Source organism: Magnetospirillum gryphiswaldense MSR-1 v2 (assembly GCF_000513295.1).
GTDB lineage: Bacteria > Pseudomonadota > Alphaproteobacteria > Rhodospirillales > Magnetospirillaceae > Magnetospirillum > Magnetospirillum gryphiswaldense.
Genome location: NC_023065.1, coordinates 745,162 through 970,606, shown reverse-complemented (window position 1 = coordinate 970,606; position 225,445 = coordinate 745,162). Strand labels below are relative to the sequence as shown.

Below are 225,445 nucleotides of genomic sequence, written 5' to 3'. Positions count from 1 at the left end.
GCCGCCGGTGCCGTTTATGCCCTTAACCGCAACGGCGCCCGCGCGGTCGCCCTGGTGTCGCCACAGCGCGGCATGGCAGTGGAAGCGGTCTATGCCACCGGTACGGTCGAGCCGGAAAACTGGGCCAAGATCGGCCCGGTGACCACCGGGCGCATCGCCGAAATGCTGGTGGACGAGGGCGATGTGGTCAAGCGCGGCCAGCATCTGGCCCGTCTCGACGACCGCGAGGCCAGCGCCAAGGTGAACGAACTTGAGGCCCGCGCGGTTTATTGGCGCGAGGAACTGGCTCGGGCCAAGACCCTGGCCGATAGCGGCATCCGCCCGCGTGAATCGGCGCAAAAGGCCAAAAGCGAATATGATCAGGCCAATGCCGCCATCAACGCCGCCCGTCAGCGCCGCACCGATTTGCTGGTCATCGCCCCCCTGGACGGGGTGGTGCTGCGCCGCGACGGCGAACCGGGCGAGGTGGTCAAACCGGAGAACACCATCTTCTGGATCGGTGAAAGCCGGCCTTTGCGCATCACCGCCGATGTGGACGAGGAAGACATCGCCCTGGTGGCGTCGGGGCAAAAGGTGCTGATCAAGGCCGACGCCTTCCCCGATAGCGGCCTTGGCGGTACCATCGACCACATCACCCCCAAGGGCGACCCGGTCAACAAGACCTTCCGCGTCCGCGTCCGCCTGCCCGACGACACGCCGCTGCTGATCGGCATGACCACGGAAATCAACATCATCACCGCTGAAAAGGCCGATGCCTGGCTGATTCCGGCCAGCGCCGTCGTCAACGGCGCCGTGCTGGTGGAACAAGACGGCCATGCCCAGACCCGCCCGGTGGTGCTGGGCATCAAGGGCCGCGACCGGGTCGAAATCCTGTCCGGCCTTGCCGCCGCCGAGCGCATCGTCGCCAGCCCCCCCGCCGGACTCAAAGCCGGCGATCGCATCAAGGCGCAATAATCATGGCCCTGCCGTTGGGTTTGTCCATCGCCGTGCGTCATCTGGTGCATCGGCGCCGGCAGACCCTGACCTCGTTGGTGGGGGTATCGCTGGGGGTGGCCTTCTTCATCGCCATCGCCTCGATGATGCAGGGCTTTCAACGCGACTTCGTCAACCGCATCATCGATGTCGCCCCCCATATCACCATCAAGGACGAATATCGCCTTGCGCCGGTGCAGCCGGTCGAGGCCGCCTATCCCGGCGCGGTGGTCGAACTGCGCGGCATCAAACCCAAGGAAGAGGTGCGCGGCCTGAGGGGGGCGCGGGCCATCATCGACGCGCTGGAAGAGATGCCGGGGCTGAAGGTGGCGCCGACCCTGTCGGGCAACATCCTGCTGCGCTTCGGCTCGCGCGATATCTCCGCCAACGTCACCGGCATCGTCCCCGACCGCGAGCGGCTGGTGACCAAGCTGGAAAAAGACCTGATCGCCGGGTCGCTGCAAAGCCTGTACACGGCGGCCAACGGCATCATCATCGGCGAGGGCATCGCCCTCAAGGCCGGCATCGGCCTCGACGACATGGTCTCGGTGGTCAGCCCCGAAGGCGTGGTCATGCGCATGAAGGTGGTGGGCATCTTCAGAAGCGGCCTGACCCTGATGGACAATTTCGACACCTATGCGCTGATGAAGAAGGCGCAGGTGCTGCAAAACCGCCCCAACGTCATCAACCGTATCCGCATCCGCCTGGACGACGTCGAACAGGCCGCCGATCTGGCCAAGACCATCGAGGCCCGCTTCGGCTATCGCACCGAAAGCTGGCAGGAACAATCGTCCAACGTCCTGGGCATCTTCGTCATCCAGAACGCCATCATGTATTCCACCGTCGGCGCCATCCTGATCGTCGCCTGTTTCGGCATCTTCAACGTCATCTCCACCGTGGTCTACGAAAAGACCAAGGATATCGGCATCCTCAAATCCATGGGTTTCCGTGAAACCGACATCCGCCGCATCTTCGTCTATCAGGGACTGATGGTCGGCATCATCGGCATGCTGCTGGGCTGGGCCTTGGGTTATGGGCTGGTGGAGTTCATGGGCACCTTGGATTTCAAGATGGAAGGCTTCGTCCGCGCCCAGGGCTTCATCCTCTACCGCACGCCCAAGCATTACATCATCAGCGGCGCCATGGCCCTGGTCGCCTCCACCTTCGCCGCCTGGCTGCCGGCGCGCCGGGCCAGCCGCATGAAGCCGGTGGATATCGTCCGAGGCGGCGCATGACCGCCCCCATCCTGCAAACACGCGCCCTGACCCGTGAATTGCCCGGTTTGGTCCCGGTCACCTTGGTGCGCGACATCGATATGGTGGTCGAACCGGGTGAGTTCGTCGCCATCACCGGCCCGTCAGGATCGGGCAAATCGTCGCTCTTGTACCTTTTGGGTCTGCTCGATACCCCAACCGGCGGCGAAGTGCTGGTGGACGGCAATGCCACCGCCGGCCTGAGCGAAAACCAATTGGCCGATTTGAGATTGGCCCGCTTCGGCTTCGTCTTTCAGTTCCACTTCCTGCTGCCGGAATTTTCCGCCCGCGCCAACGTCGAAATCCCCATGCGCCGCCTGCGTGCCCTGGGGGCCAAGGAAATCCGCGCCCGCGCCCATTGGCTGCTCGACGCCCTGGGGCTGGCCGACCACGCCGACAAACTGCCGGAACAGATGTCCGGCGGCCAGCGCCAGCGCGTCGCCATCGCCCGCGCCCTGGCCAACGACCCCGGCGTCATCCTGGCCGACGAACCCACCGGCAATCTGGACAGCAAATCGGCGGAGGTGGTCTTCACCATGTTCCGCCGATTGGCGCGCGAGCAGAACCGGGCGGTGGTGGTGGTCACCCACGACAACGATCTGGCCGCCACCGCTGACCGCCGCATCCATCTGGTGGACGGACGTTTGGCGTAAAAGCCCCCCAAGGCGGGCCTGCTCGACACGCATAGCTGCCCCACCTTCGGTAGGGGATGATTTTCGTTCGATAACATGCCATATACCGTCCGGTCGGTATAGTAAACCGACCAGACGGTACAGTAAGGACCCTATGGCATGAGCGCCCCCAGCACCCGCGAAACCATTATTGACGCCGCCATGGCCATCGTGCGCGAGCAAGGTGTCAACAAGTTGACGCTGGATGCGGCGGCCAAGGTGGCCAAGCTGTCCAAGGGCGGCGTGCTTTATCATTTCAAAAGCAAGGACGACCTGATCCGCGCCATGGTGCAGCGGATGATCGATTCCTGCGACGCCTTGCATCTGGAATTTTACGCTCAGGAACCCGATGGACCGTATCGCTGGGCCAGGACGGTGGTGCGCACCGCCTTCGATCCGCGCGGCCCATCCGGTGATCCAGTGGGCGGCGCCCTGTTGGCGGCGGTGACCGTCAACCCGGATCTGCTGGCCCCCATCCATGCCAAATTCGCCGAATGGATCGAACGGGTGAAAAGCGACAGCCCTAATCCAACCCTGGCTGCCCTGGTTTGCATGGCCATGGATGGCTATGTGTTCGAACGCATGCTGAAGCTGCCCCTGTGCGACGAAGAATCCTGTGAACGCATCAAACTGCAAGCCCTTGAGCTGCTGAAATAAAGCGACGGAGCCTACCCCATGAATATCAAGCGCATGGCCATCATGCTGACCGCCAGTGCCGTCGTTTTCGGCGGCGTGCTGGGATTTGTCCAATTCCGCCAGCACATGATCGCCCAATATTTCGCGTCCATGCCCAAGCCGGTGATCCCGGTGACCACCGAACAGGCCAAGTCGGAAAAGTGGCAGGACAGCGTCTCGGCCATCGGCACCTTGGCCGCCGTCAATGGCGTCGACATCAGTGCCTCGACCTCGGGTCTGGTTACCGAAATCGGTTTCCAGTCCGGTCAGGCGGTGAAAAAGGGGCAGGTCTTGCTGCGCCTGGACGCTGACGTGGAACGGGCCAATCTGCGCTCGGCCCAAGCCGATGCCGATCTGGCGCGCATTTCCGCCGACCGCCAGCGCAAGCTGGTGCGCACCGATGCGGTCAGTCAATCCGCCGTCGACAAGGCCGAGGCCGAGTTGAAGGTCAAGGAAGCCAATGCCGCCGGCCTCAGGGCGCAGATCGACAAGAAGCAGGTCCACGCCCCCTTCGACGGGGTCTTGGGCGTGCGCAAGGTGGATTTGGGCCAGTTCATCCAGGCCGGCACCGCCATCGTCAATTTGCAGGATTTGTCGGTGATGCTGGCCGATTTCTCGGTGTCACAACGTGACCTGGCGCTGACCAGCGTCGGTCGCGCCATCCGCATGACCACCGATGCTTGGCCCGACCGGGTGTTTGAAGGCGTCATCGCCGCCGTCGAACCCCAGGTCGATGCCAAGACCGGCATGGTCCTGGCCCAGGCCCGCTTCCTCAACACCGACGGCGCCCTGCGACCGGGCATGTTCGCCCGCATCGAGATTCTGCGTCCCGACATGGCCGAGGTGGTGACGGTGCCGATGGAAGCGGTGTCCTACAATCTGCATGGCGACGCCGTCTTCATCGTCAAGGACGGTGCCGATGGCCCCGAGGCCGCCCGTCAGGTGGTGCAATTGGGTGAACGCAAGGCCGGTCGCGTGGTGGTGCTGAAGGGACTTGAAGCCGGCGCCCAGGTGGTGACCACCGGCCAATTGAAGCTGGAAAACGGCTCCAAGGTCCAAGTCAGTGCCAACGATCCGCTGAAACAAGCGGCCAAGGCCGAATAGGAGCGCGCAATGTTCGATATTTTCATCAAGCGCCCGGTCCTGGCCAGCGTCATCAGCCTGCTGATCCTGTTCGTCGGCTTGCGGGCGCTGTTGATGCTGCCGGTGCGGCAATACCCGGAAATGAAAAATACGGTGATCACCATCACCACCACCTATCCGGGCGCCGACGCCGAGCTGATCCAGGGGTTCATCACCCAGCCCTTGCAAAAGGCGGTGGCGACCTCGGCCGGTCTCGATTACATCACCTCGCAATCGGTGCAAAGCGCCTCGGTGATCAAGGCCTTCGTCCGTCTGAACGAAGACCCCGACGCCGCCATGACCGAGGTGATGAGCAAGGTCAACGAGGTGCGCTCGGTGCTGCCGCGCGGCATCAACGACCCGGTGCTGAAAAAGGAAACCGGCCAGACCTTCGCCTCGGCCTATCTGGCGTTTTCGTCGGCGGAGCTGAGCCAGGAACAGATCACCGATTACGTTAACCGGGTGATCCAGCCCAAGCTGGCCTCGGTCCCCGGCGTCGCCAACCCGGAAGTGTTCGGCGGCCAGAACTTTTCCATCCGCGTCTGGCTCGACCCGGAAAAGCTGGCACAGCTTGACATGACCGCCGACGACGTCAACGCCGCCCTGACCGCCAACAACTTCACCGCCGCCGCCGGCTCGACCAAGGGCGCCTATGACGTGGTCACCACCCAGGCGCGCACCGATCTCAACACCATCGCCGATTTCCGCAATCTGGTGATCCGCCACGAAGGCACCCGACTGGTCCGCCTGTCGGACATTGCCGAGGTGTCCTTGGGCGCCCAGAATGACGAAATGGCGGTGTTCGCCAGCGGCAAGCGGGCCATCTTCGTCGGTGTTTTCACCACTCCCGAAGCCAACCCGCTGACGGTGATCAAGGAGATCCGCGACAGCGCCCTGCCCGGCATCGTCGCCCAGTTGCCGCCCGGCCTGAACGCGGAAATCGCCTATGATTCCACCGTGTTCATCCAGGCCGCCATCGACGAGGTGGTGAAAACCATCCTGGAAGCGGCGGTGATCGTGATGATCGTCATCTTCGCCTTCATGGGCTCGTTCCGCTCGGTCGCCATCCCGGTGGTGACGGTGCCGCTGTCATTGATCGGCGTCGCCCTGTTCCTGCTGGCCCTGGGCTTTTCCATCAACCTGCTGACGCTTTTGGCCATGGTCCTGGCCATCGGTCTGGTGGTCGACGACGCCATCGTCGTCGTCGAGAACGTCCATCGTCACATCGAGGAAGGATTGTCGCCGTTCCAGGCGGCCATCGTCGGCACCCGTGAAATCGCCGGCCCGGTCATTTCCATGACCATCACCCTGGCCGCGGTTTATGCCCCCATCGCCTTCATGGGCGGCCTGACCGGCTCGTTGTTCAAGGAATTCGCCCTGGCCCTGGCCGGTTCGGTCATCGTCTCGGGCATCATCGCGCTGACCTTGTCGCCAATGATGTGCTCGCTGATCCTCAAGCACGACGAGGACAAGAAGGGCCTGCCGGCCCGCATCGACGCCATCTTCGACGGCCTGCAGGGCCGCTACCGCCGGGCCCTGGCGGCGTCGCTGGCCGACCGTTCCACCACCTTGCTGTTCGCGGCCATCGTCATGGGGGTGCTGCCCTTCCTGTTCATGGCGGTGCCGACCGAACTGGCCCCCGAAGAAGACCAGGGCGTGGTATTCACCGCCTTCACCGGTCCGGCCTCGGCCAACACCGAGTACATGGAGGTGTTCGCCGGCGAGATCGACAAGGCGCTGAAGGAATTCCCCGAGGTGCGCGATCGCTTCCTCATCGCCGGCATCGGCTCCATCAACCAGGGCTTCGGCGGTGCCGTCACCAAGCCGTGGGAAGAGCGCAAGCTGTCGACCAAGCAACTGACGCCCTTGTTCCAGCAGAAGCTGGACGGCATTTCCGGCGTCAAGGCCTCGGTGTTCTCGCCGCCGCCCTTGCCCGGCTCCGATGGCCTGCCGGTGCAGTTCGTCATCACCTCGACCTCGGATTACAAGGCGCTCAACGATTTGCAGGCCGAGATCATGCGCCGGGCCACCGCCTCGGGCATGTACGCCTTCATCGACAGCGACCTGAAGTTCCAAAGCCCGCAGACGGTGGTCGACATCGACCGCGACAAGGCCGGGTCTTACGGCATCACCATGCAGCAGATCGGCGAATCGCTGGCCACCATGACCGGCGGCAATTACGTCAATCTGGTCAATCTGCAAGGCCGGTCCTATCAGGTCATCCCGCAGGTGCCGCGCGATTTCCGCCTCGACCCGCACCAGTTGGGCCGCTTCCACGTGCGCACCTCGGACGGCGGCGCGGTGCCGCTGTCGTCGCTGGTGACGCTGAAGCAGGCGGTCAAGCCGGTGTCGCTCAACCAGTTCAACCAGTTGAACAGCTTCACCATCAGCGCGTTCCCCATGCCCGGCACCACCTTGGGCCAGTCGCTGGCGACGCTGGAAGGCATCGCCACCGAAGTCCTGCCCCAGGGCACCACCTACGACTTCGCCGGCCAATCGCGCCAGTACAAGCAGGAAGGCGCCTCGCTGACCGTCACGTTCGTCTTCGCCCTGGTCATCATCTTCCTGGTGCTGGCGGCGCAGTTCGAAAGCTTCCGCGATCCGCTGGTGATCATGGTGTCGGTGCCGTTGTCGCTGTGCGGGGCCCTGATCCCGCTGGCGCTCGGCGTGGCCAGCATGAACATCTATACCCAGGTGGGGCTGATCACCCTGATCGGGCTGATCACCAAGCACGGCATCCTGATCTGTGAAGTGGCGCGCGAGCGGCAGGAACAGGAAGGCCTGTCGCGCCTGGAAGCGGTGCAGGTGGCGGCCAGCCTGCGTCTGCGCCCGATCCTGATGACCACGGCGGCCATGGTCGCCGGCCTGATCCCGCTGTTGATGGCCTCGGGGGCCGGCGCCGCCAGCCGCTTCTCCATCGCCGTGGTGATCGTCGCCGGCATGAGCATCGGCACCTTGTTCACGCTATTCGTGCTGCCGGTGATCTACACCTTCCTGGCCACCGATCGCAAACAACGGGCCGCACCACAAGTGCACGGCCACATCGCCGCCGAAGGGGCGGAATAAATAAAAGCGGCGGAACCCAAAAAGTTCCGCCGTTTGTTTTTTTAGACATAAAAAACGCCCGCCAAATGGCGGGCGTTTTCATCTGTATGGAACGGGCCGATTACTCGGCGCCGTCCTCTTCCTCATGATATTGCGGCGCCACGGTGCCGCCGGCGCGGCCGCGACCGATGGTCACCGCCTTTTCCAGATCCGATTCGGTGCACAGGCCCAAGGTCACCGGATTGCGCGGCTTGATGTTGGGCGCGTTCCAATGGCTTTTTTCCCGCACCGACTGGATGGTCGGCTTGGTGGTGCCGATCAGCTTGCACAACTGGCCGTCGGACAGTTCCGGGTGATGCTTCAGCAGCCAGGCGATGGCGTCAGGGCGGTCCTGGCGCTTGGACACCGGGGTATAGCGCGCGCCCTTGGGCTTGGCCCGCGGCTGCGGATAATCGGTGATGTTCAGCTTCAGATGGGCATCCGGGTTGGCTTCGCAGCGTTCCAGCTCGGACTTGGACAACTGACCGTTGGCCACGGGGTCCAGACCGACGATACCGGTCGCCACTTCGCCGTCTGCGATGGCCTGCACTTCCAGGGAATGCAGACCACAGAACTCGGCGATCTGCTCAAAGCTAAGGGCGGTGTTTTCGACCAGCCAGACGGCAGTCGCCTTGGGCATGAGCGGCAGAGCCATGAATCCTCCTTGCAAAATCTCGATCGGAACCGGCCGGTCAAGGCGTCGGTCCCGGTGCCGATGGCGGGCACATATAGGGATTGGCGTAGTTATATGGGACAGGCGACGGCGGGTCAAACGGTCAAGACGATCTTGCCCACATGGGTGTTGGATTCCATCAGTTCATGCGCCTGGGCGGCTTGGTCCAGCGGGAACACCGCATGGATCAGCGGACGCACGCGACCGGCGGCGACCAAGGGCAGAACCGTGGTTTTCAGCCCCTCGGCCATGCGCGCCTTGGCCGCATCCGATTGCGGACGCAGGGTCGAGCCGGTCAAGGTCAGGCGCTTGAGCATCACCGGCATCATGTTCATTTCCGCCACCGGGCCCTTAAGGAAGGCGATGTTGACCAGCCGGCCATCAAAGCCCAGGCATTTGACGTTGCGCGGCAGATAATCGCCGCCGACCATATCCAGGATGACATCGACACCCTTGCCGCCGGTTTCCGCCTTGATCACCTCGACGAAATCCTCGGTCTGATAATCGATGACACGGTCGGCGCCCAACTTGACGCAGGCCTCGCACTTGGCCTTGCCGCCGGCGGTGGCGAAGACGGTGGCGCCCAAGGCCTTGGCCAGTTGGATGGCGGTGGTGCCGATACCCGAGCCGCCGCCATGGACCAGGAATTTCTCGCCCGCCTTCAGGCCGCCGCGCTCGAACACGTTGTGCCAGACGGTGAACAAGGTTTCCGGCAACGCCGCCGCGGCGACGAATTCCAGATCGTCGGGAATAGGCAGGCAATGGCGGGCATCGGCGGTGACAAACTGGGCATAGCCGCCGCCGGCGGTGAGCGCACAGACCGAATCGCCCAAGCGCCATTGATCCACCCCCTCGCCCAAACCGGCGACGGTGCCCGACACTTCCAGGCCCGGCAGGTCCGAGGCGCCGGGCGGTGCCGGATAGGCACCCTGGCGTTGCAACACGTCGGGACGGTTGATGCCGGCGGCGGCCACCTTGATCAGCACCTGCCCCTTGGCTGGCCTCGGCAGCGGGCGCTGCGCCGGCTTCAGCACATGGGCGTCGCCGGGGGTGGTGATTTCGATGCAGGTCATGGTTTCAGGCAGCATGGCCGTGGCGTTCCTTAGTCTGTCCCTGTTCGGGTCAATCTGGTACGTTCATGCCGTCATGGCAAGCGGCGAAGGAGGCCCCATGGACGTGGACGACCTGGACCCCAAGAAGAAAACGGCGCAATCGCGCGACTTGGGAACCTTGGGGGTCGAGGAATTGCGCGACTATATCGCCCAATTACAGGCCGAGATCATCCGGGCCGAGGCCACCATCGCCGCCAAGGAAAAAGTCAAATCGGGGGCCGAGGCCCTGTTCAGGAAAGCATAAGGGGAAAAGCATGCTTAAGGGACGCAACGCTGTCGTTACCGGCTCCACCAGCGGCATCGGCCTGGGCATCGCCCGCGCCCTGGCCGCGCAAGGCTGCGGCATCATGTTGAACGGCTTCGGCGACGGCATCGAGGATTTGCGCGCGGGCCTGGCCCAGGAATTCGGCGTCACCGTGCTTTACAACGGCGCCGACCTGTCCAAGGCCGAGGAATGCGCCAGCCTGATCGAAGACGCCGAAAAGCGCCTGGGTTCGGTGGACATCCTGGTCAACAATGCCGGCATCCAGCACGTGGATGCGGTGGAAAACTTTCCCGTCGCCCGCTGGGATGCGGTCATCGCCATCAATCTGTCCTCGGCTTTCCACACCATCCGCACCGCCCTGCCCGGCATGAAGGCGCGCGGCTGGGGCCGACTGATCAACGTCGCCTCGGTCCATGGTCTGGTGGCGTCGGTCAACAAGGCGGCCTATGTGGCGGCCAAGCACGGCATCATCGGCCTGACCAAGGTTGTCGCCCTGGAAAACGCCGAAAACGGCATCACCTGCAACGCCATCTGCCCCGGTTGGGTGCTGACGCCGCTGGTGCAAAAGCAGATCGACGCCCGGGCTGAAGCCCAGGGTGTCTCCATCGCCGATGCCGGGCGCGACCTGTTGAGCGAAAAGCAGCCGTCCAAGCGTTTCACCACGCCGGAAGAACTGGGGGAACTGGCGGTGTTCCTGTCGTCGAAGGCCGCCGGCAACATGACCGGCACCTCGCTGACCATGGATGGCGGCTGGACCGCGCAATAAACATGACCAAGGCGCTCACGGCCCGACGGCAGGATTTCCGCTTCCTGACCCAAATCCAGACCCGGTGGTCGGACAACGACATGTTCGGCCACATCAACAACGTGGAATACTACCGCTTCTTCGAGATGATCGTGGTGGAGTTCCTGCGCGGGCCGTGCGCCATGGATTTGCTGAATGCCCAGGTGGTGGCCTTCGCCGCCGAAAGCCTGTGCCGCTTCCGCCGCCCGCTGTCGTGGCCCAACCCGGTCAGCGGCGGCCTGAAGGTGGAAAGCCTGGGTACTTCATCGGTGCGCTACACCATCGCCCTGTTCGATGACAGCAGCGACGAAGCCGCAGCCGAGGGCCATTGGGTCCACGTCTTCGTCGATCGCCACAATCAGCGCCCCACCCCCATTCCCGCGCTGATCCGCCAGGTGTTCCAGCAGCATCTGGGCTGAGATTATTTCTCGCGCTTCAACAGCACCCTGACATTCGGTGTATGGTCGAAAGTATCGCTATGCCAAGCGACATCCTCGACCCGATAGACCTTGCCGGCACGTGAACGGATGATGCCGCCAATGCGGCAACTTATCTCGGCGTCGAAAAAGTGATTTACTTCACTTTTATCGAAAGATTCTGTGACGACGAAGCGCATGACACCCTCGCAACCCCGCATGAATACATTAAAAATATTATGTCAACAGCACCATATTTATTCAATATTTATAATTTTATCTAATTTTACGCTTGTTTACTGACGATCAGTTGCCCCTTGATATTTTTCATAATTATTTCCATCCTTAGATGAAAGCGTCACTTCGTGGCGGCCAGGACAAAGATCAACCCATGGCTTGGGGGAGCCGCGGACGCGACGGGAGCGTTGCCATGCAGCAACCTGCATTTTTCGGGCGCACCTATGATGAAGCCATGACGCTGATGGTCGAGGCGCGCAACTACATGGCCTATGTGGAGCAGCGCGAGCGCCGCAAGGCCGAGGCCATGGCCGGCCTCAGAATGTCGTGCGAGGCCATGCGAGTGACCTCGCGGCTGACCCAGGTGATGGCTTGGCTGATGATGCAGCGCGCCGTCCATGCCGGCGAAATCGAGGCAGATGACGCCTTATCCGAACCCAACCGCCTGTCCGGCCTGGAGGTTTGCCTGGATCAGACCTTCGGTCGCGACGAGGCCCTGCCCACCGGCCTGCGCAGCCTGCTGGAACGCAGCCTGAGCTTGTACCAGCGCATCGCCCGCCTGGAAAACCAGATGCTGGAGCGGATGCATTAGCTACAGCTAACGCCAGACGATGTCATACATGGTGATGGGATCGCGGAAGCCCTTGACCGCCTTGGCTCCGACCGAACGGAACATGGAATTGGGCTTGCCCGACAATTCCATCACCGAGGCTGTGCAATAGATTTCGTCGGTACCGGTAGCGGCACAGACACGGGCGGCAAGCTGCACGGTCGAGCCGAACAAATCGTCTTCTTCCTGAATCGGTTCGCCGGCATTGAGGCCGATGCGCAGATGCAGGGTCTGATTGGGCATACGGGCATTGTGCTCGGCCACCTGACGCTGCACCTGGATCATGGCGTCGATGGCCCCCGCCGCCGACAGGAACGACGCCATGATGCCGTCACCGGTATGCTTGACTTCGTGACCACCGAATTTCGACAGGGCGTTGCGCACGATCAGATTGTGACGGCGGACGATTTCCTGGGCGGCGGCGTCGCCCCTGATCTGAGTCATGTTGGTGGAATCGACCATGTCGGTGAACAGCACGGTCATCATCTGCCCCTGCTTCTGGTCGACCTTGCGGTTCCATTCGCGGAAGACGTCGCGCAACGAGATATGCGCCCCCATCTCGTCGCCCAGCAGATAATTGCCCATGGCGTTATGCCCGGCCTCGATCACCGTCTTGTAGCGGGCTTCGCGCCGGTATTCGGGCAATTTTTCATGGAATGACTTGGCGCTCTCGCCCCGGGTGCCCAAGACGTCAAGCGCATCGTGCATCAACGGTTCAACCGCCTTGCCGCCCAGTTTGCGGAACTCGGCCAGGGCCTCGACCGCGCCGGCCATGTACAGATGCAGGGCGAACTTGTTGTAATTGTCCATGGTGATGCGTTCTTGCCGACACTGCTCCATGGCTCCGTCAAGAAAGCGGGAAACCTTGGGCATCTGAGCTTCGACGCTTTGTCCCGGTGCCGCTTTTTCCTCTGCCATCTCCACGCCTTTTTCCGGCTCGGCGGCAATGGGCTTGTCGGCGTCCAAATCCAGGTCCAAAGGCGGCAAGTCGTCGTCATCGTCCTTGGCCGACAATCCTTCTTGCGCCGCTTCCTTGGCCAGCTTGTCCAAGGATTTCTTCATCTCCTGACTGATCGGCGCGCGGCCCGTCGGCGCCCCGCCCCCTGCCCCGGCCAAAGCCAGACTAGGGGCACGGAACTTGGGAATGGCGGTCTTGCGCGGCAGGAACTTCATGCCCAAAGGCACGGCCACCATCAGGAAGGTCAGGGCAAACACCCCCAGCAGCAACTGGCTGTAGGTATTGGCATCGACCTTGATGCCGAACCCCATCTTCCACAGCATCAGAATGACGTTGGGGGTGACCTTGATGGCCAGCAACGCCGCCGCCAGGGCAAAGGCGACGATGGCCAGCAACCGACCGATCAACTGGCGGGCCTGGGCAACCTCTTCTTCGCTGGCTTTGGGCTTGGTCCGCGCCTTGGCGCCCCCGGTCTTGCGCATGGCGGCCACGGCGGCTGCGGCCTTGACCGTGCCGACCGGCCTGCGCGCCCCGGCACCGCCCCCGCTCCCACCCCCGCCACCACCGGATTTACCGCCAGCGGCTGGGGTTGGAGTACGGTCCGACAGTTTACCGCCGGTGATATAGATTTCGGCTTCTTCGAAGGCGTTGTTGTCGGTGTAGTAGGTCTCGCGGACAACCCTGACCTTGATCTTCAGGGTATTTTCCAATTCCTTGGCTTCGGCCAAGGCACCCTCTCTCTCCATGCGTGGAAAACGCGCATGCAGCATCCATCCGCGGCCTTCGAGGACATACACCTCGTAGTGGACGATGATCATGGTTAACGCGCGTCCGCCTAATCGGCTCGAGAGCCTTCCCTACCCCGCCTTGCTGTACCGCCTTCGCGGTGCGAAGTCCACCATAAAGCAGAAAAAATGCCGTCGGATCAAGGATCCAACGGCATTCTTTTCGACCACCGCGCGGCTGAAAACCGCAAGCGGATTAAAGACTTACGACTTGATGCCGAAGCTGGCGAAACGCTTGTTGAACTTGGCGATCTGACCGCCCGAATCCACCATGCGATGCACGCCGGTCCAAGCCGGATGGGACTTGGGATCAATATCCAGACGCAGAGTGTCGCCGGCCTTGCCCATGGTCGAACGGGTCTTGAATTCGGTGCCGTCCGTCATCACCACGTTGATCTCATGGTAGTCGGGATGAATGTCGTTCTTCATGGCCGTCCTGCTTTGCAAATCGAAGGCGCCCTCTATACAGAAAACCTAAGCCCTGTGCAAGTGCGGGAAACAAGTTTTTCACGCTTCCCGCATTTTTGTTCACGCCAACGACAAGCGGACGGCGTCCAACAGGTCGTCACGGCGGAACGGCTTGGGCAGAAAGGTCTGCGCCCCCGACAGCCGCAACCGTTCCGACAGCATGGCCCGGCGCTGGTCGGTACCGCCGGGAACCGCCAGAATCCGGGCACCAACCGGCGGATCGTCGATGCCGTCGGCGATGACCAGATCGGCGGGACGGGCGCTGTGCCTTGATTGGGCGTCACCGCCATCGACGGCCACCACCACTTCATAGCCAGCGGTTTCCAGAATTGACTTCAAAGCCTGACGGGCGCGCGCCTCGGTCTCGATGACCATGATGCGTTTCATGGATGTCTCCCTCCACCTGCGGGCCCTCTGTCGTGGCTCCTGCATTCGAGACAGTATCACCCGGCAATTGAAATGCTTGCAACGGAAATCAGGTGATGACCCGATCAGCCGGCTTGGGTACCATCCGCCGCAAGCATGAAAGGAATGGTCATGAGCGTTGAGGAAAGCCGTTTCACCGCCGCCGCCGATGAATTCTTGAGCCGCGCAGCCGATCTGATCGACGACGCCTTAGGCGACGACATCGACGCCGAATTGCAAGGCGGCATCCTGACCCTGTCGCTGGAGACCGGCGGCCAGTACGTCATCAACAAGCACACGCCCAATCGGCAAATATGGATGTCGTCGCCGGCCAGCGGCGCCAGCCATTACGACTTCGCCGACGGCCAATGGCTGTCCACCCGCGACCCGTCCAAGACGTTGCCGACGGTGCTGGCGGCGGAACTGAACGCCAAATTCGGCGTAACGCTGGCTTTTTAAACCGGCAGCAGCGCCACCGCCGGCTGACGCCAGTCCAGGGCATCAAAGGCGCCGCAGGCCGGACAGGCCGAAGCCCAGCCATCGGCGGGCCGGCCACAGGCGTGGCAGTGCCAAGCCGGCTCCGCCGGGGCGGTGGTGGCCTTGGCCATCCAGGCCTGCGCCGCCGCTTCGTCCTGGCGCTCCTCGCGCTCCAGCCGCGCCAGCAGAAAGAAGGTGCCGGCGCTGGGCCGCAGCTTGGCGGCCAGTTCCAGATGGTTGCGCGCCTGCCCCCACAATTTCGCCGCCAGCGCCGCCTCGGCCAGGGCCACATGACCATCGGCGGCATCGGGATTGGCCTTGACCAGCTTTTCCAGCCGCTTGACACGCTGCAACGGCGTTTCCGCCGGAGCCAGGGCGATGCAGGCCTCGACCAGATGCGGATGCGGCGCCACCTGCCAAGTGGTGACGATGACGGCCAGGGCCTTGCGGTCCTTGCCGGCGCGGTGCAGCAGACGGGCGGCACGGGCCGACGCCTCGACCAGGGTGAAATCGGCCTGATGGGCCTTCAGGGCCAGCGACAGGGCGGCGGCGGGGTCACCGTCGCGCTCCACCTGCAATGACCGCTCCAACTGCACCAAAGCCGACAGATGGCGGATATCCTCGGGCTTCATCGCCCGGCGCTTGCGCGCCTCGTCCAGGGTCACCTCGGCCTCGACCCACTGGCCGGCACCGGCTTGCAGTCGGAACAGCGCCTCGGCCAGATCCTGGGCCGGAACCCCCATGGCCCAGGCGCGGCGGGCATAATCCAAGGCGGCACCATGATCGCCACGGCGCTGGGCCAGGGCCAGCAGCCCCTTCAACCCCAACAGCGCCGTCTGCGGGCGCTCGACCATGGTCTTGAGGCGTCGTTCGGCCTCGTCTTCGTCACCCGACAGTTCCGCCGCCTGGGCGGTCAGCAACCCGGTCAGCTGCGGATCGGCCAGCAGCTTGTCGGCCTGCCGGGCCAGTTTGCCGGCGGCCTTGCGGTCACCGATGGCCACCGCCGCCAAACCGTCGGACAAGGCGGCATAACCACGCCGGCGCCGCTTTTCCCGCCGGCGGGCAAGAAAGCGACCGGGGGCGGAAACAACAGCAGCGACGAAACGGGTGACAACCGCCACCAGCACCATGAAGGTCAGCATGGCCACCAACAGCACCGGCACGCTGGTATCGACGCGCCAGCCCTGCCAATGCACGGTCACCTGACCGGGACGTTCGGCCAACCACACCGATGCCGCCACCAGGGCCGCGACCAGCAGGGCGAACAGGAACAGGCGGCGGGCCATCATTGCCGCGCCCCCACCTGGGCCACCACATGGGCGGTCAAGGCGGATGCCGCCTTGTCGGCGACCAGCCGCGCCTGCACATCGGCCAGCCAGGGGGCGGCGATCTCGGCGGCGGCATCCTTCAGGCCGGCGGCTTCGGCGGCGGCGTGTTCCAGATCGTCCTCGGCCAGCCGGGCCTCGACGCGGGCGACGATGGCGGCGGCGCTGTCACCGGCGGCCTCGCCGTCTTCACGCCGGACGGTCACCAACGAGGTGAGGCGGTCCAAGGTCTGCCGCCACCAGCTTTGGTCAGCCGGCAGCACCTGGGCGCGGACCAGATCGGGGGCCAGACGATGGAAGCGGCCAATCAATGTCGGCGCGGTGGGAATGCCGGTAACGGCGCGGGCCTTCAGCGGCTGGGTGACGCTGACCACCTCCGGGTCCGATCCGGCCAGGGCCAGCAACGCGCGCAATTCATTGTCATAGGGCATGGCGCGGGCCAGCGCCTCGCGCAATTGGCCCACCGCCAGCAATTGGGCGACGGCGGAGGACCGCTTGGCCTGAAGCTCGCGCATTTCCGCCTCGGCCTTTTCCACCCGGTCGGCCAGACGCAGGACCGCCGCCGCATCGGCGCTGGTACGCTTGAGCTCGACCACCTGCTTGGACAATTCGCCCATTTCGGCCACCAGATTCGGCGGCATCTGGGGCAGCGCCTGCAACGCCTGGATGGCGGCCTCGGCCTTGCCCAAGCGGGCCGGATCGGCGCCGATGTCGCGGTTTTCCAACTGGCCCAGTCGGTCGCGCAGGGAATTCAGCTCGGCCCGCAGGCCGTCGGTTTCCGAGGCCGGGCGGAAGGCTGGAGCCGGGGCCGGGTTCACCGGGCTGGCGGCCACCGGCACCGGGGCCTGGGTCCGCGCCGGCAGCACCAGATCCTTCCAATGATCGAACGACGCCACCCCGGCCACCACCAGGGCGATCAACGAGGCCGAGGCGCCCAGGGCCAGCCAGGGCGCGGACTTGGCTTTGACGGGCCCATTGTCGGTGGCGACAGGGTCAGGAGAAAGGGCCGGAGTTTCGGCGGCGACGGTGTTGTCCTCGGTCGGTTCCGGCTTTTCACTCTCGGTCATGAATATCCCCGCTTCAAATCCGTATCCAGCGCTGCCAGCAGCGCCGCTTGCGTGGGAGCCTCGGCCACCCGCAGGGCGGACCAGGGCAAGGCGGACAGCTCCCGCGCGACGGCGGGGCTGAGGGCATAGGCGACAATGCCGGCAGTCATTTCCCCCGCGCCGGCAGCGCCAGCCAAGGTAACAAAGGTTGCCGCCGTGCGGGGAGAGAAAAACAAGGCGGCGTCGATTTCCCCCGCCGCCAGGGCCTGAAGCAGGTCAGCCGACAAGACGCTGGCGGTGCGGGCCTGATACAAAACCAGACGACGCACGTCGAAGCCCTGACGCCCCAGCATGCCGGCCAGATCGCCGGCCACCACGGTGCCGGCGGCATGGAGGAAACAGCCGTCCTCGGGCCGGCAGCGCCCGGCGACCAGGGCCGCCAGATCATCGACGTCGCCACCGGCGCTTTCCACCGAAGTGTAACCCATGCGCCGCGCCTCACGGGCCGAGGCATCGCCCACCGCCCACACGGGCAAGGATCGGTCGGGCAGGCGCCGGGCCAAGGCGCGCACGCCGTTGGCCGAAGTGGCCAGGATGCCCTGGACGCCCTGGGTGGGAATATCCGCCCCCTCCACCGGGACGATATCCAGCAACGGCTCGATCATCACCGCCAGACCGCGCCCGGTCAGCTCATCCGCCAGACCTTGCGCGTCCTCGCGCGGGCGGGTGACCAGCGCCGTCTTCATCATCGTCAGGCCTTGAAGTCGAAAAAGCCCGGCCCGGCCACCTGGATCAGTTCGCGCCCGGCATCGACGCCCATGGCGTGGGCGTCGCCGACCGTACCCTGGCGGCTGGCGGCATGGATGGTGCGACCGTCGAGGCTGACGATCAGCCCGCGGAACGACAGCCTGTCGCCATCCACCTCGGCCAAGGCGGCGATGGGGGTACGGCACGACCCGTCCAAGGTCAGCAGGAACGCCCGTTCGGCGGTAATGCGGATCATGGTTTCGGGGCAATTGAGGGCGGCGAGGAAATCCAGGGATTTGCGGTCGTCGGCCCGGCAGGTGATGCCGATGGCGCCCTGGGCTACCGCCGGCAGCATCTCGTCGGTTTCCAGCGCACGGGTGACGTGTTCCGACAGCCCCAGGCGATTGAGACCGGCCATGGCCAGAAGGGTGGCATCCACCACCCCTTCCGACAGCTTGCGCAGCCTTGATTGCACGTTGCCACGGAAATTGACCACTTGCAGATCGGGACGGCGGTGCAGTATCTGGGCGCCACGGCGCAGACTGGCGGTGCCGACCACCGCACCTTGCGGCAGATCGTCGATACCCTTGGCCTTCAGCGACAAAAAGGCGTCGCGCACGTCTTCACGCGGCAACACGCAGGGCAACACGATGCCGTCGGGCAGAACCGTGGGGACGTCCTTCATGGAATGGACCGCCAGATCGATGCGGCCATCGAGCATGGAATCGTCCAGTTCCTTGGTGAACAGGCCCTTGCCGCCGATCTCGGCCAAAGGCCGGTTCTGGATCAGGTCGCCGGTGGTCTGGATCACCTGGATGGCGATGGCGCCCTCGGTCGCCAGGGCCGGCCAGGCGGCGCCCAGGCGGTCGCGGGTCTCGTGGGTCTGGGCCAGGGCAAGCGGCGATCCGCGCGTGCCGATGGTGAGCTGTGCGGTGTTTACGGTTTTCGTCATGATCGGCCTGTTGTAGGTAATGATGGCGTATCTGGAAAGGGCTTTTCGGTGCTGATTCTTGGAATCGAGACAAGTTGCGATGAAACCGCCGCGGCAATCGTCGACGGCGACCGGCACATTCTGGCCGATGTGGTGTTGTCGCAAATTGACGTTCATCGTCCCTATGGCGGAATTGTCCCCGAGGTCGCCGCCCGCGCCCATCTGGAAAACGCCGATCTGATGGTGGCCGAGGCGATGAAGCAGGCCGGCATAAGCTTCGCCCAACTGGACGCGGTGGCGGCCACCGGCGGCCCCGGCCTGATCGGCGGCGTCATGGTCGGCGTGATGACCGCCAAGGCCATTGCGCTGGCGGCGCAAAAGCCGTTTCTGGCCGTCAACCATCTGGAAGGCCACGCGCTGACCGCGCGGCTGACCGACGATATCGCTTTCCCCTATCTGCTGCTGCTGGCCTCGGGCGGACATTGCCAGTTGCTGGCGGTACTCGGTGTCGGCGATTACCGCCGCCTGGGCACCACCATCGACGATGCGGTGGGCGAGGCCTTCGACAAGGCGGCCAAGATGATCGGCCTGGGCTATCCCGGCGGGCCGCAGATCCAGGCCTGGGCGGCCAAGGGCGATGCCGCCCGCTTTATTCTGCCCCGCCCGATGAAGGGCAAGCCCGGCTGTGATTTCAGTTTTTCCGGGCTGAAGAACGCCGTCCGCCTGCTGGTGGAAAGCCTGCCCAAGCCGTTGTCGGACCAAGACATCGCCGACGTCGCCGCCGGCTTTCAGGCGGCGGTGGCGCAATCCATGGCCGACCGTACCCGCCGCGCCATCGAGCTGTTCACCCGCCAATGGCCCCAGGGCAAGCATCTGGTGGTGGCCGGCGGCGTCGCCGCCAACAGCGCGTTGCGAGCCGAACTGACCAATCTGGCGGCCAAGGCCGGCCTGACCTTCATCGCGCCGCCGTTGAAATTGTGCACCGACAATGCCGCCATGATCGCCTGGGCCGGGGTGGAACGCTTTCGCCTGGGGCTGGTCGACGGCCTGGATTTCGCCCCCCGTCCGCGCTGGCCGCTGGACCCCACCGCCCCCAAGGCCAAAGGCGCCGGCGTCAAGGCTTAGGCCTTGCCAAGCTCACGCACAATCTCCATACTTTCGAGTGGGGATTGGGAGGGGAATCTATGCGAAGGGTTAAGTTCGCAGCCATCATCTGGCTGTTCTCCGCCATGCCGGTGGCAGCCGAGGATGTGATTGTCGCCCTTACCGATTCCACCCCCAATTTCAGCATGCATCAGCCGGACGGCAGCATCACCGGCATCAACATGGATCTGGCCCGGCTGTTGTGCCAACGCCTGGAACTGCGCTGCCGCTATCAATTGATGCCCTTGGCCGCCCTGGTCGCCCATGTGCGCGACGGCAAGGCGCAGATCGGCTTCGGCAATCTGACCAAAACGCCGGAACGCGAAAAGGACATGCTGTTTTCGCGGCCCTATTGGCGTTCCACCTCGGTTTTCGTCGGTCACCGCGATCTGGCCGGCCACTCCATGGACGATCTGGTCCGGGGCCGCAAGGTGGCGGTGCAGGAAGGCTCGCGCCAGGCCAAATGGCTGGCCGACAAATATGGCGGCAGCTATATTCCGGTGCCGCGCCCGACCATTTTCGACGTCATCGCCACCTTGCCCTTGCAACAGGCCCATCTGATCCTGGCGCCGATGATGACGGTGCATCCGTTTCTGATCAGCGCCGACGGCACCGATTTCGGCTTTGTTTCTGACCCCATCGATTCCGGCTGGCCGGTCCATATCGTCCTCAACAAGGACCGCCCCGATTTGCAGCAACGGCTGGACAAGGCGCTGGAAGATGCCAGCCGTGACGGCAGCCTGGGCCGCATCGTCCGCGCCTATGTCCCCTTCGATATCTTTTAGCCCCCCCGGATACGGCAGAACCCGATGAAAAATTTGGCGAGACGGCTAAAGCTGATGGCATAATTCATTGGATTATTCTTCCTGGTCGACATCATGCGGTTCACGCCTATCCAAACCCTGTTTGCGCTGCCCAGTATTCGCTCCAGGCTGATCGCCATTGTCCTGGCCACCGCCATTCCTGCGGCTATCGCCTTGGGCGTGATGGCGGCCACGTTTTACGGCAATCAAAAGAAGCAGAGCGAGATCGACCTGTTGCAGACGGCCCGCGCACTGACTTCGGCGCTGGACCGCAACTTCAGTATCGGCCTGAACGTGGCCCAGGCCCTGGCGGTGTCCTCGAAACTGCAACAATCGGACTTCGCCGGCTTTCACGCCGAAGCCAAAAGCGTCCTGAACGACCGTTTTCCCGGTTTCACCTTCGTCCTGAGCGACGAAAGCGGCCAGCAATTGCTGAACACCATCCGCCCCTATGGCGAAGTCTTGCCCCGGCACGGCAATCCCGAGAACCTGCGTCAGGTCTTCCTGACCGGCAAGCCAAGCATCTCCGACCTGTATATGGGCGGGGTGATGAAGCGCCCGGTGGTCAGCATCGAGGTGCCGGTGTGGCGTGACGGCAAAGTCGCCTATGCGCTCAGCGTCGGCTTCCTGACCGATTCGCTGACCAGGATTTTGACGGATCAGCGCCTGCCCGAAGGACGGATGGCCGCAATCTTCGACCCGCAAGGAGTGATCGCCGCGCGCACCCACATGGCCGAGCAACTGGTGGGCAAAAAGGGGGCGCCCGTCCTGCTGCAACGGATTGAGACGGCGACGGAAGGAATAGTCGAAACCCACACCTTGGAGGGGTTGGGTGTCATCATCGCCTTCAACCGCTCGACCGAGACCAATTGGACGGTGGGGATATCCATGCCGTGGACCGTCGTCCTGGCGGAAACCCTGAACCAGATCGCCCTGATCTATGGCGGCATCACCGTACTGCTGCTGGCCGGGGTGGCGACGGTGTGGGTCATCGGCGGCAAGATCAGCCGATCCATCCGCGCCCTGGCCGCACCGGCCATCGCCCTGGGCACCGGCGCGCCGGTGGTGGTGCTGGATCACGGCCCGATCGAGGCGATCGAGATCAGCCACACCCTGAAGGCGGTCGAGCGCGAACTGCAACAATACCGCGACCACCTGGAACAGATGGTCGCCGAGCGCACGGCGGCGCTGCAGGCCTCCAACCGCGAACTCGAGCAATTCGCCTATGTCGCCTCGCACGATCTGCAAGAGCCGTTGCGCATGGTGGTGTCCTATGTAGACCTGCTGGCCCGGCGTTATGGCGACAAACTGGACAAGGACGCCTTCGAATTTATCGGTTTCGCCCGCGAAGGCGCCTTGCGCATGAGCGAACTGATCAAGGATCTGCTGGATTATTCCCGCATCGGGCGACAAGACGGCCACCCCGAACCCCTGGATCTGCGTGAGCTGGCGACCGAGGCCTTGAACAATCTGAGACTCGCCTTGGCCGATTCCGGCGGTACGGTGGTGCTGGCCGACACCTTGCCCACACTGGTCGGCAACCGTGTCGAACTGGTCCGCCTGTTCCAGAATCTCATCGGCAACGCCTTGAAGTATCGCCGCCCCGACCAGCCGCCCCGGGTCGAGATCAAGGCCGAGCGCGATGGCACGGCTTGGGTGATCAAGGTAGCCGACAACGGTATCGGCATCGCCCCGGAATACCGCGAACGTATCTTCGGCCTGTTCCAGCGCCTGCATGGCCGTAACGCGTATCAAGGGACCGGCATCGGGCTGGCCAGCGCCAAAAAGATCGTCGAACTGCACGGCGGTCACATCTGGGTGCAAGATGCCCCCGGCCAGGGCTCCGTCTTCTGCTTCACCCTTGAAGACAAGGCAAGCCTGCCCGTCGACATGCCATCGGCGCAAGACCAGGGTTAACGATCCTTGACCTTGGGGCCCGGACCATGGCCCAATCCGCCCCCGGCTTCTTGATCAAAGGGTGCGCGCCATGGACAATTTCACCTTCCACAATCCGGTCCGGCTGATTTTCGGCCAAGGCCAGATCGCCCAGATCGCCAAGGAAATCCCTGCCGGCGCCCGCGTGCTGTTCGCCTTTGGCGGCGGTTCCATCAAGACCAACGGCGTCCATGCCCAAGTGGTGGCGGCGTTGCAGGCGGCCGGCCTGTTCTGGCTGGAATTTTCCGGCATCGAGCCCAATCCCCGCTATGAAACCCTGATGAAGGCCGTGCATCTGGCCCGTGCCGAAAAGCTTGATTTCGTCCTGGCGGTGGGCGGCGGTTCGGTGGCCGACGGCTGCAAATTCATCGCCGCCGCCATCCCCTTCGACGGCGAGCCCTGGGATATCCTGGCCAAGCGCGCCCGTGTCAATACCGCCACCCCCTTGGGCATCGTCCTCACCCTGCCGGCGACGGGATCGGAGATGAACTGCTTCGCCGTGGTCAGCCGCGACGAAACCCACGAAAAGCTGTCCTTCGGCAGCCCGGCGGTGTGGCCGAAATTCTCGGTTCTCGACCCGGAAAGCACCTATACCCTGCCGCCGCGCCAGATCGGTAACGGCATCGTCGACGCCTTCGTCCACGTGGTCGAGCAATACCTGACCTATCCGGCCCAGGCGCCGCTGACCGACCGCATGGCCGAGGCCATCTTGTCCACCTTGGTGGAAATCGCCCCCGCCGCCATGAGCAATCCGCCCGATTATCAGGCCCGTGCCAATCTGATGTGGTGCGCCGCCATGGCGCTGAACGGTCTGGTCGGCGCCGGCGTGCCGCAGGATTGGGCCACCCATTACATCGGCCATGAACTGACCGCCATCGCCGGCATCGACCACGCCCGCACCCTGGCCGCTGTCTGGCCCGGCGTGATGGCGGTGAAGTTCGAGGCGAAAAAGGCCAAACTGGCCCAATATGCCGAGCGGGTGTGGAACGTGCGCGAAGGATCGGTGGACGACAAGGCCCGCGCCGCCATCGCCCATACCCGCGCCTTCTTCGAATCGGTCGGCGTGCCGTCGGGACTGGCGCCTTATGATCTGCCCGCCGACATCGCCGATCAGGTTGCCGCCCGCCTGGATGCTCGCAATCAGGCGCCCTTGGGCGAGCACGGGGATATCGACAGCGCCATGGTTAAACGGGTACTGGCCGCCGCCTAGCAAGATATGGTAGACGGTCACCTCATGACCCACACCACCTTGGTCCTTGGCGGCGCCCGTTCGGGCAAAAGCGTCTATGCGGAAGGCCTGCTGGCCGGGGCGCCGGCCCTGTATGTGGCCACCGGCCAAGCCTTCGACGACGAGATGGCCGAACGTATCCGCTTGCATGTGGACCGGCGCGGCCCCACCTGGAGCACCATCGAGGAGCCGCTGGACCTGCCGGCATTGCTCGACCGTCACCTTGATCCGGCCCGGCCCATCCTGGTCGATTGCCTGACCTTGTGGATCAGCAACCTGATGCATGCGGGCCGCGACGTCGCCGCCGCGACCGAGACCCTGGCCGAGGTGGTGGCCGGTGCCCGCGGCGACGTGGTGCTGGTCTCCAGCGAAGTGGGGTTGGGTCTGGTGCCGGAAACCCGGCTGGGCCGCGACTTCCGCGATCATCAGGGCCGCGTCAACCAACGTATCGCCCAGGTTTGCCGCCATGTGGTGTTCGTCGCCGCCGGCCTGCCGCTCATTTTAAAAGGATAAGCCGTTCATGCGCAAAGTTCCCACCACCGTCATCACCGGCTTTTTGGGCGCCGGCAAGACCACCTTGGTCCGCCATCTGATGGAGAACAACCAGGGCCGGCGCATCGCCCTGATCGTCAACGAATTCGGCGATGTGGGCGTCGATGGCGATTTGCTGGCCTCGTGCGGCATCGAGGGCTGTGCCGATGATGACATCATCGAACTGGCCAATGGCTGCCTGTGCTGCACCGTCGCCGACGAGTTCCTGCCGACCATGCAGGCGCTGCTCGACCGGCCCAATCCGCCCGATCACATCCTGATCGAGACCTCCGGTCTGGCCCTGCCCAAGCCGCTGGTCAAGGCCTTCCACTGGCCGGAAATCCGCTCGCGCGTCACCGTCGACGGCGTGCTTGCGGTGGTCGACGCCGCGGCTGTCGCCGCCGGCCGCTTTGCCGACACCCCCGAGCAGATGGCCCAGCCCGACCACGACAATCCGCTGGAAGAAGTGTTCGAGGACCAATTGGCCTGCGCCGACATGGTGCTGTTGAACAAGAGCGATCTGCTGGACGCGGCCCAACTCGACACCACCCATGGCGAATTGACGGCCAAGCTGCGTCCCGGCGTGCGGGTGATCCGCACCAGCCGCAGCGCCATCGACCCGCTGATCGCTCTGGGCCTGTCGGCGGCGGCGGAAGACGATCTGGCCGCCCGGCCCAGCCATCACGACACCGAGGACGGCCACGACCACGACGATTTCGAAAGCTTCGCCATCACCCTGGCCGAAGTGGCCGACCCGGCGGCGCTGGAAGCCCGCCTGAGCCAAGTCATCGCCCTGCACGACATCCTGCGCCTGAAAGGCTTCCTGGCGGTGTCGGGCAAGCCGGCCCGCCATGTGGTGCAGGCGGTGGGCACCCGCATCGAACGCTGGTTCGACCGCCCCTGGCAGGCGGGCGAGGACCGCCTCAGCCGCCTGGTGGTGATCGGTGAAAAGGGCCTGGACCGCGCCGCCATCGAAGCGGCGTTGCTGGCCTGATCTGAATGCACCTTCTGGCCGCCCAGCCCGGCAGCATCACCGACGGCGCCGAAGCCGTCGACCTGGGACAAAGTCCCGGCGAGGTGGTGATGCTGTCCGCCGCCGACACCGAATTGTCGGCCATCGCCGCCGCCCACGGGCGGCGGGGGGCGCCGTTCGCCCTGCGGCTGGCCAATCTGTTGCGCCTGAACCACCACATGTCGGTGGACTTTTACGTCGATCAGGTGATCGCCCATGCCCGGCTGGTGATCATCCGCCTGCTGGGCGGGCAATCCTATTGGCCCTATGGCGTCGAGCAGATCGCCGCCACCTGCCACCGTAAGGGTATCGCCCTGGCGCTGTTGCCCGGCGACGACAAACCCGACCCCGATTTGATGGCGCTGTCCACCTTGGACCGTCCCGATCTCGACCGGGTGTGGCGCTGGCTGATCCAGGGCGGCCCCGCCAATATGGACAGCCTGATCCGGTGGGCCGGCACCCAAGATGACTGGCTGGAGCCCAAGCCGCTGCCCGCCGCCGGCCCCTATCCGTCGGTGGATTGGCAACAGGATTGGGACCAGACCAAGCCCAGCGCCGTGGTGGTGTTCTACCGCGCCCAGGTGCTGGCCGGCGACACCGCCCCCGTCGATGCGCTGCTGGCCGATTTGCGCGGGCGCGGCCTGAACGCGGCGGCCATCCATGTGCAATCGCTGAAGGACAACGCCTCGGCGGCCATGGTCGAAGGCTTGCTGGGCCGCATGTGCCCTGACATCATCGTCAACGCCACCGGTTTCGCCGTCGCCACCCCCGGCAAGCCCGAGGATTCGCCGTTTGCCGCCGCCGATTGCCCGGTGTTGCAGGTGGTGTTGGCCGGCAGCGACCGCCAGACCTGGCAAAACGGCAATACCGGCCTGGGGCCGAAGGACATCGCCATGAACGTGGCCCTGCCCGAGGTGGATGGCCGCATCCTCGCCCGCGCGGTGTCGTTCAAGGCGGCGACGCGAGACGAGCCCACCCAATGCGATCTGGCCCGCCATCAGCCGGAAGCCGACCGCATCGCCTTCGCCGCCGCCCTGGCCACCAATTGGGCCAAGCTGCGGCGCAAAGCCCCATCCCAGCGACGGGTGATGGTGGTGCTGGCCAATTATCCCAACCGCGACGGACGGTTGGGCAACGGTGTCGGCCTGGACACCCCGGCGGCGGCGGTCGAGGTGCTGCGGGCCATGCAGGGCGCCGGCTATGGCCTCGACACCCTGCCCGCCGACGGCAACCACCTGCTGGACCTGCTGCAACAAGGCGCCACCAACGACTGGCGCCAGTTGGACCACCGGCAGCAGCGCGAAAGCATCGCCCTGCCCGATTATCTGGCGTTCTTCCATGACCTGCCCCAACCGGTGCAACAGGCGGTGCGCGAGCGGTGGGGGGCGCCGGAAAGCGACCCGTTCTTCCGCACCGGCGAGCTCAGTTGCGGCAAGTTCCTGCTGCCCATCCTGGTGTTGGGCAAGGTGGCGGTGGGCATCCAGCCGGCGCGCGGCTACAACATCGATCCGGCCAGTTCCTATCACGACCCCGATCTGGTGCCGCCGCACAATTATCTGGCCTTCCACGCCTGGATGCGCGAGCAGTTCCGTGCCGACGCCGTCATCCACATGGGCAAGCACGGCAATCTGGAATGGCTGCCGGGCAAATCGCTGGCGCTGTCAGCCAATTGCTACCCCGAGGCCTGCCTGGGGCCGTTGCCCAATCTCTACCCCTTCATCGTCAACGATCCGGGCGAAGGCACCCAGGCCAAGCGCCGGGCGGCGGCGGTGATCATCGACCACCTGACGCCGCCGTTGACGCGGGCGGAAAGCTATGGCCCGCTGGCCGAGCTCGAGCGGCTGGTGGACGAATATTATGAAGCGGCGGGCGTCGATCCGCGCCGTCTGGCCATTCTGCGCAAGGATATCCTGAGCCTGACCGCCAGTGCCGGCCTGGATGCCGATCTGGGCATCAAGCCCAGCGACGATGCCGACGATGCCCTGGCCAAGCTGGACAACCATCTGTGCGAACTGAAGGAATTGCAGATCCGCGACGGCCTGCACATCTTCGGCCAAAGCCCGCAAGGCGACCAGCGCCTGGACCTGCTGGTCGCCCTGGCCCGCATCGGGCGCGGGACGCAGCCGGGACAGCAATCATTGCTGCGCGCCCTGGCCGCCGATCTGGGTTTGGGTTTCGACCCGCTCGATTGCGTATTGGGCGACGAATGGCCCGGCCCGCGCCCGGACATCCTGGCCGGCGGCATCTGGCGCAGCAATGGCGACACGGTGGAGCGGCTGGAAAACCTGGCCCGCGCCCTGGTGGCCGGGCAGGCCGCCGATACCGGCTGGACGCAAACCCAGGCGGTACTGGAGCACATCCAGACCATGCTAGCGCCCGCCGTCGATGGTTGCGGCGACGCGGAAATCGCCGGTCTACTGCGCGGCCTCGATGGCCGTTTCGTCGCTCCCGGCCCGTCGGGGGCACCGACCAGGGGCCGGCCCGACGTGCTGCCCACCGGGCGCAATTTCTATTCCGTCGACACCCGCGTGGTGCCGACGCCGGCGGCGTGGCTGCTGGGGTGGAAATCGGCGCAATTGCTGGTCGAACGCTATTTGCAGGACAATGGCGACTGGCCACGGGCCATGGCGGTGACCGCCTGGGGCACCAGCAACATGCGCACCGGCGGCGACGACATCGCCCAAGGACTGGCCCTGCTGGGGGCGCGCCCGACCTGGGACGCCGCCTCGCGCCGGGTCACCGGCTTCGAGATCCTGCCGCAGACGGTGCTGGACCGTCCGCGCGTGGACGTCACCTTGCGGGTGTCGGGGTTTTTCCGCGACGCCTTCCCCGATCTGATCAATTTGTTCGATTCCGCCGTCCGTGCCATCGCCGCCCTGGACGAAGACGACAGCATCAACCCGCTGGCTGCCCGCGTGCGCGCCGACACCCCACGCCTGGGCGCCCAGGCGGCGGCGCGGGTGTTCGGCTCGAAACCCGGCGCTTATGGCGCCGGCCTGCAGGCGCTGATCGACGAAGGCGGCTGGAGCGACGACGGCGATCTGGCGCAGGCATACGTGGCCTGGGGCGGCTGGGCCTATGGCAACGGCGCCGAGGGCAGCGACGCCCGCGACCTGTTCCACGAACGGCTGTCGCAGGTGGAGGCGGTGGTGCAAAACCAGGACAACCGCGAACACGATTTGTTGGATTCGGACGATTATTATCAGTTCGAGGGCGGCATGGCGGCGGCGGTCAAACACGCCTCGGGCAAGGCGCCCGCCATCTATCACCCCGACCATTCGCGCCCCGAATCGCCACGTATCCGCACGCTTTCCGAGGAAATCGCCCGTGTGGTCCGCGCCCGCGCCGTCAATCCCAAATGGATCAAGGGCGTGATGCGCCACGGCTACAAGGGCGCCTTCGAGATGGCCGCCACGGTGGATTACCTGTTCGCCTTCGCCGCCACCACCGACGCGGTCAAGAACCACCATTTCGACCTGATCGCCGATGCCTATCTGGGCGACGACGACGTGCGCGATTTCTTGCAGCGCAACAATCCCGCCGCCTTGCAGGAAATCCGCGCCCGCCTGCGCGAAGCCATCGAAAGAGGATTGTGGCGGCCCCGGCGCAATTCAGTGCATGCTTTGCTCGATAACTGACTCTGAACTTTCACATTGCCTCGGGCCTTGCTGCCGCTATACCAGCCCTGCCTTTGACTGACACGGATGACCCCCATGCCGGAAGCCACCGACCAGATTGTCGCCACCGATATCAAGATGACCGCCCGCGGCGTCAAGGTGCATTACGGCGACAAGATGGCGCTGAAAGGCGTTGACCTGGATTTCCGCACCAACGAGGTCACCGCCCTGATCGGTCCCTCGGGCTGCGGCAAGTCCACCTTCCTGCGCTGCCTCAACCGCATGAACGACACCATCGGCATCGCCCGGGTCAGCGGTCAGGTGACCTTGGACGGCGAGGGCATCTATGGCCCCGGCGGCATCGACCCGGTGCTGTTGCGCATGCGCGTCGGCATGGTGTTCCAAAAGCCCAATCCGTTCCCCAAATCCATCTATGACAATGTCGCCTTCGGCCCGCGCATCCACGGCCTGTACCGCGACAACGACCACCTGGACCAGATCGTCACCCACGCCTTGGAAAAGGCCGGGTTGTGGCACGAGGTCAAGGACCGCCTGTATGAAAAAGGCACCGGTATTTCCGGCGGCCAGCAGCAGCGCCTGTGCATCGCCAGGGCCATCGCCGTGTCGCCGGAAGTGATCCTGATGGACGAGCCCTGTTCGGCCCTGGACCCCATCGCCACCGCCAAGGTCGAGGAATTGATCGACGAATTGCGCGAGAACTTCACCATCGTCATCGTCACCCATTCCATGCAGCAGGCGGCCCGCGTGTCGCAGCGCACGGCATTTTTCCATCTTGGCGAAGTCATCGAAGTGGGCGATACCGAACAGATCTTCACCGCGCCCGCGCAGCAATTGACCCAAGGCTACATCACCGGCCGTTTCGGCTGATCGGAGAACACCTATGCCCACCATCGGCGACCAGCACATCGTCAAATCCTATGACGACGAACTGAAGCGTCTGCACGACGCCCTGGCCCGCATGGCCGGACTGGCCGAAGCGCAATTGGCCGCCGCGATCGAGGCCTTGGACAAGCGCGATTCCGACATCGCCACCCGGGTGATGAACGACGACCCCAAGGTGGATGAATGCGAGCATTTCATCAATGAACAGACCGTGCGCCTGCTGGCGCTGCGCGCCCCCGTCGCCGACGATCTGCGCATGGTGATTTCGGCCCTCAAGGCCGCCGGCGACATCGAACGCATCGCCGACCACGCCGCCAACGCCGCCAAGCGGTCCTTGGTGCTGAACCAGATGCCCCCGGTCGCCCCCATGCGGTCGCTGGTGCGCATGGGCAAGCTGGTGGCGGAATTGCTGAACGAGGTGTTGGACGCCTTCTTGGCCCACGACGCCGAGCGCGCCTTGGCAGTGCGGTCGCGCGACCAGGAAGTGGACGATTTGTATTCCAGCCTGTTCCGCGAAATCCTGACCTACATGATGGAAGACCCGCGCACCATCACCGCCTGCTCGCATCTGATGTTCATCGCCAAGAACATCGAACGGGTCGGCGACCACGCCACCAACATCGCCGAGATGACCTATTTCATCGCCACCGGGCGCTCGCTCAACGACCAGCGGCCCAAGCGCGACACCTCGGCCTACGAGGACGGCACCTCTCCTGTGTGAGGCTTCGCCTTAACGACCGCACGAAGCTTCGCCCAGCCGGTCCCACTTGGCTTCCGGCAGGGTTCTGACCGCCTTGGTCAATTCGACGACGCGGACGCGGAAGATGCGGGCTTGGTGCGGCGCCACCACCTTGCACATGAAGGCGGCATATTGCGGCCAGGACAGGTTCTCGGCCTTGACCAGCACATACATGTTGCCCTGGCTGTCGGCGCTGACATCGACCACGCGTGGCTGCTGGCGCACCGCCGCGATGGCGCTGGCCTGATCGGCCCAAGCCGGTGCCGATACCGGTGCGGATACCGCCATCATCATCATCGCGACAAACAAGATGCGCTTCATGACCAATCTCCTTGATACCGCCCCTTTCTAACCCGATCAGGGTTAGAAAACGGTTACCCGTCCCCCGGTCAGGGGCTGCGGCACCCCGGTGGTGCCGGGAAACGTCAACGGCAGCCCTCGCAACGAGCGCACGGCGAGAAAGGCGAAGGCCTGGGCCTCCAGGGCATCGCCATCCCAGCCCACCGTCTCGACCGGGGCGACGGGGGCCGCCAGTTGGGCGGCCAGCATGCGCATCAGCACCGGGTTGTGGCGCCCGCCGCCGCAGACCAGCCAACGCGACACCGGGGCGGGGAAATGCTGGGCCGCCAACGCCACGGCACGAACGGTGAAGGCGGTCAGGGTGGCGGCGCCGTCCGCAGCCCCCTTACCCGCCACCAGCGATGCCGCCATGGCCTGGAAATCGTCGCGGTCCAGGGATTTGGGCGGGAGGGCCGAGAAATAATCATGGCCGGCGAAGCCATCCACCGCAGCCCGGTCGATGCTGCCGGCAGCAGCCAGGGCGCCGCCTTCATCCACCGGACGTCCGGTATGGGTCAGCGCCCAATCATCGATCAGGGCATTACCCGGCCCGGTGTCGAAGGCCAGCAAGGTTCCATCCGCGCCGATCCAGGTGACGTTGCCGACACCGCCCAAATTCAGCACCGCCAAGGGCGCCGCCAATCCTTGCGCCAGGGCGGCGTGATAGACCGGCACCAACGGCGCCCCCTGCCCGCCCGCCGCCACGTCGTCGCTGCGGAAATCACCGACCACGCGGATACCGGTCAGCCGCGCCAGCAAGGCCCGGTCGCCGATCTGCCAGGTGCGGCGCTGTTCGGGCCGGTGCAGGATGGTATGGCCGTGAAAACCGATCACCCCGACCCGCTCGGCGTCGATGCCGGCTTGACCCAGCAGGCGCTGCACCGCCTGGGCATGGGCTTGGGTCAGGCGCTGTTCCACCTCGGCCACCGGGCCGGTTCCGCCCAGCACCGAGCGCAAACCGTTGCGCAGATCGTCGTCATAGGGAATGGTCAGGGCCGCACCGGTGGCCCGCACCGTTTCACCATCGGTTTCCACCAGGGCGGCGTCGATACCGTCGAGCGAGGTGCCGCTCATCAGACCCAAAGCCAGCATGTGCATGAAGGATGCGCCTTTGCGCCGATTGTTGACCGGCGGTGATTGTGCTAAACGGGCTCACTTTGTTCAAGCAACCGAATGATCGATAACGCCATGACCACCGCCCGCTCCGAATTCCTGCGCGTCGTCGCCGAACGCGGCTACATGCACCAATGCACCGACCTGGAGGCGCTGGACAAGCGCCTGAACCAAGGTCCGGCGGCGGCGTATATCGGCTTCGACTGCACCGCCGAATCCCTGCATGTGGGCGGCCTGATGCAGATCATGTTGCTGCGTTGGTGGCAGAAGACCGGCAACAAGCCCATCGTGCTGATGGGCGGCGGCACCACCCGCATCGGCGACCCCACCGGCAAGGACGAAGCCCGCAAGATGCTGGACGATGCCGCCATCGCCCGCAACATGGCCGGCATCAAGCAGGTGTTCGCCAAGTACCTGACGTTCGGCGATGGCGCTACCGACGCCATGATGGTCAACAACGCCGATTGGCTGGACCAGCTTAATTACATTTCGTTCCTGCGCGATTACGGCAAGCATTTCACCATCAACCGCATGCTGACCTTCGATTCGGTCAAGCTGCGGCTGGAACGCGAACAGCCGCTGACCTTCCTGGAATTCAATTACATGATCCTGCAAGGTTACGACTTCGCCGAGTTGTGGAGCCGCCACAAATGCGTGTTGCAGATGGGCGGGTCCGACCAGTGGGGCAACATCATCAACGGCGTCGAATTGGGTCGCCGCGTGCATCAGGCCGAACTTTTCGGCCTGACCAGCCCGCTTTTGACCACCAGCTCGGGCGCCAAGATGGGCAAGACCGTAGGCGGCGCGGTGTGGCTGAACGCAGACATGCTGTCGGCGTGGGAATTCTGGCAATACTGGCGCAACACCGAAGACGCCGATGTGGGCCGCTTCCTCAAGCTCTACACTGAATTGCCGCTGGACGAGATCGCCCGGCTGGAAGCCCTGCAAGGGGCCGAGATCAACGAGGCCAAGAAGATCCTGGCGAACGAGGTCACCCGCCTGTGTCACGGCGAGGACGCCGCCCGCGAAGCGGCGGAAACCGCACGCAAGACCTTCGAGGAAGGGGCGCTGGCCGACAACCTGCCGACCATTGCCATCCCGGCGGCGGACCTGAATGCCGGTATCCCGGCCTTCGCCCTGTTCGTGCGGGCCGGCTTGTCCACCTCCAACGGCGAGGCCCGGCGCCTGCTGCAACAAGGCGGCGGTCGCGTCAACGATGCCCAGGTCACCGACCCGGCAGCCCCCATCGGCGCCGACGCCCTCAAGGACGGCGTCATCAAGCTGACGGCGGGTAAAAAGCGTAACGTTCTGGTCAAGCCGGAATAAAAGCAAAAGGCGCCGGAAACGGCGCCTTTTTCATTGCCGCAACGGCTGCGCTTCGGCTGGTTTTTCCACCGGCTTTTCCGGCGCCCGCTTGCGCGCCTCGGTTTCCGAGCCATCGTCGAAGATGTTGAACAGATTGCGCAAAAAGCCCGGGGTCAACGCCGACAGCGGGTTGACCATGACGTCGGGGTCCTGGCTGGGCCCACGCATGGAATAATTGAACGCCACCAACCCGCCGCCCTTTTCACCGCCGGTCACCAGCCAGCCCAGCACCGGGATATTGCCCAGCACCGAATTGAGCGCATAGGCCGGCACCACCGTGCCTTCCAGGGCCATGCGCTTGGAATCCAGGTCCAACTCGCCCTTGGCGGTCAGGCCCAGGGCGGCGCCATAGGCGCGGGCGTCGTTCAGGGTCAGCAGGCCGTCTTTCAGGACGAAGGGGGCGTCCAGGGTGGAAAAACCGACGCCTTGATCCTGCATCAGGTCCAAAATACCGGTCAACGCCGCCACCGTCAGCAACCGGGCCAGGGCCGGGGCGTTGACGATGTAATAATCGGCCACCTTGATGGTACCGACCAAAGGCTGACCGTCCTTGTCGTCTTCATAGACGGCATCCACCTCCAGCTTGCCCCCCACCATGTGCGAATAGCTGTCGAAGGCCTTCAACACCGCCCCGGCATCGTCCGAAGTCACCTTCAGTGCACGACGGTTGGGGCCGCTTTGGTGGAGGTCGAAATCGAACACCTTGCCATCGCCGACCTTGCCCTTGACCTGCATTTGTCGCCATTCCTGGCCGTCGCGCTGCAAATGGGCGCTGGCGTCGACCAGCTTGCCGTCCTTGGACACCCAGGCATTCTTGACGCTGCCTTGGATGGTCATGGGCGGCAGATCGGCCTTTTTGCGGTGCTTTTCCACGCCGGTGGGCAACGGCGGATCGCCGGGAATGGGGGCTTCCTCGCCCACCACCGGCTCGGCGTTGAACTGATCGCCGCGGGCGACGATATCCAACCCGCCATTGGGCCGCAGGGTCAGCGTACCGGCCACATCGGTGCGCCCGCCGTAACGCAGGCGCTCGAACTCCACCCGTCGCGGCCTGCCGTCGCTGAACGCCACCGCGCCCTCGGTCTGCAAATCGCCGGCGATCACCGAGAAATGGGGGATGGCAGCGATCTCGTTGTTGACCAGCCGCACCGAGACATCGGCGCCGCCGGTGGTGCCGTCGCGCTTGTACCAGCCCAATCCGGGCAGGCGCATGAAGGCGGGGGACAGGTCGACCTTGGCCTCGATATCGCCCCTGCCGCCACCATACAGCGTCGCCACCACGTTGGCCGCCACCGGTCCGGTCATGAAGGGCGCGACGAAGGGTGGGCCTTCCAGGCGCAACAGCTTGCGCTGGTCTTCGCTGATGGACGGCGCCTTGACCTCGTAGCGCGAGCGGAAGGCGACGCCCTTGGTGGAAAAATTCTCGCGCCATTTCAGGTCACCGGCGATGGAGCCCAAGACGATAGGACCGGTGGCGTCCAGGCCCTTGGCATCGACGTCGATTTCAAGATCGCCCTGGGTCAGGTCCAACCCCATCACCACCTTGGGCAGGAACACCTTCTTGACCGAGGAATGGACCTTCACCTCCAAATCATCCAGGCGCAGATTCTTGAGCAGCGGAAATTTCAAGCGCAGACGGGTGACGCCCTCGCCGGAGACCGTGCCGGGGTCGATGCCCAAGGCGGTGGCATAGCGCAACGGCTTGTTGTCGATCAAGGTCAGGGCGTCGCGGGCCGGGCCGGCGATGGTCAGGTCGATATCGGCGAACTGATCGACCGCATCAAGCCCCGACAGGACAATCTGACCGGCCTTCAGCGACAGGCCGTAAACTTCGCCGCCCTTGACGTCGATGCGGAAGGCCGAAGCGTCGAAAGTGGCGTGAGCGGCAGCGTTCTTCACCACCGGCATGGGGTGCAGGTAATCCACCTGGACGCCGTCGCCATGCAATTCCCCCGACAGGCTGTCGACCACCAGATCGTCGAAGCGGCCCGAGGCCGAACGCGCTGCCACGGTGACGCGGGCCTCGCGGGCCATGCCCTTGGACAGGTTGTTCACCACCCATTCGCGCGGATTGGGGGCGGCGATGGCCGGCCACAGGCTGGGCAGTTCATCGAGCGGCACATCGTTCAGGCTGGCTTCCAGAAACAGGGACGACGCGCCCCCCAGCCCCTCGGCCTCGGCGGCCAGACGCAGGCGCGGCCCGCCGAAATCGATCAGCAATTCCTCCAGCCGCGCCTTGGTCAGGCCATCGAAGGCCCGCCCTTTCAGCGAGACGCTGTCCACCTTGCGCCGCATATTGACCGGATCGGGCAAACTGAAGGTGCCGGCGCCGCCGGCCAGTTCAAACGCCACTTCCTCCACCTTGCCGCTGACATCGCCCTTGGCCCGGACCATGCCGGCCAGCGGCAAATCCAACGCCTGCAACTGGGTCAGTGGCCCGCCCAAACGGGCCAAAGCCGCCGGACGGATGCCCGATACCTCGATTTCCGCCCCCAGTTTGTCGCCGTCCTTGCGATAGGTCACGGTGGCGTCGGCGATACCGGTTTCGCCGCCCAAATCGAATTCCAGATGGGCGCTGCCGTCCAGCCCACCCTCGACCCGATGCAGTTCGACGTCGGCATCCTTGGCCTGCCAAGTGGTGTTCAGGTAAAGGTCATCGACGGTCAAATCGGCGTCGATGATGGCGGCGCGCTGCAATGATCGCCCCGGCTTGGTCGGATCGGGCTCGCCCACCAACGCCGCCAGCAAGGACTCGGCGGCATTGCCCGATGGCGGCGTCGGTGTCTCGGCCCCGACGGCACCGATATCCATCTGGAATCGACCGTCGACAGAGCGCACCAGATGCAGACGCGGGCGCAGCAAGGTGATGGATTTTGGCGCCAGTTGGCCGTTCAGCAGCGCTTGCCCCGACAAGGTCAGGGCGATTTCGGGGACCGAGGCGATGGGACGGGCATTATCGCCCACATAAGCATTGACCCCCAGCGCCCGGATTTCCAAGGTGCGGTTGTTGGCACCCAAGGCCAGCACCGTGGTGTCCAGGCGCACGGAAACGCCGCCCTCCGGGGCGGCCAAGGCTTCCTCGATATAGGGTGTCAGAAAATCCAGCGCGACAGGGCCGCTGGACAAACGCCACAGCAGCACCGGCACGATCACCAGCAGACCGACAACGAGAACTCCCAGAAGCTGAAACAGGCTTCTGACGGCACCATGAACCACTACGCGCCTTCCTCCATCATCGACTTGACCCATCGCCCTGGTTTGACCAGTGTGAAGGAATCACAACATCTGGGAATGCACAAGGTGAACTTTCCACTAGATGAGCAGCTGTTACCCAAGATCGCCGATTCCGCGTTGATGGAGCGGGGGTTCGAGCGCTGGGCCGAAATCGCCAGCGAACAGGACGACGCCGATCTCGCCACCTTCATGCGCCAGCTTCCTGGCGATTTGATGGCAAGAAAGCTGCTGTCCTCGGTGTTCGGCAATTCCCCGTTCCTGACCCAGTGCTGTCTGTTCGAGCCCGCCTTCCTGCGCCGCCTGCTGGATCAGGGCGCCGACGCCACCTTCGCCGCCCTGATGGGCGAGTTGGCCGAGGAAGTCGACGGCCAGACCGACATGGCCGCCATGATGAAGTCGCTGCGCATCTATAAACGCCGCGTTGCCCTGCTGACGGCCCTGGCCGATATCGGCGGCGTTTGGCAATTGGAACCGGTGACCGGCGCCCTGGCCGATTTCGCCCAAGCCGCCACCCGCCACGCCTTGCGCTTCTTGCTGCGGCGCGAGGCGGCCAAGGGCGATCTGGTGCTGCCCCATGCCGATGACCCGGAAAAAGACTCCGGCATCATCATCCTGGGCATGGGCAAGTTCGGCGCGCGCGAGCTCAATTACTCCAGCGACATCGACATCATCGTCTTCTTCGACCATGAAAAGCTGGAATACAAGGGCCGCAAGACCCTGGCCGAATGCATGATCGCCATCACCCGCGATCTGGTGAAGATTTTGGACGAGCGGACCGCCCACGGCTATGTCTTCCGTACCGATCTGCGCCTGCGGCCCGATCCCGGCTCGACCCCGGTGGCCATTTCCCTGGCCGCCGCCGAGATTTATTATGAAGGCTTCGGCCAGAACTGGGAACGCGCCGCCATGATCAAGGCGCGCCAAGTGGCCGGCGACACGGTGACCGGCGACTATTTCCTGAAATTCCTCAAGCCGTTCATCTGGCGCAAATCGCTGGATTTCGCCGCCATCCAGGATATCCATTCCATCAAGCGCCAGATCAACGCCCATCGCGGCGGGCGCTCCATCGCGGTGGCCGGCCACAACGTCAAACTGGGCCGTGGCGGCATCCGCGAGATCGAGTTCTTCGCCCAGACCCAACAACTGATCTGGGGCGGGCGCATCCCCGAGGTGCGCTGTTGCCGTACCCTTGACGCCATCCGCGCCCTCGCCCACATGGGTCAGGTGGCCGATAAGGCGGTGGATGAACTGGACGAAGCCTATCGCTTCCTGCGCCAGCTTGAACACCGCTTGCAGATGATCGACGACAAGCAGACCCAGACCCTGCCCGACCAGCCGCAGCGTCTGGCGGAAATCGCCGCCTTCATGGGTTTTGACGACACCGATGCGTTCTCGTCCGCCCTGGTCAGCCGCCTGCAAAAGGTGGAAAGCCACTACGCCGGCCTGTTCGAGGATGCCCCGGCCCTGTCCAGCGGCGGCAATCTGGTGTTCACCGGCGGTGAAAACGACCCCGAGACCGTCAACACCATCGGCGCCATGGGCTTCAACAATGCCGACACCGTGTGCGCCACCATTCGCGGCTGGCATCATGGCCGCATCCGCGCCACCCGCTCGACCCGGGCGCGGGAATTGCTGACCGAACTGACACCATCGTTGTTGCAGGCCCTGGCCGCCACCTCCAGCCCCGACGACGCCTTCATGCGCCTGGACGAGTTTTTGTCGCGGCTGCCGGCGGGGGTGCCGGTGTTCTCGTTGTTCTATTCCAACCCGTCGTTGTTGGAACTGGTGGCCGAACTGATGGGCAACGCCCCCAAGCTGGCCGAGCATCTGGCCCGGCACACCACCCAACTGGATGCGGTGGTCGCCCCCAGCTTCTTCGAGCCGCCGCCGCCCACCGAGCGGCTGATCGAGGATCTCAACAAGGCCCTGGCCGAAGCCGGCGATATCCAGGAGGTGCTGGACATCAGCCGCCGCTGGACCGCCGAACGCAAGTTCCAGGTGGGCGTGCAGACGCTTCGCAACATGCTGGAACCCGACCGGGCGGCGCGCGCCTTCGCCGACATCGCCGACGCGGTGCTGAACTGCCTGTGTCCCAAGGTGGAAGACGAGTTGGCCCGCGCCAATGGCCGGGTCGAGGGCGGCCAATGGTGCATCCTGGCCATGGGCAAGATGGGCGGGCACGAAATGACCGCCACCTCGGACATGGATTTGATCCTGATCTACGACATCCCCGACACCGCCGCCGAATCGGTGGGCGGGCGTCCGCTGGCGGCGTCGGCATGGTTCGCCCGGCTGGCCCAGCGCATCGTCAACGCGCTGACCGCCAAAACCGCCGAGGGCACGCTTTACGAAGTGGACATGCGCCTGCGTCCGTCGGGCAATTCCGGCCCCATCGCCACCAGCCTGCAATCCTTCGACCGCTATCAGCAGGAATCGGCCTGGACCTGGGAACACATGGCCCTGACCCGCGCCCGGGTCGCCTGTGGCAGCCCGCTGCTGGCGGCCAAGGTCGAGGCCATCATCCACCGCACCCTGACCGCACCGCGCGACGCGGCCAAGCTGATCCACGACGTGGCCGAAATGCGCGAGCTGATGGCGCGTGAACACAAGGCCGCCAATCGCTGGGAGGTCAAGCATCTGCGCGGCGGTCTGGTGGATATCGAGTTCACCGCCCAATGGCTGCAATTGCGCTTTGGCGCCGAACACCCCGCAGTACTGGCCACCAATACCCGCGACGTGCTGGACCGGGCCTGTGATGCTGGCCTGCTGTCACGCGGCGACCACGATTCCCTGATCGAGGCATGGCGGCTGTGGTCGGCGGTGCAGTTAGTGCTGCGCCAGACATTGGCCGGCGCCTTCGACGAAGACACCGCACCGCCGGGCCTGAAGGAAGTGATGGTGCGCGCCACCGGGCTGACCGATTTCAAGACCATGGTTGATCGCATGGACGATTGCGCACAAGCTTCGCTTGAGGTGTTCGACCGCCTGATCGCCGAACCAGGCAGAAAAACCGTAACTTGATTGTTGATACCGGACTTCTACAAATCCATGGGATTGTCTACACCGGCCCCGTGAAACATAGAGAGACAAAGCCATGAGCGTGACCATCGGCCAGAAAGCCCCCGACTTTTCCGCCGTCACCGATGAAGGCCCGCGCGGCCTGTCCGATTATGCCGGCAAGCGGCTGGTGCTTTATTTCTATCCCAAGGACGACACCTCGGGCTGCACCACCGAGGCCCGCCAGTTCCGCGACGAGTTTTTGCGCTTCACCATCAACAAGGCGGAAATCCTGGGCGTGTCCAAGGATTCGGTGGCCAGCCACACCAAGTTCCGGGCCAAGCACAACCTGCCCTTCCCGCTGATTTCCGACCCCGACGGCGCCTTGTGCGAGGCGTTCGGCGTGTGGAAGGAAAAGAATATGTACGGCAAGAAGCACATGGGCATCGAACGCTCGACCTTCCTGATCGACGAGGAAGGCGTGGTCCGTGCCGTCTGGCGCAAGGTCAAGGTCGCCGATCATGTGACGGAAGTTTTGCACGCCTTGCACGAACTGTAACACTTCCAATGGCGTGGCGGCGCTGCATCTGCTAAAGGGGCGGGCCATGAAAACCTTGTCCGATGCCGCCACCGCCGTTCTGGCCGCTGCCGAACCCGTGGAAAAATGCCGCCTGACCCGGATCGCCGCCGCCGATTGGGCGGCGGGACGGCTGTCCGGCCCCGGCCACACCCTGCCGCCCGACCGCCCGGCCCGACCGGCGCAACCGCAACTACTGCCGCCCAAGGATATGCCCAAACGCGCCTATAAGGGCGATCGCGGTCGTATCGGTTTGCTGCACGCTTTGGCCCATATCGAGCTCAACGCCATCGATCTGGCCTGGGACATCGTCAGCCGTTTCCCGCATGAAGACATGCCCAAGGGCTTCTACGACGACTGGATTCAGGTGGCGGTGGACGAGGCCCTGCATTTCGAGATGCTGGACAAGCTTTTGGTCAATCTGGGCGCCGCCTACGGCGATTTGCCCGCCCATGACGGGCTGTGGCAGGCGGCGGAAAAGACCGCCGACGATCTGGCCGCGCGGCTGGTGGTGGTGCCGATGACGCTGGAAGCGCGCGGCCTGGATACCACGCCGGCAACCATGGAGCGCCTGGCCCGTAACGGCGACACCATCACGCCGCCGGCGCTCGACGTCATCTATCACGACGAAATCCGCCACGTGGCAGCGGGCGTGCGCTGGTTCAAGCACCTGACCCATAAGCGTGGGGTGGACGGCAAGACCGAATATCAGCGGCTGATGGCCGAACGCTTCCCCGGCGGCCTGAAGGCGCCGTTCAACCATCCGGCCCGCGCCCAGGCCGGGTTCGACCAGGATTGGTACGAGGAACTGGCCAAGACCCCCGAGCGCCGGGACGCGAACAACAAAAAGCAGCTTACTAACGCTCTACTTTCCCCGCACGACGAATAGGAGATATAGCCATAGTATATACTACCCTACCCTTTTGACAATACTGGTACACAGTCAAATCTGCATGTAACATTTTCAACCTACACATAGTTGATATCACCGACCGGATGATCGATGTCAACGCGAATGGGGGTTGAAATGCGGGGACATAAAGCGGCTCTGGTTTGTAGCTTTGTTGGATGGATGAGCAGCGGAGTCGCCTTGGCGCAGTCGGCGCCGACGGTCGATTGGTCGGGCTTCTACATCGGCGGCCTTGTGGGCGCAACCAACAGCCAAACACAAGCGAAGACGACCGTTGGATACCAAAAATACCTGAACACGACCGATGCCGGACAAATGGCCCGGGCCGGCGACAGCGATCTGGCCCAATGGCAACCATCGGTCGGCTTAGTGGGTGGTTATGGCAAGCAGTTCGGCCACGTCCTGCTCGGGCTCGAGGCCAGCGCCAACAGCATCTACCTGAACGATGAGCGCACGGTGAGCGAAAATTACGTCTCGACCCCTGCCTCGCGTTTCATTCTCAGGCAATCGGTCCGGGCCGATTGGATGGCGACGTTACGCCCCCGGTTGGGTTGGGCGGAAGATAATTGGCTGGGCTATGTCACCGGCGGACTTTCCGTAACGCAGTTGCAATTGGACACCTTATTCGTTGACAATGCCTGGAGCGGCTATTCCAAAAGCTCGGACACGAAAATCAGAACTGGATGGAGCCTGGGCTTTGGCGGTGAATACGCGCTGAGCGGGGGATGGGCGCTTCGGGGCGAATATCTCTACACCAATTTCGGTGCCCTGAAGTCAATGTCCGAGACCACGTCGACCAATGACTCGGGTGGTAGCCTGGCCCACAAGGCAGAGCTCGACACGCACGCGGTGATGGTGGGCCTGACTTACCGGTTCAAGGGATTTTAAAGGCGCCGTCCTATTCAGGTTTCTTCCCCAAGGCCTTGGGCGCCCAGGCGGTCACCGCCACCGCCTTGCCGCCTTGCGAGCGCATCAGCCTGGGCTTGACCACCTTGGTGATTTCCGCCGCTGCCGCCGGCCCATCGCCGCCTTGGGCGGCCTTGGCCAGATCCACGTAATACTTGACCATGGCGGCCAGGGGGATTTCCTCGTTCAGCCCCTTGTTCATGGCCGCCGCCACCGCCGGATGCTCGTTGAGCTTGCGGGTCAACTGGTCGGCGGTCTGGGCACCGAAACGGCGCCAGATACCTTCCAGGAAATGGGCGACCTGATCGGGCATGGGATTGGGGTCGAGCATGGGCGGACGGCCATAGGCCAGGGCGTGGAATATTGTCGGCTCGACCGGGCCGAAGCTGTCGGTGACGAAGGTGGCCGGCATCAGCTTGCGCCCCGGATAGGCGACGGAAAAATACGCCTGGGCCAGAAAAATCAACCGATGCAGCTTTTGCGGCTGGATATATTCGTTGTCGTTCAACGCCTTGTCACTGAACCACAGCACCACGTCGAAACAGGATTTGACCGCGAACGGCATGCCCTTCTCCTTTGATCCGGGATGATCATACCCCTGGCTTTGCCGGTGGCAAAGTCCGCGTGCTCGATTACAATCATCCCAGTTCACGAAAGGATGCGGCATGCAGTTCGGGGAAGTACGGATCGACGAGGCCGAGGGGCTGATTTTGGCCCATTCCCTGCGCCTGCCCACCGCCATGCTGAAGAAGGGCCGTCTGCTGTCGGCGGTCGACATCGCACTGCTGAAACAGGCGGGCCTCAATTTCGTCACCGGCGCCCGGCTGGAGCCGGACGATCTGGGGGAAAACGACGCCGCCCAGGCCGTGGCCAACGCCCTGACCGGTCCCGGCGTGCAGACCAACGGCGCCTTTGCCGGACGCTGCAACCTGTTCGCCACCCAAGGCGGGGTCGTGGTCATCGACCGCGACCGCCTGGACCGGCTCAATCTGGTGGACGAAGCGGTCACGGTGGCCACCGTGCCGCCCTTCGTCATCGCCCGCCCACGCCAGATGATCGCCACCATCAAGATCATCCCCTTCGGCGTCAGCCGCCACACCGTGGACGCCTGCGCCGCCTATGCCTCGACCGGCGGGCCGTTGATCAGCGTGCGCCCGATCAAGCCATTCAAGGCGGCGCTGATTCTGACCACCTTGCCCGGCATCCGCGACAAGACCCTGGCATCCGCCGCCGCCGTCACCCGGACCCGGGCCGAGGGCCTGGGCGGGACCATCACCACCGAATACCGCTGTCCGCACGATATCGGTCAGCTTGAACGCTGCCTGACCAAGGCCCTGGCCGCCGGTCACGACATGGTGCTGATCATCGGCGCCTCGGCCACCGTCGACCGCCGCGACGTCGCTCCCGCCGCCTTGCAAAAGGCCGGCGGCAGCATCGACCATTTCGGCATGCCGGTGGACCCCGGCAATCTGCTGCTGCTCGGCCATGTGGGCACCGTACCGGTGGTCACCCTGCCCGGCTGCGCCCGCTCGCCCAAACCCAACGGCCTGGATTGGGTACTGGCCCGACTGGCCGCCGGGGTGACGCTGAAGCCCGCCGACATCATGCGCATGGGCGCTGGCGGCTTGTTGAAGGATTTGGGCGGTCAGGCCGGGGCGGCGTGGCCGGGGATCACCACCCCCACCGTGCTGCCACGGGCGGCGGCTATCGTCCTGGCCGGCGACGGTGACGGCCTGCGGGCGGTGGAAACTGCCCTGGCGGCGGGGCTGGAGCCGTTGGTGGTGGTGGCCTCGACCACCAGCGAAGCGGCCGAGGAAAACCTGCCGCCCTGCGACATCCGCCTCTTGCGCGAGGATGCCAACCCCTTCGCCGCCGGTCTGGCGGCCCTGCCCGACGACGTGGAAGCGGCCCTGGTCTTCGCCCAGGGCGCGGCCATCCCGGTCGCCACCGTCGGCGACATGCTGAAGGCGCTGGAACCCGAGGAAGGCCGCGCCATCATCACCGCCGGTGATTCCTGCCTGATCGATTGCAGCCATTTCGGCGCCACTTCGCTGGCGACGCTATTGGCCGATCACGCCGAGCAGGTTCTTGACCTGCCTATTTCCGCCAAGCCTTAAGCCGTTTCACCGCCAGTTCCATGTCGCTGGCCGGGCCGGCGAAGGAAAAGCGCATGGTATGGGCGCCGGCCAGCGGATCGAAATCAATGCCCGGCGTCGCCGCCACCCCGGTTTCGGCCAGCATGCGGCGGCAGAAATCGGCGCTGTCATTGGTCAGATCGGCGATATCCGCATACAGATAGAACGCCCCATCCGACGGCGCCAGCCGGGTGAAACCGGCGGACGGCAATTCGTTCAGCAAGATGTCGCGGTTATTCCGATAGGCCGCCACCCGCGCGTCCAGTTCGTCGGTGCAGTCGAACACCGCGCAGGCGGCGATCTGGCTGAGGGTGGGGGCGGAAATGAACAGGTTCTGCTGCAAACATTCCACCGGACGGACCAGATCCTCGGGCAGCACCATCCAGCCCAGGCGCCAGCCGGTCATGGCGTAATATTTGGAAAAGCTGTTGACGATCACCGCATGCGGACCGGCGCCGATGGCCGAACCGGCGGCGGCGCCATAAACGATGCCGTGATAGATTTCGTCGGAAATCAGCCGGATGCCCTGAACTTCACACCAGGCGGCCAGCTCGGCCACCTCTATCGCCGATAACATGGAGCCGGTGGGATTGGAGGGCGAGGCCACCACCACCCCATCAAGTCGGCCCTCGACCTTGGCTAGGGCGGCGACGCTCAATTGCCAGCGACTTTCCGGCCCCACCGGCACCAGCACGCATTCAATGCCCAAGGCGGTCAGGATATTGCGATAGGCCGGATAGCCGGGCGCGGCCACCGCCACCCGGTCGCCCGCGTCGAAAGCGGCCAGAAACGACAGCAGGAACCCCGCCGACGAACCGGTGGTGATGGCGATGCGCGCCGTATCCACCGCCACGCCATGGGCATGGCGGTAATGGTCAGCGATTTTCTCGCGCAAACGCGGCAGGCCCAAGGCCTCGGTATAGCCGATGGGGTCGCTGTCCAGCGCCGCCTTGGCTGCCGCCAACACCCCGGCGGGCGCCTGCCCCGACGGCTGCCCCACTTCCAGATGGATGACGTCGCCGCCCTGGGCGGCGCGCTCATTGGCCGCCCGCATCACGTCCATGACGATGAAGGGACTGACATCCGATCGCGATGACCTGCCGAACACCTTGCCCCCCTGCCTTTGCCTCAACACCCAACGGCTGTACAGCCTTGCCCTAACATAAGCCGACAAATGCACGGGAAGGAACAGGTTAATACCAGCCATCGTCAAAGGCCGCATGCCATATGCTTAACACTCTGTTACCATGCATTTGGACTATAACTGTTGACGGATGAACGCGGTGAAAGGGGTGCGAATTTCACTACTATTGATCGCAACCTTGATAACAACACCTGTAAAAGGCGCGCTCTCTTCTGAAAAGATCCAATTACGTCTGGGCGGCTATTCCAAATGGTGGCTGGTCGGACAATGGAGCGGGCAAAGCTACCAAAAAGCCACCAATGCCGTGGATAATGCCGACGTCAAAGGCGATAATGAAGTCCACCTGTCGGGGTCGACCACGTTGGATAACGGCATGGTCATCGGTATCAAGACAGAGATCGAAGCCGGCGGACATACCACCAACAGTACCGACACCGCCGACAAGGCCTTTGTCTGGATTTCCTCGGGATTGGGTAAGATCATCCTGGGAACCGACTATAACGCCGCGTCGCAAGTGCATGTCTGCGCCCCTGAAGCCGCCGGCGCCTGGAACGGTCCGTCCATCGGCCTGATGTCCGACCGCAACGTCCCCCGCCCATCCGCGGTGAGCACCATGTACAGCGGCAACCAGACCGAACTGACCGAGGACGACAACGCCGACAAGCTGATCTATCTCAGCCCCAGCCTGCACGGTGTCAGCCTGGCGGCATCCTATACGCCCAGTTCCCTGTCCGAGGACAATGCCCTGCCACCGCGCAATTCCGGGCTATTCGCCTTGGGGCTGGGCTATAACGGCACGGCGGGTCCGTGGGAAATCAGCGCTTCCGCCGGTTATGCCGGTGGCGACCTTAATTCAAGCGGGGCAACCAACCAGTCGTTCCAGGCGTTTTCCGTGGGCGCGCAGATCGGTCGCGACGGCTGGACCTTCGGCGGCTCGCTAGCGCGCGAGGATCACCGTTATCAAGGCCCGATCAGCCGCGACGACAGCGGCTATTCATGGGATGTGGGGTTGATGCGCAAGGATGGCCCGACCAGCATCAGCGTCAATTATTACCAATCCCTGGTCCAAGGCCAAATGGCCGACCCGGGCCAGGACAGAATCACCGTCCAGCAGATTTCAGCCAAGCACATGCTGGGCGATGGTATGGCGCTGATGGGGGCCGCCGGTCGCATCACCTATGACGACGAAGCCGCCGGCCCCGCCAACCATAATACCGGCTACTCGCTGATGACCGGCATGGGGATATGGTTTTGAGGCAATCCGTCCGCAGACATATGCTGACGTTGATGCTGGCGGCGGCTTTGGTGGCCTTGACGGCTTTCGCCCCCGGTCAGGCGGCTGAACTGACCGCGGAAGAACGCGATTATCTTGCCGGTCACGGCCCCTTCGACTTTTGCGTCGATCCCGATTGGCCGCCCTACGAGGTGATCGACGCCAGCGGCGCCCATCACGGTATCGCCGCCGACCTGCTGCGTCTTGCCGCCGCGCGCAGCGGCGTCACCCTTAACCTGGTGCCCACCCGTGATTGGGATGAAAGCATCAAGGCCTCGCAGCAGGAGCGTTGCCAGGTCTTGAGTTTTCTCAACCAATCGCCAAAACGAGATTCCTGGCTGATTTTCACCGCGCCGGTGTTCATCGACCGCAACGTCATCGTCACCCGCGAAGAACACCCCTATATCGACGATTTGGGCGCCGTCACCAATGGCAGCGTCGCCCTGCCCAAGGGCACGAGCATCGAGGAACGCCTGCGCAAGGACTTCCCCAATCTCAGCGTGATCATCACGGAAAGCGAGGCCGATGCCTTCGCCCTGGTTTCCAGCCGCAAGGCGAGCATGACCATCCGCTCGATGATCGTCGCCGTCGACACCATCAAACGCGACGGATGGTTCAATCTCAAGATTTCCGGCCAGATTCCCGGTTACGAAAACCAATTGCGGATCGGCATCATCAAAAGCCACGCCATGCTGCGCGACATTCTCGACAAGGGGGTCAGGGACATCACCTTGGCCGAGCGCGCCGAAATCGCCAACAAGCACGTGGCCATCAAGGTCAGCGCCTGGGTGGATTATCGGCTGATCGCCCAGATCGTCGCGGTTTTTTCCATCATGGTACTGACCAGCACGTTCTGGGTCTTCAAGCTGCGCAAGCTGAACCGGCAACTGAAGGCCGCATCGCTGACCGACAGCCTGACCGCCCTGCCCAACCGGGCCAGCCTCAATGAACGCATGGCCAAGGAAGCCGACCGCTTCCGCCGTTACAATCGACCGTTTGCGGTGGTGCTGCTGGACCTTGACCATTTCAAGCGGGTCAATGACGAACTGGGCCACCTGACCGGCGACACCGTGCTGGTCAAATTCGCCACCCTGGCCCTTCAGGTGGCCAGAACCCAGGATCTGGTCGGTCGCTGGGGCGGCGAGGAGTTTCTTATCCTGTGCAGCGAGACCACCGCCGAACAGGCCCAGGTGATGACGGAAAGGCTATGCCGCTCGGTGCGTGAATGCGATTTCGGCCTGGGACGGCAGCAAACCATCAGCGCCGGCATCGCCGCCATGCGCACGGGTGAAACCATCGACGCCATGCTGCACCGGGCCGATCTGGCCCTTTACGCCGCCAAGAACAATGGCCGCGATCAGGTCGTGACCGCGGACCATTGTTGACGGGGGGCGGGCTCTCTCCTCAATCCTTACCGACGATGGCCGCCATACCGAAGCCGCGCGGATCGGCCACCGCCGAACATTTGACGAAATTGGGTCGCCCGGTGCCGCATTGCAGGGCATTGACCCGGGACGGCAGGGCCAAGGCCTTGACCTGATGACCGCGCTGGGTCAGCAAGGCTGCGTCCATCTTGCCTTCCTCGATGAACAGAACATCCGGGTTGCCGGAATGATGGACGCGCGGCGCCGCCACCGCCGCATCCAATTTAACCCCGGCGATCTGGGTATCCAGCAGCACCTGGGTCAAGGCCGTCGCCCCGGTGACGCCGCCGCTGGCGGCGGCGGCAAAGCGCAGTTCCTGGACATTGGGATTGACCGCCATGACCGGGCCGACGGCGGGCGGGCCGCTGTTCACGCCGGGCGCCGCCGCCATGAAGATACCGGTGCCAGCCAGCATGCGCCCGGTCCCGAACAGGCCATAGGTGGTGACGTTGCAGGCGACGCCATTGCCTTCGGCGTCGAGGACGACGAAGCTGGCGGCGGGCAAGGCGTCATTGGCCTTGTCGGCCAGGACGCTTTGGTGACGGGCCGGGTCGTAGCCGGTCAGCATGTTCTTGCCGGTATCGGAAAAGAAGGCGGTCTTGGCCGAGCCGTCGGGATTCATCCAAGCCGCACGATCAGCGAAAGCGCGGGCAGCGGTCTCGGCCAGCAGATGCGGACGTTCCTCGACCGGGGTCGAGGCCCAGCGGTCTTCCAGCGCCGTGCTCATGCGCGCCGCCACCGCCCCGGCCACCGCCGGCGGCAGGGCGAAATGGAAAACCTCGTCGCCATGCTTGACCGTCAGCGCCGGGCTATGGTTGGGCCGCATGTTGAAAAGGTCGGTGGCATTCATGCTGCCGCCGGCATTTTCCACCGCCGCCGCCAGAGATTGAGCGAAGGCGCCGGTATAGAACTCGCCCGGGGCACGGCGCAGACGGGAATAGAGCGCGGCCAGATCGCGCTGTTCGAAGGTCTGGCCCTCGACCAGCGGTCGTCCACCGGGGAAGAACACCTGGCGCGCCACCGGATCGTTGGCCAACATGCGCGCGCCCACCGCCAAATCGGCGGCAAAGGCCCGCGACACCGGTGTCCCCAGACGGGCCAGCTTCTCGCCTTCGCCCAGCAAACTTTCCCACCTGAATTTGCCATATTTGGCGTGTATGGAGTAGAAACCGCGCACCGAACCGGGGACGCCGGTGGCCAGACGGACACCAGTGGCGCCGGAGCCGGCACGGGGCAGGAAGTCCACCATTTCGGTGATCTTCTTTTTCTTGTCGTGCACCAGACAGACGCCGCCGCCGCCCAGGCTGGCGGTCGAAGGCTGGGTCACGGCGAGGGTGAAATATAGGGCGACGGCAGCATCGGCGGCGGTGCCGCCCGCCGACAGCACATCGCGGGCGGCAACCACCGCCTGGGGTTCGTCGGCGGCAACCAATCCGCCGAAACCCTTGACGTAACCGACGCTTCCCACGGCGCGCGTTTCGCCGCATGCTGCAAGCCCTGCCGCCAAGGATGCCGCCAAGGCCAGCTTGGCCAGCGGCAGGCAGAGTTGAATAGACGGACCGACGGACGGAGTATTGCTTTTGCTCACGCGCATGTTCCTTTTGGCAACCCTGTTTGTGACCCTGACCACCACCTCTGTGCAGGCACAGCAGCAGCAACGGCGCAGCTTCATCCGCGACGCGGAGGTGGAAAATACCATCCGCGCCTATTCCGCGCCACTCTTCCAGGCGGCAGGTCTCAGCCCCGAGGCGGTGCGGCTGCATCTGATCGTCGACAATTCGCTCAATGCCTTCGTCGCCGGCGGCCAGAACATGTTTTTTCATACCGGCCTGCTGATCCGCTCGGAAAGCGCCAATCAACTGATCGGCGTCATGGCCCATGAAACCGGCCACATCGCCGGCGGCCATCTGGCGCGTCTGCAAGACGCCGCCGGCAATGCCGGCACCGAGGCGTTGGTGGCCATGCTGTTGGGCGCGGCGGTGGGCGTGGCATCGGGCCGTGGCGACGTCGGCACCGCCATCGCCCTGGGTGGCCAGGACATGGCCTTGAAGAACCTGCTGACCTACAGCCGCATGGAGGAATCCTCGGCCGATCAGGCGGCGGTGTCGTACCTGGACGCCACCCGGCAATCGGCCAAGGGTCTATTGGAATTCTTCGAGGTTCTCGGCGATCAGGAATTGCTGGTCACCACCCGCCAGGACCCTTACGTGCGCACCCATCCGCTGACCCGTGACCGCGTCAACTTCATCCGCGATTACCTGGCTCGCTCGCCCTATACCAACGCGGCGCCACGCCCGGAATTCGTCGAGATGCACCGGCGCATGCGGGCCAAGCTGTTCGCCTTCCTCGAGCCGCCGACCCGCACGCTGCAACGCTACAAGGAAAGCGACGCGTCGATCGAGGCCCGCTATGCCCGAGCCATCGCCTATTACCGCAAGCCAGAGCTGGACAAGGCCTTGGCCCTGATCGACGATTTGATCAAGGAACGCCCCGGCGACCCCTATTTCCACGAACTCAAGGGGCAGATGCTGTTCGAGAACGGCCACGGCGCCGATTCCGTCGCCCCCTATCGCAAATCGGTGGAATTGCTGCCCGACAACGCCTTGCTGAAAGTCGGCCTGGCCCAGTCGCTGATCGAGCAGGACGACCCGGCTCTGTTGAAGGAAGCCCAGCAATTGCTGTCGCTGGCCACCCATCAGGAACCCAAGAACCTGACCGCCTGGCGATTGATGTCGGTGGCCCATGGCCGCGATGGCGACGAAGGCATGGCGGCTTACGCCATGGCCGAACAGGCCATGCTGGAAAACCGCATCACCGACGCCAACTTCCTGGCCGGCAAGGCCGAACGGCTGCTGCCCAAGACCGGCTCGGTATGGCTGCGTATCCAGGACATCAAGGAACAGACCAATCTGGCCAAACCCGATGACGACAAACGTCGGCGGTGATCACCACCGGTAAGCCCCCTTGCCCGCAACCCGCGCTTCGGCCAATATGCCCACGCCTTCCGATCCAGGAGTTTTTCAGCAGATGATCCGCAACACCTTCGCCGCAATCCTGCTTGCCTCGGCCGCCAGCATGGCCGCCCTGCCCGCCCAAGCCCAGGAAACCTTCGACGCGAAGCAGACCGACGCCGTGCGCAAGATCGTGCGCGATTACCTGATGGAACACCCCGAAGTGATCGGCGAAGCCATCGAGGCGTTGCGCGAAAAGATGCGCGCCCAGGCGGAAAGCGACGCCAAGAAGGCCATCGAGGCGCGCAAGGACGAGATCTTCAACGATGCCAATGACCCGGTCTCCGGCAATGCCAAGGGCGACGTGGTCATCGTCGAGTTCTTCGACTACAACTGCCCCTATTGCAAGGTGGTGCTGGACCCGATGATGGAGGCCGCCAAGGCCGACGGCAAGGTCAAGCTGGTGTTCAAGGAAATGCCGATCCTGTCGGAAGATTCGCTGACCGCCGCCCGCGCCGCCCTGGCCGCCAAGAAGCTGGGCAAGTACGACGAAGTCCACCGCGCCCTGATGAAGTTCCGCGGCAAGCTGGACGAAAAGACCATTTTCCGCCTGATCGGCGAGGCCGGCGTCAGCACCGACCAGATCAAGAAGGAAATGATGGCCCCCGAGATCGAAAAGCAGATCAAGAAGAACATCGAACTGGCCCACGCGCTCGACATCTCGTCGACGCCGTCCTTCGTCGTCGCCGGCGCCGACGGCAAGGCCGCCCGCACTCTGTCGGGCGCGCTCGAGGGCCAAGTGTTCAAGCAGTTGATCGACATTACCCGCAAGGGCGGTCGTCTGACCGGCGCCAACTAAAAACTTATCCCAAAAACGAAACCCCGCGGCGGATCACTCTGCCGCGGGGTTTTGTTTTTCAGGCCGCGCCTTGAAAATCGAAGCCGGCGCCGTCCACCGCCTTTTTCACCTGCGCCTCGTCGGCGCCATCGACGGTAATGGTGGCGGTACCCAAATCGATGCTGACCGAGGCCGCCGGCGCCTCGGCCTTGATGGCCGCTTCCACCGAACGGGCGCAGCCGCCGCAGGTCATGCCGGTGACGCGATAGGTCGTGCTCATTGTCATCCTCCTGTTGGCTCAAGCGGACATCATTGTGAGCCTTCCCCCCGCTGGAAGGTCAAGGGCGAGTATTCCTTGCCTGGAATTGAATGCATGCCATAGTGTCGTTCATACGATACCTCACTGTCCGCCGGAGCCATGCCCCCACAGCCCCGCCCTTACCCCCTGTCCCGATGTGGACCGGTGGTGGCGGTCTTCCTGTGCGCATTACTGCTGTGGGTCAATTCGGCCAGTGCCCATGTGGTGGTGCTGTCGCCCAAGGATCAGAGTCTCAGCCTCAACACCTTGTTCGAGCATCGCACCGATGCCGAGGGCACGCTGACGGTCGATGCCGTCACCGCCGAAGACGAGGGTTGGGACGATAACGGCCAACAGGCCTTCGGCTATACCCGTCAAGTGCATTGGTTCCGCCTGCACCTGCTGCGCCCGACCCAGGCCAGCGGTGATTGGGTGCTGGAACTGGGCCGCCCCTATGTGGACGATATCCGCGTCTATGTGGGCGATGGCGGCAAGGGTTGGACCGAATACCGCCTGGGCGACCACCAGCCGGTGGCGTCAAGGCCGCTGGCATCGCGCCTGTTCGCCGTGCCGCTGAACCTGCCCGCCGACAAGCCGGTGACCATCATGATCCGCAGCGAAAGCACCAGCGCCACCGTGCTGACCGCATCCCTGTGGCGCCCCGCGGCCTTTGCCGGCCAACAAAGCCGCGATGGGCTGTTGTTCGGGGTGTATTACGGCGCGCTCTTGGTGGTGGTGCTGTTTCACTTCAGCATCGGTTTGTGGATCGCCGACCGCACCCACATCATCTATGCCGGCTTCGTGCTGACGCAATTGGTGTCCTACGCCTTCATCAACGGTTTCGCCCAATTGGCGTTCGAGCAATCGTGGCAATATCTCAGCGACCGGGCCATCAACATCGGCAATTTCAGCGGTTCGCTGCTGGCCACCTGGCTATGGACCGAAATCCTGCAAATGCGCCGCAATTTTCCGCGCCTGCGGATTTTGTATCTGGCCGTGATGGCGCTTTACCTGCTCATGCTGATCATCGGCTGGGGCCGGCTTTATACCGATCTGGCACCGCTGTCCTTCATGCTCGGCATGGCCGTCAATGTCGTCACCCTGGCGGTATCGGCCCGCCTGCTGCTGGGTCATCCCCGTCAGGTGACCTTATGGTTCTATGTGCTGGCCTTCGTCGTCGCCAATCTCGGCCTGCTCATTCACACCTTGTCGCTGATCGGGTGGGTTCCACTTTATCTGCTGCCGGAAAACCTGTTCCAGGTCAGCTCCATCGCCCATATCGTCCTTTTGTCCGCCGGCCTGTTCTATCGGGTCCGCCAGCTTGACCAGGAACGCAGCCAAGCGCGGGAAGAAGCCATTTCCGCCTCGGCCCGCGCCGACGGCCAACGCTCGCTGGTGGCCATGCTGTCGCATGAATTCCGCACGCCGCTGTCCATGATCCATTCCGCCGCGCAGATGGTCCGCTTCCGCGAAACCCAGATGGCCACCGGATCGCTGGAACGGCTGGACCGCATCGAAGGCACCGCACGGCGGCTGTCGGCCTTGATCGACGTGTTCCTGGCCAGCGATGCCCTGGACCAGGGCAAGATCGTGCTGAACCCGCGCCAGGGCGACCTGTCGGTATTGGTGGAACGGGTGCTGGCCCAGTTCGGCAACCAGGCGCGGCGTATCCGGGTTTCGCCTTTCCCGCCCATCCGCCTGACTGCCGATCACGATCTGCTGTCGGTGGCCTTGCGCAATTGCCTGGCCAACGCCCTTAATTATTCACCGCCGCAAAGCCCGGTGCACCTGACCCTGACCCAGACCGACCAAGTGGTCAGTCTGGTGGTCGAGGACGAAGGTCACGGCATCGCCGCCGACGAGCTGGAAAACATCGGCACCCCCTATTACCGGGGGAAATCCAGTTCGGGCAAGACCGGCAGCGGCCTGGGCATCAGCATGGTGCGCACCATCATCGCCGCCCATGGCGGCGCCATGACCCTGGAAAGCGCCCCCGGCACCGGAACCAAGATCACCTTGTCGCTCAAGGATGAGGTCAGCGCCCCAGCTCGCGCTTGACGATGGTGGTGACCGGCACCAGGACGAAGCCCTTGGCTTCCAATCCCGGCAGCCAGCCGGCCAAGGCCTCGATGGTGCCGTCATGGGGATGGCCGATGGCGATGGCGGCACCGTATTTACGGGCATAGGCCTCGGTCTTGGCCAATTGCCCGCGCACCGCCGAAACCGTCATCTCGTTATCCAAAAACACGTGACGGGCGGCGAAGGGCACGCCGTATTGACGGGCCAGATCGGGGGCGACGCTTTTCTGGGTGGTGACCGAATCCAGGAACAGCAGGCCACGGGCGCGGATTTCATCCATCACCACGTTCATGCCGGCGCGATCGGCGGTAAAGCGCGAGCCCATATGGTTGTTGATGCCGACGAAACCGTCGAATCGGCTTAGGCCCCAGCGCAGCCGCCGGCGCAATTCCTCGGTCGGCAACCCCACTTCCAGCACGTCGGGGCCGGGATCATAGGATTCGCTTTGCGGCTGCATGGGCACGTGCACCATCAGTTCGTGCCCGCGCTGGCGCGCCGCCTGGGTGATGGGACGCAAATTGTCGGCATAGGTCATCCACGCCAGGGTCAAGGGCGCGGGCAAGGTGGTCACCCGCTCGCTGCGCTTGCGGTCGACGCCCAGATCGTCGATGACCACGGCGATCATCGGGCGGCTACCGATGGCCGGGGACGGCACCGCATAGCGCACCCAGGCCGGCTTGCCGCCGGGATCGGGGGCTGGCGCCGGTAACGGCAAGGCGGCCAGTTGCGGCGGCGGTGCCATTGCTGGCCTCACCGCGACGGCGGGGCCGTTGTTGTCTTCCGCCTCGGGATCGAAGCCGTCATCGGCCAAGCCGCCGGGGCGCGGCATGGGCACCGGGATCAAGGGATCGAATTTTTCCGGCACCGGCTCGGGCGGCGGTTCGGGATTGGCGGCGGGGGCGGCCAGCATTTCGTCGCGCCGGGGCGGGCGATCCACCTGCATTTCCGCCTGTTCCCAGGCGCGGCTTTCCTGGCGTTCCGAGCGCGCCGACAAAATGCCATAGCCGGCGCCGATGCCCAGACCGACGCCGCCCAGCAGCACCAAGGCCATCAGCAGGCTGACCGCCCATGGCTTGTGATGGGTGGGGGCGCGCTTGCTTTCCATCAACATGCGCCGAATTTCGCGCCGCGACACCCACATACCTCCTGCCGAACCGGAAGCCGGTTATAGCCCCTGCCCCGTGCCGCCGCAACAATCCGGCGCCAATTCCCGCAGGATCGGGCAATCGGGGCGGTCGTCGCCGTGACAGCGATGGATCAACCCTTCCAACGTCTGCTTGATGGCCTGCAACTCGGCGATCTTGCGGTCCACCGCCGCCACATGGCCCTGGGCGATGCGGCGCACATCGGCGCTGGCCCGCGCCCGGTCGCGCCACAGGGTCAGCAGATCGCCGACATCGTGGACGGAAAAGCCCAAGGACCGCGCCTTATGGATGAATTTGAGCGTCTCCACCTCGGCCTCGCCATAATCGCGATAGCCCGATGCGGTGCGTCCCGCCGGCGGGATCAGCCCGATCTCCTCGTAATAACGGATGGTCTTGGCGGCGATGCCGGAATGCTTGGCCGCTTGCCCGATATTCATCATCCCCTCCAGCGCCGCAGCAACAACGAATTGGACACCACCGACACGCTGGAAAAAGCCATGGCCGCCCCGGCGATGACCGGGGTCAGCAAGGCCAGCGCCGCCAGCGGAATGGCCACCACGTTATAGAAAAAGGCCCAGAACAGATTTTGCCGGATCTTGGCCCGCGTCGCCCGCGAAATGGACAAGGCGGCGGGCAGCAGGGCCGGATCGCCCTTGACCAGGGTGATCCCCGCCGCCTGCATGGCCACGTCGGTGCCGGTGCCCATGGCGATGCCCACATGGGCGGCGGCCAGGGCGGGCGCATCGTTGACACCATCGCCGACCATGGCGACCACATGGCCTTCCGCCTTCAAGGCCTGGATTTGCGCTTCCTTGTCCTCGGGCAGGACTTCAGCGATGAAGCGGTCGAGCCCCAGGCTGGCGGCCACCGTTGCCGCCGCACGGGCATTGTCGCCGGTCAGCATCACCGAGCGCACACCCAAGGCCTTCAGCCCGGCGATGGCTTCGGCGGCGCTGTCCTTGACCGGGTCGGCCAGGGCGATGAAGCCCAGTACCCGACCATCCGCTGCCGCCCACACCACGGTGCGGCCCAGTTCTTCCTCGGCCCGCGCCGCGTCGGCCCAAGCGGCCAGATCCAGCCCGCGTTCGGCCATCAACCGGGGCGAGCCGACCAGCACGACATGGCCCTCGATTTCGGCCTCGATACCGCGACCGGGCAAGGCCTTGAACTTCTCCGGTTTGCCCAAGTCCAGACCGGCGGCATGGGCCAGCACCGCCCCGGCCAACGGATGCTCGCTGCCTTGTTGGGCAGAGGCGGCCAGACGCAGCAACTCCGGATCACCCTGCACCGCCACCACCGCTGGCTTGCCCAGGGTCAGGGTGCCGGTCTTGTCGAACACCACCACATCGACGAAATGGGCCAGTTCCAGCGCCTCGGCATCCTTGATCAGGATACCGTGGCGGGCAGCCATGCCGGTGCCGACCATAATCGCCGTCGGCGTCGCCAGCCCCAAGGCGCAAGGACAGGCGATGACCAGCACCGACACGGCGGCGACGAAGGCTAGGCCCACATCGCCCACCGCCAACCACCAGAGCAGAAAAGCGGCGGCGGCGATGGCCACCACCACGGGAACGAAGATGGCCGAGATGCGATCCACCAGTTTCTGTACCGGCGCCTTGGCCGCCTGCGCGCCTTGGACCATGCGGATGATGCGGGAAATGGTGCTTTCGCTGCCCACCCGGGTGGCGCGCACCCGCAGCAAGCCGTCGCCGTTGATGGCCCCGGCCACCACTGGCGCCCCCGCCTCCTTGGCCACCGGCAGGCTTTCGCCGGTGATCAGCGCCTCGTCCATCTGCGAATTGCCCTCGACCACCACACCATCCACCGGCACCCGCTCGCCTGGACGGATTTGCACCACGTCGCCGGGATGGACCGAATCGGCGGGGATTTCCACCAGCCTGCCGTCGCGTTCCACCCGGGCTGTTTCCGGGCGCAAGCGCATCAGCGCCCGGATGGCCCCGGCCGCCGAGCGCTTGGCCCGGGTTTCCAGCAGCTTGCCCAGCAGCACCAAGGTGATGACCACGGCGGCGCCTTCAAAGTACAGATCGGCGTGATCGCCATGGCCTTGCGCCACCGCAACGGCGGAAACGCCCCAGGCGGCACTGGTGCCCAAGGCCACCAGCACGTCCATGTTGCCGCTGCCGCCCTTCAAGCTGGTCCAGGCGCCCACATAAAAGCGCCAGCCGATCCAAAACTGTACCGGGGCCGACAAAACCAATTGCCACCAGCCGGAAAGGGTCCAACTCCAACCGGCGAGATGGGCGACCATGCCGGCGACCAGCGGCAGGGTAAGAAGGGCGGACAGCGCCAGCAAGCGGCCCTGACGGCGCAGGTCTGCCGCATGGGCGGCCTCTTCCTTGTCCATCTGGCTGTCGCCGTCGACCACCACCTGGGCGGTGAAGCCGGCTTTCTCCACCGCCAGTACCACGTCGGCCACCGCCACGGTGCCGGCGGCAAAGGTTACCCGCGCCCGTTCGGTCGCCAGATTGACGCTGGCGGTGGTGATCCCGGCCACCTTGCCCAAGACCTTCTCCAGTCGGGTCGAGCAAGCGGCGCAGGTCATGCCGCCGATGGTCAGTTCCAGCGTATCGTCGGGGACGGAAAAGCCGGCCTTGCCGATCGCTTCGGCCAAAGTCGCCGGATTGGTTCGGCTGGCATCAAAGCGGATATCCGCCTGTTCCGAAGCCAAGGACACGGTGGCGCCCGCCACCCCATCCAGGCGGTTCAGCACTTTTTCCAGCCGGGTCGAGCAGGCGGCGCAGGTCATTCCGCGCACTGGCAAAGCCAGGGTTGAAACCAGGAATTCCGCGCTTTGGGCAGCCATGACGCCAAGACCTTTCATTTACCATCCAGGTCAGTTTCGACCCTCCAGTGACTGGAAGGTCAAGGGCTAATACCAAAAATCGGCTTTTTAATACCGTTTTAAGCTGACAAACTGCGCGCCAACGGAGTCCGGCAAGAATCTCCGAACTGCATGAGAGGGAGGATTATATGAGTCCGGAGACCTTCGCCGTCGAGGTGCTGGCGCGCGTCGAAAAGCTCGTGCTCGAGGTTGCCGACATCGCCGGCAGCATCGACGACGTGTCCAAGTTCGTGGTCCAGCAGCGCGACGGCTTTGCCCATATCCGCGACATCACCCACCAGTTGGACAGCGTCATCTCCCAGATTGCCGAAGCCGGGCAGATCACCAATCAGGTGGCAGTGGAAGCCGGCGACAATTCGCGCCAATCGCTTGATACGGTGCGCGCCGCCCTGGGCGACATCGCCGCCCTGGCCGAATCTGTGCGCGCCATTCAAGGCCAGTTGTCGCAACTGGATGCCATGCTGCTGGAAGTGGGCAACCGGGCGCAATCCATTCAGGTGATCGCCGGCAAGACCAACCTGTTGGCGCTTAACGCCACCATCGAAGCCGAACGCGCCGGCGAAGCCGGGCGCGGTTTCGCCGTCGTCGCCTCGGCGGTGAAAACCCTGTCGCGGCGCACCTCGGACGTGACCAATGGCATCGACGGCGCCGTCGCCTCGTTGTCGGAAAGCATCGGCGAACTGGTCCGCGCCAGCGCCGCGACGGTGGAAACCGCTGGCGACGTCAACCAAGGTGTCAGCGTCATCAATACCGCGGTCGAGGGTTTCGACAACGCCCTGACCACGGTGGCGGCCAAGGTGGCCGACATCTCGGCGGCCAGCGCCGACAGCCATGAACAATGTGAAGAGGTGCTGGATTACGTCGATACCTTCAATGTCAGCCTGGAAACCACCGGCAACGATCTGAAGGCGGCGGACGAGCGCATCAACACCTTGCTACAACGCTCGGAAGAGTTGATGGGTTTCATCAGCGACCAGGGCTATGACACCCCCAACCGCGTCTTCATCGAATCGGCGCGCAACACCGCCGCCGCCCTGTCCGCCCTGTTCGAACAGGCGGTGGATCAAGGCAAGATCGCCATCACCGATCTGTTCGACGAAAATTACCGCAAGGTGAGCGGCAGCAACCCGGAACAGTTCCTGACCCGCTTCAACGATTTCGCCGATCGCACCTTGCGCCCGATCCAGGATGCCCAACTGGCGCTGTCGCCGCTTTTGCTGATCTGTGCCGCCGTCGACCGCAACGGCTATCTGCCCACCCACCAGGAACAATATTCCAAACCGCAAGGCGCCGACCCGGTGTGGAACAACGCCAATTGCCGCAACCGCCGTTTCTTCGCCGACCGTGCCGGCTTGCGGTCCGCCCGCAACCAGCTTCCGTTCCTGTTGCAGACCTATCGCCGCGACATGGGCGGCGGCAAATTCATGCTGCTGAAGGAAGCCTCGGCCCCCATCTGGGTCAAGGGACGGCACTGGGGCGGCTTCCGCGTCGCCTTCAAGGTCGAGGCGGGGTAATCCCAGGGCAATCCTTGACCTGAGCGCGCCGCCCCTGCATTCTTCGCCCCTGATCCATCATCCGGGGCGATTTGCTGCCATGTTCCTGCTGATCGACAATTACGACAGCTTCACCTACAACCTTTGGCATTATCTGGGCGAATTGGGCGCCCAGGTCGAGGTGCGGCGCAACGACGCGCTTTCCGTCGCCGAGGCCCTGGCCCTGAACCCCGAGGGCATCGTCATTTCCCCCGGCCCCTGCGACCCCGACCGCGCCGGCATCTGCCTGGACCTGATCCGCACCGCCGCCGGCAAGGTGCCGCTGTTCGGCGTCTGCCTGGGCGAGCAGGCCATGGGCCAGGCCTTCGGCGGCAACGTGGTGCGCGCGCCGCAGCCCATGCACGGCAAGGTGGACACCATCCACCACGACGGTACCGGCTGCTTCGCTGGTCTGCCCTCGCCGTTTCGGGCCACCCGCTATCATTCTCTGGTGGTCGACCGCGCCAGCCTGCCCACCACCTTGCACGTCTCCGCCTGGACCGAGGACGGGCTGATCATGGGCCTGACCCACAACGATCTGCCGGTGTGGGGCGTGCAATTCCACCCGGAAAGCATCGAGACCGAGCATGGTCACGCCATGCTGCAAAATTTCGTCGATCTGTGCCGCCGCACCAAAGGGAACGCCGCCTGATGAACAGCCCCGCCCCCGCCAGCCTGTCGTTGATGAAGGAAGTGATCGGCCGCGTCGCCGCCGGTCACACCATGTCCGAGGATCAGGCCGAGGAAGTGTTCGAGGTCATCATGTCCGGCGACGCCACCCCGGCGCAGATCGGCGGCTTGCTGATGGCGCTGCGGGTGCGCGGCGAAACCGTCGAGGAAATCACCGGCGCCGCCCGCATCATGCGGGCCAAGGCCTTGGCCGTCGCTGCCCCCGAGGGCGCCATCGACACCTGCGGCACCGGCGGTGACGGATCGGGCACCTACAACATTTCCACCGCCGCCGCCTTCGTCGTCGCCGGTGCCGGTGTGCCGGTAGCCAAGCACGGCAACCGGGCGCTGTCGTCCAAATCGGGCTCCGCCGACGTGCTGGCCGCCTTGGGCATCAAGGTCGATGCCGACATGACCCTGGTGACGGAAAGCCTGTGGCAGAACAATATCGGCTTCCTGATGGCGCCCCGCCACCACAACGCCATGCGCCATGTGGCCGGGCCGCGGGTCGAGCTGGGCACCCGGACCATCTTCAACCTGCTGGGGCCGCTGGCCAATCCGGCCAAGGCCAAATTCCAGATTCTGGGCGTGTTCGCCAGCCAATGGGTCGAGCCCATGGCCGAGGTTCTGGGTCGCCTGGGGGTGGAGCGCGCCTGGACCGTGCACGGCCTGGACGGGCTGGATGAGCTGACCATCACCGCGCCGTCCTTGGTGTCGGAATGGAAGAACGGCAAGGTCCACAGCTTCGAGATCCGCCCCAGCGATGCCGGTCTGCGCATGGCCCATGCGTCCGAACTGAAAGGCGGCGACGCCGCCTTCAACGCCGCCGCCCTGCGTGCGTTGCTGGAGGGCGCGCCCGGCGCCTATCGCGACATCGTCTTGTTCAATGCCGGCGCTGCCCTGGTGGTCGCCGGCAAGGCCGCCGACCTCAAGGACGGCGTGACCCTGGCGGCCAAATCCATCGATGACGGCGCGGCCAAGGCTGCCCTCGACCGCATGGTCGCCATCACCAACCGCGAGATTTGACATGAGCACCGGTACCATCCTCGACCGCATCTGCGACGACAAGCGCAAGGAAGTGGCCCTGCACAAAAGCCAGCGCCCGATCCAGGAATTGCTGCGCCGGGCCCAGGACCAAGCGCCGCCGCGCGGCTTCGCCGCCGCGCTGGACAAGAAGGTGGAGGAAATCGGTATCGGCCTGATCGCCGAAATCAAGAAGGCCTCGCCCTCGGCCGGACTGATCCGCAGCACTTTCGAGCCGGCGCAACTGGCCCGCGCCTATGCCCGCGCCGGCGCCGCCTGCCTGTCGGTGCTGACCAACAAGTTCTTCCAGGGCACCGACGCCCATCTGGGCGAAGCCCGCTCCGCCGTCGATTTGCCGGTGATCCGCAAGGATTTCGTCGTCGACCCCTATCAGATCGTCGAATCCCGCGCGCTCGGCGCCGATTGCATCTTGCTGATCGTCTCGGCCCTGACCGATGCCGAATTGTCGAACATGGAAGATATCGCGCTTGGTTACGGCATGGACGTGCTGATCGAAGTGCACGACGAGGCCGAGTTGGAACGGGCGTTGAAGCTGAAATCGAAGCTGATCGGCGTCAACAACCGCGATCTCAAGATCATGAAGACCGATCTGGGCACCACCGAACGGCTGGCCCCCCTGATCCCCGCCGACCGCCAGCTGGTGTGCGAAAGCGGCATCGACAGCCCCGCCGACATCAAACGCATGATCAATGCCGGGGCCAAGCGTTTCCTGATCGGTGAATCACTGATGAAACGCCCCGATGTGGAAATGGCCACCAAGATCCTGCTGGCCGGGGCCAAGGTCTGACCATGACCGATCTCACCCATTTTGACCCCTTGGGCAACGCCGTCATGGTCGATGTCTCGGCCAAGGCGCCGACCGAGCGGGTGGCGGTGGCCGCCGGCAGCGTGCTGATGGCGGCGGACACCATGGCGCTGATCCAGGCGCGTGGGGTGAAGAAGGGTGATGTACTGGCGGTGGCGCAACTGGCCGGCATCATGGGGGCCAAGCGCACCCCCGATCTGATCCCACTGTGCCATCCGTTGGCCCTGTCCTCGGTCAAGGTGGAATTGCAGCTCGACCCCGCCCGCAACGCCGTGGACATCCAGGCCACCTGCAAGCTGACCGGCCAGACCGGCGTCGAGATGGAAGCGCTGACCGCCGTCTCGGTGGCGGCCTTGACCGTCTATGACATGGTCAAGGCGGTGGACAAGTCCATGCGCATCACCGATATCCGCCTGCTCCACAAATCCGGCGGCAAATCGGGCACCTATCAGGCGGTGTGATTCCCCCATCAAAGCCCTTGACGACAAAACGGAACAGGCATAGAACAAAAGCCGAAGTTTAGGCTTTGTTCCATTTTGCCGCCGTTTCATCCGGGCGGATGGGGGGATGCATCCATGCTGACGCGTAAGCAATACGAATTGCTGATGTTCATCGACGAGCGCCTGCGCGCCACCGGCATTTCGCCGTCCTTCGATGAAATGAAGGACGCCCTCGACCTGAAGTCGAAATCGGGTATTCACCGCCTGATCACCGGGCTGGAGGAACGCGGCTTCATCCGTCGCCTCGCCCATCGCGCCCGCGCCCTGGAAGTGGTCAAGCTGCCGGACAACCTGGGTGACCAGCCGTTGCCGGCACCGTCGGCCAAGTTCTCGCCCACGGTGATCCAGGGCAATTTCACCCAGACCGTCTTTGCCGGCGCCGCCCCGGTTGCCGGCGTGGCCGATGCGGTGTCGCTGCCGCTTTACGGCAAGATCGCCGCCGGCACGCCCATTGAAGCCCTGCGCGACCACAGCAACAGCGTCGAGGTTCCCGCCGCCCTGCTGACCGGCGGCGACCATTACGCGCTGACGGTCGAGGGTGATTCCATGATCGAGGCCGGCATCTTGGATGGTGACACCGTCATCATCCGCTCTTGCGATACCGCCGAGGCCGGCACCATCGTCGTCGCCTTGGTCGACGACCAGGAGGCGACGCTGAAGCGACTGCGCCGCAAGGGGGCCTCCATTGCCCTGGAACCGGCCAACAAAGCCTATGAAACCCGCATCTTCCCGCCCGACCGGGTCAAGGTGCAGGGCCGCTTGGTCGGCCTGCTGCGTAGCTACTGACAAAGGCAGGGAGCCCCCGCCATGGCCATGTCATCCACTCACCGCTTCGCCTTCACCCTGGATGGCCGCACCGTCGACGGCCCCGCCGACATGAACGTCACCTATGTGGGACGCATCAACCGCAAACTGGCCGAGGCCGATGCGCGCCGCCGCTTCGAGGAATGGCTGAACCAGCCCAGCCCGCTGGCCCGCCGCTGGTCCAGCAATCAGGTGGTGGTACGTTAGCGACGACGGCGACATCTCACCAGGGCTGGCCATCCCGCAAGATGGCCTCGGCCTGGGGGGTATAAGACCCATCATCCCCGTGCGCCAGCAGGCCGGGCAACAGCTCCATCGGGGCCTTGGAATCCTTGCGCGCCGTCACCACAACCCGAGTGGCGGCGCGTCCCTGTTTGGACCAGATGGGAACGACGCGGATTTCTCCCACTTTCAACCCTTCCAACCCCGACAGGATGCGACCCAGATGGTCGGCCCGGTGGATCAGCCACAAACGCCCCTTGGGCTTGACATATTTGACCGCCGCCCGCAGCCATTGGGCCAGATCGGCCTCGCCTTCCAGGTGACCGATAGCCTTGGAATCGGCGCGCGGCGCCCGGATGGTGCCGGGCTCGTACCAGGGCGGATTGGTGATGACGTGGTCGAAGGTGACCCCACGCAATGTCGCTGGACGGCTGGTCAGACAGCCCTGGACCACGGTGTAGCGCCCATCCAAGCCATTTTCCACCGCGTTGGCTTGAGCCAAATCCGCCAGTTGCGACTGTAATTCCAGCCCGGTGACATGGATACCGTCGACACGGGCCAGCAGGCACAGCCCGGCGGTGCCCACACCCGAGCCCAGATCAAGGATCCTTTCACCGGCCCGGGCATCGACGGCGGCGGCTAAAAACACGGGGTCCGAGCCGGCACGATAGCCATCCATGGGCTGGCGCAAGACCAGCCTGCCGCCCAGGAATTGGTCGGTCGTGGTGGGGATATGCGGCGGGGACAGCATCAAAGGCATCCTTTTGCATGAGTGACTCGTGCTTGTAAGCTTGACCGACTTTCCGCCGCAAGCCTATGTTCTCGCTGCGGCAGGGACACAGATGATTTCAGGAGTGGGTCGAGTGGCAGTCGTGGTGAGCTTGGAAGAAGAACGGGCGAAGAAGGCCAAGAGCTTTGACACCTTGGTGTCCCTGGTCAAAGACGACCTGGAAAAGGTCAACCGCACCATTATCGACCGTATGCACAGCCCGGTTGAACTGATCCCGCAACTGGCCGGGCACATCATCGCCGCCGGCGGCAAGCGCTTGCGCCCGGTGCTGACCCTGGCCTCGGCCAAGCTGGCCGGCCATAGCGGCGAGCGTCACGTCAAGCTGGCGGCCTGCGTCGAATTCATCCATACCGCCACGCTTTTGCACGACGACGTGGTCGACGAATCGGAATTGCGCCGCGGTCAGGCCTCGGCCAATGCCCTGTTCGGCAACAAGCCCAGCGTGCTGGTCGGCGATTTCCTGTTTTCCCGCTCGTTCGAACTGATGGTGGAAGACGGCTCGCTGCCGGTGCTGGCCATTTTGTCGCGCGCTTCCTCGGTCATCGCCGAGGGCGAGGTGTTGCAGCTGATCACCGCCAACGACACCGACACCAGTGAAGATTCCTATCTGGAAGTCATCCGTTCGAAGACCGCCGCCCTGTTCGCCGCCGCCTGCCGCATCGGTGCCATCGTCGCCGACCGCCCCAAGGCCGAGGAAGACGCTCTCGACAGCTATGGCCTGAATTTGGGTATCGCCTTCCAGCTGATCGACGACGTGCTCGATTATTCGGCCAAGCAGGCGGTCCTGGGCAAGACCGTGGGCGACGATTTCCGCGAAGGCAAGATCACTTTGCCGATCATCCTGGCCTTCCGTCGCGGCAACGACGAGCAGCGCGAATTCTGGCGCCGCACGGTGGAGCGGCTGGAACAGCAAGACGGCGACCTGGAACAGGCCATCGCCTTGATGGAAAAGCACGGCGCCCTGGCCGACACCATCGCCCGCGCCCGCCATTACGGCGAAGTCGCCCGCGACGCCCTGGCCCTGTTCCCCGACAGCCCGGTCAAACAGGCGATGATCGACGTCATCGACTTCTGCATCGACCGCGCTTATTAGAGCATTTTCACGCGAAGCGTGGACATGCGATAAGCCGGGAGTCACAGACGTGTGCTTCGCACACAGCGGCGCCTGAGCGGCCCGTCACGGGCCATTTATAAGGTTTAGACTTGTTTCTGCTTTAGCTGAAACAAGTCTAATCATTCCACCAGCTTCCAGTCGCCGCCCTGGATTTCCACCATGTGCAAGGAATCCAGGGTCAGCCCCATGTGATCGCTGGGCGACAGGGTGAAGATGCCGCCCTGGCCGACAAAGCCCCGGGTGCGTTCGATTTCATCACGCACGCGGGCCTTGTCGGTGGTATTGGCGCGCTTGACCGCATCCACATACAGATACAGCGCATCCCAGGAATGGCCGGCCATCATGCTGACCTCATCGCCGGTCCTGGTCTCGAAATCGCGTTTGAAGGCGGCCAGCACCGGCTTTTGCCGGTCACTGTCGGGCAGCACGTCGACGATGGCAAGGGGCGAGGACGGCAGCCGCATGCCGTCGGCGGCCTTGCCCACCAGCCGCAGGAAGTCCTTCGACGCCACGCCGTGCGATTGATAGACCGGCATCTGCAAATCAAGCTGGCGGATGTTGCGGGTGACCACCGCCGGTCCCTGCCCGGTGCCGAACACGAACAACGCCTGCACACCGGGGGTGGCGCGGATACGGGTCAGTTGCACGGTGACGTCGGGATCGCGCGGGCCATAGGTTTCGTCGGCGACGATTTCCATGCCATGGCTGGCCGCCAATTCCAGGCACTGGGTGCGGCCCGATTTGCCGAAGCCGACATTTTCCGACAACAGGGCGATCTTGGACAGGCCGCGCCGCTGCATGTCGCCATAGACCTTCTGTGCCGCCAACCGGTCGGTTTGCGGCACCTTGAAGGTCCATTTGCGCACCGGCTCGATGATGGCGACACCGCCGCCCAGGGACAGAAACGGCATCTCGGCCTTGTCCATCATGGGCAGCACTGTCAGACTGGTGGGCGTACCCGAACCGCCGATGATCACATCGACCCGGTCGGATTCGATCAGCCGCTTGGCCGCCACCACCGCTTTCTCCGGCACCGAACCGTCATCGTAGAACACCAGTTCCAACGGGCGGCCCAGCACGCCGCCTTGGGCGTTGATCCGCGCCACTTCCATTTCCAGCGTCTTCTTTTCCGGGTCGCCCATGGGCGACATCACCCCGGTGGCGGACAGGAACGAGCCGATGCGGATGGGGTCAACGGCCATGGCAGGCTGGGCGGCAAGTGAAAACACCGACGCGGCAAGCAACACCCTCAAAAATTTCATCACTGCACCCGGTAATCCCATAAAAGCGAGCGGCGATCATAGCCCGAATCATGCTTATGCGGCATGGGTTTTGCGCCTAGGTAGGAAAGCATTGCAAATCATTGCCGCTTCAATTTAAAAGCATTTCAAACATTGAGGAATGTTGCTGATGACGTGGAAAGAAAGCCTGAGCACCGACGTCAACTCCATCGATCAGCAGCATCAGGACTTGATTGCGCAGGTGGAAAAATTCTTCGCCGCCGTCCATGGCGGGCTGGATCGTCGCCAGTTGCTGGCCGGGTTGGATGTGCTGATTGAAATGGTCTCGGACCATTTCGCTCACGAGGAACGGGTGATGCGCAACATCCACCTGCCCACCTGGACGGTGCATGAACGCCTGCACCGCGCCTTGCTGGAGGAAATCAGCGAATTCCGCGAGGAAGTGGCCATGGGCAGCAACGAGCGCAGCGCCGCCGATGTCGAGCATTTCCTCAATATCTGGCTGTACCGCCACATCGTCGAGGAAGACCTGAAGATCTTCCATCATCTGAACCGGGATTAAAGCTTTGCCCGTGAAAAAGTCCCTCGGCTTTGCCTCGGTGTACTTTCCCCCGATTTCCAAGGTGTAAACCCGTGCTCAAGCAAGCTTTCCGCGCGGGTTTCAGTGTTTCTCCCGCCTTTGCACGGCAAAGGCGGTAAAACGTAAAAGCGACGAATAGGCGCAGGGCCACCTCAAGCCTATTTTCCCCATTTAAATCAGCGGAAAAAAATACACCTAGCCAAGCTGAGGACTTTTTGACGGGTCAGTAAAGCGCCGCGATCAGCCGTTCAGCATGGTCTTGATGACGGTCATCATGCGCTGGGCGGCATGGCTGCAATCGCCCTGGCGCGGGCAGCCGCCGGCCGATGCGCATTTGATCAGGCCGTTGGCGATGGCCAGACCGCATGCCCATTCGCCGCGATCCACATGCGCGGCGGCCAGCTCGACCCGCGGCGGGTAGCATTGGCTGTCGTGATGTTCGTGAGCGAAGGACATTGGACCCTGACCGATTGCTGCATCATTCGATACGAATATACCCAAAGCCAAAGACCTTAGGTGTAGTGGTGTGAATCAGTTTGTGACGCCGTGTCACGGTAAAATGGCACAAGGATGACACCGCCGATGCGGTGGACGCGACGCGGCATCTGGTTCACTATCGCCCATCACTCAATCAAAAAAGGTTAAAGGCTCATCCCATGCAACGCCGTTCCGTCCTGGCCGGTTTGGCCGCCAGCGCCATCGCCGCCCCCGCCCATGCCCAGTTCAGCCTGGGCAATCTGGTCCAAGGCGCCGCCAGCGTGGTCAGCGCCTATACCTCGGGCGAGGCCGACGAGATCAAGATGGGGGAAACCTATTATCAGGATTACCTGAAGAAATCGGGCGGCCTGTACCCCGACCGCAATGCGCAAGAGGCGTTGCGCCGCTTCGCCCAGCCGCTGATGGATGCCGCCGACCGCCAAGGCCTGGCCTGGGAAGTGTCGCTGGTGAAAAATGATCAGGTCAACGCCTGGGCCTTGCCCGGCGGCAAGATGGCCATCAACAGCGCCCTGGTCAAACAATGCCGGACGCCGGACGAGTTGGCCTCGGTCATCGCCCATGAGATCGGTCATGCCGATCTGGGCCACGGCCTGTCGCAGATTCGCAACCAGACCCTGCTGCAAAGCGCCGGCGCCATCGGCAAGGAAGCCCTGGTCGCCTGGATGGGCGGGGCCGGGGCCATCGGCGCCCAAGTGCTGACGGCGCTGGAAGGGCCGCTTTATTCGCTGGTCCTGTCGGGCTATTCCCGCGACAACGAATTCGCCGCCGACGCCCATATTTTGAAGATTTTCGCCCGTACCGGCTATGATCCGGCCAAGGCCGACGATTTCTTCCACACTTTGGACCGGCTGTACCCGGAAGCGACGACGGAAACCACCTCGCTGTTTTCCACCCATCCAGGCACGCTGGAACGCATCGCCAAGATCGAGGAAGCCGCCGCCAAAGTCAGAAGCAGCGGCACCGCCGACAGCTCGGGCTGGCGCGAGCTGAAAGCGGCCTTGGGCTGACCAAGGCCGCTTTTCCGGTCAGTTGAAGGCGCAGCCGGGCTGCACGCCCAGCTTCTTCAGGATCATGGCCAGCGGGCAAAAGCCGGTGAAGGCCGCCTGGAACATGTTGAGGCCGACAAAGGCGGTCATCAGCAGCCAATAGACCGAATGCACCTGCGACAAAGCCAGGCTGGCCAGGATGACGAAACCGGCAAAGGCGAAAACGACGCGATCGATGGACATGGCAGGTCTTCCTTGAAATGGGGTGGAGCCATAGCTCCGGCCCTTGTTAATTAGTTGAATCTAATATATACGTCAAGGGTGTTGCCACCGGAGCCCCGATCCATGCTGAAATCCGCCCTGCCCGTTTTCGCCTTTGTCCTTGCCGCCGCCCTGCCCGCTTTGGCCGGGGAAATGACGGTGAAGACCGGGCAGATGGAGGATTTGAAGGCGGTGTTCGCCACGGTGGAAAGCGTCGACGAGGTGCTGGCCCGCGCCCGCATCACCGGCACCGTTTCCGGCCTGCTGGTGGACGAAGGCGCCCAGGTCGAGGCCGGTGCCCGCATTGCCACCATCGGCGACCCCAAGCTGGCTTTAGCCACCGCCGGCATCGACGCCCGGCTGAAGGGCGCCGAGGCCGAGCGCGATCTGGCCGAAATCGAATTCCGCCGCTCGGGTGATCTGCTGGCCAAGGGCGCCGCCACCCAGGCCCGGGTCGACAATGCCCGCACCCGCCTGGACGTGGCGGCACGCACCATCGCCGCGCTGCGGGCGGAAAAGCAGGTCAGCGCCGAACGCTCCGGTGAAGGCGCGGTGCTGGCCCCGGCCTCGGGCCGGGTGCTGAAGGTGCATGTGACCCAAGGCAGCGTGGTCATGGCCGGCGAGACCATCGCCACCATCGCCGCCGAGAATTACATCCTGCGCATGGCCCTGCCGGAACGCCATGCCCGCTTCATCAAGGTCGGCGACAAGGTGCAGGTGGGGCCGCGCTCGCTGGCCGCCAGCACCACGCCAGCACGCCTGGGCAGCGTCCGTCAGGTCTATCCGCGTATAGAGGATGGCCGGGTGATGGCCGACGTGGCGGTGGAAGGCTTGGGTGATTTCTTCGTCGGCGAGCGAGTACCGGTTCATGTCTCCACCGGCAGCCGCCCGGCCCTGGTGGTGCCGCGTGCCGCCATCAGCCGCCGCTTCGGTCTGGATTTCGTCACCGTCAAGGATGTGGGCGCGGTGGTGGTGCAATTGGGCCACGCCGAGGATGACAGCGTCGAGGTGCTGTCGGGCCTGCGCGATGGCGACGTGGTGACGTGGTGAGCGCCATGAAGCTGGGTCTCTCGGGCGCCATCGCCAAGCACTTCATCCACTCGCCGCTGACGCCGTTGCTGCTGCTGGCCTCGCTGGCGGTGGGCTTCATCGCCCTGTCGGCGCTGCCGCGCGAGGAAGAGCCGCAGATCAGCGTGCCCATGGTCGACATCATGGTCGCCGCCAACGGCCTGAAGGCGGTGGACGCCGCCGAGCTGGTGACCAAGCCGTTGGAAGACATCGTCAAGGGCATCGACGCGGTCGAGCACGTCTATTCCCAGACCGGCGACGATCAGGTGGTGGTCACCGCCCGCTTCCAGGTCGGCACCTCGGAAGATGCCGCCATCTTGCGGGTGCATGAGCAGGTGCGCGCCAATCTGCGCGCCCTGCCCCACGGCATGGCCGAACCGTTGATCGTCGGACGCGGCATCAACGACGTCGCCATCCTGGTGCTGACCATCGCCGCCAAGCCGGCCCAGGCCGAGCGCTGGAACGACAACGCCCTTTATAATCTGGCGGAGGAGTTGCAGCACGAACTGGTCAAGGTCGATGATGTCGGGCAAAGCTATATGGTCGGCGGGCGCCGCGATCAGGTGCGGGTGGAACCCGACCCCGAGGCCCTGGCGCTGTACGGCATCACCCTCAATCAATTGGTCACCAAGATCGAGAACGCCAACCGCTCGTTCATGGTCGGCCATGTGCAGCAGGCCGGCCAGCATCTGCCGGTGGTCGCCGGCCAGACCCTCAACAGCATCCCCGATATCGGCAATCTGCTGCTGTTGGCCCATGACGGTCGCCCGGTCTATGTCAAGGACGTGGCCCAGGTGGTGGTGGACGGCGAAAAGCCCCAGGCGCGGGAATGGCACATCGCCGACGGCCAAGCGCTGCCCAGCGTCAGCCTGGCCATCGCCAAGCGCGCCGGTGCCAATGCTGTCACCGTGGCGGAAGAAACCCTGGCCCGGCTGGAACAGGTGCGCGGGCGGCTGATCCCCGATTCCGTCGATGTCACCATCACCCGTAATTATGGCGAGACGGCGTCGGACAAGGCCGATGAATTGCTGTTCCATCTGGCCCTGGCCACCTTGTCCATCGTCGCCCTGATCACCTGGGCCTTGGGCTGGCGCGAAGGCGTGGTCGTCGCCCTGGTGGTGCCCACCACCATCCTGCTGACCCTGTTCGCCAGCCATCTGCTGGGCTACACCATCAACCGCGTCAGCCTGTTCGCCCTGATCTTTTCCATCGGCATCCTGGTCGACGACGCCATCGTCGTCGTCGAAAACATCGTGCGGCGCTGGGGCCTGAACCCCAAGGGCGACCGTGCCGAGGTAGCGGTACAGGCGGTGGCCGAAGTGGGCAACCCGACCATCGTCGCCACCCTTACCATCATCGCCGCCCTGCTGCCGATGATGTTCGTGTCGGGACTGATGGGACCCTACATGAGCCCGATCCCGGCCAATGCGTCGTCGGCCATGATGTTCTCGTTCTTCGTCGCCATCATCATCACGCCGTGGCTGTTGCTGAAGGTGGCCGGGCGGTCGAAGAATAGCGGTGGCCACGGCCACGCCGACCGCCTGGGCGAATTCTATCGCCGCCTCGCCACCCCGTTATTGCAGGGCCGGTCGCGGTCGAAAAAGCTGCTGCTAGGGGTGAGTATCGCCACGCTGTTGTCCATGACCATGTTCGGCTTCAAGGCGGTGACGGTGAAGCTGCTGCCCTTCGACAACAAATCCGAGGTGCAGGTGGTGGTCGACCTGCCGGAAGGCTCGACCCTGGAAGACACCGAACGGGTGCTGATGGCTGCCGCAAACAAGCTGGCCGGTCTGCCCGAGCTGACCAGCATCCAGGCCCATGCCGGTATCGCCGCGCCGTTCAACTTCAACGGTCTGGTCCGTCACTCCTATCTGCGCACCAGCCCGGAAATGGGCGATCTGCAACTGAATCTGCAATCGCGCCATGACCGCAGCCGCGCCAGTCACGATATCGCCCTGGATGTGCGCCAGCGTCTGGCCGATCTGGCCAAGCCGGCGGGCACCGCCCTCAAGGTGGTCGAGGTGCCGCCCGGCCCGCCGGTACTGTCCACGCTTCTGGCGGAAATCTATGGCCCCGACGCCGACAGCCGTCGCGCCGCCGCGCTACGTGTGCGCAAGGCCTTCGAGCAGGTGGATTTCATCGTCGATATCGACGACACCCTGGCCCATCCGTGGCAGCGCCTGCGGGTGTCCATCGACCAAGAGCGGCTGGAATTCCACGGCGTCGAGCAACAGGCGGTCTACGACACCATCCAGGCATTGATGGGCGGCGTGCGCGTCGGCTATTCCCATCGCGGCCAGGGTGCCAATCCCAAGGAAATCGTCATCGCCCTGGCCAAGTCCGACCAGCATCCGGGCGAATTGCTGGCCACCACCCCGGTGCCGTCGCGTCGCGGCGTGGTCGAACTGGGCGACGTGGTCGAGGTGAGCTACGAACCGGCCAGTCCGCCCATTTTCCGCCGTGACGGTCGCTACGCCGAGATGGTCCAGGCCGAGTTGGCCGGGCGCTACGAAGCCCCCATCTACGGCATGTTCGCGGTGGAAGACCATCTGCCCGCCAACGTCCAGGTCAAGTATCACGGCCAGCCCCTGGACGAGAGCAAGACCACGCTGTTGTGGGACGGCGAATGGGAAATCACCTATGTCACCTTCCGCGACATGGGCGCTGCCTTCGGCGTTGCCATCATCGGCATCTATCTGCTGGTGGTGGCCCAGTTCGGCAGCTTCCGCCTGCCTTTGGTCATCCTGGTGCCGGTGCCCTTGACCCTGATCGGCATCGTCATCGGCCACATGCTGTTCGGGGCGCCGTTCACCGCCACCTCCATGATCGGCTTCATCGCCCTGGCCGGCATCATCGTCCGCAATTCCATCTTGCTGGTGGATTTCATCCGCCACCGGTTGGGTGAAGGGGCAAGCATCCGTCAAGCCGTGCTGGATTCGGGGGCGACGCGGTTCAAGCCCATCGCACTGACCGCTGCGGCGGCCATGATCGGCGCGGCCTTCATCCTGGCCGATCCCATCTTCCAGGGTCTGGCCATCTCGCTGGTATTCGGCTTGCTGTCATCGACGGCGCTGACCTTGCTGGTCATCCCGGCGCTGTATGTGTGGCTGCGCGACGACGGGCGGGCGCTGCCGTAATCACTCGGTGCCGATCACCAGCTTCTTGCCATGCTCAGCCAGACAATACTTCTCGCCGATGCCCTTGACGGTCAGGCTGGCGGCGAACATGCGCGGGTCGCAGGAATTGTCGGCGAACATGTCCCAATGACACGGAATGGCCAGACGCGGATTGACGCGCATGGCCAGTTCCGCCGCCTGCCAATGGGACAGATTGGCATAGCCGCCGTTGATGCACACGGCCATGGCGTCAAGCTGGTGCTGTCCGCCCGATTCGGCCAGCAGATCGCACCAGGCGGTATCGCCGGTGATCCAGAATTTCGGCCCGTCATCCACCTCGACGACAAAGCCCATATGAGTCTGGTCGCTGGTATCGGTGGGCAGGGCGAAGGTGCCGTGCAGACGGATGTCGTCCAACTCCACCACGTCGCCGGGCCAGGTCAGCAGGCAATCCTCGGGCGGTGCGCCGGCGTCGGCGAACAGCGCCTGGGTTTGCGCCGGACCGAGAAAGCCGCCGATGCGCCCGGCCTGACAGGCGAGGCACAGGGTTTCCGGGTCGGCATGGTCCTTGTGCGAATGGGTGCACACCAGCATGTCGGCGCGCAGATCCTGGGGCAAAATGGGGATGGGCACCTGCCGCGCCAGATCAAGGCCGCGCCGCGACGGATTGCACGAATCCGACAGGTAGGGATCGACGATCACCACCTTACCGGCGGGGGATCGGATGGCCCAGCCGTTTTGCCCCAAGAACCACACGGCCATGGTCTTGCGCTCGACGAGGGTGCCGTAAATTTCTTCCATCAGGCTCATGCACAGAAAGTGGCGCAAGCCGAGGAAAAGGGCAAGAGCAGGTGACAGCCCAGCCCAATCAATCGTATGAAAGCATCATGCAATACGACGTGGTGATCATCGGCGCCGGCCCGGCCGGATTGATGGCGGCGGAAGTCCTGGGCCAAAGCGGACGGCGGGTGGCCGTGTTCGATGCCATGCCCAGCCCGGCCCGCAAATTCCTGCGCGCCGGCATCGGCGGGCTGAACCTGACGCATTCCGAACCCTTCGACGCGTTTCTCGGCCGCTTCGGCGACCGCGCCGCCGTGTTGGCCCCCAGTCTGCGCACCTTCGGCCCGCAACACCTGCGCGACTGGGCCGCCAGCTTGGGGGTGGAAACCTTTGTCGGCTCGTCGGGCCGGGTGTTCCCCACCGATTTCAAGGCGGCGCCCTTGCTGCGCGCCTGGCTAAGGCGTTTGGGCGGCTTGGGGGTGCACTTGTTCACCCACCATCGTTGGCAGGGCTGGGACGAAACCGGCGCCCATCGTTTCCTCACCCCCACGGGGGAAATCCGCGTCACCGCCCCTGCCGCCATCCTGGCCGTGGGCGGCGCCTCCTGGCCCCGCCTGGGCAGCGACGGCACCTGGACCGAGGCCTTGAATGGTCTACCGCTGGCGCCGTTCCGCCCGGCCAATTGCGGCTTCGACGTGGAGTGGAGCCCACATTTCCGCCAGCGTTTCGCCGGCGCCCCGGTCAAGGCGGTGGGGCTTGAATTCGGCGACAGAAAGCTGAAGGGCGAATTCGTCATCACCGACACCGGCATCGAAGGCAGCGCCGTCTATGCCCTGTCAGCCCCCTTGCGCGATGCCATCGAAAACCACGGCCAAGCGGTGTTGCGCCTGGATTTGAAACCGGATTGGAGCACCGAGAAACTGGCCGCTGCCCTGGCCCGCCCGCAAGGTAGCCGCTCGCTGGCCAATCACCTGGAACGTCAGGCCGGGCTCAAGGGCGTCGCCGCCGGATTGGCGCGGGAAGGCCTGCCGCCGGCAAGCCTGACCGATGCCGCCAGCTTGAAGGCCGTGCCACTGGTGCTGAAATCGCCGCGCCCGCTGGCCGAGGCCATCAGCACGGCGGGCGGATTGCGCTTCGACGCGGTGGATGAAAATCTGATGCTGGTCTCGCGCCCCGGCATTTTCGCGGCGGGCGAAATGCTGGATTGGGAAGCCCCCACCGGCGGCTATCTGCTGACCGCCTGTTTCGCCACCGGACACGCCGCCGGACAGGCGGCGGGGCGCTGGCTTAATAAACGCCCTTGCCGTTGAGGAATTCGGTATAAAGCCGGTCCTCGCCGGTGATGTGCCCGACCAGCCAGGTTTGCAGGAAGGGTAGGAAATCCACCTGGGTGATGTCGCTGGCATCCTTGAAGGTCTGACGCATGTCCAGCAATTGCTGCGACAATTGGGCGTGGTGTTCGCGGTGGGCCTCGGCCTGCGGATAGGCGTAGCGGACCATCAGCGCCTCTTCCTCGCCGAAATGGTAATGGGCGTATTCGTTCATGGAATCCAGCAGCGACAGGATATCATCCACACCCTGACCGGCCTGGATGGCTTCCAGAATGGAATTGGCCTGTTCGAACATGCGTCGGTGCTGGGTGTCCAGACGCAGCACATCGACGCGGTATTCCTCGCGCCAGTGCAGCAGCCCGCCATTGCCGCTGTGGTCACCCTCGAAGATCGAGGTCATGCGCCGGCCCGACGCCTCGAACAGCTTCCATCGCACCGAGGGGATGCCGGCCAGCAGACCGGCGGGAACCAAGAACACCTCGGTCGCCGTCAGCGCCTTCAGCCGGAACATGGACGGCGTCCAGAAAATGGACAATTCCTCGCCGAAGAAATCGCCCGAGCGCAAGATTTCCACCTGCTGCTCGCCCAGATAGCGCCCCACCTGGCCGGAAATCACCAGAGCCACCGATTCGGGGCCGATATCGATGGTTTCGCCCACGGGGATACGGCTCAGGGTCATTTCCTTGGCCAGCCGGTTCAGGGTGCGGGTGGATACCACCTCGCCGAACAGCCAGGTGCGTTGCAGGAACTGGCGGTTCTCGAAAATACGGGTGATGGCCGCCGACAGATCGTTGCGACGGACGAAATCCTGATAAAGCGACGCCGGAATGCGCAACGCCTTGACGAAGCCGATGGCCCGATAGGTTTCGGTGACCGGGGCATCGAACAAGGCGAACAACTCGCCGATCATGGCCCCCGCCGACAGTACCGAACGGGCACCGCCTTCGATATGCAGCGATTCGACACTGCCCGACAGCAGCAGATAGATGAAATCCGCCGGGCGCCGCTCCTTGACCAAAATGGTGCCGGGATTGAAGGTCTCGACCGGATTGTTGAGCAAGACCCGCAATTGGTGGTGGCGGATTTCGGGGAAATAGGCCAGCAGCAATTCATAGGCCGAACGCCAGATGAAATCGTGGTTGGACGGGATCAGCACGTCGACATTGCCGAACGATGCGGTCGAGCCGATGGCCTTTTGCGCCACCGTGTTGCGACCCGACGTATGGGCCAGAATCACCTTGCCCGAACGGTCATCGCGGAAATCATAGGCGTCGCCATGGATCATGCCGCCGCCCACATCCACCTTCTTGACGTTGGCGGGCAGCGCATAGGCCGCGGTCACGTTCAGGTACATGGCCTGGGAGATACCCGGCGCGTCGGCATCGTCGGTGACGAAACTGCGCAGCACTTCAAGGCGGCAGACATCGGCCCAATGGGCATAGGTGCGGTAACCGTCCTCCCACGGCGCGCGGAACATGAACATGGTGGTTTCCACCGGATGGGGCGAAAACAACGGCCGCACTTCCAGGCCGTCAACCTCGTTCCATTCGCCTTCCACCAGATCGTGACATTCAAAGTAATCGGCGAAGGCCGAAGGCTCGATGGACAGAAGCGCCGCCATCTTGCGCGACACCGAGGCGCGCACCAGCGGCGTGGCGAAATACTTGATGCGGTGATCGGCGCGGATCAGCGTGGTCAGGCCGGAAAAATGATCGTCGTGCGAATGGGTGTGGAAGATGCCGTCGATCTCGTTGACGCCGATGCCCAGCGCATCCAGGGTGAACAGAATGTTGGGGCCGGCATCGATCAGATAGACCCGACCCTGGAACATCAGGATCGAGCTCATGCTCGGACGGTTGATGTCCCAGCCGTCACCCTCGCCCGAATGGACGACGGAAAAGTATTCCCGCTGCATGTTGTAGAAGCCCAGGGGATAGGGGCATTCATAGGTCTCGAACGGCGGCAGGGTCAAATCGACGGTGACGCAATCGCCGCCGTAACAGATCTCGAAGGTATTGAGGCGCACTCGACGGATGGTGACACCGCCGCGAATGGCCACCGGTTCGGCGTCCACCGTCAGGATATCCAGCAATTCCTGCGGATGACGGATGCGGCCGAAAGCGAATTTCAGCTTCATCCGCATCAGATCCTTGGCCTGCTGCGCTGAAGCCCCCGCCTCGATCAGCTCGTCCTCGCTGATCAGTCCATAATTGCCGCGATAGATATATTGAAGCTGGGCGCGCACCTGCTCGGCCGAGCCGATCAGCAGCGGCTTTTCCCCGGTATTGCCCGGATGATCGGGGATGATCATGCCCTGGCGGTACAGCATCTGCAGCACCGGAAATTCGCCCAGATTGGCGAAAGTACCGTTTTGCACCATGACGTCGGACAGCAAGATGGCATTGGGGCCGGTCTCATAGGCGATACCGGCACATTCCGCGGGGGCGATCAGGCCACGCTTCATCAGGTGCTTCACCACGTCCGCCGGGCAGCCGCACAATATCCGCAAATTAGCGGCGGCGACCTCGACCCACCAAACGCCGGTGGTTACCTCGATCTTACGAATAGAACCCATAAAACGTCCCCGTTCCTTCCCCACCCCTATGCTAGGACTTACTCGTGTGCGCAGCAACTCAATGCTTAAGGCAAGGGCGCCGTGTCCTAAACAAGTGGCGGCAAGGCAACTTTAGCTCTTGACCCGGAAAGCTCATTTATCATATACGACAGTATAAGTTTAATACCTTTGAACGGACAGCCATGCCCCCCGTGTCCCTTACTTCCGGCGAAGCCGCCTTGCGAGCCATCGCCCTTGGCGCGCTTTATGCCACCGCCATCGCCTTGGCCGTCGCCTTTTCCCCGGCCAACGGCTTCGTTCACCCGGAAAAGCTGGCCCACATTACCAAAACGGTCAGCCTTCAGAAGTAAGCGCCGCCAAGCCGGCGAAGGCCGGTTCCGGGTGGGTGACCAGCCAAGTGGGCACAGCCGACAGATAGCCGGCAAAACGTCCCTTGGCCTCGAACCGGCGGCGGAAGTCAGAGGCGAAAAAGGCCTGGGCCATGCGCGGCAAGATACCACCGGCCACATAGACGCCGCCGCGCGCGCCCAAGGTCAGCGCCAGATTGCCGGCCACACTCCCCAACATGACGAAGAACAGGGACAGCGCCTGCCGGCACAACGGGCACGACCCGTCCAGGCCATGGCTGGAGACCGCCTCGGCGGTGGAATAGGACGCCGGACTGCCCTGCAACGCCGCCACCGCCTCGTATAAATTCAGCAATCCCGGTCCCGACAGCACCCGCTCGGCCGAGACATGGCCAAAACGCCGGCGCAATTGCGCCAATACCGCCGCCTCAAAATCGTCGGTGGCGGCCATGGTGACGTGACCGCCTTCGGTGGCCAGGGCCTGCCAGCGCCCGTCGCCGCCCATCACCAGTCCCGACACCCCCAGGCCGGTGCCCGGCCCCAGCACGGCGATGGGAGCACCGGCTACCGGCTCGGCCCCGCCCAGCTTCAGCAGATGGGACGGCCCCAGATGGGGCACCGACAGCGCCGTGGCGGTAAAGTCGTTGACCACCCGCAAGGACGACAACCCCAATTGCCGCTGCACGTGGTGGACGGAAAAGCGCCAGGCGGAATTGGTCATCTCGACCATGTCGCCGGTGATGGGCGAAGCCACGGCGAAGGCGCCGCGCTCGGGCCGGGCGCCGTCGCGCGCCGCCAGAAAAGCCTGCGCCGCGTCGTCGGGACCGGCGAAATCGGCACATTGCATGACCATGTCGGGACCGATGACGCCCGCATCATCGACCAGGGCGAAACGCACATTGGTGCCGCCCATATCGGCGATCAGCGACAGGCTCATGCGTCCACCATGTCGGCATAAAGAGCGCCATAGCGGGCGGCGGAACGATCCCAGCCGAAATCCTGGGCGATACCGGCGGCCTGGATACGGCCCCATTGATCCGGGCTGTGGAAAGCGGTGATGGCCCGCTCGACGCACCATTGGAAGGCACCGGCATTGGCGTGTTCGAAAACGAAACCGGTGCCGGTGCCGGTGACCAGACCGTCATAACTGCAATCCATCACCGTGTCGGCCAGACCGCCGGTGGCATGAACCAGCGGCACCGTGCCATAGCGCATGGCATAGAACTGGGTCAGGCCGCAGGGCTCGAACCGCGACGGCATCACCAGGATATCACCGGCGGCGAGCAGGCGGTGCGCCAGTTCCTCGGAATAACCGATGGTGACGCTCATGCGCTTGGGCGAGCCGGCGGCGGCCGACTGGAAACCCTGCTCCAACGACCGGTCACCGGCCCCCAACACCGCCAGCTGCGCCCCTTGGCGCAAGATGGCCGGCAGGGTCGACAGCACCATGTCCATGCCCTTCTGGTCGGTCAGCCGGCTGACGATGACCAGAAGCGGCGCCAGATCATCCTTGTCCAACCCCAGCGCCTGTTGCAACGCCGCCTTGTTGACCGCCTTGCCGGTGCGGTGGTCGCGGGGCGGATAGGTCTGGACCAGATGGCTGTCGGTGGCCGGATTCCAAACGCCGTAATCGGCCCCATTCAGGATGCCGGTCAGATCGCCGGCCCGTCCCATCAACACCCCGTCCAGGCCACAGCCGAAGCCGGGAGTCTGGATTTCACGGGCATAGCGCGGGCTGACCGTGGTCAGTTTGTCGGCATAGACCAAGCCAGCCTTCAGGAACGACAGATCGCCCCAATATTCCAGCCCATCGGGGGTGAACATCTCCCAAGGCAGGCCCAGGCGCGGCAGCCACTCGGCCGGGAACTGACCCTGATAGGCGATGTTGTGGATGGTGAACACCGTGGCTGGCGGCTTTTCCGGCTGCCATGCCCGCAGATAGGCCGGGGCCAGACCGGTCTGCCAATCATGGCAATGCAGCACCTGCGGGCGCCACTTGACCGGAGAATCGGCCATGCACAGCCGCGCCGCCACCCACGACAGCAGGCCGAACCGCAAGGGATTGTCGGCATAATCGGCGCCTTGGGTATCCACATAGGGACCGCCGTCGCGGGCGTAGAGGGCCGGACAATCCAGCAGCCACACCGGCAGGGCGGAACCGGGCAGCTTGGCGGAAACCAACCGAACCTCGGCCCCGACGCCCAAGGGATCGCCGAAACTGGCCACCTGACGCTTGCCCTCGGCCCGTTCCATCGCCTGGGGATAACCGGGCAGCAGCACGCGCACGTCGTGCCCGGCCGCGATCAGGGCTGCAGGCAAGGCGCCGGCCACGTCGGCCAACCCCCCGGTCTTGACCAGCGGGAATACTTCGGAGGCGGCGAACAGGACGCGCATGACAAGTCCCTATGACAGATAATCACCGGCCAAGCCTACCCCAAGCGGAGCATCGGCGAAAGGCGGTTACGGCAAGGCAGACCAGCAAGCCCTGCGGTTGCCCCCATCGGCAATCTGTGGCACCGTCCGCTGACCAAAAAAGTAGAAAATGGGGGAGAAACGAAATGAGCGTTTCCAACGATAATCTGAGCGTCAACCCCCGCCTGCGCCGCACCCTGGCCCTGGTCCTGGCCGGCGGGCGCGGCTCGCGCCTGAAATCGCTGACCGACTGGCATGCCAAGCCGGCGGTGCCGTTCGCCGGCAAGTTCCGCATCATCGATTTCGCCCTGTCCAACTGCATCAATTCCGGCATCCGCCGCATCGGCGTGCTGACCCAGTACAAGGCCCATACGCTGATCCAGCACATCCAGCGCGGCTGGGGCTTCCTGCGCGGCGAGTTCAACGAATTCATCGAGCTGTTGCCGGCGCAGCAGCGCACCGACGGCGAGAACTGGTACAAGGGCACCGCCGACGCGGTGTTCCAGAACCTGGACATCATCCGCGCCCACCACCCGGAATTCGTTCTGATCCTGGCCGGCGACCACGTCTACAAGATGGATTACGGCAAGATGCTGGCCCATCATCTGGCCGAGGGCGCCGACGTCACCGTCGCCTGCATCGAGGTGCCGCTGGCCGACGCCAGCGGTTTCGGCGTCATGGCGGTGGACGATGCCGACAACGTGGTGCGCTTCGACGAAAAGCCGGCCCATCCCCAGCCGGTTCCCGGCAAACCCGACAAGGCCCTGGCCAGCATGGGCATCTACATCTTCAACGCCCAGTTCCTGTACGACCAGTTGAAGATCGATTCCGACCAAAGCGACACCGAGAACGATTTCGGCAAGAACATCATTCCGTCGCTGATCGGTCGCCACAAGGTGCTGGCCCACCGTTTCCAGCATTCCTGCGTCATGCATGACGGCGCGCGTGAACATTACTGGCGCGATGTCGGCACCGTCGATGCCTATTGGGAAGCCAATATCGACCTGACCACGGTGACGCCGTCCTTGAACATCTATGACGACAGCTGGCCGATCTGGACCTATCAGGCGCAATTGCCGCCGGCCAAGTTCGTGTTCGATTCCGACACCCGGCGCGGCATGGCGGTGGATTCCATGGTCTCGGGCGGCTGCATCATCTCGGGCGCGGTGGTGCGGCGGTCGTTGCTGTACTCCAACGTCCGCGTCAATTCCTATTGCTTGGTGGAAGATTCGGTGGTGCTGCCCGATTGCGATATCGGTCGTCACGCCCGCTTGCAGAAATGCATCGTCGACCAGGGCTGCGTCATCCCCCCCGGTCTGGTCGCCGGTGAAGACCCGGCCCTGGACGCCAAGCGCTTCTATCGCTCGGAATCGGGCATCACCCTAATCACCGCCGACATGCTGAAAAAGCTGGAGGGATAAGGCACGAGGCTTGCGAGAGTGCTGGCAGCCACCGCATTGGAACAAGCTTCATGTCCGCCAGTGTCGCAAACCTGACCAAATCCCCGTCACAAACCTTCGCCAGCGGTGCCGTCATCGGCACCTTGGGCGGCCTGATCGGGTTGGGGGGAGCCGAATTCCGTCTCCCCCTGCTGATCGGCCTGTTCAAGTTCAGCGCCCTTGACGCGGTCATCCTGAATAAAGCGCAAAGCCTGATCGTCGTCGCCTCGGCCCTGCCCTTCCGCGCGACGGCGGTGCCGTGGGGGACGTCATCGGACAATGGGCGGTGATCGTCAACCTGTTGGCCGGCTCGCTGGTGGGCGCCTGGTTGGGAGCCGGCTGGGCGACCCGGCTGAAATCGACCACGCTTTACCGGATCATCGCCCTCTTGCTGGTGGCCATGGCGTTCATCCTGTGGCTCGGCCATGACCTTGGCCCCAGCCAGGGTGGCCTGAATGGCTGGCCGCTATACGGTGCCGGCGCCGTCGCCGGGCTGGGGATTGGCGTCGTCGCCTCATTGATGGGGGTGGCGGGCGGCGAATTGCTCATTCCCACCCTGATTTTATTGTTTGGGGTCGACATCAAACTGGCCGGCAGTCTGTCTTTGGTGGTCAGTCTGCCGACCATGATCGTCGGATTCGCCCGCTACAGCCGCAGTCAAAGCTTCGCCGTACTGGGGCGCAACCGTGGCTTCGTCCTGATCATGGCCGCCGGATCGATCCTGGGCAGCTTCATCGGCGGTCAGCTCCTGGGAACCGTCCCCAACGCGGTATTGCTGCCGGCCCTGGCCATCATCTTGATTGTTTCAGCCGTCAAAGTGTGGCGGCACGCCTAGCGCTTTTTCCCTACACGTCCAGATCGCGGGCGAATTTGGCGTGTTTCTGGATGTAGTGGAAGCGCAGTTCCGGCTTCTTGCCCATCAGGGTTTCCACCAGATTGGCCACGTCCTTGGCCTCTTCCTGGTCTTCCTCGGTGCGACCGGCGGGAATGGTCACCCGGATCAGCGTGCGGTTGGCCGGGTTCATGGTGGTTTCCTTCAACTGGGCCGGCGGCATTTCGCCAAGACCCTTGAAGCGGCTGATCTCGATATTCTTCTTGCCGGCGAAGACGGTCTTCATCAGCTCGTCCTTGTGGGAATCGTCGCGGGCATAGATGACGGTCTGGCCATGGGCCAGACGATAAAGCGGCGGCATGGCCAGGAACAGATGGCCGGTGCGGATCAGTTCCGGCATTTCCTGGTAAAAGAACGTCATCAGCAGGCTGGCGATATGGGCGCCATCGACGTCGGCGTCGGTCATGATGATGATGCGCTCGTAGCGCAATTTCTCGGCATCGAAGGATTCGCGGCTGCCGCAGCCCAGGGCCTCCATCAGATCCTTGATTTCCTGGTTGGCGCGCAACTTGTCGGCACTGGCCGAAGCGACGTTGAGGATCTTGCCCTTCAACGGCAAGATGGCCTGGGTCTCGCGGTTGCGGCCCTGCTTGGCCGAGCCACCCGCCGAGTCACCCTCGACCAGGAACAATTCGGTGCCCACATTGACCTGCCGCGAGCAATCGGCCAGCTTGCCCGGCAGACGCAGCTTCTTGGTCGCGGTCTTGCGGCTGGTTTCCTTGGCCACCTTCTTGCGCAGGCGTTCCTCGGCCTTTTCGATCAGCCGCGCCATCAACGCCTTGCCCGATTCCGGGTCCGCCGACAGCCAATGGTCGAAATGGTCCTTGATGGCGTTTTCCACCAGTCGGGTGGCTTCCGTCGATACCAGCTTTTCCTTGGTCTGGCCCTGGAATTGCGGATCGCGGATGAAGAGGGACACCAGGACGCAGGCGCCGCCCATGACGTCTTCCGCCGTCACCTGACCGGCCTTCTTGTTGCCCAGCAAATCACCGTAACCGCGCAAACCCTTGGTCAGGGCGTTGCGCAGACCGGCTTCATGGGTGCCGCCCTCGGGCGTCGGCACCGTATTGCAATAGGTGTTGACGAAGCCGTCCTCGTCATCGTCGGGCCAAACCAACGCCCATTCCACCTGCCCCATGTCGTCGGCCAAGGGCGCGGTGCCGGCGAAAAAGCCGCGCGTCACCAGCGGGCGATCCTTCATCACGGCGGCAAGGAAATCGGCCAGACCGTTGGGGAAATGCAGCGTGTCCTCGGCGGGAATATCGTCGCCGTCGTCGATCAGCAGCGGATCGCACTTCCAGCGGATCTGCACGCCCCGGAACAGATAGGCCTTGGACCGGGCCATACGATAAAGCGTGCGCGCCTTCAACCGGGCGCGGTCGCCGAAAATTTCCGGGTCGGGATGAAAACGCAGCGCCGTGCCGCGCCGGTTCTGCACCGGCCCGACCAGCGAGAGCGGCCCCAGGGGCGCGCCCTTGGAAAAGCTTTGCCGCCACAATTGGCGATCGCGCGCCACCTCGACCACCAGGGAATCGGAAAGCGCGTTGACCACCGAGACGCCGACGCCGTGCAGACCGCCCGACACCTTATAGGCGTCGCCGCCGAACTTGCCGCCCGAATGCAGCGTGGTCAAAATCACTTCCAGCGCGCTTTTGTCCGGGAACTTGGGATGGGGGTCGACCGGGATGCCGCGCCCGTTGTCGCGCACGGTGGCATGGCCGGAAACGTCCAACTCCAGCTCGATCCAACTGGCATGGCCGGCCACCGCCTCGTCCATGGAATTATCCAGCACCTCGGCCACCAGATGGTGCAGCGCGCGATCGTCGGTGCCGCCGATATACATACCGGGACGGCGGCGGACGGGCTCTAACCCCTCAAGGACTTCGATGTCCTTGGCGGAGTATTCGGTCCCCTTGGGGGCGAGTTGCTGGAACAGGTCGGACATGGGCGGCATTATAGGAGAGCATTGGTCAGGCGCAAGCGCCTGCTGTAGGGTGGCCCTAAACCGATACAAGATGTTGGGACAAGATATGAGCGAAAGCATCGAAACCACGACCGCGCCAAGGGGCCGGTTGTCCATCCGCACCGTCGCCATGCCCGCCGACACCAACCCGCACGGAGCCATTTTCGGCGGCTGGCTGCTGGCCCAGATGGATCTGGCCGGCGGCACCCACGCGCTGCACCGGGCCAAAGGCATGGTGGTGACGGTGGCGGTGGACAGCATGACCTTCCATGAACCGGTCTTCGTCGGCGACGAGGTCAGTTGCTATACCGACGTGGTCCGGGTCGGCAATTCGTCCATTTCCGTCCGCGTCGAGGCCTGGGTCCGGCGCGACAACAACGACGAACAGATCAAGGTGACCAGCGCCATGTTCCACTTCGTCGCCGTCAACCCCGACCGCTCGAAGCGCCGGGTCCCGCCGGAATGATCACCGTCCCGCCGGCCACGTCACCTTGAAGCCGGCGGCGAAGCCTTCGATGACATCGATGGCGATGGGGAAATTGGCCCAGGTCCACATTTCCACGCCGCTGGATTTGGGGTGACAGCGCTTCTCCGGCCAACCCAGGGTGTCGATGATCCTTTGCTGGTCGTCGCCCAGGGCCAGACCGGAAAAAGTCACCGGGATCAGCATGGGCGGGCCGATCAACTGCACCGCCACCACCCGGCTATCATAATAGGTGACGACGTAATGGGGGCGGATGCCGCCGGGCTGGGCCACCTCGTAAATCCGGCTTTCGCTGAACACCCCCATTTCGGTAATGTTCACTGGCTCGCCCAGCAGCTTTTCCACCTGATTCAAGGAATCGGACACGCCGATGGCGCCGATGCGCAGACAGGGCAGAAACGTCACCGGGCTTTCATGCTTGGCCATGGCCGCACCTTGCTGATTGGGCACGGTGCAGCCCAATCCATGGTCGGCGGAATAGCGGAACTGCCCCGCGACCAAGGGCAGGGGTGCCCCCGGCAAGGGCAGGCCTTGCGGCCCCTGACAGGCGGCGGCAAAGGCGGAAGGGGCGGCGGCCAAAGCGGCCAGTATCAGGATGAAGGAACGCATGACGCGAACCTTACCAAGATTTAATCCCCCTGCAAGACTGGCGTAAGGTGGTTGGCGACAATATGTCTTCAACAACGGTGATGAACCGGGCCAAGACGGAAACAGCGCTCCTCGTCGAAACCCTTCGTCACCCAGGCGGTCCTTGAACTCCTCCGCCGACCGGGAAAGCGGCCTGTCCCCCCAGGTTTTGCACCCACGCTTCGAGACCGGTTCTCCCCCCTGCCGGTTCAACGGATAAGGCCCCCGCAGCTTCCCCCCTGGCTGCGGGGGCTTTCCGTTTGATGGGGGCCACGTTAAGGTCACCTTGCTGGCAATGCGGAAGGTCGGTCATGCGTATTTTGATCATCGAAGACGACCAAGAGGCCTCGGCCTATCTGGCCAAGGGACTGAAAGAGGCCGGCCATACCGTCGATCAGGCCCATAACGGCAACGATGGCCTGTTCCTGGCCACCACCGAACGCTATGATTCCATGATCGTCGACCGCATGCTGCCCGGTGTCGATGGCCTGACCATCGTCCAGACCATCCGCGGCGCCGGCAACACCACGCCGGTGCTGATCCTGTCGGCCTTGGGTAAGGTCGATGACCGGGTCAAGGGATTGAAGGCCGGCGGCGACGATTATCTGGTCAAGCCCTACGCCTTCGCCGAACTTCTGGCCCGTATCGAGGCCCTGGGCCGGCGCACCAGCGCCAGCCAGCCGGAAACCCGGCTCAAGGTGGAAGACCTGGAGATGGATTTGCTGGCCCGCACCGTCACCCGGTCGGGCCGCGACATCGATCTGCAACCGCGTGAATTCCGCCTGCTGGAATATCTGCTGCGCCATGCCGGCCAGGTGGTCACCCGCACCATGCTGCTGGAAAACGTGTGGGAATATCATTTCGACCCCCAGACCAACCTGATCGACGTCCATATCAGCCGTTTGCGGCAGAAGGTGGACAAGGATTTCGACCAGGCCCTGATCCATACCGTTCGCGGCGCCGGATACACCCTTCGTGCCGCCCGTTAATCTGCAATTGCCGCCCTTGCTGCGGGCCACCACCTTTCGTCTGGCCTTGTCCTATCTGGGCATCTTCACCGTCTCGGCAGTGGCCTTGCTGGCGCTGGTATCGTGGAGCACCTCGGTGTTCATCGAATGGCAGGTGCAAGAGACCGTCGAGGCCGAGGCCACCGGCCTGTCCGAGCAATACCGCGAACGCGGCATCCGTGGCCTAGCCGAGGTCATCGCCGGACGCGCCGGCCAGGATCTCGACCGCCGCGCCGTCTATCTTTTGTCGGGACCGGGTGGCGTGCGCATCGCCGGCAATCTGTACGGCTGGCCGGCGGAAAGCATCGATTCCGCCGGCTGGATCCGCTTTTCCATCGAACGCATGGGCTCCGAGACCTTCGGCACCGAGGTGCTGGGCCGCACCTATGTCTTGCCCGACGACCATCAATTGCTAGTGGGCCGCTCGCTGCACGAAGCCAAAAGGGTCAAGCTGGCCATCAACCGCGCCCTGGGCTGGGGGCTGGCCCTGACCATCTTGCTGGGCATCATCGGCGGCTATTTCACCAGCCGCCACCTGCTGCAACGGGTCGAGGCCATGAACCGCACAGCCAAGCGCATCATCGGCGGCGACATGAAAAGCCGCATGCATCTGACCGGGGCGCGGGACGAGTTCGACCAACTGGCCGCCGGTTTCAACGAGATGATGGACGAAATCGAGCGGCTGGTGGAAAGCATCCGCACCGTCACCGACAACGTCGCCCACGATCTGCGTACACCGCTCAACCGGCTGCGCTCGCGCATCGACGTGGCGCTATTGTCGGACGAAGACCCGGCCAGCCTACGCCGCACGCTCGAGGAAACCCTGGCCGAGGCCGACGAGATCCTGGCCACCTTCAACGCCATCCTGACCATCTCCAGCGCCGAATCAGGGCAGCGCCTGCACAGTTTCGAGCCGCTCGACCCGGCCCGGCTGGCCGAGGACATCGCCGAATTGTACGAGCCCCTGGCCGAGGAAAAAGGCATCGCCCTGACCTGCCACACCCAAGGCGGTGCCTCGGTGGATGGCGACCGCCACCTGCTGTTCCAGGCCTTGGCCAACATGGTCGACAACGCCGTCAAATACACCCCCGCCGGTGGCAGGGTTGCGGTCAGCGTCACCCGCCAGGATGGCGACGTCACCATCGCCGTGGCCGATTCCGGCCCCGGCATCGCCGCCGACCAGCGCGCCCGCGTGCTGGAACGCTTCGTCCGCCTGGATGCCACCCGCTCGACCCCCGGCAACGGCTTGGGCCTGTCGCTGGTCAACGCCGTCGCCCGCCTGCATGGCGCCACGCTGGACATGGAGGACAATGCCCCCGGCCTGATCCTCAGCCTGCATTTCACCGCCAAGGCATAGGACATTGCCCTGAAAGGGCATAGGACATTGCCCTAAGCGCCATCTCGACGCACAATGCGGGCAGACAGCCGGTCGGAGACGAAAGATGGCTTGGCGGCGCCTGAAGGCGGCGTGGGCGGCCCTGACCGCCCCGGCGGAAACGGGACGGACGGAACCGGGGCGTCACCTGGACACCCTGCTCACGCTGGTGCCAGCGGTGATCTACGTCCGCTCGTGCGATGCCAAATCCACCCTCAGCTATGTCAGCGGCAACGTTCAGGCGCTGCTGGGCTACAGCGCCGACGAAATCCTGCAAACGCCGCGCTTTTGGATCGACCATATCCACGCCGACGACCGCGACCGCTGCCTGGGCAGCCTGGACTCGCTGCCGCAAATGGGCATGCTGGAAATGGAGTACCGCCTGCGGGCCAAGGATGGGTCGTGGCGGTGGCTCCGCGACGAATGCCGCATCGTCCCCGGCCTTGACGGCCAGGGCCGCGAGGTCGTCGGTTCGTGTATCGACGTCACCGGTCGCCACCGGTCCGAACAGGCCCTGGCCCGCAGCGAAGCCGAGTTGCGCGCGGCACAGATCCGCCTGATGGATGCGCTGGAAAGCAGCGACGACGCCTTTTCCGTCTTCGACGCCCATGACCGGCTGGTCGCCTTCAACAGCCGCTATTGCGCCACCTATCCCACCATCGCCGACATCATCCGTCCCGGCGTCAGTTTCACCGAATTGCTGCGGGTCAGCGCCCGCCGCGGCCAATATGCCGGCATCACCGCCGAGCACGCCGACCAATGGGTCGATGAGCGGCTGGAGCGACACAGCCATCCCGGCGGCGTGTTCGAACAATTGCTGGGCGACGGTCGCTGGCTGGAAATCGTCGAACGCCCCACCGCCGAAGGTGGACGCGTCGCCATCCGCCGCGACATCACCCAGCGCAAGACCATCGAAGCAGCCATCCGCGACGAATTACAGTTCAAGCAAAGCCTGATCGACGCGCTGCCCTTCCCGGTCTTCTATAAAAATACCGATCTGATCTATGTGGGTTGCAACGGCGCCTTTTGCGACGCCTTGGGCAAAAGCACCGGCGATATCATCGGCAAGACCCTGACGGAAACCTATAGCGCCGAAAAAGCCGCCGAATTCAGGGACCGCGACCAGGAATTGCTGGCCCAAGGCGGTATCCAGAACTATGAGACCACCTTTCGTTGGGGCGACGGCTCGTTGCGCCAGATCGCCATCGTCAAGGCCACCTTCAACGACCCCGATGGCAAGGTCGCCGGCCTGATCGGCACCATCATCGACCTGACGCCGCAAAAGCGGGCGGAAGAACAGATGGTGCAAAATGCCCGTCTGGCCACTTTGGGCCAGATTGCCTCGGAAATCGCCCACGAGATGAATCAGCCGCTGTCGATCATGCGCATGACGGCGGAAAATACTCTGGAGCGGCTGAAGCAAGGGGAGGTTGCGGCCGACATCGTCGCCGGCAAGCTGGCCATCATGGTCGAGCAGACCGGACGCATGGGCGAAATGATCGCCCATTTGCGCTCGTTCGCCCGCATCGAAGAAAACGAACGCCAGCCCGTCGCCCCCCTGCCCATCATCAAATCGGCCCTGGCCCTGACGCGCCTGCGCTTCCAGCTCGACGACATCGCCCTGTCCATTCAACTGCCGGAAAGCTGTCCCGATCTGATCGGTCGCGGCAACCAGTTGGAACAGGTGGTGGTGGCGCTGTTGACCAATGCCCGCGATGCCGTCTGTGCCCACCATAAACCGGGAAAACGACGCATTTCCCTGAGCCTGGAACAACGGGGCGACGATCTGATCTTGTCGGTAGAGGACAATGGCGGCGGTATCCCCGACGATTTGTGGTCGCGGGTGTTCACGCCGTTCTTCACCACCAAGGCCGAGGGCGCCGGCACCGGGTTGGGACTGTCGATCAGCGCCAATATCGTCGCCGCCATGGGCGGACGCATCAGCGGCCGCAACCACGGTGACGGTGCCCTCTTCCAGGTGATCTGGCCTTGCGGCGGCGGCCCCGTCCCCACCGCCCAAAGCCCATCAAAAGCAGCGATGGAACCAGCACGCCGCCAACGCATTCTGGTCGTCGACGACGAACCGCTGGCGGTGGATTGCATCACCGATTTCCTCACCGCCCGCGATTATGATGTGGTCGCAGCCATATCACCGCTGGACGCGCTGAACATGGCCGCCGACACCACCTTTGATCTGGTGCTGACCGACCAGCGCATGCCGGGCATGGACGGCAACGTCCTGATCGAAAGACTGCGCACCATCCGCCCCGATCTGCCGGCCATCATGATGTCGGGCGGGTCCATGCCCATGCCGTCCGTCGGCAAGGGGCCGACCGCCCAATTGCCGAAACCGCTGGTGCTCGATCAATTGGGACGGAAAATCGCGCAATTGCTATCCGCCCAAGACGCCGAGGCGACACCGCCCCCCCCGCCTCCGGCGGCGGAAGCCCCGCCATTGGCCCTGGCCGCAACCAGCCCAGCCCAGCGCCTGTGGCTGATGGGGGAACTGACCGCCACCTTGGCCCACGATTTCGGCCAGCCCATCAACATCATTCGCCTGAACGCCGAAAACGCCCTGGACAATCTGGCGGAAAAGCGTCTCAGCGACGACCGCCTGCGCCGCGCCTTGACCTCCACCGTCGAACAATGTCAGCGCATGCAGGACTTCGCCCTCCAACTGGTCAGCACCACGCGCCGTCCCGGCCAGCCCCCCTCGCGCATGTCCGCCCTGCCCGCCTTGCGCGCCGCCCTGGCCGCCATTCAGGACCGGGTCCGCATGCAGGCCATCGCCTTCTCCTGGCACGTCACCCCAAAGCTTCCCCCAGTCCTGGGCCATGCCCCACGGCTGCAAAGCGCCTTTGCCCAGATCCTGACCAATGCCTGCGACGCCCTGGCCGCCGAAGCCGTCAGCCGTCACGCCGCCAATCCGCCCTGGCGGCCCCGTCTCAGCGTGTCGTGCCGCGTCGATAGCGACAATCGCGGCATCATCGTCATGATCGCCGATAACGGCCCCGGCATCCCCCAATCGGTGCAAGACGGCTTGCGCGACGGCAGCATCCGCAGCCTGGGTCTGCCCATCGCCGCCGGCATCGTCGCCGAAATGGGCGGCACCTTGGATATCGAGTGCGGCGGCGGCAGTAAAGTCACCATCCGTCTGCCGACGCCGCCGCGCCGTCTGTTCCTGGCCGCCGCCGCCGTCCCCTTGGCGCCGCGACTGGCCGCCCTGGGATGGGTGGCCGCGGCTTTTCCCGATAAGGCCGACGCGGTTTTGCTGGCAGGCGATTGGCCCGTGGTACAGGCGGCATTGCCGGTGCTGAGCGCCACCGTCGCCGACTTGCCGGTCTTGGTCATGGCCGCCGCCGACGAGACCCTGGCCCGCCAAGCCGTGGCCGCCGGCGCCATGATGGTGATCGCCCCGGACACGCCGCCGGAAGAGATCGCCGCCTGCTTGAATGAATGCATTCAAGATACCGGTTTCAATTAACTTTTTCTTGCGCGTCTCCGCCCAAAGACGTAACACAGAAGGGTGGGAGAGGAAACGCCATGCGCATAATTCTTGCCGATGATCATGTCATGTTGCGTGAGGGGCTACGCCCCTTTGTCGAGAGAATTGCGCCCGGTACAATCATCCAGGAGGCAGGGTCATTCACCGAAGCCCTGGCCCAGATCGAGGTAGATCCGTCGGTGGATTTGCTGATCCTGGACATCAAGATGCCGGGAATGAACGGTTTTCAGGGGCTGTCGACCATCAAGACGCGCTTTCCCGCTATCCGCTGCGTCATCCTGTCCTCCATGGCTGACCGCGACCACGTGCTGGAAGCCATGCGTTTGGGCGCCGACGGCTTCATCCCCAAGCACCTTTCCGGCGGCGCCATGGTGTCGGCCCTGCAACTGGTGCTGTCGGGCGAACGCTTCATCCCGTCCATGCTGATGGACAGCGCCAACAATCAGATCAGCGGCGCCAGCGACCGCTCACCCTCGGGCGACCTGCTGGGGCGACTGACCCCGCGCGAACGCGATATCCTGCATCTTCTGCGCGAGGGTTTGCCCAACAAGGTCATCGCCGCCCGCCTGGATGTCAGCGAAGTGACGGTGAAGTCGCATTTGGGTAATATGTTCCGCAAACTTGGCGTGCAGAACCGCCTGCAAGCCATGCGCATGCTGGTTGATACGGAATCACTGTAATATCCACCCATTGATGTTTTCACCGCCCTAGACCCATGGCATAGTGGTTGTTCAGGGGGGAGAACATTCCATGCTGTCGCGCGCCTTTGTCCACGACGCCAATCAATGTCTGCATGTTATTCGTCTGGCGGCGGAATCGCTGTCGTTGGACGACAAGGATGGGCGATTGACGCCGGAGCGTCTGCGCAAGCGGGTCGATACCATCCTGGGTCAGGTGGATCATCTGACCGCCCTGATCGGCGGCGCCGCCGTTCCCCGCACGCCGGTGCAGCCGCAACAGCCGGAACTTCAGGAGCATTCACAGGCCCCGCTGATCCTGTTGGTCGATGACGAGGTCCTGGCCGCGCTGATGCTGGCCGATCACCTGCAACAGCAGGGCTATGCCGTCGATGTCGCCCATGATGGTCAGGAGGCCTTCGATCTGTGCCACCAGCATGTTTATGACGCCGTGGTCACCGACATCCGCATGCCGCGCATGGACGGCATGGAACTGATCCGCCGCCTGTATGACCTGCAACCGGGCACCCCGGTGATCGTCGCCAGCGGCCACGTCCGCAGCGGCCACGCCGAAAACTTTCCCGACAGTGTCGCGCAGGTGATCGGCAAGCCGTTTTCCCCCACCCAGATCAGCGAGGCCCTGACCAAGCTGGCCATTTTGCCGGGGACTGGACAATGACCCAGATGGAAATCCTGCTGGCCGACGATCATGCCATGGTGCGCGACGGGTTGGTGCCATTCCTGCAACGGGTGACCGACAATGCCAGCGTGCTGGAAGCGGGCAGCTTCGATGAAGCCCTGATCAAGGCCCGCCAGGCCAGCAATCTGGGCCTGACCATCCTGGACCTGAACATGCCCGGCATGGACGGCTTGAACGGCCTGGCCACCATGCGGGCTGAATTCCCCCATGTGCCCGTGGTTATTCTGTCGGGATCGACCCATCCCGCCGATGCCTTTCATTCCATTGAAAGCGGCGCCAACGGTTTCATTCCCAAAACCATGCGCGGTGAAACCATCATCGGCGTGCTGCGTCTGGTCCTGTCGGGAGAAAAATACGTTCCGCCCTTCCTGTTCGACTATCACGAGACCATGAACCGCAAGGAGCCGGAAAATACCGGCAAGAGCGGTCCGCTGGCCGTGTTGTCGGCGCGCGAGATGGAGATTTTGGGGATGATCGTCGATGGCGCCCCCAACAAGGTCATCGCCCGCGCCTTTGAACTGCAGGAAGTCACGGTCAAGGCGCATCTGCGCAACATCTTCCGCAAGATCGCCGTCAGCAACCGCACCGAAGCCGCCCGGGTCGCCATCCTGGCCGGATTGACCGGCAGCGGCGCTAAGGACTGAATTCCAGGCTTATTTCACCGCAAGGCTCGGTCCGAAGCTCGGCCCGCAATTGCTGCGCCAACAGCGTGACCAGACGCAGGTTCAGACAATCCTCGCCCGCGCACAAGCCCGACAGGGCCAAGCGCATCCTGCCCGATTGCTGACCGAGTTCCACCCGCAGCGACCGACCAACGCCATCACCGGCCCGCTTGGCGGCAGCGCTGAAGACTTCATGGACGATCAGGGCGATGGGGACGGCGACGTCGATGGACGGGGCCGCCAATTCCGATGCCGCCTCCAAAATCAACGGCAAGTCCGTCTCGGCGATGTTGGCGGCAGCACAGGCCATGGCATGCAGCGAGCGGATACAGGCGATCAGGTCGATCATAGCGATGCCGTCGCGCACCACCAGGGTATCATGGGCCTGGGCCATGGCCAGAATGCGGCCATGCACCTGCTCGAACACCGGACCATGGGGCGCGGACTCGAAATACATCATGGCCGACAGGACATGCAGGGTATTGCGGACCCGGTGCTGCAATTCCTGCGCCCAGGCCTGATTGTCGGCCCGTAACTGCACGATATCGGATTTCAACCGCGCCTGATGGGTGATGTCGACAAACAGGGCCAACACACGGCCGGGGCCGGTCATGGCCCGCAATCTGGCTTCGATACGCTGACCACCGTGCAGATCCATCACATGAACCTGATCACGTCCGCCCTGGCGAACCCGGCGGCACAAGGATGCCAAGGCGCCGGAATCGGCGACCGAGAGCACCGTATCGTTCCAATGTCGCGGCGCGCGGCCCTGACGGCCCAGCAACAGCCTGGCCTCGGTGCTGACAAAGCTTAATCGTCCGTCCGCATGGGCGACGATTGCCGCCAGCCCAGCGGTGTCGGCAAAATTCTGCCGACAGCCACCCACGCGCTTTGTCAATCTGAGCAAAAGCCGCCCTCATCAGGAGCCGAAACCGTCCCCCCTGATTAAACCTAAAGTTTGATAAAACAAAACGGGCATCGGGCGGATGGACCAAGCCCTCTTTAGTTCCGAGGAACTATTCGATCAATCCGCGGCGAATGGCATAGGTGGCCAATTCGGCGGAATTATGCAGGTCCAGTTTCTGCATGATCTTGGTGCGGTGGGTTTCCACCGTCTTGATGGCAATGGACAAGGTATCGGCGATCTCGCGGTTTTTCAGCCCTTGGGCGATCAGGCGCAAAACCTCCATCTCGCGCGCGGTCAGCGATGGCACATTGGCCTCGCCGCCGTCCAGGTGTTCGCGCACCAATTCCACGTCCAGGCCCGGCCCCAGATATTGCCGGCCCATGCGCACCGAATTGATGGCCGACATCAACTCCTCGTGCCCCAAACGCTTCAGGGCATACCCATCGGCCCCGGCGGCCAGGGCTTCGGCCACCCGGCGCTCGCAATTGGCGATGGTCAGAATCAACACGCGAATCTGTGGCGCCGCCCGCTTCAGACGGCGCGTCGCCTCGACCCCGTCCAGGCCGGGCATGGACAAATCCATCAAGACGATATCCGGCTTCAGGCTTTTGGCCATGTCGACGGCGCTGCCCCCGTCCTCGGCCTCGCCAATGATCTCGACGTTTTCGGCCTTCAGCAAGGCGGCCAACCCCTGGCGCACGAGTAACTGATCCTCGGCGATCAGGATGCGAATGGGCACGTGGATTCTCCTTTACCCGGTTGCATGATGAACTTGGGGGGCCTGCGACAACATGCACCATTTGCGCGATGAAATCGAGAACCGACATGCAGTTACCGGGGATTGCCCCCCTTGCCGCATGACGCATGTGCACATATTGTGGACATGGCTTATGGTTTGCGGAGATTTTGGGCAATGAAGATCGCCATCGCCAGTTCGGATTTTTGTTCGGTCAGCGGCCATGCCGGGCGCGCCAAGCGCTGGCTGGTGTTCTCTGCCGACGAATCCGGCCAGATCAGCGCGCCTGAACGGATCGAATTGCCCGGCGATCAGGTGTTTCATTACGTCGAGGAAAACGGTCAAGACCACCCTCTGGACGGCATCGATGCCATCATCACCCTGTCGGCGGGGGAAGGTTTCATCAAGCATATGGAAAAGCGCGGCGCCATCGTCGCCCTGACGGCGGAAAAGGACGCCGCCAAGGCAGTCGCCGATTATCTGGCGCAAACCTTGTCCGATCCCAAGCCGCGCCCCATCGGCGCCCTGATCTGCAAGACCCTGGACATCTTTTCCAAGCACAAATAGCCCCGTGCCCTGACGGGTACAGTATTTCTCAGGGGGTTTCGCCCAGCAGTTCCAGCAATTGCGCGATGCGGTGGCGGGTTTGCAGGTTAATCACCGCCTGAGGGGGAAGTCCGGGGCCCGCCGCCTTGACGAAGGCCACCCAGGCATCCCGGTATTTCAGCCAGGCGCGCTGCACCCCACGGATGGCCGCCGGGCTCGGCGCGCCACCGTATTCGCCGAAATCATGGGCCATGACCCGTTTGTAGACCCGGTTCAACTCGGCGTCAGCGTCCGTGTCGGTCGCAGCCGCGGCCAGCCTCATCTGCGACCCGGCCAAGTCGTGCAGATCATCATGCAACCGGCGCCTGACTTCGGCTTCCGCCTCGATGACCAAAGCAGCACGTGCGGTGCCCGACTGGTCGACTTCGTTACCGCGCACGGAGACGAAGTTTTTGGCGGCGGCCAACAGCGCCTCCAATCGGACGGCGGCCTCGCCCTCGCGCCAATGGCGACGGAAGGCTTTGACGTCCTCGGCCTGGGTGGCCTCGTCGAATCGGGCGGCGTGCGCCGCGCACCAGCCCATGTTCAGACCGCTGGTGATATCGTCGCACCAGTGGAATTCAGCCGTCGGCGTCACACCGCGCCGCTGGGTCAATGACAGCACCCGGTAATGAATTTCCATGGGAGCCCCGGTGCCCACGCACGCCAAGGCAACCGCCTTGTCCAGGTCAACCGCCACACCTTTGCCATTGGCATACATGGTCATCAGCATCATGTCGCCGCTGAACATATCGTCCGCTTCCAGCTGGGCGCAGGCAAAGGCGGCCTTGGCATCGACCGGAACGCCGATGCCATAATAAAGCGCCTCGGAACAGCAACCGGCCATGCCACCTTGCTCACGGCGATCCGGCCGCTTGGCATCAGGCAATTCCACCCGACGAAGCTGATCGCAAATCCGCCTGGAGGTCGCGAATTCAGCATGTTGGGCATATTCGGGGTCGTCGGCCCAGTTCCCAGCCTGAGCCGGAGCCGCCAGCGAAAGGGCCAGCGTAACCACCAAAAAGAAACGCATTCCGCCCTCCCTATTGCCGCTGGCGCTCCTGCCACGCTTGCAGGCGACAGCGTTCGGCCACCTCGCGCAACTGCTCCAAAGACAGAAAAACGCCGAACCCCATCAGGTCGTTACGGATCTTGATCAAGATCCAGGCTTCCGATTCGCGCGTCTGCACGCGGGCGAAATCGGCATCAAGCAGCAATTGCACATAGGTTTGCTGACTTTCATCGGTCAGGTCGCTGAACCATTGGGCCAGCAGGTGGTTGCGCCGGGCCCTGATCCAAAACGCCGATTCCTGCCCGGCGATGAAGTTGAACTGGCTGGTGACCCCCTTGGCATCGACCGTGTGGACGAAATCACCCATCCGCGTTTTCCCGCTTATTGTCATTCCATTGGAAAATCTCACCGACCACCATACATTTCAAAGAGAAAATAGAGATCGAAGAGAAACCACTGGATCGGCAATGCGTGTCCTGACCACCGATGTCCTGGTACGAGCCTACACCATGGGATTGTTCCCCATGGCCCGCACCCGCGGCGATTCCAAGCTCTATTGGATCGACCCGGAGGAACGGGGAATCCTGCCGTTGCCAGATTTCCATGTGCCGCGTTCCCTGAAAAAGACCCTGCGGCAAGGCCGTTACCGTATCAGTGTGGACACTGCTTTCCGGGCCGTCATGGAAGGCTGCGCCGAGGCCAAGACCGGGCGCGAGGATACCTGGATCAACGGCCAGATCGTCGACCTGTTTTGCCAGTTGCACGCCATGGGTCTGGCCCATTCGGTGGAAAGCTGGGACGGCGACCGCTTGGTCGGCGGCCTGTACGGCTTGGCCCTGGGCGGCGCCTTTTTTGGTGAAAGCATGTTCAGCCGGGCCACCGACGCCTCCAAGGTGGCCCTGGTCGATCTGGTCGCCCGCCTGAAATTGGGTGGCTTCCTTCTGCTCGACACCCAATTCATCACCGAGCACCTGAGCCGCTTTGGCGCCACCGAGATTCCGCGCCACCACTACAAGCTTCTGCTGGCCGCGGCGCTGAATGAGCCGGCTTTCTTCCTGCCCAATCCGGTTGATTGGTCGGCAGCCTTGGCCCCTGGCCCATAGGTTGCAATGCCCCACGGACCAGAACTGCTTTGGGGGCAAGGATGATTTCCGGCATCGACAACGACAGCGCCGCCATGGCCATGACGATGGCAGCGTCACCCGTGGGGGCCAGCACCGGCGGCACCGGCTTCGACGCGGCATTGCAGGCCGCGCAAAAGGCCCAGGCACGCCAGCAGGCGCATGAAAGCGAGATGGAGTCCATCAAGGACAAGGGCTTTACCGCCTGGGTGCGCGACACCCGTATCGAGAAACTGAAGGAAGAACTGCGCAAGAAGGTCATGGCCGAGATGGGCCTGGACGAAGACTCCCTGGCCAAGATGGAGCCTGTGATCCAAAAAATCCTGGAGCAGAAGATTCAGGAGGAAGTGGAAAAGCAGCTGCAACAGGCGCTGAAGGAAGAGGAAAAGCAGGGTGCGCCGGGCCAATCGGTGGCGCAGCAGGCTGCCGATCAGGCCGGCAAAAATGACCGACGCGGCATTTCCTGCCCGGTTATTCCTGCCCTGGTGGATTCCGGCGGCGTGTCGATTTTCTGAGGCGGGCCGCCCGTCACGGGCGCCTTGATAAAGCAAAAGGGCCGGCTTTCTGATGAAAGCCGGCCCTGCTTCAGGGGACCGAAGAGAGGCTGAGACGGCCCCCTGTTTTCGTTTACGAGCAGCCGGTAGTGCCGCCGCAGGTGTCGCACTTCAGGCAGGTGCCGTTGCGCACCAGGGTGAAGTTGCCGCATTCGGGGCAGGCGTCACCCTCATAGCCCTTCATACGCGCCTTGCGGATTTCCTCGGCCCGGGCGTCGAATTGCTGGATCGCGGTTTCCGGATCGACCGACAAGGCCACCTGGCTGGTAGTGGACATGGTCGCCCCCGAAATGTCCGCCGACAGCGAGGCGGCACTGGCTCCGCCCGACACCACCAGGAATTTGGACCGCACATAGCCGCGCGACGTGACCCGCTCGACCACCGCCGCCGCCTTTTCCAACTGACCTTCCACGTTGCCGCGCCCGACGGTGTCGGGGGTCAGGTCGGCCGGTTCCACATGGGCCAGATCGTTGCGCGACAGGTAGGAAATGGCCAATTCGCGGAAGATGTAATCCAGGATCGAGGTGGCCATCTTGATGGTCTCGTTGCCTTCGACCATGCCTTGCGGCTCGAACCGGGTGAAGGTGAAGGCCTCGACGAATTCCTCCAGCGGCACGCCGTATTGCAGGCCGATGGAGATGGCGATGGCGAAGTTGTTCATCATGGCGCGGAAGGCGGCGCCTTCCTTGTGCATGTCGATGAAGATCTCGCCGACCTTGCCGTCCTCGTATTCACCGGTACGCAGATAAACCTTGTGGCCGCCGACCATGGCCTTTTGCGTATAGCCCTTGCGGCGGTCGGGCAGTTTGCGCCGGGCGGCGGCGATGCGCTCGACGATACGTTCGGCGACGATTTCCGCCCGTGCCGCCAGCGGCGCAGCGGTGACTTCCTCTTCCAAGGCGCCGGCATCGTCCAGCAAAGCCGCCTGCAACGGCTGGCTCAGCTTGGAACCGTCGCGATAGAGCGCATTGGCCTTCAGGCCCAGGCGCCACGACAGCATGTAGGCGTCCTTGCAATCCTCGACGCTGGCCGAGTTGGGCATGTTGATGGTCTTGGAAATGGCGCCCGAGATGAACGGCTGCGCCGCCGCCATCATGTGGATGTGGCTTTCCGCCGACAGGAAGCGCTTGCCGATCTTGCCGCAGGGGCTGGCGCAATCGAACACGGCCAAGTGCTCGGCCTTGAGGAAGGGCGCGCCTTCCAGGGTCATGGCGCCGGTGCAATAGGTGTTGGCGGCGTCGATGTCCGCCTTGCTGAAGCCCAGATGGGCCAGCAGATCGAAGGACAGGTCGTCCAGCTTGGCCGCCGGAATCTTCAGCACATCCGTGCAGAATTCCGCCCCCAGCGTGTACTTGTTGAAGACGAACTTGATGTCGAAGGCCGCTTCCAGCGATTGCTCGACTTTCTCCAGCACCTCGTCGGTGAAGCCCTTCGCCCGCAGCTTGTTGTGGTTGATGCCCGGCGCATCACGCAGCGTGGCATGGCCGACGGCATAGCGGATGATCTCGGCCACGTCGCTTTCGGCATAGCCCAAAGAACGCAGCGCCTCGGGCACCATGCGGTTGATGATCTTGAAATAGCCGCCGCCGGCCAGCTTCTTGAACTTGACCAGGGCGAAGTCGGGCTCGATGCCGGTGGTGTCGCAATCCATCACCAGACCGATGGTGCCGGTGGGCGCGATCACCGTCGCCTGAGCGTTGCGGTAACCGTGCTTTTCCCCCATGGCCAGGGCGCTGTCCCAGGCCAGCCGGGCGGCGGCGACCAGGGAGGAATCCGGGCAATTGTCGGCATCCAGCGGCACCGGGCTGATGTCCAGGCCTTCATAGCCCGAGGTCAGGCCGTAGGCGGCGCGGCGATGGTTGCGGATCACCCGCAGCATATGGGCCGAGTTGGCGCCGTAGCCGGGGAAAGCGCCCAGTTCAGCCGCCATTTCCGCCGAGGTGACATAGGATTCGCCGGTCATCAGGGCGGTGATGGCGCCGGTCAGCGCCCGCCCCTTCTGGCTGTCATAGGGGATGCCGTCGGCCATCAGCAGGCCGCCGATATTGGCGAAGCCCAGGCCGAGGGTACGGAATTCATAGGACAGTTGGGCGATCTTCTCGGACGGGAACTGCGCCATCAGCACGCTGATTTCCAGCACCATGGTCCACAGCCGGCAGGCGTGGCGGAAGCCCTCGATGTCGAAGCTGGCATCGGCACGGCGGAACGACAGCAGGTTCAAGGACGCCAGATTACAGGCGGTGTCGTCCAGGAACATGTATTCCGAGCACGGATTCGAGGCGTTGATGCGACCCGATTCCGGGCAGGTATGCCAATCGTTGATGGTGGTGTCGAACTGGATGCCCGGATCGGCGCAGGCCCAGGCGGCTTCGCCGATGCGTTCCCACAGATCGCGGGCCTTCAGGTTCTTCTTCACCTTGTCGGAATTGCGATGCTTGAGCACCCAATCCTGATCGTCGATGACGGCGTTGAGGAAGGCGTCGGTAACGCGCACGGTGTTATTGGAATTCTGCCCCGACACGGTCAGATAGGCTTCCGAATCCCAGTCGGTGTTGAACACCGGGAACTCGATATCCAGATAACCCTGACGGGCGAACTGGATCATGCGCTGCACGTAGTTTTCCGGGATCATGGCGCCACGGGCGCCGATGATGGCCTTTTTCAGCCGCTTGTTGAGCTTGGGATCGAAACGGGCATCGCTGTCGGCGGCGCCGTCCCATTCCCGCATCGAGGCCATGACCTCGCCCAGGTGCTTTTGCGCCAGCTTGGAGCCGGCGACCAGGGCGGCGACCTTCTGTTCCTCGACCACCTTCCAATTGATGAAGGCTTCGATATCCGGGTGATCGACGTCGACCACCACCATCTTGGCGGCGCGACGGGTGGTGCCGCCCGACTTGATGGCGCCGGCGGCACGGTCGCCGATCTTGAGGAAGCTCATCAGGCCCGACGACTTGCCGCCGCCGGACAGACGCTCGCCCTCGCCCCTGAGCTTGGAGAAATTGGTGCCGGTGCCCGAGCCGTACTTGAACAGGCGGGCTTCACGCACCCACAGATCCATGATGCCGCCTTCGTTGACCAGATCGTCCTCGATGGACTGGATGAAGCAGGCATGGGGCTGCGGATGTTCATAGGACGACTTGGACCGGGTCAGCTTGCCGGTCTTGTGATCCACGTAATAATGGCCCTGGCTGGGGCCGTCGATGCCGTACGCCCAGTGCAGGCCGGTGTTGAACCATTGCGGGCTGTTGGGGGCGCCCATCTGGTTGGCCAGCATGAAGGCCATTTCGTCGCGGAAGGCCAGGGCGTCGTCTTCCGACGAGAAATAGCCGCCCTTCCAGCCCCAATAGGTCCAGGTGCCGGCCAGACGGTCGAACACCTGGGTGGCGCTGGTCTCACCGCTGGTGCGCTGCTCGACCGGCACCGCCTTCAACGCCTCGGCATCGGGCTCGTGGCGCTGCAGCCACTCGGGCACGCCCTTTTCCGCCACCCGCTTCAACCGGGCCGGAATACCGGCCTTGCGGAAATATTTCTGCGCCAGGACATCACAAGCCACCTGCGACCAGCCGGCCGGAACGTCGATATCCTTGGCCTGAAACACAACCGACCCATCGGGGTTGCGGATCTCGCTGGTGGCCTTGCGGAAGTCGATGCCCGCGTAAGCGGACGAACCGGACTTGGTGAAGTGACGCTGGACGCGCATGGATGCCTCTCTGGGTGTCTGTTTGGCCTGGACCGAGCGCCGGCGGCGACAGCGAAGCAAAGGGATTCCCTTGAGAATCACCCTTCATCGCGATGTCCACAACATGTTGTGTCTCGCCCCGAACCGAGACGCAGATTATGCCCGCCCCGCCGTCGACGCAACCACATTTTGTCCCGAGATCATCATTTTCACACATCATATAGATGCAATAATTATCGCTTTTTACGGGATTTGATCAAATCCCCGCGAAGCTCTGGACGCCAGCCCCGGCTTTTGCCATAGTCCGCCCCTAAGTTTATTCCCATAAGAACAAGAGGGCGTCATGGCCGGCTTTGGAACTCTGCTGTTCACCTGGCTCAAGGGCAAACTGGTCGGCACCGACACTGCCGGCAACCGCTATTATATCGAGCGCGGCAAGCCTGCCGGGCGTCGTCCCAAGCGTTGGGTCATCTATAATGGCGTCGCCGAGGCCTCGGCGGTACCGGCGGAATGGCATGCCTGGCTGCATCACACCGTCGATGCGCCGCTGACCGATTCGGCCCGCCGCGAATGGCAAAAGCCGCATCAGATCAATACCACCGGCACCACCGACGCCTATCTGCCGCCGGGCCACGACCTGCGCGGCGGCCAGCGCGAACGCGCCGCCGGCGATTACGAGGCGTGGCAGCCCTAAACCGGCCAAGGGGGAGATGATGGTTACCAAGGGCGGATCACGCGATACCGTTACCGGCGCCATCGTCGTCGCCGTGGCGGCGCTGGCTTTGGTGCTGGTCTATGTCAAGGACGCCAGCAAAGCCGGTCAGATTGAAGGCTATTCCGTCACCGCCCGTTTCAACCGCCTGGATGGCATCAGTATCGGCAGCCCGGTACGTTTGTCGGGGGTGAAGATCGGGTCGGTGGTGGAAGAAACCCTGGACCCGGAATTCCGCGCCGTCACCCGTCTGCAAATCGCCGAAAACGTCGCCCTGCCCGCCGATTCCACCGCCGTGATCCGCACCGATGGATTGCTGGGGGCCAAATATATCGAAATCGGCCCCGGCGGCGATGATCGTCCGCTGCAGGACGGCGACAGCATCATCTACACCCAGGATTCCATGGTCATCGAAGACCTGATGGAACTGATCATCGAGCAGGGCAAGGGCAAGCGCGGCTATGCCGGCAAGCCGTTGCCCTCGGTCAGCAACAACTAACCGCCGACATAGAGGGGATCATGGGACGCAATCTCATCGAAACGATCATGGGGGCGGTTGTTCTGGCGGTGGCCGGTTTCTTTCTGGTCTTCGCCTGGCGCCACGCCGGCATGGAAGAGGTCAAGGGTTATACCCTCACCGCCCATTTCGCCGGCATCGGCGGCCTGGACAGCGGTGCCGACGTGCGCATCAACGGCATCAAGGTCGGTACCGTGGCCAGCCAGAGCCTGGACCCGGTCAGCTACAACGCCGTGGTCACGCTGACCATCGCCCAGGATATCCGGTTGCCCGCCGACACCACCGCCACCATCGCCGCCGAGGGCCTGCTGGGTGGTAAATACATCAAGCTGATCCCCGGTCGGGCCAAGGACCGCCTGCCCGATGGCGGCCAGTTGGCCAAGACCAAGGACTACAAATCCATCGAGGAAATGGTCGGCGAACTGATCTTCCTGGCCACCGCCGACGCCCCGCGCACCGCGGCCCCCATGCCGGCCCCGCCCGCTATTGCCCCGGTGGAAGCGCCGCCCCAATGATCCGTCGTTGGTCCATCGCCGGCGCGGCACTTTTGTGGCTGACCGCGCCCGCCATCGCCCAGCAGGCACCGGAACTGTCGCTGGACATGGCCGTGCTGGGCGGCTTGGACAAGATCACCGCCCGCGTCGTCACCATCGAGGCCCCGGTGGGGGAACCCGTGCGTTTCGGCACGCTGGAAGTGGTGGCCCGCGCCTGCAAGAAGCGCCGCCCCGAGGAAAGCCCCGAAAGCGCCGCCTTTCTCGATATCTGGGACATCAAGCAAGGACAGCCGGCGCAAGGCGTGTTCCGCGGCTGGATGTTCGCCTCCAGTCCGGCGCTGTCGGCCATGGAACACCCGGTCTACGACGTCTGGGTGCTGGATTGCCGCAAGGCGCGCTGAACAACCGTGAAAAAGTCCCCCGGCTTTGCCTCGGCGTACTTTTCCCAGATCCCCGTTAATTAGCCAGCAAAGCCTTGATCTTGCTGATATTCCAACCATTGGCGGCTTCCACCAGCGCGTCGGAATTGTTGATGTTGTCGCCCTGGATTTCCAGTACCGCCCGCCCGGCCACCACCATGGTCACCTCGCCGGTGCCGGTGGCGGCGTCGAACCTGAGCAACGCATCTTCTCCCGCCGCCTTGATCTTCTTGACGTTGGGCTGACCAGGGGTGGCGGCCAGTTGCGCCAGGGCCGAGGCCACCTCGGGACTGTCCAGCAACAAGGTGACGTTGAGCGAGGAATCATCGCGGGTGAAGGCCCGCGACACCGACAACCCGCCACCAACTTCGCCCAGGCTGTCGGTTTCCACCGGCTCGGCCTTCCAGCGCCCGCCCATGGCCGGCAAGGTCTCGGCGAACATCTTGCCCAGGCGGTCCTGCATCTGCCGCAACGCCGCCTCGGTATCACGGGCGGCGCGGGCGATGTCGCCTTTCTGGTAGGCGGCACGGGCATTGTCCAGGCGGGCCGGCACATCGTCGGCGGCAAAGCCAGCGGCGGGAATCATCAGCACCAGGACAGCCAAACGCAAACCGGACAGGGTCATGACCCGCTTCCCAAACAGTATCGTTACCTGTGACCTTAGCAACGCCCCCCGGCGGCGACAAGGGGCGGGGTTTCTGTTAGCCTTCGCCGATCCAAGGGGGATCGACGTGAATCTGGTTTTCTTTGTCCTGATCGGGGCGGCGGTGGTGGTGGCGGCCGTAGCCGAAATCACCGGCGGTTCCGGCGCCATGGCCGGGTTGAGCACTGCGGCGCTGAAGGCGGCGGAAGGCGCCGTCCCCCTGGCCTTGGGCCTGGTGGGGGTGATGGCCCTGTTTCTCGGCCTGATGAAGGTGGCCGAGGAAGCCGGCATGATCCGGGCCACCGCCCGCCTGCTGGCGCCGCTGATGGGTCGCCTGTTCCCCCAGGTGCCGCCCACCCATCCGGCCATGGGCGCCATGGTCATGAACGTCGCCGCCAACCTGCTGGGCCTGGGCAACGCCGCCACCCCGTTCGGCATCCGCGCCATGGAACATCTGCAAAAGCTCAATCCCCACAAGGATTGCGCCAGTGATCCCCAGGCCTTGTTTCTGGCCCTGAACACCGCGTCGGTGACCATTCTGCCCACCAGCGTCATCACCCTTCGCGCCGCCAGCGGCTCGGCCAATCCGGCGGCGGTGATCGCACCGACCCTGGCCGCCACCTTGGTATCGGCCCTGGTCGCCATTACCGCCGCCCGGCTGCTGGCGCCGTTGTTTCCTCCGCCTCCGGCCACGCCGATGGTCGAGAGCAGCGAGGAAGACCCTGAACCGCCCCCGCCGCCCCTGCCCGCCGCCTATGGCTGGCTGGCCCTGGCGGCATTGATCGGCATCATTCCGCTGATGGCCGTCCATGGGGCGGAACTGGGCCATTGGATCGTGCCGGGGCTGATGGTCGGCGTATTGGGCTATGGCCTGACCCAGCGGGTGAAGATCTATGAGTGCTTCGTCGACGGCGCCCGTGAAGGCTTCGCCATCGCCGTGCGCATCATTCCCTATCTGGTCGCCATCCTGGTGGCCATTGCCATGCTGCGGCAATCGGGCGCCCTCGACATGATCCTGGCGCCGCTGGCGCGACTGACCGCCCCCCTGGGCATCCCGCCGGAAGCCTTGACCATGGCCGGGTTGCGATCGCTGTCGGGGTCGGGATCCTTCGGCCTGCTGGCGTCTTATATGAACGATCCGGCCATCGGCCCTGATTCGTTCACCGGTATCTTGCTAGGCACCATCTATGGCTCCAGCGAAACCACCTTTTACGTCCTCGCCGTCTATTTCGGCGCCGTCGGCATCCGCCGCATGCGTCATGCCCTTGCCGCCGGCCTGATCGCCGATTTGGCCGGATTGCTGGCGGCGGTCGCCGCCTGCGTCGCGTTCGTCACTTGACGGCAACGAGGGAAAGTTTTACCCAGACGCATGCTTGAATTTTTCTCCCTCGATTCGCTGTCGTCCCTGTTGCAGGTCATCGCCATCGACGTGGCCCTGGCCGGCGACAACGCCCTGGTGGTCGGCATGGCCGCCGCCGCCCTGCCGCTGGCCCAGCGCCGCCGCGCCATCGTCATCGGCATCGCCGCCGCCGCCGTCTTGCGCATCATCTTCGCCATCTTCACCCTGCAATTGCTGAAGGTGGTGGGCCTGTTGCTGGCCGGCGGCCTGCTGCTGCTGTGGGTGTCGTGGAAGCTGTGGCGCGAAATCAAGATGCACGAGGCCGAGGAAAGCGAGCAGGAAGCCGCCGCCACCGGTGAAAAAAGCTTTGCCGCCGCCGTCACCCAGATCGTCGTCGCCGACGTGTCCATGTCGCTGGACAACGTTTTGGCGGTGGCCGGTGCCGCCCGCGACCACCAGATGGTGATGATCATCGGCCTGGCCCTGTCGGTAGCCTTGATGGGGGTGGCCGCCAACGCCGTCGCCGCCCTGCTGAAGCGCCATCACTGGGTCGCCTATGTCGGCCTGCTGATCATCCTGTACGTCGCCCTGACCATGATCTGGGACGGTGGCCAGCAGGTGCTGGCCTTGGCCCAGGCCTGATCAGCCCAAGACCCGCTTGGCCCACAGCCCGACATAGGCCTGCGCCGCCTGACCGGCAGCCAGAGCATTGCCGCCGGCCACCTCGTCGCGCAACAGGCACAGACAGTCCCGCACGTCCAGCCCCCCATGACGGGCGGTATCGGCCAGCAATGGATACCACAAGGTATTGAGCAGGCTGCGCATGATCGAATTGCCGCAGGCATTGCGCAGCCACGGCATCAACAACTGATGCTCGGGCTCGATCAATGCCAGTTCCCGACATTGCGCCCCGGTCAACAACAAGGCGGTCGAGCGGGCGCAGGCGCTTTCGAGCTCGGCCAACACCTGAAAAAGCGACGGGCCGACACCATCGGCCACCACCACACCGCGATGGGGGCGGTTTTCAACCAAGCCCAAGGCCGCCAATTGCCGCAACGACTCGCGCAATGGGGTGCGCGACACGCCAAGACGATTGGATTGTTCGACCTCATCCAGACGGCGCCCGCCCGACACCCCACCCGACACGATCTCGGCCGCTAATTGCAGCCAGACCCTCTCGGCCATGGTGGTCTTTCCGCCGGCACAACCAGATGACGAATTTGGCATGAAACGACAACCCAAAATACTAAGTTCGAGGGAATTTCTATCACTGAAAATCCCTTATGAGTAGATTTTTTTTGATGCACTCGAGTTCATGTCCATCGCACCGACAAATATTATAATCTAAGATTGCATACAAGCCGAGGCTTTCCTGCCGAAAAAGACCTTGCCGGCTGGTGAAGCCGCGATCACTCTTAATCTGGGTTGATGGTTCCTGACGCCAAAGATCATGTACAGGCTGGTAAAAGCCGGTATATAAACGAGTGCAGCTGACGGGACGGACCGCGGGGGCGGAACGCACAGGTAGTTTCTGGGGAGCGGACTTTGCAGGTTTCGCAGTCATCGTTACTAGTCATTGGTATGGGCTTGTTGCTGCTGACCGCGCCTTCGTCTGCGGCCAAGGCTCAGTCCATGTCCGAAGAATTGCAACATCTGCTTGAGACCCATCCGCTGATCAAGTCGAAGCAGAGCGTCTTGGCTGGCGGGGCCGAGGGTATCACCGCCGCCCGTGCCGGCTATCTGCCGACCATCAAACTGACCGGCGATACCGGCCCCGAATACGTCGACAGCCCGACCCGCCGCAGCACCGAGGGGCACGCCTTTTATAAGGGGCGCGAAACCTTGGGCGTGGTGGTGACGCAGCGCCTGTTCGACGGCTATTCCACCGATTCGGCGGTGGAATCGGCCAAGTTGACCGAAGCCTATTATGGCTCGGACCTGCGCGACACCCAGCAGAACACCATGTTGCAGGGTATCAAGTCCTATCTGAACGTGCTGCGCTATCACCGCCTGATCCAACTGGCGCGCGAGAACGAGCGCAAGGTCCAGGACCAGATGAACCTGGAGGACGAGCGCGTGGTCAAGGGCTCGGGCGTCGCCGCCGACGTGCTGGCGGCCAAGCAGCGCCTGCAGATGGCCAAGGAAGCCCGCGTCGATTTCGAGGGTCAGTTCTCCATCTGGACGGCCACCTATCAGCAATTGTACGGCCATCCCCCCAATGTGGCCGCCTTCAGCGATCCGCCGTTGCCGTCGGCCTTGCTGCCCGGCGAGTTGACCGAGGCGGTGGCCCTGGCCGAGCGCAACAACCCCATGGTCGACATGTCGGTCAAGGGCGAGGCCCTGGCCGAGGAACGCCGCCGCGGTGCCGAGGCCGGCTATTACCCCAACCTCGATCTGATCGGTCGGGCCAATTACGAAAACGACAAGAACGCCACTTTGGGCGTGCGCCGCGACTGGTCTTTGCTGCTGACCGCGTCCTGGGAAATCTTCTCGGGCTTCAAGACCCAGGCGCAGGTGGCCCAGGCCGCCTATCAGCAGGCCGCCGCCCGCGACAGCCGCGATTACGCCGCGCGCGCCGCGTCCGAGGCCGCGCGCACCGCCTGGTTCACCCTCAACAGCGCCCGCCAGCGTACCGTATTGCTGGAAAACGCCGCCGTGATGGCCGAGGAAGTGTGGCTGAACGCCCGCAAGCGCCAGGAAGGCGGCAACGGCACCGTGCGCGACGTGTTGGATGAAGAAATGCGCATCAACGATGCCCGCATCAAGCACGCCAACGCCTATTACGACATGATCCTGGCCGGCTACAGCCTGCTGTCGGCCATGGGTGAACTGAACATGGACAGCGTCACCCAGGTGATGAGCAATCCCAAGCCCACCGGCCAGTTGAACAGCCCGTCCACCCTTTCCGCCCTGCCCTCGCGCTGAGCCGGGCGGGCCGGTCCATGGACCACCAAGAGGACGACGACGACAAGCCCGGCTGGTTAGGGGAAATCGTCTCGCCCCTGCGCTCGGTCGGGCGCGAGATGCTGGCCACCGCGCTGTTCGTCAATCTTTTGGCCTTGGCCGTCCCCATCTTCGTCATGCAGGTCTACGACCGGGTCATCGGCCATTCGGCCATGGAAACCCTGAAGGGCCTGCTGATCGGCGTCGCCCTGGTGCTGATCTTCGATTACGTGCTGAAGCAGACGCGCGGTCGAGTCATGCAGATGGTCGCCCTGCGCATCGACGTGGAAATCGGCACCCGCCTGTTCGACAAGATGAACCGCCTGCCGCTTCGGGTTCTGGAAAGCCGCCCCGCCGCCCATTGGCGCCAATTGTTCCAAGACGTCGATACCGTGCGCAACACCCTGTCGGGCGGCTCGGCGGTACTGCTGACCGACCTGCCTTATGTGTTCATCTTCCTGGGCGTCATCTATGTCATCGGCCAGCCGCTGGCCCTGGTCTTCGCCCTGACCTTCATCGCCTTCGTCATCCTGGCTTGGCGTTCGGGGCAAAGCCTGAACCAGTCGGCCAAGGCGGAAAAGAACGTCACCGCCAACCGCGACGCCCTGGTGTCGGAAATGATCGCCGGGCGCGGCACCGTCAAGGCGGTGGCCCTGGATCAGGCGTTGCGCCCGTTGTGGGAAGAACGTCAGGCCGGGGCCATCGAACATTCCATCCGCCGCGGCGCCATTTCCGACGGCTATGTCAATCTGGGCGGGGCGCTGACCTTGGTCGCCAACGTGGCGGTAACCACCATCGGCGCCATCTATATCATCGACCACCAATTGTCCATGGGGGCGCTGATCGCCTGCAACATGCTGTCGGCGCGACTTTACGGCCCCATCAACCAGTTGGTCGGCGCTTGGCGCGGTTTTGGCAGTTTCCGTCAGGCGGTAGCGCGGTTGGGCGAAACCTTCGACATGCCCGAAGACCGCAGCGTCAGCGTCATCGCCCGCGACCGCCCCCACGGCAACCTGCGGGTGGAGAACGTCACCTTCACCTATGGCACCGAGCCGCATGCGCCGGCCACCATCGACATCCCCAGCCTGGAATTCAAGCCCGGCGGCATGACCGCCATCCTGGGCAAGAACGGCAGCGGCAAGACCACGCTGCTGAAGCTGTTGATGGGACTGTACCCACCCACCGGCGGGCGAGTGCTGCTGGATGACGCCGACATGGCCCAGTTCACCCGTCACGAACTGGCCGCCTGGATCGGCTATGTGCCGCAGGAAACCCTGCTGTTCAATACCACCATCCGCGACAACATCGCCTATGGCGCGCCCGGCTGTTCCGACCAGGACATCCTGGAGGCAGCCACCGCCGCCGGTGTCCACTCCACCATCATCGACATGCCCGACGGCTACGCCACCACCATCGGCGAGGCCGGATCACGGTTGTCGGCGGGACAGCGCCAACGCATCGCCATCGCCCGCGCCCTGGTGGGCAACCCGGCGGTATTGCTGCTGGACGAACCTTCCGCCAGCCTGGATCGCCACGCCGAGGAAGATTTGCGTGCGGCGCTTCAGGCCATGGCCGCCACCCGTACCGTGGTGGTGGTGACCCATTCCGCCGTTCTGCTGCCGGCCTGCCGCGACGTGGTGGTGTTGGACAAGGGCAAACTGGCGGCACGTGGACCGGCGGCGGAGGTGCTGCCGCGCCTGTTCGCGCCCCGCCCGCCGCCGCCCGCCGGAGCCACGCCATGAGCGAACAACCGCAGATTCCGGTCGCGGTCGCGGCCCCGCCACCGCCGCCACCGCCCGAACCCAAGCCCCATCAAGTGGTATTGCGGCTGGTGGGCGACCTGTTGCGCTGGCTTGGTCCCGATCCCAACCGTCCCGGGATCGACTGGCGTCAATTCGACTGGCGGCACATGAACTGGCGAGACCTCGACTGGCGCGGTCCGGTCGTGCATCTGTGGCGCTTCCTGCTGCCCGGCGGCAATCTGCCGGTGCCACCGGTCGATTCCGCCGCAATCAGCGGATCGTCCCGGCTGGCCGGTCTGGCCGATACCTACCCGTTGCCGACGTGGCGGCCCATTGCCCGTCTGGCCATGCTGGCCATCGCCCTGTTCATCGTCTGGGCCAACATCGCCCGACTGGATGAGGTGACCATCGCCGAGGGTGAAGTGGTGCCGGAGGGCAAGGTCAAGGTCATCCAGCATCTGGAAGGCGGCGTCATCCGCGAAATCTACGTCGCCGAAGGCGACGAGGTGAAGGAAGGGGCGCCGCTTTTACAACTGGACTTGTCGGCGGTGGCCATGAACCGCGAGGAATTGCAGGTCCGCGTCGACGGCCTCAACCTTCAGGTCGCCCGCCTGCGGGCCGAACTGGAAGGCGCCGCCACCGTTAAATTCCCGGCGGCGGAACAGGCGCGCCAGCCCAATCTGGTGCAGGCGGAAACCCGCAATTTCGAGGCCCGCCGTCAGGCGCATAAATCAACCCTGACCGTGCTGGCCGATCAGGCCCGGCAAAAAATGCTGGAAGTGCAGGAACTCGACGCCCGCCTGCGCGCGGTCACCGCCAACCTGAAGCTGGCGCGGGAACGGCTGGCCATGTCCACCGATCTGGTGCGCTCGGGCCTGACCGCCAAGATGGAACACGTGCAATTGCAGGCACAGACCGAGGATCTGGAAGGCCAGGCCAATACCTTGCGCGCCAGCATCCCCCGTGCCCAAGCCGCCCAAGCCGAGGCGAAAAGCCGGCAGGAACAGGAAGAAGCCAATTACGCCCGCACCGCCCAGGCGGAACTGAGCGAGGCGGAACTGAACTTGGCCCGTACGCGCGAATTGATGACCCAGGCGTCGGACCAGCAGCAGCGCACCCAGATCACCAGCCCCACCGACGGCATCATCAAGAATTTGCGCGCCAACACCATCGGCGGCGTCATCCGCCCCGGCGACCCGATCATGGAAATCGTGCCCCTGCACGAACGCCTGCAAATCGAAGCAAAGCTGTCTCCCATGGACCGCGGCTATGTGCAGCCGGGACAGGTGGCCACGGTCAAGCTGTCGGCCTATGATTACGTGGTTTATGGCGGGTTGGAGGGCAAGGTATCGCTGGTCGCCCCCGACACCACCATGGGCCAGGACAACCAGCCGTTTTACCGGGTGTTGGTGCTGACCGACAAAAGCTATCTCGGCGACGAGGCCGACAAGCGCACCATCACGCCGGGCATGGTCGCCAGTGTCGAAATCCACACCGGCGACCGGACGGTGATGCAATACCTGCTCAAGCCGGTCCTGAAGCTGAGGCACGAAGCTTTCCGCGAACGCTGAGACGCTCGCTCTGTTTGCCGGTGCTCAGGTGATATTGAAACGGGACAGGGTTTCGGCCAGATCGTCACCGAACTGCCCGCCCTTGCGGATCAGCGACGCGCGCGGCGGCAGGCCGGCCAGCTTGGGATGGCCCCAGCTGTAGCTGGTCAGCACGGCGAACGGAATGCCTTGCGTCACCGGCATGGCGGCCAGGGCGCAACCCAGATCGACGCCGGTCAGGATGCCCAGTTCCATGGAGGCGACAACCAGATCGGGGCGGGTATGAACGGCAGTCTCCAGCGCCTCGAACGGATTGCGCACCACCGAGGTGCGATAGCCGCAGGCGGCCAGCTCGCGCTCGACGATGCGGGCCATGGCCTTTTCCGGCACCACCATCAGCACTTCGATGTTCTTTTGTTCAATGGGACCGAAATCGATGTCGGCACTGCGCTTGGCCGGCAACGAACGCATGACCTGGGGCACATCGCCATCGGTCACCTGCTCGCCGTCGGCCAGCTTCTCGATGCGGTCGATGAACACCTGAATCTCGTCCAACTGGGCCGGGCCGGCTGACTTCAACTCGCCCACATATTCGTCCAGGCGGTGGGTGACCAGCTTGATCAGGGGAACGTTCAACGCCTGGGCGTGGCTGCGCAGGTTGCTGGCCTCGCGCTTCAGCGTCGCCAGACCGTCATCGGCGGCAACCGAACTGGATCGCATATTGCCCAAGAGAACCTGAAGCGAGCTGGCGGTGTCGCGCAGTTCTTCCAGAAACTCGGCAATAACCCGACGTTCGTTTTCATTGTCGGCCGAATCGAAAGCGGACATTCCCCATTCCCCCATTGCGGTTATACGTCCACCGATACACCAGATCGCCCGACAACGGAATACCGCTTAGGTCAGCCGCAGGCTGACGACACTACATTAAGTCAGCCGCAAGCTGACAGGGGCGGCAGTGCCCGTTCGGCATCGATCATATCGGCCAAGGTGTGGACGTTGAGGGCCTTGAAGAAGGCATCGATCCCCTGACCGAAGGCCCGCCGCGCCAGACAGGCGGCGCTGACCCGGCAGGAATCGGCATTGCTGGCCCGCATGCATTGGGCCAAGGCGAAATCATCCTCGACCTGGCGGACAAACTCGCCCAGGCGCAGGGTGCGGGGATCGACCAGCAGGCGGATACCGCCATACTTGCCGCGCACGGTTTCCAGAAAACCGGCACGCCCCAATTGATGCACCACCTTGGTCAGGTGATTCTTGGAAATGCCATGGCATTCGGCGATTTCATTGATGGTGACGAGTTCGCCGCCCCGCAGGCCGACGTGAACCAAAACCCGAAGTGCGTAATCCGTGTGAAGCGTCAGTCGCATGGCGTTGGTCGTATTATCCTTAAGGTTAAGAGGCATCTTCTATTGGTTGCGCCATCCTGGTCAAGTCATCCTTCGTCATGCCCCCCATGCTGAAGGGCGTAAATGGACAAAGCGGCTTTCCATCCCCGGTCATGCCCGCTACAACTGATACTGTCGAAGCCGATATGATTGGGGATGGTCCTATCGGCTGCTGCGATGGGGGAATACGTGGGGGTAGAAAAGGCAGCCGATCCCGGCGCCGATGGTCGCGTCAGCCGGTGGATCAGACACATACCGATTGCATGGCGCATCCCCTTGGTGATCGCCATGAATGCCTCGATCGCCCTGATCGTCGGCCTGCTGGGCTGGCAGAGCGCGTCGCTGGTCAGCCGCGATATCGAGGAATTGCGCCTGGTGCAGGAACGCGGGCGGCAACTGACCGATATCGACGCCCAGGCCAACCGGCTGCAAAGCCTGATCCGCCAATACCTGAACGCCCCCACCGACGAGGTGATGAAGGAGATCTCGCGCCGGAGCGAGGATCTGTTCGCGGCCTTGACCACCGCCACCCGCGATAACGCCACCAGCGAGGAAATCTCGCAACTGAACGAGGCGGCGCGGCGCTTCGTCGCCGGCTTCCAGCAGCTCAAGGTCATCAACGCCGAGGTCGCCCGCGTCTACGAGACCGACATCGTCCAGGCCGCCGGCGAAATGTCGGGGCTTTACGCCATTCTCAACTCGTCCATCAAAAACGACCGTACCACCCCCCTGGCTCCGGCCCTGGTCAAGTCGCATGAAAGCTTCATCGCCGCCATCATCGCCATCAACACCTTCTATTTCGGCGGCTCGCCGCTGAAGGCCGAGGCGGCGCACGAAACCCTGGGCCAAGTCATCCAGTCCATCCCGCAGCTGACCCAACTGGCCACCAGCGAGTTGCAGCGCGAGACCTTGACGGTGATCGGCAGGCGCACCGTGCGCATGGATGAAGGCATCGAAACCATGGCGCGGGCCTTCGACGACCGTGCCCGCATCCTGGCCCGCGACATCGACGCCAACCAATCAATCATGGCCCAGGCCATCGACCGCATGATCGCCCGCGGCCATGAACGCGAAGCCTTGCTGCAAAGCCAGTCCAGCGCCCTGCCCCAGCGCACCGCCCTGGCCGGCATCGGCCTTGGCATCATCTTGCTGACCATGGCGGTGATCGCCAGTTGGCTGATCGGCCAATCCATCCGCCAGCCGCTGTTGCGTCTGCGCGCGGTGATGGAGGCCGGAGCCAGGGGCGACTGGTCGCGCGATATCGACGCCCCCAACCTGCCCGACGAACTGGCGGCCATGGCCCGCACGGTGTCGGTGTTTCGACGGAACGCGCTGGACAAGGCGCGGCTGGAAGAGGAACGGGCCAAAATCAGCGCCCACCACGAAGAGGCCAAGCGCCGCACTTTGCATGAATTGCTGGAACAGATGGAAGCGCACGAGCAAGGCGCGCCGTTTTCCAAGCTGGTGGTACCCGAGGCCGAGGGTGCCGACGCCGCCGAGATCGCCCAGGTATTCAACCGGGTGCTGGACAAGTTCCAACAGGCCGCCGCCGAGCGGGCCATCGCCATGGATCAGTTGACCCAGGCTAAGGTGCAGGCGGAAACCGCCAATCAGGCCAAGTCGTCATTCCTGGCGGCCATGACCCACGAGATTCGCACCCCCATGAACGGCATCATGGACATGCTGCGCGACCTGCATCAATCGCCGCTGGCCGCCGACCAGGAACACGCGGTCGCCACCATCCGCGAAACCGGCCTGTCGCTGCTGAAAATCGTCGATGACGTACTGGACTTTTCCCGCATCGAGGCCGGCAGGCTGCGGCTGGAAAACGTCGCCCTTGATCTGCCTCATCTGCTGGAGGGCGTGATCATGGCGGAGACCCCCCAGGCCCGCGACAAGGGGCTGCGACTGGTCCATTTCCACGATCCGGCCATCCCCGCCGGCTTGCACGGCGACCCGACCCGCTTGCGCCAGATCCTCTATAATCTGGTTGGCAACGCCGTCAAGTTCACCCCTACCGGTCAGGTTTCCGTCTTCACCCAGCATCTGGGCAGCGCCACCGCCCGCCCCACCATCCGCCTGATCGTCGCCGACACCGGTATCGGCATCGCCGAACATGCGCAACAATCGCTGTTCCAGCCCTTTACCCAGGCCGATATCAGCACACCGCGCATGTTCGGCGGCACCGGTCTGGGCTTGTCCATCACCCATCGGCTGGTGCACATGATGGGCGGCGAGATCAACGTCTTCAGCCAGCCGGGTCAGGGCAGCACCTTTGTCGTCGATCTGCCGTTGGGGCAAGGCGATGCCAACACCGCTCCCCCTGTGCCGGAAGTGGATTTGATGGGACTGCGTCTGCTGGTGCTGTCGCCCGACACCGCCGAACGGTCGCAGATCGCCCGGCTGACCGAACAGGAAGGGGCGGCGGTGGTCCGCGTCGCCAACGCCGATTCGGCCCGTGCCGCCTCGGATCGCGCCGTCACCACCCAGGCCCCCTTCGATCTGGCCCTGGTTTCCGCCGACGGCTTCACCGCTGACGACGCAGAGCACCTGCACCATACGCCGTTCCTGCTGATCGGCTATCCGCCGCCGGACCTGGGGCTGGAACGGCTGGAATTGTGCCGCGGCCTGCTGGGACGCCCGGTCTCGCCCCAGCCCTTGCTGGCGGCAATCGCCCAGGCTGCGCAAAAAGGTGCAGTCTCGTGATTGTCTGAGGCGAGGTTTGGGGGGATACTCCGACTATGACCTCGCCCCCCACCCCTTATACGCAGACCGGTCTCTTCAGTCGGTACCGCCTGATCATCGCCATTGTCGCGCCGATTCTGGCCCTGGTGATGTTTTCCGCCTGGGTGGTGGAAGAAAAGATGGATGCCTATCGCGACAGCGCCGATCTTCTGGTGGCGGCGCAGATCGCCCGTGCCGCCCAATCGCTGACCCGCGAACTGGAAAACGAGCGCATCTTGTCGACCCGCGCCGTCGATCCCAATGATTTGCAGGCCCGCTATGAGCTGGAGGCCCAGCGCCTCAACACCGACGAACGCCTGAAAGCCCTGAGCGCGGCCCTGGCCATGCCGGAAATCAGACAGCGCCTGTCGGGCGACACCAATATCATCGATTCCGCCCAACTGGCCATCCTGCGCCAGGAGCTGGATAATGACGCTACTCCCAGCGCCGCCAGTTTCGGCTATAGCCGGGCCATCGCCGGCCTGACCTCGCTGGCCGCGACCATGGCGCCCAGCGACCTGTCGCGGGTGATATCCGCCTATATGGATTTGGGCAACGTCAAGGATCGTGTCGGTCGCGCCCGCGCCATGCTGACCACGACGACAAAAAAAGGTGAGATCAATCGCCAGGCCTTGGCGGAAAACAACGCCGAATCCCGCGCCTACCTGGAATCCTTCCGCGTTCATGCCTCGGCCCATCAGATCCGCATCTATGACGAAATCGTCCAAGGTCCGGTGGTCGGCATGGTCGAACGCCTGCACCGCCAAGCGCTGTCCGGAATTCTGGGCCCCGATGACCGCAAGGCGTGGGACGAAGCCCATGTGGCGCTCTTGAAGCTTTATGCCCGCACCGAAGACCGCATGGCCGCCGACATGGAAAAGGTCATCCAGGATAATTTGAAAGCCACCCGCTTCACCTTTTTCCTGGTGGTGCTGGGGGTGATCATCCTGGTCGGCCTCAGCCTGGAATCCCTGCGCCGCAGCGAACGCCGCGCCGTGTTGTGGGAGGAAGAGGCGCGCAAGCTGTTCCGCGCCGTCGAGCAAAGCCCGGTTTCGGTGCTGATCAGCGACGCCCAGGGACTGATCGAATACATCAACCCCGCCTTCTCCGCCATGACCGGCTATCACCGCGACGAAGTGCTGGGCCATTCGCCGCGCATGCTGCGCTCCGACCAGACCCCGCCCGAGGTGTTCGCCGATCTGTGGGCGTCGATCAGCGCCGGCCAGGAATGGCGCGGCGAAATCGTCAACCAAAGGAAGGACGGCAGCGTCTATTGGGAATCCATGACCGTCGCCCCGGTCAAGGATGGCGACGGCAAGGTCGACAGCTTCATCGCCTTCAAGGAAGACGTCACCGAAATCCGCAGCCTGCGCCTGGCCCTGGAACTGGAACACGCCAACCTGCGCCGCATCTTCGCCTCGACCAAGGATCTGATCGCCCTGGTCAGCACCGATGGCCGCTTTGAATATGCCAATCCAGCCCTGGTGGACACATTCGGCCCGGTCATGGGCGTGCGCACCATCGACTATTTTCAGCCGGCCATCGCCAATCTGGGCGACGACAACACCGCCACAAGAGGCGAATGGGTGTCGGACCTGAACGGCAAAACCTACGAATTCAGCATCACCCCGGTGGACACCCCGCACGGCGAGATGTCGGCGTTGCTGGCCCTGCACGACATCACCACCCGCAAGCAGGCCGAGCTGGCCATGGCCGAAGCGCGCGAGGCGGCGGAATTGTCCAACCGGGCCAAGACCGAATTCCTGGCGACCATGAGCCACGAATTGCGCACGCCCCTGAACGCCATCATCGGTTTCTCCGAAATCATCGAAAACGAATTGCTGGGACCGGTGGAAACCAAGCAATACCGCGACTACGCCCACGACATCAACGAATCTGGCCGCCATCTGCTGACCCTGATCAACGACATCCTCGACGTGGCGCGGCTGGAAGTGGGGCGCTTCGCCCTGATGGAAAGCGAGATGGACGTGGGTCAGACCATCCGCGCCTCGGTGCAATTGGTGGGCGAACGGGCCAAGGCCGCCGGCCTGCGCATTGGCGAACAGATCCCCGACGGCTTGCCCTGGCTGATGGGGGACGAACGGCGCATCAAGCAGACCATCGCCAATATCCTGTCCAATGCCGTCAAGTTCACCAGCGCCGACGGCAGGGTAACGGTAACCGCCAAGACCGATGAAAACGGCCTGGACATCGTGGTCAGCGATACCGGTATCGGTATCCATGCCGATGACATGACCAAGATCATGGCCCCGTTCGGCCAAGCCGAGTCAAGTTTGTCGCGCCGTTTCGATGGTGCCGGCCTGGGCCTACCCCTGGCCCGGCGGTTCATGGACATGCATGGCGGCACCCTTAGCATTTCCAGCACACCGGGACAGGGGACCGTGGTCAATCTGCACTTTCCCGCCAGCCGATTGCGCGTCGCCACCACAATGACGACACGTTGATGGGCCAGCATGAGCTTTGATACCGACAGCCTGAGGAAAGGGCTTTGACATGCGCATTGTTCTCGCCGCCGCCTTCTCCTTGATTGTGACCTTACCCGTGATCGTCCAAGCCCAAAGTGCCACCGATCTGGGCCGTATGGCGGTGCAGACTGCCTCGCCCGCCTTCACCGACCAGGACCGCCGCGAGATCGACGACTGGCTGCGCCTGGGCCGACGCATCCTGACCGGCGACGACGACCACAAAAGCAAGAAGATGCCGCCCGGCTTGGCCAAGCGCGACCATCTGCCGCCAGGACTGGCCAAACGCGACACCCTGCCGCCAGGGCTGGCCAAGCGTGATTTGCCCGGCGACCTGGAGCGCCGACTGTCACGGCTGCCCAAGGGCTATGGCCGCAAGACCGTGGGCGACGACATCATCCTGATCGAGGAAGCCACGGGCATCATCTTTGATATCCTGAAGGGTGCGGCGCGGCGGTAGAGAAACCCTACACCCCCCATTGTTGAAATCGGACCGCCCCGCGGGGTAGGGTCTGTCTTGTTCAGTTTTATTGGAAAGAACCCTGATGCGACGCGACCTTACGGCCAAGTACGACCTGCGTGTTCCCCGTTACACCTCGTACCCGACGGCGCCGCATTTCCATCCGGGCATCGGCCCGGACCAATACGGCAAATGGCTGAGCCAGCTTGACCCGGCGACCGAATTGTCGCTGTATCTGCATATCGCCTATTGCGCGGAAATGTGCTGGTTCTGCGGTTGCCACACCAAGATCACCCGCAAATACGCCCCCGTCGCCACCTATCTAGAAGCCCTGCTGGCCGAGGTGGAACTGGTGGCCAAGCACCTGCCGGCCAAGATGGCGGCCCGCCACGTGCATTTCGGCGGCGGCAGCCCGACCATCCTGACGCCCGAGGATTTCGTCCGCACCGTCGAGACCCTGCGCCAGCACTTCATCTTGAAGCCCGACGCCGAAATCGCCGTCGAACTCGACCCGCGCACGGCGGATGAAACCTATGTCCAGGCCATGGCCAGCGTCGGCGTGACCCGCGCCTCCATCGGCGTGCAGGATTTCGACCCCAAGGTGCAGGAAGCCATCAACCGCATCCAGCCCTATGACGTCACCGCCAATGTCATCGAATGGCTGCGCCGGCATGGCGTGCCGGAAATCAATCTGGATCTGGTCTATGGCCTGCCTTACCAGACCGTCGACGGCCTGCTCGACACCATCGACAAGGCCCATGGCTTCAAGCCCCGGCGCATCGCCCTGTTCGGCTATGCCCATGTGCCGTGGATGAAGAAGCACCAGCGCCTGATCCCGGAAGCCGCCCTGCCCGACACCGACACCCGCTGGGACCAGTACGAATTGGGGACCAAGCGGCTGGAGGATCTGGGCTATGTGAAGATCGGCCTCGACCACTTCGCCGCCCCCGACGACCCGCTGGCCATCGCGCTCAACGAAAAGCGGCTGCACCGCAATTTCCAGGGCTACACCACCGACAGCGCCGATGTGCTGGTCGGCCTGGGCGCCTCGGGGATCGGCTCGCTGCCCCAAGGCTACGTCGCCAATGTGGGCGAAACCCACCATTATCTCGACGCCATCCGCGCCGGGCGGCTGGCCACCTCACGCGGGGTGGCCATGGATGCCGACGACCATCTGCGCCGCGATCTGATCATGAGCCTGATGTGCGACCTGGAACTGGACGTGGACGCGGTCTGTGCCCGCCACAACGCCGACCCGGCGCAATTCGACGACGATCTGGTCAAGCTGGCGCCGATGATGGAAGACGGGCTGGCCCGATTGAACGGGCGCCACATCGTCATGACCGATGACGGTCGCACCCTGGTGCGCGCCGCCGCCGCCATTTTCGACAAATATCTGAAGAAAGGCGAACAGCGCCACTCGAAGGCGGTGTGATTACCTACCCGCGCCCACTGCGCGCGGGTGGAAAATCCCCCACCCATGTCATTTTTCCGCCCTCCCCACCCGGGTGTTCCGAGTTTTCTTGTCCCCTGCCATCTTGTGGTCAATAACGCCATCAACAAGATGTCAGAGGGAACGATCAAATGGACCAGTCCAAGCGCTATTGCAACCTGGCCCTTAACGAAGCCGAGCTGATGGCCCAGGGCCGTCATGTCTTGTGCGCCTATATCTTCAAGCCCAAGGCCGGCTACGAACCCATCGCCACCGCCGCCCATTTCGCCGCCGAATCCTCGACCGGCACCAATGTGGAGGTGTGCACCACCGACGATTTCACCCGCGGCGTCGACGCCCTGGTCTATGAGGTGACCGAGCAGGCGAACGGCGATCATCTGATGAAGATCGCCTATCCCAACGACCTGTTCGACCGCAACCTGATCGACGGTCGGGCCATGATCGTGTCGTTCCTGACCCTGACCATCGGCAACAACCAGGGCATGAGCGACGTCGAATACGCCAAGATGCACGATTTCTGGGTGCCGCCGGCCATGCTGCAATTGTTCGACGGCCCGGCCATGAACATCGCCGATATGTGGCGGGTGTTGGGCCGTCCCCAGGTCAATGGCGGCATGGTGGTCGGCACCATCATCAAGCCCAAGCTGGGCCTGCGGCCCAAGCCGTTCGCCGATGCCTGCCATCAGTTCTGGCTGGGCGGCGACTTCATCAAGAACGACGAGCCCCAGGGCAATCAGGTCTTCGCCCCCATGCGCGAAGTGATCCCGCTGGTGGCCGACGCCCTGCGCCGGGCCCAGGACGAAACCGGCGAGGCCAAGCTGTTTTCCGCCAACATCACCGCCGATGACCCGTTCGAGATGATCAAGCGCGGCGAGATGATCCTGGAAACCTTCGGCGAAAACGCCAACCGCGTCGCCTTCCTGGTCGATGGCTATGTGGGCGGCCCCTCCGCCATCACCCTGGCCCGACGCTATTTCCCCAATCAGTTCCTGCATTACCACCGTGCCGGCCACGGCGCCGTCACCTCGAAACAGTCCAAGCGCGGCTATTCGGTGCTGACCCACATGAAGATGGCCCGCCTGCAAGGGGCGTCGGGCATCCATACCGGCACCATGGGCTATGGCAAGATGGAAGGCGACAAGGACGAGAAGATGGTCGCCTACATGCTGGAACGCGATGTCGCCGACGGCCTGTACTTCCGCCAGGACTGGCAGGGCATCAAGGCGACGACGCCGATCATCTCGGGCGGCATGAATGCTTTGCGGCTGCCCGGCTTTTTCGACAATCTGGGCCATTCCAACGTCATCCAGACCTCGGGCGGCGGCGCCTTCGGCCACAAGGCCGGCGGCACGGTGGGGGCGAAATCCCTGCGCCTGGCGCACGAAGCCTGGGTGCGCGGCATCAATCTGGTGGATTTCGCCCAGGAACACCCCGAGTTGAAAGGCGCCTTTGAAAGCTTCCCCCAGGATGCCGACGCGCTGTATCCGGGCTGGCGCGACAAACTGAAGGTGCGCTAGAGCGGCAAATAAAAATGGGGTAAGGGAAGAGCGGGCGGCCCACAAGCCCGCCCCCTGCTCCGATCAGGAGAGAGAGGAAGGCCCGTATCATGTCCAGGAAGCATCCCATCATCGCCGTCACCGGATCATCCGGGGCCGGTACTTCCACCGTCAAGGAAGCCTTTGAACACATGTTCCGGCGCGAAGGCATCAAGCCGGCCATCGTCGAGGGCGATAGCTTCCACCGCTATAACCGGGTGGACATGAAGAAAACCATGGCCGAGGCGGAAAAGGCCGGAAACCGTACCTTTTCCCATTTCGGCCCCACCGCCAACCTGTTCGGCGAACTCGAGGAATTGTTCCAGCGTTATGGCGATACCGGACGCGGAAGACGCCGCTTCTATGTCCATAACGACGAGGAAGCGACCCGCTTCGCCCAGCACAACGTCAAATCAGGCGAGTTCACCCCCTGGGAAGACGTGCCGGAAAACACCGATTTGTTATTCTATGAAGGTCTGCATGGCTGCATCGTCACCAAGGAAAACAATGTCGCCCAACATGCCGACCTGAAAATCGGCGTGGTGCCGGTGCTGAACCTGGAATGGATTCAGAAAATCCACCGCGACACCCATATGCGCGGCTATTCGGAAGAGGCGGTGATGGAAACCATCCTGCGCCGCATGCACGATTACGTGCACTTCATCGTGCCGCAATTCAAGCTGACCGATATCAACTTCCAGCGTGTGCCCATCGTCGACACCTCGGACCCGATCATCGCCCGCGACATCCCGTCCGCCGATGAAAGCTTGGTGGTGATCCGCTTCAGGAAGCCCGACCGTTTCCGCGTCGACTTCCCCTTCCTGTTGCAGATGATCAAGGATTCGTGGATGAGCCGCCGCAACACCATCGTCGTCCCCGGCGGCAAGATGGGTTTGGCCATGGAATTGATCCTTACCCCGATCCTTCGCCGGATCATGGAGGACAGGAAGTCCCTGATGGGCTGAATGTCCGCCTGACCCGACGGGGGAGTCGCACTACCGGCGTCCTGGGCCACCAGGACGCCGGATTTTTAATTGCCTGTTCTTGATCACACCAGCCGGACCGCGCCTTCCAGAACCAGGCGACGGACCAGAGCCACCGACCCGGCCTCGTCCAGGCCGGGCAGTTCCCCCACCCGGAACCGAGTGCCTTTCACGGCATGGGCCAGGGCTGGAGCCGCAAAGTCCGGAACCGTGATGGTGCGACCGAAACAGGCCAAGCTGGCGCGGCCTTCGCTTTCCGTCAGGCTGTAAAGCAGGTTGGGGACCGGCTCGGCACTGTCCGCCGCCGAGATCTGCGACAGGCCATCAAGCCGGGTAACCGAATTCTCAAGATAAGGGCGGCGACGGGCCTGCAATGCCCCCCGGTAGACATCGAGGATGCTTTCCACATCGATATTTTCCGCCACCCGGTTGAGAAGCGAGGCGAAGGTTTGACGTGCCGCCTGAGCGTCATACCCTGGCAAGGCGTAGCCCGCCGGCAGATTACGGCGCAATTCCACATCGGTTAACGCCGCCGCCGCCACCGCCTCCAGCAGAACCTCGGCCCAACTGGTGGTCAGGGCGCCAAGAGTGATGTGCAAAGAGACTTCATCCGAGGTGCGGGCACCGTGCATGACGCCGCGAGGGATGTAAAGAAGGTCGCCCGGTTCCAGGTCGAACTCCATGGTGACATCACCGGGCTCGTACAGGCCCGCCTCAAAGCCTTGGCCGCGCAGCGGCAGTTCGACGGGGGTGTCGTTGACCAGCCAGTGCTTTCGCCCCGCGACCTGAAAAACAAAGACATCGTGGGAATCGTAATGGGGCTTGAAACCCTGGGCCAGGCGCGGGGTGTAATAAATATTGGTCTGGCAGGGAATACTCAGAACCTGCTCGAAGGCGCGGCAGATTTCCGCCAGCGGACGCACCTTCAGGTTCAGGGTGTTGAGGATGATGGTGAAGCCGTCCGTGAACAGCCGCGATAGCGACGCCGCATTGATGAAGCCGTCTTTGTCGGCGTATTCCTCCACCGCTAGGGGGTCGGTCCCCCTGGCGACGCGGATATCGCGGCGGTGCAGGCCGGGCATGGCCAGAACCTGATCGATGGCCTGGACGGACAGAAGGTCGCGATAGAAGCCCGGCGCGGCCCGCTTGACCAAAAGCGGCTTCTTCTCCCAGTACTCCGCCAAAAACTCATGGGGCGTGATCGGCGCAATCGCCCCCTTGAAACTCAATTCCTGCATTTCCCCCCCCCGGAAAAAAAAGAGGGGCTAAAAGCCCCCCTTCGCATCTCGTCGACTTAGTCTTGGTCGGTCTGCTCGCGATGGTCGCCATTGGGCGGGCTGGGATCGTTGTCGGTCTGTTCGGCCCGATCAGAGCGGGCGGCGGCCTCGCGGCTGCCCAGGCCGATGGTCGCGGCGGCGGCCACGATCAGGCCGGTGCGAGCGAGAAAAGAGCGACGGCTCGACGACGGCTCCGCCGTGATTTCCTCGGTGGTCAAGGTACGCTTATCAGTCATTATGCCCCCACTTAAGTATGTAATATGCGGTTTGGATGGTATTTTGAATTGATCCAGACTGCAAATAAAAAGTATCCATCCGGTGAAGGACGCAGGGGGGGGGCGGCGTCAGGCGGCGACGGCGGAGGCCGGGTTGGCGTTCCGCCAGTTCCAGGGCAGGAGTTCGTCGATGCGGCTGGCGGGGTGACCCGCGATCCGTGCAAGGACATCGGCCAGCCAGGCTTGCGGATCGATGTCGTTCATCTTGGCTGTGACGATGAGGCTGTACATGGAGGCGGCACGCTGTCCACCGCGGTCGGACCCGGCGAAGAGCCAGGACTTCCGGCCGAGCGCGATGCCACGAAGGGCGCGTTCGGCGGAATTGTTGGTCATGCAGACGCGGCCGTCGTCGAGGAAGCGGGTGAAGGCGGGCCAGCGTTTCAGCATGTAGTCCATGGCCTTGGCAAGATCGTTGCCTCGCGACAGACCGGCGCGCTTCTCCGTCAGCCATCGTTCCAGGTCGGCGACCAGGGGGGCGCTGAGCTCCTGGCGGATCGCCCGCCGCCGGTCGGCGTCCTGGCCGCTGATGGCGCGCTCGATCTCGAACAGGGCGTCGATGCGCCGGACCGCCTCCAGCGCCAGGGGCGAGATCACCGAGGCAGCCCGGCCCTCGGCCTTGCGGCGGGCATTGGCCGCCAGGTCGGCTAGGGCGAAGAACGGACGCCTCGCATGCGCCCAGCAGGCGGCCTCCAGGATTGGCCCGGGTTTTCGGTCGGGCAGGTAGAGTGCGCCATAGCCCCCATAGGCGTCCGCCTGGAGCAGCCCGGCATACCCAGCGAGATGGGCCTGGGGGTGTTCACCTCTCCGGTCGCGCGAATAGTAGAACATGGCCGCCGGTGGTGCCGGTCCGCCGAAGGGGCGGTCGTCGCGGACATAGACCCAACATCGGCCGGTGTCGGTCTTGCCCTTCGCCAGGACGGGCACCGTGGTGTCGTCGCCATGCAGACGCGCGGCGGCAAACACATGGGCCTCGATGCGCCGGATCAACGGCTCCAGGGCGGCGCAGCCGGCGCCCACCTGGTCGGCCAGCGTGGACAGGCTGAGCGGCACACCCTCCTTGGCATAGCGCTCGGCCTGGCGGTTCAGCGGCTGGTGCTGCCCGAACTTCTCGAACAGGATCATGGCCAGCAGGCTGGGGCCGGCCCAGCCGCGCGGGGTCACATGGAAGGGCGCCGGCGCCTGGCTGATCTTCTCGCAGTCCCGGCAGCTGAACTTCTCGCGGACCCGCTGGATGACCTTCCACTGGCGCGGGATCACCTCCAGGGTCTCGGTGACGTCCTCGCCGATCTTGCGCAGACGGTCACCGCCGCAGCAGGAGCAGGCCGACGGAGCCGGCTCGACCACCCGCTCGCGCGGCAAATGCTCGGGAAACGGCTTGCGGGCAGGCCGGTTGCGGGTGAAGGCCGCCACGTTGGTGGTGCGCGCCGCGGCCTTCTCGGCGGTGATCTCGTCCTCGGTGGCCGCCGCCGCCAGTTCCTCGAACGCCAGCTCCATCTGGTCGATCAGGCGGGCCGAGCGTTCCGCCTGGGGGCCGTAGAGTTCGCGCTTCAGTTTCTCGATCTGCAGCTTCTGGTGCGCGATCAGCGCCTGGTCCTCGGCGGCCCTGGCGCGCGCGACCGCCAGCTCCGCCCTCAGGGCGTCGATGTCGTCTGTCGGGGTCTCGCGGCCGATTTCCATGCCCCAATGGAATCATAAAACCCGGCCGCTGACTCGCTAAAAATGTGGGTTTCCGCCCTATCCGGCACTTCGCGGGCGGAAGGTGTGGCGCGGGTTGCGCCAGTCGATCCCGTCGAGCATGTAGGCCAGTTGGGCCGACGAGATCGCCACCACGCCGTCAGCCGGAGAGGGCCAGATGAACCGCCCCTTCTCCAGGCGCTTGGCGTACAGCGACATGCCCAGGCCGTCGTGCCAAAGGACCTTGATCAGATCCCCCCGAGCACCCCGGAAAACGAACAGGTCACCGGCGTGGGGATCGCGGCCGAGCGCCTCCTGCACCTGCAGCGCCAAGCCGTTCATGCCGCGCCGCATGTCCGTCCGCCCGACCGCCAGCCAGACCCGGACGCCCGTCGGAACCGGGATCATCGCCGCTCCAGCACGTCCAAGACCCGGCACAGCAGCTGGGCACCGACACCATCGCCGACACGGACACGGTAGCCACCAGCCAGATCGATCTCCACCACGCCGGCAGAAGAAGAGGCTTCCTTCCGCCCGGAGGCCGCCATGTCCTCGGCCACCACCACCGGCACCATATGGGCCGGCACCGTCTCGCCCTGTTGTCCCCCGAAACGCTTGCGCCAAGTGAAAACCTGATTGTCGTTGACCCCGTACCGCCGCGCCACCCCGGCCACAGAGGCCCCGGGCTCGTAGGTCGCCGCGACGATCTCCCGCTTCAGATCCTCAGGCCAAGAACGGTTCCGCCGCCGCCCGGTCGAGTTTCTGTCCATAAATGAATCCGTGGACACTTCCGCCAACTTCAACGCCAATCAGGCGATCAGCTTCGCCGAAGCTCACCCGGCCGGGAAGGCGGTCCACGCCGGAGGGATACCACATCTGCGATTGATCCGTTGAAACACACACGCACATTTTTGACCGCACTCGCCCTTGCCGTGCTGGTGTCCCCCGCCCTGCCAGCCCTGGCAGAGGAAACGCTGGGGGATGCCAAACAGGCGGTGAAGGAGGGTGCTCGCGCCGTGGGCGACGCCGCGCGGGAGACCACCAAGGCCATCGGCCACGGCGCCCGCGACGTTACCAAGGCCATCGGCCATGAAACCCGGGATGCCACCAAGGTGGTCGGCCACGAAAGCCGCAGCGCGGTACAAAGCGTGGGCGACGCCATCAAGAACGCCTGGAAAAGCCTGACCGGCTCGGGCGAAGCACAGCCCAAGCCATAAGCCGACACCGCATCGCCGGACATGGACGGACAAACTCCGTCCATGTCGACAACAAATATTGCGCCATTGCCACCATCAGGGTTTACTGACGCCTGTCGATAACAACCATTGCTCAGGCCATCCACCATGAACCGCCATATGCCCGGGCTGGCCTCAGCCTTAAGACATGCCCTTGGCGCGCTGTTCCTGGCCCTTGCCCTGGCACCGATGCCGGTGATGGCGTCTGACCTCGCCGGCCTGCTGCGCGACGCCCGCGCCGCCGGCGACAATGCCCCCGACATCGCCCGCATGACCCTGGTCGAGGCCACCTCGCGCCATCTGCTGCGCATCGAAGGCGACATCGACTTTCCGTTTTCCGTCGGCATCGACCTGCCGCTGGATGCCCAGCCGCGCAGCCTGTCCACCGCCCTGTCGGCGCCGGTGGACGAGACCGGGCGCTATGTGGTCGCCTTCGACGTCGCCTTGGCCAAGGTCTCGCGCAAGGTCCGCGACGTGCAAAGCAAGCTGTCGCGCAAGATCGTCACCATCAACAAGATCGACAACCCGTCCTATATCCGGGCGGTCAAGCAATATGGCAGCTATTCGGCCAAGCTGGAAAAGGTGCCGGGCAATCCCAAGCTGATGCAATTGGCCGAGGAAGCCCGCGCCCGTCTGACCAGCACGCCGCAATTCATCGAGCAGCCGGTCTACGGCGAGTACACCTACAAGCTGGCCGACGTGGAAGCGCGCAAGGTGCTGACGGTCAATTACTACGTCATCGACCGCGTCAACCGCACCTATGTGAAGTCGATCTTCGACGCGGTGGAAAACGAACGCTTCACCGTCGCCTACGACGTGGCGTCATCCGACCCGACCCAAGCCACTTTCAAGGCGGAAATCTTCCGCGAAAAACAATTGCACGACTGGGAGCGCGCGCCCGTCATCATTTCCCTGTCCCAGGTGCTCGACCATGCGGTGGCGCGCGGCGGCCCCAACCAGGCCATGGGTTCGGTCGAGAACCTGCTGGCGCAACTGAGCCAGGACCGCAGCCGCGCCGTCGCCCGCGCCGAAAGCGAGAAATACGACAACCGCCCGCTCAACGACCCGCGCTTCGACAGCGTCGTCGTCATCTACACCAATAACGCCATGGGCAGCGGCTTTTACGTCCGCCCCAACATCGTCATGACCAATTGGCACGTGGTCGAAGACAGTTCCATCATCGAGATGCGCCTGTACGACAAGCGCGAGACCTTCGGCCAGGTGATCGCCAAGGATGTCCGCCTCGATCTGGCCCTGGTCAAGGTGCAAGATCGTGGTCGACCGCTGGAGTTCTTTCGCGGCAAGGAGTTGAGCCCCGGCGACAGCGTCGATGCCATCGGCCACCCGCGCCGGCAGCTTTACACCATCACCCGCGGCGTGGTCAGTGCCGTGCGCAAACAAAAAGCCGACACCAACCCGACGCAAAAGCGTGAGCCGGTGCTGTACGTGCAGACCGACGCCGACATCAATCCGGGCAATTCCGGCGGGCCGTTGTTCAAGGGCGACAAGGTGGTGGGCGTCAATACCTGGGGCATCGGCGAATCGCCGGGCCTCAACTTCTCCGTCCATTATTCCGAAGCCTTGAACTTCCTGAACGATTCCATGAGGGGGGAATAAGCATGTTATTGGATCGGCGCCTGTTCATCGTCGGCGGTACCGCCGCCTTGCTGGGGGCGTGCCAGCGCCGCAATGTCAGCGACATGGTGGTCGATGCCAAGACCGACCGCATGTACGGCATGCGCTCGGACGGAACGGTGTTCACCGACCCGGCCCTGCATCCCAACCGCCGCCTCAAAGTAAGCCTGCGCAACATGTCGGGCGACCCGGTATGGGATCTGGAGGACACACGCGAGCAATTGTACCAGGGCTATACCGCCAAGGGCTACGAACGCTCCGACGGCAATGATTTCGGCCTCAAGATCGATCTCAACGTCATCCGCAGCCAGCAATACGACCGCGACATGATGGCCCAGTACGGCTTTTTGGGTGCCGCCACCGGCCCGGTGGCCGGGGCCGTCGGCGGCGCCTTGATCGGCGGCACCCCCAGTGCGGCCGCCGTCGGCGCCGGGGCCGGCATGGCGACAGGGGTATCCCTGGGCACGCTGGCTGGCTATTTCACCGTCGACAACATCTACGTGGTGATCACCGAAGCCATCTTCGCCATCCGCCGCAATGCAACCAAGCCACGCCGCGTCGTCACCTTCGACGGCAGCCCGCGCGTCGAGGAATGGGAAGGCAGCGGCACCGGCAGCTTCAGCCAGGTGCACCGGGTGACCATCGCCAATTACGGCGGCGGTCGCAACATCACCCAGCAGGAAATCGCCGAGGACATCAGAAAACGCCAGATGCGCTCGCTGATCTCTTTGGTGTGATCGCCGGGCCAAATAAAAAGCCCCGCCGTCGCCGGCGGGGCTTTGTTTTTATGTGGGGACCTACATCTGCTCGATGGCCGACAGCACCCAGGTGCCGCCCGCGCCGCGGACGAAGGTCCAGGCCTCGGTGGTTTCGACGGCGTTGCGCGGATCGCCTTCCACCACCTCGTTGTCCGACAACCGCACCACATAGTCGCGGGCCGAGAAGGTGATGATGGCGGTGGCATAATCCATGCCGTTCTCGCTCCAGGTTTCGCTGATGTCGCCCTTCAACAAGGTGACGTCCTCGACCACGTTACGCACGCCATTGGCCTGATCGCGGGCCAGATCCTCGCCGATCCAGCCGGCCACTTCCGGCGTCACCAATTGGCGCAGGGCCACCGGGTTGCCGTCGCTCCAGGCCTTCTGCACCCCTTCGATGATGCGGCTGAACTGATTCTGGTCGTCGTCGCTGACCTCGAATTCCTTGGCCACGCGGTTGCTGTCGCCGTTGCCGGTGGCGCCCGGCATGGCTTCACGTTGATAGGCGGGGGCGCCCATGTCGGCACCGGCAGTCTGGGTACGGCGACGGAACAGACGGAAGCCCATCCAGATCAGGCCGCCGATCAGGGCCACCTGCAACAAGGTGCCGAACATGCTGGCCATGGGGGCGGCGCCCGAGGCGGCAGCCATGGCCGAATTGCTGCCGAACAACATGGAGCCGATACCGGCGCCGATCAGGCCGCCCATGATGCCGCCCATGATCGGGTTGCGCTGGAAGAAGCCGGGCTGCGCCGCCATGGCCGGAGCGGCGGCGGCGGGCATGGCGGCGTTGGGACGCACGGCATTGGGGTTGTACATGGGCTGCTGAGCGCCCGGCTGGGCCACGCCCGGAGCCGGGGTGGCCGGCGGCGGGGTGACGCTGCGCTCCATCGGGCGGTCATAGGTGCGCGACCCGCGCGAGCCCATGCTGCTGCTCTTGCCGGCCCTGGCCCAGGCTTCGGCGCTTAGGGAAAACGCAAGCAGGACGACCAGCAGGCCGGACAGAATGTGATGGCGTTTCATGGTTCCTTCGACCCCCAAAAGATGATGGCGGAGCCCATATAGGTTCCGCCATCATCGATTCAAATATGGATTTGGCGCTCAGGTCGCGCCTTCGTCCTTGCCCTTGATGCGGCTGGCCAGGGACGCAGCCATGAACATGTCGAGGTCGCCGTCCAGCACCGCCTGGGTGTCGGAAGTTTCCACGTTGGTGCGCAGATCCTTGATCATCTGATAGGGCTGCAACACGTAAGAGCGGATCTGGTGGCCCCAGCCGATATCGGTCTTGGTGTCTTCCAGCGCCTGGGCGGCGGCTTCGCGCTTTTGCAGTTCGGCCTCGTACAGGCGGGCGCGCAGCATGTCCCAGGCCCGCGCCCGGTTCTGGTGCTGCGAGCGTTCGGTCTGGCAGGCGACGGCGATGCCGGTGGGGATATGGGTGATGCGCACCGCCGAATCGGTCTTGTTGATGTGCTGACCGCCGGCGCCCGAGGCGCGGTAGGTGTCGATGCGGCAATCGCTTTCGTTGATCTGGATGTCGATGGTGTCATCGACCACCGGATAGACCCAGGCCGAGGCGAAGCTGGTCTGCCGCCGGGCGTTGCTGTCGAAGGGCGAGATACGCACCAGACGGTGGACCCCGGCCTCGGTCTTCAGCCAGCCATAGGCGTTGTGGCCGACGACGCGGATGGTCGCCGACTTGATACCGGCGCCTTCACCGGCGCTTTCTTCGACGAATTCCAGCTTATAGCCGTGCTGTTCGGCCCAGCGACTGTACATACGCAGCAGCATCTCGGCCCAATCCTGGGCCTCGGTGCCGCCGGCGCCGGAATTGATTTCCAGGTAGCAATCGTTGGCATCGGCTTCGCCCGACAGCAGGGTTTCCAACTCCAGCTTGCCGGCCAGGTCCTTGAGGGCGCGCAACTGCGCCTCGGCATCGGCGGCGACATCGGTGTCGCCCTCGGCATCGGCCAGCTCGATCAGGCCCAGCATGTCGTCCAGATCGGCTTCCAGCTTGCGGCAGCCACTGACCTGGGTGTCCAGTTGGGTGCGTTCCCGCATCAGCTTCTGCGCCTTGTCGCCGTCATTCCACAAATTGGGGTCTTCGGCCTGGGCGTTCAGTTCGTCCAGCCGCATCAGGGCGTCGTCCCAGTTCAAGTGGCGCTTGAGCAAGGCGACGGATTTGCAGATGTCGGCGGCCAGCGCTTCGATTTCGGCGCGCAACGGTCGGTTCCTCTCGGTTTCGGGTCAAGCCGGCAGTTTTAGTGAACCACAGGCGTTAATACAAGCCCCCGGGCATGGGCGGCGGCGGGCCGGCGGGCAATTGCGGCAACGGCGACACCAGCCCGTGCGAGGTATCGGTCTCGCTGGGCAGCGGGTTGAAGCTGAAACCGTCGGCGCCCTCGCCTTCCAGCACGTCTTCCTGATCCGACGGCAGGCGGTCGCCCGACTTGAAGGCCTCCCAGATGGCCTTGGCTTCACCCGGATTGGCCGGGCGCCCGGTGGCCGGGTCGACGCGGACCATGCGCACCCCCGGCGGCACACGGAACGGCGTTGCCGGCTGGCTCTTCAGCGCCTCCATCATGAAGTCGCGGAAGATGGGGGCGGCGACCGAGCCGCCGGTTTCCTTGTCGCCCAGGCTGTGCGGCTCGTCGAAGCCGACGAACACGCCCACCGCCAGATCGGGCGAGAAACCGACGAACCACGTATCCAGGCTGTCATTGGAGGTGCCGGTTTTGCCGGCCAGCGGCTTGCCGACGGCGGCGATGGCCCGACCGGTGCCACGCTGGACCACGCCTTCCAGGATCGACACCATCTGATAGGCCGACACCGGATCGACGATCTGCGGGCGGATGTCGGGCAGACGCGGCATTTCCTGCTGCGAATATTGCACCGGCCAGCAGCCCTCGCAGAAGCGCTGGTCGTGGACGAAGACGGTGCGCCCATTGCGGTCTTGGACGCGGTCAACCAGGGTCGGCACGATCTTCTTGCCGCCATTGACCAGCATGGCATAGGCGGCGGTCAGCTTGAGCACGGTGGTTTCGCCGGCCCCCAGACTCATGGCCAATTGGCGCGGCAGCGCGTCGTAGATGCCGAAGCGGTTGGAATAATCGGCGACGCTGTCCATGCCGATGGCCTGGGCCAGACGCACGGTCATCAGGTTGCGCGACTTTTCGATGCCGACCCGCAACGTCGTCGGCCCCAGGAAGTCGCCGCTGTAATTCTTTGGCCGCCACATGGGCAGGCCGGGGCCTTGCGGCAGGGCGATGGGGGCATCCAAGATCAGCGAAGACGGCGTATAGCCGTGTTCCAGCGCCGTCAGATAGATGAACGGCTTGAACGACGAGCCCGGCTGGCGCAACGCCTGACTGGCGCGGTTGAACTGGCTTTTGCCATAGGACCAGCCGCCGACCATGGCCAGCACGCGCCCGGTATGGGGGTCCATGGCCACCAGGGCGCCTTCGATCTTGGGAATCTGGCGCAAACCGTAGGTGCCGGCGGCGGCGGGTTTGCCGTCATCGGTCTTGGCCACGGCTTCCACCAGGATGACGTCGCCGGCCTGCACCACGTCGGCGGGGCGCTTGGGCGCCGGGCCCACATGTTCTTCCTTTTCCCACGGACGGGCCCAGCGCATTTCGCTGAACGGGATGGTGCCGCCGGAGCCATTGGCGAAACCGATCTGGGCGCTGGCATCGCTGGTGGCCAGCACCACCGCCAGTTCCCACGGCTCGCCGCCATTGGGATAGGCAATCGCCGTCAGCCGCTGCTGCCAGCCGCTGCCCGGCTGGATGCGGGCGACCGGACCGCGCCAGCCGTGGCGGCGGTCGTAATTCATCAAGCCCTGGCGCAGCACTTTCGAGCCATGGGCCTGCAATTCGGCATCGACGGTGGAGCGCACCACCAACCCGCCCTTGTACAGGGCGGTTTCACCGTATTTCGCCACCAGATCGCGGCGGATATCCTCGGCGAAGTAATCGGCACCGACAATGGTGGCGGCATCGTCGCGCTTGCGCATGACCAAAGGCTCGGCCAAAGCCGCATCATGCTCGGCCCGGGTGATCTTGCCGTCTTCCAGCATGCGACCGATGACCCAGTCGCGGCGCTCCTTGGCGGCGGCGGCATGGCGGACGGGATGGTAATTGTTGGGTGCCTTGGGCAGGGCGGCCAAATAGGCGGCCTCGGCGATGCTGAGTTCTTCCAGACCACGGTCGAAATAATTGTTGGCGGCGGCGGCGACGCCGTAATTACCCATGCCCAGATAGATTTCGTTCAGATAAAGCTCGAGGATATGATCCTTCGAGAAGGCGCGCTCGATGCGGAAGGCCAGGATGGCTTCCTTGACCTTACGCTCGATGGATACTTCGTTGGTGAGCAGGAAGTTCTTGGCCACCTGCTGGGTGATGGTCGAGGCGCCGACCGGGCGGCGATCCGCCCCCATGCCCTTGTTGCGCAGATTGATCAGAACCGCCCGGGCGACACCGAAAAAATCGACGCCGGGATGTTCATAGAAGCCCTTGTCCTCCGCCGACAGGAAGGAATCCTTGACCCGCTGGGGGATGACGCCGATGGGGACGAAGGCGCGCTTTTCCACCGCGTATTCAGCCACCAGACGGCCATCGCCGCCATAGACGCGGGTGGTGATCGGCGGCTCGTAATGGGCCAGTTGGTGGTAATCGGGCAGCCCCTGGCCGAAATGCCAGAACAGATAGACGGCACCGCCACCGGCGGCGATGGCCAGCAGGATCAACAGGCTGAACAGAATGGTCAGGATTCGCAGCATGGCTTCCAACACAAAGGGGCGCAGCCGGTGGTACCCCGTTGCTCCGCCAGCGTCAAGCATACGCAGAGCCGCCCTACCTCTTCGCCTTCTGCCCTTCGACGAAATGACGATCGATGGCGCGGGCGATCCCCTTGGCCAGCTTGAGACGGTAATCCGGCTGGCGCAGCAGCTTTTCCTCGGTCGGATTGGACAGATAGCCCAGTTCCACCAGGATGGACGGCACGTCGGGGGCCTTCAGCACGGCGAAGCCGGCGAAACGATGGGTGTTGCCCAACAGCGTGGTTTCGCGTCCCAATTCGGTGACGACACCACCGGCGAAACCGGCGGAGCGGTTCATGGTCTCGCGCTGGGCCAGGTCGATCAGAATATTGGCGACGTCGGCGGATTCGTGCGACAGGTCGATGCCGGCGATCAGATCGGCCTTGTTTTCCTTGTCGGCCAAGGTCTGCGCCTCGCCGTCCGAGGCGGTTTGCGACAGGGTATAGACCGACAGACCGGCCAATTGCGGATTGGCCACCGAATCGGCGTGCAGCGAAATGAACAGATCGGCACCGTACTGGCGGGCGATGGCCACACGTTCGCGCAGGCGGATGAAGACGTCGCGGTCGCGGGTCAGATGCACCTTGTAGCGACCGCCCTTTTCCAACTGCGCCTTCAATTCCCGCGCCATGGCCAGGGTGATGTGTTTTTCATAGATGCCCGACACCCCCAGGGCGCCGGGATCGACGCCGCCATGGCCGGGGTCGATGACCACCACCGCCTTGCCCTCGCTCCTCGGGCTGCGGCCCTGCAAGGCCGGTTCGGGGGCGGCGCGGGCCGGGGTGGCGGCTTCCTCGATCACCGGCTGGCGAAGGGCTGGCACCGGGGCCGGCTCCACCGGCGCCGACACCTCGACCACCGGGCGGGCCAGCGGCGGCGGTACCGGAGCCGACAGCATGGGAGAGCCGCTCGGACTAGCGGCCCCACCCTGCGGACGCTGGACCGGGATTTCGATCACCGGCTGGGCAACGACGACGGCGGGTGGTGCCGGTGGCGGGGTAACCTGCACCGGTGGCGACGGCTGGACCACGGGTTGCAGCACCTGTACCGGTTGCGGTACGGGAGCCGGCGTGACTTGGGGGGAATAGACGACGATGGCGCGGGGGGCTGCGCTTTCCGGCGGCGGCGCGGCGGCGAGCTGACGGGGCGCCGAAACATTGGACACCGGGCGGGCGGCGGCTAAAAAAGCGGTCCGGCTGGTCTTTTGCACGTCCACCACCAAGCGCCAACCCAAACCGTCGCGGGGCGGAATGGTGAAGGATGACTTGACCAGCGCCGGTTCCTTCAAATCGACGACGATGCGCCCCTGATCATAGCGCACCCCCTGGATGGCACCGAATGAGCGGCGGGCGGCGGCATCGTCGCCCCAATCCAGATCGCCGGCCTCAAGCACGATGCGATCGGGCGAGGCCTGGGCAAACGACGTGACGGTAAGATTGTCGGACAAGTCCATGACCACACGTGTCACGTTATCGGGGTGATTCCCCAGGCGGATGGAAGAGACACGAGCACGGGCAAAGGCCTCGGTCGCCGGCAGGGCCACCGTGGTCAGCATAGTCAGCGCCAACAAGGCGCACAGAAAAACCGATCTAGCCTTCATGCCCCTATTCTCTCTCAGATATGATTGAGCGAGCGTTAACGGGTATAGCGCAGACGAAATCTCAGCTTCAACTCAAAACGCTTTGATTCCCATGACTCTTCTTCCCAGTGTTGCCTTTTCGTCATGACCTAAGAAGATGATTGTGGAAAGCTGTCCGGGCGGCTATTTTGACAAGTGCAGGTATGCAGACCCGGACCCTCCCTCGGGACGGGTGGCGTGAAAGTTTCTGGCGCAGAGCGATTTTCGCCCGCGCAATCAGAGACTTAAGCCGTTTTGGGGCTGCCGCCTGCCGTCATAGACCCCTTTTGTGAAGCCGGGCGCGATGCCCGCCAGCAGGTTTTGCCCATGTCCGCATCTTGCGCTTTGACAATGGATTGCCCCGCAGGCGTCGCCGGCTTTGTGTCAGCATTTTCCCGCCATGGCACTGAGGCGCCTTTTGGTCTGGACATGGTCCGGGCCTGCGCTTCGCCGGCGGCGCCACGGAGATTAGGATTTAATGGTCAAGCGTATGCTCATCGATGCCACACACCCGGAAGAGACCCGGGTCGTTGTGGTCAACGGCACTCGACTGGAAGAATTGGACGTCGAGACCAGCGCCAAAAAGCAGCTTAAGGGCAACATCTATCTGGCGAAGGTGGTTCGCGTCGAACCGTCGCTGCAGGCCGCTTTCGTTGATTACGGCGGCAACCGCCACGGTTTCCTGGCCTTCAGCGAAATCCACCCGGATTATTTCCAGATCCCGGTGGCCGACCGTCAGGCCCTGCTGGCCGCGCAAAAGGCCGAGGCCATGCGCGAAAGCAGCCAGGACAGCGACGATGACGGCGCCGAAGACGGCAACGCCGAGGGCGAGAGCCAAAGTGATGCCGGCGGCGAAGCCGCCGAATCCGACGCCGCCCCGACCGAAAACGGCGACGAAGCCCCACCCAAGACAGTGGAAACCGTCGGCGGCGCCGACGAGGTGAGCGAGCAGGAACAGGAGCGCCGTCGCGCCCGCCTGCTGCGCAATTACAAGATTCAAGAAGTGATCAAGCGCCGCCAGATCATGCTGGTGCAGGTGGTCAAGGAAGAGCGCGGCAACAAGGGCGCGGCGCTGACCACCTATCTGTCGCTGGCCGGTCGCTATTGCGTGCTGATGCCCAACACCGCCCGCGGCGGCGGGGTGTCGCGCAAGATCACCAGCGCCACCGACCGTCGTCGCCTGAAGGCCATCGCCAGCGAGCTGGATTGTCCGGACGGCATGGCGGTGATCGTCCGTACCGCCGGTTCGGAACGGTCGAAGACCGAGATCAAGCGCGATTACGAATATCTGCTGCGCGCCTGGGACAGCGTGCGCGACCTGACGCTGAAATCGTCGGCGCCGTCGCTGGTCTATGAAGAAGCCAGCCTGATCAAGCGGTCCATCCGCGATCTTTACGCCCGCGACATCGACGAAGTGCTGGTGGACGGCGACGAGGGTTACCGTCTGGCCAAGGACTACATGCGCATGCTGACCCCCAGCCATGCCAAGAAGGTCCAGCCGTACAAGGATCCGGTGATGCCCATGTTCCACCGTTATCAGGTGGAAAGCCAACTCGACGCCATGCATTCGCCCATCGTGCAATTGCGCTCGGGCGGTTACATCGTCATCAGCCAGACCGAGGCCCTGGTGGCCATCGACGTCAATTCGGGCCGTTCCACCAAGGAACGTCACATCGAAGAGACGGCGTTCAAGACCAATGTGGAAGCGGCGGAGGAGATCGCCCGCCAGATGCGTCTGCGCGATCTGGCCGGTCTGGTGGTCATCGACTTCATCGACATGGAGGAAAACCGCAACAACCATGCGGTTGAACGCCGCCTCAAGGACGCGCTGAAGAACGACCGCGCCCGCATCCAGGTGGGCAAGATCAGCGCCTTCGGCCTGCTGGAATTGTCGCGCCAGCGTCTGCGCCCGTCCTTGCAGGAAACCACCTTCTCGCCCTGCCCCCATTGTGCCGGCACCGGTCTGGTGCGGGCGGTGGAATCGTCGGCGGTGCATGTACTGCGCGCCATCGAGGAAGAGGGCATCCGTCGCCGTTCGGCGGAAGTCACCGTCTACGTGCCGTCGCAGATCGCGCTTTATATCCTTAACCAAAAGCGCGACGCCCTGGCCGCCATCGAGGAACGCTACCAGTTCCGCGTCTATCTGCTGGGTGACGACGAACTGATCGCCCCCAACCTGCGCATGGAGCGGGTCAAGGCCGAGAATCGGCCCGAGGAACCCCGCCCCATCCCGGTGCAGGATATCCCGCTCAGCGTGCCGGAAGAGGACGAGGAAGCGGAAGAGGAAGCCGCCGAGGAAGAAGTCGTGGTCGAGGCCGGCGAAGCCGCCGCCGATCGTGACGGCGACACCGATGGCGAGGGCCGCAAGCGTCGCCGCCGTCGCCGCCGTCGTCGCAAGGGCGGCGAACAGGGCGCCGATCAAAATGCCGGAGGCGACGAGGATGGCGCCGAAGCCGACGCCGAGGGCGAGGCCGAAGGCATCGAATCGCCGGAAGGCGAAGCCAGCGCCGAAGATGGCGACGAGGATGGCGATTCCGACCGCGTCGAAGGCGAAACCGATGAAGAGCGCCGCAAGCGTCGCCGTGGTCGTCGCGGCGGCCGCCGCCGCCGCCGCAACCGTGACGACAGCGAAGCGCCGCAGGCCGAGGAAGGCAGCGTCCCCGACGTCTCGCTGATTTCCAACCCCGACGCCGTCGCCGACGTCTTCGCCATGGCTGAAGCCGCCGCCGAGGCGGAAGCGGAGGCCAAGGCCAACCCGGCTCCCGCCCAGGAGGCTAGCGCCACCGAAGGCGAGGAAAAGCCCAAGCGCAGCCGTGGCCGCGCCAGGACCAAGCCGGAAGGCGAAGAAGCCGCAGCGGAAACTGGTGACGAGGCCGGGGAAAAGCCCAAGCGCCGCAGCCGCGCCAAGGCCAAGCCGGAATCCGAAGAAACCGCGCCGGAACAGGGTGGCGAGACCGAGGAAAAGCCCAAGCGCCGTACTCGCGCCAAGGCCGAGCCGTCGGGGACCGCCGACGCCGAGGCGGCAGTGAAGAAGCCGCGTAGCCGTACCAAGGCCAAGGCCGAGGACAAGCCGGTGACGGAAGAACCCGCACTTGCCGCCGAGCCGGTGCCCGCGCCGCAACAAGCCGAACAAGCGGTCGCCGAACCGGTGATCGAGGCTGCGGCAGAGCCGGTGGCCCCCAATCCGGTCCCGGCTGAAGCGATTGAAGAAGCCCCGGCCCCGGCGGTTCCCGCCCGTCGCGGCTGGTGGAACAAACTGGTCGACTAAAAGTAATACCCGGTCTCGATGAGCTCGACTTATCGAGACCGGGTTAGGCGCGACCGCGCCGCGCGGCTTATGCCGCGGGAGGCAAGGGTTGCGGAGCAACCCGCCCGCCGCTGAGGGCGTCGCTGATCGGTTCCGATCAGCGGGATATGGTATGAATAAAAATCCCGCAGTCGGGTTGCCGGCTGCGGGATTTTTGTGTCTGCCAGGAGGTCATGCCGGCAAAACGGGTATGAGGGACGCGAGGAAAACAGACGTTTTCCTCAGCCCGTCAGGTCCGATGACTCAGCGACCGCCGTAATAGGAATAGGACGAGCCGCACTGAAAGGCGGCAACGCTGGGGGTCAGTATGCCGCAGCGCAGGGGCGTCCAGCTTTGCCCAAGCAGCCCGGCAACGCCGTGGCCGGTTCGGCGGCACTGAGTCTCGGCAATGGCCCGAACCTCTTCCGGCGTCGAATTCATGCTGGAATAGCAGACATAGCTGGTCGGGCCTTCAGCCGTATCGGGAACCAGGGGACGCGGAGAGGTGGAGCAACCGGCCAGCAAAAGTACGGCGACGGCGGCAAAAACGACATGCCTCATGGCGATCCCCTTTTCAATGATCCACTCCACCTTGCCTAACGCCAGCGGCGGCACTTGGCAAGCCCGTTCCGGATCAATAGCCGATCTTGGCCGCCAGGATCGCCGCCTGGGTCCGATTTTCGACGCCCAAGGCTCGCAAAATAGCGGTGACGTGCAATTTGACGGTGATTTCCGCCAGATTGAGATCGCGGGCGATTTCCTTGTTGCTCTTGCCCTGGCGCAGCATGGCCAGAACGTCGCGTTGGCGCGGGGTCAGCACGTTGCGGGCCTGATCGCGTCCGGCCACATCCGCGTTGGCCGAGGCAACTTCCAGACGGGGACTGAGATAGGTGTCGCCCGACAGCACCTGACGGATGGCATCCAGCATGGACGAACTGGACGAGGTCTTGGCGATATACCCCTGCGCCCCGGCATCCAGGGCCCGGCGCACGTCGGAGGGTGATTCGGAAGCCGAGATCACCACCAGATGCATATTGGGGGCGGCGCGGCATACCGCCTCGATACCGTCGAAGCCATCCATGCCCGGCATATTCAGGTCGACCAGACCGACATCAAACTCGCCACCGGCACGCAAGGCAGCGACCGCCTGGACAAAATCACCGGCCTCGACCACTTCCAAGGGGCCATCAACCAGATTTTCCAGTACCAGCCTGACCCCCTCGCGAAACAGGGCGTGGTCGTCGGCAAGAAGTACTCTCATCCCAGGTCTACCTTGTTGTTGGTCTGGCTGCGAGGCACATCTTAGTCATAGGCCGCTACAACCGGCAAGACACCTTTCCACCACTTTGCAAGAATTCCGCTTAGTGATAAAAAAGATGACCAGAAGGCATTTATTGACACACAAACAAAAGTATATGCTCGATCATTGTGAACAATGGAATTTGATGTATATCCATAGTTCTTTTGCAGGATGTACCATACGTAATCAGCAAAGGAACTGATGCGCAGGCATACAATTCCTACGGACAAAGTCAGCGATCTCGACCACATCCTGCCGTCGAAAGTACGGCTTACCCAACTCGGCCAAGCGGCGGCGTATCATCGGCTCCAGCGTGTCGGCAACCACGGCCTTGACCGTCGAATCGGTCAAGGCCAGCAGGGTTTCTCCCGTGACGTCATCCCATACTTCCAAACGGGGGTGAGGGGAAAACTTGAAGCCCTCGACCAGCACCAGATCCACCATCGCAACGTTTCTCAGCAGGTCCGGCAAGGCTGGTTGGGGATGCTGACCATGTTCATGCACGACGACCAACCGCCGAGGTGACGCCACCACATTTTCCACCGCGCCGCTTCCCCCCAGGGCCAAATCCTCAGGCCCGCCGAATTCAGGATGGTGGTGGGTATGCTTGATGGTGGCCACCGTCACACCTTGGGCGGTGAACACCGGCAATAACGCCGTGATCAAGGTAGTCTTGCCGCTGCCGCTCCAGCCGGCGATGCCGAAGATATCCATGGCCGATTTTAACCCGATCACCGTGGCGCAATCCAGCCCCGCATCCACGGCACATTGGTCGGGTCAACGTCGGGTGTTGACCTGGGCGGCGAAAAAGCGGCATGACAGTGACCATGTCCATCCCCGCCTATATCCCCATCCTGGCCGCCACCACCGCCGCGCAATCGCTGGTGTCGCTGGCCATGCTGTCGCCGGCGGCGGTGGCCCCGGCCATCGCCCGCGATCTCCAGGTCTCCGGCGCCATGATCGGCTGGTGGATCAGCATGGCTTATGGTGGCGCCATGATCACCTCGCTGTTGGGCGGCAACGCCGTGCGCCGCTTCGGCGCCACCCGCTCGACCCAGATCGGCCTGCTGCTGGTCTGCCTGGGCGGCGGCGCCATGATGGCCGGCACCCTGCCCCTGGCCCTGCTGGCGGCCTTGCTGACCGGCTTGGGCTATGGCATGACCAACCCGGCGGCGTCGCATCTGCTGGCCCGCAGCACCAGCCCGGAACGGCGTAATCTGGTGTTTTCCATCAAACAGACCGGTGTGCCACTGGGCGGCACTCTGGCCGGTCTGATCGCCCCGCGCCTGACCCAGGCCTGGGGCTGGCCGGCAGCCATGGCCAGCGTCGCCCTGACCTGCCTGGGGCTGGCATTGCTTTTGGCGTTGGCGCGGCATTCCTGGGACAGCGACCGCGACCCCAAGTCCCGCATGACCGGCAATCCATTCAGCGGTCTGGTGTCCATCTGGCGATCGCCGCGGCTGAAGGCGCTGTCGCTGACCGGCTTCGCCTATGCCGCCGTGCAATTATCCGTTTCCACCTTCGCCGTCACCATGCTGGTGACCGACCTGTCGTGGTCGCTGGTGGATGCCGGCTTGCTGCTGTCGGCGGTGCAGGTGGCCGGGGTGGTGGGCCGTATCAGCATCGGATCGCTGGCCGACCGTTTTTTCGGCGGTACCGGTACCTTGATCGGGCTGGGACTGGTCACCGGCATCCTGGCCCTGCTGACCGGGTTGCTGGCGCCGGATTGGCCGGCAATCATGGTCTTCGCCATCCTGGTGCCGTTCGGCGCCGCCGCCTTGGGCTGGAACGGCGTCTATCTGGCCGAATTGGCCCAATCCAGCGAACCGGCCAACATCCCCCGGGTCACCGGTGCCTCGCTGTTCTTCACCTATGGCGGCGTGCTGGTGGGACCGCCGGCCTTTGCCGGACTGCACACCCTGGTGGGGTCTTATACCGCCACCTACGCCCTGACCGCCCTGCCCGCCTTGGCCGGCGCCCTCATCCTGATGGCGGCACGGCGGCGCAACAGCTGATCAGGCGCGGATGGTGCGCAGAAAGCCATCCACCTCTTTCTTCAGATTGGCTGCCGGACCGGCCAGATCGTCGGCGGCCCACATCACCCGTACGGCGGCACCGCAATAACGCACCGCCGATTGGGTGACGCCGACCACGCCGGTGGTCACATCCTGACTGCCGGCGGTGACTTCATCGACGCAGCGCCCGATCTTTTCCGTCACTTCCGCCTGACGAGCAACGGCTTGCGCCACCTGACCAGCGATATCGTCCATGCGGCGGATGGCGGCGCCCACATCGCCGATGGCCGCCACCGTCTCGGCGGTGGCATTTTGGATGGCATTGATCTGGTCGGCGATCTCGCGGGTGGAATCGGCGGTCTTTTGCGCCAGATGCTTGACCTCGTCGGCGACCACGGCAAAGCCCTTGCCGGCCTCGCCGGCGCGCTGGGCCTCGATGGTGGCGTTGAGCGCCAGCATGTTGGTGCGCCCGGCAATGTCACCGATCAGGTTGATCACGCGGTCGATATTGCTGGCCACCTGGGACAGGCCGCCGACCTGGGCGTTGGTGCGCTCCAATTCACTGACCGCCTGGCGCACCACGTCCGAGGTGGCGCTGACATGGTGGGCGATTTCATCGACGCTTTCATTGAGTTCCGCCGCCGCCTCGGCCACCGCCGCCACGTTTTGCCGCGACCGCTGGGCCGCCTCGGCCACCGACAGCGAGCGACTGTCGCCGGCACGGTCGCGCCGGACCATGCGGGCGGCGGTTTCCTTGATGGCCTGGGCATTGGTGTCGACCGAATCGGCCACCGACTTGACCGCCTGCTCGAAATGATCGGCCAAGGCCAGCATGCGGGTGTGATTGACCGCCTCGGCCTCGGCGCGGATGGCTTCTTGTTCCTGTTGCAGCCGCACCATGGCGATGGCGTTGTCCTTGAACACCGCCACCGCCTTGGCCATGTCGCCGATTTCGTCCTTGCGGGCGATGCCGGGGACGACGACGCCGTGATCGCCGCCGGCCAGACGCTCCATGGCGGTTTCGATCAGCCGTACCGGTTGGGTGATGGAGCGGGCCAGCACCAAAGCCACCAGACAGAACGCCACCAAGGCGGTGACGTTGAAGACGGCCATCAGATTGGACATCTGGCGGCGGGCAGCTTCCTGCTGGGCCACCGCATTGGCCATGCCCGTGCGCGCATGGGTGAAGACCTGGGCCAGGATCGGGCGCAATGCGGTCGATTGACTGCGCAACGCGTCGACCTCGGCATTAAGGGCGATGGTCTCGGTGACGAAGGCTTCCAGATCGCGGCCATAATCGGCCAGCAACTTGGCCAGATCGTCCTGGGTCGATTTAGGCAGGGCCGAGGCGCTGAGATCGAAGGCGAACTGATTGCTGTAGCGGCGGTGATGGCCCAGATAGACTTCCTTGCCGTAGAGCATGAAGTTCTTTTCGGCGATGCGCATTTGCAGCAATTCGGGCAGCAGCGGCCCCACATTGGGCCACATCTTCAATTCGTCCTCGACCGCCTTGACCGAAGACGCCAACTGACCGCGCAGGCCACCCGACGCGGTCAGGCCCAAAACCTCGGCCCGGCGCTTGACCACCTGGAAGCGTTCGGCCAATTGAGCGTAACCCTGACGCAGCGCCGCCACCTGGGCGACCAGATCGGCGGCGCCCGGCAGGTTTTCCATCTTCTCCAGGCTGGCAGCGATAAAGGCGATCTCTGCCTCGTAGGCCTGAGCCGAGTCCTGGTCGCGCTCGCGCAGGAAATGCTCTTCGTGATTTTGCAGAGCCGCCGCCTTGGCCCGGACATCGCCGGCCAGATCGTTCAGCCGGCGATAATCGTCCTGAGCCACCAGCAAGGCGTCGATACGGCCCTCGACCACATGAAAGATGGTGGCGAAGGCCAAGGCACCGACCAGAGCCAAGCCAACCAGCAGGCCGAAGCGGATACGGATGGAAAGATCGCTGAGAATGGGCAGGTCGCCACTGCGCCACGACTGGACGGCGCCACGCAGGAAATCAAAGGAAATGGAGGGGGCCAACCCGCCGGGAAAGGCAATGGCCAGGGCCGATTCTGCTTTTTTCACCGATAGCTTCCGTCCGTCGATGTGTGGACGCAGACTATAGGCGGCAGCCGTGACAGTACGGTGACCAAGTCCTGAAGCTTCGGTTAAACTTGTGCGCTTCCCGTGCGTAGGATCAATTGCGGATGCCGGCGGCCCTCAGGATGCCCCCCAGCCGATGAGTGGCGGTCAGATCATCCATCAGCTTTTCCATGGTCGCCACGGCGATGGGGCCGCCCTGACGCACCAACACCCGATGTTCATAGGTCTGATCCAGCCGTTGCGATATCAACAGACGGTCGCGGGCCTTGGGATTATCCTGCAGATAGCCATGCAGGTAGGCATCGGTGACAACGGCGATGTCGCGGCGGCCATTGAGCACCAGTTCGATGCTGGAACGATGGGAGTTGACCAGCTTGATGTCGAATTTTCGGGCCAACCTCTCGGGGTCGGCGTCGAAATCAGCAAAGCCGTAATGATAGCCCAGGATACCGACCAGGGATTTGCCCGACAGATCGGCGAAATAATCCTGGCCGCGTCCCTCCTCGGCCTGGGCGATATAGACCTCGCCGCCACGCAGGAAGATTTTGGTGAAATCCACCGGAAAACCCTGGGCCTGCCACTCCCATTGCGGGCTTTCAAAGAACATGACGTCGAAACGGCCCTCGACCACATCGCCATAACGGCGCCGGGCCGCCACCGGCACGAACTCGAAGCGGTACTGCGACTGCATCTGGTTCAGAGCATCGATGATCTGCGGCACCAGGGCGGGACGACCATCCTTGCCGACATCGACGAAAGGCGGGAAATCATAGCCGCCCACACGCACCACCTGCGCCGCCTGGACCGATACGCCCCAAACCAGCGCGAGGACAACCACCAATCCCGCCAACACTGTGCGCATTCATCCCTCCAGCCGCCGCCATGTGCACAAAGACACACCAAAGTTACGGTTAAAGCAACCCCTGATCCATTGCCCCAATCCCGCCATCTTTCCACCAAAAGCCTGCCGCAAGCGGGGACTAGGCTGAAACCATCGATCGTTTTTCGGCGGATACGATCATGAGCTACCCCTTGTTCGACACCGGCTACACCTTGTGGATTTCTGATGTGGACACCCGGCTGATGGAGCGTTTCGGCCTGTCGGCCAAGACCTTGGGCATTGACCATGGCCTGCTGCGTGACGGCTATTACCGTGGGGTGTCGGCGGCATCGGTCTATGATCAGGTGCGGGCGTCACTGGAACAGGAGCATAAGGCGGCCTGAACGAAGCGGTTGTTTGCCTGTAACGATAATAGGACCATTGCCCCGGCGCCTTGTCGTGATAAAACTGAAGACAACGAAAATAAACGTCCAAGGAGCATGCCAGGTGCCGCAAAACTGGCGGGGTCCCCTTCCCTGGCTGGCCATGGCCTTTGCCGCCAATGTCGCCGCCATCGGCGCCGCGGCGTATCTGCTGGGGCAAGGCGTCGTTGACCGCGAGGAGCTGCGTGCCCTGGCCATGATCGCCGTGGCCGGGTCGGCGCTTATGTTCGTACTGGCGTGGAAGATCATCGACTTCGCCGTCATGCGCGGGATCAAGCGCATGGCCGCCGAAATCCGCGCCATCGCCCATGGCGGCAATCGCAGCGACATCGAGGCGGCGCGTTATCCGCTGCTGGCGCCGTTGCCCGATTCGGTCAACCAGATCATCGCCAAGATGATCCAGGCCCGTCAGGAACTGGCCGAGGGTCTGAAAAGCGCCACCGGCAAGGCCGAGGAAAACTCCAACCGCCTGGCCGCCATCCTGAACGACCTGCACGAAGGCGTGGTGGTGTGCAACCTGCGCCACCAGATCGTTTTGTACAATTCGGTGGCCATGGACATGCTGGCCGGCATCGGCCCGGTCGGCCTGGGCCGATCCCTGTTCGAGACGGTGACGCGCGAGGCGGTCACCCACATGCTGGAAGTGCTCACCCACCGCCCGGAAATGGGCAGCCGCGGCACGCCGTTTCTGGCCAGCGCCGCCGACGGCACCACGCTGTTGCAGGCGCGCATGTCATTGATCCGCACCAATGACGGCGACGCCACCGGCTATGTCATCACCATGGTCGACGCCAGCCCGCAGGTGGCGGCGCTGTCGCGGCGCGACGCCTTGCTGCGCGAGGTGGCCGAAGGCCTGCAATCACCGTTGATCCGTTTGCGCATCGCCGCCAACAACCCGGTCATCGTCGAGCGCGAGGCGGCAAACATCGAAGCCGCCATCAAACGCGTCACCGACGGCTATCAGCGCGCCCTGTCGGGCTGGTGGCCCATGGCCGATCTGCATTCCGCCGATCTATTCGCCTTTGTCGCCCAACGCTTCGACCAATCAACGGTCAAGGTCACCGTCACCGGCTTGCCGGTATGGCTGCACGCCGATTCCCATTCGCTGGCCCTGACCATGGAAGCCATGATCCGTCAGATTTCCGACCGCTTCAATCTGGCCGAGGTCGATCTGGCCGCTGCCGAGGACGAAGCCGGATCATGGGTGGAAATCGGCTGGGCCGGCTCGACCGCCGCCAAACCGGCGCTGGATGGCTGGCTGGCCCAACCGCTGCACAGCCTGGGCGGCATGCGGGTGCGCGATGTGCTCGACCATCATGCCGGTGCCGAAATCGTGCAGGAACACCGGGCCGGTCGGTCATGGCTGCGCCTGCCCATGCGCAAGGGTATCGAACAGCATTACCAAGCTAAGGTCGCTGCCCTGCCGACCCGCCCCGAATTCTATGACATGGCGTTGTTGGACGCTGCCCGCGACATCGGCGAAAAGGGTCGCCAGCCCTTGCGCAGCCTGACCTTCATCGTCTTCGACACCGAAACCACCGGCCTGCAACCCAGCCAAGGTGACCAGATCGTGCAGATCGGCGCCGTGCGCATCGTCAACGGTCGCATCCTGTCGGGCGAAAGCTTCAACCGCATCGTCAATCCGGGTCGGGTCATCCCACCGGAAAGCATCAAGTTCCACGGCATCACCGACGACATGGTCAAGGACAAGCCACCCTTGGGCGTGGTGCTGCCGCAGTTCAAGGCCTTTGCCGCCGACGCGGTCCTGGTCGCCCACAACGCTGCCTTCGACCTGAAATTCCTGCGCATGAACGAACGGCAATTCGGCCTGAAATTCGACAATCCGGTACTGGACACCATGATGCTGTCCAATTATCTGGACGGCCCGGAAACCGGCCATTCCCTTGACGCCATCTGCGACCGCCTGGGCATTTCCATCACCGACCGCCACACCGCCCTGGGTGACGCCATCGTCACCGCCGCCGTGCTGCTCAATCAGATCGACGCCCTGGAAAGCCGCGGCATCACCACCTTGGAACAGGTGGTCAAGGAATTGGATATGAACATGGCGCTGCACGAACGCCAGCGGGCGTTTTAGGTACCCGGGGAAAAGTACACCGAGGCAAAGCCGAGGGACTTTTTCACGGTCGACGTCTTAGCCCGCCGCCGCGCTGATGGTGGCGACGATGTCGTCGACCACGGTGTCGACCAAGGCCTTGTCCTCGCCCTCGGCCATCACCCGGATCAGCGGTTCGGTGCCCGACTTGCGGATCAGCACCCGACCGGTGCCGTTCAGCCGGGCCTCGCCGGCGGCGATGGCCGCCTGGACACCGTCCAACGCCAGCACCGCATCGGGCTTGCCGGCGACACGGACATTTTTCAAAACCTGGGGAAACGGATCGAACAGGTGCAGCACTTGGCTGGCCGGCTTGTCCGCCTCCACCAGCGCCGCCAGCACCTGCAACGCCGCCACCAGGCCGTCGCCGGTGGTGGAATGGTCGGACAGGATGATGTGGCCCGATTGTTCGCCGCCGACGTTGAAGCCGTCACGGCGCATGCGCTCCAGCACATAGCGGTCGCCCACATTGGTGCGGTGCAAGTGCAGACCGTGACCAGCCAGATGCTTTTCCAGCCCCATATTGGACATGACGGTGGCGACGATGCCGCCGCCGGTCAATTTGCCGGACTTGGCCAGGGTCAGGCCGATCAGGCCCATGACCTGATCGCCGTCGATGACCGTGCCCTTCTCATCGCACAGCACCAGACGGTCGGCGTCGCCATCAAGGGCGATGCCCAGATGGGCGCCATGGGCCACCACCTGGGTCTGCAACGTCTGGGTATGCAGCGAGCCGCAATCCTTGTTGATGTTGAAGCCGTCGGGCGACACTGCCAGCGGGATCACCTCGGCCCCCAGTTCCCACAACACGGTGGGGGCGACCTTGTAGGCGGCGCCATTGGCGCAATCGACGACGATCTTCAGCCCATCCAGACGCAGACCACGGGGAAAGCTGCTTTTGGCGTATTCGATATAACGACCGACGGCGTCATCCAGGCGCTTGGCCTTGCCCAGATGGTCGGAACCGACGCGATAGGCTTCCAGACCGTTGAACATCTTGTGTTCGATCTCGATCTCGTCCTCGTCCGACAGTTTGAAACCGTCGGGGCCGAACAGCTTGATGCCGTTATCCTGATAGGCATTGTGCGAGGCGGAAATCATCACGCCGAGATCGGCGCGCAACGACCGGGTCAGCATGGCCACCGCCGGGGTCGGCAGCGGCCCCAACAGCACCACGTCCATGCCCACCGCGATGAAACCGGCGGTCAGCGCCGGCTCCAGCAGGTAACCGGACAGACGGGTGTCCTTGCCGATGACCACCATATGGCGGTGCTCGCCCCGGGTGAAATGCCGACCGGCGGCCATGCCCAGCTTCAACGCCATCTCGGCGGTCATGGGGTCGATATTGGCCGTACCCCGGATGCCATCGGTGCCGAACAGCTTGCGCGTCATGAAAAGCCATATCCCCGGATCAAACGAAGGTGATTGGATAGCGCCAAAGAGTGTCTTTTGGAAGGTTTTTCGCGCGGTATAATGCCGCCCATGTCACCCACCGACGCCCTGGTCCTGTTTTCCGCCTGTGCCGCCGCCATGGCCAGCCCCGGTCCGGGCATCGCTGCCCTGGTGTCGCGGGCGGCCAGCGTCGGCATTGCCGGATCGCTCCCCTTCATCGCCGGCATGATCGCCGGTGATCTTGCCCTGTTCGTCGCGGCCATGCTGGGACTGGCCGGCCTGGGGGCCGCGTTTTCATCCTGGATGCCCATCATCTCTGCCGTGGCTGGCCTGTGGCTGCTATGGCTGGGCTGGAAACAATGGCGCGCCGCCGATGCACCGCTGGATGAGGGCTGCTCGTCCTCGGCCTCGTTCCTGGCGGCGTGGCTGCTGACCATCGGCAACCCCAAGACCATCATCTTCTATATGGCGCTGCTGCCGGTCGTCATCGGCCCGCAAGGACTGACCCTGGCCGATGCCGTCCTCGGCGCCGGTATCGTCGCCACCACCTTGGCCGCAATCATGCTGGCCTATGCCGGGTTGACCCAAGCGGCCATGGGATTTTTGCGGCACCCCCGCCCCTTACGCCGGCTGTGCGCGGTGATCATGGCTGGGGTTGGGCTGGTGCTGCTGGCGCGGGCCGGGATCAGCGTCTATTAATGATCCGGACGTTTGCTTGCAGGATCATTCATGCCCGCCTTTCTGACCACCCATGACCATTATCTGTTGGCCGCCATCGCCCTGTTCGGCACCTTAGGGGCGGCCGGGCTGTTTCTATGGCTGGCGCATCGGTCGCGCTTCGCTCAATTGATCAGCCAATATCGCGGCCTGTCGCCGCCTTTCGTCAACGTGGCCGGCGTGTTGTTCGCCCTGACCCTGGCCTTTCTCGCCAACGACACCTGGAACGCCCACGACCGCGCCGTCACCGCCGTCTACCACGAAGCCGGCGGCCTGCGCTCGATCCTGGCGCTGTCCAGCCCGTTGCCACCGGCACAGCACCAGATGGTGCGTGGTGCGGTCGGCACCTATGCCGACAGCGTGGTGACGCAGGAATGGCCGTTGCTGGCCAAGCGCCAATCGTCGGAAGCCACCGCCCAGGCCCTGGCCACCTTGCTTGAGGTGCTGGCCCGGCCCGAGGTGGCCCAAGCCCTGGCCCCGGCCACCCATGGCGAGATCCTGCAACAGGCGGTGGCGGTGCGCGACGCCCGCGAACAGCGCATCTCGCTGTCGCAGACCCATGTCAACCCGTTGAAATGGCTGGGTATGGCTTTTCTGGGTCTGCTGACCATGCTTTCCATCGCCATGGTCTATGTGGACCAGCCGAAGGCGGAAATCCTGGCGGTGGCCCTGTTCGCCGCCGCCGCCGCGCCGACGGCGGCCATCGTGCTGATCCAGGGCAATCCGTTCCAACCGCCCAGTGCCGCCTCTGCGGCCCCGATCAAGGCTCTAAGCCCGCGCGGCGTCTGAGCGGGCCCGTCCACGAGCACGACACGCAAAACCTAAGCAGCAGCGGACATTGCCTGCCAGATTTTGACCGCCTGCACGGTTTCAGCGACGTCGTGGACGCGCAGGCATTGCATGCCGGCGTTGAGCCCGGCCAGATGGGCGGCCAGGGTGCCGGGCAGACGGTGCTGCGGCGTCTCGCCCTGACTGAGATGGGCGACGAAGGTCTTGCGGCTGGCCGCCAGCAGCAGCGGACAGCCCAAGCCATGCAGCAGCGGCAGAGTCGCCAGGATCTGGGCATTATGAGCCGCATTCTTGCCGAAACCGATGCCGGGATCGGCCATGATGCGGGAACGGGGAATACCGGCAGCCTCGCACACGGCAATGCGGGAAGCCAGATAGTCATACACGTCCAAGGGCGCGCAGGTATAACGCGGATCGGCCTGCATGGTTTGCGGCTGGCCTTGCATGTGCATCAAAATCACCGCCGCCCCGGACTGGACCGCCACCTCCAGACTGCCCGGCCCTTCCAGGGCGGTGACGTCGTTGATGATCCGGGCCCCTGCCGCCAGCGCCGCCTGCATCACCGGGGCGTGGCGGGTATCCACCGAGACGGTGACCTTCCATTCGGCCAAGGCGCGGATGATCGGCTCGACCCGCCGTATTTCCTCGTCGATTGAAACCGGTTCGGCCCCGGGGCGAGTGGATTCGCCGCCGACATCGATGATGTCGGCGCCGGCTTCGACCATGGCCAGGGCATTGGCGATGGCGGTCTGCGCCACCAGATTGCGCCCGCCATCGGAAAAGCTGTCGGGAGTGGCATTGACGATACCCATGATACGCGGGCGGTCCAGGGACAGCCCGGCCCACTCGGCGCGGCGGGCACCGATGCGCTGAACCACTTGGCCGATGTGGCGGGCCATGTCCTCACCCTCGGCCTCGGCCCAGGCGACCAGTTCGGCATAAGGGGCCATGCCGATCCAATTTTGCCCGCCTTCGGCCCAGACGATACCGGCGCTGGTGAAGGCCAGCTTGCCATCGGCCAGGGGCCAGCCATGGCCGCCGATGATCGCCGCCGCCGCCGCTTCGCCCGCCACGATGCCGGAGGGAAGCACATGCACCCGGGGCGCATGCACGAAGCCCCGCGGCAAGGCGGGGCTTCGGCGAAACGCGGATGTCACCGGGACGATCACGGCCCGGGCTGGGGTTCGGGGTCGAGCCCAGCGGTGGGGATGCCCGACGACGGTACCGAGCCGCGACGCGGCCCACCGCCATTGTCCTTGGGCCGCACATAGCCACCGTCGCGAATAAGCGGCTCGCCCCGGATCAGTATGTCGATCTCGTCCTTGGACAAGGTCTCGTATTCCAGCAGGCCACGGGTGATGGCCTCGAGCTCGTCGCGATGCTCGGTCAGAATCTGGCGGGCCTTGCGCTCGCCTTCCTCGACAAAGTTGCGCACCTCGGCATCGATCAGCATGGCGGTGTTGTCGGACATGCTCTTGTGCTGGGTGACCGAATGCCCCAGGAACACCTCTTCCTGGTTTTCGTTATAGCGCAACGGCCCCAATTTATCGGAGAAGCCGAACTCGGTGACCATCTTGCGGGCCATGCCGGTGGCCTGCATGATGTCGTTGGAGGCGCCCGAATTCAGGTGATCCTCGCCATAGATCAACTGCTCGGCCACCCGACCGCCGAAGCACACGGCGATGCGGGCCTCGAAGAACTTCTTGGAATAAGACAGGCGGTCACGTTCCGGCAGCGACATGGTCACCCCCAAGGCGCGACCGCGCGGGATGATGGTGACCTTGTGCAGCGGATCGGAATGGGGCATGTGCAGGTTGACCACCGCATGACCGGCCTCGTGATAGGCGGTGGCTTCCTTTTCCGCCTCGCTCATCACCATGGACCGGCGCTCGGCCCCCATCATCACCTTGTCCTTGGCCGATTCGAATTCCATCATGGTGACCACGCGCTTGCCGGCACGGGCCGCCAAAAGCGCAGCCTCGTTGACCAGATTGGCCAAATCGGCGCCGGAAAAACCGGGGGTGCCTCGGGCGATGATGCGGGGTTCAACGTCGGGGGCCAGCGGCACCTTGCGCATGTGAACCTTCAAAATCTTCTCGCGGCCCAGGATATCGGGGTTGGGGACCACGATCTGACGGTCGAAGCGACCGGGACGCAGCAGCGCCGGGTCTAGCACGTCGGGGCGGTTGGTGGCGGCGATCAGGATGACGCCTTCGTTGGATTCGAAGCCGTCCATCTCCACCAGCATCTGGTTCAACGTCTGCTCGCGCTCATCGTTGCCGCCGCCCAAGCCGGCGCCACGATGGCGACCGACGGCGTCGATTTCGTCGATGAAGATGATGCAAGGGGCATTCTTCTTGCCCTGCTCGAACATGTCGCGCACGCGGCTTGCGCCGACACCCACGAACATCTCGACGAAGTCGGAGCCCGAGATGGTGAAGAACGGCACGTTGGCTTCACCGGCGATGGCGCGGGCCAGCAGGGTCTTACCGGTACCCGGCGGGCCGACCAGCAGGCAGCCCTTGGGGATCTTGCCGCCCAGGCGCTGGAATTTCTGCGGGTCTTTCAGGAATTCGACGATTTCCTCAAGCTCCTGCTTGGCTTCGTCGATGCCGGCCACGTCCTCGAAGGTGATGCGGCCCTGCTTTTCCGTCAGCAGGCGGGCCTTGGACTTGCCGAAGCCCATGGCCTTGCCGCCGCCCGATTGCATCTGGCGCATGAAGAACACCCAGACGCCGATCAACAGCAGCATGGGGAACCATGACACCAGGATGCCCCACAGGGTCGGCTGGTCGTCGGCGGGGGGAACGGCGGAAATCCGCACGCCCGATTCGCGCAACTTGGGCACGATATTGGCTTCGGGCGGCATATAGGTCGAGAACGGACGGTTGTCGGAATAATGTCCGGTCACCGTATAGCCCTGAATGGTCACGTCGGCGACGCGCCCGCCATCCACTTCGGCCATGAAATCCGAGAACGCCACCTGCCCCATGCCGCGCTGCGGCGCCGAGGTTTGAAACAGGTTGAAAAGCATCACCAGAAGCAGGGCGATGATGATCCACAGCGCCAGGTTCTTGCTGAAATTCAAGGTCAAACCCTTCCCGGTAAGCGGCGCCAATGATGCGCCGGCAAATAACAGCGTTCCCTACAGATAGTGCCCATCACCGCCTAAACAAGACAATGAGCAATCTCAGTCAACGACCGACGCGGTGCCGGCCACAGCCATGGCGACACTGCTTGCCATTGGTCACGACGGTTATAGCCGAGGTAAGGCGCGGCGAAAACACCATCCTCATCCATCAGCACCGGAAGGGTGGCACGAACCATGGCCGGAATATCCGGCAAAGCCTTGCGGCCCATGGCCTTGGCCACCTTGCCCCAGCCCTGCGGCCCCAATCCACCCAGGCGCAAGCCCGGCGGCGCCTGCGCCGGTACAACCGCGCGAAAGCGGCCATCCCATGAGATTTCCGCCCCCGGCTCGACCGACACCGGCTCAGCCATGCGCCCGGCTTCACGGCAAAAAAGCGCCCGCCCCGCCATAACCACCACCCGGCAGCCCGACAATGTGCCGCCTTGGCCGTGGCACAGCCGGCGCAACAGGCTTTGGCTGCGTTCCAGCCGGGGCGGGAATTCCTCGCCGCCATGGCAGCACAAGAGGCGCACCAGCAGGCGCAGGGCGACGTCCTCGGGCAATTGTCTCCAGGCGTCGCTTCGTACCCAGGCGAAGCCGGCGGGGTGAATATCAACCCATTCGACCACGGCATCGGCAACCATGCGGTCCAGTGCGTCGCCAGCCACGGCCAAAGTGCGGGCGGTTTGGGCCAGCCGCCCTGGCTCCAACCCCTCGGCGGCCAGGGTGTCGGCCAGCAGGCGCAGGCGAACGCGGGCGTGGCGGGGGTCCAGATTGGACGGATCATCGACCCAATCCTGGTCCCAATGGCGCAAGGTGGCCAGCAGGCGGGCCTTGGGCACCGACAGCAACGGGCGCAACCAGCGCAGATGGGTGCTGTGGCGAATGGCCGCCATGGCCGACAACCCGTCAACACCAGAGCCCCGCGCCAACCGCAGCAAGAAGGTTTCCGCCTGATCGTCGCGGTGATGGGCCAGCAGCAGATGGAGAATACCGGCCTGGCGGCAATATTGTTCGAGCAACCCATAGCGGGCGGCGCGGGCGCGGCCTTGGATATCGGATACCGGCTTGTCGCCCAACCACGGCAAGATGTGATGTTCGATACCGTGATTGGCCAGCCATTGGCCAACCAGCACCGCCTCGGCGGTGGAATTGGGGCGCAGGCGGTGATCGACGGTCAGCGCCACCAACGTGCCCCGGCGCTCATGCACCCAATGGGCGGCCAGCAAGGTGGCGGCCAGGGAATCGGCGCCGCCCGACACCGCCACGGCCAGACGCGGCCTGGGCTCGAACGGCCCCAGCCGGTCCATCAAACTGGCGAATTCAGCGGGTGACAGCGCTTTCATGAAACGATGATGGCCCCTTCCGTCGAAGGGGCCATGCCTTATTTACAATCGTATTTCTGCTTTTCGGCGGTGGCCGCCCGCTTGACCCGGTCGGGCATTTTCGGCTGCTCATTGAACAAGATGGCGAAGGCGGTGCAGGCCTCTTTCTTCTTGCCCATCTGACCGAAGGCCGAGCCGGCCTTATAGATCATGTCGGCGGCCTTGGAATGCTTGGGAAACTTCTTGTAGCCCTCGAGAAAGGTGACGGCGGAGGTATTGAAGTCCTTGCGCACATAGGCGATGTCACCCAGCCAGTACTGGGCGTTGCCGGCCAGCTGGTGGTTGCCGTTCTGGGCCAGGAAGTCCTGGAAGCCCTTTTCGGCGGTGGCGTAATCGCCGCCCTGCAACGCGTCATAGGCCATGTCGTACAAGCCTTGGGCATCCTTGGGGGCCGCAGACGGTACGACCGGGGCCGGCTTCTTCAAATCACGCTCCGACAGCGTGCCCAAGGTCTGCGGACCGCTGGCCGGGCCGGGGCTGTCGCTGCCCTTGGCCGCCGGCATGGACAATTGCTGGGCTTGGCCAGCTTGGGCCGGCGCCGAGGATTGCCCCTGGCCCGCCTGCAAATCCTTGAGGCGCATATCCAGATCGGCCTGCAACCGCTCCATCTGCCGAGCCACCTGGGCGGTCTTGAAATTGGCTTCCTCGACCTTGCCGGTCAACTGGCGCACCAGCTCTTCCAACTGATCGACCCGCTCGTCCAGACGAGTCGCCATGCCGGGCGACAGCGGTTGGGCCTGCGGGCGCGGAGCCGAGGCCGCACCGCCACCCAAAGCCGGTGAGGTGATGACGGTGGCGCCGCCGGCGCCACGGGCAGCCTGACTTTGCATCATTTGCAGGTCGCGTTCCAGCCGATCCAGCCGGTCGGACATGGCGCGGTTCTCATATTGGGCAAAGGCCGGACTGGCGAAAGCGGTCATGCAAACCAGAACGGTGGCCACAACGGAGGGAAGAGCAAGACGGCGCACGGGCGAACCTCGATCAGTCGGGACAGTTTGCCGGGCGGACGGACATCGCCCGCGCGGGCATCACCGGGGTTTCATAGCATAAAGCCGGTTCAAGGCAAAGTTGGGGCAAAAAATAAGACGCCCGCCCCTCCCAGACAGGAGGAACGGGCGCCCTATTACGTCGCTGACGTCTCAGAAATTACTTGCTGAGAACGGTCACGCCACGGCGGTTCTGCGACCAAGCGGCCTCGTTCGAACCCAGAGCGACCGGGCGCTCCTTGCCGTAGGAGATGGTCTTGACGCGGGCAGCCGGGACGCCGGCGCCGACCAGGTATTCCTTGACGGAATTGGCACGACGCTCGCCCAGAGCCAAGTTGTACTCGCGGGTGCCGCGCTCGTCGGCATGACCTTCGATGGTCAGCGAGTAGGTCGGGTACTTCTTCAGCCAAGCGGCCTGCTTGTCCAAGGAGCCCTTGGCGTCGGCGCGCAGAGCGTACTTGTCGAAGTCGAAGAACACACGGTCGCCGACATTGGCGATGAAGTCCTGCTCGGAGCCCGGAACGATGCTCGGCTTGGCCGGAGCAGCCGGCGGAGTCGCCGAAGCGGCCTTGGTGCTGGAGCTTTCAGGGGCGGATTCGCAAGCGGCCAGCAGGGAAGCGGCGGCGATGATGCTCAGGAAACGCAGTTTCATTAGTGAGGACTCCCCCTCAGAGGATTACGGGTTCAGGAAAATGCCGGGCGGACTTTTTGTTGCAGGCGCCGATCATGGTGTACCGGCGCAAACAACCGGCCGCGATTGATATGAAAATCCGCCGCGACCGGAAAAAATCCTGATCGCGGCGGACTATAATAGTAACCAACTAGGGAATCAAGGGGGACCAAGCAGGGTCCGAACCGTCCAAAGGTGTAATGACTTGGCGTTCATTGAAGCCGGTCAAGTCAATGGTATAGAGCTTGGCGGTGCCGCCTCGGCCTTGGGAATCCGAGGCGGTTTCCTTCCAGAAAGCCAAAACGCGACCGTTGGGTGCCCAGGTCGGGCCCTCCACCAGATAGCCCTGGGCCAGCAGACGCTCGTCCGAACCGTCGGGACGCATGACACCTATGAAGAATTCACCACCCTTCATTTTGGTGAAGGCGATCAAATCGCCGCGCGGCGACCACACCGGGGTGGCATAACGACCATCGCCGAAGCTGATGCGGGCGACGCCCGAGCCGTCGGCATTCATGGTGTACAGCTGCTGGGCGCCGCCACGGTCGGAATTGAACACCACACGGGCCGAATCAGGCGAATAGCTGGGCGAGGTGTCGATGGACGGATGGTTGGTCAGACGAGCCTTCTGCCGGGTCAAAAGGTTCATTTCATAGATTTCGGTGTTGCCGTCCTGCGACAGGCTCATGATCACCTTGTTGCCGTCCGGCGAGAACCGAGGGGCGAAGGTCATGCCGGGGAAGTCACCCAGCAACTCGCGCCGTGCCGTGTCGATCTGCAGGATATAGACCCGCGGCGTGCCGCGGAAATAGGACATGTAGGTGATTTCGCGGGCGGTGGGCGAGAAACGCGGGGTCAGCACCAGATCCTCGCCCGAGGTGAGGAAACGATGGTTCTCACCGTCCTGGTCCATGATGGCCAGACGCTTCTTGCGGTCGTTCTTGGGGCCGCTTTCCGAGATATAGATCAGCTGGGTGTCGAAATAGCCGTCCTCGCCGGTGACGCGCTTATAGATGGCGTCGGCGATCTGGTGGGCGGCGCGGCGCCACAGATTGGGGTTACGGCGGATATCCTTGCCGGCGATATTGTAGCGGGTGCCGATCATCTGGGTTTCCGAGAACACGTCCCACAGACGGAACTCGATCATCAGATCGCCGTCGCCGGAAACCTCGATCTTGCCGGAGACCAGGGCCTCGGCGTTGATCTGGCGCCAGTCGGCGAAGCGCGGACCAGCCTGCAACGAGGCGGCGTTCTGGATGAAGGCGCGCTGGTCGATGGGCTTGAACAGGCCCGAGCGTTCCAAATCGGCGGCGACCACGCGGGCGATGTCGCGCCCCGCCTGCACTTCCGCCGGTTGGGCCCCGAACAGCTCGGGTACGGCGATGGGCAGCGGCTTCATATTGCCACGGGTGATGTCGATACGAACTTCGGCCATGGCTGCCGGGGCGGCAAGTAGGCCCAGGACGGCAAACAGGCCCACAAGGGCGATGCGGATGCGGGTCAACATGGCGATTACCTTCCCTGGACCATCTGTTTCGGGTTGAACGTCAAAACGAAATCGCGGAACTGATCGTATTTGTCACGCGGAATAGGCAGCGGGCTGGCCAGACGCACGGCGCGGCGCGCACTGTCGGCGGCGGCCTGCCAGAACGAATCGGCCATCAGCGGCGCATTGATGATCTGGGCATCGGTCACCGTGCCGTCGGGCTGGACCGAGACGCGGATCTCGATGATCAGATTGGCGGCGTCCTTGGCCCCGGCCGGAATATTCCAGCGGTCGGAGACGTGCTTCCTGATGCGGTCCATCTCGGTCATGGAGATGGGCGCATTGGGATTATGCATATCCGAGCCCCGGACATTCTGCGGCTTGGGCTGGTTGCCCTTTTCCGCCGACGGCGTGTTGGGCTTGGCCTTGTCGGTGGCCTTCAGCAGATCGTCCAGCGGATTGGTCGGCGTCGGCTTTTTCTTGTCCACCGACTTCAACAGCGAATCCAGCTCGTTTTCCTGCGGCTTCGGGCGCGGCTGCGGCTTGATGTCCGACAGCTTCTGGTCCGGCACCTTGGGCGGTTCGGGCTTGGGCTCTGGCTTCGGCTCGGGTTTGGGTTCCGGCTTGGGCTCGGGCTTGGGAATGGGCGCCGGCTCGGGTTCCGGCGGCTTGGGCGGCGGCGGCGGTGGCGGCGGCTCGGGCTTGGGTTCCGGCTTGGGCGGCTCGGGCTTGGGCTGTTCGGCCTTGGCTTCTTCCGGCTTCGGCGGTTCCGGCTGCGGATCGGCCTTGCTTTGCTTGGGCGGCGGGTTGCTCTTGTCGCCGATGGGCACCAGATCGACCACCATGGGTGTTTCCACCGGCGGCGGATCGCGGAAAAACTGCGGCAGGCCGAAAACCGCGATCAGCGCGGTGGCCACGTGCAGGATGCCGGAAAAGATATAGCTTTCGCGCCGCATGCTCATGATCGGGCCGTCAACGGCCTCCCTTTTTCGCCGGCGGTGCCGCCGGTTCGCCCTGCTTCATCTCGGTGACCAGGGCCACCTTGGTGAAACCAGCCGACCCCAGATAGCCCATCACTTCCATGACCCGGCCATAATCGATGCCCTTGTCGCCACGGATGAAGATGCGGGTATCGGGCTTTTGCGCGGTGATCGCCTGCAATTTCGGCCCCAGTTCGTCCAAGGTCACCTTGGTTTCCTGGATCCAGATGTCGCCCTGGGCGTCGATGCTGACCGACAACGGCTGGTCGTCGCCCTTGATGGGGGCGGCCTCGGTCTTGGGCAAATCCACCTGGACGCCGGCGGTCAAAAGCGGCGCGGTGACCATGAAGATGATCAGCAGCACCAGCATGACGTCGACCATGGGGGTGACGTTGATGTCGGAGACCGGGCGGTGGCGCTGCCGCCCCGCCTTCCTGGGACCGATGGCGGCGCCCATCAGATCTTCTCTTCCAATTGGCGCGACAAGATGGCGCCGAACTCGCCCGAGAAATTCTCGAGCCGCTTGGCGTAGCGGTCCAGGTCGCTGGAAATCTTGTTATAGGCGATCACCGCCGGAATGGCGGCGACCAGACCCAGGGCGGTGGCGAACAGGGCCTCGGCGATGCCGGGCGCGACCACCGCCAGCGAGGTGTTCTTGGTCGCGGCGATGGACTGGAACGAGTTCATGATGCCCCAGACGGTGCCGAACAAACCAACGAACGGCGCGGTGGAGCCGACCGAGGCGAGCACGCCCAAATTGCGCTCCAGCGTGTCCATCTCGCGGCCCAGGGTAACGTGCATGACGCGGTCGATGCGCTGGGGCAGGCTGACGCGGGCGGTTTCCCGTTCGGTCAGGCCCTTGGCGGCCGAGCGGCGCCATTCGCGCATGGCGGCGGCGAAGATGGCGCTCATGGGATCAAGCGGGCGGGCGCCGATGCGGTCGTAAAGCTCTTCCAGCGAGCCGCCGGACCAGAAGGATTCCTCGAACTGCTCGGCCCGCTGGCTCAGGCTGCGCAGGCGCAAAAGCTTGTCGAAGATGATCGCCCAGCACCAGAACGACGACGCCAGCAAGGCGATCATCACCGTCTTGACGATGAAATCCGCCTGCATGAACAAGCCCCACATGGACATGTCGTGCGCGGCCACCGAGCCGGCCAGTTGGGCCGATTGAACAGGATCCATGACTATCGCCTCTCGCTTTCCAAATCGCGCAATTGGTCCTTCATCCACCCGGGGATACGGGCCGGGCGCCCGTCGTCCAGGGTGATGAAGGCAAGTTTGATGTGCAGACACGCCAAATCGGCGCCGTCGTCAAGTCGTCTGATGGTCTGGGACAGCTCCATCGAGGCGCCGCCCAGGGCGGTGACCGTGGTTTCCACCTGCAACAGATCGTCCAGCCGCGCCGGCTTCAGGAAGTCGATCTCGGCCCGGCGCACGGCGAACACATGGCCCTTGCCCGCGTTCGCCAGTTCCGATTGCTTCAGGCCCATGGCGCGGACCATTTCGGTGCGCGCCCGCTCGGCGAAGTTCAGATAATTGGAATGATAGACGATGCCGCCGGCATCGGTGTCTTCCCAATAGACACGGATCTGGTGCAGATGCGGACTCATTCGTCGTCGCCCCCCATCTGCGCCAGCAGGTCCAACTGCACCAGCACCTCGCTGGGCGGATTGAGGCCGATATGCTTGAATCCCGCCGCCGACAGCATACGTCCGCGCGGGGTGCGCTGGATCAGGCCCTGTTGCAGCAGATAGGGTTCCACCACTTCTTCCAAGGTGTCGCGGCTTTCCGACAGGGCAGCGGCCAGGGTATCGACGCCCACCGGCCCGCCGCCATAATTGTCGGCGATGCATTTGAGATAGCGGCGGTCCATGGCATCAAGGCCCATCTGGTCCACTTCCAGCCGGGTCAACGCCCGGTCGGCGACCTGGGCATCCACCGGGCTTTGACCGGCGACGGCGGCGAAGTCGCGCACCCGGCGCAGCAGGCGACCGGCCACGCGCGGCGTACCGCGGGCGCGGCGCGCCACTTCGGCGGCGCCATCCGGGGTGACGTCGAAGCCCAGTACACGGGCGCCACGGGCGACGATCAGTTCCAGTTCCTGCGGGGTGTAGTAGTTCATCCGGCACGGAATGCCGAAGCGTTCGCGCAAGGGCGTGGTCAACAGGCCCGAACGCGTGGTCGCCCCCACCAAGGTGAAGGGCGGCAGATCGATACGAACGGACCGCGCCGCCGGTCCCTCGCCGATGATGAGGTCGAGTTGAAAGTCCTCCATGGCAGGATAGAGCACTTCCTCTATGGCAGGATTAAGGCGGTGGATTTCGTCGATGAACAGAACGTCCCTGGGCTCCAGATTGGTCAAGAGCGCCGCCAGATCGCCGGCCCGGGCGATCACCGGCCCCGAGGTGGCGCGAAAGCCCACGCCCAATTCCCGCGACACGATCTGGGCCAAGGTCGTCTTGCCCAGACCGGGCGGACCGAAAAACAAGGTATGGTCCAGGGCCTCGCCGCGCGCCTTGGCGGCGGAAATGAAAATCTTCAGGTTTTCGCGCACCGCCTGCTGGCCGATGAAATCGTCCAGCACCTGCGGACGCAGATGGGTTTCCACGTCGCCCGGATTGAGCTGGGGAGCGACCATGCGGTCGTTCATCGCACCAGATCCTTGCCCAGACGCTTCAACGCATGGCGGATCAGGGTCGACGAATCAGCCCCCTCGCCCAATTCCTTGGCGACGATGCCCACCGCCTCGAAGGCTTCCAGCCGCTTGTAGCCCAGATTGACCAGGGCCGAGATGGCGTCTTCCATCAGCCCGCCATCGCCCGCCGGGGTGGCAATGACGGCGGTTCCAGCACTGGACGCAAAACCGCCCAGGCTCATCTTGCCGGCCTTGTCCTTCAACTCGGTCAGGATGCGCAGTGCCAGCTTGGGGCCGACGCCGCTGGCCCGGGTCAGCATGACCTTGTCCTGGGCGGCGATGGTTTGCAGCAATTGCTCCGGTGTCGCCACCGACAGGATGGCCAAGGCCACCTTGGCCCCCACCCCTTGCACCGTGATCAACAGGTTGAACCAGTCGCGCTCGCCCGGCTCAAGGAAGCCGTAAAGATGGATGTGATCCTCGCGCACATGGGTTTCCACGTGCAAGGCCGCCGCAATCCCGACCTGCAACCGCCCCAGGGTGCGACCCGAGCAGAACACCAGATAGCCGACGCCGCCGACATCGACGACGGCGAAATCGTCGCCTAAGGAATCGATCAGGCCCTTCAGTTTGGCGATCATCGCACCCCCGCCTTCAGCCGTCGGGCGGTGGCGGCGTGATGGGCATGGCAGATGGCCACCGCCAAGGCATCGGCGGCATCGGCACTGGTCACCAGACATCCGGGCAGCAAGGTCCGCACCATCATCCCCACCTGTTCCTTGGCGGCACGACCGGTGCCGACCACCGCCTGCTTGACCTGGGTGGGAGCGTATTCGCCCACCTCCAGACCGGCCAGGGCCGGGGCCAGCAGCACCACCCCCCTGGCCTGACCCAATTTCAGCGTGCTTTCCGGGTTCTTGTTGACGAAGGTCTGCTCGACCCCCGCCGCATCCGGCGACCAATCGGCAATGACCCGCAACACCCCGCGATGCAACTGCCCCAGCCGTTCGGCCAGGGACAGCTTGTCATCCGAGCGGATGGTCCCGTCGCCCAGGTAACGCAGTCGGTTGTCGATCATTTCGATCATCCCCCAACCGGTGATGCGCAACCCGGGATCAAGGCCCAACACGCGCATGGTCAGCCCAGCTTTTCCATGATGTCGTCGGGAATCTCGAAATTGGCCGACACCCGCTGGACGTCGTCATTGTCTTCCAAGGTATCCAGCAGCTTCAGCAGGGTCTTGGCGACATTTTCGTCGGCCACCGGCACGCTGGTCTGCGGCTTCCAGTCCAGCCGGGCGTATTCCGGCGTGCCGAAGGTGGCTTCCAACGCATCGCGCACGGTGGCCAGATCGTCGGGGGAACAGGTGATCTCGTGGCCGTCTTCCGACGATTCGACGTTATCGGCACCGGCTTCCAGCGCCGCTTCGAACATGGCCTCGGCTCCAGCGGATTCGGTCGCGTAACGGATGGCGCCGATGCGGTCGAACATGAACGACACCGAGTTGGATTCACCCAGGGCGCCGCCATTCTTCGAGAAGGCCGAGCGCACTTCGGAGGCGGTGCGGTTGCGGTTGTCGGTCAACCCCTCGACGATGATGGCCACCGAACCGGGGCCATAGCCTTCATAGCGCACTTCCTCGTAATTGGCGCCGTCTTCGCCGCCGGCACCGCGCTTGATGGCGCGGTCCATGGTATCTTTCGGCATGTTGGCGGCACGCGCGGCCTGGATGGCTGCGCGCAGACGCGGATTCATGGCCGGATCGGGCTGGCCCGACTTGGCCGAAACCGTCAATTCGCGGATCAGCTTGGTGAAAACCTTGGCACGCTTGGCGTCCTGGGCACCCTTGCGGTGCATGATGTTCTTAAACTGGGAATGACCGGCCATTCTCTCGACAACCTCGGTTGGGCATGCGAATAAACGCTGCCTATACCATATCTTGTGGGCAAAAGGCCATGGGCCTGACAGGCCCTCGCCACAGCTTGTTGTCGCAGTGCCGCAATCAATATTTGACCGTCAGGGCCACCAGCCATTCCGGCATGCCAGCGACCAAAGCGGTTTCCAACGCCTTGTCCAGACCGCTGAGCACCAGCACCGCCACCGCCAGTAAAATCCCGCCCATCACCGGCTTGGCCCGTGCCGCCAGCCGGGCCAGGCCATGGCGCCACGACGACAGGCCATAGGCCAGCAACAGCACCGGACTGGCCGCCCCCAAGGCGAAGATCACCATGATCACCACCGCCTGACCGGCGGTGCCGCTGGCCCCGGCCAAACCCACCGCCGCGCCCAAGGTGGGGCCGGTGCACGGCGACCACACCGCGCCCAGCAGCAAACCAAGGGCGAATTGGCCGCCCAGGCCGTCGCCGGACACCCGTCCCAGCAATTGATTGCCTTGCCCGGCCAAGGGAGCGGCGGCGACGGCGAATTGCCGCCCCAGGGCCGGGACCAGCAAGACCAGACCGAACAGACCCATGACCACCGCCGCCGCCATGCGGACCATGGCGCTATCCACCCCCAGGGCGAAACCCGCCGTCGCCAGCAAAACCCCCAGAGCGGCGAAGGACAGTGCCAGACCGGCGGCCAGGGCCACCGGCCCCAGCCGATGGCTTTGCAAGGCACTGCCCAGCAACACCGGGATCAACGGCAGGACGCAGGGCGACAGGGTGGACAGGATGCCGGCCAGATAGGCGGCGATCGCGGTGGCCATGGCGTTGCCCCTATTTCACCAAGGCGGCCAGGGCCATGGGCTCGGTCACCCCGGTCATGCGCGAGGTTTCCATCTTGCCCTTGAAGACGATCAGGGTGCTTTGCGCACTGACCTTCAACTCGCGCAGCACGTCTTTTTGGCTGTCGAAATCGACGCGGAAAACCTTGAGCATGGGGTCGTCGCGTTCCAGCATGGCCACGCCGGGTTCCTGCGCCTTGCAGGTCGGACACCAGGGCGCATGCACATGCAGCAATATCTTCGAGCCGGCCTCTTGCGCCTGCATGAAGGCAGCCTTGGTGAAGGCCTCGGCGGCCAGGGCCGGCAGGCTGAACACCAGGCCGGCACAGGTGGCGGCGGCAATCAGGATTTTGTTCATGACGGAAGCTCCCGTTCGCGATGTCGATGACAGGGATTTCGCCCCGCATACGGCAAAGGTTACGCCGTCGCCGATTTTTCTTTTATCCTGCCGCCATGAACACCTCGCACCACGATGACAGCGCCCGCTGGAGCGGCTGGCTGGCGGCGGCCCAACAGGGCGACGGCGCCGCCTATGGCCGCCTGCTGGCCGAGCTGGCGCCGGTGGCACGGCGCATGGCGGTGAAAGCCTGGGGCCGGAACGAGGATGTGGAGGACGTGGTCCAGGATATCCTGCTGACCTTGCACACCATCCGCCACACCTATGATTCCAGCCGCCCGTTCCTGCCGTGGTTCGCCGCCATCGTCGATCACCGGGTCAAGGATGCCTTGCGCAAACGCCGCCGCCATCAGGGCCGGGAAACCGCCATCGACGAAATTCCTGAAACTTTTCTGGCCCGACCGGCGAATACGAAGACGACCGATGCCATGGATCTGCGCAAGGCGGTGGCCAAGCTGCCGCCGGGCCAACGCCAGGCGGTCGAATTGCTGAAACTGCAAGAGATGTCGCTGAACGAGGCATCGACGGCATCGGGGCAAAGCGTCGCCGCGCTGAAGGTGGCCATGCACCGGGCGGTGAAGACGTTGAAAGGGTTGCTGGGACCATGAAGACCGAAGACCTGATCCACAGCCTGTCCGCCGATCTGGCCCCGGTCCGCCGCCTGCCGCCGGTCCGCCATCGGCTGGCCTTGTGGCTGGCGGTTTCGCTGCCCTGTCTGATGACCATCGCCTTGCTGTTCGGCCTGCGCCCCGATCTGGCCCAATGCCTGGCCGATCAACGTTTCATCATCGGTAACACGGCGGCCCTGCTGACCGGCATCGCCGCCGCTTGGGCCGCCCTGGCCACCACCGTACCGGGCTTTTCCCGCCTGCCGGTCATCGCCCTGCCCCTGGTCCCGGCCCTGGTCTGGCTGATCAGCGCCGGCGAGGGCTGCTGGCGCCAATGGCAGCTCAGCGGCTGGTCCGGCCTGGACTCGATCCTGCACCAGAAATGCCTGCCCGAGATCATCGGCACCGGGTTGATCCCGGCCTTGGCCCTGATCGTGCTCAGCCGTCGCGGTGCCAGCCTGCATCCCGGCCTGACCGCCGGGCTCGCGGCCCTGGCGGCGGCGGCCATCGGCTCGGCGGCGCTGTCATTATTTCATGGCGGCGACACCGCCTGGGTCACCTTGACCTGGCATGTGGGCGGCGCCGGGCTGATCAGCGCCCTGGCGGCCCTGGCCGGACCGCGCCTAGTCAGGCATCCGGCCAGTTTTCCGCCAGCCTAGGACCGATGCGCAACGGTGCCACCCTGAGCGCCAGACCGGTGCGGTCGTCGGTTTCCACGAACACCGCGCACAAGGTGCCGTCGCCATCGGCGGGCGACAATCGCTCGCCTGGGGTTTTGCGGACGAATTTGTGGATGGCCGCATCCTTCTTCATGCCGATGACCGAGTTATAGTCGCCGCACATGCCGGCATCGGTCTGATAAGCGGTACCGCCGGTGAAAATCTGGGCATCGGCGGTGGGAATGTGCGAATGCCCGCCCACCACCAGCGAGGCGCGACCGTCGCACACATGGCCCAGGGCCATCTTTTCGCTGGTGGCCTCGGCATGGACATCGACGATGATGGCATCGGCGCCGCCCGGCCCCAGGCGAATTTTGCGCAATTCCTTTTCCACCGCGGCGAACGGGCAATCCAGCGGGTCCATGAACAGCCGGCCCATGACCTGGACCACCATCACCTTCTTGCCGCGCGGCGCCTCGTAGATCCCCACCCCCTTGCCCGGCGTGCCGGCGGGATAGTTCAAGGGCCGCAACAGGCGCGGCTCGGCATCCAGATGGGGGACGATCTCGCGCTGGTCCCAGGTGTGATTGCCCAAGGTGACCACATCGACGCCCGCCGCGTACAGATCGTCGCACAGCTTGGGGGTAATGCCGAAACCGTGGGCGGCGTTCTCGCCATTGGCGACGACAAAATCCAGCCGCAGACGCTCGCGTGCCGTGGGCAGATTGGCCACCACAACGTCCCGACCGGCCCGACCGACGATATCGCCCAAATACAGAAGTCTCATGCGTTCTCCGGCTGCAGCGGACCGTTTTCGGTCAGGATCAAATCCAACGTCTGGTCATGTGGACCGCGCGGCACCGCCCCCACCCGCTGGGCGGCAAAGGCGACGCCGATGGCGGTAACATGGGACTGGCGACGCAGTTGATCGAGGGTGCGGTCATAATAACCGCCGCCATAGCCCAGGCGATAGCCGGCGGCGTCAAAGGCCAGCAGCGGCAGCAGCAGCACCTGGGGGATGAGCATCGGGGCGGTGGCCAGGGGATGTTTGGTGCCATGAGGGCCGGGCTCGAGTGCCTCGCCCATGCTCCAGGCGCGGAAGGTCAGGGGCTGGCCGCGGGCGGACACCACCGGCAAGGCCAGGGTGCAGCCGCGCCCGCCCAGGGCTTCCAGCAAGGGTAAAGGATCGATCTCGTCGCCCATGGGCCAATAGCCGGCGACCACCGTACCGACGGCGAAGGGGATGCAATCCAAATGGATGGCCAGCTTTTCTGCCGCCAGCTTGCCGTAATCGGCATGGGCCAGTCGGCGCACGGCCACCGCGTGGGCGCGGGCCTGAGCCTTGGCGGCAGTCAGTTCCGGGTGGGGATCGTGAGATGCTGTCATGAATAATGCGGAGCGGCGCCGCCTCGGCCGTTGGCGTTGTAAGTCCTCCGTGGCCTGACTATGCAGGTGGGCGCCATATAACGAGGCCAGAGCCCCGTCAGAGACAGCTCCCAAAGGAGAAGTATCGCCCCAGGGACATTAGCTGCCTGACGCACCGTGCAGCAGACCGCTCCTAGGGATGAACCTAAGGCCTTTCCAGGCGTTCCGCAATGGCTTCGATACGTTCGGCCAGGGTTTCGATGCCCTGGGCCATCCGTTCGTCGCCCTGATCCAGGTTGGACAGGTCGTCGTTGAGCGCATTCAGGTTCTCGCGCGCTTCGGCCAGTTCGTCGGCCAAGGACAGCGCCACCATCACCATCAATCGGGTGTCGGGCACATTGCCAAGCTGACGCAGCAGATCCTGGGCGATGCCGTCGACCATCTGCCCCAGCACATGGACGCGGGCCACCTGGGAATCGTCGCAGGCGATTTCATGCAAGCGTCCGTTGATGGACAGGTTGACCAGGGCCATGGCTCAGGCCTCCAACAAATGACGCAGGCGGGTGATGGCACCGTCAAGGCGCTGCGACACCACCCGAGTGGTGTCCTCGAGCGCCGCGTGCTGTTCGCGGGCATCGCGCAATTCCCCGGCCAGCAGCAGATCACCGGCACCGACGCGGGCGGCGGCGGCCTCCAGGCGGTCGATGGCGCTGCCCAGCCGTTGAATGGCCGTCTCGGTACGGCCCAAAGCTCCTGACAAAGCGGTTTCCCCCGCACGAATTTGATTGCAGCGCGAGGTTAGGGCCGATAGGGGACAGTGTCAACGTTGCGACCGGGACCAATGCCATGTCCACCCCCGCCTTGCCGCCATGCATCATCATCCACGGCCTTGACCACGCCCGGGCCGCCCTGAAGGCCGCCCAGGGACGCGACATCATCTTGCGAAGCCCAAGCGGCGCCGCTGCCCTGCACGGGGTGGAATGGTGGAAACGATTGCTGGACCGGCTGCGCCGCGACTTCCCCGACGCTCCTTTCACCGCCATCCTCGATTGCGGCGACTGCCCGGGCTGGGCCATGGCGGCGTTGCGGGCCGAGGCGGGATTGATCGTGCTGACGGGGGATGGTCCCGCCCATAGGGCGGTGCGGGAAGCGGCCGAGCAGAAAGAGGCTTGGGGGGAGGGTCGGTGGGGATACGACAGCCTCGATCTGCTCGGCGCCCATGATCCCGGCCTGTCCTGCCGGGAGTTCCTTCAACGGTCGAGGGAGGAGCAACCTGTTCGACAGGGCGGATCATGACCGGCAGAGATGGCGGCAATATGGGCGAATTGTGGCCATTTGTGGGCAAGGTTGCTTTTGCCGTGCCGTTCAGGCTTGATCGCCGCAATCGCATGCCCTTTGGGAGTACCCGGTCTTGAGCTCCAATTCCTGCCGCCTGTACCTGATCACGCCGCCGGTGATCGACAATCCGTTCCAATGGCTGCCGATATGGGAACAGGCCCTGGATGGCGGCGACATCGCCTGCGTGCAGATCAGGCTGAAGGGGTTGGACGACGACGCCCTGTGCCGGGCCGTCGACGTATTGCGCCCGCCGGCGCAGCGCCGCGGCATCGCCGTTTTGTTGAACGACCGCCCCGATCTGGCCTTCGAGACCGGCTGCGACGGCGTCCATATCGGCCAGACCGACGGCAGCTATGAAGCGGCGCGCAAGGCGCTGGGCGACGGCATCGTCGGCATGACCTGCCACAATTCCCGCCATCTGGCCATGGAAGCCGGCGAAAAGGGCGCCGATTACGTGGCTTTCGGCGCCTTCTACCCCACCGACACCAAGGAGACCGAGTTCAAGGCCGAGCCGGAAATCCTGGAATGGTGGAGCCCGCTGTTCACCGTCCCCTCGGTGGCCATCGGCGGCATCACCGTGGACAATTGCCAGCCGATCATCCGGGCCGGTGCCGACTTCCTGGCGGTGTCGGGCGGCGTGTGGAACCATCCGGAAGGTCCGGCGGCGGCGGTCAAGGCGTTTGAAAAGCGGATGAACGAGGGCTGATCGCCATGCGTCGCATCTGCGTCTTTTGCGGCTCCAATCCCGGCCAGCGGCCCGAATACGCCGAAGCCGCCCGCGCCTTGGGCGCCTTGCTGGCCCAGCGCGGCCTGGGACTGGTCTATGGCGGCGGCAATGTCGGCCTGATGGGCATCGTCGCCGATGCGGCCATGGCGGCCGGCGGCGAGGTCATCGGCATCATCCCCGAGGCATTGATGCGGCTGGAAGTGGGCCACCGCAACGTCACCGAATTGCGGGTGGTCGGCTCCATGCACGAACGCAAGGCAATGATGGCGGAACTGGCCGACGCCTTCATCGCCCTGCCCGGCGGCATCGGCACCATGGAGGAGATTTTCGAGGTGTGGACCTGGGGCCAGTTGGGCCTGCACGCCAAACCCGCCGGTTTTCTTGACGTCGCCGGTTTCTATGGCCATCTGAACGCCTTTCTTGACCATATGACGGCGGAAGGTTTCCTGAAACCACGTCATCGCGATATGGTGGCGGTGGCCGGCGACCCGGCGACTTTGCTGGATGGATTCGCCGCCTATGAGGCGCCGCAAGTGGTCAAGATAATTGCGAAGGAGACCGCTTGACAGCCCCGCCCCCGGGTTCTATAAAGCCGCCTCTCGACGCGTGGAACATACCCGGTCGAGCCCAGGAGATGGGCGATTAGCTCAGCGGTAGAGCACACCCTTCACACGGGTGGGGTCGCAGGTTCAATCCCTGCATCGCCCACCATCTCCTCTTCCTTTCCCAAGTTTCGATGATCAAGCGGTGATTATGCCTGGGGTGGAAACGTTTCCACGTGGGTTTCCGCCGTGCGACCATAATAAACAGCGCGCCGACCGGGGAACGACACCATATAGCCGGCGCAACCCGCCCGCCTGACCTTATCGCAGAACCCATTGTAGCTATAACCGGGAACCAGCGCCTGGGCCTCGCCGATGGCCACGCGAATGGCGGCGACATCGAAATCCGGAGCCACCGCCACGGTGCTGGCGCGGCAGACCAGTTCGATCCCCTGGCCATCGGGCAGGTAGTAGACGGCGGTCGCACGGCGAAAATCCACACTGTAGCTTTCAAAGCCGGCCTCGATCAGCCTGCCGATGATCTGGGGAAAGCTCATGCTGCCCCGTTCCGCCCCCTCCAGGCATTGGCGGGCGATGTTTTGCTGATGATCGTCCATCTGGTCTTGCCTCTCTTCACAAGAGCGGAGGTGTTTTCAGTCCGCATCCGGCGACGACGGATTTGAGCACACGTTCCATGGTGGCGCGGTCATCGGGCGTCAGATCGCCAAAGAATTCCGCGTCATTGCTGTCGGCCAACCCGGCCAATTCAGGGACCAAGGTGCGGCCGTCCGCCGTCAACGCCAGGGAATGCGCCCGACCGTCCTCGGGGCTGGGCTCGCGCCCAAGCAAACCCTTGTCGATCAAACGGTCGGCCAACTTGCTGACGGCGCCTCGGGTCAGGCTCAGTCGATCCGCCAAACGACTGGGGCTGATCGATCGGTGATCGTGGACCTCGCGCAACAAGACCCACTCGGCCACCGTTACCCCCCGCCCTTCCAACTTGCCGGCGAAAGCATGCGAGACATGGTTGGAGACCAAGCGCAACCAATAGCCAAGATGGGCCGTAAGGGGCGAAATATCGGCATCGGCCACGACCTGATCTCCATACGAACAGAGGGTGCGGCCAATATAGTTTCCTAGTAAACTTTATTCAAGAACCATATGGCGGCATGGCCGCTTCGTCCGGTTACGACGGTGCCGGCAGTGGCTCGGCCTCGGCCATCGGGGTCTCGGGCAAACTGGCAGCACGGAGGCGCGAGGTTTCATGGATGCAATCGCGAATTTCGGCGCTGGTGTTCAAGAGCGCGCTGAAATCGCGGGCATGCAGCACCAGCAGCGAACAAAAGCCCAAGGCCACCACGTCAGCATTGCGCGGGGCATGGGACAGCAGCGCCATTTCGCCGAAAAAGTCGCCACTGCCGCGGCGCAGGCGATTGGTTTCGGTTCGGACCTCGACCGCGCCGGAAGCGACGAAAAACATGCCGTCGCCCACCTCGCCCTTACGGATGATGAAATCGCCGGGCACCGCCAACATGGGGTGCAGCAAATCGATGATCCGCGACAGCTGTTCCGGCGACAGCGTCTTGAACAACGGCACCCCTTCCACCAATTTACGCGGACCGAGCTGCAAATCCATGGCCGGGCGGTGGGCCAGACGCTGCTTGCGCAGGTCCAGTTCCGCCATCAGATTGCTGTACACTTCATGGCCGACCACCGCCTCGGAGCGCAGGCGGGCGTATTCCGCCTCTTCGATGCGGATGGCGGCGCGTTCCAGGTATTGCAACTGCAAGGCCTGGGAGAAGTCGGAATATTGCAGCCGCAACGCCGCCAAGGCGGTGTCCACCGCATCCATGCGCACGGCGATGGTAGCGGTGATACGACCGACCGCATCCTCGGCCACCATCAACGGCAGTTTGTTGGCGGCGAAATCCGACAATTCGCGGATGGCCGCTTGCAACATCAACAGCACCTCGAAGCGATTGGCGATCTCGTCCGACAATATGCCTTCCAGGCCAAACCGCCGGTGCAGGGCCAAGGCCAGACGGAACTTGCGGGAAAATGCCAGGATGGCGCTGCTGGCGGCATCATAGCCGGCGGCCCCGTCGATCTTGACGCCGTCCTGCAAGCGGGCGGCGCAGGACAGCAAGGTCCGGGTGATCCGCCCCGATATCTTACCGTCACGGTAATGGCGCAGATAAATGCCGTGTTCGCGCGCCGCCAACATCATCAGACCGCTGCGGGTATCCTCGGCGATGGTCGGGGTCGCGGTTTGGGCCATTTCCAGTTCGGCGGCACTCAGACGACCGGTATAGGAATCGGCCAAGGCCACCGCCGAACCGTGATCGATACCGTAATCGGCGGCGGCATCGGTGACCCGGTGGCGCACTTCGGCCAAGGCGGCGGCGATGGCGCGGCCGCGCACGGTCATATCCGACGGCGACAGCCGGTCCAGTCCGAACAGGCGGATCAGCGGACGCAGCAAGGGGGCGTTGACGAACAAGGTGAACAGCACGAAGCCGGTACACATGACCGAGACGAAGGACTTCACCGTGTCCGGGATATGGGGGTTTTCCAGTACCGCCAGGGCCAGGGCCAGGGAAATGGCCCCGCGCAAGCCGCCCCACAGCACCACCGCGCGCAAGGGGGCCGAAATGGGCTCGGCCCAGCCCAAGGCGGCCAGACCGGGAAACAGCCCGAACAACACCAAGGCGCGGGCCAGCAGAGCCGAGCCGATGAGGACCGCCAAGGCCACAATGTCGCTACCGGTCATGCCGGCCAGCATTTCCGGCACCCGCATGGTCGCCAGCAGGAAGATCAGGCAACTGGCCCAATAGCCCACCTGCCGCCAAACATCGATCAGACTGGTCCAGGTCTCCGCCGAAACCCGGGTGCGGCCCTCGTAGCTGATGACCAGGGCGGTGGTCACCACCGCTACCACGCCCGACACATGCAGATAATGTTCACCCAGCAGGAACACCAGATAGGCCGCCGCCACCGTCAGGGTGATTTCCGCCGCCGACTGGCCGCGCAACAGAATGAAACTCCAGCACACCAACCGCCCGCAGACATAGCCGAACAGCAGGCCGCCGGCGAAACCGCGGGCGAAGGCCAGCACGCCGGTCAGCACGTCGGCCTGACGCTCGCCGGTCATCATGCCGACGAACAGAGCGAACAGCGAAATGGCGGCGGCATCGTTGAACAGGCTTTCGCCCTCGACCAGCAAACTCAGGCGATGGGGAACGCCCAGATCACGGAAAATCCCGACCACGGCGATGGGGTCGGTGGTCGAGACGATGGCCGCCAGCAACAGGCAGGCGATCACCCCCATGTCGGTGACCGCCGCCAGGGAAAAACCGACGATGAAGGTGGACAGCAACACCGCCACCACCGCCAGCAACAGGATCGGCGCCACATCGTCCACCAGCCGGCGCACATCGATGGCGATGGCGGTCTCGAACAACAGAACCGGCAGAAACACCAGAATGAAGGCTTCCGACGACAGGTCGAAATGCCCCAAGGCGCTGAAGAAATCATCGATGGGACCACCCAGCCCCAAGTGCGGGATCTGATCGATGAGCACGCCCAAAGCGATGCCCGCCGCCGCCAGGACCAATGAAAACGCCACGTTGGCCCGCGCCGCCACCGGCACCAGCAAGGTCACCAAAGCCAAAAGCCCGGTGACCCCCAGCATTACCATTGCAATTCCGTGCATGCGGATGAAAGCCTTGCTTGTACCGGATGAACCGGTGTCGGGAAAAATGTCTATGCCATTTTGGTCAAGTCCCCCGACCATCGCAAGCAGTCATCTCTTCGACCGCCCACCTTTACTTGTGCGTCTCTCGCCCCCATGTGCAGGCATATGATTTCGGTGCGAGACGAGCATGGCCCAGGCACCCCATCCGCAATCCGGTTCCCCCCTTCCCTTCGCCGACCGCATCCATGGCGTCACCATCACCCATGTGTGGCGCTGGCTGGCCTTGGGCTGGGCCGATTACCGCCGATCCGGCTGGGTCAGCGCCGCCTATGGTGGCCTATTCGCCGCTGGCGGCATTTTCATCACCTTCGGTCTCGCCTGGCTGGGCTGGCCCTATCTGATCACGCCGATGATCGGCGGCTTTTTGCTGATCGGGCCGTTGCTGGCCCTGGGGCTTTACGCCATTTCCCGCGCCCACGCCCAAGGCCGGCCCATCGGCCTGATCCAGGCGCTGCTGGCGTGGCGGGCCAACACCTTCCACATCATGACCGCAGGGTTGGTGCTGATGCTGGTGGTGATGATCTGGGCCAGATTGTCCATCGTCCTGTTCGCCATCTTCCTGCCTTATCAGAGCATGAGCGTGGACAGCTTCCTGGCTCAATCGCTGACCATGGCCGGCATCAGCTTCACCTTGTTCATGCTGGTGCTGGGGGCGGGATTCGCCGCCCTGGTCTTCGTCACCTGCGTCGTCTCGCTGCCCATGATGCTGGACCAGAAGGTCGATATCTTCAGCGCCGCCCTGATGTCGGTGCTGGCGGTGGTCCGCAACCCTGCCCCCATGGCCCTGTGGGCCATGATCATCGTCGCCGTCATCGGCCTGGGCATCTTGCCCTTGTTTCTTGGACTGGTGGTGGCGCTGCCGGTGATCGGCCACGCCAGTTGGCACGCCTATGGCGATCTGATCGCACCGCCGCCGGCCAATTGAGCAAAGGTCACGGGCCGAGCGGTGACTTCCACCTGTGCCGGTTGGTCATGACCCAAGGCCAAGGCCATCAAATGGCGCGGCGTGGGGGAAAAACGGCGAAACAGCCAGCGCCCCGGATCGTCGTCGCCATCAAAGCGGATTGCGACGGGATCAAGGGTGAAGGCGAAGGCATCCAACGGCTGGGCCAGTCCCTTGCCGATGGCCTTGACGTAAGCCTCTTTCAGCGTCCACAACCCGAGAAAGGTGAGCATCCGCTGATCCGGCGCCGTTTGCCGCACCAGATCGCATTCGCTGGCGGCAAAAAAGCGCTCGGCCAGGGCCAGACAATCGGGGGGACGACGATCCAGCCATTCCACATCGATGCCGATGGGATGATCGATGGTCAGGGCGGCGGCGGCCAAGCCGCCGGTATGGGACAGATTGAGGCGATAGCGCGGCATGGCCTCGGCCACCACCACTTCCGGCTTGCCATGATCACCAAGACTGAAACGCCACTCGACCGGCATCACTTGGGACTGCCATGACGACAGCAAAAACCGCCCCAGCACATGGGCGGCCACATAGGTGTGACGGTCGGACGCGAATTTGAAACGGCCAGCACGGTCGCGTTCGGCCTGATCGAGCCAGGTTTCCATCCGCTGCCACTGATCGTCGGTGATTGCGGCCACCTCCATCCACCAGATTTCGGCCCTGTCCTTATGCACCAAAAGCTCCTACCCCGGCGCGAGTTCCGCGCCGGGGTAGGATGGCCCATGGGTTGCTGCCGATCAAGCCGCCGCTTCGGTGGCGGCCGGCAGGCGGATCAGGTGGTCAAAGGCCGACAGCGCCGCCTTGGCGCCCTCGCCCATGGCGATGATGATCTGCTTGTAGGGCACCGTGGTGACGTCGCCGGCGGCGAACACGCCGGGCACCGAAGTCTGGCCACGGGCATCCACTTCGATCTCGCCGCGCGCACTCAGCGCCATGGTGCCCTTCAGCCATTCGCTATTGGGCACCAGACCGATCTGGACGAAGATGCCTTCCAACTCGACCCGATGCACCTGCTCGGTAGTGCGGTCCTTGTAGGACAGCCCCACCACCTTGGCACCGTCGCCATGCACCTCGGTGGTCAGGGCCGAGGTGATCACCGCCACATTGGGCAGGCTGCGCAGCTTGGCCTGCAACACCGCATCGGCGCGCAATTGCGAGTCGAATTCGATCAAGGTCACATGGGCGACGATACCGGCCAGATCGATGGCCGCTTCGACACCGGAATTGCCACCGCCGATCACCGCCACCCGCTTGCCCTTGAACAACGGACCATCACAATGGGGGCAATAGGCCACGCCCTTGTTGCGGTACTCGGTCTCGCCCGGCACGTTCATGGAGCGCCAGCGCGCACCGGTGGCGACGATGACCGAACGGGCCTGAAGGGTGGCGCCGCTGGCCAGTTGCACCTGGATCAGACCGCCGAGGCTGGAGGCCGGGATCAGCTTTTCCGCCCGCTGCACGTTCATGATGTCGACGTCGTATTCCTTGACGTGCTGTTCCAGCGCCGCGCCCAGCTTGGGGCCTTCGGTATGGCTGACCGAGATGAAATTCTCGATGGCCATGGTGTCCAGCACCTGACCGCCGAAACGTTCGGCCACCACGCCGGTACGGATGCCCTTGCGGGCGGCATAGATGGCCGAGGCGGCGCCAGCCGGACCACCGCCGACCACCAGCACCTCGAAAGCGTCCTTGGCGTTGATCTTGGCGGCATCGCGGGCGGCGGCGCCGGTATCGAGCTTGGCCAGGATTTCCTCGAGGCCCATGCGGCCTTGGGCGAAGGGCTGGCCGTTGAGGAAGACAGCAGGCACCGCCATCACCTTCAGCGCCTCGACCTCGGCCTGGAACAGGGCACCGTCAATGGCCACATGCTTGATGCGCGGATTGACCACGCTCATCAGGTTGAGCGCCTGCACCAGATCGGGGCAGTTCTGGCACGACAGCGAGAAATAGGTCTGGAAGCTGTACTCGCCATCCAGCGCCTTGATCTGCTCGATCACGTCGGCTTCGACCTTGGGGGCGCGGCCCGACACCTGCAACAGGGCCAGGACCAGCGAAGTGAATTCATGGCCCAGGGGAATGCCGGCGAAACGCACCGACACGTCGGACCCGGGGCGGGTGATGGCGAAGGACGGCGTGCGCGCGTCGGCACCGTCGACGACGGTGATTTTGGCGGAAAGGGCCGCGATTTCGGCCAGCAATTCCCGCAATTCCTGGGACTTGGCGCCATCGTCGAGGGAAGCAACCAACTGGATGGGTTGCTCGACCATCTCGAGATAGGCCTTCAACTGGGTCTTCATCGTATCGTCTAACATGTCAAAGGCTTTCCTGATGGGGTGGGACGGAGGCGCCGGCCCGGCTCGGCCCACCCCGGCTCCGACATGGTCGGAACCGGGACGGTCCGCGCTGGGGAAATGACCCTTAGGGCTCAGGTCTTAGATCTTGCCGACCAGATCCAGCGACGGGGCCAAGGTCTTCTCGCCTTCCTTCCACTTGGCCGGGCAAACTTCACCCGGATGCGAGGCGACGTACTGGGCGGCCTTGACCTTGCGCAGCAGTTCCTTGGCGTCGCGGCCAACACCGCCGGCATTGATTTCGACAATCTGGATCTTGCCGTCGGGATCGATGACGAAGGTGCCGCGATCGGCCAGACCGACGTCCTCGATCATCACGCCGAAATTGCGGCTGATGGTGCCGGTCGGGTCACCGACCATGGTGTACTGGATCTTCTTCACCGCGTCCGAGGTGTCGTGCCAGGCCTTGTGGGCGAAGTGGGTGTCGGTGGACACCGAGTAGATTTCAACGCCCAGACCCTGGAACTCGGCGTAATTGTCGGCCAGATCTTCCAACTCGGTCGGGCAGACGAAGGTGAAGTCGGCCGGATAGAAGAACACCACCGACCACTTGCCCTTCAGGTCGGCATCGGTCACGTCGATGAACTTGCCGTTCTTGAAGGCAGAGGCCTTGAAGGGCTTGATTTCGGTGTTGATCAAAGACATTTCGCTATCTCCACAGCGTTGGGGTTCGGAACAGGGGTGATCCTATGGGTTTCCATCATATTGAGGAAACGAGTTTTACTTGTTACAAAAATCGATTTAATCGATTAACCGACGGACACTTCCCCCGCTCAGGGTAATACGCCCTTAGCCTCCACCATACTGGAAGCGTTCCAAACAGAAGGAGGGATCAGTTGCCCGGACAATGGCGGCGCAACAGCCGCTCCAACTCGGTCAGGAAGCGTTCTTCCGCCAGCCGCATGGGCCAGGGCTCCCACGGGGTACCGCCATAACGGCGCACCAGCGGGTCATCCATCAACGGTGCCAGACGGATTTTCAAGGTGGTGCGGATTTCCTGCGGGCTCCAGCCGGCGACATGCAGGGCTTCGGCAGCGGCGGCACGGCGATCGGCATCCTTGATCGCCTTTTTCCACTCGACCGGCAGATCGGGCGGCAACCCCAGGCGCAGATGAATGGCCCGCTGGATGGCTCGGTCCATGGCGTGAAAGCCTTCACCCAGGAACGGCTTCACCGGGGTTATGGGATCCCAGCGCACCCCCAGCGCCTCGGCGCCGTCATGGACCAGATTGGCCAGTTCCAGGGCTGTGGACAGCCCGGTAGGGGCGGCGGCGCGGTGGATTTCCAGGGTCAACAGGCTGTGCTGAGCCACCGACAGCGGCCAGTCCCATACCGATGAACCGCCCCAGCGGAAGGTGCGGGCCTCGCCTTCGGCCAGATCGGACAATTCCCAATCCAAGGGCGTCGGATTCAACAGATCGAAACGCCGCTTGGACCGCAGCAAAACCCAGGCCCGCGCTTGCGTCATCAGCCCATCCTATTTGGTCAGCACCTTGCGGTCCGACTTGCCCCCCGGCCCGGCCTGATAAGGCGGCGGTTTCAGCTTGCGCGGGTTGGGCACCCGTCGTCCCCCCACCGGCTTGATCCGGTCTGGATAGGTATAATGCAGCAGGGCGTGATTGCGGAACAGCCCCAGATCGCCCTTGAAGGCCTCGAAATGGTCGAAGAAATTGTTCTTCCAGAACAAGGCGTGCTTTTCCGTGTCAAAGCAGCCGACCCCACGCTCGACATCGTATTTGACACTGATTGTGGCGATGTTGGAGACGTCCCAGATGCGCGAAATGCCGAAGCGTTCCGGCTCCTTGAAAATGATCGAACCGTTGTCGAGGGAAAAGCCGCAGGCCAGGATACGGTGGACGTTGTCGCGGTTCTGGTACAGGAATTCCATGGTTTCCAGGTATTCCGCCTCGGTTTCCGAGGGGAAGCCGACGATGATGAACAGGTGGTTCCTGATACCGGCACGGGTCGAGCGGGCCAGCACCTCGGCGACACCGTCAGGGGTGGTGCCTTTGTCCATCAGGTCGATGATGCGCTGATTGGCCGATTCCACCCCCCACAGAAGATAGCGGCAGCCTCCCTTGTGCATGATCTCCAGGATTTCCTCGGTATAGATCAGATCGGGCTTGGCCAGGGCGTACCAGGTGATGTCGATATTCTTTTCGATCAGATCCTCGGAGATGCGGCGGAAGCGACCGGGCGAAATCATCTCGTCGACGAAGGCGAAACGCTTGACTCCATAGGTGTTGACCATGTGCTCGATCTCGCCCACCACCCGGTCGGTGGCAGCGGCGCGATGCGCCCCCGAATAAGAGCGATGATGGGTGCAAAACGTGCACTTATCCCAGGCACAGCCCTTGGAACTCATGATCGGGAACACTGGCTCGGGCTGGAAATAGGCCCCCAGCTTGTAATCGGAGAAATCCGGGTAAGGCTGGGTCTTGAAATCCACCGACGGCGATTTGGCGTTCTTGACCCAGCCGTCTTCCGCCTCGGGGTTACGCCAGATCAGGTTGGCGATGCCGTCAAAGCTGGTCTTACCCTCGTCCAAGGCCATCAGCAAGGCATGGAAACCGCCCTCGCCTTCATTGAAGACAACGAAGTCGATGAACGGATTGGCGAACAAGATGGACGGATGGCAGGCGCTGGTATAGCCGCCGCCGAAGACGATCTTGACGTCGGGTTTCAACGCCTTGACGTAATAGGCGATCAGCACCGACGGCATGTATTGTTCGCGGAACATCAGGGAAAAGCCGACCACCGACGGATCGTTGGCGATCAGCTTGCGGGCAGCGTGCTCGGCATAGGCCTTGATCGGCGGCACGTATTCGCCATGGGCGCAGGCGCGCTCGAAGCCGTCGAGGAAGACGTTTTCCACCTTGCGGATGGTGCTTTCGAAAAAGCGCGACAGCCGCTGGTATTCCGCCTCGTCCCAGAACACGTCGCCGCCGTCGCGGAACATTTTCGCCGCCTTGGCGAAATCCGCCTTGGCCTCGGGGGAGAACTGGACAAAGCTTTTGCCGGCCAGGGCCGCATCGACGAAAGTGTTGTACCATTCGGCATTCAAGTCGATGCAGGTAACCTTGAAATCGGAATGTTCCTCGGCGAAGGCCTTGATGATGGACGGCCCCAACGGCAGACTGGCCGGAAAGGAAAACGGACAGATGGCGATATTGGCCTGCCGGTTCATCAAAACCCCGCTTCGGTGCTGCCGTTGACTAGATAACCGGCACGATAGCCGCATCTAGAATCCATCTCAACAACTGCCCTTGTAGGGTTTTTCCCCACCAAGTCTGGTAGGTACCAAAAGGGCGGGCGAATGCCTAGGCTTCAGCGTTGCCTTGCCACGGAGGAATTCAAGATGAACGAAGCCAAGAACCGCAGTGAAAACGCCAAGGCGATCAAGCATTGCCTGGATTATCTGGCCCGTGAAGCGCGGGAATCGGATTTGCGCGAAGTGGCCGAGTTGATCGAGGTTGCCTGCCTAGCCGCCGAAGACGCCAGCGAAACCGTGCACTAAGCAATAAAATAAACGGCCCCGCCATCGGCGTCGTCCCGCCCGGCCTTGCCGGGCGGGATTTTCGCGTTCAATGACTGAGCTTGCCGGTATGCCGCGCAATCTCGGCCGCTTCCAGACCCAGTTCCAGGATGGACTGGGCCAACTCGCCCAGACCGGCATCGCGGGCATGGCTGGCCAAGGCTTCCAACGCCTTGCCGATGATGGCGGCGTCACCGGCCAGCGGCAGGGTGGCGCCAGGATAATGACGGGGGAAAGGCAGCGCGCCCATCACGCCGCCACCGCCGCTTGGTCGTGCCGACGCAGCAGCGAACCATGAAAGCCGATCTTGGCCCGAGCCGACGCCAAGGCCTGGGCGTTGACCTCGATTTCCGCCGCCGCTACCGGATAATCGGCCAGGGCGCGGGTTTCGCCGAGAAAGCGGAAATTGCAGCCGGCACCGCCGATGGTACGACGGATGATCAGGTGCGGCATCAACACCAGATAGCGGTTGATGCCCATGGACATGCCAAACTCCAGACAGCCCAGCACGATTTCCGCCGCCACCCGGCGCTTGACCGCCGGTTCCAGATCGTCGTCGATGCCGAAGCGGGTGGCTTCCCACACCTGGGTACTGACCGGGACGTCGCCGCCCAGCAGATCGGGCCACAATTCCTTCAGCATGTAAGGGCGGGTGGTGGGGATCAGACGGGCAACGCCCTGAACCGGGCCGTTGCCGTGACGATGGATCAGATAGGTGGCGGCCGGCGTATCGAACTGATCGTATTCCATGCCCTCATGGCTGGGAACGGACCAACCATTGCGCTCAACAAAGCATTTGTGGCGCAGCCTATGGTGAGCGGCAAGTGAGTCGCCGAATGCGTGTGAGTTGCCCCAATTTACAACCTCAATCATCAACCCCTCCTGGCGCTAAAATCTCTAAGCGCTAGAAGAAGGCGAATTGAGTATTATTACATCCTGCCAAGGTTGAGAGGTTACGGAACGATCAAACCCATGCGAATAGCTTTGACAATGGCCAAGACGCGGGTCGAAGCCTTTAATTTCCCCATGGCGTTCTTGAGATGAAAATTCACCGTGTTGTCCGAAATGTTCAAGATCACCCCGATATCCCACGACGATTTTCCGCGCGCGCTCCAGATCAGGCACTCGCGTTCACGCGCCGTCAGCGACACTGGGGCACTTGGGGCCCCCGGATGCCGCATTCCCACCAGCACCGAATAAACCTGGGTTACCAAAACATTAGCCACCGACAGGCTGCGCAGATGGTCGATATCGGTATGGGGGCTGGCGACACTGGCAACGAAAATGCTGCCGTTGGGACCGTGTACCGGCACGGTGATACCGTGCCGCAAGCCGGCCTCGGTCGCCTCCTTGAACATACGCTTTTGCGGGTTGGTCAGATCACGCAATTGGTCCCAGCGATAGGGAACATAGGCTTGGCAAGCCCGAGTAATCACTGGATCAATAGTAACGTAATTCTTCTCGAAGTAATATTTCTGCCATTCCTCGGGATAATCCACCACCACCGCAGGAACCGACATGTCGTCCAAGGGGCGCTCGGGCTCGCCGAAGGCGCCGCAGGCCATGTGTGGAAAACCCCAATGGACCAAGGCGGATTTCAGTTCGCTCATCAAGGCAGGCGCGGTGTCGGCCCGCAACGTCCGTTCAATGAAGTCGCCCAGGCGAAAATTGTCACCGACCATGTTACCTCGCACCACGGCTTGGTTTTACAGCTTGGACGCGTATGGTATACACAGCAGGAATGCCAATCAATCTTGCGTGTGCCGTGACGGACCCCATTCCCGCAGAAATTCGCCCGACTCCGTTGGACCTCCATCTGGGCAAGCGCATCCGTGCACGGCGCAACGCCATTGGGCTGTCCCTCGAGGATCTGGCCCAAGCAATGGCTGTGGCGACGGAAACCCTGTTGGCCATGGAAAACGGGAGTCAACGCGTCGGCCCGCACTTGCTGCACCGCCTAAGCATCGTTTTGGACGTACCGTTCGGTTATTTCTTCGATGGCATGCCGCGTGAACTGGACGCGGACTTTCCCGGCACGCCGTTCGACGATTGCGACCCGGTCGGCGACGACATGCGCGAAGCACTGGAACTGGTCCGCGCCTATCTTGCCATTTCGGACGAAAAAAAACGCCAGATGGTCCACCAACTGGCGCAAAAGCTGTCGGAAAATCCGTCAGCAGAATAAAACCGATCCATGCGGCGGCACGAGGCCGCCGCCGGATAGGATTGGATCATCAGCCGATATCGGTGACCGCCCCCAAGGCCTTGGCCAGATCCAGCACACGCTTGCGCACATGCGGATCGGTGATGCGGTAATAGGCCCGTACCAGTTCCAAGGTTTCGCGCTTGGTCATGGGGTCGGTCTCGAACGAAGCGGGTTCTTCGGCCAAGCCGGAAATCAGCCGCGGCGACAACGCCTCGACCTCTTCCGACATGTCGTCGAAGAAAAAGCTGACCGGCACGTCGAGCACACGCGACAGGTCGAACAAGCGCGAGGCACCGACGCGGTTGGCGCCGCGTTCATACTTCTGCACCTGCTGGAAGGTCAACCCCAGGGCCTCGCCCAGCTTTTCCTGGCTCATGCCCAAAAGGGTACGGCGCAAGCGGACCCGGGCACCCACATGAACATCAATGGGGTTGGGTTTCCCGGAAGGGGTGCGACCACGACTGGAGACGCGGCGACCCGGACTTTTCACGTCATTGTTGGCGGTAGAGATCATTTGTGCAATTTCCTGTGGCTATGCCCCACATCCGCATTCTCGACACTTTCGCCGACAAAGGCAACCTCTTGTTGCAATAAATACAAACTTTTGTTTTATGCCGTAACCCCATCATTACCGCCCGTTGGGGTCAGAAAAGAAAAAATCACAATTTATTGAAGGGTTAAGGTTACCCGACGGTTGCGCGGCTCGGCGACGCCATCCTTAGTGGGAACCAGCGGGTTGCGTTTGCCATGGGATGACGCGACGATGGCCCGCGGTGGCAAGCCCCGCTCTACCACCAGATTGCGTACAACCTCGGCGCGGCGGCGGGAAATACGGTCGTTGACCTCGTCCGAGCCCACCGCATCGGCATGGCCGGCGATCATAATGAAGACATGGGGGCGCTTCTTGGCCAGATCGACGGCTTGGACCACCAATTCCATCGCTTCGGGCAGCAAATCAGCGGTACCACTGGAGAAGTACAACTGGAAGGTCACCGGGCGATCGGGCATGGCCGCCAGGGCATCGGCCCAGGTCTGCTTGATCCTGGCCTCGTCCAGCGGCTTGGCCGGCGACGGCTTTTCGCCGGCACTGGCGATGCTGGCGGTATTGGGCTGCTCCAGAAGCACGGCACCGCCGGCGCCTTCCACCTGGATACGGCCCACATGACCGTCGGCATCGGGGATCAGCACCACCGTGCTTTGCGGCGCGCAGGCGGCGGTAGAGACCAGCAGGGCCATGGCGAAAACGCGCTTAATCATTGCCATCGACCTTGACCAGGAACGAAGTGCCGCGAATGCCGATAGTCATCTGCGGGGTGCGGATATCGGTGCGGTTGGGGGCCAATTTGGCGATCTGTCCGGCCTGAACCGAAAAGGTGCCGGCAGTGAAGGCAAGGCCTTGTTCCAGTTTGTCGGCGGCGGGCTCGAATTCCAGGCGCTCGACCACCATGCGGCTGGACGGCCCCATGGACAAGGTGGTGTCATCGCGCAGGATCAGCCCCAACCGCGACTTGTCGGCAGTGATGATCTCGTCGGCGGCATGGATGTCGGCACCGGCCAGCAACGGCAGCGTCACGCCGTCGCGCACCACTTTGGCCGAGCCCTCCAAGGTCTTGACCTGACCGGCGATCTCGGCCGCCGTGACCGCCGGGCCGACCAGCAAAAGCGCCACCACCAAAGCAAAACGAACCATGATCCCCCCATCCCCGGATATATTTGCTCACTTACTATGGGGATTAGTCCGAATGAAAGCCACAACCATCATGATAACCTCATCCAGACTTTCCAGGACGGATGGGGTGATGGTCTGACCGGGGGAAAAATCCGCCCCCTCAATACCGATGATGCGTAGGCGTGGCGGCAGATCCCCCAGCAGACGGGCCATTTCTACCGCCTCGGCCAGACCGAAGACGTGACTGGTCTTGGCGAAACAGGATGTGGGTAGCGGCTCCGCCCCGTCCCAGCTTTGCACAGTCCCGGCGGCGGCACCGGAAAGTGTGGCATCCACCAGCACCACCAGATCATAACCGCGCCAACGGGTCATCAGATCGGTGCCTTCGCCGTGATGGATCAGCACCTCGACGCCATCCAAGGCCATGGCCGCCAGCCGCTCGGCCACCAGCGGGCCGATGCCGTCGTCGCGGCGAAACGCATGGCCGATACCGACGACCAGGACTTTCATTATTCGGCGAACCAGCGGACGAAGAAGGTGTCGTCGCTTTCATGCCGCAGAGTGCGGGTGGGCCGGCCCTCGTCGTCGATCAGGTCCATGGCCCGCAGCCAGCGCACGATTTTGGTGAAATGGGCGACATTGTGCAGACTGGCGCCACCTTCCATCCAGTTCTGCTCGAGAAAGGCCAATACCGCCGGCTGGCCCAGTTCCGCCTCCCACAGGATGCCCAGCAGCGAACACAGCGCCTCTTCCACGTCGCGTTCCGGGCAGAACAGGGTCTGTACCCTGTCAGCCTGTTCCCGCTTGCCGCTTTCCGGGCCACAGCCCAGGCCGAAATCGATCACCGCCCGGCGGTCGGGGGCGGCGCATTGATAATGAGCCACCTCGTGGATCAACACGCTGGGTTCCATGCGGATGGCGACGTTTTCGCCATCCCAGGTCCAATGGCTTTTGGGATCGACGTCAAGGATGCCGAAACCGAACTGACGGCACAATTCCACCCCCTGGGCGTGGTGGGTTTCATCGGTGGACAGGGTCATCAGATCACTGTCGGGAATGATGGCGGTGACCCGCTCGAATACCGTGCGCGCCAGCGGGTCGCCCACCAAGGCGGCGGAAAATTCGGGCAGCAGCGGCAACAAGGTGCCGTGGTCGATGGGGGTCAGCATCATGGCGCAAGACGTCCTTGGATTCGGGCCGCGCTTCTCCTACCGCCGAAGCACGGCAGGGGGCAAGGGACATCTCCGACTAAAAGCCCAGAATTCATATGCCTTCGCGCAATTGCGCCTTACTCTCAGTTTAATTATTACTAAAGAATTAGAGCGGTTTCACGCCGAGCGGAATCGGTAGAGGATTCCCCCTGAGGTCATTTTGTGATTCAACATCTTCGGTAACAACGCTCCCGAGGATGATGCGATGACGTGGCGCTCAGGGCAGTCCTATTCTCAGGACTTGCGCGATAGAGTTTTGGCGGCTGTGGACAGCGGCATGAGCGCCTACGAGGTGGCGCCGCTGTTCCGGGTGAGCGTTTCGTACATCTACAAGGCCCAAGGCCGCCGCCGGGCCACCGGCGAGACGACGGTGAAGCCACGGCCTGGGCGGCCAGGACAGAAGCTGGCGGCTCACCTTGAGGCGTTGCAGGCGCAGATCAAGGTCGAGCCCGATGCCACGCTGGCTGAGTTGCGCGCCTGGGTTCTGGCCGAATTGGGCGTGTCGATCAGCGTCGGCGGCCTGTGGAACACGCTTGAGCGGCTCGACCTCAGTCTGAAAAAAAGAGTGCGCATGCTGCCGAGCAGGAACGTCCCGACGTAGCCGAAGGACGCATCGCCTGGCGAGCCGAGCAGCCGGCGCTGGACCCAACCCGCTTGGTCTTCCTTGATGAAACCGGGGCATCGACCAACATGACCCGGCGCTACGGACGGGCGCCGCGCGGTCAGCGGCTGCTGGCTGCGGTGCCGCACGGTCATTGGAAAATGACCACCTTCGTCGGGGCGCTCCGGCATGACGGAATCTCCGCCCCCTTCGTCATCGACAAGGCGATGAATGGCGCGATCTTCCTGGCCTATGTCGAGCAGGTCCTGGCTCCGACCTTGCGGCCCGGCGACATCGTCGTAATGGACAATCTGCCCGCCCACAAGGTGGCAGGGGTCAAGCAACTCATCGAAGCCCGAGGGGCCACCCTGCGGTATCTGCCGCCCTACTCCCCAGACCTCAATCCCATCGAGCTCGCCTTCGCCAAGCTCAAGAGCCTGCTGCGAAAGGCGCAAGCCCGCACCATCAACACCTTATGGGACGTGATCGGAAAACTCATCGACCTGTTTCCGCCCGAGGAATGCGCCAATTTCTTCGCCCACGACGGATATGGACGCTCGATGTGAAAATGCTCTAGACATCAGCATGGATTGGCAGGCGATATGGTCGGAACGCGTTCTTTGCAAATCGGCGACCGGATCATGGCCTTGGCCGGCATGGGCATCGCCCTGGCGGTGGCACTGTGCGGCCTGTTCGCCTGGGCCTTGGTGCAGATGGACAAGGCCGACCAACGGGTGGCCGCCTTCACCGAGATGGAAATCCTGTCCAAGGACCTGCGCATCGCCGGCCTGGAAATCCGCCGGGCGGAAAAGGATTTTCTGCTGCGGTCCGAATCGTCCTATGCGGACAGGAACCGCAAGGCCCAGCAGGATGCCGCCCACCTGAGCACTGCCCTGAAGGGCCATGAAATGGCTGCCGCCATCGCCACGGACATCGACACCGTGGCCGACGGCCTTGCCGCTTACGCCAAGGCTTTCGACGTCCTGGTCGATAACATGACGGCCAAGGGACTGACCCATGAAACGGGCGCACAGGGCGAATTGCGCAAGGCCGTCCATACGCTGGAAACCATGCTGAAATCGGCCAACGATGTCCGCCTGAATGCGTCCATGCTGACACTGCGACGACACGAAAAGGATTTCCTGCTGCGGGAAAACCCCGAATACCTGAAAAAAGCGGCGGAAGAAGCCGCACACTTCCAGCACATCCTGGCCGGTTCAATCCTCAGCGCCGATCAGCAGCGCGACGCCAAGGCCCTGCTTGACACCTACATGGACGCCTTGCGCCGTCTGGTTGCCCAGACCGAAACCACCAACGACGCCATCCAAAGTCTGAGCAAGACTTATGGGGCCTTCGCCCCCGCCATCGACAAAATAGGTGAATTCGGCGTCGCCCAGACCGCGCTGGAGCATGCGCAGATGGACGAGATGGATGATCGCATCAAAGGGCTGATCGCCCTGGCGTCCCTGGCCGGTATCGCCGCGTCGGCGCTGGTGGCGTGGCGCATCGCCCGCTCCATCACCGCCCCGGTCCGCGCCATGACCACGGTAATGAGCGAGCTCAGCGGCGGTCGCCGCGACATCGCCGTGCCCTTCGTCGAGAAAACGGATGAAATCGGCGAGATGGCCCGCTCGGTCGAGACCTTTAAGCAAGGTCTGATCCAGGCCGAGCGGCTGGAAGCGCAAGCGCGGGAAAAAAATATGGCGGAAATTGCCCGAGCCCAGCGCCGCGACGAAGTGGTCGCCGCCTATGACGCGGCGGTCGGACAATTGCTGGCCCGAGTTAATGCCACCGTCGAGCAGGTGCATGGCGCGTCGGGCAATTTGCGCCATTCGGCCCAGCAGACGGGCGAACGCAGCATCACCGTGACCTCGGCGGCGGAGGAAACCTCGGCCAATGTGCAGACCGTGGCCTCGGCCACCGACGAATTGTCGGCCTCGACCAGCGAAATCAGCCGCCGGGTGCAGGAAACCTCGGTCATTTCGCAGACCGCCGTCGAACATATCGAGGAAACCACCCGGACGGTGGAGGAATTGCAGCAGGTGGCCATCCGCATCGGCGAAGTGGTCCGCCTGATCGAGGCCATCGCCAGTCAGACCAATCTGTTGGCCTTGAACGCCACCATCGAGGCGGCGCGCGCCGGTGAGACCGGCAAAGGCTTCGCCGTGGTCGCCGGCGAAGTCAAATCGCTGGCCAACCAGACCGCCAAGGCCACCAGCGAAATCCAGGCCCAGATCGGCGACATCCAAGGCATCACCCGTAACGTGGTCGCGGTCATCGGCCGCACCACCAGCACCATCCGCCAGGTGGATCAGGTGGTCACCTCCATCGCCGCCGCGGTGGAAGAGCAAAACGCCGCCACCCAGGAAATCGCCCGCAATGTCCAGGAAGTGGCCGGGGCCAACGCCATCGTCACCCGCAGCATCGGCGAGGTCAGCGACGAAGCCGGCGCCACCGGCCAATTGGCCGGCCAACTCAGCCAGGCCGCCGATGACTTGAAGGTGGAAGCCGGGGCCATGAGCCGGGAAACCGAAAGCTTCCTCGACAGCATCAAGGCGATTTAGGCATCTGATTTACGTAAGACGTTGACCCGCATGGGCTGGTCGAAATCCATGCCGCCTTCGGCATTGGCGCGGCCATTGGCGGCGAACAGGGCGCGCATGTCGCCGTCGATGGCCGCGAATTTGGCCTCGCGTTCGGCATTGGCGGAAATGATGCGATCACGGAAGGCATCGTAATCGCGCATGCTGATGGCGTGCAGATAAGCGATTTCGTCAACCACATCCAATCCGGGCGCGCCTTGCACCGCCTCTTGGGCCAAAGCCCGCACCTGGGTTTCATCGTCCACCGGCTTGCAGGTCTGGAAAAACAGCCCTTCGGCTATCGGTTCCGACACATAGACCAATCCGCCGGGCTTCAGCACCCGGCGGGCCTCGGCCAAGGCGGCTTGCATGAAGTCCGCCGGCACATGATGCAGGGAATTGAAGAAGACCACGATGTCGGCGCTTTCATCATCCGCCGGCAGGTTCTGACCGACCCCATCGACGATCTCGACCCCCGCCATGGGCTCGGCAGCGCGGGCCTTGGCCAATTGACGCGGCGAACATTCCACCCCCAGTACCTGGGCGCCGTTCTTGGCCAGCAGCCGGGACAGATGGCCATCGCCGCAGCCGACGTCGATGACGCGCTTGCCTTCCAGCTCCAGGGTCTCGACAATCACATCGGAATTGCGGCGGCGCTGCATGACGTTTTCCTTTTTTCAGACCACACGATGCATATATGAAAAATCTGATGAATGTCGAGTTCCATTGCGCCATCGTCCTGGGCGCCAAGGTAATGGCCGACGGCACGCCTTCCCCCGCCTTGGCCCGCCGCGTCGCCCATGCCGCCACTCTGGTGCACAGCGGGCGGGTAGCGCATCTGCTGATGAGCGGCGGCGCCGTCAACCACCCCACCCCCGAGGCGCAAGTCATGCGCGATCTGGCCATGGCCGCCGGCATCGACGCCGATCGCATCGTCGTCGAGGACCAATCACGCAACACCATCGGCAATGCCCGCTATTGCGCCCCCATCATCGTCGCCCAAGGCTGGACCCGGCTGTTGCTGGTCACCGACAGCTTCCACCTGCCGCGTGCCCGGCTGATCTTCGCCCATCACGGCCTGAAGGTGGCGTTGTCGGGGGCACGGCCCGAGAGTGTCAGCGCCGAATGGGTGATGGCGCATCTGCGCGAAATCCCGGCGATGATGAAGACGCTGTTCCGGCTGGCGACGGAAAAACCCTAATAGTCTTGCCCCGGCAGCCGGCATGGGGCACATTTCCTCTCTTCTTTCCAAAGCCGGAACCAAGGCGAACATGAGCAACCGCGTCTATATCTACGATACCACCCTGCGCGATGGTGCCCAAACTCAGGGCGTCGATTTCTCGGCCGCGGACAAGGCCAAGATTGCTCGGGAGCTGGATTCGCTGGGTATTGACTATATCGAAGGTGGCTGGCCCGGTGCCAACCCCACCGACGATGCCTTTTTCGCCGCGCCGCCCAAGTTCAGCCAGTCCAAGCTGTGCGCCTTCGGCATGACCCGGCGCGCCGGTCGCTCCGCCGACAACGACCCCGGTCTTGCCGCCCTGACCCAGCATCCGGTCGGCGCGGTGACCATGGTCGGCAAGTCGTGGGACTTTCAGGTCACCGTGGCCTTGGGCATCGAGTTGGACGAAAACCTGCGCATGATCGGCGAATCCATCGCCCAGTTGGGCAAGAAGGTGCCCGAGGTGCTGTACGACGCCGAGCATTTCTTCGACGGCTACAAGGCCAATCCGGCCTATGCCCTGCAAGCCCTGAAGGCCGCCTATGACAACGGTGCCCGCTGGATGGTGCTGTGCGACACCAATGGCGGCTCACTGCCGCACGATATCGAGCGCATCGTCGGTGAAGTCATCAAGGCCGGCATCCCCGGCTCGCATCTGGGCATCCATTGCCACAACGACACCGAAGCGGCGGTAGCCAACAGCCTGGCGGCGGTCAAGGCCGGGGTGCGGCAGGTCCAAGGCACCATCAACGGCCTGGGCGAACGCTGCGGCAACGCCAATCTGGTCAGCATCATCCCCAACCTGATGCTGAAGATGGGCTTCGAGACCGGTGTCAGCCTGGACAACCTGAAAAATCTGGTCCGCGTCAGCCGGGCGCTGGACGAGGTCCTGGACAGGAAGCCCAACCGCTCGCAGCCCTATGTGGGCAGTTCGGCCTTCGCCCATAAGGGCGGGCTGCATGTGTCGGCGGTGGCCAAGGATCCCAGCTGCTACGAACACGTCGACCCGGCCCGGGTCGGCAATGTGCGCCAGATCGTGGTGTCCGATCAGGCCGGGCGCTCCAACATCGTCGCCCGCATGGCCGATCTGGGTATCGACATCGCCAGCGTCAAGAAGGACGCGCTGATCAACGTGGTCGAGCAGATGCAGGTGGATTTCGACCCGCGCGAGGTGGCCGATCTGGTCGATCTGATCAAGCGGCTGGAACACGAGGGCTATGCCTACGACACCGCCGCCGCCAGCTTTGAATTGCTGGTGCGCCGGGCGCTGGGCCAAGTCCCCGATTACTTCCGCCTGGAACGCTATCGCGTCATCGACGAACGCCGCCGCAACGCCGTCGGCCATTGGGTCACCCTGTCGGAAGCCACCGTCAAGGTGGAAGTGGGTGGGCGCGAATACATCCAGGTGGGCGAAGGCGACGGCCCGGTCCACGCCTTCGACACCGCGCTACGTCAGGTGCTGACCGGCCCCTTCCCGCAATTGGAAGCCCTGGAACTGGCCGATTACCGCGTGCGCATCGTCGAAAGCACCGCCGGCACCGCGGCCCGGACCCGCGTCACCATCGAAAGCACCGACGGCCAGGGCCATCGCTGGACCACGGTGGGCGTGCATTCCAACGTTTTGGAGGCGTCGCTGGAAGCCTTGCAGGATTCCATCGCCTATATGCTCTATCGCTTCGCGGACAGGGATTAGGCCATGGCTCAGGCCGACCTTCTGGCGCAGATGCAGGATTGGGTGGCCATCTATGGCCCCCCGCCCCTGCGCACCGAGTTGCTGGCCGCCCTCAACAATGCCCGGGCCGAAAACGGCGACCCGCCCGGCCCCGCCGATTACTGGCAGGCGGTGGCCGAGTTGCTGGTGGCCAAGGGCCATCTGGACGTGGCGCGCGAGGCGATCAAGCGCTGGCAGATGCTGGCGCCCGCCGATCACCCCATCCACGCGGTGATGGGCGGCGGCCCGCCGCCCGAGGAAAAGCCGCCGGCACCGCCGCCGCCGCCCAAGCCGGAACCCAACTCGCGCATCGTCCGCGTCATCGACACCACCTACACCTTCCAGCGCATCGAGCCGCAGATGGACAAGGTGCAGGGCCGCAAGGTCAAGGCCTGCTGGGAAACCTTCCTGGACGAAAACGACAAGTCCAGCCGCGCCGTGGTCAACACCTTCGAGGACGGCGCCTGCGGACCGTGGGCGGTGACCGGGGTGTTCACCGATTTCGCCGGCGCCGCCGCCGTCGAGGTGGTGGTGCGCTCCATGCAGCGCCATTTCGTCTTCACCACCAAGAAGGACGCCAAGGTGCGCAAGCTGCTGGCCGGTTTCGGCCTGCCCTTGATGACCGTGCTCGGCGTCTTCATCGGCTATATCATGGGTGTTCTACATTGACCGAAGCTGTTTCCGGCCCCGCCATCATCCTGGTGCGGCCGCAATTGTCCGAAAACATCGGCACCGCCGCCCGGGCCATGCTCAATAACGGTTTGACCGATTTGCGGCTGGTGGCGCCGCGGCCCGACTGGCTGTCTGATCGCGCCATCGCCGCCGCCTCGGGCGCCGACCGGGTGGTGCTGGGGGCCAAGATCTTCGACACCACCGCCGAGGCGGTAGCCGATCTCAACCGGGTATGGGCGACCACCGCGCGCAACCGCTTCATGGTCAAGCCGGTGGATACGCCGAAGAGTGCCGCCCAGGCCATGCGCAGCCTTGATGCCGACGGGCAGAAATTCGGCGTCATGTTCGGCCCCGAACGCACCGGGCTGGAAAACGACGACGTCGCCCTGGCCGATACCGTCGTCACCGTGCCCCTGAACCCGGATTATTCATCGCTGAACCTGGCGCAATGCGTGCTGCTGGTGGCCTATGAATGGTATCAGGCCGCCGCCCCCACCCTGCCCGAGCGGCACATGACCAAGGGGGCCGAGCCGCCGGCGACCAAGGAAAAGCTGCAGCATTTCTTTGATCATCTGGAACGCGAATTGGACGAATGCGGTTTCCTGCGCATTGCCGACAAGCGCCCGGTGATGGTGCGCAATATCCGCAACCTGTTCCAGCGCGCCCATCTGACCGGCCAGGAAGTACAGACCCTGCACGGTATCGTCCATGAACTGGTGACCTACCGCCATCGCAAGGGCAAAAGTCACAATAGCGAAGACTGAATTAAACCTATGGATAGGACAGTATCGTAAAGCGGCTGTGGATTCCCGCAATTGCGCATGATCATACCGGAAATGTAAAACCGCCTCCCTGCGCACAGTTGTTATCGTGCGCCTGGGGAGCCGGGACATGCTGCACCGCATTAAATTCTCTCATCGCCTTTTGATCCTTCTGGCTTCAGCCATCATTCTATTGGCGATTGTCGGCCTGACCGCCATGCTGGGCGGACGCCAACTGGCCCAGGGGGCCGAAGCGGTGCATGCGCAGCGGGTGGTGGCCATGGGCCAGTTGGCCCGCATCCTCGACCACGTGCACCATGTGCGCGGCCATGTCGTCCAAATCGTGCAAAGTGAAAGCCGGCTGACCCTGGACCGGCTGTCCACCGATATCAGCGCCAGCAGCAAGACCATGGACGAGTTGTGGGCGCAATACCGCCAATTGCCCCACGATGCGGAAGAAACCCGCCTGGGCGAGCAGTTCCAGACCGAATTGAAGCAATGGCGTCAGGCCTATGGCCAGACCCTGGCCATGCTGGCCCAGGGCGACGCCTTCGGCGCGCGGGAAAACCTGGGTGAAGCCGATGCCCAAACCTATGAAGCGGCGGCGGAATCCTTACGCAAGCTGACCGACATGCAGATCGGCTTGGCCCGCGTCCAATTCGACGGCGCCATGCACGCCTGGAACCGGGCCAGCCTGACCGCCGGTCTGGTCATCGCCGCCGGTCTGGCGGCGCTGGCCCTGGTCACCTTGATCATCGGTCGTTCCATCACCACCCCCATCGCCGCCGCCATCGCCACCATGCGCACTCTGGCCCGCGGCGACACCTCGGTCGCCGTCACCGGCACCGATCGCGTCGACGAGATCGGCGACATCGCCCGCGCCGTCGCCACTTTCAAGGACAATGCCATCGAGCGCGAGAGCTTGCGCACCCAACAGGCGGAACAGGCCAGCGCCGCCAGCGCCGAACGTCGCCAAGCCCGCATCCGCATGGCCGAGGAATTCGACGATGGCGTCCGCGACGTGCTGAACGCGGTGGCCGACGGTGCCACCAGCCTGGAGCAGGCGGCGCGCTCGCTGTCGCAGGTATCCAGTCAAGCACAGCAAGATGCGCAAGGGGTCGACAGGGCGGCCCGCGATGCCTCGGGCAATACCGCCCGTGTCGCCGCCGCCACCGAGGAATTGTCGGCCTCCATCGCCGCCATCGCCGAGCAGGTGGCGGAAAGCAACCGCATTGCCGCCCTTGCCGCCGCCGAAGCCGCCAGCAGCAACGCCATCATCGCCGATCTGTCGGGGGCTACCGCCCGCATCGGCCAGATCGTCACCTTGATCGAAACCATCGCCCGGCAAACCAATCTGCTGGCGCTGAACGCCACCATCGAAGCGGCCCGCGCCGGCGAGGCCGGCAAAGGCTTTGCCGTGGTGGCACATGAAGTGAAGAACCTGGCCACCCAAACCGCCCAGGCCACCGCCGAGATTTCCAGCCATATCGAAGCGGTGCAGGCGGAAACCGACCGCGCGGTGCAGTCCATCGGCCATGTGTCCGGCATCGTTGCCCGCCTCAACACCATTTCCGAAACCGTCGCCCAATCGGTACGCCAGCAAGAGGCGGCCACCGACGAAATCGCCCGCAACGTCGATCAGGCGGCCCAGGGCACCATGGCGGTGTCCCAGGGCGTCGGCCATCTGGCCCAGGCCGCCGATCAGGCTGGCACCGCCTCGGCCCAGGTGCTGGACACCGCCGCCGGCTTGGCCCATGGCGCCAACCGTCTGCAACAGGCGGTGGATCACTTCGTCGCCCAGATGCGCAACCCCGACTTGTTGGATAGGGCGCGCGCGGCATAAAGGCTCGCCCACGGTCGTCCCGCGTGTTAAACCTTGACCATCGGGGAAATCAAAGGCTGTAGGGCGCGATCATGGCCGAATCCGCTGCGATGACGGGGATGCCGAGAAACCAGGACGAATGGGAGCGCGCCGCCAGGGCGTTGCTGGACGACGGCCAGAACTTCCTGGCCCACGACGTCTGCCGCGACGGCCTGCGCTATTTCCCCAACAGCTTCAAACTGGCCATCTTCGGTGCCATCGCCCTGTCACAGACCGGCGCGGTGGACGAAGCGCGCAGGCTGCTGGCGCCGGTGCTCGACGCCATCCTGATCGATGAAGGCCCGTTCCGCCGCCTGCAATCATCGTTGAAGCGGGCGGTGCTGGCCTTGGACCAAAGCCATTCCGACGACGCCCTGGAAGCCATGGCCGAACTGGCCGAGGCCATGGAAATGGTGCGCGGCAAGAAGCTGGAAGCCGATGCCGACGCCGAGACCTATAACGCCCTGGCCCGCGTCTTCCGCGAGGCGTGGTTGGCCTCGGGGGCGCGCTCGGACCTGGAACATTGCCGGCAATTGTTTTTGCGCGCCTTCGCCGTCGGCGGCAATGCCCGCGACGGCATCGATGCCGCCATCATGTCGGTGATGCTGGGCGACATGCCCCAGGCCCAGACCTTGGCCGCCCGCGTCAACGACCTGCTGGCCCATGGCGAGATCGACCCCACCCTGACCGCCGATATCCGCTATCGCATGATGGCGACCTTGGGGCAGGCGCAATTGCTGCTGGGCGAAACCGAGGCGGCCATCGGCACCTTCCAATGGGCCCATGCCCTGGAAGGCGTGCATTATGGCCGCGTCGTCTCGGCCTTGAAGCAGATTGAATTGCTGCAGCAAGGCGGTGTTCCCGTCCCCGCCGAACTGGCCGACGTGGTCAAGCCGCCCACCGTGGTGGTGTTCACCGGCCATGCGCTGGATCGTCCGGGCGAGGGGCCGCACTTCCCCCCCGCCCTGGAAGCGGTGGTCCGCGCCGAAATCGCCAAGCAACTCGACGAACTGAACGCCCAGATCGGCTATTCCACCGCCGCCTGCGGCGCCGATCTTTTGTTCATCGAGGCCATGCTGGAAAGGGGCGCCGAGGTCAACGTGGTCATGCCCTTCGCCATCGACGATTTCATCGCCGAGGACGTGCGCTATGGCGGCCCGCGCTGGGAGATGCGCTTCAAGAACGCGCTGAAACTGGCGGCCTCGGTGACCTATGCCACCGAGGAACGCTTCCTCGGCCACGAAATGCTGTACCGTTTCGCCAATCAGTGCCTGCACGGTCTGGCGACGTTGCGCTCGGGCTTTCTGCGCACCAGCCCCTATCTGCTGGCGGTGTGGGACATGATGCCCGGATCGCTGGTCGGCGGCGCCGGCGACTTCATCGACCAGTGGGAAGACATCTCGCGCCTGCGCATCATCGATCTGGACAACCTGCTGACCCAGAACCCGGAACTGTGTCCCGATGGTCCGGCCATGCCCAACCTGGATTTCGGCGGTGCCGCCGACGACGACGAGGAAGGCCAGGGCCGCGTCATCCGCTCCATGCTGTTTTGCGACATCGCCGGCTATTCCAAGCTCAAGGAAGAGCATATCCCCGACTTCCTGGACTTCCTGTCACGCCTGAAAGACGGCTTGGCAGCGTCCGGGATCGAGCCGAAATCCATCAACACCTGGGGCGACGCCATCTTCGTGGTCATGGACAAGGCCACCCCCATGGCCGAATACGCGCTGACCATGCAAGAAGTGGTGGCGCGGCTGGGCGTCGAGATGAAGGACCGGCTGACCAACCCGCTGACCTTGCGCATTTCCTTGCACGCCGGTCCGGTGTTCGAGGCCATCGACCCCATCCGCAACAACAAGAACTTCTACGGCAGCCACATCAACCGCGCCGCCCGCCTGGAGCCGGTGACGGTGATCGGCCACGTCTACGCCACCCAGCAATTCGTCGCCGTGCTCACCGCCGAACAATCGGCCATGCGCACCGAAGCGGTCAATAACGGCGCGCCGTTCGAGGACAAGTACATTTCCGAATATGTGGGCGTGCTGTCGCTGGCCAAGGATTTCGGCAAGCAGACCGTTTACCACCTGCGCCGCCGCAGTCTTGGCGAAAACGCTATGCCGGCGGCCATGGAAACCGTGGTACCGGCGATGCTGGAAGCCGCCGACAACAGCGGCATCACCGAAACCCCGGCCACGTCCGTGGGATCGGTGCTGGAAACCGTCGCCCGCATGATGGAGCGCTCGGAAACCGAGCCGCCCAAGCGCAAGGGCGGTCGCAAGAGCAAGACCCCCACCGCCCACGACGTCATCAGTCTGGCCGACGGCGAAACCCTGCATTGGCCGGGGACGTAGAACAGGCTGCGGAATAACTCTGCTTGCCACTTTCTGAGCCATCGCTCCCGCGAAGGCGGGAGGGTGCACCACCACCTTTTTCGCCACTCATGGATTCCCGCCTGCGCGGGAACGACGAAAGAAAACAGGTGTTTTTCCGCCCCTGTCAGACCATCGACATCATTCGTCGGACTTGGTCGGCAAGGTGAAATAGAACGTCGCCCCCTCGCCGGCCCTTGATTCAAACCACATGCGACCGCCATGGTTTTCCACGATCTTCTTGCATACGGCTAGGCCAATGCCGGTGCCGCCGCCATAGGCCTCGCGCGGGTGCAGCCGCTGGAACATGCGAAACACCTTGTCCTGCTGATCCATGGCGATGCCGATGCCGTTATCGGCCACCGCCACCAGAACAAATTCGCCGGTATTCTGACAGGTAATGGTGATGCGCGGGTTTTGATCGGGATCACAATATTTCAGGGCATTGCCGATGACGTTCTGGAACAGGCGCGTGCATTCGCTTTCATGGACGAAAACCGAGCACTCACCGCCAGTTACCGTAATCTCACCTTGCCGTTGATCCTGCATGGGCATCAGGCCGGCCATGAAAGGAGCCAGCAATTCGTTGATACTGATCAGGCGACTTGGGCTCGACATCCGACCGATGCGGGAATATTCCAACAGATGCAAAATAAGGGAATCCATGCGTTTGGCGCCATCGGTGGCGAAGCGCATGAATTCCTGGGTTTCGGCATCCAGCCTTTCCCCCAAACGCCGTTCGATCAAGGTCAGATAGGAATTGACCATGCGCAAAGGCTCGCGCAGATCGTGGCTGGCGACATAGGCGAATTGCTCCAGTTCGGCATTGATGTCCATCAGACGCTGCTCGGCCGCCTTGCGCTCGCTGATATCGGTGAATACCGCCACGTAGTTGAGGATGCTCCCCATCTGGTTTTTCACGGCGCTGATGGTGAGCCATTCCGGATAGACTTGGCCGTTGCGGCGACGGTTCCACACCTCGCCGCGCCAGATGCCACGGGTTCTGAGTTCATCCCACATGGCATGATAAAAGCTGTGATCGTGGCGGCCCGAGGCCAGGGTCCGCGGTGTCTTGCCCAAAATATCCTGGGGCTGATAACCGGTCATCTCGACAAAGGCCCGATTGACGGAAATGATCCGCTCCTCCGAATCGGCGATCAGAATGGCCTCGCCGCTGCATTCAAACACACTGGCGGCCAGACGCAGCTTTTCTTCCCCGCGTTTGCGGTCGGTGATGTTGATGTGACTGACCACCGCCCCGCCGGTGTCGGTCGGACCGGCATTCATCATGAACCAGCGGTATTCGTTGGGGGAGTGGCAAGGATATTCCAGCATGAAGCTGGGCGCACGCCCTTCCAGGACCGCCCGCACCCCGGCTTCGGCCGTTTCCGCCAAGGCCCGATCCGGCCCATCGGTGGCACGACAGACGCCGAAGTAATTGCATCCGACCCCGACCCGTTCGGGGTTGATGCCGTTGGCGGCGGCAAAACCACGCCAGGCGGCATTCACCAACGAGATCTGCCCGTCCTTCTCCAAAACCGCCATCTCGTAAGGCAGGGAATCTAGGTACATCTGCAAGCGCCGTTCCGCCCCCTTGATGGGGGTGACATCGACAAACGTTAAAATCATACCGGCAGCCGCGCCCTGATCGCTTCGATAGGGATGCATGCGGATCAACATGGTCGACGAGCCGTCGGCGATTGTCGCCTCACGTTCCAGAAACTGGGAATTGGCCAGAACCAAGCGGATGTCGTCGGACAAATCCGGATAATCCAGATTGTTGGACAGATTGAAGATGGGCCGACCGATATCGCGATCCATCAGATTGATGATCTTGCCGGCCATGGGCGTGAATCGACGGACGAGGCCCGCATTGTCAAGGAAGACGATGCCGATATCGGTCGCTTCCATCAGCGTGTCCAAGTCGCTGTTCAAGCGCGTGAGTTCATCCACCTTTTCATTCAGTTCGGCGTTTACGGTGTAAAGTTCCTCATTCACCGACTGAAGTTCTTCATTGGCGCTTTGCAATTCTTCATTGGCTGCCAACATTTCCTCGTTGGTGGCCTGCAATTCCTCGTTAGTGGTTTCCAGTTCCTCGATGACGGTCTGCTGGCTTTCGCGGCTGCTTTGCAGTTCGTTCTCCAGCGTCCGGATGCGTTCGCTGGCGACCTGATCCACATCGATGGTAATGGCATCGCCATCGCGGGGCGTGCAGGCCATGAACATCACCAGGACATGGCGCCGCAGGCCACCGGGACTTGGCACCGGTTGCAAGATCAGCTTGATCGTCTCGCTCTCACCCGCCTGGTTCTCGATGACGGTGTTTTGGAGATGGATTTCCTGCCATTCCCGGAAGACCCGGTGCAAGGTGGCGGCCAACAAGGCGGATAATCCGGACGGCAAATGCTTCAGCAGATCCAGCGAGATGGCCCCGGTCGGCAAGCGCAAAAACCGCTCGACCCCACCAAAATTATGAACCATTTCAAAGGCTTCATTCACCAGCAGGGTCGGCGGGCAGGTGGACCGCAACAAGGCCTGGGTGGCTTCCTCGACGGCAATTCCAGGCGACGCGCGTCCCCGCGCCACCAAAGTGGGGAGCATCCGGCCAACGTTATCCGTCGCCGTGCCGACACCGGAAAGCGGCAAGGGCGGCTGACAGGTCAGACGGAATATCCGATTTTTACCACTGACAGCGTCAAAATTATCCGCCATGCCACCCAGGGTCTCGCTTGACCCCAGCATCAGATGGCCACCAACCTTGAGCGAAAATTGCAGCCGAGACAGAACGGCTTGCTGCAATTCAGGCTCGAAATAAATCAACAGATTGCGGCACGACACCAAGTCAATCTTGGTGAAGGGCGGATCCTTGATGACATTATGTGCGGCGAACAAAACCATACGCCGGATTTGCGGAACAACCTTATAATTATCACCAATCTTAATAAAATATTTATCAAGAAGCTCAGGAGACACATCAGCAACTGTGCTCTCAGCGTAGATACCTACGCTGGCAAAATCCATGGCGTTTCGATCGATATCCGTGGCAAATACTTTTACATCAATTTCTTTTTTACTTACAGACACCGCCTCAGCCAACAAAATAGCCAAGGAATAGGCTTCTTCGCCGGTTGCACAACCGCAGACCCACAAGCGGATTGATGCCCCCGATGGCGTCCGCTTCACCAACGGCTCAAGCACGCTTGCCCGCAAATCCTCGAACATTATGGGATCGCGGAAAAAAGCCGTGACGCTGATCAGCAATTCCTTGCGCAGATTGGCCGCTTCCTGCGGGCTGGCGGCCAGTTGCACGGCGTAATCCGTATAGTGCTCCACTTGATTGAGATGCATGCGCCGCTCGATCCGCCGAACCAAGGTGCCGCGCCGATAATGGGAAAAATCGGTTCCGGTCTGCGACAGCAAGACCCGGATGATCCGGTCCACCTCATCCGCGCCGCCTTGCATCTGCTTTTGCGACTGTTCCGCCGGATGCACCGTCGCCGCCTGACTGACGAAGGACTGCAATCGCAGAGCGATTTCGTCAGGGGGCAATATTTCGTCGACAATACCGGTATCGATGGCCGAGCGCGGCATACCGTCAAAGCGCGCTGTCTCGGGGTTTTGCACCACCACCATGCCGCCTTGTTCGTGGATGGCCCGAACCCCCCGGGTACCGTCGCTCCCGGTCCCCGACAAGATCACCGCTGCCGCCATCCCCCCCTGATCCAAGGCGAGGGAATGCAAAAAGATATCGATGGGCAAGACGATGCCGTTGCGTTGATCCTTGGCCGCCAGGCGCAAATGTCTGTCACGGATGACCAGGGTCTTGCCGGGTGGCAGCACATAAACCGTGTCGGCATTCACCCGCATGTTCTCTTCAACCTGCAACACCGGCAGGGATGTCCGCTTCGACAGCAGATCGACCATCAGACTTTTGTGATCGGGAGAAAGATGCTGGACAACGACGAAAGCCATGCCGGTGGGGGCCGGGGGCATATGCTCGAAAAACCGCTCGAGCGCCTCAAGCCCTCCGGCTGAAGCGCCGATCCCGACGATAAAAGGGACCGGTGCGCCATCATACCGCCGGTCGGACGATTTGCGATTTGTCTCGCGTTTACTCATTTTCGTACCTCCACCCCTGGCCAGGGTAGTACCAAAGTACGACAGAGAAAACACAAAGAATTGCACACCTAGACCGCACCGACCTTAATGGTCACAGTAAAAAATCATTTAAGATACCTAATTGCGCTTGGGTATTCAGGGCCGGCGCATGGCCGCAACCGGGCACGGTGATCAATTTGGGTTTGGGACCGCGCCCGGTCATTTCCTCTGCTGTTTCCGCCAGGATCAGGTCCGAGGATTCGCCGCGCAGGACCAAGGTCGGACAGGTGATGGCGTCCCACAATTCCCAGGCATCGGAGCCGTCGAACTGCTCGCAGAACACCCGCATCACCGCCGGGTCGAAATGCGACGACAGCTTGCCGTTGTCACGGCGGCGCACCGATGTTTCCGCCATCGACCGCCACTCGGCATCACTTAATTGGCCGAAGGGCGCATAGACAACGCGCAGGAATTTCTCGAATTCGACCATGGTGGTGAATTCCGGCACCATGCTGACATAGGCCTTGATGCGATTGATCGCCTCGGCGTTCAACACCGGGCCGATATCGTTGACCACCAGCTTGGTGATGCGGTCGCGCCCCATGTCGCTGCCGGCCAGGGCCATGCCGATCAGCCCGCCCATGGAGGTGCCGACCCAAGCGCAGTTCTGCACGCCTAATTGGTCCAACAGACCCAGGGCGATGGCGCAATAGACCGGCACGGTATAATCGGTGTCGGGATTGCCCGACCAACTGGACAAACCACGCCCGATGGTATCGGGGCAGATGACCCGATAACGATCGGCGAAATGGGCGGCGGCGATGTCGAAATCGCGCCCGGTGCGGGCCAGTCCGTGCCACATGACCAAAGCCGGGGCATCCTTGTCGCCCCATTCGCTGACATGGATTTCATGGCCGGCGACGGACAGGTAATGCGAAGTTCTGGCGGACATGGGACGGCCCCTTGGTGTTTTCGGTCTGGCGCGAGTATATCTGTTTGCCGATCCTTGTCTTTCAGGAAGACGACAATGCTGGACCTTGCCGATTTCACCTTGCTGCGCAATCACGGCCACGTGGATGGCAAATGGATCCATGCGGATTCGGGGGCGGTCTTCGCCGTCACCAACCCCGCCAACGGCCAAATCATCGCCCAGGTGGCGTCCATGGGTCAGGCGGAAACCCGCCGCGCCATCGACGCCGCCGCCCGTGCCCTGCCCGGCTGGCGGGCGAAGACGGCCAAGGAACGTGCCGCCATTTTGCGTAAGTGGTTCGAGCTGATCCTGGCCAATGCCGATGATCTGGCCACGCTGATGACCGCCGAGCAGGGCAAGCCCTTGGCCGAATCCAAGGGCGAGGTGGTTTACGGCGCCTCGTTCGTCGAATGGTTCGCCGAGGAAGCCAAGCGCGTCTATGGCGACGTCATCCCGGAAAACGCCCTGGGCCGCCGCATCGTAGTGACCAAGGAGCCCATCGGCGTCGTCGCCGCCATCACCCCTTGGAACTTCCCCAACGCCATGATCACCCGCAAATGCGCGCCCGCTTTGGCCGCCGGCTGCACCGTGGTGGTCAAGCCGGCGGAAGACACGCCGCTATCCGCCCTGGCCCTGGCCGAACTGGCCAAGCGCGCCGGCATTCCGGCGGGTGTGTTCAACGTGTTGCCCTGCACCGATCCGGTGCCGGTGGGCGACGAGCTGACCCGCAACCCGCTGGTACGCAAGCTCAGCTTCACCGGCTCGACCGAGGTGGGCAAGCACCTGATGCGCCAATGCGCCGACACCATGAAGAAGGTCAGCTTCGAACTGGGCGGCAACGCTCCCTTCATCGTCTTCGACGATGCCGATTTGGATGCGGCGGTGGCCGGGGCCATGGCGTCGAAATACCGCAACACCGGCCAGACCTGCGTCTGCGCCAACCGCATCCTGGTGCAATCATCGGTCTATGATGCCTTCGCCGCCAAGCTGGCCCAGGCGGTGGCCAAGCTGGTGGTCGGCCCCGGCCTGCTGGGCGAAACCCATCAAGGCCCGCTGATCAACGAGCAAGCGGTAGAAAAGGTCGAACGCCACATCGCCGACGCTGTCGCCAAGGGGGCCAAAGTGCTCACCGGCGGCAAGCGCCATGATCTGGGCGGCACCTTCTTCCAGCCCACCATCCTGACCGGCATCACGCCCGACATGTTGGTGGCGCGCGAGGAAACCTTCGGCCCGGTGGCCCCCCTGTTCCGCTTCGACAGCGAGGAACAGGCGGTGCGGATGGCCAACGATACCGAGTTCGGTCTGGCCGCCTATTTCTATTCCCGCGATATCGGCCGCTGCTGGCGGGTGTCGGCAGCGTTGGAATACGGCATCGTCGGCATCAACGAAGGCATCATCTCGACCGAGGTCGCCCCCTTTGGCGGCGTCAAGGAATCGGGTATCGGGCGCGAGGGCAGCAAGTACGGCATGGACGATTTCCTCGAGATCAAATACCTCTGCATGGGTGGGTTGTCTTAGGTCATAATCACAACCATTGCTGGATATTTTTTAGGAATTGATCTAACCTTCCCAAGGGGAATGGGAGGAGCCGATGGATTCCTGGATCAGCGAAATGACCGAGGAATTGCTGTGGGTCGAGGACATTTCCTCGGCCCAGGATTCCTTGCGGCGGCTGGCCAAGCTGGCCAATGTGGATTTTTTCGCCTATGGCAACAGCCGCCCGGGCCTGGAAAATCCCTATTGGGACGCCACCTATCCGACCGAATGGATGGAGCATTATTTCGCCAACCGCTACCAGTTCATCGACCCGGTGGTGCTGGAGGCCCAGCGCAGCCACCTGCCCTTTGCCTGGCGCTTCCTGCTCAACCGTCCCGGCGCCATGAGCCCGGAACAGAAATTGCTGTTCGCCGAGGCGGCCAAATACGGTATCCGCGACGGCTTCACCATCCCGTTCCACAGCGATAACGGCTGTATCGCCGCCATGTCCTTCGCCTTCCGCTCGCGCGCCGAGATGGAGCATTTCGCCAATATGCAGCCGCGCCTGAAGCTGCTGGCGCTTTACTACCACACCGCCATCGAACGGCTTTTGGAAGTGGAAATCCCCGACGACGAATTGTCGGCGATGGAACGGCAATGCCTGACCTTTCTGGCCGATGGGCGGTCGTTGTGGGAGATATCCGGCCTGCTGCACCGCCCGGAATCCGACGTCACCTCCAGTTTACGCAGCGCCCGGGATAAACTGGGCGCCGCCACCACCGCCCAAGCGGTGCACAAGGCCATCGCCGAAGGGCTGATCGCGCCTTAAAATCAGAACAATTATGATCTTCAAATAAAGCCGTGCCGAATATTGCGTCGGCGCGGCCAACGGCGTACACCGCCTGGACGGATGTTTACAAGGAAGTGAAAATGACCGTCCCGGCTGCCAGTGGTTTCATGTTCGCCCCCGAGATCGAGCGCATGGACCGTGCCGCCCTGGCCCGGCTGCAACTGGACCGCCTGCGCCATGCTCTGGCCCACGCCTATGCCAACGTGGCCCATTATCGCCGGGCCTTCGATGCCAAGGGCGTGCACCCCGACGATCTGAAGCACCTTGAGGATCTGGCCCGCTTCCCCTTCACCATCAAGACCGATCTGCGCGACAATTACCCCTTCGGCCTGTTCGCGGTGCCGCGAGAACAGGTGATCCGTCTGCATGCCAGTTCAGGCACCACCGGCAAGCCCACCGTGGTCGGCTATACCGAGGCCGACCTTAATATGTGGGCCGATCTGATGGCCCGCTCGCTCGCCTGTGCCGGGGTGCGCCCGGGTGATTGCATGCACAATGCCTATGGTTACGGCCTGTTCACCGGCGGCCTGGGCTTTCATGCCGGGGCCGAGCGGCTGAAATGCACGGTCACCCCGGTTTCCGGCGGTCAGACCGAGCGCCAGATCGCGCTGATGATGGATTTCGGCGCCACCGTGCTGGCGGCGACGCCGTCCTATGCCCTTAATCTGGTGGAAGTGGCCGAGCAGATGGGCGTCGATCTGGCCAATGGTCCATTGCGTGTCGGCACCTTCGGCGCCGAACCGTGGTCGGAGACCATGCGGGCGGAACTGGACCGCCGCCTGGGCATCCGCGCCTGCGACACCTATGGCCTGTCGGAAATCATGGGGCCGGGCGTGGCGATGGAATGCACCTATCGCCTGGGCCTGCACGGCTGGGAAGACCAGTTCGTCTTCGAGGTGGTCAACCCCGACACCATGGAGCCGGTCCCCATGGGCGAGCCGGGCGAACTGGTCATCACCACATTGACCAAACAGGCCCTGCCCATGGTGCGCTACCGTACCCGCGACATCACCCGGCTGGTGGACGAGCCCTGCGCCTGTGGCCGCACCCATGTGCGCATCATGCGGGTGACCGGGCGCAACGACGACATGCTGATCATCAGGGGCGTCAACCTTTACCCCAGCCAGATCGAAGCGGTGCTGGTCGGCTTCCCCGGCATCGCCCCGCATTATCAATTGGTGATCACCCGCCAAGGCAGCATGGACCATCTGACCGTCGAGGCCGAAGCCGATGCAGACCGCGACGAGGATGCGCGCAAGCTGCTGGCCCATCAGGTCCGTCATCACCTGAAATCCATGGTCGGCGTCACCTGTGAAGTTTTGGTGCGGGCGCCGGGGGAATTGCCGCGTAGCCAGGGCAAGGCAGTCCGGGTCAGGGACATGCGCAAGGCATGATGCATTGGCGCCCCATGCGGGCCGACGACCTGCCCCAGGTGATGGCGATCGCCGCGCATTTGCACCCTGGCTACCCGGAACGGCAGGAAATCTTCGCCGACAAGCTGGCCTTCTATCCTGCTGGCTGTCAGATGCTGGCCGAGGACGACGCCGTTTTCGGCTACGGCTTCGCCCATGTCTGGAGCCTGGGCCTGCCGCCCTTGCTTGATACCCCTTTGGGTGCCCTGCCCGCTGGCAAGGATTGCCTGCACCTGCACGATGTCGCCCTTATGCCGCAGGCGCAAGGGGCCGGGCGGGTGGATGTGTATCTGGACCATCTGCAAGCGCTGGCCCTGGCCGACAGCATCGACGTGCTGAGCCTGATCGCCATCGCCGGCAAGGATGGCTATTGGCGCGGCAAGGGATTCCAGGATTTCCGCCCCTGCGACGACCAGTTGCAGCGCCGTCTCGACAGCTATGGCCGCGGCAATCTGTATCTGTGCCGCCGCCTGACCAAGCTCAAGGAAAGCGATACACAAGCCGTTTGAAGATAGTTCAGAATTGACCGGAATAATGCTAGGGTCTTGCCCTTCCCGCCACCGGCGATGAAAACATAACAGGTCAGGGTGTAAGGAATGTCCATGTCCGCTGCCGTTCAGGCCAAGGCCGCCACGCGTCTGCTGCTTTCCGGTAACGAAGCCATTGCCCGCGGCGTGTGGGAGGCCGGCTGCAAGGTCGCCGCCGCCTATCCCGGCACACCATCGACGGAAATCCTGGAAAACATCGCCCAGTACCCTGATCTGTACGCCGAATGGTCGGTGAACGAGAAGGTGTCCATGGAAGTGGCCATCGGCGCGTCCATGTCCGGCGCCCGCTCGTTCTGCGCCATGAAGCATGTGGGCATGAACGTCGCCTCGGATGCCTTCATGACCCTGACCCTGGCCGGCGTGGTCGGCGGCATGGTGGTGGCGGTGGCCGATGACGTCGGCCTGTCGTCGTCGCAAAACGAGCAGGATTCGCGCTTTTGGGGCCGCTTCGCCCATGTGCCGATCCTGGAGCCGGCGGACAGCCAGGAAGCCTACGAGATGGTCAAAGTCGCCTTTGACCTGTCGGAGGAATTCAACACCCCGGTTATCCTGCGCCTGACCACCCGCATCTGCCACGTCAAGGCCATGGTCACCGTGGGCGAACGCGACGACCGCGCCATCACCGGTTTCAAGCTGGATGCCAAGCGCTGGGTGCTGACCCCGGCCAACGCCAAATTCGCCCTGCCCAAACAGATCGCCCGCGAGGAATCCTTGCGCGCCTGCGCCGAAAAGTCGCCCTTGAACGTGATCGATCCCGGTTCCGACCGTCGGGTCGGTTTCGTCACCTCGGGCCCCGCCTTCATGCATGTGCGCGACAGCTTCCCCGACGCCCCCGTGCTCAAGCTGGGCTTCACCTATCCGCTGCCTATCGAGGCGATCAAGGCCTTCCGCGCCCAGGTGGACGTCCTGGTGGTGGTGGAAGAAACCGAGCCTTTGATCGAAAACGAATTGAAGGCCGCCGGTCTTTACGACATCCACGGCAAGGACACCTTGCCGCGTCTGGGTGAGTTGACCCCCAACGTCCTGCTGCCGGCCATCGCCAAGCTGCTGGGCCAGGAACCGCCGCCGCCTTCCGCCTATGCCAAGATCGATCCGTTCCCCAGGCCGCCGACCATGTGCCCGGCCTGCCCGCATATGGGGGTCTATTACACGCTTTCGCGCTTAAGGAAGCGGGTGCAGATTTCCGGCGATATCGGCTGTTACACCCTGGGCGCCGGCCATCCGTGGAACGCGCTCGACACCACCATTTCCATGGGTGCCTCCATGGGCATCGCGCTGGGCATGGACAAGGCGCGAAGCGAGGAAACCAAGGACAAGGCGGTGGTTTCGGTCATCGGCGATTCCACCTTCCTGCACATGGGCATGCAGGGCCTGCTGGACATCGTCTATAACCGCGGCAACGTCACCACGCTTTTGCTCGACAACCGCTCCACCGGCATGACCGGCGGCCAGAACCATGCCGGCACCGGCAAGGATCTGCACGGCGAGGACGCGCCGCGCGTGGATTTCGCCAAATTGTGCGAAGCCCTGGGGGTCAAGCCCGAGCGCATCAAGAAGGTCGATCCCTATAAGCTGCCGGTGTTGTTCAAGGCCATCAAGGACGAGATCGAGGTCAAGGAACCGTCGGTGATCATCACCGACCGGCCGTGCGTGCTGTCGGAATTCTATGACGGCTTCAAGCCCTATGCGGTGGTCGACAACGATTGCAACGGCTGCAGCAACTGCCTGAATGTCGGCTGCCCGGCCATCACCGTCAGCCGCACCGGTGTACGCCAACGCCCCGGCATGCCCGACGTCGAGCTGAAATTCACCACCATCGACACCGCCATGTGCACCGGCTGCCATATGTGCGTCGATTCCTGCGGTCCCAAGGCCATCGTCCCCCTGCACTCGCTGAAGGAGGCGGCGCAATGAGCGACAACATCATCACCAACATCCTGGTCTGCGGCATCGGCGGCCAAGGCGTGATGACGGCGGCGGAAATCCTGGCGCAAACCGCCATCGCCAAGGGCTTCGACGTCAAGAAGTCGGAAGTGGCCGGCATGGCCCAGCGTGGCGGCGTCGTCACCAGCCATGTGCGCTTCGGCAAAAAGGTGTGGTCGCCGGTGATCACCCCGGGTACCGCCGACATCCTGGTCGGCTTCGAGGTGGCGGAAGGCTCGCGCTGGGCCGACATGCTGCGCCCCGGTGGCGTCGCCATGGTCAACACCATCCGCCTGACCCCGCCGGTGGTGTCGGTGGGTCTGTTCAAGTACCCCGACGATCCGGTGGCGCAGATGCGCGCCGCCGGGGTGACCGTGTATGATTTCGACGGCGGCGCCATCGCCCGCGCGTTGGGCGATCTGCGTCTGGTCAACACCATCATGCTCGGCGCCATCGCCGATTACCTGCCCTTCCCGGCGGACGATCTTGAGGAACAGATCGTCGGACGCTTCCGCGCCAGGAAGCCGGCCATGGTCGAAGTCAACCAAAAGGCGTTCTCGCTGGGCCGCGAAGCGGCACGGGCCAGCCAGCAGGCCTTGGCAGCCAACGGTTGAGGATGAATGAAGGGCAGAGGCGTCTATCGCCCCCGCCCTCGTTCTGCTAGTATTGGTGGCGCAAGCTGCCGATAAGGGGGGAACATGGCCGGGGCCGTGGATTTCGCGTCGCTGAAGATTTTGGTGATCGACGATCAGGAATTCGTCCGCACCATCGTCAAGAAGATGCTGCAACAATTGGGCACCGGCACGGTGCTTGAGGCCCAGGACGGCAATTCCGGCATGGAAAGCGTGATCCGCGACAAGCCGGATTTGGTCATCTGCGACATCCAGATGCGCCCCATGGACGGCTTCGGCTTTGTTCGCCAGTTGCGCGGCGCCGAGGGCGTGGCCGACACCCCGGTGATCATGCTGACCGCACACACCGATTCGTCGACCATCAGCCGGGCGAAAGAACTGGATATCGGCGCCTTCCTGGCCAAGCCGGTGCTGCCGCCGGCGCTCAAGGAAAAGATCACCCAGGTGATGGGCGGCTGACCGCCCTATTCGGTCAAAATCCCCTTCAGCGTCTTGACCGCCAAGGACAGGGTCTTCGAGTTCCCGTCCTCCTTGAGTTGCGGGAACTTTTCCCACAACGGCCACGTGGCCCACCACAAGCCGGCATCATCGTCGAGCTTATCCACCGGCTCCCATCCACGGTTGTTGCGCATCTCCATCTCGTAGACGCCGGCATTGAGGCGCAAGGCGCAACAGCGGATGAAACGCGACGGGCTGTCCTTGAACTTGCGCGGATTGTCGGCCGAGGCGTTGATGGACAGCAAAATCATTTCACCGAACAGGGCGACCTGATCCTTGACCTCGCTCAGTACCGCCTTGCTCCAGCTATCGCGGTATTTGACCTCGATCAGATATTTCTGATCCTGCTCGCGGTTCATGACCATGAAATCGGGCAGCTTGCGAACGGCGTCGGGCATCGCCAGCTTGGCGTATTCAAGCGGGCTCAGACACGCCACCTCACGAAAAACTTTTTCAACCCCGGCATCGATCACCCGGTAGCCCGCATCCTCGAAAATGGCGCGGGCGATGCCTTCGCTCATTTCTTTTTTTACGCGGCTTAGAAAGTCCATTCCACACCAGCTAAACCAAAAGGAGTAGCACCTTGCCATATCGCCACGGCGATGAAAAGGCGGTTAGGGGGAAAAGCGAATGGTGGCGATAACGTCAAAGCGCCGCGATCTCCGCTGCCGCTTCATCGAAGGCGGCTTCCATCTGGCCGGCCAGCGGACGGGCCTGATGCAAATAGCCTTCCGCGCATAAATGCTCGATCTCGGCGCAAAGACCGGCGAAACGGAAGCAACCGGCTGAATTGCCAGCCCCCTTGGCCGCATGAGTGGCCTCGCGCGCGGCTTCGGCGTCGCCGGCATCCAATTGCCGCACCGCTTCTTCCACCAAAGGCCGGGTGGTGTCGACGAACAGCGTCAGCAATTCACGCGCGTCATCGGTGATCGAACCGAAAATCTCGCGCATGGGGGTAAGGTCGAGCACCGGGGCCGTCAACTCGGACTTACCGACCAGCACCGGAATCGCCGCCAGTTTCTCCGACACCGAACGACGGCGGCGCAAGGCCACCGCCGCCGGCAGCAATTTGCGGATGGTCGCATCCATCTGCGCCCGGTCGATGGGTTTGGCCAGGAACGCGTCCATACCGCATTCCAGGCACTTGCTGGCGGTGCCCGACAGGGCGTCGGCGGTCAGCGCCACGATGGGCAGGCGGGTCAGGGTTTCGCGCTCCCACTCGCGCACCCGCGCGGTCAGTTCATAGCCATCCATTTCCGGCATGTGGCAATCGGTCAGCAGCAGGCCGTAATCGCGGATCTGCATGTATTCCCACGCTTCCAGGCCGTTGCGGACGATCTCGATGGCATAGCCCATGCGCTCCATCAGACGGCGGATGACCACCTGATTGGTCGGATTGTCCTCGGCCACCAGGATCAGGCAGCCGGCGGCGGCGGCTTCGTCGCGGGTGGGGGGAACGAAGGATTCCGACAGATCGGTGACTTCTTCCGCCTCGTCGGCCAGATAGGCGCGGTTGGCGGCGGCCCCCACCACCCGCCACAGGGCGGTACGGCGGATGGGCTTGGACAAAGTGGCGAACAGCCCGGCTGCACGCGCTGCCCCCGCCGCCGCCGGATAGCTGGCGTGAGACGCCATCAGGACCACCTGGGTCATGGATTCGTCACCGGCCGCGCCACGCAACGACACAGCCATGGGCACCCGGGTCTGATATTCCGTCCCGGCATCCATCAGCACCACGTCGTAATTCCAACCGGCCAGGGCAGCGGCGCGCACGGCAGCCAAGGCACCGTCGGTCGAGGCCACCACCGCCACCTGCGCCCCCAGATGGCCCAGATAATTGCGCAGGATTTCCGCCGCCATCGGCCCTTCCGCCAGCAGCAGCACGGCGATGCCGGCCAGATCGGGCCCGCCGGCGGCATCCTCGCCCACCTGTTCCAACGGCAGGGAGAACCAGAAGCTAGCCCCCTGGCCCACCTGACTGTCCACCCCGATCTCACCGTCCATCATCGCCACCAGACGGCGGCAGATGGACAGGCCCAGGCCGGTGCCGCCATAGCGGCGCGAAATGGAGGCATCGGCCTGACTGAACGGCTCGAACAACTTGGCCTGCTGCTCGCCGTTCAGGCCGATGCCGGTATCGCTGATGGTAAAGCGTACATGGCCGTCCGCCGCCGCTTCGGCGCTGATGCGCACATAGCCCTTGTCGGTGAACTTGACGGCGTTGCCGGCCAGATTGGTGACGATCTGACGCAGGCGGGTGGCGTCGCCCATGAACAGATCCGGCAAAGCCGGGTCGATAAAGGTCATCAGGCCGATGCCTTTTTCCGACGCGCGCGGGGCCAGCAATTCGGCCACGCTTTCGATGACGTCGGACAGCGACATCTCGATGATTTCAAGCTCGAGCTTGCCCGATTCGATCTTCGAGAAGTCCAGGATATCGTTGATGATGGTCAGAAGCGCGGTGGCCGAATCGCGGATGACGCGGGCCATTTCCTTCTGTTCCTGGGCCAGCGGCATGTCTTCCAGCAATTGCGCCATGGTCAGCACGCCGTTCATGGGCGTCCTGATTTCATGGCTCATGGTGGCCAGAAACAAGGACTTGGCCTGGCTGGCATCTTCCGCAATCCGCTTGGCCTCGGCCAGGGCGTCTTCCTGTTCCTTGCGCTTGGTGATGTCGGCGGTGGACACGCACACTGCCGGCTCGCCATCCATGTCGATGGCCGCCGCCGACATCATCGCCCAGAATTCCGAGCCGTCGGCGCGGCGCATGCGGCTTTCGTAATCGGCCAGATAGCCCTGACCACGGACCAGTTCGACCACCCGGTCGCGGTCGGCGGGATCGGCGTAGAACGAGGCGGCATCGACGCCGTTGCTGTCATCGGGGCGCGAGCCGAACAGTTCCGACCAGCGCGGATTGACGTACAAGATGGCGTTGTCGGACACCCGGCTAATGGCCAGGGCCAAGGGCGAGGTATCCAAAATGGTGCGCAGCCGGCCCTCGCTTTCCTTCAGCGCGTCGGTGGAATCCTGCAACTGGGCCAAGGCGCGCTGAAACACCACCAACTCGCCGGCCATGTCGGCGATTTCGTCATTGCCCGACGCCTCCACCTTGGTGTGGTAATCGCCCTCGACGATGCGATGCATGGCCGAGGCCAAGCCAGCCAGACGGTTGACGATATTGCGGCCCAGATACATCCACACGAACAACAGCGGCCCCAGCACGGTGACCACGGCGATGCCCATCATCACCTGCCGCCCGGTGGTCAGGGCGGCGCCCGCCCGTCTTTCGTTGGCGATGGCGGCGGCCTCGGTTTCCGAGACGATGCGGCCCACCACCGACGAGGTGCGCGCCACCAGATCACGGCCCTCTTCATTGGCGGCGATCAGGCGGACATCGGTCATCAGGCCGCGGGTGCGCAGCTCGAACACGTTTTCCGGACCGCTACCCAGGGTAATGGCCGCCCGCGCCGCGTCGCGCAAGGCGCTATCGGTGATGCGCGGATCGTCGATCATTTCCGCCAGCCGTCGCGACACGGTTTCGTAGCGGCGCCGCATTTCCCCCAAACCGTCCATGTCGCGGCTGACATGGGCCTGACGCAACAGGTCGGAGGCCTGAGCCACCACCGCCAGATCGGCATCGGTACCCTTGCGCGCCAGCAAGGTTCGCACGGCATTATCCAGATTGGCCAAGTCCAGTCCCTGCTGGCGGCTACGTTCCGATTGTTGCAGGCGACGGTCGACCAGGGCGTTGCGTCCGACCACATTGTCGCCGATGGATACCATCAGAGTGCGCAATTCCTGCAATTGCGGCAGGTTGATGCTGGTGCCTTCCAGGTCTTCGATCAAATTGCGCAGGCGTTGCGCCTGCTGTTGCAAGGCGACGAAATTATTTTGCCGCTGAAACTGGCTTTGCGACGAATCCAAGGCCGGGGCGGCGGCAGCAAGACGGGCGGTGGCTTCCGACAGTTTCAACGCCGCCGCCACGCTGGGCAGATTGGCGCGGGTGACGGTGGCCAGCAGGCGACCGACCTCGGAATAGCTGCTCCAGGCCAGCCAACCGGCCATCAGGGTCATGCCGGACACCAGGCCGACGGCGACCAGAAGCTTGGCGCGGATACCGAAGCGGTACCGGCGTTTGCCTTCATCCGCCGACGCGCTTACCGCAACCTCGGGTTTCGGGTCCGCCGAAAAATCCACGCGCTCATCTCCCTTCGCACAAGCGGCCCATCATGCCCCATGCACAGGCGAGGGACAATCCCACCGAGCTTATGACATATCCAAATCAAGGCCAGTGCTGGTAAGATGCCGCCCCGTTGAGATGGTAACCGGAGTCCCGATGGCCTCGCCCGCCCCCCAGCCCGCTTTCCCGCCCGAGATTTCCCAGGCCCTGGCCCGCGCCCAAACCCTGGCCGCCGGCCAGAAACTGGATGAGGCGGAAAAGCTGCTGGCGCAGTACCCGCATGTGCCCGATTGCGTCTTCCGCCGCGCCGCCATCCTGATGACCCTGGAACGCTGGGCCGAGGCGGAAGCCGGGTTCCGCGCCCTGCTCAAGCTGGCGCCCAGCCATTTCGACAGCGCCATGGGTCTGGCCGGCGCCCTGATCGAGCAGAACCGGGCCAAGGAAGCCATCCCGCTGCTGGAAGCCGCCTACAAGGCACAGCCGGGCGGGCGCACCCGCTATTTCCTCGGCATCGGCCTGGATCAGGCCGGGCAAAAGGACCGCGCCGCCAAGCTGCTGGCCGAGGCCCGCGCCCATGTCATCGCCCAATCGGAAGCCCGCAACCTGCTGCCGTCCGAGCTTTACATGCAGATTTCCCGGCGCTGCAATCTGCGCTGCGCCATGTGCGGCCATGAAGTGTGGAAAAGCAATTCCGGCTTCATGGAAATGGAGGTGTTCGACCGCATCCTGGAGCAGTCGAAGGCCAACGGCATCACCACCCTGCACATCCTGTCGGGCCAGGGCGAGCCCATGCTGCACCCCCAGGTCTTCGAGATGCTGGAAAAAGCGGTGGCCATGGGCTTCAACGTCGGCATCGTCACCAATGGCACCCCCTTGACGCCGGAACGCTGCGAAAAACTGGGCAAGCTAGGCCTCGCCTATATCCAGTTTTCCTTCGCCGGCTGGGACAAGGACAGCTACGAGGCCACCTATGTGGGGGCCAAGTTCGACCGCACCTTGGCCAATTTGCACAAGATGGCCGAGACCACCAAGGGCACCAAGACCAACTTCATGGTCAAAGCCGTGTGTACCGGCGACAATTGGGCCGAGGTGCGCGACCGCACCCGCGCCTTCCTGGAAGGCCATGGCGTGGACAAGGTGTTCACCGTCATCGCCAACAATTTCGGCGGCAACGTGGTACACGGCAAGTTCCACGAGCATCTGGGCGTGTGGTCGCTGAAGAACATCGAACACCAGCGGCTGATGCCCTGCCGCGTGCTGCTGCGCGCCGTCGGCGTGTTCTGCGACGGCACGGTGACCGCCTGCGCCTGCTATGATTCCAATGCTGAGTTGAAGATCGGCAACATCATGGAGCAAACCTTGGCGGAAATCCGCCAGGGTCCAGAATTCCGCAAGATCGTCGATGCCTTCCGCTGTGGCGACGTCAGCGGCATCCCCATGTGTTCCAAGTGCGACGACCCTTACGGCTGATTTTCACCACTCCCGCAGACGGCACGGACGCAATCGCGCAGCCAGCGGTGCCCGGCATCGGCATCCAGCCGTGGATGCCACAGCATGCTGACGGTCAGGGGCGCCAGCGATACCGGTAACGGGAAAGTGTGCAATCCGGCCCTCGGCACGGTGGTGTGGCGCTCGGGAACAGCGGTGATCAGGTCCGAGGCTCGGACCAGGGCCAAAGCCGCCGAAAAACCGCCGACCATGGCGACGATGCGGCGGTGCAGCCCCAGGGCAGCCAGCGCGTCATCGACCAAGCCGCGTTCCTGCCCGCGCCGCGAGACCAGGACATGGCCACCCTCAGCATAGCGTTCGGCGGTGATCTCGCCCGTTGCCAGCGGGTGGCCGTGGCGGACGACGCCGACGAAGCGGTCGTGGAACAGGGCCACGGTCCGCATTTCCGGCCCATCGGTCGCGCTCACCACCCCGGTTTCCAGATCGACATCGTTATGGCGCAACAAGGCTTGGCCGCGTTCCGATTTGCCGACGAAGCGCAGCCGCACGCCGGGAGCCTGGGCGGTGAGACGGGCGATCAGCGCCGCACCGAAAGTGTCGACGAACCCTTCACCGGTCCGCAGGGTGAACACCCGCTCGAGCCGGGCAAGATCCAGCTTTTCCACCGGGCGCAGCACGGCTTGCGCCTCCGCCACCAATAACTCCATGCGTTCGCGCAATTCCAGCGCCCGCGGGGTGGCAACCAGAGTGCGGCCAGACCGCACCAGCAGCGGATCACCCGTCGCTTCACGCAGCCGGGCCAGGGCCCGGCTCATGGCCGATGGGCTCAACCGCAAGCGGCGCGCCGCCCCGGCGACACTGCCTTCGCTCAACAGCGCCTCAAGGGGGTAGAGCAGGTTCAGATCAGGTCCGGGCATGACATCCCCCCGCCGATATATGGCGTTCAATGCATCAATATAATGCAAATGCTGCGCGTTCCGCCACATATGGCGACGGATTAAGGTCGGGGTAGCCCCACTTCCGGGGTGCCCGGACATGGAGTCCCATGATGCAGCCCCTTCCCTTCCCCCGCCCCACCTCGATCAACGGCGCTTTGGCCGGCTTGTCGCTGGCGGTGTTGCTGGCGTCTTTGGGCACCAGCATCGCCAATGTCGCCCTTCCCACCCTGGCCGAGGCCTTCGCCGCCCCGTTCCAGCAGGTTCAATGGGTCGTCCTCGCCTATCTTCTCGCCATCACCACCCTGATCGTCGGTGTCGGGCGGCTGGCCGACCTGAGCGGACGGCGCCGGCTGTTGCTGGGCGGTATCGCCTTGTTCACCCTGGCCTCTGCCCTGGGGGCCGCCGCCCCGGCGCTGGCGCCCCTGGTGGCGATCCGCGCCGTCCAAGGACTGGGGGCGGCGGTGATGATGGCCCTCGGTCTGGCCTTTGTCGGCGACATCCTGCCCAAGGACAAAACCGGCAGCGCCATGGGATTGCTGGGGACCATGTCGGCCATGGGCACCGCCTTGGGGCCGTCGCTGGGCGGCGGTCTGATCAGCGCCTTCGGCTGGCCGGCCATCTTTTTGGTCAACCTGCCCTTGGGGGTGGTGGCCTTCGTTCTGTGTTACCGCCATCTTCCGGCCATCGCCGCCAAGGCTGAGTCCGGCCACCCCGCTTTCGACCATGCGGGCATGGTGCTGCTGGCCCTGACCCTGGCCGCCTATGCCCTGGCCATGACCATGGGCGGCGGCAGGTTCGGCCCGCTCAATCTGGCCTTGCTGGCGGCGGCCCTGGTCGGGGCCGGGCTGTTCGTCATGGTCGAGAGGCGGACCGCCTCCCCCTTGATCCGGCTCACCCTGTTTGGCGAAGCAGGCCTACGCACCGGTTTCGCCACCAGCGCCTTGGTGGCGACGGTGATCATGACGACGCTGGTGGTGGGGCCGTTCTATCTGTCGCGCACGCTGGGACTGGGCCCGGCCATGGTCGGACTGGCCATGACCGCCGGCCCGCTGGTCGCCGCCCTGACCGGTATGCCCGCCGGGCGGCTGGTCGACCGCGTCGGCACCCACCGCGCCAGTCTGGCCGGTCTGGGCGCCATGATCACGGGTACCGCCGCCCTGGCCGTCATCCCGTCCAATCTTGGTCTTCTCGGCTATATCGCGCCGCTGGTGATGGTCACCGCCGGCTATGCCCTGTTCCAGACCGCCAACAACACCGGAATCATGAGCCAAGGCGGCAGCGAACAGCGCGGCGTGATTTCCGCCTTGCTCAACCTGTCGCGCAATCTGGGCCTGATCTCCGGCGCCTCGGTCATGGGGGCAGTGTTCGCCCTGGCCTGGGCCGGCACCGACATGGCGCAGGCGACGCCCGACGCGGTGGCCACGGGCATGCGTACCACCTTCGCCGTCGCCGCGATCGTCATCGTCGCCGCGCTTGCCCTTACTGTCGGCTGGAAACGGGCGGATTAAACCGGAAACCCGGCCTTGGCCAAACGCTTAGCTGCCAGATCCTCGGCGTCGATGGACAAATCCAACAACGGCGGGCGGGTGGCGCGCCAGCTTTGGTCGCCGCTGGCCCGCGCCACCAGGGTTTTCAGCAACGGAATCAGCGGAAAATCCTGGGTGGCGACACGAAAGGCGGTCAGCGCCTCTTGCAGGCCCTCGGCCTCGGCATCGCGCCATTTGCGGAACAATTCGACCATGGCGGCGCCGTTGACATTGGCATTGGCGGAAATGCAGCCGGCGCCGCCCAGGCGCAGCAAATTAAGCATCAAGGCCTCGGTGCCGGTGAAGATGTCGAAACCGGGAAAGGCGCGGATCATCGCTTCCATGTTGGAAAATTCGCCCGAACTGTCCTTGATCCCCACCACCGTGCCGGGATAGGCCTTGAGCAGACGTTCGATCAGGGCCAGGGACAGCGGCACCCCGCTTTGGCGGGGGAAGTGATACAGATAGACCCGCAAATTCTTGTCACCGACCCGCTGGATCACCTCGGAATAGGAGCGGAACAGGCCGTCATCGGACACCCCTTTATAATAAAACGGCGGCAACATCAGCACACCGCCGCAGCCCAGCTTGGTGGCGCGGCGGGTCAACTCCACCGTATCGGGCAACGCACAGGCCCCGGTGCCGGGCATCACCCGGCCCATGTCGATACCGGCGCCGACCAGCGCATCGAGCAGGTCCAGCTTTTCCTTCACCGTCAGCGAATTGCCTTCGCTGGTGGTGCCGAACGGCGCCAGACCGATATCCAGGCTGGTCAGCACGCGGGAAAAAGCGACAAAACGCTTGGAATCGGGAACCAATTGACGGTCGAACGGGGTGAGCACCGGGGCCAGAACCCCGGTGATGCGGTTCGGACGGATCGAAGCGGCCATTGCCGTGAAGCTCCGTTTAAGGGCACCATCTGTGGCGGAGCGCCAACACTAACCTATCCGAGCCGCCATGCACAGGCTTGCCGCCACACTTTTGCGCCAGATGTTGCAGACCGCCATCGCCGCCGCCCTGCCGGCCCAGTGCCTGCCCGCCCATCTGCCGCCGCTGCCCAGCAATCGGTTGCTGGTGCTGGGCGCCGGCAAGGCCGCCGCCGCCATGGCCCGAGTGACCGAGGATCATTATGGCATACCGCTGGAAGGGCTGGTGGTCACCCGTCACGGACATGGCGTCGCCTGTCGTTCGGTACAGGTGATGGAAGCCGGTCACCCCCTGCCCGACCTATACGGCCAGCAGGCGGCCACCCACATGGTGGAAATGGTGCGCGACCTTGGTGCCGACGATCTGGTGCTGTTCCTGGTCTCGGGCGGTGGCTCGGCCCTGTTGCCGCTACCGGCGCCGGGCCTGAGCCTGGACGACAAGCAGGCGATCACCCGCGACCTGCTGAAAAGCGGCGCCAGCATCGGCGAAATCAACATCGTGCGCAAACACCTGTCGGCCATCAAGGGCGGACGGCTGGCCGCCGCCGCCTGGCCGGCGCGCTTCCTCACCCTGGCCATTTCCGACGTGCCCGGCGACGACCCGGCCATCATCGCCTCGGGCCCAGGCATGGCCGATACCAGCACCTGCGCCCAGGCCCAGGCCATCTTGCGGCATTATGGCCTGCCCATCCCCGCCTTGGACGAATCGCCCAAACCGGGCGACCCGCGCCTGCAACGGGCCGAAGCCCGGGTGATCGCCACCGCCATGGCCAGCCTGAACGCCGCCGGCACCGTGGCCCAAGCCCAGGGTTGGCAGGTGCTGAACTTAGGTGATTGCATCGAGGGCGAAGCCCGCCACGTGGCCCGGGTGATGGCCGGCATGGCCAAATCCATCCGCCACCACGGCCAACCGCTGGCGGGGCCGGTGGCGCTGATCTCGGGCGGTGAAACCTCGGTAACGTTGCGCGGCCACGGGCGCGGTGGACGCAATACGGAATTCCTGCTGGCCTTGGCTCTTGCGCTCGACGGGCTGGACGGCGTATACGCCCTGGCCGCCGACACCGACGGCATCGACGGCAGCGAGGACAATGCCGGCGCCCTCCTCACCCCCGACACATTGGCCCGCGCCGCCAAGGCCGGCTTGAACGGGGCGGCCATGCTGGACAACAACGATGCCTATGGCTTTTTCGCGGCCCTGGGCGATCTGGTGCTGACCGGGCCGACGCGGACCAATGTCAACGATTTCAGGGTAGTGCTGATCCCATGACCGAGACCTCGCTGGCGGTGAAACTGATCCCGCTTTATCTGTTGGTGGCCATCGGCTTTGCCCTGGGGCGGTTTCTGGGGGTGAAAAGCCAGGAAATCGGCAAATTGTCGCTGTACGTGCTGTCGCCGGCGGTGGTGTTCAAGGGCTTTTACGCCGCCAAACTGGAAGGCGCCATGCTGGTGCTGCCCTTCGCCGTCATGGCCCTGGCCTGCCTTGCCGCCTGGGTGGCCCTGCCCCTGGCCAGCCGGTTCTGGAACGATGGACGCGAACGGCTGAGCGCCTTTACCGTGGCCACCGGCAATACCGGCTTTTTCGGCATCCCCGCCTGCCTGTCGCTGATCGGCCCCGAATCACTGCCGTACGTGGTGCTGGTGTCGTTCGGCTTCACCGCTTACGAAAACTCGGTCGGCTTTTTCATCATGAGCCGGGGCGACGCTACCTGGAAAGGCGCGCTGGCCCGCGTGCTGAAATATCCCGGCCTGCACGCCTGCTGGATCGGGTTGACGCTGAACGCCTATCAGGTGGTATTGCCCGGCTACATCCCACAAACGGTGGATTTGCTGGCCGGCGGATTCTCGGCTGTCGGCATGATGATCGTCGGCCTTGGTCTGGCCGGATTGACCCGGTTCCGGCTTGACCTGGGCTTCATCGCCTATGCGTTTGGCTGGAAATTCGTGATCTGGCCAGCCCTGGCCGTGGGCTTTATTGTTCTGGACCGCGCGTGGCTGCACGCTTTTTCCAACATCGGCCATCAGGTGTTGCTGATCGAAAGCCTGACCCCGATGGCAGCGGTCACCGTGGTGCACGCGACCTTACGCAACATCCACCCCGACCGCGCGGCGGTGGCGGTGGCGCTGTCGACACTGGCGGCATTGCTGTGGTTACCGCTGGTGTATGGGGTGGTGTTTTAAGTCCGTCTATCCCACGTTGGACTTGCCCGGAAAGAGTGGAGAGCATTTCTCGGTTTATGCCGCTTTGGCCTCGAAGCGGCATGGGCTTTTATATCCCTGGGCGGAATGTCGCCTGACCACCACCGCTTGACGACCGTCTCGACCGTCAAGGCCGACCTGGGAATTACTGGCTCGGGTGATGACGAGTGGCTTGCTGCTGTGATCGACCGGGCGTCGGCGGTAATAAGCCGCTGGTGCCGGCGGGTGTTTGCAGTCGAGACGGTATCGGAGACATTCCGCCTCAATCGCTACCAGCCTGAGATGGTGCTGTCCCGGTTCCCGGTGGTGGCGGTTTCGGCCGTCACCGTCGGCGGGACTGCCCTCGATGCGAGCGAGTATGAGGCCGATGCTGACAAGGGCATCCTCTACCGCGTCGACACCAAGGGCAAGTACGTGTGCTGGCCGAACGATGTGATCGAGGTGACGTATTCGGCTGGATATTTCTTGCCGTCTGAGCACGAACGCACGCTGCCTGAAGACGTCGAGAAGGCGGCAATCATGCTGTGCAAGGTGGATTACTTCGCCCGTGTGCGCGATCCGCTGGTCAAGGCGGAGAGCATCGAGGGCGTTAGCCTGCCCTTTGACGCCCTCTGGGCGCCAGCCCTCACAGACAGCTTCCATAAAGGCGTTGTGATCGTCACCGGCGACGGCATGAAATTCCGTTGGCAGTGGGCGGCAGACGAGACGCAAGCATCTCTCCCAGAGCTTTTCGAGGTCTCCCATGTCGCCCATGGCAAAGGTCTCACCGTCTTGCCCGGCGCGTGCTGCAGTTGCTTCATCGCCGCTGGCGCGGATGCGCTCGACGATGGCGGTCAGCAACGACTGGTCCCACTCCACCTTCTTGGGCAGATCGGCTACCACGGTGATGTCGCCGTCGTCGAACCGCACAGTGCCGCTATCCTTGCCCTCACGGCTGCGCAGCTCGGTGGCAAGGTTGGCGTAGCGGCGGGTCAGCGCGCCGTCGAGCCAGTCCTTCTGCATCTTGGCGAGACGCACGGTCTGCTCGGCTTCTTCCTGCAGCAGGGCCAGCATTTCCGCCGGCAGGCTGGCGGCCTCACCCAGCGGCAGGCGCATCATGTCGGCGAGGCTGGGACGATTGGGGATGGTCATAATTAGTTCCTCCGGGGCTTGTCGCCGCTCGCCTTGATGGCGATGTAGGCGATGCGGTCTTCGGCGATGCGGCGCTGCACGAGCAGCAGGCAACCGTCTTTGGCCTGCGCCATGGCATGGTCGGCAATACGGTCGAGTTCGGAACGAGCGGATCCGTGCAAAGCCGATGGACCAGGTGCCCGATCAACGGCCAGGAGCCCCTCGTGATACGAGATGCGGTCTCCAGGCTGGGCTTGATCAATCCAGGCAAGAAAGCTGCGTTCGCTCAATATCGGCAGAGTAAGGGGCATCATGATGCGACCCGCGTTTCACCGGTCCGCTCGCGCATATGATCGGCCTCGTAGGCGACCACATCGTCCAAGCGATAGACCACCTTGCCTTCCAGCTTCAGAAAGCGAGGGCCTTTGCCGCGCCAGCGCCACTTCTCCAGCGTGCGGGGGCTCAAGCCCCACCGGCGGGAGAGCTGGACCTGATTGATGTGAGAGATAGGACGATCAGTCGTCATTCTTCCTATTCCTTGCCGTTCGCGGGACGGTCGTTTCGATCGTCCGAATGAAGGTCATCACCTTGTCGGCGGTCGCCAATGTCGGTGAACGGCCGCGTCGTAAGCCGAGCACAAACGATGGATCGCCAACGGCTTGACGCCCAAACTCGGTGGGCTTGAAGCCGCTATTGGCGAGGAAAGCCTCGACGGTGGCGCGGAACTGTTCGCTTAATGTGCTCATGATAGGAAATATAAAATCCGCATGCGCCTCTTGCGTCAAACGGAAAAGATTGTTAATTTCCTACATAGCCGAATCAATGGGATACCAGCATGGACCTCGACCCTGTCCGCCTCCGCC

General features: G+C 63.8%; 211 protein-coding genes, 1 tRNA gene and 1 other RNA gene (2 of these 213 running past the window's edge). 112 read left to right on the top strand and 101 right to left on the bottom strand.

The features are described from left to right. The 6 genes from MGMSRV2_RS04575 to MGMSRV2_RS04550 all read left to right on the top strand — a co-directional run. Positions 1 to 954 carry the 3' portion of an efflux RND transporter periplasmic adaptor subunit gene (locus MGMSRV2_RS04575; protein ID WP_024079173.1) on the top strand. 57 nt of this gene lie to the left of the window's left edge, so the window shows 954 of its 1,011 coding nt (coding positions 58-1,011); the start codon falls outside the window, past its left edge; the stop codon is at positions 952 to 954. 2 nt (positions 955 to 956) lie between these two features. Beyond that, positions 957 to 2,207 (top strand): ABC transporter permease, encoded by a 1,251-nt coding sequence (locus tag MGMSRV2_RS04570; RefSeq protein ID WP_024079172.1) that lies wholly within the window; start codon positions 957 to 959, stop codon positions 2,205 to 2,207. Continuing rightward, positions 2,204 to 2,878 (top strand): ABC transporter ATP-binding protein, encoded by a 675-nt coding sequence (locus MGMSRV2_RS04565; protein WP_024079171.1) that lies wholly within the window; start codon positions 2,204 to 2,206, stop codon positions 2,876 to 2,878. Before MGMSRV2_RS04570 ends, MGMSRV2_RS04565 begins: the two co-directional genes overlap by 4 nt. A gap of 138 nt (positions 2,879 to 3,016) precedes the next feature. After that, the gene (locus tag MGMSRV2_RS04560) at positions 3,017 to 3,553 is read left to right on the top strand and encodes a TetR/AcrR family transcriptional regulator (protein WP_024079170.1); all 537 of its coding nucleotides are present in this window, start codon (positions 3,017 to 3,019) and stop codon (positions 3,551 to 3,553) included. Between the two features lie 18 nt (positions 3,554 to 3,571). Beyond that, positions 3,572 to 4,675: an efflux RND transporter periplasmic adaptor subunit gene (locus MGMSRV2_RS04555; protein WP_024079169.1), complete on the top strand. Its 1,104-nt coding sequence runs from the start codon at positions 3,572 to 3,574 to the stop codon at positions 4,673 to 4,675. Between the two features lie 9 nt (positions 4,676 to 4,684). Beyond that, positions 4,685 to 7,759, top strand: a complete 3,075-nt coding sequence (locus MGMSRV2_RS04550) for an efflux RND transporter permease subunit (RefSeq protein WP_024079168.1) — start codon at positions 4,685 to 4,687, stop codon at positions 7,757 to 7,759. Between the two features lie 100 nt (positions 7,760 to 7,859). Here the strand turns inward: MGMSRV2_RS04550 and MGMSRV2_RS04545 are convergent, their stop codons facing one another. Together MGMSRV2_RS04545 and MGMSRV2_RS04540 are read right to left on the bottom strand one after the other, a co-directional pair. Beyond that, the gene (locus MGMSRV2_RS04545; protein ID WP_024079167.1) at positions 7,860 to 8,432 is read right to left on the bottom strand and encodes a DUF1013 domain-containing protein; all 573 of its coding nucleotides are present in this window, start codon (positions 8,430 to 8,432) and stop codon (positions 7,860 to 7,862) included. Between the two features lie 113 nt (positions 8,433 to 8,545). Then, positions 8,546 to 9,538, bottom strand: coding sequence for an NAD(P)H-quinone oxidoreductase (locus tag MGMSRV2_RS04540; protein ID WP_024079166.1), 993 nt, complete (start codon positions 9,536 to 9,538; stop codon positions 8,546 to 8,548). Positions 9,539 to 9,620: 82 nt separating this feature from the next. On the opposite strand from MGMSRV2_RS04540, the gene MGMSRV2_RS04535 reads away from it, so the two are divergent. Genes MGMSRV2_RS04535 through MGMSRV2_RS04525 form a run of 3 tightly spaced genes read left to right on the top strand, consistent with a single transcriptional unit; the run spans position 9,621 to position 11,030 of the window. Beyond that, positions 9,621 to 9,806, top strand: a complete 186-nt coding sequence (locus MGMSRV2_RS04535; RefSeq protein WP_024079165.1) for a DUF1192 domain-containing protein — start codon at positions 9,621 to 9,623, stop codon at positions 9,804 to 9,806. Positions 9,807 to 9,816: 10 nt separating this feature from the next. Continuing rightward, positions 9,817 to 10,593, top strand: a complete 777-nt coding sequence (locus MGMSRV2_RS04530; protein WP_024079164.1) for a 3-hydroxybutyrate dehydrogenase — start codon at positions 9,817 to 9,819, stop codon at positions 10,591 to 10,593. Between the two features lie 2 nt (positions 10,594 to 10,595). Continuing rightward, positions 10,596 to 11,030 (top strand): acyl-CoA thioesterase, encoded by a 435-nt coding sequence (locus tag MGMSRV2_RS04525; protein ID WP_024079163.1) that lies wholly within the window; start codon positions 10,596 to 10,598, stop codon positions 11,028 to 11,030. A 2-nt stretch (positions 11,031 to 11,032) separates the two neighbouring features. Here the strand turns inward: MGMSRV2_RS04525 and MGMSRV2_RS04520 are convergent, their stop codons facing one another. Then, positions 11,033 to 11,227 (bottom strand): hypothetical protein, encoded by a 195-nt coding sequence (locus tag MGMSRV2_RS04520; protein WP_024079162.1) that lies wholly within the window; start codon positions 11,225 to 11,227, stop codon positions 11,033 to 11,035. Between the two features lie 230 nt (positions 11,228 to 11,457). Between MGMSRV2_RS04520 and MGMSRV2_RS04515 the strand changes: the two genes are divergently transcribed. Then, positions 11,458 to 11,856, top strand: a complete 399-nt coding sequence (locus MGMSRV2_RS04515) for a DUF1465 family protein (protein ID WP_024079161.1) — start codon at positions 11,458 to 11,460, stop codon at positions 11,854 to 11,856. A gap of 6 nt (positions 11,857 to 11,862) precedes the next feature. Here MGMSRV2_RS04515 and MGMSRV2_RS04510 read toward each other — a convergent pair whose 3' ends face one another. From MGMSRV2_RS04510 to MGMSRV2_RS04500, 3 genes are all read right to left on the bottom strand, one after another. Then, positions 11,863 to 13,650, bottom strand: a complete 1,788-nt coding sequence (locus MGMSRV2_RS04510; RefSeq protein ID WP_024079160.1) for an adenylate/guanylate cyclase domain-containing protein — start codon at positions 13,648 to 13,650, stop codon at positions 11,863 to 11,865. 171 nt (positions 13,651 to 13,821) lie between these two features. After that, positions 13,822 to 14,046, bottom strand: coding sequence for a 50S ribosomal protein L31 (rpmE, locus tag MGMSRV2_RS04505; protein ID WP_024079159.1), 225 nt, complete (start codon positions 14,044 to 14,046; stop codon positions 13,822 to 13,824). A 99-nt stretch (positions 14,047 to 14,145) separates the two neighbouring features. Then, entirely contained in the window at positions 14,146 to 14,472 is a 327-nt protein-coding gene (locus MGMSRV2_RS04500; protein ID WP_024079158.1) for a DNA-binding transcriptional response regulator, read from the bottom strand. A gap of 150 nt (positions 14,473 to 14,622) precedes the next feature. Here MGMSRV2_RS04500 and cyaY point away from each other — a divergent pair, with 150 nt between their 5' ends. Further along, positions 14,623 to 14,949: an iron donor protein CyaY gene (gene cyaY / locus MGMSRV2_RS04495; RefSeq protein ID WP_024079157.1), complete on the top strand. Its 327-nt coding sequence runs from the start codon at positions 14,623 to 14,625 to the stop codon at positions 14,947 to 14,949. On the opposite strand, the gene MGMSRV2_RS04490 is transcribed toward cyaY, so the two are convergent. From MGMSRV2_RS04490 to hemC, 4 genes are read right to left on the bottom strand one after another with little or no spacing between them, the layout of a single operon-like run. Next, positions 14,946 to 16,256 carry a heme biosynthesis protein HemY gene (locus MGMSRV2_RS04490; RefSeq protein ID WP_024079156.1) on the bottom strand — a complete coding sequence of 437 codons (1,311 nt, stop codon included), beginning with the start codon at positions 16,254 to 16,256 and terminating at the stop codon, positions 14,946 to 14,948. The two genes, cyaY and MGMSRV2_RS04490, sit on opposite strands and share 4 nt — an antisense overlap. Further along, on the bottom strand, positions 16,253 to 17,359 hold the full coding sequence (locus MGMSRV2_RS04485) for a COG4223 family protein (RefSeq protein WP_024079155.1): 1,107 nt from the start codon (positions 17,357 to 17,359) through the stop codon (positions 16,253 to 16,255). Before MGMSRV2_RS04485 ends, MGMSRV2_RS04490 begins: the two co-directional genes overlap by 4 nt. Then, positions 17,356 to 18,087: a uroporphyrinogen-III synthase gene (locus tag MGMSRV2_RS04480; RefSeq protein ID WP_024079154.1), complete on the bottom strand. Its 732-nt coding sequence runs from the start codon at positions 18,085 to 18,087 to the stop codon at positions 17,356 to 17,358. The genes MGMSRV2_RS04485 and MGMSRV2_RS04480 overlap by 4 nt, the downstream gene beginning before the upstream one ends. Positions 18,088 to 18,089: 2 nt before the next feature. After that, complete coding sequence (hemC, locus tag MGMSRV2_RS04475) at positions 18,090 to 19,037, bottom strand: hydroxymethylbilane synthase (RefSeq protein ID WP_024079153.1); 948 nt, start codon at positions 19,035 to 19,037, stop codon at positions 18,090 to 18,092. A gap of 48 nt (positions 19,038 to 19,085) precedes the next feature. On the opposite strand from hemC, the gene tsaD reads away from it, so the two are divergent. From tsaD to phoU, 9 genes are all read left to right on the top strand, one after another. Next, entirely contained in the window at positions 19,086 to 20,141 is a 1,056-nt protein-coding gene (gene tsaD, locus MGMSRV2_RS04470; protein WP_024079152.1) for a tRNA (adenosine(37)-N6)-threonylcarbamoyltransferase complex transferase subunit TsaD, read from the top strand. Between the two features lie 59 nt (positions 20,142 to 20,200). Further along, positions 20,201 to 20,944, top strand: a complete 744-nt coding sequence (locus tag MGMSRV2_RS04465; RefSeq protein WP_024079151.1) for a substrate-binding periplasmic protein — start codon at positions 20,201 to 20,203, stop codon at positions 20,942 to 20,944. A gap of 93 nt (positions 20,945 to 21,037) precedes the next feature. Continuing rightward, entirely contained in the window at positions 21,038 to 22,879 is a 1,842-nt protein-coding gene (locus tag MGMSRV2_RS04460) for a sensor histidine kinase (protein WP_024079150.1), read from the top strand. Positions 22,880 to 22,949: 70 nt separating this feature from the next. Beyond that, the gene (locus MGMSRV2_RS04455) at positions 22,950 to 24,107 is read left to right on the top strand and encodes an iron-containing alcohol dehydrogenase (RefSeq protein ID WP_024079149.1); all 1,158 of its coding nucleotides are present in this window, start codon (positions 22,950 to 22,952) and stop codon (positions 24,105 to 24,107) included. Between the two features lie 24 nt (positions 24,108 to 24,131). Continuing rightward, positions 24,132 to 24,638 (top strand): bifunctional adenosylcobinamide kinase/adenosylcobinamide-phosphate guanylyltransferase, encoded by a 507-nt coding sequence (cobU, locus tag MGMSRV2_RS04450; protein WP_024079148.1) that lies wholly within the window; start codon positions 24,132 to 24,134, stop codon positions 24,636 to 24,638. A 7-nt stretch (positions 24,639 to 24,645) separates the two neighbouring features. Further along, positions 24,646 to 25,650, top strand: a complete 1,005-nt coding sequence (gene cobW / locus MGMSRV2_RS04445) for a cobalamin biosynthesis protein CobW (protein ID WP_024079147.1) — start codon at positions 24,646 to 24,648, stop codon at positions 25,648 to 25,650. Positions 25,651 to 25,655: 5 nt separating this feature from the next. Next, positions 25,656 to 29,306 (top strand): cobaltochelatase subunit CobN, encoded by a 3,651-nt coding sequence (cobN, locus tag MGMSRV2_RS04440; protein ID WP_024079146.1) that lies wholly within the window; start codon positions 25,656 to 25,658, stop codon positions 29,304 to 29,306. 75 nt (positions 29,307 to 29,381) lie between these two features. After that, complete coding sequence (gene pstB, locus MGMSRV2_RS04435) at positions 29,382 to 30,173, top strand: phosphate ABC transporter ATP-binding protein PstB (protein WP_024079145.1); 792 nt, start codon at positions 29,382 to 29,384, stop codon at positions 30,171 to 30,173. A 13-nt stretch (positions 30,174 to 30,186) separates the two neighbouring features. After that, positions 30,187 to 30,909, top strand: coding sequence for a phosphate signaling complex protein PhoU (gene phoU, locus MGMSRV2_RS04430; RefSeq protein WP_024079144.1), 723 nt, complete (start codon positions 30,187 to 30,189; stop codon positions 30,907 to 30,909). Positions 30,910 to 30,918: 9 nt separating this feature from the next. Here the strand turns inward: phoU and MGMSRV2_RS04425 are convergent, their stop codons facing one another. Together MGMSRV2_RS04425 and MGMSRV2_RS04420 are read right to left on the bottom strand one after the other, a co-directional pair. After that, on the bottom strand, positions 30,919 to 31,248 hold the full coding sequence (locus MGMSRV2_RS04425) for a hypothetical protein (protein WP_024079143.1): 330 nt from the start codon (positions 31,246 to 31,248) through the stop codon (positions 30,919 to 30,921). Positions 31,249 to 31,290: 42 nt separating this feature from the next. Beyond that, entirely contained in the window at positions 31,291 to 32,358 is a 1,068-nt protein-coding gene (locus MGMSRV2_RS04420; protein WP_041634057.1) for an anhydro-N-acetylmuramic acid kinase, read from the bottom strand. Positions 32,359 to 32,454: 96 nt separating this feature from the next. Here MGMSRV2_RS04420 and tyrS point away from each other — a divergent pair, with 96 nt between their 5' ends. Next, positions 32,455 to 33,705: a tyrosine--tRNA ligase gene (tyrS, locus tag MGMSRV2_RS04415; protein ID WP_041634056.1), complete on the top strand. Its 1,251-nt coding sequence runs from the start codon at positions 32,455 to 32,457 to the stop codon at positions 33,703 to 33,705. A 30-nt stretch (positions 33,706 to 33,735) separates the two neighbouring features. Here tyrS and MGMSRV2_RS04410 read toward each other — a convergent pair whose 3' ends face one another. Continuing rightward, positions 33,736 to 36,960 carry a DUF3971 domain-containing protein gene (locus tag MGMSRV2_RS04410; RefSeq protein ID WP_024079140.1) on the bottom strand — a complete coding sequence of 1,075 codons (3,225 nt, stop codon included), beginning with the start codon at positions 36,958 to 36,960 and terminating at the stop codon, positions 33,736 to 33,738. Positions 36,961 to 37,035: 75 nt separating this feature from the next. Between MGMSRV2_RS04410 and MGMSRV2_RS04405 the strand changes: the two genes are divergently transcribed. From MGMSRV2_RS04405 to MGMSRV2_RS04390, 4 genes are all read left to right on the top strand, one after another. Beyond that, positions 37,036 to 39,999, top strand: a complete 2,964-nt coding sequence (locus MGMSRV2_RS04405) for a bifunctional [glutamine synthetase] adenylyltransferase/[glutamine synthetase]-adenylyl-L-tyrosine phosphorylase (protein ID WP_024079139.1) — start codon at positions 37,036 to 37,038, stop codon at positions 39,997 to 39,999. A 73-nt stretch (positions 40,000 to 40,072) separates the two neighbouring features. Continuing rightward, positions 40,073 to 40,534, top strand: a complete 462-nt coding sequence (locus MGMSRV2_RS04400; RefSeq protein WP_024079138.1) for a peroxiredoxin — start codon at positions 40,073 to 40,075, stop codon at positions 40,532 to 40,534. Positions 40,535 to 40,580: 46 nt separating this feature from the next. Beyond that, positions 40,581 to 41,441, top strand: coding sequence for a ferritin-like domain-containing protein (locus MGMSRV2_RS04395; RefSeq protein WP_024079137.1), 861 nt, complete (start codon positions 40,581 to 40,583; stop codon positions 41,439 to 41,441). A 183-nt stretch (positions 41,442 to 41,624) separates the two neighbouring features. Continuing rightward, the gene (locus MGMSRV2_RS04390; protein ID WP_024079136.1) at positions 41,625 to 42,350 is read left to right on the top strand and encodes an outer membrane protein; all 726 of its coding nucleotides are present in this window, start codon (positions 41,625 to 41,627) and stop codon (positions 42,348 to 42,350) included. A 10-nt stretch (positions 42,351 to 42,360) separates the two neighbouring features. Here the strand turns inward: MGMSRV2_RS04390 and MGMSRV2_RS04385 are convergent, their stop codons facing one another. Further along, positions 42,361 to 42,933, bottom strand: coding sequence for a hypothetical protein (locus MGMSRV2_RS04385; protein WP_024079135.1), 573 nt, complete (start codon positions 42,931 to 42,933; stop codon positions 42,361 to 42,363). A 100-nt stretch (positions 42,934 to 43,033) separates the two neighbouring features. Between MGMSRV2_RS04385 and MGMSRV2_RS04380 the strand changes: the two genes are divergently transcribed. Then, complete coding sequence (locus tag MGMSRV2_RS04380) at positions 43,034 to 44,485, top strand: molybdopterin biosynthesis protein (protein ID WP_024079134.1); 1,452 nt, start codon at positions 43,034 to 43,036, stop codon at positions 44,483 to 44,485. Here the strand turns inward: MGMSRV2_RS04380 and MGMSRV2_RS04375 are convergent. After that, positions 44,466 to 45,566, bottom strand: a complete 1,101-nt coding sequence (locus MGMSRV2_RS04375) for a pyridoxal phosphate-dependent aminotransferase (protein ID WP_052588864.1) — start codon at positions 45,564 to 45,566, stop codon at positions 44,466 to 44,468. The two genes, MGMSRV2_RS04380 and MGMSRV2_RS04375, sit on opposite strands and share 20 nt — an antisense overlap. A 259-nt stretch (positions 45,567 to 45,825) precedes the next feature. Between MGMSRV2_RS04375 and MGMSRV2_RS04370 the strand changes: the two genes are divergently transcribed. Both MGMSRV2_RS04370 and MGMSRV2_RS04365 read left to right on the top strand, forming a co-directional pair. Then, positions 45,826 to 46,902: a porin gene (locus MGMSRV2_RS04370; RefSeq protein WP_158497735.1), complete on the top strand. Its 1,077-nt coding sequence runs from the start codon at positions 45,826 to 45,828 to the stop codon at positions 46,900 to 46,902. 20 nt (positions 46,903 to 46,922) lie between these two features. Beyond that, positions 46,923 to 48,305, top strand: coding sequence for a diguanylate cyclase domain-containing protein (locus tag MGMSRV2_RS04365; protein WP_242410714.1), 1,383 nt, complete (start codon positions 46,923 to 46,925; stop codon positions 48,303 to 48,305). 19 nt (positions 48,306 to 48,324) lie between these two features. Here MGMSRV2_RS04365 and MGMSRV2_RS04360 read toward each other — a convergent pair whose 3' ends face one another. Next, complete coding sequence (locus MGMSRV2_RS04360) at positions 48,325 to 49,938, bottom strand: gamma-glutamyltransferase (protein WP_041633448.1); 1,614 nt, start codon at positions 49,936 to 49,938, stop codon at positions 48,325 to 48,327. 22 nt (positions 49,939 to 49,960) lie between these two features. Here MGMSRV2_RS04360 and MGMSRV2_RS04355 point away from each other — a divergent pair, with 22 nt between their 5' ends. Next, the gene (locus tag MGMSRV2_RS04355; protein ID WP_234016372.1) at positions 49,961 to 51,289 is read left to right on the top strand and encodes a M48 family metalloprotease; all 1,329 of its coding nucleotides are present in this window, start codon (positions 49,961 to 49,963) and stop codon (positions 51,287 to 51,289) included. Positions 51,290 to 51,371: 82 nt separating this feature from the next. Then, complete coding sequence (locus tag MGMSRV2_RS04350) at positions 51,372 to 52,154, top strand: DsbA family protein (RefSeq protein ID WP_024079128.1); 783 nt, start codon at positions 51,372 to 51,374, stop codon at positions 52,152 to 52,154. Between the two features lie 58 nt (positions 52,155 to 52,212). On the opposite strand, the gene MGMSRV2_RS04345 is transcribed toward MGMSRV2_RS04350, so the two are convergent. Further along, positions 52,213 to 52,413: a heavy-metal-associated domain-containing protein gene (locus MGMSRV2_RS04345; protein WP_024079127.1), complete on the bottom strand. Its 201-nt coding sequence runs from the start codon at positions 52,411 to 52,413 to the stop codon at positions 52,213 to 52,215. A gap of 186 nt (positions 52,414 to 52,599) precedes the next feature. On the opposite strand from MGMSRV2_RS04345, the gene MGMSRV2_RS04340 reads away from it, so the two are divergent. Beyond that, positions 52,600 to 54,489 carry a sensor histidine kinase gene (locus MGMSRV2_RS04340; RefSeq protein ID WP_158497734.1) on the top strand — a complete coding sequence of 630 codons (1,890 nt, stop codon included), beginning with the start codon at positions 52,600 to 52,602 and terminating at the stop codon, positions 54,487 to 54,489. Here the strand turns inward: MGMSRV2_RS04340 and MGMSRV2_RS04335 are convergent. From MGMSRV2_RS04335 to MGMSRV2_RS04325, 3 genes are read right to left on the bottom strand one after another with little or no spacing between them, the layout of a single operon-like run. Beyond that, positions 54,467 to 55,645, bottom strand: a complete 1,179-nt coding sequence (locus MGMSRV2_RS04335) for a divergent polysaccharide deacetylase family protein (protein ID WP_041634049.1) — start codon at positions 55,643 to 55,645, stop codon at positions 54,467 to 54,469. The genes MGMSRV2_RS04340 and MGMSRV2_RS04335 overlap by 23 nt on opposite strands. A gap of 30 nt (positions 55,646 to 55,675) precedes the next feature. Further along, complete coding sequence (cueR, locus tag MGMSRV2_RS04330; protein ID WP_041633445.1) at positions 55,676 to 56,092, bottom strand: Cu(I)-responsive transcriptional regulator; 417 nt, start codon at positions 56,090 to 56,092, stop codon at positions 55,676 to 55,678. After that, complete coding sequence (locus MGMSRV2_RS04325; protein ID WP_024079123.1) at positions 56,092 to 58,497, bottom strand: heavy metal translocating P-type ATPase; 2,406 nt, start codon at positions 58,495 to 58,497, stop codon at positions 56,092 to 56,094. Before MGMSRV2_RS04325 ends, cueR begins: the two co-directional genes overlap by 1 nt. Positions 58,498 to 58,646: 149 nt before the next feature. Between MGMSRV2_RS04325 and MGMSRV2_RS04320 the strand changes: the two genes are divergently transcribed. The 7 genes from MGMSRV2_RS04320 (at position 58,647) to MGMSRV2_RS04290 (ending at position 64,079) form a co-directional block, all read left to right on the top strand. Further along, positions 58,647 to 60,032, top strand: a complete 1,386-nt coding sequence (locus tag MGMSRV2_RS04320) for a methyl-accepting chemotaxis protein (RefSeq protein WP_024079122.1) — start codon at positions 58,647 to 58,649, stop codon at positions 60,030 to 60,032. Positions 60,033 to 60,111: 79 nt separating this feature from the next. Beyond that, the gene (locus MGMSRV2_RS04315) at positions 60,112 to 60,702 is read left to right on the top strand and encodes an anthranilate synthase component II (RefSeq protein ID WP_024079121.1); all 591 of its coding nucleotides are present in this window, start codon (positions 60,112 to 60,114) and stop codon (positions 60,700 to 60,702) included. Continuing rightward, entirely contained in the window at positions 60,702 to 61,745 is a 1,044-nt protein-coding gene (gene trpD, locus MGMSRV2_RS04310) for an anthranilate phosphoribosyltransferase (RefSeq protein ID WP_024079120.1), read from the top strand. Before MGMSRV2_RS04315 ends, trpD begins: the two co-directional genes overlap by 1 nt. Position 61,746: 1 nt before the next feature. Further along, the gene (trpC, locus tag MGMSRV2_RS04305; protein WP_024079119.1) at positions 61,747 to 62,550 is read left to right on the top strand and encodes an indole-3-glycerol phosphate synthase TrpC; all 804 of its coding nucleotides are present in this window, start codon (positions 61,747 to 61,749) and stop codon (positions 62,548 to 62,550) included. A gap of 2 nt (positions 62,551 to 62,552) precedes the next feature. Continuing rightward, on the top strand, positions 62,553 to 63,029 hold the full coding sequence (moaC, locus tag MGMSRV2_RS04300) for a cyclic pyranopterin monophosphate synthase MoaC (protein WP_024079118.1): 477 nt from the start codon (positions 62,553 to 62,555) through the stop codon (positions 63,027 to 63,029). A gap of 114 nt (positions 63,030 to 63,143) precedes the next feature. Continuing rightward, the gene (gene lexA, locus MGMSRV2_RS04295) at positions 63,144 to 63,854 is read left to right on the top strand and encodes a transcriptional repressor LexA (protein ID WP_024079117.1); all 711 of its coding nucleotides are present in this window, start codon (positions 63,144 to 63,146) and stop codon (positions 63,852 to 63,854) included. Between the two features lie 21 nt (positions 63,855 to 63,875). Then, positions 63,876 to 64,079: a hypothetical protein gene (locus tag MGMSRV2_RS04290; RefSeq protein WP_024079116.1), complete on the top strand. Its 204-nt coding sequence runs from the start codon at positions 63,876 to 63,878 to the stop codon at positions 64,077 to 64,079. A gap of 16 nt (positions 64,080 to 64,095) precedes the next feature. Here MGMSRV2_RS04290 and MGMSRV2_RS04285 read toward each other — a convergent pair whose 3' ends face one another. After that, positions 64,096 to 64,845 carry a tRNA1(Val) (adenine(37)-N6)-methyltransferase gene (locus MGMSRV2_RS04285; RefSeq protein ID WP_024079115.1) on the bottom strand — a complete coding sequence of 250 codons (750 nt, stop codon included), beginning with the start codon at positions 64,843 to 64,845 and terminating at the stop codon, positions 64,096 to 64,098. Positions 64,846 to 64,957: 112 nt separating this feature from the next. Between MGMSRV2_RS04285 and MGMSRV2_RS04280 the strand changes: the two genes are divergently transcribed. Beyond that, a complete protein-coding gene (locus tag MGMSRV2_RS04280; RefSeq protein ID WP_024079114.1) occupies positions 64,958 to 65,977 on the top strand; it encodes a polyprenyl synthetase family protein in 1,020 nt (339 codons plus the stop codon). 140 nt (positions 65,978 to 66,117) lie between these two features. On the opposite strand, the gene MGMSRV2_RS04275 is transcribed toward MGMSRV2_RS04280, so the two are convergent. Further along, a complete protein-coding gene (locus MGMSRV2_RS04275) occupies positions 66,118 to 67,260 on the bottom strand; it encodes an ABC transporter substrate-binding protein (protein ID WP_024079113.1) in 1,143 nt (380 codons plus the stop codon). Positions 67,261 to 67,408: 148 nt separating this feature from the next. On the opposite strand from MGMSRV2_RS04275, the gene MGMSRV2_RS04270 reads away from it, so the two are divergent. Beyond that, entirely contained in the window at positions 67,409 to 67,801 is a 393-nt protein-coding gene (locus MGMSRV2_RS04270) for a bacteriohemerythrin (protein ID WP_158497733.1), read from the top strand. A gap of 258 nt (positions 67,802 to 68,059) precedes the next feature. On the opposite strand, the gene MGMSRV2_RS04265 is transcribed toward MGMSRV2_RS04270, so the two are convergent. Further along, entirely contained in the window at positions 68,060 to 68,275 is a 216-nt protein-coding gene (locus MGMSRV2_RS04265; protein WP_024079111.1) for a hypothetical protein, read from the bottom strand. 200 nt (positions 68,276 to 68,475) lie between these two features. Here MGMSRV2_RS04265 and MGMSRV2_RS04260 point away from each other — a divergent pair, with 200 nt between their 5' ends. Next, the gene (locus MGMSRV2_RS04260; protein ID WP_024079110.1) at positions 68,476 to 69,324 is read left to right on the top strand and encodes a M48 family metallopeptidase; all 849 of its coding nucleotides are present in this window, start codon (positions 68,476 to 68,478) and stop codon (positions 69,322 to 69,324) included. Positions 69,325 to 69,342: 18 nt separating this feature from the next. On the opposite strand, the gene MGMSRV2_RS04255 is transcribed toward MGMSRV2_RS04260, so the two are convergent. Further along, positions 69,343 to 69,546: a YgaP family membrane protein gene (locus MGMSRV2_RS04255; protein ID WP_024079109.1), complete on the bottom strand. Its 204-nt coding sequence runs from the start codon at positions 69,544 to 69,546 to the stop codon at positions 69,343 to 69,345. 102 nt (positions 69,547 to 69,648) lie between these two features. Between MGMSRV2_RS04255 and MGMSRV2_RS04250 the strand changes: the two genes are divergently transcribed. Continuing rightward, a complete protein-coding gene (locus MGMSRV2_RS04250; RefSeq protein WP_024079108.1) occupies positions 69,649 to 70,614 on the top strand; it encodes an efflux RND transporter periplasmic adaptor subunit in 966 nt (321 codons plus the stop codon). Positions 70,615 to 70,619: 5 nt separating this feature from the next. After that, entirely contained in the window at positions 70,620 to 73,769 is a 3,150-nt protein-coding gene (locus MGMSRV2_RS04245) for an efflux RND transporter permease subunit (RefSeq protein ID WP_197538551.1), read from the top strand. Here MGMSRV2_RS04245 and MGMSRV2_RS04240 read toward each other — a convergent pair whose 3' ends face one another. Further along, positions 73,770 to 74,558: an MBL fold metallo-hydrolase gene (locus tag MGMSRV2_RS04240; RefSeq protein WP_024079106.1), complete on the bottom strand. Its 789-nt coding sequence runs from the start codon at positions 74,556 to 74,558 to the stop codon at positions 73,770 to 73,772. Positions 74,559 to 74,635: 77 nt separating this feature from the next. Here MGMSRV2_RS04240 and MGMSRV2_RS04235 point away from each other — a divergent pair, with 77 nt between their 5' ends. Further along, positions 74,636 to 75,838 carry a TIGR03862 family flavoprotein gene (locus MGMSRV2_RS04235; protein ID WP_041633442.1) on the top strand — a complete coding sequence of 401 codons (1,203 nt, stop codon included), beginning with the start codon at positions 74,636 to 74,638 and terminating at the stop codon, positions 75,836 to 75,838. On the opposite strand, the gene MGMSRV2_RS04230 is transcribed toward MGMSRV2_RS04235, so the two are convergent. Further along, complete coding sequence (locus MGMSRV2_RS04230; RefSeq protein ID WP_024079104.1) at positions 75,816 to 78,434, bottom strand: bacteriohemerythrin; 2,619 nt, start codon at positions 78,432 to 78,434, stop codon at positions 75,816 to 75,818. The two genes, MGMSRV2_RS04235 and MGMSRV2_RS04230, sit on opposite strands and share 23 nt — an antisense overlap. Positions 78,435 to 78,625: 191 nt before the next feature. Here MGMSRV2_RS04230 and MGMSRV2_RS21370 point away from each other — a divergent pair, with 191 nt between their 5' ends. Continuing rightward, complete coding sequence (locus MGMSRV2_RS21370) at positions 78,626 to 78,784, top strand: hypothetical protein (RefSeq protein ID WP_158497732.1); 159 nt, start codon at positions 78,626 to 78,628, stop codon at positions 78,782 to 78,784. On the opposite strand, the gene glk is transcribed toward MGMSRV2_RS21370, so the two are convergent. Continuing rightward, complete coding sequence (gene glk, locus MGMSRV2_RS04225; protein WP_024079102.1) at positions 78,768 to 79,718, bottom strand: glucokinase; 951 nt, start codon at positions 79,716 to 79,718, stop codon at positions 78,768 to 78,770. The two genes, MGMSRV2_RS21370 and glk, sit on opposite strands and share 17 nt — an antisense overlap. Beyond that, positions 79,715 to 81,175 (bottom strand): glycogen synthase GlgA, encoded by a 1,461-nt coding sequence (gene glgA / locus MGMSRV2_RS04220; protein WP_024079101.1) that lies wholly within the window; start codon positions 81,173 to 81,175, stop codon positions 79,715 to 79,717. Before glgA ends, glk begins: the two co-directional genes overlap by 4 nt. A 164-nt stretch (positions 81,176 to 81,339) precedes the next feature. On the opposite strand from glgA, the gene glgC reads away from it, so the two are divergent. Genes glgC through MGMSRV2_RS04210 form a run of 3 tightly spaced genes read left to right on the top strand, consistent with a single transcriptional unit; the run spans position 81,340 to position 83,467 of the window. After that, entirely contained in the window at positions 81,340 to 82,614 is a 1,275-nt protein-coding gene (gene glgC / locus MGMSRV2_RS04215; RefSeq protein ID WP_024079100.1) for a glucose-1-phosphate adenylyltransferase, read from the top strand. 50 nt (positions 82,615 to 82,664) lie between these two features. Beyond that, entirely contained in the window at positions 82,665 to 82,922 is a 258-nt protein-coding gene (locus tag MGMSRV2_RS21670; protein WP_024079099.1) for a hypothetical protein, read from the top strand. After that, the gene (locus tag MGMSRV2_RS04210) at positions 82,892 to 83,467 is read left to right on the top strand and encodes a sulfite exporter TauE/SafE family protein (RefSeq protein WP_024079098.1); all 576 of its coding nucleotides are present in this window, start codon (positions 82,892 to 82,894) and stop codon (positions 83,465 to 83,467) included. Before MGMSRV2_RS21670 ends, MGMSRV2_RS04210 begins: the two co-directional genes overlap by 31 nt. Positions 83,468 to 83,477: 10 nt before the next feature. Here the strand turns inward: MGMSRV2_RS04210 and parE are convergent, their stop codons facing one another. Beyond that, the gene (gene parE, locus MGMSRV2_RS04205; RefSeq protein WP_197538550.1) at positions 83,478 to 85,469 is read right to left on the bottom strand and encodes a DNA topoisomerase IV subunit B; all 1,992 of its coding nucleotides are present in this window, start codon (positions 85,467 to 85,469) and stop codon (positions 83,478 to 83,480) included. Between the two features lie 85 nt (positions 85,470 to 85,554). On the opposite strand from parE, the gene MGMSRV2_RS04200 reads away from it, so the two are divergent. Further along, positions 85,555 to 85,953, top strand: coding sequence for an acyl-CoA thioesterase (locus tag MGMSRV2_RS04200; RefSeq protein ID WP_024079096.1), 399 nt, complete (start codon positions 85,555 to 85,557; stop codon positions 85,951 to 85,953). On the opposite strand, the gene MGMSRV2_RS04195 is transcribed toward MGMSRV2_RS04200, so the two are convergent. Continuing rightward, positions 85,954 to 86,580 (bottom strand): hypothetical protein, encoded by a 627-nt coding sequence (locus MGMSRV2_RS04195; protein WP_024079095.1) that lies wholly within the window; start codon positions 86,578 to 86,580, stop codon positions 85,954 to 85,956. A gap of 329 nt (positions 86,581 to 86,909) precedes the next feature. Here MGMSRV2_RS04195 and MGMSRV2_RS04190 point away from each other — a divergent pair, with 329 nt between their 5' ends. The 6 genes from MGMSRV2_RS04190 to MGMSRV2_RS04165 all read left to right on the top strand — a co-directional run bounded on the left by MGMSRV2_RS04190 (position 86,910) and on the right by MGMSRV2_RS04165 (position 94,506). Beyond that, positions 86,910 to 87,587 carry a response regulator transcription factor gene (locus MGMSRV2_RS04190; RefSeq protein ID WP_024079094.1) on the top strand — a complete coding sequence of 226 codons (678 nt, stop codon included), beginning with the start codon at positions 86,910 to 86,912 and terminating at the stop codon, positions 87,585 to 87,587. Further along, positions 87,574 to 88,962 carry a sensor histidine kinase gene (locus MGMSRV2_RS04185; RefSeq protein WP_024079093.1) on the top strand — a complete coding sequence of 463 codons (1,389 nt, stop codon included), beginning with the start codon at positions 87,574 to 87,576 and terminating at the stop codon, positions 88,960 to 88,962. Before MGMSRV2_RS04190 ends, MGMSRV2_RS04185 begins: the two co-directional genes overlap by 14 nt. 85 nt (positions 88,963 to 89,047) lie before the next feature. Next, positions 89,048 to 92,464 (top strand): ATP-binding protein, encoded by a 3,417-nt coding sequence (locus MGMSRV2_RS04180; protein ID WP_024079092.1) that lies wholly within the window; start codon positions 89,048 to 89,050, stop codon positions 92,462 to 92,464. Between the two features lie 59 nt (positions 92,465 to 92,523). After that, positions 92,524 to 93,165 (top strand): response regulator, encoded by a 642-nt coding sequence (locus MGMSRV2_RS04175; RefSeq protein WP_024079091.1) that lies wholly within the window; start codon positions 92,524 to 92,526, stop codon positions 93,163 to 93,165. Positions 93,166 to 93,235: 70 nt separating this feature from the next. Beyond that, complete coding sequence (locus MGMSRV2_RS04170; protein ID WP_024079090.1) at positions 93,236 to 93,841, top strand: response regulator; 606 nt, start codon at positions 93,236 to 93,238, stop codon at positions 93,839 to 93,841. After that, a complete protein-coding gene (locus MGMSRV2_RS04165; protein WP_024079089.1) occupies positions 93,838 to 94,506 on the top strand; it encodes a response regulator in 669 nt (222 codons plus the stop codon). Before MGMSRV2_RS04170 ends, MGMSRV2_RS04165 begins: the two co-directional genes overlap by 4 nt. Here the strand turns inward: MGMSRV2_RS04165 and MGMSRV2_RS04160 are convergent. Together MGMSRV2_RS04160 and MGMSRV2_RS04155 are read right to left on the bottom strand one after the other, a co-directional pair. Then, on the bottom strand, positions 94,496 to 95,410 hold the full coding sequence (locus MGMSRV2_RS04160) for a histidine kinase dimerization/phosphoacceptor domain -containing protein (RefSeq protein WP_024079088.1): 915 nt from the start codon (positions 95,408 to 95,410) through the stop codon (positions 94,496 to 94,498). The two genes, MGMSRV2_RS04165 and MGMSRV2_RS04160, sit on opposite strands and share 11 nt — an antisense overlap. A gap of 130 nt (positions 95,411 to 95,540) precedes the next feature. Beyond that, positions 95,541 to 96,170, bottom strand: a complete 630-nt coding sequence (locus tag MGMSRV2_RS04155; protein ID WP_024079087.1) for a response regulator — start codon at positions 96,168 to 96,170, stop codon at positions 95,541 to 95,543. A 174-nt stretch (positions 96,171 to 96,344) separates the two neighbouring features. Here MGMSRV2_RS04155 and MGMSRV2_RS04150 point away from each other — a divergent pair, with 174 nt between their 5' ends. Then, positions 96,345 to 96,734, top strand: a complete 390-nt coding sequence (locus tag MGMSRV2_RS04150) for a NifB/NifX family molybdenum-iron cluster-binding protein (protein ID WP_024079086.1) — start codon at positions 96,345 to 96,347, stop codon at positions 96,732 to 96,734. A gap of 28 nt (positions 96,735 to 96,762) precedes the next feature. Here MGMSRV2_RS04150 and MGMSRV2_RS04145 read toward each other — a convergent pair whose 3' ends face one another. Continuing rightward, a complete protein-coding gene (locus MGMSRV2_RS04145) occupies positions 96,763 to 97,785 on the bottom strand; it encodes a lysozyme inhibitor LprI family protein (protein WP_024079085.1) in 1,023 nt (340 codons plus the stop codon). Between the two features lie 10 nt (positions 97,786 to 97,795). Next, positions 97,796 to 98,131 carry an ATPase inhibitor subunit zeta gene (locus MGMSRV2_RS04140; protein ID WP_024079084.1) on the bottom strand — a complete coding sequence of 112 codons (336 nt, stop codon included), beginning with the start codon at positions 98,129 to 98,131 and terminating at the stop codon, positions 97,796 to 97,798. Positions 98,132 to 98,231: 100 nt separating this feature from the next. Here MGMSRV2_RS04140 and aat point away from each other — a divergent pair, with 100 nt between their 5' ends. Beyond that, the gene (aat, locus tag MGMSRV2_RS04135) at positions 98,232 to 98,867 is read left to right on the top strand and encodes a leucyl/phenylalanyl-tRNA--protein transferase (RefSeq protein WP_024079083.1); all 636 of its coding nucleotides are present in this window, start codon (positions 98,232 to 98,234) and stop codon (positions 98,865 to 98,867) included. A 41-nt stretch (positions 98,868 to 98,908) separates the two neighbouring features. Beyond that, the gene (locus MGMSRV2_RS04130; protein ID WP_024079082.1) at positions 98,909 to 99,400 is read left to right on the top strand and encodes a hypothetical protein; all 492 of its coding nucleotides are present in this window, start codon (positions 98,909 to 98,911) and stop codon (positions 99,398 to 99,400) included. 112 nt (positions 99,401 to 99,512) lie between these two features. On the opposite strand, the gene MGMSRV2_RS04125 is transcribed toward MGMSRV2_RS04130, so the two are convergent. Further along, positions 99,513 to 103,139, bottom strand: coding sequence for a vitamin B12-dependent ribonucleotide reductase (locus tag MGMSRV2_RS04125; protein WP_024079081.1), 3,627 nt, complete (start codon positions 103,137 to 103,139; stop codon positions 99,513 to 99,515). Between the two features lie 322 nt (positions 103,140 to 103,461). Here MGMSRV2_RS04125 and MGMSRV2_RS04120 point away from each other — a divergent pair, with 322 nt between their 5' ends. The 4 genes from MGMSRV2_RS04120 to MGMSRV2_RS04105 are packed head-to-tail and all read left to right on the top strand — an operon-like array spanning position 103,462 to position 105,242. Beyond that, positions 103,462 to 103,812, top strand: a complete 351-nt coding sequence (locus tag MGMSRV2_RS04120) for an NADH:ubiquinone oxidoreductase subunit NDUFA12 (protein WP_024079080.1) — start codon at positions 103,462 to 103,464, stop codon at positions 103,810 to 103,812. A gap of 16 nt (positions 103,813 to 103,828) precedes the next feature. Beyond that, complete coding sequence (gene mlaD / locus MGMSRV2_RS04115) at positions 103,829 to 104,329, top strand: outer membrane lipid asymmetry maintenance protein MlaD (RefSeq protein WP_242410713.1); 501 nt, start codon at positions 103,829 to 103,831, stop codon at positions 104,327 to 104,329. Positions 104,330 to 104,349: 20 nt separating this feature from the next. Beyond that, positions 104,350 to 104,862, top strand: a complete 513-nt coding sequence (gene mlaD, locus MGMSRV2_RS04110; RefSeq protein ID WP_024079078.1) for an outer membrane lipid asymmetry maintenance protein MlaD — start codon at positions 104,350 to 104,352, stop codon at positions 104,860 to 104,862. Continuing rightward, a complete protein-coding gene (locus MGMSRV2_RS04105; protein ID WP_024079077.1) occupies positions 104,859 to 105,242 on the top strand; it encodes a DUF2155 domain-containing protein in 384 nt (127 codons plus the stop codon). Before mlaD (MGMSRV2_RS04110) ends, MGMSRV2_RS04105 begins: the two co-directional genes overlap by 4 nt. A 55-nt stretch (positions 105,243 to 105,297) precedes the next feature. On the opposite strand, the gene MGMSRV2_RS04100 is transcribed toward MGMSRV2_RS04105, so the two are convergent. Next, positions 105,298 to 105,885, bottom strand: coding sequence for a hypothetical protein (locus MGMSRV2_RS04100; protein WP_024079076.1), 588 nt, complete (start codon positions 105,883 to 105,885; stop codon positions 105,298 to 105,300). A gap of 106 nt (positions 105,886 to 105,991) precedes the next feature. Between MGMSRV2_RS04100 and MGMSRV2_RS04095 the strand changes: the two genes are divergently transcribed. Both MGMSRV2_RS04095 and MGMSRV2_RS04090 read left to right on the top strand, forming a co-directional pair. Continuing rightward, entirely contained in the window at positions 105,992 to 107,242 is a 1,251-nt protein-coding gene (locus tag MGMSRV2_RS04095) for a nucleoside recognition domain-containing protein (RefSeq protein ID WP_024079075.1), read from the top strand. Between the two features lie 30 nt (positions 107,243 to 107,272). Further along, a complete protein-coding gene (locus MGMSRV2_RS04090; RefSeq protein ID WP_024079074.1) occupies positions 107,273 to 107,884 on the top strand; it encodes a YjbE family putative metal transport protein in 612 nt (203 codons plus the stop codon). Here MGMSRV2_RS04090 and MGMSRV2_RS04085 read toward each other — a convergent pair whose 3' ends face one another. After that, positions 107,885 to 108,427: a GntR family transcriptional regulator gene (locus MGMSRV2_RS04085; protein ID WP_024079073.1), complete on the bottom strand. Its 543-nt coding sequence runs from the start codon at positions 108,425 to 108,427 to the stop codon at positions 107,885 to 107,887. A 447-nt stretch (positions 108,428 to 108,874) separates the two neighbouring features. Here MGMSRV2_RS04085 and MGMSRV2_RS04080 point away from each other — a divergent pair, with 447 nt between their 5' ends. Genes MGMSRV2_RS04080 through MGMSRV2_RS04070 form a run of 3 tightly spaced genes read left to right on the top strand, consistent with a single transcriptional unit; the run spans position 108,875 to position 113,498 of the window. Next, a complete protein-coding gene (locus MGMSRV2_RS04080) occupies positions 108,875 to 110,167 on the top strand; it encodes a TolC family protein (protein ID WP_158497731.1) in 1,293 nt (430 codons plus the stop codon). 17 nt (positions 110,168 to 110,184) lie between these two features. Continuing rightward, positions 110,185 to 111,927 (top strand): peptidase domain-containing ABC transporter, encoded by a 1,743-nt coding sequence (locus MGMSRV2_RS04075; RefSeq protein WP_024079071.1) that lies wholly within the window; start codon positions 110,185 to 110,187, stop codon positions 111,925 to 111,927. Continuing rightward, positions 111,924 to 113,498 carry an HlyD family type I secretion periplasmic adaptor subunit gene (locus tag MGMSRV2_RS04070; RefSeq protein ID WP_024079070.1) on the top strand — a complete coding sequence of 525 codons (1,575 nt, stop codon included), beginning with the start codon at positions 111,924 to 111,926 and terminating at the stop codon, positions 113,496 to 113,498. The genes MGMSRV2_RS04075 and MGMSRV2_RS04070 overlap by 4 nt, the downstream gene beginning before the upstream one ends. A gap of 24 nt (positions 113,499 to 113,522) precedes the next feature. Here the strand turns inward: MGMSRV2_RS04070 and MGMSRV2_RS04065 are convergent, their stop codons facing one another. Together MGMSRV2_RS04065 and MGMSRV2_RS04060 are read right to left on the bottom strand one after the other, a co-directional pair. After that, on the bottom strand, positions 113,523 to 114,305 hold the full coding sequence (locus MGMSRV2_RS04065; protein WP_024079069.1) for a response regulator: 783 nt from the start codon (positions 114,303 to 114,305) through the stop codon (positions 113,523 to 113,525). A gap of 101 nt (positions 114,306 to 114,406) precedes the next feature. Beyond that, a complete protein-coding gene (locus tag MGMSRV2_RS04060) occupies positions 114,407 to 114,844 on the bottom strand; it encodes an RrF2 family transcriptional regulator (RefSeq protein WP_024079068.1) in 438 nt (145 codons plus the stop codon). Between the two features lie 306 nt (positions 114,845 to 115,150). On the opposite strand from MGMSRV2_RS04060, the gene MGMSRV2_RS04055 reads away from it, so the two are divergent. From MGMSRV2_RS04055 to MGMSRV2_RS04030, 6 genes are all read left to right on the top strand, one after another. Further along, a complete protein-coding gene (locus tag MGMSRV2_RS04055) occupies positions 115,151 to 117,568 on the top strand; it encodes an ATP-binding protein (RefSeq protein WP_158497730.1) in 2,418 nt (805 codons plus the stop codon). A 35-nt stretch (positions 117,569 to 117,603) separates the two neighbouring features. Beyond that, complete coding sequence (locus MGMSRV2_RS04050) at positions 117,604 to 120,051, top strand: nitrate- and nitrite sensing domain-containing protein (protein WP_024079066.1); 2,448 nt, start codon at positions 117,604 to 117,606, stop codon at positions 120,049 to 120,051. 49 nt (positions 120,052 to 120,100) lie between these two features. After that, a complete protein-coding gene (locus tag MGMSRV2_RS04045; protein ID WP_024079065.1) occupies positions 120,101 to 120,529 on the top strand; it encodes an LWamide neuropeptides (fragment) in 429 nt (142 codons plus the stop codon). Positions 120,530 to 120,614: 85 nt separating this feature from the next. Next, complete coding sequence (hemN, locus tag MGMSRV2_RS04040; protein ID WP_024079064.1) at positions 120,615 to 121,964, top strand: oxygen-independent coproporphyrinogen III oxidase; 1,350 nt, start codon at positions 120,615 to 120,617, stop codon at positions 121,962 to 121,964. Between the two features lie 149 nt (positions 121,965 to 122,113). After that, the gene (locus MGMSRV2_RS04035; protein ID WP_024079063.1) at positions 122,114 to 123,499 is read left to right on the top strand and encodes a ribulose-bisphosphate carboxylase; all 1,386 of its coding nucleotides are present in this window, start codon (positions 122,114 to 122,116) and stop codon (positions 123,497 to 123,499) included. Positions 123,500 to 123,588: 89 nt separating this feature from the next. Further along, positions 123,589 to 124,482 carry a phosphoribulokinase gene (locus MGMSRV2_RS04030; RefSeq protein WP_024079062.1) on the top strand — a complete coding sequence of 298 codons (894 nt, stop codon included), beginning with the start codon at positions 123,589 to 123,591 and terminating at the stop codon, positions 124,480 to 124,482. 83 nt (positions 124,483 to 124,565) lie between these two features. Here the strand turns inward: MGMSRV2_RS04030 and MGMSRV2_RS04025 are convergent, their stop codons facing one another. The 5 genes from MGMSRV2_RS04025 to tnpA form a co-directional block, all read right to left on the bottom strand. Continuing rightward, entirely contained in the window at positions 124,566 to 125,738 is a 1,173-nt protein-coding gene (locus MGMSRV2_RS04025; RefSeq protein ID WP_024079061.1) for a cupin domain-containing protein, read from the bottom strand. A gap of 56 nt (positions 125,739 to 125,794) precedes the next feature. Further along, complete coding sequence (locus MGMSRV2_RS04020; RefSeq protein WP_024079060.1) at positions 125,795 to 126,013, bottom strand: twin-arginine translocation signal domain-containing protein; 219 nt, start codon at positions 126,011 to 126,013, stop codon at positions 125,795 to 125,797. A gap of 108 nt (positions 126,014 to 126,121) precedes the next feature. Beyond that, on the bottom strand, positions 126,122 to 127,729 hold the full coding sequence (gene tnpC / locus MGMSRV2_RS04015) for an IS66 family transposase (protein ID WP_024079059.1): 1,608 nt from the start codon (positions 127,727 to 127,729) through the stop codon (positions 126,122 to 126,124). 57 nt (positions 127,730 to 127,786) lie between these two features. Beyond that, positions 127,787 to 128,134 (bottom strand): IS66 family insertion sequence element accessory protein TnpB, encoded by a 348-nt coding sequence (gene tnpB / locus MGMSRV2_RS04010; protein WP_024078582.1) that lies wholly within the window; start codon positions 128,132 to 128,134, stop codon positions 127,787 to 127,789. Then, positions 128,131 to 128,496 carry an IS66-like element accessory protein TnpA gene (gene tnpA, locus MGMSRV2_RS22360; protein ID WP_024079338.1) on the bottom strand — a complete coding sequence of 122 codons (366 nt, stop codon included), beginning with the start codon at positions 128,494 to 128,496 and terminating at the stop codon, positions 128,131 to 128,133. The genes tnpB and tnpA overlap by 4 nt, the downstream gene beginning before the upstream one ends. Before the next feature lie 141 nt (positions 128,497 to 128,637). Between tnpA and MGMSRV2_RS04000 the strand changes: the two genes are divergently transcribed. The 3 genes from MGMSRV2_RS04000 (at position 128,638) to traT (ending at position 131,333) form a co-directional block, all read left to right on the top strand. Next, complete coding sequence (locus tag MGMSRV2_RS04000; protein ID WP_197538549.1) at positions 128,638 to 128,943, top strand: hypothetical protein; 306 nt, start codon at positions 128,638 to 128,640, stop codon at positions 128,941 to 128,943. Positions 128,944 to 129,069: 126 nt separating this feature from the next. Beyond that, complete coding sequence (locus MGMSRV2_RS03995) at positions 129,070 to 130,578, top strand: S1C family serine protease (RefSeq protein ID WP_024079056.1); 1,509 nt, start codon at positions 129,070 to 129,072, stop codon at positions 130,576 to 130,578. Between the two features lie 2 nt (positions 130,579 to 130,580). Beyond that, a complete protein-coding gene (gene traT, locus MGMSRV2_RS03990; RefSeq protein WP_024079055.1) occupies positions 130,581 to 131,333 on the top strand; it encodes a complement resistance protein TraT in 753 nt (250 codons plus the stop codon). A gap of 60 nt (positions 131,334 to 131,393) precedes the next feature. Here the strand turns inward: traT and MGMSRV2_RS03985 are convergent, their stop codons facing one another. The 4 genes from MGMSRV2_RS03985 to MGMSRV2_RS21840 form a co-directional block, all read right to left on the bottom strand. Then, positions 131,394 to 132,377 (bottom strand): Tim44 domain-containing protein, encoded by a 984-nt coding sequence (locus tag MGMSRV2_RS03985; protein ID WP_024079054.1) that lies wholly within the window; start codon positions 132,375 to 132,377, stop codon positions 131,394 to 131,396. Positions 132,378 to 132,455: 78 nt separating this feature from the next. Next, positions 132,456 to 133,574, bottom strand: a complete 1,119-nt coding sequence (gene prfB / locus MGMSRV2_RS03980; RefSeq protein ID WP_024079053.1) for a peptide chain release factor 2 — start codon at positions 133,572 to 133,574, stop codon at positions 132,456 to 132,458. Positions 133,575 to 133,629: 55 nt separating this feature from the next. Then, positions 133,630 to 136,131 (bottom strand): penicillin-binding protein 1A, encoded by a 2,502-nt coding sequence (locus tag MGMSRV2_RS03975; protein ID WP_052589081.1) that lies wholly within the window; start codon positions 136,129 to 136,131, stop codon positions 133,630 to 133,632. Between the two features lie 73 nt (positions 136,132 to 136,204). Then, complete coding sequence (locus MGMSRV2_RS21840; RefSeq protein WP_024079051.1) at positions 136,205 to 137,770, bottom strand: N-acetylmuramoyl-L-alanine amidase; 1,566 nt, start codon at positions 137,768 to 137,770, stop codon at positions 136,205 to 136,207. 496 nt (positions 137,771 to 138,266) lie between these two features. Here MGMSRV2_RS21840 and MGMSRV2_RS03965 point away from each other — a divergent pair, with 496 nt between their 5' ends. After that, positions 138,267 to 141,056 (top strand): Rne/Rng family ribonuclease, encoded by a 2,790-nt coding sequence (locus tag MGMSRV2_RS03965; RefSeq protein WP_024079050.1) that lies wholly within the window; start codon positions 138,267 to 138,269, stop codon positions 141,054 to 141,056. 282 nt (positions 141,057 to 141,338) lie between these two features. On the opposite strand, the gene MGMSRV2_RS03960 is transcribed toward MGMSRV2_RS03965, so the two are convergent. The 3 genes from MGMSRV2_RS03960 to mobB form a co-directional block, all read right to left on the bottom strand. Next, the gene (locus MGMSRV2_RS03960; protein WP_041634031.1) at positions 141,339 to 141,635 is read right to left on the bottom strand and encodes a lipoprotein; all 297 of its coding nucleotides are present in this window, start codon (positions 141,633 to 141,635) and stop codon (positions 141,339 to 141,341) included. A 73-nt stretch (positions 141,636 to 141,708) separates the two neighbouring features. Further along, positions 141,709 to 142,335 (bottom strand): response regulator, encoded by a 627-nt coding sequence (locus MGMSRV2_RS03955; protein ID WP_024079048.1) that lies wholly within the window; start codon positions 142,333 to 142,335, stop codon positions 141,709 to 141,711. A 225-nt stretch (positions 142,336 to 142,560) separates the two neighbouring features. Beyond that, positions 142,561 to 143,136: a molybdopterin-guanine dinucleotide biosynthesis protein B gene (gene mobB, locus MGMSRV2_RS03950; RefSeq protein WP_024079046.1), complete on the bottom strand. Its 576-nt coding sequence runs from the start codon at positions 143,134 to 143,136 to the stop codon at positions 142,561 to 142,563. Positions 143,137 to 143,189: 53 nt separating this feature from the next. Here mobB and MGMSRV2_RS03945 point away from each other — a divergent pair, with 53 nt between their 5' ends. Further along, positions 143,190 to 144,389 (top strand): MFS transporter, encoded by a 1,200-nt coding sequence (locus tag MGMSRV2_RS03945; RefSeq protein ID WP_024079045.1) that lies wholly within the window; start codon positions 143,190 to 143,192, stop codon positions 144,387 to 144,389. Here MGMSRV2_RS03945 and MGMSRV2_RS03940 read toward each other — a convergent pair whose 3' ends face one another. After that, positions 144,390 to 146,462 carry a methyl-accepting chemotaxis protein gene (locus MGMSRV2_RS03940; RefSeq protein WP_024079044.1) on the bottom strand — a complete coding sequence of 691 codons (2,073 nt, stop codon included), beginning with the start codon at positions 146,460 to 146,462 and terminating at the stop codon, positions 144,390 to 144,392. It abuts the gene before it with no gap. 112 nt (positions 146,463 to 146,574) lie between these two features. Continuing rightward, positions 146,575 to 147,342: a substrate-binding periplasmic protein gene (locus MGMSRV2_RS03935; protein ID WP_024079043.1), complete on the bottom strand. Its 768-nt coding sequence runs from the start codon at positions 147,340 to 147,342 to the stop codon at positions 146,575 to 146,577. Positions 147,343 to 147,500: 158 nt separating this feature from the next. On the opposite strand from MGMSRV2_RS03935, the gene MGMSRV2_RS03930 reads away from it, so the two are divergent. Both MGMSRV2_RS03930 and MGMSRV2_RS21835 read left to right on the top strand, forming a co-directional pair. Continuing rightward, positions 147,501 to 147,704, top strand: coding sequence for a hypothetical protein (locus MGMSRV2_RS03930; RefSeq protein ID WP_024079042.1), 204 nt, complete (start codon positions 147,501 to 147,503; stop codon positions 147,702 to 147,704). A gap of 103 nt (positions 147,705 to 147,807) precedes the next feature. Continuing rightward, on the top strand, positions 147,808 to 149,841 hold the full coding sequence (locus tag MGMSRV2_RS21835; RefSeq protein ID WP_024079041.1) for a 3'-5' exonuclease: 2,034 nt from the start codon (positions 147,808 to 147,810) through the stop codon (positions 149,839 to 149,841). Between the two features lie 57 nt (positions 149,842 to 149,898). On the opposite strand, the gene glmM is transcribed toward MGMSRV2_RS21835, so the two are convergent. Next, positions 149,899 to 151,251, bottom strand: a complete 1,353-nt coding sequence (gene glmM, locus MGMSRV2_RS03920) for a phosphoglucosamine mutase (RefSeq protein WP_024079040.1) — start codon at positions 151,249 to 151,251, stop codon at positions 149,899 to 149,901. Between the two features lie 90 nt (positions 151,252 to 151,341). On the opposite strand from glmM, the gene MGMSRV2_RS03915 reads away from it, so the two are divergent. Both MGMSRV2_RS03915 and MGMSRV2_RS03910 read left to right on the top strand, forming a co-directional pair. Further along, the gene (locus tag MGMSRV2_RS03915) at positions 151,342 to 151,950 is read left to right on the top strand and encodes a LysE family translocator (RefSeq protein WP_158497729.1); all 609 of its coding nucleotides are present in this window, start codon (positions 151,342 to 151,344) and stop codon (positions 151,948 to 151,950) included. 30 nt (positions 151,951 to 151,980) lie between these two features. Continuing rightward, positions 151,981 to 152,757 (top strand): bestrophin-like domain, encoded by a 777-nt coding sequence (locus tag MGMSRV2_RS03910; protein ID WP_024079038.1) that lies wholly within the window; start codon positions 151,981 to 151,983, stop codon positions 152,755 to 152,757. A gap of 32 nt (positions 152,758 to 152,789) precedes the next feature. On the opposite strand, the gene folP is transcribed toward MGMSRV2_RS03910, so the two are convergent. The 16 genes from folP to MGMSRV2_RS03830 all read right to left on the bottom strand — a co-directional run bounded on the left by folP (position 152,790) and on the right by MGMSRV2_RS03830 (position 167,112). Continuing rightward, positions 152,790 to 153,854: a dihydropteroate synthase gene (gene folP, locus MGMSRV2_RS03905; RefSeq protein WP_242410712.1), complete on the bottom strand. Its 1,065-nt coding sequence runs from the start codon at positions 153,852 to 153,854 to the stop codon at positions 152,790 to 152,792. Between the two features lie 68 nt (positions 153,855 to 153,922). Continuing rightward, entirely contained in the window at positions 153,923 to 155,845 is a 1,923-nt protein-coding gene (gene ftsH, locus MGMSRV2_RS03900; RefSeq protein WP_024079036.1) for an ATP-dependent zinc metalloprotease FtsH, read from the bottom strand. 80 nt (positions 155,846 to 155,925) lie between these two features. Beyond that, on the bottom strand, positions 155,926 to 157,233 hold the full coding sequence (gene tilS / locus MGMSRV2_RS03895) for a tRNA lysidine(34) synthetase TilS (RefSeq protein ID WP_024079035.1): 1,308 nt from the start codon (positions 157,231 to 157,233) through the stop codon (positions 155,926 to 155,928). Between the two features lie 38 nt (positions 157,234 to 157,271). Next, positions 157,272 to 158,192: a tol-pal system protein YbgF gene (ybgF, locus tag MGMSRV2_RS03890; protein WP_084028225.1), complete on the bottom strand. Its 921-nt coding sequence runs from the start codon at positions 158,190 to 158,192 to the stop codon at positions 157,272 to 157,274. Positions 158,193 to 158,418: 226 nt separating this feature from the next. Continuing rightward, complete coding sequence (pal, locus tag MGMSRV2_RS03885; protein ID WP_024079033.1) at positions 158,419 to 158,910, bottom strand: peptidoglycan-associated lipoprotein Pal; 492 nt, start codon at positions 158,908 to 158,910, stop codon at positions 158,419 to 158,421. 169 nt (positions 158,911 to 159,079) lie between these two features. Further along, positions 159,080 to 160,432 (bottom strand): Tol-Pal system beta propeller repeat protein TolB, encoded by a 1,353-nt coding sequence (tolB, locus tag MGMSRV2_RS03880; RefSeq protein WP_041634024.1) that lies wholly within the window; start codon positions 160,430 to 160,432, stop codon positions 159,080 to 159,082. An 8-nt stretch (positions 160,433 to 160,440) separates the two neighbouring features. Continuing rightward, on the bottom strand, positions 160,441 to 161,376 hold the full coding sequence (locus MGMSRV2_RS03875; RefSeq protein WP_024079031.1) for an energy transducer TonB: 936 nt from the start codon (positions 161,374 to 161,376) through the stop codon (positions 160,441 to 160,443). A gap of 10 nt (positions 161,377 to 161,386) precedes the next feature. Beyond that, positions 161,387 to 161,851: a protein TolR gene (gene tolR / locus MGMSRV2_RS03870; protein ID WP_024079030.1), complete on the bottom strand. Its 465-nt coding sequence runs from the start codon at positions 161,849 to 161,851 to the stop codon at positions 161,387 to 161,389. Next, entirely contained in the window at positions 161,851 to 162,576 is a 726-nt protein-coding gene (gene tolQ / locus MGMSRV2_RS03865) for a protein TolQ (RefSeq protein ID WP_024079029.1), read from the bottom strand. The genes tolR and tolQ overlap by 1 nt, the downstream gene beginning before the upstream one ends. Before the next feature lie 2 nt (positions 162,577 to 162,578). After that, positions 162,579 to 163,004, bottom strand: a complete 426-nt coding sequence (gene ybgC / locus MGMSRV2_RS03860; RefSeq protein WP_024079028.1) for a tol-pal system-associated acyl-CoA thioesterase — start codon at positions 163,002 to 163,004, stop codon at positions 162,579 to 162,581. Continuing rightward, positions 163,001 to 164,044: a Holliday junction branch migration DNA helicase RuvB gene (ruvB, locus tag MGMSRV2_RS03855; protein WP_024079027.1), complete on the bottom strand. Its 1,044-nt coding sequence runs from the start codon at positions 164,042 to 164,044 to the stop codon at positions 163,001 to 163,003. The genes ybgC and ruvB overlap by 4 nt, the downstream gene beginning before the upstream one ends. Beyond that, positions 164,041 to 164,670 carry a Holliday junction branch migration protein RuvA gene (gene ruvA, locus MGMSRV2_RS03850; protein WP_024079026.1) on the bottom strand — a complete coding sequence of 210 codons (630 nt, stop codon included), beginning with the start codon at positions 164,668 to 164,670 and terminating at the stop codon, positions 164,041 to 164,043. The genes ruvB and ruvA overlap by 4 nt, the downstream gene beginning before the upstream one ends. Further along, on the bottom strand, positions 164,667 to 165,164 hold the full coding sequence (gene ruvC, locus MGMSRV2_RS03845; protein WP_024079025.1) for a crossover junction endodeoxyribonuclease RuvC: 498 nt from the start codon (positions 165,162 to 165,164) through the stop codon (positions 164,667 to 164,669). The genes ruvA and ruvC overlap by 4 nt, the downstream gene beginning before the upstream one ends. Before the next feature lie 2 nt (positions 165,165 to 165,166). Next, complete coding sequence (locus tag MGMSRV2_RS03840; RefSeq protein ID WP_024079024.1) at positions 165,167 to 165,916, bottom strand: YebC/PmpR family DNA-binding transcriptional regulator; 750 nt, start codon at positions 165,914 to 165,916, stop codon at positions 165,167 to 165,169. Positions 165,917 to 166,031: 115 nt separating this feature from the next. Next, a complete protein-coding gene (locus MGMSRV2_RS03835; RefSeq protein WP_024079023.1) occupies positions 166,032 to 166,736 on the bottom strand; it encodes a cytochrome c biogenesis CcdA family protein in 705 nt (234 codons plus the stop codon). Between the two features lie 10 nt (positions 166,737 to 166,746). After that, the gene (locus tag MGMSRV2_RS03830; RefSeq protein ID WP_024079022.1) at positions 166,747 to 167,112 is read right to left on the bottom strand and encodes a thioredoxin family protein; all 366 of its coding nucleotides are present in this window, start codon (positions 167,110 to 167,112) and stop codon (positions 166,747 to 166,749) included. Positions 167,113 to 167,207: 95 nt separating this feature from the next. On the opposite strand from MGMSRV2_RS03830, the gene MGMSRV2_RS03825 reads away from it, so the two are divergent. After that, a complete protein-coding gene (locus tag MGMSRV2_RS03825; protein ID WP_024079021.1) occupies positions 167,208 to 167,759 on the top strand; it encodes a sigma-70 family RNA polymerase sigma factor in 552 nt (183 codons plus the stop codon). Beyond that, entirely contained in the window at positions 167,756 to 168,418 is a 663-nt protein-coding gene (locus tag MGMSRV2_RS03820; protein ID WP_024079020.1) for an NrsF family protein, read from the top strand. Before MGMSRV2_RS03825 ends, MGMSRV2_RS03820 begins: the two co-directional genes overlap by 4 nt. Here the strand turns inward: MGMSRV2_RS03820 and MGMSRV2_RS03815 are convergent. The 5 genes from MGMSRV2_RS03815 to MGMSRV2_RS03795 all read right to left on the bottom strand — a co-directional run bounded on the left by MGMSRV2_RS03815 (position 168,387) and on the right by MGMSRV2_RS03795 (position 170,543). Continuing rightward, on the bottom strand, positions 168,387 to 169,205 hold the full coding sequence (locus tag MGMSRV2_RS03815) for a TIGR00282 family metallophosphoesterase (RefSeq protein ID WP_024079019.1): 819 nt from the start codon (positions 169,203 to 169,205) through the stop codon (positions 168,387 to 168,389). The genes MGMSRV2_RS03820 and MGMSRV2_RS03815 overlap by 32 nt on opposite strands. Next, positions 169,202 to 169,804 carry a 5-formyltetrahydrofolate cyclo-ligase gene (locus MGMSRV2_RS03810; RefSeq protein WP_024079018.1) on the bottom strand — a complete coding sequence of 201 codons (603 nt, stop codon included), beginning with the start codon at positions 169,802 to 169,804 and terminating at the stop codon, positions 169,202 to 169,204. The genes MGMSRV2_RS03815 and MGMSRV2_RS03810 overlap by 4 nt, the downstream gene beginning before the upstream one ends. Before the next feature lie 11 nt (positions 169,805 to 169,815). Continuing rightward, positions 169,816 to 169,972, bottom strand: a non-coding RNA gene (gene ssrS / locus MGMSRV2_RS03805) — 6S RNA. A gap of 16 nt (positions 169,973 to 169,988) precedes the next feature. Beyond that, complete coding sequence (locus MGMSRV2_RS03800) at positions 169,989 to 170,315, bottom strand: cell division protein ZapA (RefSeq protein ID WP_024079017.1); 327 nt, start codon at positions 170,313 to 170,315, stop codon at positions 169,989 to 169,991. Positions 170,316 to 170,318: 3 nt separating this feature from the next. Next, entirely contained in the window at positions 170,319 to 170,543 is a 225-nt protein-coding gene (locus MGMSRV2_RS03795) for a hypothetical protein (protein WP_024079016.1), read from the bottom strand. An 86-nt stretch (positions 170,544 to 170,629) separates the two neighbouring features. On the opposite strand from MGMSRV2_RS03795, the gene MGMSRV2_RS03790 reads away from it, so the two are divergent. The 4 genes from MGMSRV2_RS03790 (at position 170,630) to MGMSRV2_RS03775 (ending at position 172,559) form a co-directional block, all read left to right on the top strand. Next, entirely contained in the window at positions 170,630 to 171,079 is a 450-nt protein-coding gene (locus MGMSRV2_RS03790) for a hypothetical protein (protein WP_024079015.1), read from the top strand. A gap of 115 nt (positions 171,080 to 171,194) precedes the next feature. Further along, complete coding sequence (gene thiE / locus MGMSRV2_RS03785; protein ID WP_024079014.1) at positions 171,195 to 171,827, top strand: thiamine phosphate synthase; 633 nt, start codon at positions 171,195 to 171,197, stop codon at positions 171,825 to 171,827. 5 nt (positions 171,828 to 171,832) lie between these two features. Next, a complete protein-coding gene (locus tag MGMSRV2_RS03780) occupies positions 171,833 to 172,414 on the top strand; it encodes an LOG family protein (RefSeq protein ID WP_024079013.1) in 582 nt (193 codons plus the stop codon). A gap of 70 nt (positions 172,415 to 172,484) precedes the next feature. After that, positions 172,485 to 172,559 (top strand) — tRNA-Val (locus MGMSRV2_RS03775). 40 nt (positions 172,560 to 172,599) lie between these two features. Here the strand turns inward: MGMSRV2_RS03775 and MGMSRV2_RS03770 are convergent. The 3 genes from MGMSRV2_RS03770 to MGMSRV2_RS03760 form a co-directional block, all read right to left on the bottom strand. Beyond that, the gene (locus MGMSRV2_RS03770; RefSeq protein WP_024079012.1) at positions 172,600 to 173,007 is read right to left on the bottom strand and encodes a DUF1398 domain-containing protein; all 408 of its coding nucleotides are present in this window, start codon (positions 173,005 to 173,007) and stop codon (positions 172,600 to 172,602) included. Between the two features lie 16 nt (positions 173,008 to 173,023). Beyond that, on the bottom strand, positions 173,024 to 173,482 hold the full coding sequence (locus MGMSRV2_RS03765) for a MarR family winged helix-turn-helix transcriptional regulator (protein ID WP_024079011.1): 459 nt from the start codon (positions 173,480 to 173,482) through the stop codon (positions 173,024 to 173,026). Between the two features lie 94 nt (positions 173,483 to 173,576). After that, positions 173,577 to 176,081 carry a cation:proton antiporter gene (locus MGMSRV2_RS03760; RefSeq protein WP_158497728.1) on the bottom strand — a complete coding sequence of 835 codons (2,505 nt, stop codon included), beginning with the start codon at positions 176,079 to 176,081 and terminating at the stop codon, positions 173,577 to 173,579. A gap of 190 nt (positions 176,082 to 176,271) precedes the next feature. Between MGMSRV2_RS03760 and MGMSRV2_RS03755 the strand changes: the two genes are divergently transcribed. Beyond that, on the top strand, positions 176,272 to 177,069 hold the full coding sequence (locus MGMSRV2_RS03755; RefSeq protein ID WP_024079009.1) for a DUF2189 domain-containing protein: 798 nt from the start codon (positions 176,272 to 176,274) through the stop codon (positions 177,067 to 177,069). Here the strand turns inward: MGMSRV2_RS03755 and MGMSRV2_RS03750 are convergent. The 5 genes from MGMSRV2_RS03750 to MGMSRV2_RS03730 form a co-directional block, all read right to left on the bottom strand. Further along, positions 177,033 to 177,773: a 4'-phosphopantetheinyl transferase family protein gene (locus MGMSRV2_RS03750; protein WP_024079008.1), complete on the bottom strand. Its 741-nt coding sequence runs from the start codon at positions 177,771 to 177,773 to the stop codon at positions 177,033 to 177,035. The genes MGMSRV2_RS03755 and MGMSRV2_RS03750 overlap by 37 nt on opposite strands. Positions 177,774 to 177,836: 63 nt before the next feature. Further along, entirely contained in the window at positions 177,837 to 179,411 is a 1,575-nt protein-coding gene (ahpF, locus tag MGMSRV2_RS03745; protein WP_024079007.1) for an alkyl hydroperoxide reductase subunit F, read from the bottom strand. 120 nt (positions 179,412 to 179,531) lie between these two features. Then, the gene (gene ahpC / locus MGMSRV2_RS03740) at positions 179,532 to 180,095 is read right to left on the bottom strand and encodes an alkyl hydroperoxide reductase subunit C (protein ID WP_024079006.1); all 564 of its coding nucleotides are present in this window, start codon (positions 180,093 to 180,095) and stop codon (positions 179,532 to 179,534) included. A gap of 187 nt (positions 180,096 to 180,282) precedes the next feature. Next, on the bottom strand, positions 180,283 to 180,918 hold the full coding sequence (locus MGMSRV2_RS03735) for a hypothetical protein (protein ID WP_024079005.1): 636 nt from the start codon (positions 180,916 to 180,918) through the stop codon (positions 180,283 to 180,285). A gap of 9 nt (positions 180,919 to 180,927) precedes the next feature. Beyond that, positions 180,928 to 182,637, bottom strand: a complete 1,710-nt coding sequence (locus MGMSRV2_RS03730; RefSeq protein ID WP_024079004.1) for a B12-binding domain-containing radical SAM protein — start codon at positions 182,635 to 182,637, stop codon at positions 180,928 to 180,930. Positions 182,638 to 182,808: 171 nt separating this feature from the next. On the opposite strand from MGMSRV2_RS03730, the gene MGMSRV2_RS21360 reads away from it, so the two are divergent. Then, positions 182,809 to 182,967, top strand: a complete 159-nt coding sequence (locus MGMSRV2_RS21360; RefSeq protein ID WP_024079003.1) for a hypothetical protein — start codon at positions 182,809 to 182,811, stop codon at positions 182,965 to 182,967. Between the two features lie 67 nt (positions 182,968 to 183,034). Here the strand turns inward: MGMSRV2_RS21360 and MGMSRV2_RS03725 are convergent, their stop codons facing one another. From MGMSRV2_RS03725 to MGMSRV2_RS03715, 3 genes are all read right to left on the bottom strand, one after another. Further along, on the bottom strand, positions 183,035 to 183,235 hold the full coding sequence (locus MGMSRV2_RS03725) for a hypothetical protein (protein ID WP_024079002.1): 201 nt from the start codon (positions 183,233 to 183,235) through the stop codon (positions 183,035 to 183,037). Beyond that, positions 183,235 to 183,858 carry an acyl-homoserine-lactone synthase gene (locus tag MGMSRV2_RS03720; RefSeq protein ID WP_024079001.1) on the bottom strand — a complete coding sequence of 208 codons (624 nt, stop codon included), beginning with the start codon at positions 183,856 to 183,858 and terminating at the stop codon, positions 183,235 to 183,237. The genes MGMSRV2_RS03725 and MGMSRV2_RS03720 overlap by 1 nt, the downstream gene beginning before the upstream one ends. Positions 183,859 to 183,938: 80 nt before the next feature. Beyond that, a complete protein-coding gene (locus MGMSRV2_RS03715; protein WP_024079000.1) occupies positions 183,939 to 184,667 on the bottom strand; it encodes a helix-turn-helix transcriptional regulator in 729 nt (242 codons plus the stop codon). A gap of 122 nt (positions 184,668 to 184,789) precedes the next feature. Between MGMSRV2_RS03715 and MGMSRV2_RS03710 the strand changes: the two genes are divergently transcribed. Then, positions 184,790 to 185,170 carry a helix-turn-helix domain-containing protein gene (locus tag MGMSRV2_RS03710; protein WP_052588855.1) on the top strand — a complete coding sequence of 127 codons (381 nt, stop codon included), beginning with the start codon at positions 184,790 to 184,792 and terminating at the stop codon, positions 185,168 to 185,170. Positions 185,171 to 185,219: 49 nt separating this feature from the next. Here the strand turns inward: MGMSRV2_RS03710 and MGMSRV2_RS03705 are convergent, their stop codons facing one another. The 5 genes from MGMSRV2_RS03705 to MGMSRV2_RS03685 all read right to left on the bottom strand — a co-directional run bounded on the left by MGMSRV2_RS03705 (position 185,220) and on the right by MGMSRV2_RS03685 (position 188,032). Then, positions 185,220 to 185,705: a helix-turn-helix domain-containing protein gene (locus MGMSRV2_RS03705; protein WP_024078998.1), complete on the bottom strand. Its 486-nt coding sequence runs from the start codon at positions 185,703 to 185,705 to the stop codon at positions 185,220 to 185,222. A 152-nt stretch (positions 185,706 to 185,857) separates the two neighbouring features. Further along, on the bottom strand, positions 185,858 to 186,448 hold the full coding sequence (locus MGMSRV2_RS03700) for an OmpA family protein (protein ID WP_024078997.1): 591 nt from the start codon (positions 186,446 to 186,448) through the stop codon (positions 185,858 to 185,860). Beyond that, a complete protein-coding gene (locus MGMSRV2_RS03695) occupies positions 186,441 to 186,881 on the bottom strand; it encodes a FecR family protein (RefSeq protein WP_024078996.1) in 441 nt (146 codons plus the stop codon). Before MGMSRV2_RS03695 ends, MGMSRV2_RS03700 begins: the two co-directional genes overlap by 8 nt. A gap of 27 nt (positions 186,882 to 186,908) precedes the next feature. After that, a complete protein-coding gene (locus tag MGMSRV2_RS03690) occupies positions 186,909 to 187,370 on the bottom strand; it encodes a hydrogenase maturation protease (protein WP_024078995.1) in 462 nt (153 codons plus the stop codon). Next, a complete protein-coding gene (locus tag MGMSRV2_RS03685) occupies positions 187,370 to 188,032 on the bottom strand; it encodes a hypothetical protein (RefSeq protein ID WP_024078994.1) in 663 nt (220 codons plus the stop codon). Before MGMSRV2_RS03685 ends, MGMSRV2_RS03690 begins: the two co-directional genes overlap by 1 nt. Before the next feature lie 244 nt (positions 188,033 to 188,276). On the opposite strand from MGMSRV2_RS03685, the gene MGMSRV2_RS03680 reads away from it, so the two are divergent. Together MGMSRV2_RS03680 and MGMSRV2_RS03675 are read left to right on the top strand one after the other, a co-directional pair. Then, positions 188,277 to 189,238, top strand: a protein-coding gene (locus MGMSRV2_RS03680) for an IS630 family transposase (RefSeq protein ID WP_144084247.1) whose coding sequence is annotated in 2 segments (ribosomal slippage) — positions 188,277 to 188,625 and positions 188,625 to 189,238 — 963 coding nt in all. Because the reading frame shifts where the segments join, the coding sequence is not laid out codon by codon here. Between the two features lie 36 nt (positions 189,239 to 189,274). Then, on the top strand, positions 189,275 to 191,236 hold the full coding sequence (locus tag MGMSRV2_RS03675; RefSeq protein WP_024078992.1) for a methyl-accepting chemotaxis protein: 1,962 nt from the start codon (positions 189,275 to 189,277) through the stop codon (positions 191,234 to 191,236). On the opposite strand, the gene MGMSRV2_RS03670 is transcribed toward MGMSRV2_RS03675, so the two are convergent. Then, complete coding sequence (locus MGMSRV2_RS03670) at positions 191,233 to 191,916, bottom strand: class I SAM-dependent methyltransferase (protein ID WP_024078991.1); 684 nt, start codon at positions 191,914 to 191,916, stop codon at positions 191,233 to 191,235. The genes MGMSRV2_RS03675 and MGMSRV2_RS03670 overlap by 4 nt on opposite strands. Before the next feature lie 35 nt (positions 191,917 to 191,951). Here MGMSRV2_RS03670 and MGMSRV2_RS03665 point away from each other — a divergent pair, with 35 nt between their 5' ends. From MGMSRV2_RS03665 to MGMSRV2_RS03640, 6 genes are all read left to right on the top strand, one after another. After that, positions 191,952 to 192,455 (top strand): YdcF family protein, encoded by a 504-nt coding sequence (locus tag MGMSRV2_RS03665; RefSeq protein WP_024078990.1) that lies wholly within the window; start codon positions 191,952 to 191,954, stop codon positions 192,453 to 192,455. Between the two features lie 70 nt (positions 192,456 to 192,525). Next, entirely contained in the window at positions 192,526 to 194,169 is a 1,644-nt protein-coding gene (gene cimA, locus MGMSRV2_RS03660; RefSeq protein ID WP_024078989.1) for a citramalate synthase, read from the top strand. A 3-nt stretch (positions 194,170 to 194,172) separates the two neighbouring features. Then, on the top strand, positions 194,173 to 194,856 hold the full coding sequence (locus tag MGMSRV2_RS03655; RefSeq protein WP_024078988.1) for a hypothetical protein: 684 nt from the start codon (positions 194,173 to 194,175) through the stop codon (positions 194,854 to 194,856). After that, the gene (locus MGMSRV2_RS03650) at positions 194,853 to 195,623 is read left to right on the top strand and encodes an RNA methyltransferase (protein WP_024078987.1); all 771 of its coding nucleotides are present in this window, start codon (positions 194,853 to 194,855) and stop codon (positions 195,621 to 195,623) included. Before MGMSRV2_RS03655 ends, MGMSRV2_RS03650 begins: the two co-directional genes overlap by 4 nt. A 127-nt stretch (positions 195,624 to 195,750) precedes the next feature. Next, positions 195,751 to 197,463 (top strand): methyl-accepting chemotaxis protein, encoded by a 1,713-nt coding sequence (locus MGMSRV2_RS03645; RefSeq protein ID WP_024078986.1) that lies wholly within the window; start codon positions 195,751 to 195,753, stop codon positions 197,461 to 197,463. 71 nt (positions 197,464 to 197,534) lie between these two features. Next, the gene (locus MGMSRV2_RS03640) at positions 197,535 to 199,832 is read left to right on the top strand and encodes an adenylate/guanylate cyclase domain-containing protein (RefSeq protein WP_024078985.1); all 2,298 of its coding nucleotides are present in this window, start codon (positions 197,535 to 197,537) and stop codon (positions 199,830 to 199,832) included. A 159-nt stretch (positions 199,833 to 199,991) separates the two neighbouring features. Here the strand turns inward: MGMSRV2_RS03640 and MGMSRV2_RS03635 are convergent, their stop codons facing one another. Continuing rightward, positions 199,992 to 203,969 carry a chemotaxis protein CheB gene (locus MGMSRV2_RS03635; RefSeq protein WP_024078984.1) on the bottom strand — a complete coding sequence of 1,326 codons (3,978 nt, stop codon included), beginning with the start codon at positions 203,967 to 203,969 and terminating at the stop codon, positions 199,992 to 199,994. Positions 203,970 to 204,060: 91 nt separating this feature from the next. Next, entirely contained in the window at positions 204,061 to 204,900 is an 840-nt protein-coding gene (locus MGMSRV2_RS03630; protein WP_024078983.1) for an alpha/beta fold hydrolase, read from the bottom strand. Between the two features lie 75 nt (positions 204,901 to 204,975). On the opposite strand from MGMSRV2_RS03630, the gene MGMSRV2_RS03625 reads away from it, so the two are divergent. From MGMSRV2_RS03625 to MGMSRV2_RS03595, 7 genes are all read left to right on the top strand, one after another. Then, the gene (locus MGMSRV2_RS03625; RefSeq protein ID WP_024078982.1) at positions 204,976 to 206,436 is read left to right on the top strand and encodes an NAD-dependent succinate-semialdehyde dehydrogenase; all 1,461 of its coding nucleotides are present in this window, start codon (positions 204,976 to 204,978) and stop codon (positions 206,434 to 206,436) included. Positions 206,437 to 206,509: 73 nt separating this feature from the next. After that, positions 206,510 to 207,223 (top strand): helix-turn-helix transcriptional regulator, encoded by a 714-nt coding sequence (locus MGMSRV2_RS03620; RefSeq protein ID WP_024078981.1) that lies wholly within the window; start codon positions 206,510 to 206,512, stop codon positions 207,221 to 207,223. A 101-nt stretch (positions 207,224 to 207,324) separates the two neighbouring features. Further along, a complete protein-coding gene (locus MGMSRV2_RS03615) occupies positions 207,325 to 208,638 on the top strand; it encodes a phenylacetate--CoA ligase (RefSeq protein WP_024078980.1) in 1,314 nt (437 codons plus the stop codon). Further along, positions 208,635 to 209,165 (top strand): hypothetical protein, encoded by a 531-nt coding sequence (locus MGMSRV2_RS03610; RefSeq protein WP_024078979.1) that lies wholly within the window; start codon positions 208,635 to 208,637, stop codon positions 209,163 to 209,165. The genes MGMSRV2_RS03615 and MGMSRV2_RS03610 overlap by 4 nt, the downstream gene beginning before the upstream one ends. A gap of 93 nt (positions 209,166 to 209,258) precedes the next feature. Then, positions 209,259 to 211,118 carry a thiamine pyrophosphate-dependent enzyme gene (locus MGMSRV2_RS03605; RefSeq protein WP_024078978.1) on the top strand — a complete coding sequence of 620 codons (1,860 nt, stop codon included), beginning with the start codon at positions 209,259 to 209,261 and terminating at the stop codon, positions 211,116 to 211,118. Further along, positions 211,115 to 211,741 carry an indolepyruvate oxidoreductase subunit beta gene (locus MGMSRV2_RS03600; RefSeq protein WP_024078977.1) on the top strand — a complete coding sequence of 209 codons (627 nt, stop codon included), beginning with the start codon at positions 211,115 to 211,117 and terminating at the stop codon, positions 211,739 to 211,741. The genes MGMSRV2_RS03605 and MGMSRV2_RS03600 overlap by 4 nt, the downstream gene beginning before the upstream one ends. A gap of 84 nt (positions 211,742 to 211,825) precedes the next feature. Then, on the top strand, positions 211,826 to 212,218 hold the full coding sequence (locus MGMSRV2_RS03595; RefSeq protein WP_024078976.1) for a response regulator: 393 nt from the start codon (positions 211,826 to 211,828) through the stop codon (positions 212,216 to 212,218). Between the two features lie 5 nt (positions 212,219 to 212,223). Here MGMSRV2_RS03595 and MGMSRV2_RS03590 read toward each other — a convergent pair whose 3' ends face one another. Together MGMSRV2_RS03590 and MGMSRV2_RS03585 are read right to left on the bottom strand one after the other, a co-directional pair. Beyond that, on the bottom strand, positions 212,224 to 212,778 hold the full coding sequence (locus MGMSRV2_RS03590) for a hypothetical protein (RefSeq protein WP_052588851.1): 555 nt from the start codon (positions 212,776 to 212,778) through the stop codon (positions 212,224 to 212,226). 124 nt (positions 212,779 to 212,902) lie between these two features. Next, positions 212,903 to 216,454 (bottom strand): ATP-binding protein, encoded by a 3,552-nt coding sequence (locus MGMSRV2_RS03585; protein ID WP_024078974.1) that lies wholly within the window; start codon positions 216,452 to 216,454, stop codon positions 212,903 to 212,905. Positions 216,455 to 216,593: 139 nt separating this feature from the next. Between MGMSRV2_RS03585 and MGMSRV2_RS03580 the strand changes: the two genes are divergently transcribed. Then, positions 216,594 to 217,907: a radical SAM protein gene (locus MGMSRV2_RS03580; protein WP_024078973.1), complete on the top strand. Its 1,314-nt coding sequence runs from the start codon at positions 216,594 to 216,596 to the stop codon at positions 217,905 to 217,907. On the opposite strand, the gene MGMSRV2_RS03575 is transcribed toward MGMSRV2_RS03580, so the two are convergent. Then, positions 217,898 to 218,803: a LysR family transcriptional regulator gene (locus MGMSRV2_RS03575; protein WP_024078972.1), complete on the bottom strand. Its 906-nt coding sequence runs from the start codon at positions 218,801 to 218,803 to the stop codon at positions 217,898 to 217,900. The genes MGMSRV2_RS03580 and MGMSRV2_RS03575 overlap by 10 nt on opposite strands. Positions 218,804 to 218,931: 128 nt before the next feature. Between MGMSRV2_RS03575 and MGMSRV2_RS03570 the strand changes: the two genes are divergently transcribed. Then, a complete protein-coding gene (locus tag MGMSRV2_RS03570) occupies positions 218,932 to 220,332 on the top strand; it encodes an MFS transporter (RefSeq protein ID WP_041633433.1) in 1,401 nt (466 codons plus the stop codon). On the opposite strand, the gene MGMSRV2_RS03565 is transcribed toward MGMSRV2_RS03570, so the two are convergent. Continuing rightward, positions 220,329 to 221,240 carry a dihydrodipicolinate synthase family protein gene (locus MGMSRV2_RS03565; RefSeq protein ID WP_024078970.1) on the bottom strand — a complete coding sequence of 304 codons (912 nt, stop codon included), beginning with the start codon at positions 221,238 to 221,240 and terminating at the stop codon, positions 220,329 to 220,331. The two genes, MGMSRV2_RS03570 and MGMSRV2_RS03565, sit on opposite strands and share 4 nt — an antisense overlap. 67 nt (positions 221,241 to 221,307) lie before the next feature. Here MGMSRV2_RS03565 and MGMSRV2_RS03560 point away from each other — a divergent pair, with 67 nt between their 5' ends. The 3 genes from MGMSRV2_RS03560 (at position 221,308) to MGMSRV2_RS03550 (ending at position 224,609) form a co-directional block, all read left to right on the top strand. Beyond that, positions 221,308 to 222,543, top strand: a complete 1,236-nt coding sequence (locus tag MGMSRV2_RS03560; protein WP_024078969.1) for a glycerate kinase type-2 family protein — start codon at positions 221,308 to 221,310, stop codon at positions 222,541 to 222,543. Continuing rightward, positions 222,540 to 223,454, top strand: coding sequence for an AEC family transporter (locus MGMSRV2_RS03555; RefSeq protein WP_024078968.1), 915 nt, complete (start codon positions 222,540 to 222,542; stop codon positions 223,452 to 223,454). The genes MGMSRV2_RS03560 and MGMSRV2_RS03555 overlap by 4 nt, the downstream gene beginning before the upstream one ends. 126 nt (positions 223,455 to 223,580) lie before the next feature. Continuing rightward, positions 223,581 to 224,609, top strand: a complete 1,029-nt coding sequence (locus MGMSRV2_RS03550) for a head-tail connector protein (protein WP_144084270.1) — start codon at positions 223,581 to 223,583, stop codon at positions 224,607 to 224,609. Here the strand turns inward: MGMSRV2_RS03550 and MGMSRV2_RS03545 are convergent. From MGMSRV2_RS03545 to MGMSRV2_RS03535, 3 genes are read right to left on the bottom strand one after another with little or no spacing between them, the layout of a single operon-like run. After that, complete coding sequence (locus MGMSRV2_RS03545; protein ID WP_024078966.1) at positions 224,606 to 224,896, bottom strand: hypothetical protein; 291 nt, start codon at positions 224,894 to 224,896, stop codon at positions 224,606 to 224,608. The two genes, MGMSRV2_RS03550 and MGMSRV2_RS03545, sit on opposite strands and share 4 nt — an antisense overlap. Further along, positions 224,893 to 225,108, bottom strand: coding sequence for a helix-turn-helix transcriptional regulator (locus tag MGMSRV2_RS03540; protein ID WP_024078965.1), 216 nt, complete (start codon positions 225,106 to 225,108; stop codon positions 224,893 to 224,895). The genes MGMSRV2_RS03545 and MGMSRV2_RS03540 overlap by 4 nt, the downstream gene beginning before the upstream one ends. Continuing rightward, positions 225,098 to 225,328, bottom strand: coding sequence for a hypothetical protein (locus MGMSRV2_RS03535; protein ID WP_052473386.1), 231 nt, complete (start codon positions 225,326 to 225,328; stop codon positions 225,098 to 225,100). The genes MGMSRV2_RS03540 and MGMSRV2_RS03535 overlap by 11 nt, the downstream gene beginning before the upstream one ends. A gap of 89 nt (positions 225,329 to 225,417) precedes the next feature. Here MGMSRV2_RS03535 and MGMSRV2_RS03530 point away from each other — a divergent pair, with 89 nt between their 5' ends. After that, positions 225,418 to 225,445, top strand: the 5' end (the start) of a protein-coding gene (locus tag MGMSRV2_RS03530; protein WP_024078964.1) for a S24 family peptidase. 665 nt of this gene lie beyond the right edge of the window; only the first 28 of its 693 coding nucleotides appear in the window; it begins with the start codon at positions 225,418 to 225,420; its stop codon lies off the right edge, out of view.

Excerpts from the sequence above, each read along its gene's own strand:
- MGMSRV2_RS04570 (WP_024079172.1), top strand. The coding sequence starts at position 957 with ATGGCCCTGCCGTTGGGTTTGTCCATCGCCGTGCGTCATCTGGTGCAT.
- MGMSRV2_RS04565 (WP_024079171.1), top strand. The coding sequence starts at position 2,204 with ATGACCGCCCCCATCCTGCAAACACGCGCCCTGACCCGTGAATTGCCC.
- MGMSRV2_RS04560 (WP_024079170.1), top strand. The coding sequence starts at position 3,017 with ATGAGCGCCCCCAGCACCCGCGAAACCATTATTGACGCCGCCATGGCC.
- MGMSRV2_RS04555 (WP_024079169.1), top strand. The coding sequence starts at position 3,572 with ATGAATATCAAGCGCATGGCCATCATGCTGACCGCCAGTGCCGTCGTT.
- MGMSRV2_RS04550 (WP_024079168.1), top strand. The coding sequence starts at position 4,685 with ATGTTCGATATTTTCATCAAGCGCCCGGTCCTGGCCAGCGTCATCAGC.
- MGMSRV2_RS04545 (WP_024079167.1), bottom strand. The coding sequence starts at position 8,432 with ATGGCTCTGCCGCTCATGCCCAAGGCGACTGCCGTCTGGCTGGTCGAA.
- MGMSRV2_RS04540 (WP_024079166.1), bottom strand. The coding sequence starts at position 9,538 with ATGCTGCCTGAAACCATGACCTGCATCGAAATCACCACCCCCGGCGAC.
- MGMSRV2_RS04535 (WP_024079165.1), top strand. The coding sequence starts at position 9,621 with ATGGACGTGGACGACCTGGACCCCAAGAAGAAAACGGCGCAATCGCGC.
- MGMSRV2_RS04530 (WP_024079164.1), top strand. The coding sequence starts at position 9,817 with ATGCTTAAGGGACGCAACGCTGTCGTTACCGGCTCCACCAGCGGCATC.
- MGMSRV2_RS04525 (WP_024079163.1), top strand. The coding sequence starts at position 10,596 with ATGACCAAGGCGCTCACGGCCCGACGGCAGGATTTCCGCTTCCTGACC.
- MGMSRV2_RS04520 (WP_024079162.1), bottom strand. The coding sequence starts at position 11,227 with ATGCGCTTCGTCGTCACAGAATCTTTCGATAAAAGTGAAGTAAATCAC.
- MGMSRV2_RS04515 (WP_024079161.1), top strand. The coding sequence starts at position 11,458 with ATGCAGCAACCTGCATTTTTCGGGCGCACCTATGATGAAGCCATGACG.
- MGMSRV2_RS04510 (WP_024079160.1), bottom strand. The coding sequence starts at position 13,650 with ATGATCATCGTCCACTACGAGGTGTATGTCCTCGAAGGCCGCGGATGG.
- rpmE (WP_024079159.1), bottom strand. The coding sequence starts at position 14,046 with ATGAAGAACGACATTCATCCCGACTACCATGAGATCAACGTGGTGATG.
- MGMSRV2_RS04500 (WP_024079158.1), bottom strand. The coding sequence starts at position 14,472 with ATGAAACGCATCATGGTCATCGAGACCGAGGCGCGCGCCCGTCAGGCT.
- cyaY (WP_024079157.1), top strand. The coding sequence starts at position 14,623 with ATGAGCGTTGAGGAAAGCCGTTTCACCGCCGCCGCCGATGAATTCTTG.
- MGMSRV2_RS04490 (WP_024079156.1), bottom strand. The coding sequence starts at position 16,256 with ATGATGGCCCGCCGCCTGTTCCTGTTCGCCCTGCTGGTCGCGGCCCTG.
- MGMSRV2_RS04485 (WP_024079155.1), bottom strand. The coding sequence starts at position 17,359 with ATGACCGAGAGTGAAAAGCCGGAACCGACCGAGGACAACACCGTCGCC.
- MGMSRV2_RS04480 (WP_024079154.1), bottom strand. The coding sequence starts at position 18,087 with ATGATGAAGACGGCGCTGGTCACCCGCCCGCGCGAGGACGCGCAAGGT.
- hemC (WP_024079153.1), bottom strand. The coding sequence starts at position 19,037 with ATGACGAAAACCGTAAACACCGCACAGCTCACCATCGGCACGCGCGGA.
- MGMSRV2_RS04465 (WP_024079151.1), top strand. The coding sequence starts at position 20,201 with ATGCGAAGGGTTAAGTTCGCAGCCATCATCTGGCTGTTCTCCGCCATG.
- MGMSRV2_RS04460 (WP_024079150.1), top strand. The coding sequence starts at position 21,038 with ATGCGGTTCACGCCTATCCAAACCCTGTTTGCGCTGCCCAGTATTCGC.
- MGMSRV2_RS04455 (WP_024079149.1), top strand. The coding sequence starts at position 22,950 with ATGGACAATTTCACCTTCCACAATCCGGTCCGGCTGATTTTCGGCCAA.
- cobU (WP_024079148.1), top strand. The coding sequence starts at position 24,132 with ATGACCCACACCACCTTGGTCCTTGGCGGCGCCCGTTCGGGCAAAAGC.
- cobW (WP_024079147.1), top strand. The coding sequence starts at position 24,646 with ATGCGCAAAGTTCCCACCACCGTCATCACCGGCTTTTTGGGCGCCGGC.
- cobN (WP_024079146.1), top strand. The coding sequence starts at position 25,656 with ATGCACCTTCTGGCCGCCCAGCCCGGCAGCATCACCGACGGCGCCGAA.
- pstB (WP_024079145.1), top strand. The coding sequence starts at position 29,382 with ATGCCGGAAGCCACCGACCAGATTGTCGCCACCGATATCAAGATGACC.
- phoU (WP_024079144.1), top strand. The coding sequence starts at position 30,187 with ATGCCCACCATCGGCGACCAGCACATCGTCAAATCCTATGACGACGAA.
- MGMSRV2_RS04425 (WP_024079143.1), bottom strand. The coding sequence starts at position 31,248 with ATGAAGCGCATCTTGTTTGTCGCGATGATGATGATGGCGGTATCCGCA.
- MGMSRV2_RS04420 (WP_041634057.1), bottom strand. The coding sequence starts at position 32,358 with ATGCTGGCTTTGGGTCTGATGAGCGGCACCTCGCTCGACGGTATCGAC.
- tyrS (WP_041634056.1), top strand. The coding sequence starts at position 32,455 with ATGACCACCGCCCGCTCCGAATTCCTGCGCGTCGTCGCCGAACGCGGC.
- MGMSRV2_RS04405 (WP_024079139.1), top strand. The coding sequence starts at position 37,036 with ATGCACAAGGTGAACTTTCCACTAGATGAGCAGCTGTTACCCAAGATC.
- MGMSRV2_RS04400 (WP_024079138.1), top strand. The coding sequence starts at position 40,073 with ATGAGCGTGACCATCGGCCAGAAAGCCCCCGACTTTTCCGCCGTCACC.
- MGMSRV2_RS04395 (WP_024079137.1), top strand. The coding sequence starts at position 40,581 with ATGAAAACCTTGTCCGATGCCGCCACCGCCGTTCTGGCCGCTGCCGAA.
- MGMSRV2_RS04390 (WP_024079136.1), top strand. The coding sequence starts at position 41,625 with ATGAGCAGCGGAGTCGCCTTGGCGCAGTCGGCGCCGACGGTCGATTGG.
- MGMSRV2_RS04385 (WP_024079135.1), bottom strand. The coding sequence starts at position 42,933 with ATGCCGTTCGCGGTCAAATCCTGTTTCGACGTGGTGCTGTGGTTCAGT.
- MGMSRV2_RS04380 (WP_024079134.1), top strand. The coding sequence starts at position 43,034 with ATGCAGTTCGGGGAAGTACGGATCGACGAGGCCGAGGGGCTGATTTTG.
- MGMSRV2_RS04375 (WP_052588864.1), bottom strand. The coding sequence starts at position 45,566 with ATGGACGTGATGCGGGCGGCCAATGAGCGCGCCGCCCAGGGCGGCGAC.
- MGMSRV2_RS04365 (WP_242410714.1), top strand. The coding sequence starts at position 46,923 with ATGCTGACGTTGATGCTGGCGGCGGCTTTGGTGGCCTTGACGGCTTTC.
- MGMSRV2_RS04360 (WP_041633448.1), bottom strand. The coding sequence starts at position 49,938 with ATGCGCGTGAGCAAAAGCAATACTCCGTCCGTCGGTCCGTCTATTCAA.
- MGMSRV2_RS04350 (WP_024079128.1), top strand. The coding sequence starts at position 51,372 with ATGATCCGCAACACCTTCGCCGCAATCCTGCTTGCCTCGGCCGCCAGC.
- MGMSRV2_RS04345 (WP_024079127.1), bottom strand. The coding sequence starts at position 52,413 with ATGAGCACGACCTATCGCGTCACCGGCATGACCTGCGGCGGCTGCGCC.
- cueR (WP_041633445.1), bottom strand. The coding sequence starts at position 56,092 with ATGAATATCGGGCAAGCGGCCAAGCATTCCGGCATCGCCGCCAAGACC.
- MGMSRV2_RS04325 (WP_024079123.1), bottom strand. The coding sequence starts at position 58,497 with ATGAAAGGTCTTGGCGTCATGGCTGCCCAAAGCGCGGAATTCCTGGTT.
- MGMSRV2_RS04320 (WP_024079122.1), top strand. The coding sequence starts at position 58,647 with ATGAGTCCGGAGACCTTCGCCGTCGAGGTGCTGGCGCGCGTCGAAAAG.
- MGMSRV2_RS04315 (WP_024079121.1), top strand. The coding sequence starts at position 60,112 with ATGTTCCTGCTGATCGACAATTACGACAGCTTCACCTACAACCTTTGG.
- trpD (WP_024079120.1), top strand. The coding sequence starts at position 60,702 with ATGAACAGCCCCGCCCCCGCCAGCCTGTCGTTGATGAAGGAAGTGATC.
- trpC (WP_024079119.1), top strand. The coding sequence starts at position 61,747 with ATGAGCACCGGTACCATCCTCGACCGCATCTGCGACGACAAGCGCAAG.
- moaC (WP_024079118.1), top strand. The coding sequence starts at position 62,553 with ATGACCGATCTCACCCATTTTGACCCCTTGGGCAACGCCGTCATGGTC.
- lexA (WP_024079117.1), top strand. The coding sequence starts at position 63,144 with ATGCTGACGCGTAAGCAATACGAATTGCTGATGTTCATCGACGAGCGC.
- MGMSRV2_RS04290 (WP_024079116.1), top strand. The coding sequence starts at position 63,876 with ATGGCCATGTCATCCACTCACCGCTTCGCCTTCACCCTGGATGGCCGC.
- MGMSRV2_RS04285 (WP_024079115.1), bottom strand. The coding sequence starts at position 64,845 with ATGCTGTCCCCGCCGCATATCCCCACCACGACCGACCAATTCCTGGGC.
- MGMSRV2_RS04275 (WP_024079113.1), bottom strand. The coding sequence starts at position 67,260 with ATGAAATTTTTGAGGGTGTTGCTTGCCGCGTCGGTGTTTTCACTTGCC.
- MGMSRV2_RS04270 (WP_158497733.1), top strand. The coding sequence starts at position 67,409 with ATGACGTGGAAAGAAAGCCTGAGCACCGACGTCAACTCCATCGATCAG.
- MGMSRV2_RS04265 (WP_024079111.1), bottom strand. The coding sequence starts at position 68,275 with ATGTCCTTCGCTCACGAACATCACGACAGCCAATGCTACCCGCCGCGG.
- MGMSRV2_RS04260 (WP_024079110.1), top strand. The coding sequence starts at position 68,476 with ATGCAACGCCGTTCCGTCCTGGCCGGTTTGGCCGCCAGCGCCATCGCC.
- MGMSRV2_RS04255 (WP_024079109.1), bottom strand. The coding sequence starts at position 69,546 with ATGTCCATCGATCGCGTCGTTTTCGCCTTTGCCGGTTTCGTCATCCTG.
- MGMSRV2_RS04250 (WP_024079108.1), top strand. The coding sequence starts at position 69,649 with ATGCTGAAATCCGCCCTGCCCGTTTTCGCCTTTGTCCTTGCCGCCGCC.
- MGMSRV2_RS04245 (WP_197538551.1), top strand. The coding sequence starts at position 70,620 with ATGAAGCTGGGTCTCTCGGGCGCCATCGCCAAGCACTTCATCCACTCG.
- MGMSRV2_RS04240 (WP_024079106.1), bottom strand. The coding sequence starts at position 74,558 with ATGAGCCTGATGGAAGAAATTTACGGCACCCTCGTCGAGCGCAAGACC.
- MGMSRV2_RS04235 (WP_041633442.1), top strand. The coding sequence starts at position 74,636 with ATGCAATACGACGTGGTGATCATCGGCGCCGGCCCGGCCGGATTGATG.
- MGMSRV2_RS04230 (WP_024079104.1), bottom strand. The coding sequence starts at position 78,434 with ATGGGTTCTATTCGTAAGATCGAGGTAACCACCGGCGTTTGGTGGGTC.
- glk (WP_024079102.1), bottom strand. The coding sequence starts at position 79,718 with ATGAGCCTGTCGCTGATCGCCGATATGGGCGGCACCAATGTGCGTTTC.
- glgA (WP_024079101.1), bottom strand. The coding sequence starts at position 81,175 with ATGCGCGTCCTGTTCGCCGCCTCCGAAGTATTCCCGCTGGTCAAGACC.
- glgC (WP_024079100.1), top strand. The coding sequence starts at position 81,340 with ATGAGCGTTTCCAACGATAATCTGAGCGTCAACCCCCGCCTGCGCCGC.
- MGMSRV2_RS21670 (WP_024079099.1), top strand. The coding sequence starts at position 82,665 with ATGTCCGCCAGTGTCGCAAACCTGACCAAATCCCCGTCACAAACCTTC.
- parE (WP_197538550.1), bottom strand. The coding sequence starts at position 85,469 with ATGTCCGACCTGTTCCAGCAACTCGCCCCCAAGGGGACCGAATACTCC.
- MGMSRV2_RS04200 (WP_024079096.1), top strand. The coding sequence starts at position 85,555 with ATGAGCGAAAGCATCGAAACCACGACCGCGCCAAGGGGCCGGTTGTCC.
- MGMSRV2_RS04195 (WP_024079095.1), bottom strand. The coding sequence starts at position 86,580 with ATGCGTTCCTTCATCCTGATACTGGCCGCTTTGGCCGCCGCCCCTTCC.
- MGMSRV2_RS04190 (WP_024079094.1), top strand. The coding sequence starts at position 86,910 with ATGCGTATTTTGATCATCGAAGACGACCAAGAGGCCTCGGCCTATCTG.
- MGMSRV2_RS04180 (WP_024079092.1), top strand. The coding sequence starts at position 89,048 with ATGGCTTGGCGGCGCCTGAAGGCGGCGTGGGCGGCCCTGACCGCCCCG.
- MGMSRV2_RS04175 (WP_024079091.1), top strand. The coding sequence starts at position 92,524 with ATGCGCATAATTCTTGCCGATGATCATGTCATGTTGCGTGAGGGGCTA.
- MGMSRV2_RS04170 (WP_024079090.1), top strand. The coding sequence starts at position 93,236 with ATGCTGTCGCGCGCCTTTGTCCACGACGCCAATCAATGTCTGCATGTT.
- MGMSRV2_RS04165 (WP_024079089.1), top strand. The coding sequence starts at position 93,838 with ATGACCCAGATGGAAATCCTGCTGGCCGACGATCATGCCATGGTGCGC.
- MGMSRV2_RS04150 (WP_024079086.1), top strand. The coding sequence starts at position 96,345 with ATGAAGATCGCCATCGCCAGTTCGGATTTTTGTTCGGTCAGCGGCCAT.
- MGMSRV2_RS04145 (WP_024079085.1), bottom strand. The coding sequence starts at position 97,785 with ATGCGTTTCTTTTTGGTGGTTACGCTGGCCCTTTCGCTGGCGGCTCCG.
- MGMSRV2_RS04140 (WP_024079084.1), bottom strand. The coding sequence starts at position 98,131 with ATGGGTGATTTCGTCCACACGGTCGATGCCAAGGGGGTCACCAGCCAG.
- aat (WP_024079083.1), top strand. The coding sequence starts at position 98,232 with ATGCGTGTCCTGACCACCGATGTCCTGGTACGAGCCTACACCATGGGA.
- MGMSRV2_RS04130 (WP_024079082.1), top strand. The coding sequence starts at position 98,909 with ATGATTTCCGGCATCGACAACGACAGCGCCGCCATGGCCATGACGATG.
- MGMSRV2_RS04125 (WP_024079081.1), bottom strand. The coding sequence starts at position 103,139 with ATGCGCGTCCAGCGTCACTTCACCAAGTCCGGTTCGTCCGCTTACGCG.
- MGMSRV2_RS04120 (WP_024079080.1), top strand. The coding sequence starts at position 103,462 with ATGGCCGGCTTTGGAACTCTGCTGTTCACCTGGCTCAAGGGCAAACTG.
- mlaD (WP_242410713.1), top strand. The coding sequence starts at position 103,829 with ATGATGGTTACCAAGGGCGGATCACGCGATACCGTTACCGGCGCCATC.
- mlaD (WP_024079078.1), top strand. The coding sequence starts at position 104,350 with ATGGGACGCAATCTCATCGAAACGATCATGGGGGCGGTTGTTCTGGCG.
- MGMSRV2_RS04105 (WP_024079077.1), top strand. The coding sequence starts at position 104,859 with ATGATCCGTCGTTGGTCCATCGCCGGCGCGGCACTTTTGTGGCTGACC.
- MGMSRV2_RS04100 (WP_024079076.1), bottom strand. The coding sequence starts at position 105,885 with ATGACCCTGTCCGGTTTGCGTTTGGCTGTCCTGGTGCTGATGATTCCC.
- MGMSRV2_RS04090 (WP_024079074.1), top strand. The coding sequence starts at position 107,273 with ATGCTTGAATTTTTCTCCCTCGATTCGCTGTCGTCCCTGTTGCAGGTC.
- MGMSRV2_RS04085 (WP_024079073.1), bottom strand. The coding sequence starts at position 108,427 with ATGGCCGAGAGGGTCTGGCTGCAATTAGCGGCCGAGATCGTGTCGGGT.
- MGMSRV2_RS04080 (WP_158497731.1), top strand. The coding sequence starts at position 108,875 with ATGTCCGAAGAATTGCAACATCTGCTTGAGACCCATCCGCTGATCAAG.
- MGMSRV2_RS04075 (WP_024079071.1), top strand. The coding sequence starts at position 110,185 with ATGGACCACCAAGAGGACGACGACGACAAGCCCGGCTGGTTAGGGGAA.
- MGMSRV2_RS04070 (WP_024079070.1), top strand. The coding sequence starts at position 111,924 with ATGAGCGAACAACCGCAGATTCCGGTCGCGGTCGCGGCCCCGCCACCG.
- MGMSRV2_RS04065 (WP_024079069.1), bottom strand. The coding sequence starts at position 114,305 with ATGTCCGCTTTCGATTCGGCCGACAATGAAAACGAACGTCGGGTTATT.
- MGMSRV2_RS04060 (WP_024079068.1), bottom strand. The coding sequence starts at position 114,844 with ATGCGACTGACGCTTCACACGGATTACGCACTTCGGGTTTTGGTTCAC.
- MGMSRV2_RS04055 (WP_158497730.1), top strand. The coding sequence starts at position 115,151 with ATGAATGCCTCGATCGCCCTGATCGTCGGCCTGCTGGGCTGGCAGAGC.
- MGMSRV2_RS04050 (WP_024079066.1), top strand. The coding sequence starts at position 117,604 with ATGACCTCGCCCCCCACCCCTTATACGCAGACCGGTCTCTTCAGTCGG.
- MGMSRV2_RS04045 (WP_024079065.1), top strand. The coding sequence starts at position 120,101 with ATGCGCATTGTTCTCGCCGCCGCCTTCTCCTTGATTGTGACCTTACCC.
- hemN (WP_024079064.1), top strand. The coding sequence starts at position 120,615 with ATGCGACGCGACCTTACGGCCAAGTACGACCTGCGTGTTCCCCGTTAC.
- MGMSRV2_RS04035 (WP_024079063.1), top strand. The coding sequence starts at position 122,114 with ATGGACCAGTCCAAGCGCTATTGCAACCTGGCCCTTAACGAAGCCGAG.
- MGMSRV2_RS04030 (WP_024079062.1), top strand. The coding sequence starts at position 123,589 with ATGTCCAGGAAGCATCCCATCATCGCCGTCACCGGATCATCCGGGGCC.
- MGMSRV2_RS04025 (WP_024079061.1), bottom strand. The coding sequence starts at position 125,738 with ATGCAGGAATTGAGTTTCAAGGGGGCGATTGCGCCGATCACGCCCCAT.
- MGMSRV2_RS04020 (WP_024079060.1), bottom strand. The coding sequence starts at position 126,013 with ATGACTGATAAGCGTACCTTGACCACCGAGGAAATCACGGCGGAGCCG.
- tnpC (WP_024079059.1), bottom strand. The coding sequence starts at position 127,729 with ATGGAAATCGGCCGCGAGACCCCGACAGACGACATCGACGCCCTGAGG.
- tnpB (WP_024078582.1), bottom strand. The coding sequence starts at position 128,134 with ATGATCCCGGTTCCGACGGGCGTCCGGGTCTGGCTGGCGGTCGGGCGG.
- tnpA (WP_024079338.1), bottom strand. The coding sequence starts at position 128,496 with ATGGACAGAAACTCGACCGGGCGGCGGCGGAACCGTTCTTGGCCTGAG.
- MGMSRV2_RS03995 (WP_024079056.1), top strand. The coding sequence starts at position 129,070 with ATGAACCGCCATATGCCCGGGCTGGCCTCAGCCTTAAGACATGCCCTT.
- traT (WP_024079055.1), top strand. The coding sequence starts at position 130,581 with ATGTTATTGGATCGGCGCCTGTTCATCGTCGGCGGTACCGCCGCCTTG.
- MGMSRV2_RS03985 (WP_024079054.1), bottom strand. The coding sequence starts at position 132,377 with ATGAAACGCCATCACATTCTGTCCGGCCTGCTGGTCGTCCTGCTTGCG.
- MGMSRV2_RS03975 (WP_052589081.1), bottom strand. The coding sequence starts at position 136,131 with ATGCTGCGAATCCTGACCATTCTGTTCAGCCTGTTGATCCTGCTGGCC.
- MGMSRV2_RS21840 (WP_024079051.1), bottom strand. The coding sequence starts at position 137,770 with ATGAAGGCTAGATCGGTTTTTCTGTGCGCCTTGTTGGCGCTGACTATG.
- MGMSRV2_RS03965 (WP_024079050.1), top strand. The coding sequence starts at position 138,267 with ATGGTCAAGCGTATGCTCATCGATGCCACACACCCGGAAGAGACCCGG.
- MGMSRV2_RS03960 (WP_041634031.1), bottom strand. The coding sequence starts at position 141,635 with ATGAGGCATGTCGTTTTTGCCGCCGTCGCCGTACTTTTGCTGGCCGGT.
- MGMSRV2_RS03955 (WP_024079048.1), bottom strand. The coding sequence starts at position 142,335 with ATGAGAGTACTTCTTGCCGACGACCACGCCCTGTTTCGCGAGGGGGTC.
- MGMSRV2_RS03945 (WP_024079045.1), top strand. The coding sequence starts at position 143,190 with ATGACAGTGACCATGTCCATCCCCGCCTATATCCCCATCCTGGCCGCC.
- MGMSRV2_RS03935 (WP_024079043.1), bottom strand. The coding sequence starts at position 147,342 with ATGCGCACAGTGTTGGCGGGATTGGTGGTTGTCCTCGCGCTGGTTTGG.
- MGMSRV2_RS03930 (WP_024079042.1), top strand. The coding sequence starts at position 147,501 with ATGAGCTACCCCTTGTTCGACACCGGCTACACCTTGTGGATTTCTGAT.
- glmM (WP_024079040.1), bottom strand. The coding sequence starts at position 151,251 with ATGACGCGCAAGCTGTTCGGCACCGATGGCATCCGGGGTACGGCCAAT.
- MGMSRV2_RS03915 (WP_158497729.1), top strand. The coding sequence starts at position 151,342 with ATGTCACCCACCGACGCCCTGGTCCTGTTTTCCGCCTGTGCCGCCGCC.
- MGMSRV2_RS03910 (WP_024079038.1), top strand. The coding sequence starts at position 151,981 with ATGCCCGCCTTTCTGACCACCCATGACCATTATCTGTTGGCCGCCATC.
- tilS (WP_024079035.1), bottom strand. The coding sequence starts at position 157,233 with ATGAAAGCGCTGTCACCCGCTGAATTCGCCAGTTTGATGGACCGGCTG.
- ybgF (WP_084028225.1), bottom strand. The coding sequence starts at position 158,192 with ATGACCGCTTTCGCCAGTCCGGCCTTTGCCCAATATGAGAACCGCGCC.
- pal (WP_024079033.1), bottom strand. The coding sequence starts at position 158,910 with ATGAAACTGCGTTTCCTGAGCATCATCGCCGCCGCTTCCCTGCTGGCC.
- MGMSRV2_RS03875 (WP_024079031.1), bottom strand. The coding sequence starts at position 161,376 with ATGAGCATGCGGCGCGAAAGCTATATCTTTTCCGGCATCCTGCACGTG.
- tolR (WP_024079030.1), bottom strand. The coding sequence starts at position 161,851 with ATGGGCGCCGCCATCGGTCCCAGGAAGGCGGGGCGGCAGCGCCACCGC.
- tolQ (WP_024079029.1), bottom strand. The coding sequence starts at position 162,576 with ATGGATCCTGTTCAATCGGCCCAACTGGCCGGCTCGGTGGCCGCGCAC.
- ybgC (WP_024079028.1), bottom strand. The coding sequence starts at position 163,004 with ATGAGTCCGCATCTGCACCAGATCCGTGTCTATTGGGAAGACACCGAT.
- ruvB (WP_024079027.1), bottom strand. The coding sequence starts at position 164,044 with ATGAACGACCGCATGGTCGCTCCCCAGCTCAATCCGGGCGACGTGGAA.
- ruvA (WP_024079026.1), bottom strand. The coding sequence starts at position 164,670 with ATGATCGCCAAACTGAAGGGCCTGATCGATTCCTTAGGCGACGATTTC.
- ruvC (WP_024079025.1), bottom strand. The coding sequence starts at position 165,164 with ATGCGCGTGTTGGGCCTTGATCCCGGGTTGCGCATCACCGGTTGGGGG.
- MGMSRV2_RS03840 (WP_024079024.1), bottom strand. The coding sequence starts at position 165,916 with ATGGCCGGTCATTCCCAGTTTAAGAACATCATGCACCGCAAGGGTGCC.
- MGMSRV2_RS03835 (WP_024079023.1), bottom strand. The coding sequence starts at position 166,736 with ATGGCCACCGCGATCGCCGCCTATCTGGCCGGCATCCTGTCCACCCTG.
- MGMSRV2_RS03830 (WP_024079022.1), bottom strand. The coding sequence starts at position 167,112 with ATGAACAAAATCCTGATTGCCGCCGCCACCTGTGCCGGCCTGGTGTTC.
- MGMSRV2_RS03825 (WP_024079021.1), top strand. The coding sequence starts at position 167,208 with ATGAACACCTCGCACCACGATGACAGCGCCCGCTGGAGCGGCTGGCTG.
- MGMSRV2_RS03820 (WP_024079020.1), top strand. The coding sequence starts at position 167,756 with ATGAAGACCGAAGACCTGATCCACAGCCTGTCCGCCGATCTGGCCCCG.
- MGMSRV2_RS03815 (WP_024079019.1), bottom strand. The coding sequence starts at position 169,205 with ATGAGACTTCTGTATTTGGGCGATATCGTCGGTCGGGCCGGTCGGGAC.
- MGMSRV2_RS03810 (WP_024079018.1), bottom strand. The coding sequence starts at position 169,804 with ATGACAGCATCTCACGATCCCCACCCGGAACTGACTGCCGCCAAGGCT.
- MGMSRV2_RS03800 (WP_024079017.1), bottom strand. The coding sequence starts at position 170,315 with ATGGCCCTGGTCAACCTGTCCATCAACGGACGCTTGCATGAAATCGCC.
- MGMSRV2_RS03790 (WP_024079015.1), top strand. The coding sequence starts at position 170,630 with ATGTCCACCCCCGCCTTGCCGCCATGCATCATCATCCACGGCCTTGAC.
- MGMSRV2_RS03780 (WP_024079013.1), top strand. The coding sequence starts at position 171,833 with ATGCGTCGCATCTGCGTCTTTTGCGGCTCCAATCCCGGCCAGCGGCCC.
- MGMSRV2_RS03770 (WP_024079012.1), bottom strand. The coding sequence starts at position 173,007 with ATGGACGATCATCAGCAAAACATCGCCCGCCAATGCCTGGAGGGGGCG.
- MGMSRV2_RS03760 (WP_158497728.1), bottom strand. The coding sequence starts at position 176,081 with ATGCTGGGGGTCACCGGGCTTTTGGCTTTGGTGACCTTGCTGGTGCCG.
- MGMSRV2_RS03755 (WP_024079009.1), top strand. The coding sequence starts at position 176,272 with ATGGCCCAGGCACCCCATCCGCAATCCGGTTCCCCCCTTCCCTTCGCC.
- ahpF (WP_024079007.1), bottom strand. The coding sequence starts at position 179,411 with ATGTTAGACGATACGATGAAGACCCAGTTGAAGGCCTATCTCGAGATG.
- ahpC (WP_024079006.1), bottom strand. The coding sequence starts at position 180,095 with ATGTCTTTGATCAACACCGAAATCAAGCCCTTCAAGGCCTCTGCCTTC.
- MGMSRV2_RS03735 (WP_024079005.1), bottom strand. The coding sequence starts at position 180,918 with ATGACGCAAGCGCGGGCCTGGGTTTTGCTGCGGTCCAAGCGGCGTTTC.
- MGMSRV2_RS03730 (WP_024079004.1), bottom strand. The coding sequence starts at position 182,637 with ATGAACCGGCAGGCCAATATCGCCATCTGTCCGTTTTCCTTTCCGGCC.
- MGMSRV2_RS21360 (WP_024079003.1), top strand. The coding sequence starts at position 182,809 with ATGAACGAAGCCAAGAACCGCAGTGAAAACGCCAAGGCGATCAAGCAT.
- MGMSRV2_RS03725 (WP_024079002.1), bottom strand. The coding sequence starts at position 183,235 with ATGGGCGCGCTGCCTTTCCCCCGTCATTATCCTGGCGCCACCCTGCCG.
- MGMSRV2_RS03720 (WP_024079001.1), bottom strand. The coding sequence starts at position 183,858 with ATGATTGAGGTTGTAAATTGGGGCAACTCACACGCATTCGGCGACTCA.
- MGMSRV2_RS03715 (WP_024079000.1), bottom strand. The coding sequence starts at position 184,667 with ATGGTCGGTGACAATTTTCGCCTGGGCGACTTCATTGAACGGACGTTG.
- MGMSRV2_RS03705 (WP_024078998.1), bottom strand. The coding sequence starts at position 185,705 with ATGATCTCTACCGCCAACAATGACGTGAAAAGTCCGGGTCGCCGCGTC.
- MGMSRV2_RS03700 (WP_024078997.1), bottom strand. The coding sequence starts at position 186,448 with ATGATTAAGCGCGTTTTCGCCATGGCCCTGCTGGTCTCTACCGCCGCC.
- MGMSRV2_RS03695 (WP_024078996.1), bottom strand. The coding sequence starts at position 186,881 with ATGGTTCGTTTTGCTTTGGTGGTGGCGCTTTTGCTGGTCGGCCCGGCG.
- MGMSRV2_RS03690 (WP_024078995.1), bottom strand. The coding sequence starts at position 187,370 with ATGAAAGTCCTGGTCGTCGGTATCGGCCATGCGTTTCGCCGCGACGAC.
- MGMSRV2_RS03685 (WP_024078994.1), bottom strand. The coding sequence starts at position 188,032 with ATGATGCTGACCCCCATCGACCACGGCACCTTGTTGCCGCTGCTGCCC.
- MGMSRV2_RS03675 (WP_024078992.1), top strand. The coding sequence starts at position 189,275 with ATGGTCGGAACGCGTTCTTTGCAAATCGGCGACCGGATCATGGCCTTG.
- MGMSRV2_RS03670 (WP_024078991.1), bottom strand. The coding sequence starts at position 191,916 with ATGCAGCGCCGCCGCAATTCCGATGTGATTGTCGAGACCCTGGAGCTG.
- MGMSRV2_RS03665 (WP_024078990.1), top strand. The coding sequence starts at position 191,952 with ATGAAAAATCTGATGAATGTCGAGTTCCATTGCGCCATCGTCCTGGGC.
- cimA (WP_024078989.1), top strand. The coding sequence starts at position 192,526 with ATGAGCAACCGCGTCTATATCTACGATACCACCCTGCGCGATGGTGCC.
- MGMSRV2_RS03655 (WP_024078988.1), top strand. The coding sequence starts at position 194,173 with ATGGCTCAGGCCGACCTTCTGGCGCAGATGCAGGATTGGGTGGCCATC.
- MGMSRV2_RS03645 (WP_024078986.1), top strand. The coding sequence starts at position 195,751 with ATGCTGCACCGCATTAAATTCTCTCATCGCCTTTTGATCCTTCTGGCT.
- MGMSRV2_RS03640 (WP_024078985.1), top strand. The coding sequence starts at position 197,535 with ATGGCCGAATCCGCTGCGATGACGGGGATGCCGAGAAACCAGGACGAA.
- MGMSRV2_RS03635 (WP_024078984.1), bottom strand. The coding sequence starts at position 203,969 with ATGAGTAAACGCGAGACAAATCGCAAATCGTCCGACCGGCGGTATGAT.
- MGMSRV2_RS03630 (WP_024078983.1), bottom strand. The coding sequence starts at position 204,900 with ATGTCCGCCAGAACTTCGCATTACCTGTCCGTCGCCGGCCATGAAATC.
- MGMSRV2_RS03625 (WP_024078982.1), top strand. The coding sequence starts at position 204,976 with ATGCTGGACCTTGCCGATTTCACCTTGCTGCGCAATCACGGCCACGTG.
- MGMSRV2_RS03620 (WP_024078981.1), top strand. The coding sequence starts at position 206,510 with ATGGATTCCTGGATCAGCGAAATGACCGAGGAATTGCTGTGGGTCGAG.
- MGMSRV2_RS03615 (WP_024078980.1), top strand. The coding sequence starts at position 207,325 with ATGACCGTCCCGGCTGCCAGTGGTTTCATGTTCGCCCCCGAGATCGAG.
- MGMSRV2_RS03610 (WP_024078979.1), top strand. The coding sequence starts at position 208,635 with ATGATGCATTGGCGCCCCATGCGGGCCGACGACCTGCCCCAGGTGATG.
- MGMSRV2_RS03605 (WP_024078978.1), top strand. The coding sequence starts at position 209,259 with ATGTCCGCTGCCGTTCAGGCCAAGGCCGCCACGCGTCTGCTGCTTTCC.
- MGMSRV2_RS03600 (WP_024078977.1), top strand. The coding sequence starts at position 211,115 with ATGAGCGACAACATCATCACCAACATCCTGGTCTGCGGCATCGGCGGC.
- MGMSRV2_RS03595 (WP_024078976.1), top strand. The coding sequence starts at position 211,826 with ATGGCCGGGGCCGTGGATTTCGCGTCGCTGAAGATTTTGGTGATCGAC.
- MGMSRV2_RS03590 (WP_052588851.1), bottom strand. The coding sequence starts at position 212,778 with ATGAGCGAAGGCATCGCCCGCGCCATTTTCGAGGATGCGGGCTACCGG.
- MGMSRV2_RS03580 (WP_024078973.1), top strand. The coding sequence starts at position 216,594 with ATGGCCTCGCCCGCCCCCCAGCCCGCTTTCCCGCCCGAGATTTCCCAG.
- MGMSRV2_RS03575 (WP_024078972.1), bottom strand. The coding sequence starts at position 218,803 with ATGCCCGGACCTGATCTGAACCTGCTCTACCCCCTTGAGGCGCTGTTG.
- MGMSRV2_RS03570 (WP_041633433.1), top strand. The coding sequence starts at position 218,932 with ATGATGCAGCCCCTTCCCTTCCCCCGCCCCACCTCGATCAACGGCGCT.
- MGMSRV2_RS03565 (WP_024078970.1), bottom strand. The coding sequence starts at position 221,240 with ATGGCCGCTTCGATCCGTCCGAACCGCATCACCGGGGTTCTGGCCCCG.
- MGMSRV2_RS03560 (WP_024078969.1), top strand. The coding sequence starts at position 221,308 with ATGCACAGGCTTGCCGCCACACTTTTGCGCCAGATGTTGCAGACCGCC.
- MGMSRV2_RS03555 (WP_024078968.1), top strand. The coding sequence starts at position 222,540 with ATGACCGAGACCTCGCTGGCGGTGAAACTGATCCCGCTTTATCTGTTG.
- MGMSRV2_RS03545 (WP_024078966.1), bottom strand. The coding sequence starts at position 224,896 with ATGATGCCCCTTACTCTGCCGATATTGAGCGAACGCAGCTTTCTTGCC.
- MGMSRV2_RS03540 (WP_024078965.1), bottom strand. The coding sequence starts at position 225,108 with ATGACGACTGATCGTCCTATCTCTCACATCAATCAGGTCCAGCTCTCC.
- MGMSRV2_RS03535 (WP_052473386.1), bottom strand. The coding sequence starts at position 225,328 with ATGAGCACATTAAGCGAACAGTTCCGCGCCACCGTCGAGGCTTTCCTC.